181 protein-coding genes and 2 tRNA genes (1 of these 183 cut by a window edge) are annotated in these 230,686 nt (G+C 44.6%); 118 read left to right on the top strand and 65 right to left on the bottom strand.

Translation table 11 applies throughout. The annotated features are described in order from the left end of the window. The 4 genes from AC1DFM_RS13465 to AC1DFM_RS13450 all read left to right on the top strand — a co-directional run. Positions 1-559 carry the 3' portion of a hypothetical protein gene (locus AC1DFM_RS13465; protein ID WP_477077259.1) on the top strand. Its footprint begins 221 nt before the window's first position, so only the last 559 of its 780 coding nucleotides appear in the window; its start codon lies beyond the left edge, outside the window; the stop codon is at positions 557-559. Positions 560-656: 97 nt separating this feature from the next. After that, the gene (locus AC1DFM_RS13460) at positions 657-1,400 is read left to right on the top strand and encodes a hypothetical protein (protein WP_477077258.1); all 744 of its coding nucleotides are present in this window, start codon (positions 657-659) and stop codon (positions 1,398-1,400) included. A 5-nt stretch (positions 1,401-1,405) separates the two neighbouring features. Then, positions 1,406-2,818: an RtcB family protein gene (locus AC1DFM_RS13455; RefSeq protein WP_477077257.1), complete on the top strand. Its 1,413-nt coding sequence runs from the start codon at positions 1,406-1,408 to the stop codon at positions 2,816-2,818. A 231-nt stretch (positions 2,819-3,049) separates the two neighbouring features. Further along, a complete protein-coding gene (locus AC1DFM_RS13450) occupies positions 3,050-4,267 on the top strand; it encodes a sterol desaturase family protein (RefSeq protein ID WP_477077256.1) in 1,218 nt (405 codons plus the stop codon). 61 nt (positions 4,268-4,328) lie between these two features. On the opposite strand, the gene AC1DFM_RS13445 is transcribed toward AC1DFM_RS13450, so the two are convergent. Further along, complete coding sequence (locus tag AC1DFM_RS13445) at positions 4,329-4,829, bottom strand: RNA polymerase sigma factor (RefSeq protein WP_477077255.1); 501 nt, start codon at positions 4,827-4,829, stop codon at positions 4,329-4,331. Between the two features lie 689 nt (positions 4,830-5,518). On the opposite strand from AC1DFM_RS13445, the gene AC1DFM_RS13440 reads away from it, so the two are divergent. The 19 genes from AC1DFM_RS13440 to AC1DFM_RS13350 are packed head-to-tail and all read left to right on the top strand — an operon-like array spanning position 5,519 to position 25,885. Next, positions 5,519-7,825: an SLBB domain-containing protein gene (locus AC1DFM_RS13440; RefSeq protein ID WP_477077254.1), complete on the top strand. Its 2,307-nt coding sequence runs from the start codon at positions 5,519-5,521 to the stop codon at positions 7,823-7,825. A 41-nt stretch (positions 7,826-7,866) separates the two neighbouring features. After that, entirely contained in the window at positions 7,867-8,952 is a 1,086-nt protein-coding gene (locus AC1DFM_RS13435) for a hypothetical protein (protein WP_477077253.1), read from the top strand. A gap of 44 nt (positions 8,953-8,996) precedes the next feature. Further along, complete coding sequence (locus AC1DFM_RS13430) at positions 8,997-9,995, top strand: NAD-dependent 4,6-dehydratase LegB (protein WP_477077252.1); 999 nt, start codon at positions 8,997-8,999, stop codon at positions 9,993-9,995. 9 nt (positions 9,996-10,004) lie between these two features. Further along, complete coding sequence (locus tag AC1DFM_RS13425; RefSeq protein ID WP_477077251.1) at positions 10,005-11,153, top strand: LegC family aminotransferase; 1,149 nt, start codon at positions 10,005-10,007, stop codon at positions 11,151-11,153. A 19-nt stretch (positions 11,154-11,172) separates the two neighbouring features. Beyond that, positions 11,173-11,400: an acyl carrier protein gene (locus AC1DFM_RS13420; RefSeq protein WP_477077250.1), complete on the top strand. Its 228-nt coding sequence runs from the start codon at positions 11,173-11,175 to the stop codon at positions 11,398-11,400. A gap of 54 nt (positions 11,401-11,454) precedes the next feature. Continuing rightward, entirely contained in the window at positions 11,455-12,210 is a 756-nt protein-coding gene (locus tag AC1DFM_RS13415) for an SDR family NAD(P)-dependent oxidoreductase (RefSeq protein ID WP_477077249.1), read from the top strand. A gap of 7 nt (positions 12,211-12,217) precedes the next feature. Next, entirely contained in the window at positions 12,218-13,216 is a 999-nt protein-coding gene (locus AC1DFM_RS13410) for a 3-oxoacyl-ACP synthase III family protein (RefSeq protein ID WP_477077248.1), read from the top strand. Positions 13,217-13,255: 39 nt separating this feature from the next. Continuing rightward, on the top strand, positions 13,256-13,891 hold the full coding sequence (locus AC1DFM_RS13405) for an acetyltransferase (RefSeq protein ID WP_477077247.1): 636 nt from the start codon (positions 13,256-13,258) through the stop codon (positions 13,889-13,891). Positions 13,892-13,893: 2 nt separating this feature from the next. Beyond that, positions 13,894-14,901, top strand: a complete 1,008-nt coding sequence (neuB, locus tag AC1DFM_RS13400) for an N-acetylneuraminate synthase (protein ID WP_477077246.1) — start codon at positions 13,894-13,896, stop codon at positions 14,899-14,901. A gap of 11 nt (positions 14,902-14,912) precedes the next feature. Continuing rightward, entirely contained in the window at positions 14,913-15,851 is a 939-nt protein-coding gene (locus tag AC1DFM_RS13395; RefSeq protein WP_477077245.1) for a GNAT family N-acetyltransferase, read from the top strand. An 8-nt stretch (positions 15,852-15,859) separates the two neighbouring features. Further along, the gene (gene neuC, locus AC1DFM_RS13390; RefSeq protein WP_477077244.1) at positions 15,860-17,038 is read left to right on the top strand and encodes a UDP-N-acetylglucosamine 2-epimerase; all 1,179 of its coding nucleotides are present in this window, start codon (positions 15,860-15,862) and stop codon (positions 17,036-17,038) included. Between the two features lie 50 nt (positions 17,039-17,088). After that, a complete protein-coding gene (locus AC1DFM_RS13385; RefSeq protein ID WP_477077243.1) occupies positions 17,089-17,763 on the top strand; it encodes a PIG-L deacetylase family protein in 675 nt (224 codons plus the stop codon). Continuing rightward, positions 17,763-18,806 carry a nucleotidyltransferase family protein gene (locus tag AC1DFM_RS13380; RefSeq protein WP_477077242.1) on the top strand — a complete coding sequence of 348 codons (1,044 nt, stop codon included), beginning with the start codon at positions 17,763-17,765 and terminating at the stop codon, positions 18,804-18,806. Before AC1DFM_RS13385 ends, AC1DFM_RS13380 begins: the two co-directional genes overlap by 1 nt. A gap of 1 nt (position 18,807) precedes the next feature. Further along, positions 18,808-19,521, top strand: coding sequence for an acylneuraminate cytidylyltransferase family protein (locus tag AC1DFM_RS13375; RefSeq protein ID WP_477077241.1), 714 nt, complete (start codon positions 18,808-18,810; stop codon positions 19,519-19,521). After that, positions 19,518-20,450, top strand: a complete 933-nt coding sequence (locus AC1DFM_RS13370; protein WP_477077240.1) for a Gfo/Idh/MocA family protein — start codon at positions 19,518-19,520, stop codon at positions 20,448-20,450. Before AC1DFM_RS13375 ends, AC1DFM_RS13370 begins: the two co-directional genes overlap by 4 nt. Beyond that, complete coding sequence (locus AC1DFM_RS13365; protein WP_477077239.1) at positions 20,431-21,174, top strand: SDR family oxidoreductase; 744 nt, start codon at positions 20,431-20,433, stop codon at positions 21,172-21,174. The genes AC1DFM_RS13370 and AC1DFM_RS13365 overlap by 20 nt, the downstream gene beginning before the upstream one ends. Positions 21,175-21,215: 41 nt before the next feature. Beyond that, a complete protein-coding gene (locus AC1DFM_RS13360; protein ID WP_477077238.1) occupies positions 21,216-22,748 on the top strand; it encodes a lipopolysaccharide biosynthesis protein in 1,533 nt (510 codons plus the stop codon). Positions 22,749-22,754: 6 nt separating this feature from the next. Next, positions 22,755-24,584: a hypothetical protein gene (locus tag AC1DFM_RS13355; RefSeq protein ID WP_477077237.1), complete on the top strand. Its 1,830-nt coding sequence runs from the start codon at positions 22,755-22,757 to the stop codon at positions 24,582-24,584. A 50-nt stretch (positions 24,585-24,634) separates the two neighbouring features. Continuing rightward, on the top strand, positions 24,635-25,885 hold the full coding sequence (locus tag AC1DFM_RS13350; protein ID WP_477077236.1) for a glycosyltransferase: 1,251 nt from the start codon (positions 24,635-24,637) through the stop codon (positions 25,883-25,885). Between the two features lie 11 nt (positions 25,886-25,896). Here AC1DFM_RS13350 and AC1DFM_RS13345 read toward each other — a convergent pair whose 3' ends face one another. Both AC1DFM_RS13345 and AC1DFM_RS13340 read right to left on the bottom strand, forming a co-directional pair. Continuing rightward, on the bottom strand, positions 25,897-26,595 hold the full coding sequence (locus AC1DFM_RS13345; protein ID WP_477077235.1) for a methyltransferase domain-containing protein: 699 nt from the start codon (positions 26,593-26,595) through the stop codon (positions 25,897-25,899). Positions 26,596-26,606: 11 nt separating this feature from the next. Next, positions 26,607-27,335 carry a TylF/MycF/NovP-related O-methyltransferase gene (locus tag AC1DFM_RS13340; protein WP_477077234.1) on the bottom strand — a complete coding sequence of 243 codons (729 nt, stop codon included), beginning with the start codon at positions 27,333-27,335 and terminating at the stop codon, positions 26,607-26,609. Positions 27,336-27,799: 464 nt separating this feature from the next. Between AC1DFM_RS13340 and AC1DFM_RS13335 the strand changes: the two genes are divergently transcribed. The 14 genes from AC1DFM_RS13335 (at position 27,800) to AC1DFM_RS13270 (ending at position 45,118) form a co-directional block, all read left to right on the top strand. Continuing rightward, positions 27,800-28,384 (top strand): acyltransferase, encoded by a 585-nt coding sequence (locus tag AC1DFM_RS13335; RefSeq protein ID WP_477077233.1) that lies wholly within the window; start codon positions 27,800-27,802, stop codon positions 28,382-28,384. Then, positions 28,381-29,250, top strand: coding sequence for a glycosyltransferase family 2 protein (locus AC1DFM_RS13330; RefSeq protein ID WP_477077232.1), 870 nt, complete (start codon positions 28,381-28,383; stop codon positions 29,248-29,250). The genes AC1DFM_RS13335 and AC1DFM_RS13330 overlap by 4 nt, the downstream gene beginning before the upstream one ends. 14 nt (positions 29,251-29,264) lie before the next feature. Further along, positions 29,265-30,044, top strand: a complete 780-nt coding sequence (locus AC1DFM_RS13325; RefSeq protein WP_477077231.1) for a glycosyltransferase family 2 protein — start codon at positions 29,265-29,267, stop codon at positions 30,042-30,044. Beyond that, positions 30,041-31,297 (top strand): hypothetical protein, encoded by a 1,257-nt coding sequence (locus AC1DFM_RS13320; RefSeq protein WP_477077230.1) that lies wholly within the window; start codon positions 30,041-30,043, stop codon positions 31,295-31,297. The genes AC1DFM_RS13325 and AC1DFM_RS13320 overlap by 4 nt, the downstream gene beginning before the upstream one ends. A gap of 9 nt (positions 31,298-31,306) precedes the next feature. Next, on the top strand, positions 31,307-32,428 hold the full coding sequence (locus AC1DFM_RS13315; protein ID WP_477077229.1) for a DUF1972 domain-containing protein: 1,122 nt from the start codon (positions 31,307-31,309) through the stop codon (positions 32,426-32,428). 25 nt (positions 32,429-32,453) lie between these two features. Beyond that, on the top strand, positions 32,454-33,488 hold the full coding sequence (locus AC1DFM_RS13310; RefSeq protein WP_477077228.1) for a glycosyl hydrolase family 18 protein: 1,035 nt from the start codon (positions 32,454-32,456) through the stop codon (positions 33,486-33,488). A 53-nt stretch (positions 33,489-33,541) separates the two neighbouring features. Continuing rightward, complete coding sequence (gene gmd / locus AC1DFM_RS13305) at positions 33,542-34,654, top strand: GDP-mannose 4,6-dehydratase (protein WP_477077227.1); 1,113 nt, start codon at positions 33,542-33,544, stop codon at positions 34,652-34,654. 4 nt (positions 34,655-34,658) lie between these two features. Continuing rightward, entirely contained in the window at positions 34,659-35,594 is a 936-nt protein-coding gene (locus AC1DFM_RS13300) for a GDP-L-fucose synthase family protein (protein WP_477077226.1), read from the top strand. A gap of 273 nt (positions 35,595-35,867) precedes the next feature. Then, on the top strand, positions 35,868-37,760 hold the full coding sequence (locus AC1DFM_RS13295) for a cytochrome-c peroxidase (protein WP_477077225.1): 1,893 nt from the start codon (positions 35,868-35,870) through the stop codon (positions 37,758-37,760). Between the two features lie 40 nt (positions 37,761-37,800). Then, positions 37,801-39,159, top strand: a complete 1,359-nt coding sequence (locus AC1DFM_RS13290) for a N,N-dimethylformamidase beta subunit family domain-containing protein (RefSeq protein ID WP_477077224.1) — start codon at positions 37,801-37,803, stop codon at positions 39,157-39,159. A gap of 217 nt (positions 39,160-39,376) precedes the next feature. Further along, positions 39,377-40,921 (top strand): hypothetical protein, encoded by a 1,545-nt coding sequence (locus AC1DFM_RS13285; RefSeq protein WP_477077223.1) that lies wholly within the window; start codon positions 39,377-39,379, stop codon positions 40,919-40,921. Positions 40,922-41,163: 242 nt separating this feature from the next. Continuing rightward, positions 41,164-43,068 (top strand): ABC-F family ATP-binding cassette domain-containing protein, encoded by a 1,905-nt coding sequence (locus tag AC1DFM_RS13280; protein WP_477077222.1) that lies wholly within the window; start codon positions 41,164-41,166, stop codon positions 43,066-43,068. A 114-nt stretch (positions 43,069-43,182) separates the two neighbouring features. Further along, positions 43,183-43,947, top strand: coding sequence for a carboxypeptidase-like regulatory domain-containing protein (locus tag AC1DFM_RS13275; protein WP_477077221.1), 765 nt, complete (start codon positions 43,183-43,185; stop codon positions 43,945-43,947). Positions 43,948-43,978: 31 nt separating this feature from the next. Beyond that, on the top strand, positions 43,979-45,118 hold the full coding sequence (locus tag AC1DFM_RS13270; protein ID WP_477077220.1) for a TlpA family protein disulfide reductase: 1,140 nt from the start codon (positions 43,979-43,981) through the stop codon (positions 45,116-45,118). A 164-nt stretch (positions 45,119-45,282) separates the two neighbouring features. Here the strand turns inward: AC1DFM_RS13270 and AC1DFM_RS13265 are convergent. Further along, a tRNA-Arg gene (locus tag AC1DFM_RS13265) sits at positions 45,283-45,354 on the bottom strand. Positions 45,355-45,401: 47 nt separating this feature from the next. Further along, positions 45,402-45,968, bottom strand: a complete 567-nt coding sequence (locus AC1DFM_RS13260; protein ID WP_477077219.1) for a MarC family protein — start codon at positions 45,966-45,968, stop codon at positions 45,402-45,404. 87 nt (positions 45,969-46,055) lie between these two features. Between AC1DFM_RS13260 and AC1DFM_RS13255 the strand changes: the two genes are divergently transcribed. The 4 genes from AC1DFM_RS13255 (at position 46,056) to AC1DFM_RS13240 (ending at position 53,069) form a co-directional block, all read left to right on the top strand. After that, a complete protein-coding gene (locus tag AC1DFM_RS13255) occupies positions 46,056-46,640 on the top strand; it encodes a helix-turn-helix domain-containing protein (protein WP_477077218.1) in 585 nt (194 codons plus the stop codon). Between the two features lie 105 nt (positions 46,641-46,745). Next, on the top strand, positions 46,746-49,958 hold the full coding sequence (locus tag AC1DFM_RS13250; RefSeq protein WP_477077217.1) for a SusC/RagA family TonB-linked outer membrane protein: 3,213 nt from the start codon (positions 46,746-46,748) through the stop codon (positions 49,956-49,958). Positions 49,959-49,986: 28 nt separating this feature from the next. After that, on the top strand, positions 49,987-51,573 hold the full coding sequence (locus tag AC1DFM_RS13245) for a SusD/RagB family nutrient-binding outer membrane lipoprotein (RefSeq protein WP_477077216.1): 1,587 nt from the start codon (positions 49,987-49,989) through the stop codon (positions 51,571-51,573). Between the two features lie 179 nt (positions 51,574-51,752). Then, a complete protein-coding gene (locus tag AC1DFM_RS13240) occupies positions 51,753-53,069 on the top strand; it encodes a DUF5690 family protein (RefSeq protein ID WP_477077215.1) in 1,317 nt (438 codons plus the stop codon). A gap of 82 nt (positions 53,070-53,151) precedes the next feature. On the opposite strand, the gene tatA is transcribed toward AC1DFM_RS13240, so the two are convergent. From tatA to AC1DFM_RS13180, 12 genes are all read right to left on the bottom strand, one after another. Next, positions 53,152-53,367, bottom strand: a complete 216-nt coding sequence (gene tatA / locus AC1DFM_RS13235; RefSeq protein WP_477077214.1) for a twin-arginine translocase TatA/TatE family subunit — start codon at positions 53,365-53,367, stop codon at positions 53,152-53,154. Positions 53,368-53,496: 129 nt separating this feature from the next. Beyond that, the gene (gene cobC, locus AC1DFM_RS13230; RefSeq protein WP_477077213.1) at positions 53,497-54,054 is read right to left on the bottom strand and encodes an alpha-ribazole phosphatase; all 558 of its coding nucleotides are present in this window, start codon (positions 54,052-54,054) and stop codon (positions 53,497-53,499) included. Continuing rightward, positions 54,039-54,815: an adenosylcobinamide-GDP ribazoletransferase gene (locus AC1DFM_RS13225; RefSeq protein WP_477077212.1), complete on the bottom strand. Its 777-nt coding sequence runs from the start codon at positions 54,813-54,815 to the stop codon at positions 54,039-54,041. The genes cobC and AC1DFM_RS13225 overlap by 16 nt, the downstream gene beginning before the upstream one ends. After that, positions 54,812-55,855 (bottom strand): nicotinate-nucleotide--dimethylbenzimidazole phosphoribosyltransferase, encoded by a 1,044-nt coding sequence (gene cobT, locus AC1DFM_RS13220; RefSeq protein ID WP_477077211.1) that lies wholly within the window; start codon positions 55,853-55,855, stop codon positions 54,812-54,814. Before cobT ends, AC1DFM_RS13225 begins: the two co-directional genes overlap by 4 nt. Before the next feature lie 13 nt (positions 55,856-55,868). Then, complete coding sequence (gene cobU, locus AC1DFM_RS13215; protein WP_477077210.1) at positions 55,869-56,384, bottom strand: bifunctional adenosylcobinamide kinase/adenosylcobinamide-phosphate guanylyltransferase; 516 nt, start codon at positions 56,382-56,384, stop codon at positions 55,869-55,871. Positions 56,385-56,482: 98 nt separating this feature from the next. Next, positions 56,483-57,817 carry a DUF5074 domain-containing protein gene (locus tag AC1DFM_RS13210; protein ID WP_477077209.1) on the bottom strand — a complete coding sequence of 445 codons (1,335 nt, stop codon included), beginning with the start codon at positions 57,815-57,817 and terminating at the stop codon, positions 56,483-56,485. Positions 57,818-57,991: 174 nt separating this feature from the next. Next, positions 57,992-58,585: a DUF6580 family putative transport protein gene (locus tag AC1DFM_RS13205; protein WP_477077208.1), complete on the bottom strand. Its 594-nt coding sequence runs from the start codon at positions 58,583-58,585 to the stop codon at positions 57,992-57,994. A gap of 17 nt (positions 58,586-58,602) precedes the next feature. Then, positions 58,603-60,567 carry a TonB-dependent receptor gene (locus AC1DFM_RS13200; protein ID WP_477077207.1) on the bottom strand — a complete coding sequence of 655 codons (1,965 nt, stop codon included), beginning with the start codon at positions 60,565-60,567 and terminating at the stop codon, positions 58,603-58,605. A 97-nt stretch (positions 60,568-60,664) separates the two neighbouring features. Then, a complete protein-coding gene (locus tag AC1DFM_RS13195; RefSeq protein ID WP_477077206.1) occupies positions 60,665-61,315 on the bottom strand; it encodes a tetratricopeptide repeat protein in 651 nt (216 codons plus the stop codon). Positions 61,316-61,381: 66 nt separating this feature from the next. Further along, positions 61,382-62,254 (bottom strand): EamA family transporter, encoded by an 873-nt coding sequence (locus AC1DFM_RS13190; RefSeq protein WP_477077205.1) that lies wholly within the window; start codon positions 62,252-62,254, stop codon positions 61,382-61,384. 143 nt (positions 62,255-62,397) lie between these two features. Next, positions 62,398-63,621 (bottom strand): MFS transporter, encoded by a 1,224-nt coding sequence (locus AC1DFM_RS13185; RefSeq protein ID WP_477077204.1) that lies wholly within the window; start codon positions 63,619-63,621, stop codon positions 62,398-62,400. Positions 63,622-63,773: 152 nt separating this feature from the next. Then, the gene (locus tag AC1DFM_RS13180; protein ID WP_477077203.1) at positions 63,774-64,448 is read right to left on the bottom strand and encodes a FadR/GntR family transcriptional regulator; all 675 of its coding nucleotides are present in this window, start codon (positions 64,446-64,448) and stop codon (positions 63,774-63,776) included. Between the two features lie 75 nt (positions 64,449-64,523). Here AC1DFM_RS13180 and AC1DFM_RS13175 point away from each other — a divergent pair, with 75 nt between their 5' ends. The 9 genes from AC1DFM_RS13175 (at position 64,524) to AC1DFM_RS13135 (ending at position 74,790) form a co-directional block, all read left to right on the top strand. Beyond that, entirely contained in the window at positions 64,524-65,246 is a 723-nt protein-coding gene (locus AC1DFM_RS13175; protein ID WP_477077202.1) for a sterol desaturase family protein, read from the top strand. Between the two features lie 81 nt (positions 65,247-65,327). Beyond that, positions 65,328-67,721, top strand: a complete 2,394-nt coding sequence (locus AC1DFM_RS13170) for a S9 family peptidase (protein ID WP_477077201.1) — start codon at positions 65,328-65,330, stop codon at positions 67,719-67,721. A gap of 202 nt (positions 67,722-67,923) precedes the next feature. Then, positions 67,924-68,802 (top strand): helix-turn-helix domain-containing protein, encoded by an 879-nt coding sequence (locus AC1DFM_RS13165; protein WP_477077200.1) that lies wholly within the window; start codon positions 67,924-67,926, stop codon positions 68,800-68,802. Positions 68,803-68,816: 14 nt separating this feature from the next. Beyond that, positions 68,817-69,278: a DUF983 domain-containing protein gene (locus AC1DFM_RS13160; RefSeq protein ID WP_477077199.1), complete on the top strand. Its 462-nt coding sequence runs from the start codon at positions 68,817-68,819 to the stop codon at positions 69,276-69,278. An 85-nt stretch (positions 69,279-69,363) separates the two neighbouring features. Further along, the gene (locus AC1DFM_RS13155) at positions 69,364-70,149 is read left to right on the top strand and encodes a DUF2490 domain-containing protein (RefSeq protein WP_477077198.1); all 786 of its coding nucleotides are present in this window, start codon (positions 69,364-69,366) and stop codon (positions 70,147-70,149) included. Between the two features lie 70 nt (positions 70,150-70,219). Beyond that, complete coding sequence (locus tag AC1DFM_RS13150; protein ID WP_477077197.1) at positions 70,220-71,563, top strand: TolC family protein; 1,344 nt, start codon at positions 70,220-70,222, stop codon at positions 71,561-71,563. 13 nt (positions 71,564-71,576) lie between these two features. Continuing rightward, positions 71,577-72,806 (top strand): efflux RND transporter periplasmic adaptor subunit, encoded by a 1,230-nt coding sequence (locus AC1DFM_RS13145; RefSeq protein WP_477077196.1) that lies wholly within the window; start codon positions 71,577-71,579, stop codon positions 72,804-72,806. After that, positions 72,803-73,555 carry an ABC transporter ATP-binding protein gene (locus tag AC1DFM_RS13140; protein WP_477077195.1) on the top strand — a complete coding sequence of 251 codons (753 nt, stop codon included), beginning with the start codon at positions 72,803-72,805 and terminating at the stop codon, positions 73,553-73,555. The genes AC1DFM_RS13145 and AC1DFM_RS13140 overlap by 4 nt, the downstream gene beginning before the upstream one ends. 14 nt (positions 73,556-73,569) lie before the next feature. Continuing rightward, positions 73,570-74,790, top strand: coding sequence for an ABC transporter permease (locus AC1DFM_RS13135; RefSeq protein ID WP_477077194.1), 1,221 nt, complete (start codon positions 73,570-73,572; stop codon positions 74,788-74,790). A gap of 3 nt (positions 74,791-74,793) precedes the next feature. Here the strand turns inward: AC1DFM_RS13135 and AC1DFM_RS13130 are convergent, their stop codons facing one another. Beyond that, positions 74,794-75,120: a hypothetical protein gene (locus tag AC1DFM_RS13130; RefSeq protein ID WP_477077193.1), complete on the bottom strand. Its 327-nt coding sequence runs from the start codon at positions 75,118-75,120 to the stop codon at positions 74,794-74,796. An 86-nt stretch (positions 75,121-75,206) separates the two neighbouring features. Here AC1DFM_RS13130 and AC1DFM_RS13125 point away from each other — a divergent pair, with 86 nt between their 5' ends. Beyond that, complete coding sequence (locus AC1DFM_RS13125; RefSeq protein WP_477077192.1) at positions 75,207-75,746, top strand: GNAT family N-acetyltransferase; 540 nt, start codon at positions 75,207-75,209, stop codon at positions 75,744-75,746. 62 nt (positions 75,747-75,808) lie between these two features. Here the strand turns inward: AC1DFM_RS13125 and AC1DFM_RS13120 are convergent, their stop codons facing one another. Then, positions 75,809-76,114, bottom strand: a complete 306-nt coding sequence (locus AC1DFM_RS13120; protein WP_477077191.1) for a hypothetical protein — start codon at positions 76,112-76,114, stop codon at positions 75,809-75,811. Positions 76,115-76,305: 191 nt separating this feature from the next. On the opposite strand from AC1DFM_RS13120, the gene AC1DFM_RS13115 reads away from it, so the two are divergent. Continuing rightward, a complete protein-coding gene (locus AC1DFM_RS13115) occupies positions 76,306-76,887 on the top strand; it encodes a hypothetical protein (RefSeq protein WP_477077190.1) in 582 nt (193 codons plus the stop codon). A gap of 74 nt (positions 76,888-76,961) precedes the next feature. Here the strand turns inward: AC1DFM_RS13115 and AC1DFM_RS13110 are convergent, their stop codons facing one another. After that, positions 76,962-77,357 carry a nuclear transport factor 2 family protein gene (locus AC1DFM_RS13110; RefSeq protein WP_477077189.1) on the bottom strand — a complete coding sequence of 132 codons (396 nt, stop codon included), beginning with the start codon at positions 77,355-77,357 and terminating at the stop codon, positions 76,962-76,964. A 144-nt stretch (positions 77,358-77,501) separates the two neighbouring features. Between AC1DFM_RS13110 and AC1DFM_RS13105 the strand changes: the two genes are divergently transcribed. Beyond that, the gene (locus tag AC1DFM_RS13105; protein ID WP_477077188.1) at positions 77,502-78,497 is read left to right on the top strand and encodes an AraC family transcriptional regulator; all 996 of its coding nucleotides are present in this window, start codon (positions 77,502-77,504) and stop codon (positions 78,495-78,497) included. Here AC1DFM_RS13105 and AC1DFM_RS13100 read toward each other — a convergent pair. Then, positions 78,485-79,072, bottom strand: coding sequence for an SMI1/KNR4 family protein (locus tag AC1DFM_RS13100; RefSeq protein ID WP_477077187.1), 588 nt, complete (start codon positions 79,070-79,072; stop codon positions 78,485-78,487). The genes AC1DFM_RS13105 and AC1DFM_RS13100 overlap by 13 nt on opposite strands. 144 nt (positions 79,073-79,216) lie before the next feature. Between AC1DFM_RS13100 and AC1DFM_RS13095 the strand changes: the two genes are divergently transcribed. Continuing rightward, positions 79,217-79,498, top strand: coding sequence for a hypothetical protein (locus AC1DFM_RS13095; RefSeq protein ID WP_477077186.1), 282 nt, complete (start codon positions 79,217-79,219; stop codon positions 79,496-79,498). Positions 79,499-79,561: 63 nt separating this feature from the next. On the opposite strand, the gene AC1DFM_RS13090 is transcribed toward AC1DFM_RS13095, so the two are convergent. Next, a complete protein-coding gene (locus AC1DFM_RS13090; protein WP_477077185.1) occupies positions 79,562-80,404 on the bottom strand; it encodes a helix-turn-helix domain-containing protein in 843 nt (280 codons plus the stop codon). Positions 80,405-80,490: 86 nt separating this feature from the next. Here AC1DFM_RS13090 and AC1DFM_RS13085 point away from each other — a divergent pair, with 86 nt between their 5' ends. Genes AC1DFM_RS13085 through AC1DFM_RS13075 form a run of 3 tightly spaced genes read left to right on the top strand, consistent with a single transcriptional unit; the run spans position 80,491 to position 82,634 of the window. Then, positions 80,491-80,889, top strand: coding sequence for a DoxX family protein (locus tag AC1DFM_RS13085; RefSeq protein WP_477077184.1), 399 nt, complete (start codon positions 80,491-80,493; stop codon positions 80,887-80,889). Continuing rightward, entirely contained in the window at positions 80,889-81,836 is a 948-nt protein-coding gene (locus tag AC1DFM_RS13080) for a polysaccharide deacetylase family protein (protein WP_477077183.1), read from the top strand. The genes AC1DFM_RS13085 and AC1DFM_RS13080 overlap by 1 nt, the downstream gene beginning before the upstream one ends. Before the next feature lie 60 nt (positions 81,837-81,896). Further along, the gene (locus tag AC1DFM_RS13075) at positions 81,897-82,634 is read left to right on the top strand and encodes a hypothetical protein (RefSeq protein ID WP_477077182.1); all 738 of its coding nucleotides are present in this window, start codon (positions 81,897-81,899) and stop codon (positions 82,632-82,634) included. Positions 82,635-82,755: 121 nt separating this feature from the next. On the opposite strand, the gene AC1DFM_RS13070 is transcribed toward AC1DFM_RS13075, so the two are convergent. Then, positions 82,756-83,511: a hypothetical protein gene (locus AC1DFM_RS13070; protein WP_477077181.1), complete on the bottom strand. Its 756-nt coding sequence runs from the start codon at positions 83,509-83,511 to the stop codon at positions 82,756-82,758. Between the two features lie 160 nt (positions 83,512-83,671). Between AC1DFM_RS13070 and AC1DFM_RS13065 the strand changes: the two genes are divergently transcribed. After that, positions 83,672-84,031, top strand: coding sequence for a DUF4180 domain-containing protein (locus AC1DFM_RS13065; RefSeq protein ID WP_477077180.1), 360 nt, complete (start codon positions 83,672-83,674; stop codon positions 84,029-84,031). A 58-nt stretch (positions 84,032-84,089) separates the two neighbouring features. Here the strand turns inward: AC1DFM_RS13065 and AC1DFM_RS13060 are convergent, their stop codons facing one another. Next, positions 84,090-85,166, bottom strand: a complete 1,077-nt coding sequence (locus AC1DFM_RS13060) for a DegT/DnrJ/EryC1/StrS family aminotransferase (protein WP_477077179.1) — start codon at positions 85,164-85,166, stop codon at positions 84,090-84,092. Between the two features lie 199 nt (positions 85,167-85,365). Between AC1DFM_RS13060 and AC1DFM_RS13055 the strand changes: the two genes are divergently transcribed. After that, positions 85,366-86,007, top strand: coding sequence for an acetyltransferase (locus tag AC1DFM_RS13055; RefSeq protein ID WP_477077178.1), 642 nt, complete (start codon positions 85,366-85,368; stop codon positions 86,005-86,007). A 14-nt stretch (positions 86,008-86,021) separates the two neighbouring features. Here AC1DFM_RS13055 and AC1DFM_RS13050 read toward each other — a convergent pair whose 3' ends face one another. Further along, the gene (locus AC1DFM_RS13050; RefSeq protein ID WP_477077177.1) at positions 86,022-86,459 is read right to left on the bottom strand and encodes a GNAT family N-acetyltransferase; all 438 of its coding nucleotides are present in this window, start codon (positions 86,457-86,459) and stop codon (positions 86,022-86,024) included. Between the two features lie 165 nt (positions 86,460-86,624). Here AC1DFM_RS13050 and AC1DFM_RS13045 point away from each other — a divergent pair, with 165 nt between their 5' ends. Then, complete coding sequence (locus AC1DFM_RS13045; protein WP_477077176.1) at positions 86,625-87,878, top strand: MFS transporter; 1,254 nt, start codon at positions 86,625-86,627, stop codon at positions 87,876-87,878. Positions 87,879-87,918: 40 nt separating this feature from the next. Here AC1DFM_RS13045 and AC1DFM_RS13040 read toward each other — a convergent pair. From AC1DFM_RS13040 to AC1DFM_RS12990, 11 genes are all read right to left on the bottom strand, one after another. Continuing rightward, positions 87,919-87,990 (bottom strand) — tRNA-Arg (locus AC1DFM_RS13040). Between the two features lie 53 nt (positions 87,991-88,043). Further along, positions 88,044-89,861 carry an AMP-dependent synthetase/ligase gene (locus AC1DFM_RS13035; protein WP_477077175.1) on the bottom strand — a complete coding sequence of 606 codons (1,818 nt, stop codon included), beginning with the start codon at positions 89,859-89,861 and terminating at the stop codon, positions 88,044-88,046. A 28-nt stretch (positions 89,862-89,889) separates the two neighbouring features. Beyond that, positions 89,890-90,177 (bottom strand): 2TM domain-containing protein, encoded by a 288-nt coding sequence (locus tag AC1DFM_RS13030; protein WP_477077174.1) that lies wholly within the window; start codon positions 90,175-90,177, stop codon positions 89,890-89,892. An 84-nt stretch (positions 90,178-90,261) separates the two neighbouring features. Then, positions 90,262-90,927 carry a YceI family protein gene (locus tag AC1DFM_RS13025; protein ID WP_477077173.1) on the bottom strand — a complete coding sequence of 222 codons (666 nt, stop codon included), beginning with the start codon at positions 90,925-90,927 and terminating at the stop codon, positions 90,262-90,264. A gap of 63 nt (positions 90,928-90,990) precedes the next feature. Beyond that, positions 90,991-92,646: a phenylacetic acid degradation protein PaaN gene (gene paaN, locus AC1DFM_RS13020; RefSeq protein WP_477077172.1), complete on the bottom strand. Its 1,656-nt coding sequence runs from the start codon at positions 92,644-92,646 to the stop codon at positions 90,991-90,993. A 94-nt stretch (positions 92,647-92,740) separates the two neighbouring features. Then, positions 92,741-93,814: a tetratricopeptide repeat protein gene (locus AC1DFM_RS13015; protein WP_477077171.1), complete on the bottom strand. Its 1,074-nt coding sequence runs from the start codon at positions 93,812-93,814 to the stop codon at positions 92,741-92,743. Positions 93,815-93,917: 103 nt separating this feature from the next. Then, positions 93,918-94,754, bottom strand: coding sequence for a lysostaphin resistance A-like protein (locus AC1DFM_RS13010; RefSeq protein WP_477077170.1), 837 nt, complete (start codon positions 94,752-94,754; stop codon positions 93,918-93,920). Between the two features lie 62 nt (positions 94,755-94,816). Further along, a complete protein-coding gene (locus tag AC1DFM_RS13005) occupies positions 94,817-96,061 on the bottom strand; it encodes a DUF1015 domain-containing protein (RefSeq protein WP_477077169.1) in 1,245 nt (414 codons plus the stop codon). A gap of 127 nt (positions 96,062-96,188) precedes the next feature. Beyond that, positions 96,189-97,298: a 3-phosphoserine/phosphohydroxythreonine transaminase gene (serC, locus tag AC1DFM_RS13000; protein ID WP_477077168.1), complete on the bottom strand. Its 1,110-nt coding sequence runs from the start codon at positions 97,296-97,298 to the stop codon at positions 96,189-96,191. Between the two features lie 157 nt (positions 97,299-97,455). Beyond that, on the bottom strand, positions 97,456-98,436 hold the full coding sequence (locus tag AC1DFM_RS12995) for a zinc dependent phospholipase C family protein (RefSeq protein ID WP_477077167.1): 981 nt from the start codon (positions 98,434-98,436) through the stop codon (positions 97,456-97,458). Between the two features lie 91 nt (positions 98,437-98,527). Further along, positions 98,528-99,136: a DUF502 domain-containing protein gene (locus tag AC1DFM_RS12990; RefSeq protein WP_477077166.1), complete on the bottom strand. Its 609-nt coding sequence runs from the start codon at positions 99,134-99,136 to the stop codon at positions 98,528-98,530. A gap of 167 nt (positions 99,137-99,303) precedes the next feature. On the opposite strand from AC1DFM_RS12990, the gene AC1DFM_RS12985 reads away from it, so the two are divergent. From AC1DFM_RS12985 to AC1DFM_RS12960, 6 genes are all read left to right on the top strand, one after another. Further along, a complete protein-coding gene (locus AC1DFM_RS12985; RefSeq protein ID WP_477077165.1) occupies positions 99,304-99,915 on the top strand; it encodes a TetR/AcrR family transcriptional regulator in 612 nt (203 codons plus the stop codon). 4 nt (positions 99,916-99,919) lie between these two features. Continuing rightward, positions 99,920-101,287 (top strand): TolC family protein, encoded by a 1,368-nt coding sequence (locus AC1DFM_RS12980; protein WP_477077164.1) that lies wholly within the window; start codon positions 99,920-99,922, stop codon positions 101,285-101,287. 37 nt (positions 101,288-101,324) lie between these two features. Continuing rightward, on the top strand, positions 101,325-102,449 hold the full coding sequence (locus AC1DFM_RS12975) for an efflux RND transporter periplasmic adaptor subunit (RefSeq protein ID WP_477077163.1): 1,125 nt from the start codon (positions 101,325-101,327) through the stop codon (positions 102,447-102,449). 29 nt (positions 102,450-102,478) lie between these two features. After that, the gene (locus tag AC1DFM_RS12970; protein ID WP_477077162.1) at positions 102,479-106,033 is read left to right on the top strand and encodes an efflux RND transporter permease subunit; all 3,555 of its coding nucleotides are present in this window, start codon (positions 102,479-102,481) and stop codon (positions 106,031-106,033) included. Between the two features lie 407 nt (positions 106,034-106,440). Then, positions 106,441-107,709 carry a kynureninase gene (gene kynU / locus AC1DFM_RS12965; protein ID WP_477077161.1) on the top strand — a complete coding sequence of 423 codons (1,269 nt, stop codon included), beginning with the start codon at positions 106,441-106,443 and terminating at the stop codon, positions 107,707-107,709. A gap of 9 nt (positions 107,710-107,718) precedes the next feature. After that, entirely contained in the window at positions 107,719-109,170 is a 1,452-nt protein-coding gene (locus AC1DFM_RS12960) for a 2'-5' RNA ligase family protein (RefSeq protein ID WP_477077160.1), read from the top strand. A gap of 106 nt (positions 109,171-109,276) precedes the next feature. Here AC1DFM_RS12960 and AC1DFM_RS12955 read toward each other — a convergent pair whose 3' ends face one another. Next, on the bottom strand, positions 109,277-110,023 hold the full coding sequence (locus AC1DFM_RS12955) for a head GIN domain-containing protein (RefSeq protein ID WP_477077159.1): 747 nt from the start codon (positions 110,021-110,023) through the stop codon (positions 109,277-109,279). Between the two features lie 523 nt (positions 110,024-110,546). Next, complete coding sequence (locus AC1DFM_RS12950) at positions 110,547-111,287, bottom strand: Bax inhibitor-1/YccA family protein (RefSeq protein ID WP_477077158.1); 741 nt, start codon at positions 111,285-111,287, stop codon at positions 110,547-110,549. Between the two features lie 280 nt (positions 111,288-111,567). Here AC1DFM_RS12950 and AC1DFM_RS12945 point away from each other — a divergent pair, with 280 nt between their 5' ends. Next, a complete protein-coding gene (locus AC1DFM_RS12945; RefSeq protein WP_477077157.1) occupies positions 111,568-113,418 on the top strand; it encodes a 2-oxoacid:acceptor oxidoreductase subunit alpha in 1,851 nt (616 codons plus the stop codon). A 128-nt stretch (positions 113,419-113,546) separates the two neighbouring features. Continuing rightward, positions 113,547-114,134, top strand: a complete 588-nt coding sequence (locus tag AC1DFM_RS12940) for a DUF6134 family protein (protein ID WP_477077156.1) — start codon at positions 113,547-113,549, stop codon at positions 114,132-114,134. 10 nt (positions 114,135-114,144) lie between these two features. On the opposite strand, the gene AC1DFM_RS12935 is transcribed toward AC1DFM_RS12940, so the two are convergent. The 6 genes from AC1DFM_RS12935 to gldA form a co-directional block, all read right to left on the bottom strand. Further along, entirely contained in the window at positions 114,145-114,873 is a 729-nt protein-coding gene (locus tag AC1DFM_RS12935; protein ID WP_477077155.1) for a YqjF family protein, read from the bottom strand. A 2-nt stretch (positions 114,874-114,875) separates the two neighbouring features. Continuing rightward, positions 114,876-115,523: an endonuclease III gene (gene nth / locus AC1DFM_RS12930; RefSeq protein ID WP_477077154.1), complete on the bottom strand. Its 648-nt coding sequence runs from the start codon at positions 115,521-115,523 to the stop codon at positions 114,876-114,878. A 40-nt stretch (positions 115,524-115,563) separates the two neighbouring features. Then, positions 115,564-115,782: a hypothetical protein gene (locus AC1DFM_RS12925; protein ID WP_477077153.1), complete on the bottom strand. Its 219-nt coding sequence runs from the start codon at positions 115,780-115,782 to the stop codon at positions 115,564-115,566. Positions 115,783-115,890: 108 nt separating this feature from the next. Continuing rightward, positions 115,891-116,205: an FtsB family cell division protein gene (locus tag AC1DFM_RS12920; RefSeq protein ID WP_477077152.1), complete on the bottom strand. Its 315-nt coding sequence runs from the start codon at positions 116,203-116,205 to the stop codon at positions 115,891-115,893. 99 nt (positions 116,206-116,304) lie between these two features. After that, entirely contained in the window at positions 116,305-117,594 is a 1,290-nt protein-coding gene (gene eno, locus AC1DFM_RS12915; RefSeq protein ID WP_477077151.1) for a phosphopyruvate hydratase, read from the bottom strand. A gap of 115 nt (positions 117,595-117,709) precedes the next feature. Next, positions 117,710-118,624 (bottom strand): gliding motility-associated ABC transporter ATP-binding subunit GldA, encoded by a 915-nt coding sequence (gldA, locus tag AC1DFM_RS12910; RefSeq protein ID WP_477077150.1) that lies wholly within the window; start codon positions 118,622-118,624, stop codon positions 117,710-117,712. Positions 118,625-118,995: 371 nt separating this feature from the next. On the opposite strand from gldA, the gene AC1DFM_RS12905 reads away from it, so the two are divergent. From AC1DFM_RS12905 to bcp, 7 genes are all read left to right on the top strand, one after another. Then, a complete protein-coding gene (locus tag AC1DFM_RS12905) occupies positions 118,996-119,676 on the top strand; it encodes a hypothetical protein (RefSeq protein ID WP_477077149.1) in 681 nt (226 codons plus the stop codon). A gap of 4 nt (positions 119,677-119,680) precedes the next feature. Beyond that, positions 119,681-120,670, top strand: coding sequence for a PspA/IM30 family protein (locus AC1DFM_RS12900; protein ID WP_477077148.1), 990 nt, complete (start codon positions 119,681-119,683; stop codon positions 120,668-120,670). A 40-nt stretch (positions 120,671-120,710) separates the two neighbouring features. After that, a complete protein-coding gene (locus tag AC1DFM_RS12895; protein ID WP_477077147.1) occupies positions 120,711-122,477 on the top strand; it encodes an OmpA family protein in 1,767 nt (588 codons plus the stop codon). A 70-nt stretch (positions 122,478-122,547) separates the two neighbouring features. Beyond that, a complete protein-coding gene (locus tag AC1DFM_RS12890) occupies positions 122,548-123,324 on the top strand; it encodes an ABC transporter permease (protein WP_477077146.1) in 777 nt (258 codons plus the stop codon). Then, entirely contained in the window at positions 123,324-124,133 is an 810-nt protein-coding gene (locus tag AC1DFM_RS12885; RefSeq protein ID WP_477077145.1) for an ABC transporter ATP-binding protein, read from the top strand. The genes AC1DFM_RS12890 and AC1DFM_RS12885 overlap by 1 nt, the downstream gene beginning before the upstream one ends. Before the next feature lie 148 nt (positions 124,134-124,281). Next, positions 124,282-125,970 carry a M23 family metallopeptidase gene (locus AC1DFM_RS12880; protein WP_477077144.1) on the top strand — a complete coding sequence of 563 codons (1,689 nt, stop codon included), beginning with the start codon at positions 124,282-124,284 and terminating at the stop codon, positions 125,968-125,970. Between the two features lie 28 nt (positions 125,971-125,998). Next, a complete protein-coding gene (gene bcp / locus AC1DFM_RS12875; RefSeq protein WP_477077143.1) occupies positions 125,999-126,469 on the top strand; it encodes a thioredoxin-dependent thiol peroxidase in 471 nt (156 codons plus the stop codon). Between the two features lie 75 nt (positions 126,470-126,544). Here the strand turns inward: bcp and AC1DFM_RS12870 are convergent, their stop codons facing one another. Next, entirely contained in the window at positions 126,545-128,095 is a 1,551-nt protein-coding gene (locus tag AC1DFM_RS12870) for an SUMF1/EgtB/PvdO family nonheme iron enzyme (RefSeq protein WP_477077142.1), read from the bottom strand. Between the two features lie 153 nt (positions 128,096-128,248). Between AC1DFM_RS12870 and porU the strand changes: the two genes are divergently transcribed. The 9 genes from porU to AC1DFM_RS12825 all read left to right on the top strand — a co-directional run bounded on the left by porU (position 128,249) and on the right by AC1DFM_RS12825 (position 139,772). Continuing rightward, on the top strand, positions 128,249-131,656 hold the full coding sequence (porU, locus tag AC1DFM_RS12865) for a type IX secretion system sortase PorU (RefSeq protein ID WP_477077141.1): 3,408 nt from the start codon (positions 128,249-128,251) through the stop codon (positions 131,654-131,656). 104 nt (positions 131,657-131,760) lie between these two features. After that, positions 131,761-132,936, top strand: a complete 1,176-nt coding sequence (porV, locus tag AC1DFM_RS12860; RefSeq protein WP_477077140.1) for a type IX secretion system outer membrane channel protein PorV — start codon at positions 131,761-131,763, stop codon at positions 132,934-132,936. Next, positions 132,911-133,135 (top strand): hypothetical protein, encoded by a 225-nt coding sequence (locus tag AC1DFM_RS12855; RefSeq protein ID WP_477077139.1) that lies wholly within the window; start codon positions 132,911-132,913, stop codon positions 133,133-133,135. The genes porV and AC1DFM_RS12855 overlap by 26 nt, the downstream gene beginning before the upstream one ends. Beyond that, a complete protein-coding gene (gene ispF / locus AC1DFM_RS12850) occupies positions 133,132-133,620 on the top strand; it encodes a 2-C-methyl-D-erythritol 2,4-cyclodiphosphate synthase (RefSeq protein WP_477077138.1) in 489 nt (162 codons plus the stop codon). The genes AC1DFM_RS12855 and ispF overlap by 4 nt, the downstream gene beginning before the upstream one ends. 37 nt (positions 133,621-133,657) lie before the next feature. Beyond that, positions 133,658-134,101, top strand: a complete 444-nt coding sequence (gene dut / locus AC1DFM_RS12845) for a dUTP diphosphatase (protein WP_477077137.1) — start codon at positions 133,658-133,660, stop codon at positions 134,099-134,101. Between the two features lie 3 nt (positions 134,102-134,104). Continuing rightward, positions 134,105-135,841 (top strand): tetratricopeptide repeat protein, encoded by a 1,737-nt coding sequence (locus AC1DFM_RS12840; protein ID WP_477077136.1) that lies wholly within the window; start codon positions 134,105-134,107, stop codon positions 135,839-135,841. 26 nt (positions 135,842-135,867) lie between these two features. Further along, positions 135,868-136,704 carry a lipoprotein insertase outer membrane protein LolB1 gene (lolB1, locus tag AC1DFM_RS12835; RefSeq protein WP_477077135.1) on the top strand — a complete coding sequence of 279 codons (837 nt, stop codon included), beginning with the start codon at positions 135,868-135,870 and terminating at the stop codon, positions 136,702-136,704. Positions 136,705-136,794: 90 nt separating this feature from the next. Then, positions 136,795-138,246: a murein hydrolase activator EnvC family protein gene (locus AC1DFM_RS12830; protein ID WP_477077134.1), complete on the top strand. Its 1,452-nt coding sequence runs from the start codon at positions 136,795-136,797 to the stop codon at positions 138,244-138,246. A gap of 149 nt (positions 138,247-138,395) precedes the next feature. Continuing rightward, positions 138,396-139,772 (top strand): murein hydrolase activator EnvC family protein, encoded by a 1,377-nt coding sequence (locus AC1DFM_RS12825; RefSeq protein WP_477077133.1) that lies wholly within the window; start codon positions 138,396-138,398, stop codon positions 139,770-139,772. Here AC1DFM_RS12825 and bshA read toward each other — a convergent pair. Continuing rightward, positions 139,769-140,908 (bottom strand): N-acetyl-alpha-D-glucosaminyl L-malate synthase BshA, encoded by a 1,140-nt coding sequence (gene bshA / locus AC1DFM_RS12820; RefSeq protein ID WP_477077132.1) that lies wholly within the window; start codon positions 140,906-140,908, stop codon positions 139,769-139,771. The genes AC1DFM_RS12825 and bshA overlap by 4 nt on opposite strands. 165 nt (positions 140,909-141,073) lie before the next feature. On the opposite strand from bshA, the gene AC1DFM_RS12815 reads away from it, so the two are divergent. Together AC1DFM_RS12815 and AC1DFM_RS12810 are read left to right on the top strand one after the other, a co-directional pair. After that, positions 141,074-142,447 carry a M20/M25/M40 family metallo-hydrolase gene (locus AC1DFM_RS12815; protein ID WP_477077131.1) on the top strand — a complete coding sequence of 458 codons (1,374 nt, stop codon included), beginning with the start codon at positions 141,074-141,076 and terminating at the stop codon, positions 142,445-142,447. Between the two features lie 23 nt (positions 142,448-142,470). Next, positions 142,471-142,860: a hypothetical protein gene (locus AC1DFM_RS12810; RefSeq protein WP_477077130.1), complete on the top strand. Its 390-nt coding sequence runs from the start codon at positions 142,471-142,473 to the stop codon at positions 142,858-142,860. A gap of 45 nt (positions 142,861-142,905) precedes the next feature. On the opposite strand, the gene AC1DFM_RS12805 is transcribed toward AC1DFM_RS12810, so the two are convergent. The 5 genes from AC1DFM_RS12805 to AC1DFM_RS12785 all read right to left on the bottom strand — a co-directional run bounded on the left by AC1DFM_RS12805 (position 142,906) and on the right by AC1DFM_RS12785 (position 148,450). After that, positions 142,906-143,619, bottom strand: a complete 714-nt coding sequence (locus tag AC1DFM_RS12805) for an SAM-dependent methyltransferase (RefSeq protein WP_477077129.1) — start codon at positions 143,617-143,619, stop codon at positions 142,906-142,908. Continuing rightward, positions 143,619-144,386 carry an EI24 domain-containing protein gene (locus AC1DFM_RS12800; RefSeq protein WP_477077128.1) on the bottom strand — a complete coding sequence of 256 codons (768 nt, stop codon included), beginning with the start codon at positions 144,384-144,386 and terminating at the stop codon, positions 143,619-143,621. The genes AC1DFM_RS12805 and AC1DFM_RS12800 overlap by 1 nt, the downstream gene beginning before the upstream one ends. Before the next feature lie 238 nt (positions 144,387-144,624). Beyond that, positions 144,625-145,638, bottom strand: coding sequence for a PorP/SprF family type IX secretion system membrane protein (locus tag AC1DFM_RS12795; protein WP_477077127.1), 1,014 nt, complete (start codon positions 145,636-145,638; stop codon positions 144,625-144,627). Between the two features lie 171 nt (positions 145,639-145,809). Next, entirely contained in the window at positions 145,810-146,463 is a 654-nt protein-coding gene (upp, locus tag AC1DFM_RS12790; protein ID WP_477077126.1) for a uracil phosphoribosyltransferase, read from the bottom strand. 43 nt (positions 146,464-146,506) lie between these two features. Continuing rightward, positions 146,507-148,450, bottom strand: a complete 1,944-nt coding sequence (locus AC1DFM_RS12785; protein ID WP_477077125.1) for a YfbK domain-containing protein — start codon at positions 148,448-148,450, stop codon at positions 146,507-146,509. A gap of 80 nt (positions 148,451-148,530) precedes the next feature. Between AC1DFM_RS12785 and AC1DFM_RS12780 the strand changes: the two genes are divergently transcribed. Next, positions 148,531-149,640 (top strand): anhydro-N-acetylmuramic acid kinase, encoded by a 1,110-nt coding sequence (locus AC1DFM_RS12780; RefSeq protein ID WP_477077124.1) that lies wholly within the window; start codon positions 148,531-148,533, stop codon positions 149,638-149,640. A gap of 76 nt (positions 149,641-149,716) precedes the next feature. Here the strand turns inward: AC1DFM_RS12780 and ade are convergent, their stop codons facing one another. After that, positions 149,717-151,360, bottom strand: coding sequence for an adenine deaminase (gene ade, locus AC1DFM_RS12775; RefSeq protein WP_477077123.1), 1,644 nt, complete (start codon positions 151,358-151,360; stop codon positions 149,717-149,719). 120 nt (positions 151,361-151,480) lie between these two features. Here ade and AC1DFM_RS12770 point away from each other — a divergent pair, with 120 nt between their 5' ends. After that, positions 151,481-152,197: a hypothetical protein gene (locus AC1DFM_RS12770; protein WP_477077122.1), complete on the top strand. Its 717-nt coding sequence runs from the start codon at positions 151,481-151,483 to the stop codon at positions 152,195-152,197. Between the two features lie 53 nt (positions 152,198-152,250). Here the strand turns inward: AC1DFM_RS12770 and AC1DFM_RS12765 are convergent, their stop codons facing one another. Then, entirely contained in the window at positions 152,251-153,255 is a 1,005-nt protein-coding gene (locus tag AC1DFM_RS12765) for a helix-turn-helix transcriptional regulator (RefSeq protein WP_477077121.1), read from the bottom strand. Positions 153,256-153,394: 139 nt separating this feature from the next. Between AC1DFM_RS12765 and AC1DFM_RS12760 the strand changes: the two genes are divergently transcribed. Beyond that, complete coding sequence (locus AC1DFM_RS12760; protein ID WP_477077120.1) at positions 153,395-154,015, top strand: hypothetical protein; 621 nt, start codon at positions 153,395-153,397, stop codon at positions 154,013-154,015. 237 nt (positions 154,016-154,252) lie between these two features. Continuing rightward, positions 154,253-154,888, top strand: a complete 636-nt coding sequence (locus AC1DFM_RS12755; RefSeq protein WP_477077119.1) for a peroxiredoxin — start codon at positions 154,253-154,255, stop codon at positions 154,886-154,888. A 286-nt stretch (positions 154,889-155,174) separates the two neighbouring features. On the opposite strand, the gene AC1DFM_RS12750 is transcribed toward AC1DFM_RS12755, so the two are convergent. The 5 genes from AC1DFM_RS12750 to AC1DFM_RS12730 form a co-directional block, all read right to left on the bottom strand. Beyond that, on the bottom strand, positions 155,175-155,918 hold the full coding sequence (locus AC1DFM_RS12750; RefSeq protein ID WP_477077118.1) for an RluA family pseudouridine synthase: 744 nt from the start codon (positions 155,916-155,918) through the stop codon (positions 155,175-155,177). Between the two features lie 15 nt (positions 155,919-155,933). Then, entirely contained in the window at positions 155,934-157,622 is a 1,689-nt protein-coding gene (locus AC1DFM_RS12745; protein WP_477077117.1) for a pseudouridine synthase, read from the bottom strand. A gap of 60 nt (positions 157,623-157,682) precedes the next feature. Beyond that, entirely contained in the window at positions 157,683-158,726 is a 1,044-nt protein-coding gene (rlmN, locus tag AC1DFM_RS12740; protein WP_477077116.1) for a dual-specificity RNA methyltransferase RlmN, read from the bottom strand. A 151-nt stretch (positions 158,727-158,877) separates the two neighbouring features. Then, positions 158,878-160,824: a hypothetical protein gene (locus tag AC1DFM_RS12735; RefSeq protein ID WP_477077115.1), complete on the bottom strand. Its 1,947-nt coding sequence runs from the start codon at positions 160,822-160,824 to the stop codon at positions 158,878-158,880. A 151-nt stretch (positions 160,825-160,975) separates the two neighbouring features. Then, the gene (locus tag AC1DFM_RS12730) at positions 160,976-161,758 is read right to left on the bottom strand and encodes a S24 family peptidase (protein ID WP_477077114.1); all 783 of its coding nucleotides are present in this window, start codon (positions 161,756-161,758) and stop codon (positions 160,976-160,978) included. Positions 161,759-162,509: 751 nt separating this feature from the next. On the opposite strand from AC1DFM_RS12730, the gene AC1DFM_RS12725 reads away from it, so the two are divergent. Continuing rightward, positions 162,510-163,709, top strand: coding sequence for a thiolase family protein (locus AC1DFM_RS12725; protein ID WP_477077113.1), 1,200 nt, complete (start codon positions 162,510-162,512; stop codon positions 163,707-163,709). 74 nt (positions 163,710-163,783) lie between these two features. On the opposite strand, the gene AC1DFM_RS12720 is transcribed toward AC1DFM_RS12725, so the two are convergent. Further along, positions 163,784-164,365 carry an RNA polymerase sigma factor gene (locus AC1DFM_RS12720; protein ID WP_477077112.1) on the bottom strand — a complete coding sequence of 194 codons (582 nt, stop codon included), beginning with the start codon at positions 164,363-164,365 and terminating at the stop codon, positions 163,784-163,786. A gap of 285 nt (positions 164,366-164,650) precedes the next feature. On the opposite strand from AC1DFM_RS12720, the gene uvrA reads away from it, so the two are divergent. The 5 genes from uvrA (at position 164,651) to AC1DFM_RS12695 (ending at position 174,149) form a co-directional block, all read left to right on the top strand. Continuing rightward, on the top strand, positions 164,651-167,467 hold the full coding sequence (gene uvrA / locus AC1DFM_RS12715) for an excinuclease ABC subunit UvrA (protein WP_477077111.1): 2,817 nt from the start codon (positions 164,651-164,653) through the stop codon (positions 167,465-167,467). A 239-nt stretch (positions 167,468-167,706) separates the two neighbouring features. Beyond that, entirely contained in the window at positions 167,707-168,624 is a 918-nt protein-coding gene (locus AC1DFM_RS12710; RefSeq protein ID WP_477077110.1) for a FecR family protein, read from the top strand. A gap of 35 nt (positions 168,625-168,659) precedes the next feature. After that, entirely contained in the window at positions 168,660-171,848 is a 3,189-nt protein-coding gene (locus AC1DFM_RS12705; protein WP_477077109.1) for a TonB-dependent receptor, read from the top strand. A gap of 96 nt (positions 171,849-171,944) precedes the next feature. Further along, positions 171,945-173,351 carry a hypothetical protein gene (locus AC1DFM_RS12700; protein WP_477077108.1) on the top strand — a complete coding sequence of 469 codons (1,407 nt, stop codon included), beginning with the start codon at positions 171,945-171,947 and terminating at the stop codon, positions 173,349-173,351. Positions 173,352-173,420: 69 nt separating this feature from the next. Beyond that, complete coding sequence (locus tag AC1DFM_RS12695) at positions 173,421-174,149, top strand: hypothetical protein (RefSeq protein WP_477077107.1); 729 nt, start codon at positions 173,421-173,423, stop codon at positions 174,147-174,149. Between the two features lie 160 nt (positions 174,150-174,309). Here AC1DFM_RS12695 and AC1DFM_RS12690 read toward each other — a convergent pair whose 3' ends face one another. The 3 genes from AC1DFM_RS12690 to AC1DFM_RS12680 form a co-directional block, all read right to left on the bottom strand. Then, the gene (locus tag AC1DFM_RS12690; RefSeq protein WP_477077106.1) at positions 174,310-175,680 is read right to left on the bottom strand and encodes a S41 family peptidase; all 1,371 of its coding nucleotides are present in this window, start codon (positions 175,678-175,680) and stop codon (positions 174,310-174,312) included. Continuing rightward, complete coding sequence (locus AC1DFM_RS12685; RefSeq protein WP_477077105.1) at positions 175,661-176,200, bottom strand: RNA polymerase sigma-70 factor; 540 nt, start codon at positions 176,198-176,200, stop codon at positions 175,661-175,663. The genes AC1DFM_RS12690 and AC1DFM_RS12685 overlap by 20 nt, the downstream gene beginning before the upstream one ends. A gap of 283 nt (positions 176,201-176,483) precedes the next feature. Beyond that, entirely contained in the window at positions 176,484-176,927 is a 444-nt protein-coding gene (locus tag AC1DFM_RS12680) for a DUF4293 domain-containing protein (RefSeq protein ID WP_477077104.1), read from the bottom strand. Positions 176,928-177,073: 146 nt separating this feature from the next. Here AC1DFM_RS12680 and AC1DFM_RS12675 point away from each other — a divergent pair, with 146 nt between their 5' ends. From AC1DFM_RS12675 to AC1DFM_RS12620, 12 genes are all read left to right on the top strand, one after another. Further along, positions 177,074-179,386: an NADP-dependent malic enzyme gene (locus tag AC1DFM_RS12675; protein WP_477077103.1), complete on the top strand. Its 2,313-nt coding sequence runs from the start codon at positions 177,074-177,076 to the stop codon at positions 179,384-179,386. A gap of 118 nt (positions 179,387-179,504) precedes the next feature. Then, a complete protein-coding gene (locus AC1DFM_RS12670) occupies positions 179,505-180,536 on the top strand; it encodes a hypothetical protein (protein WP_477077102.1) in 1,032 nt (343 codons plus the stop codon). A gap of 62 nt (positions 180,537-180,598) precedes the next feature. Further along, the gene (locus AC1DFM_RS12665; RefSeq protein ID WP_477077101.1) at positions 180,599-181,342 is read left to right on the top strand and encodes an MlaE family ABC transporter permease; all 744 of its coding nucleotides are present in this window, start codon (positions 180,599-180,601) and stop codon (positions 181,340-181,342) included. A gap of 2 nt (positions 181,343-181,344) precedes the next feature. Beyond that, positions 181,345-182,166: an ABC transporter ATP-binding protein gene (locus AC1DFM_RS12660; protein WP_477077100.1), complete on the top strand. Its 822-nt coding sequence runs from the start codon at positions 181,345-181,347 to the stop codon at positions 182,164-182,166. 183 nt (positions 182,167-182,349) lie between these two features. Beyond that, entirely contained in the window at positions 182,350-183,237 is an 888-nt protein-coding gene (gene sucD, locus AC1DFM_RS12655; RefSeq protein WP_477077099.1) for a succinate--CoA ligase subunit alpha, read from the top strand. Positions 183,238-183,386: 149 nt separating this feature from the next. Beyond that, positions 183,387-189,452 carry an alpha-2-macroglobulin family protein gene (locus tag AC1DFM_RS12650; RefSeq protein WP_477077098.1) on the top strand — a complete coding sequence of 2,022 codons (6,066 nt, stop codon included), beginning with the start codon at positions 183,387-183,389 and terminating at the stop codon, positions 189,450-189,452. A gap of 72 nt (positions 189,453-189,524) precedes the next feature. Continuing rightward, complete coding sequence (locus AC1DFM_RS12645; protein ID WP_477077097.1) at positions 189,525-190,559, top strand: NAD(P)/FAD-dependent oxidoreductase; 1,035 nt, start codon at positions 189,525-189,527, stop codon at positions 190,557-190,559. Between the two features lie 144 nt (positions 190,560-190,703). Then, complete coding sequence (gene aspS, locus AC1DFM_RS12640; RefSeq protein WP_477077096.1) at positions 190,704-192,452, top strand: aspartate--tRNA ligase; 1,749 nt, start codon at positions 190,704-190,706, stop codon at positions 192,450-192,452. Between the two features lie 328 nt (positions 192,453-192,780). After that, positions 192,781-193,356, top strand: coding sequence for a glucosaminidase domain-containing protein (locus AC1DFM_RS12635; protein WP_477077095.1), 576 nt, complete (start codon positions 192,781-192,783; stop codon positions 193,354-193,356). Positions 193,357-193,377: 21 nt separating this feature from the next. Then, positions 193,378-194,781 (top strand): SGNH/GDSL hydrolase family protein, encoded by a 1,404-nt coding sequence (locus tag AC1DFM_RS12630; RefSeq protein ID WP_477077094.1) that lies wholly within the window; start codon positions 193,378-193,380, stop codon positions 194,779-194,781. After that, the gene (locus tag AC1DFM_RS12625) at positions 194,756-196,033 is read left to right on the top strand and encodes a GDSL-type esterase/lipase family protein (protein WP_477077093.1); all 1,278 of its coding nucleotides are present in this window, start codon (positions 194,756-194,758) and stop codon (positions 196,031-196,033) included. Before AC1DFM_RS12630 ends, AC1DFM_RS12625 begins: the two co-directional genes overlap by 26 nt. Continuing rightward, positions 196,020-197,504 (top strand): MBOAT family O-acyltransferase, encoded by a 1,485-nt coding sequence (locus AC1DFM_RS12620; protein WP_477077092.1) that lies wholly within the window; start codon positions 196,020-196,022, stop codon positions 197,502-197,504. Before AC1DFM_RS12625 ends, AC1DFM_RS12620 begins: the two co-directional genes overlap by 14 nt. Here the strand turns inward: AC1DFM_RS12620 and AC1DFM_RS12615 are convergent. After that, on the bottom strand, positions 197,501-198,424 hold the full coding sequence (locus AC1DFM_RS12615; protein ID WP_477077091.1) for a helix-turn-helix transcriptional regulator: 924 nt from the start codon (positions 198,422-198,424) through the stop codon (positions 197,501-197,503). The genes AC1DFM_RS12620 and AC1DFM_RS12615 overlap by 4 nt on opposite strands. Positions 198,425-198,596: 172 nt before the next feature. On the opposite strand from AC1DFM_RS12615, the gene AC1DFM_RS12610 reads away from it, so the two are divergent. Then, the gene (locus AC1DFM_RS12610; RefSeq protein ID WP_477077090.1) at positions 198,597-199,925 is read left to right on the top strand and encodes a porin; all 1,329 of its coding nucleotides are present in this window, start codon (positions 198,597-198,599) and stop codon (positions 199,923-199,925) included. 119 nt (positions 199,926-200,044) lie between these two features. On the opposite strand, the gene AC1DFM_RS12605 is transcribed toward AC1DFM_RS12610, so the two are convergent. Continuing rightward, positions 200,045-201,097: a sensor histidine kinase gene (locus AC1DFM_RS12605; RefSeq protein WP_477077089.1), complete on the bottom strand. Its 1,053-nt coding sequence runs from the start codon at positions 201,095-201,097 to the stop codon at positions 200,045-200,047. 207 nt (positions 201,098-201,304) lie between these two features. Then, a complete protein-coding gene (locus AC1DFM_RS12600) occupies positions 201,305-201,988 on the bottom strand; it encodes a response regulator transcription factor (RefSeq protein ID WP_079471020.1) in 684 nt (227 codons plus the stop codon). A gap of 380 nt (positions 201,989-202,368) precedes the next feature. Between AC1DFM_RS12600 and AC1DFM_RS12595 the strand changes: the two genes are divergently transcribed. The 9 genes from AC1DFM_RS12595 to AC1DFM_RS12555 form a co-directional block, all read left to right on the top strand. Continuing rightward, positions 202,369-204,570 (top strand): hypothetical protein, encoded by a 2,202-nt coding sequence (locus AC1DFM_RS12595; protein WP_477077088.1) that lies wholly within the window; start codon positions 202,369-202,371, stop codon positions 204,568-204,570. A gap of 176 nt (positions 204,571-204,746) precedes the next feature. Further along, a complete protein-coding gene (locus AC1DFM_RS12590; protein ID WP_477077087.1) occupies positions 204,747-206,507 on the top strand; it encodes an ABC transporter ATP-binding protein in 1,761 nt (586 codons plus the stop codon). 74 nt (positions 206,508-206,581) lie between these two features. Then, positions 206,582-210,343 carry a DUF3857 domain-containing protein gene (locus AC1DFM_RS12585; protein WP_477077086.1) on the top strand — a complete coding sequence of 1,254 codons (3,762 nt, stop codon included), beginning with the start codon at positions 206,582-206,584 and terminating at the stop codon, positions 210,341-210,343. Positions 210,344-210,774: 431 nt separating this feature from the next. Beyond that, the gene (gene atpB / locus AC1DFM_RS12580) at positions 210,775-211,929 is read left to right on the top strand and encodes a F0F1 ATP synthase subunit A (protein ID WP_477077085.1); all 1,155 of its coding nucleotides are present in this window, start codon (positions 210,775-210,777) and stop codon (positions 211,927-211,929) included. A gap of 70 nt (positions 211,930-211,999) precedes the next feature. After that, on the top strand, positions 212,000-212,257 hold the full coding sequence (gene atpE, locus AC1DFM_RS12575; RefSeq protein WP_089758700.1) for an ATP synthase F0 subunit C: 258 nt from the start codon (positions 212,000-212,002) through the stop codon (positions 212,255-212,257). A gap of 112 nt (positions 212,258-212,369) precedes the next feature. Continuing rightward, complete coding sequence (gene atpF, locus AC1DFM_RS12570; protein WP_477077084.1) at positions 212,370-212,864, top strand: F0F1 ATP synthase subunit B; 495 nt, start codon at positions 212,370-212,372, stop codon at positions 212,862-212,864. 62 nt (positions 212,865-212,926) lie between these two features. Further along, positions 212,927-213,487 (top strand): ATP synthase F1 subunit delta, encoded by a 561-nt coding sequence (gene atpH / locus AC1DFM_RS12565; RefSeq protein ID WP_477077083.1) that lies wholly within the window; start codon positions 212,927-212,929, stop codon positions 213,485-213,487. 83 nt (positions 213,488-213,570) lie between these two features. Next, positions 213,571-215,148, top strand: a complete 1,578-nt coding sequence (gene atpA, locus AC1DFM_RS12560; RefSeq protein ID WP_477077082.1) for a F0F1 ATP synthase subunit alpha — start codon at positions 213,571-213,573, stop codon at positions 215,146-215,148. Positions 215,149-215,505: 357 nt separating this feature from the next. Beyond that, the coding region (locus tag AC1DFM_RS12555; RefSeq protein WP_477077081.1) for an Ig-like domain-containing protein at positions 215,506-230,686 on the top strand (15,181 nt) is incomplete at its 3' end.

Raw genomic sequence — 230,686 nt, 5'->3', positions numbered from 1 at the left:
TGTGGCCAGAAGTAGAGACGCTGCGTTTTTTCAGGGAATCCTGGATAAAATTAACACTACTAAATGGTGCGCAGAGAAAGGCTTCCGGGTAAGTAAGCGCTACAAGAAGAGATACCGGTATGTTGACCTCCTGCAGCAATTGCACAAGCCAACAGAAGCGGAGTTCAGGAAAATGAATTTTGGTCCGCGTGCGCTCCAATATTTTGAGGAGCGGATAAAAATTAATAAGCGTAGTGGAAAGCCGGAAAAGAAATATGTTTTCACAGAACCCTGGCGGTTTGTATTACGAGTAAGACCCAATTGGATTACACTGCAGAGAGCAGAGGCTCCGGAGTTGGAGGTCAGGATGCAGGAAATAGATGATTTTCTGGAATGGAATAAGCTTAGACCTCGCCTTGCCAGGCTGGAGTACGGAAAGTATACGGGCTATAGCAGAGAATGGAAAGGAGATTGCCAGGGCCGCTTTTTTGTAGATAGATATGTACTGCCTTACCGGTTTGTAAAACAGGATCTGGAAGAAGGCATCGGCGGAAAAATATTTGTTAACCTTAAAAAATAATCATCATGAAAAAAAATCAAACGTCCATATACAACAGCTTGAGTAATCGCTTCCACCACTTGGTGGAAGTTATTAAGTGGGAAATGAATCATTGGTTATGGACAATCCGGTACAAACGGAAATTGAAAATTATATTGCGGCATCACGAATAAGAACTACCCGAAGAAGAATACGTGATGCGCGTACGCAGTTTGAAAAGCAACTGCGGAGTTTGCATAGAGAAGAAAAAAGAATGTCGGAAATTTGGTATAAAAGAGGGTATGTTCCTCTGGAACCGCCGGTAATGATAGGTTACAAGCGTTTCTTTGTATTAAGGGATGATGTGGCCAGAAGTAGACATGCGGATTTTTATGAAGGATTGCTGACAAAAATAAATACCTGTGATTACAGTCACCGAAAGGATTTTAAAGTAAAGAAGCGATCTCATGGGAGGAAGCATTGGGTATTGAGAGAGCAACAACTGCTGCAGCCGGATCTGCAAGCATTTGCTAAATTGAAGCTAACAGAGAAAGAGGCAGCTTGTTTTGAGGAACGTTTTTTCTTTTTCAAGAACAGCCCTGAGCCGCAAAAGAGAATGGTGTTTAAAGAGTCATGGCGTTTTATATTACGTGTAAGACCTAACATGGTTACTGTAGCCAGAATGGAGCTGCCGGAATTGAAGTCGCAAATGCAGCAGTTGGATGATTATGTGAAAAGATTTTGCCTGGAGCATAAAATTTTAAAAGTAATCTATAGTCGCGTATATAGCTGCCATACGTGGGACACAGTAGAAAAGAAACACTATATTAAAAAAAGAACCCTGCAGCAAATGTTGCAGGAAGAATGGTACGATAAAATTTAATCCATATGTCGAATTTCAAAGTGGGGGGTAAAACCTTACTGGAAATAGGTTACCCAAAGAGTCCTGTATTTCGTTTAGCCATCAAGGTAATGGACGAGCATTTTAATCACCTGACCCGTGATGAAGCGATTGATCTCCTGAAAAAAGTGTTGGCAGATCCTACCGCATATGTAGATGATGCGTTGTTGGGACCGGTAGCGGAACAGCTGTTGACGCCGGTGGCGCCAAAGGAAATTGAGTTGCGTGAAACGCCGGTGCCTTATGCAGTTTTTGGTGCGGATAATATTGCAGAGGGCGCCATGAAGCAGCTGAATACTGCTGTTCGTTTGCCCGTTGCCGTAGCCGGGTCATTGATGCCGGATGCGCATCAGGGATATGGGTTACCTATCGGTGGGGTATTAGCGGCAGATAATGCCGTGATCCCTTATGGAGTAGGTGTGGATATTGGATGTCGTATGTGTTTGAGTATACTGGATTTGCCGGAGCAGTCGTTGTTGACAAACGACGCGTCTTACAAGAAGCAGCTGGTGAACTGGACGAAGTTCGGTGCCGGTGTGGAATGGAAGCAAAGAGAGGCTGATCCGGTATTGGAAAGAAGTGAATTTAAGGAAATCCGTTTTGTAAAGAATCTGTTAGACAAGGCTGCTGGTCAGCTGGGTACTTCTGGTTCGGGTAACCACTTTGTAGAGTGGGGGATTGCTACTATTTCGGATGTAAATAATGAATGGGGGTTAGTGCCTGGTAATTATGTGGCTTTGCTATCGCATTCGGGGTCAAGAGGACTTGGGGCGCAGATAGCGGGCCATTATACCCAGGTGGCGAAAGACGTATGTCCATTACCTCAGCATGCAGGACACCTGGCGTATCTGGATCTGAATACAGAAGCAGGACAGGAATACTGGTTGGCAATGAACCTGGCGGGCGACTATGCCTCTGCCTGTCATCATTTAATTCATAAGCGGCTGATTGCTGCGATGGGCGCTACTTTGCTGGCAAGAGTGGAGAACCACCATAATTTTGCGTGGAAGGAAATGTATGAAGGTAAGGAAGTCATCGTGCATCGTAAAGGTGCTACTCCAGCTGGAAAAGGCGTGCTGGGAGTGATTCCGGGGTCTATGACAGCGCCTGGATTTATTGTGCGTGGAAAGGGCGAGGTAACCAGTTTGCAATCTGCTTCCCATGGGGCAGGGCGGATGATGTCGCGTACGCAGGCACAGAAAACCATTACCGATCAGCAATTGAATGATGTACTGAAAGAGCACGGTGTAACCTTGATAGGAGGCGGATTGGATGAGGCGCCGGGTGCTTATAAAGATATTAATACCGTAATGGCAGCTCAAACAGCGCTGGTGGATGTGATAGGTACCTTTGTACCAAAGGTGGTGAGAATGGCGGATGGAGGGCCTCCGGAAGACTAGTAAAGAATAGATGCAATGACGCGGGGGCGGGAGATGGCGAAAGTTGTTTCCCGCTTTTCGTTTGTTCTTTCATTTTAGTCTACTAAAATAGTAGGATAATTGGTTTTTATTACTTATCATTGTATCCGTTTACCACCACCAGAACTGATTTATGAAACCTATACGCGGGCTGGCACCGTGTATACGCCTATGTTTAACAATCGAGGATTTCCGAATTTAAAATTTTATCAAGTGCATTTAAACTACCTGGCATTGGCAGTCCCGTTTTTCCTGACGTTTATTGGGTTAGAATACCTGATATCCCGCAGGAAGGGGAAGAACTATTTCAAGTTTAATGATTCGATTACTAACCTGAGTGTAGGTATTGCTGAACGGTTACTGGATACGTTTACGGTTGGGCTGTTTTATTTTTTATATGATTACTTGTATCGTCACTATGCCATGTTTGACATTAAATCCAGCGTGCTGTTATGGGTGGCGTTATTGATTTGCACGGATTTTATCTGGTATTGGTATCATCGGTTGGCGCATGAGGTGACGGTGTTTTGGTGTGCGCATGTGGTACATCATCAGAGTGAGGAGTTTAATTATACGGTATCTGCACGTATCACGGTATTTCAGGCGTTTATACGTACTGGTTTCTGGGCTATATTGCCAGTGATCGGATTTCCGCCCGCGATGATTACCAGTATGTTGCTGGTACATGGGCTGTATCCGTTTTTTATTCATACCCGTACTATTGGGAAGTTAGGTATCCTGGAATATATCCTGGTAACGCCTTCCCATCATCGGGTACATCATGCCAGTAATCCGCAATACCTGGATAAAAATTATGGAGATGTATTTATTATCTGGGATAAATTATTCGGCACATTTGTCAAGGAAGAAGAGGAACCGGTGTATGGTTTAACCAAGCCATTGGAGAGCAATAGTTTTCTATGGCAACATTTCCATTTTATATTGGAAATGCTGTATTCTGCCCGTCGTGCCAAAGGATGGCGCAACAAATGGCGGATTATTTTCGGTAAGCCGGATAATGTAGATCCGGGTGCGCGGCAGGTGTTGGAAGATAGATATCTGGCGCGTAGCCGTCAGGTAACGGAAACGCCTAAGTTGTTTAATTATGTGGTGTGGCAAGTTGTTGTCACGCTGATATTGTTATTTTCTTTCCTGTTACTGGAGCATTATGTACCGGTATTCATCCAGGTATGTGTAGCCTTGTTGATATTGCTTACRCYGATCAACTGTGGTGCTATTATGGAGCAAAGGAAATGGGTTTTCTATCTGGAATATGCCAGGTACCTGGTATTGAGCCTGGCTGGTTACTATGTATGGCCGCATCCGGCATTCCTTTGCGTTGCCGCTATCATTATGGTTACTGCTTTTTATTTCCAGTCTCACCTGAAAGAGCATTATTTACGGCTGGTATATGGTTATTACCGCTCATAACGATGATGGTCCGGCCTGAAAGCTTGCTTTCGGGCTGGATGGTATTTTCATGTTAGTGCTGTTACTGTCGTGGTACTTGCGATTTAAGTATTTTTCTGGCGAAATGTATCCTGCTTTTGATGGTTCCCAGGGGTTCCTGTAGAATGTTTGCAATCTCGAAATATTTATAGCCTTCGCAATAAAGCATAAACGGCTTTTTGAAGATATTGGGCAGATGATACACGGCCACGTGGATATCTTTCATTTGCAGATTAGAAGCCGCTTTGTTGGTAACCGTGTTTTGCTGGTAATTAATAAAGAAGTCGCTCGCGCTGGGTTCCGCTACCATGCGATGTTTCAGTTTTTTACGGTAGTGATTGATGAATATATTCCGCATAATGGTGAATAGCCAGGCGCGGATGTTGGTGCCTTCCAGGTATTTTTCCTGGTTAGACAGGGCTCTGAAAAGGGTTTCCTGATAAAGGTCTTTTGCCTGTTCAGCGTCTTTGGTGAGGGTAAAAGCAAAGGGTTTCAGGAAATCAGCATTTCCAATAAGCAAGGTGTTAAATTCAACAGACGACATAATGTTTAATTTTTGCCTTAACTAATTTAAACAAAAAAAGGGGTGAAAAGTGTATTCAAATAGGTGCCAAGGGGCGGTTAAAACATGACTTTTTTTAGTTATTTAATTGATTCTCAAGCGATTGATCCAAGGCCGGTATTTAGATCGATGAAAACGGTGGTAGTTTAAGTAACGATAGTAATTTTTCAAAACAGGTAATTCACAGACGACTCTCTAATAAATAAACGTATAAGAACGGGAAAAGGATTTTAATAATGAGGATTTGTTGTATTACGGAAAAACACATATTATAATTATCTTAAAATTAGGACCGGTTCAATATTTGGATGCATATTTGCAGAGCGGGAACCATATCTCCCGAAAACATGTTTAAACGATCTGCCGACAGTTCATAGTGATTTCTTCCCAAAAGTGTTAGAATTCTGATGAATCTAACATTTATATGTTATTTTTTATAGATTTGCACCTTATTTGGCGGCAGCCAGATAAGATTGTTTCCAAAAAAGATATTCGAGAAAGTTTAGATCCTATTATACATGTTAAGAAAATTACTGTTGGTCCAACTGTTCCTGTTTTTTGGGTTGTGTGTAATGGCACAGGTTCCGTCTCCAGCGCAGGTTAATATAGACAACTTATCAGATGCTCAGATACGAACAATTGTTGCTGAAATGAAGGCAAACAATCTGTCCATGTCTGATATAGATGGTTATGCTGCGCAGAAAGGAGTACCACCTGCCGAGGCCGAAAAGCTGAAAGCCAGGATTACTATGCTGGGCCTGGATAAAGGATTGGATAAAAAGAAGAGTTCCGAGACCTTTCAACAGGATAATCAGTACTCCGGGAGATCGTTTAATGACTCAGATACCAGTAACGTTGACCTTTTCAGACAAAGAACCGACCCCACTGATGTTAAAAGGAAAAAGATTTTCGGAGCAGACCTCTTCAGTAATAAGAACCTTACTTTTGAGCCTAATTTAAGAATACCCACTCCTGCTAATTATAAGCTGGCAGCGAATGACCAGCTGATGATTGATATCTATGGTTATTCTGAAGTACAGTTTACCCAAACAGTAACTGCAGAAGGATATATCCGCATTCCTAACCTTGGACCAGTGTACGTAAATGGTTTAACCATGGAGGAGGCGAGAGTGAGAATTACCAAACAATTGTCTACTATTTACTCTACGATATCCAGCGGTAAAACCTTTGTGCAAATTTCACTGGGAAATATCCGGAGCATCCGCGTGCTGATGATTGGTGAAATTGTTCGGCCAGGAACCTACACCCTGCCTTCACTGGCGTCTGTTGCAAATGCATTGTATGTTTCCGGTGGACCAAATGATAATGGTTCCTTCCGTAGTATACAGGTAATCCGCAATGGTCAGTCAATTACCACGTTCGACCTTTATGACTTTCTCACCAGGGGAGACCTTTCCAATAACATTATTCTTCAGGATCAGGATATCGTAAAGGTAAACCCATATAAAACAAGAGTAGAACTCATTGGAGAAGTGAAACATCCGGCAATATTTGAGGCAAGAGATAATGAGACCCTGCAAAATATGCTGGACTATGCCGGCGGCTACACCGACGGTTCTTTCAAAGAAAATATTACTGGCTATCRCATCAATAATAAGGAAAGAGAAGTGATCAACGTGAAAGCAGATCAGATTGCTTCCTTTAAATTGAAATCCGGAGATCAGTTTTTTGTCGATTCTATCCTGAATCGCTTTAGTAATCGTGTTACTATTGCTGGCGCTGTATTCCACCCCGGAAATTATGGACTGGAACCTAAAATGACCATCGGCGATCTGATTAAAAAGGCAGATGGCGTAAGAGAAGAAGCGTCTCTGAGTCGCGGTATTATTCGCCGGCTACAGAATGATTTTACACCGGCTATCATCAGCTTTAACGTGCAGGATGTAATCAGCGGTAAAACAGTCATCCCTGCCGAAAAAGAAGATAGTGTGGTGATCTTCTCAAAATTTGATCTCAAACAAACATTGTCAGTTTTTATTGGTGGAGAGGTAAACAAACCAGGAACATTCCCTTATGCTGATAGTATGCGACTGGAAGACCTGATTTTATTAGCAGGAGGATTGAGTGACGCTGCTTCATTAAAGCACGTGGAAGTATCAAGAAGAATAAGAAGAGGCGACTACAATAGCAAAGACAGTTCAAAATCGATCATCAAACAATTTGATATCACTGCTGACCTGTCTCGTGTTGCCGGAGAGCAGGTGATGCTGGAACCCTTTGATGAGATTATTATCCGTAAGTCCCCTGTCTATAATGAGCAGGCGAATATCACCCTAGAAGGACAGGTGATATATCCCGGACAGTATGCTATTATTAATAAAAAAGAACGTATATCTGATGTTGTAGCAAGGTCCGGCGGACTGAGAGAGGAAGCCTTCCCTGAAGGTGCCGTATTGTTGCGTAAAACCTATGTTAGCCATTCAGACAGTGCACTTTTAAATAATAAGCTGGCATTGTTTTACAGTAAACTGGAAGATAGCAGTAGTATTGCCACTGTTAAAAATATGATGGAGCGCAAATATCAGTTGCTGGGTATTAACCTGGATGATATTTTGAAGAAGCCAGGTTCCAAATATGATATTTTACTGGAAGAAGGCGATGTGTTGAAGATTCCTAAGAAACTGCAAACTGTACAGGTTTTCGGTGAAGTATACTTTACCAAGAAAATCAGATTTGATAAGGCGTATACCTTTAGAGATTACATAAGAGGGGCCGGTGGTTTTACCTCTTCTGCGCTGAAAAGAAGAAGTTATGTGGTATATCCTAATGGAGAAATCAAGAGCACAAGGAAAGTCTTTTTCTTTAACAGATACCCCAAATTAAAACCTGGAGCAGAAGTGTACGTGCCTTCAAAAAGAGAGAAGAAAGGGTTGTCTGGACAGGAAGTAATTGGACTTAGCAGTGGTATTGCTTCCATTGCATTAATACTTGTCACTATCCTTACGAGAGTTAAATAATTAAGTGACAAATAATAGCATTCGCAGTTAAACACAACCAAATGGGAATTTCAAGTATAAATACTACTAACAACGATAATAAAGATGATGAGATTTCCATCAGAGAGCTTATTGTAAAACTAGGTATTTGGTGGAAGTATCTGCTGCGGAACTGGTTAATAATACTACTGTTTGGTCTTCTGGGAGGAGGTGTTGGTCTGGCTGCAGCTTTTATTTTGAAAACCAAGTATGTAGCTGAGCTCACCTTTGTAGTAGAAGATAGTAATAGCAGTTCACTGGGTGCTTACGCTGGTATTGCCAGTCAGTTTGGAATTGACCTTGGTGGTTCTGGCAGCAATGGCGCTTTCCAGGGGGATAATATTATGACCTTTCTTAAGTCACGACTGATGGTTGAAAAGGCTTTGTTGTCCAGTGAAACATTTAATGGCAAGAAACAAACGCTGGCAGAAAGATTTATTGACTTTAATGAATTAAGACAGACCTGGGAGAATAGGCCTGACTTAAAAGATATCCATTATCCGAACGACTGTGATAGGAAGAATTTCTCACTAATGCAGGATAGTATTCTGCAAACGCTGCAGGAATCAGTTTTGAAAAACCTCTTAAATGTAGAGAAGGTAGATAAGAAGCTGAATTTTATCCTGGTAAAGTGTACATCTAAAGACGAGCGTTTTGCTAAAGCTTTGGTGGAAAACCTGATGGATGAAGCATCCGGTTTTTATATCGATACCAAAACACAACGATCAAAAACAAACGTAGCACGTTTGCAGGCGGAAGCAGATTCGTTAGAGAGAATGCTGAATCACAAAACTTATACTACTGCATTGGCACAGGATATTAATATGAATCCTGCTAAACAGGTAGCAAGTGTTGATATCCAGGTAGCTTCCAGAGATAAAATGGTACTGGAAACGATGTATGCGGAAGTGGTGAAAAATCTTGAGTTAGGGAAAATAACGATGGCCCAGGAAACGCCTATCATACAAGTCATAGACTCTCCGATACTGCCATTGAAAATAGATAAACTTCGGAAAGCTAAAGGAATCATCATCGGTGGACTTGCTGGTGGATTCCTTATTGTGATTTTCCTTATTATCAAAAAGGCCCTGAAAGATATTTTAGCCTGATCACCAACTGTAAATTCAAAGTAGAAATTAATTAGTGTATAATTATGGAATTGAAGAATAAAAGAGTTTTAATAACAGGTGCAGATGGTTTTATTGGAAGTCATCTGACAGAACGCTTATTACAGGAAGGCTGTAAAGTAAAAGCTTTTGTATATTATAATTCTTTTAATAGCTGGGGCTGGCTGGATACGTTGCCACAGGAAATCATATCACAACTGGAAATATTTTCAGGAGACATCCGGGACCCAAATGGTGTCCGGACGGCAATGCAGGATATTGATGTGGTATTTCACCTGGCTGCATTGATCGCTATTCCATTTAGCTATCACTCCCCTGATTCATATATCGATACAAACATCAAAGGCACCCTGAATATTATTCAGGCCGCTAAAGATCTTAATATTGAGCGCGTGCTGGTAACATCAACATCGGAAGTATATGGCACCGCCCAGTATATTCCGATTGATGAAAAACACCCAAGACAACCTCAATCACCGTACTCTGCTTCAAAGATTGGGGCCGACTGTATTGCGGAATCTTTCTACCGCAGTTTCAATTTGCCGGTAACCATTGTAAGACCTTTCAATACATTCGGACCAAGACAATCTGCCAGAGCGGTTATACCAACTATTATTTCGCAGTTGCTGAATGGTAAAACTGAAATTAGCCTCGGCGATCTTACTCCCACCAGAGATCTTTTGTATGTAAAAGATACGGTTAATGGTTTCGTGGAAATTGCTAAGGCCGATTCACTGATTGGACAGGATTGTAACATTGCCACACAATCAGAAGTGAGTGTGGGTGATCTTGCAGCTAATCTGATCAAATTACTCAATCCCGCCGCCAAAATTGTGCAGGATGATAACAGGCTGAGACCAGAGAAAAGCGAAGTATTCCGCTTGTATGGCTCAAAAGAAAAGATTAGCAAACATACTGCCTGGAAGCAACAATACTCATTAGAGGAAGGTTTACGTGAAACAATCGAATGGTTTTCTCAACCAGAAAACCTTCGTAGTTACAAGGCGAATATATACAACATTTAAAGAGGTGCTATGGATGTTAGGTCTACTATAAATTTCATCAGAACAGTCTTCGGCCAACAAGAGGATTTTATACCGCTACATGCTCCACGTTTTTCCGGCAATGAGAGAAAATATGTACTGGATACCATCGACTCTACATTTGTTTCTTCTGTAGGTGCCTATGTTACGCAGTTTGAGCGTATGATGGCAGAAATAACAGGCGCCAAATATGCCATTGCAACGGTTAACGGTACTACTGCACTGCATCTTGCTTTGGTGCTGGCAGGCGTTAAATATGGTGATGAAGTAATTACTCAACCACTCACCTTTGTAGCCACAGCTAATGCAATAGTACATGCTGGTGGAATTCCGGTGTTTGTGGATGTAGATAAGGATACATTAGGAATGTCTCCAGCCAGCCTCGAACAATTTCTACATGAAAATTCCACTATAAACGACAAAGGTGAATGCATTAATAAAACTTCCGGCAAAAGGATCGCCGCCTGTTTACCCATGCACACGTTTGGATTTCCACTTCGTATAGCGGAAATCGCTGCCATCTGTGAAAAATACCATGTTACATTGGTGGAAGATGCCGCAGAATCGTTGGGTAGTTACTATCATGGTAAACATACCGGAACAATCGGATTGCTGGGGACTTTTAGTTTCAACGGAAATAAAACCGTTACCTGCGGAGCAGKAGGAGCTATTGTTACCAATGATGAAGCCATTGCGCGACATGCAAAACATCTTTCTACTACCGCTAAAATTCCTCATGCGTGGGAGTTTATGCATGATGAAGTAGGCTATAATTACAGGATGCCCAATCTGAATGCTGCTATGGCTTGCGCACAATTAGAGCAATTAGATGAAATGCTGGCAAACAAAAGAGAGTTGGCAGATTTATACGCTGGCTTTTTTGCATCTTCTGATATCCGGTTTGTCAGAGAAATAGAAAATACAAAAGCAAACTACTGGCTCAATACCATTGTATTGCCAGATGCCGCTACACAACAGCAGTTTCTGAAAGAAACAAACGAACAAAAGGTAATGACCAGGCCTATCTGGACATTGATGAATAAATTGCAGATGTATGCATCCTGTCAGTCAACGGATCTTACAAATGCTTCCTGGCTTGAGCAGCGTGTTATCAATCTGCCAAGTAGCGTTAGGTCGTAAAGTATAAAATATTAATAAGATGGAATTACAATCATTCATTACAAAATTTGAGGCACAACTGGAAGACGTAGAACCAGGCACTATTACCGGACAGACCAGCTTCCGGGAACTGGAAGAGTGGGATTCAATGACCAGCCTCGTCATTATTGCTATGGTTGACAGAGAATACAACAAACAGATTAGCGGTAATGATATTATAAATGCAAAAACTGTTGAACAGCTGTATAATACTGTTGTAAATAAATAATCGCCTATATACGCAATCATATATAAGCTTTTGAAGTATAATAATTATTGAGTGATGCTGGAGTCCCCATTTAGTCTTAAAGAAAAAGTTATACTTGTTGTCGGAGCTTCTTCCGGGATCGGTAAACAGATAGCGATCTCCGCTGCATCCATGGGAGCGAGACTGATTTTAGTGGCCAGAAATGCTGCGAAACTGGCCGATACCTGTAAGCTGCTGAAGGGAGAAAACCACCTTGTTATACCCGCAGACATCACGGACGAAGCTGCACTCGGAAAAATAGTAGAAGAGATTCCTGCCGTACATGGCGTTATACATTCGGCAGGGATTCTGAAACTGGCGCCTCTAAAGATATTGGATGCCGAACAATTAAAACAAATCACCGAAATCAACTACCTGGCTCCCGTTAATTTAACGCGACTCTTATTAAATAAGAAAAAAGTTGAACCCCGTGCCTCTATCGTTTTCATCACTTCTGTAAATGGTGTAGCTACTGTAGTAAAAGGATTTGCTGCCTATGCCGGTGCTAAAAGCGCTCTTAACAGTATTAGTAAAGTGATGGCTTTGGAGTATGCCAACAAGAAAATCAGGTTTAACACCATTGCCCCCGGCATGATAAAAACAGAAATGTATCATGAAATGATGCAGCAGGTATCTGAAGAAAGCGTCCGCGAAGATAAATTGAAATACCCTTTGGGCGACTATGGAGAGCCCGAAGATGTAGCTAATGCCGCTATTTTTCTGTTATCAGATGCAAGTAAATGGATAACTGGAACAACTGTTGTAGTGGATGGGGGGCTAACTATTATATAAGCAATACATGATCACACTTGATGCCATATCGTATTATTTACCGGAGCAAACGCTGACAAATGAAGCGCTTAATAGTATATTCCCTGATTGGTCGGTGAATAAAATTGCCGCTAAAACAGGGGTAATAGAACGGCGAATTGCAGCGAAAGACGAATTTGCTTCTGACATGGCCATTAAAGCCGCGAATAAGTTGTTTGAAGAACATGGTATATCACCATCTTCTATACAGTTTGTGTTACTATGCACACAAAGCCCCGATTATTTTTTACCTACCACCGCCTGTATCGTACAACACAAACTAGGCATCCCGGTTACTGCCGGCGCCATGGATTTTAACCTGGGTTGTTCAGGATATGTTTATGGGTTAAGCCTGGCAAAAGGGCTGATCGCCACCGGAGATGTAGATAATGTACTGCTCATTACATCAGAAACCTATAGTAAGCATATTCACGATAACGATAAAAGTGTAAGAACAATTTTTGGTGATGCTGCCAGCGCTAGTTTTATCAGAAAAGATGGAACAGGTGGCGCTTTGAAAAGCTTTACTTTTGGCACAGATGGTAGTGGAGCTGAAAATCTGATAGTGAAGGGCCGCGGCATGCGCTACCCGGATTTATCTGATGATGATGTAGCCGCCAGTTCAAACGGGTTATCTCCCAACACATTATTTATGAACGGTGCCGAAATATTTACATTTACCCTTAAATCAGTACCTGCTATGATAGAACAGGTACTAAGGAAAAATAATCTGGCACAGGATGAAATAGATTTGTTTGTATTTCATCAGGCAAATAAATATATGCTCGATCACCTGCGAATGAAGCTGGGAATTCCGGAAGAGAAATTTTTTGTAAGCTTATCAGATTGTGGCAATACCGTGTCATCTACTATTCCCATTGCCCTCAATCAGGCAGGTCTTCAACAAAAAATAAAGGCAGGTATGAAAGTACTAATTGCCGGTTTTGGTGTGGGATATTCATGGAGTGCAGGCATAATCCAATATTAGTAAGCAATACTGCGCTTTTTCTGTGGTAAAAACAGCAACATGAGCAAACCATTAATTTTAATAGGCGGTGGAGGACATGCAAAATCCTGTATCGATGTAATTGAAGAGGAAGGCGCTTATACAGTGGCAGGCATTATTGATGTTGCAGAGAAACTACATTCAAAAATATTGAACTACGAAGTAACAGGAACAGATGATGATATCCCCGCACTTGTAAAAAAGGGATACCATTTCCTGGTGACTATCGGACAAATTAAGTCAGTAAAGCTACGGCTAAATACCTGGCAATTGCTGCAATCATTGCATGCAAATATGGCAACGGTGATTTCGCCTTTTGCACATGTTTCAAAATATGCTACTGTAAAAGAAGGAAGCATTATCATGCATCATGCGATCATTAATGCAGGGGCTATGGTAGGGAATAACTGCATCATTAATACAAAAGCAGTAATAKAACATGATGCCGTTGTGGGCAACAATTGTCATATTTCAACAGGTGTATTGATAAATGGAGACGCTAAGATTGGAAGTGAAGTTTTCATCGGGAGTGGCGCTATTATCAGTCATGGAGTATCTATTGCAGATGATGTCAGGATTGGCGCTGGTACGCTGATCCATAAAAGTATTAAAGAACCAGGCACTTATGTAGGTGTGCCCTTTACAAAAATTGCTTGAGTATGAATAAAACGATTATAATAGCAGAAGCCGGTGTTAATCACAATGGCAGCATTGAACTGGCGAAAGCACTGATAGATGCCGCAGCCGATGCTGGTGTTGACTACGTGAAGTTTCAGACTTTTAAGGCCGAAAATATTGCCAGCAAACATGCCCGTAAAGCTGATTATCAGCTGAAAAATACAGATACAGAAAACATGGATCAGTTAAGCATGTTGAAAAAGCTGGAACTGGACCATGATGCACATAAGATACTCATTGCTTACGCCAAAGAAAAAAAGATTACATTTTTATCTACCCCTTTTGACCTGGATAGCATTGATTTATTGAGTGAAATGAATATCCGCCTGGGAAAAATCCCTTCGGGAGAAATCACCAATCTGCTGTATCTCAGGAAAATGGCGCACCATTTCGATAAGCTGATTCTATCCACGGGAATGGCTACTATTGAAGAAGTACAGGCTGCTTTAAATATTTTGTATACAGAAGGGAAAACCAAACAGGACATTACCGTATTACATTGCACCAGCGAGTACCCGGCTCCGATTGAAGATGTGAACCTGAAAGCAATGTTGCAGATGAAGGATGCGTTTGAGATTCCTGTTGGCTATTCCGATCATACGCTTGGTATAGAAGTTCCCGTTGCTGCCGTAGCTTTGGGCGCCACATTGATAGAAAAACATTTTACACTCGACAAAACAATGGAAGGACCTGATCATGCAGCCTCCCTTGATCCTGTTGAACTGAAACAAATGGTGGCCGCCATTAGAAACGTGGAGAAAGCATTGGGTACAGGTGTTAAAGTACCTACCGCTATTGAAGAGAAGAATAAATTGGTGGCCAGAAAAAGTATAGTGGCTGCGGCAAATATTAAAAAAGGAGATGTTTTCTCCCTGCAAAATCTGACTGTAAAACGACCCGGTACCGGTATTAATCCCATGAAGTGGGATGATGTGATAGGCAAAGTGGCCATAAAGGATTTTGAAGAAGACGAATTAATCTCACTATAAACAAACCAGATATGGAAATTCGTAATTATAAGCCCGGAGATGAGATTGAAATAGTGAAGTTATTTGAAACCGTTTTTGGAAAGCCTATGTCCATGGACTACTGGAACTGGCGGTTTAGAGATAATCCCTGCAACCAGTATGCTATTAAGCTGATGTGGAATGAACAGCAACTGGTTGGGCATTATGCGGTTTCTCCTGTAAGCCTGGATGTAAATGGTGCAAACCGGACCTCCGGACTTTCTATGACTACTATGACTCATCCGGATTTTACAGGTTTAGGCGTATTTCAACAGCTGGCCGAGTCATTATATAAAGAATTGAACGAAGTCCATCAAATGGAAGCTGTATGGGGTTTTCCTAATAATAATTCTCACAGAGGATTTATTAAAAACCTCGGCTGGAAAGATATTACAGTAATACCAATGATGACGGCTGCGGTGGGAGATATTTCCCCCAAAGCATCTCCTTCACTGACGCCCGTGGAACGCTTTACCGCAACGCATGAAAAAGCGCATGCCACCCTGTTCAGCAACTATCGCGTAAAAGTTAGGAAGCATGAACAGTATCTCAACTGGAGATATGTGGATAATCCTTCTAACAAATATTCCATTTTGGAAATAAACGGAGGAGCAGATGGATTTGTGGTATTGAAAGAGTTTACGCTTTCCGGAAGTAAAAAGCAACTGGACATCATAGAATGGTGTGTGGAAGATAGTGAGCGGATGACTAAAACCGTACTGCAACATATTGCAGCCACTTTCCCGGTAGAAGAGTTTGAAAAGTATAATATCTGGATACCATTAAAAGACGGCAGACATCTGTCTTTTGAGAAATTTGGATTTAGTAATAGTCTGCCTGTAACCTATTTCGGCATTCTTCCTTTTGTTTCCGCTGACGTGGAAAATGAAGGGAACTGGTGGTTACAGCTGGGTGATTCAGACGTATATTAATTGATAGCATGCAGATAAAAAAGCGTAAAATATTATTCGTCACCGGGGCAAGATCGGAATACGATATCATGCAGCCAGTGCTGGAGCTCCTGAATAAGAGTGAGGATATTGAGTTGAAGCTAATTGTAACCGGCGCTCATCTTTCTGAAATGTTTGGCAAAACAGTGAAGAATATCGAGAACGACGGCTATGTTATTGCAGACCGGATCTATAACCTGGTAAGTACAGAGGATAAGATTGGAAGAGTTGTGGGTATAGGCACGCAGGTAACTGGCCTTGCACACGCTTTTGCAAGAGAACAACCAGATATCATTGTAGTGGTTGGCGACCGGGAAGAGGCCATCTCTGTATCGATGACCGGCGCCTATTTAAGCATCCCCGTAGCACATCTGGCAGGCGGAGACGTGGCCAATGACGGGAATATCGACAATTCCGTAAGATATGCCACTTCCAAGTTTGCGCATATCCATTTTACCTTCCTGGAACAACATGCACAGGTATTAAGATGGATGGGAGAAGATGAGTTCCGGATTTTTAATACCGGCAATCCCGCATTGGATAAATTTATTCAATGCCCCGTAATTCCGGTAAATGAAATTGTTCCATTGAAAGCCTTTGGTATTAATGACGAACCATATGTTGTAATGATACAACATCCCATTATTACAGAAGCCGCTGCTGCAGGTGAACAAATCATTGAAACACTGGAAGCCGTATTGCTTCTCGGGTTGAAATGTTTCATTAATTACCCTAACTCCGACGCTGGTAATTTTGCTATCATTGAAGCAATTAATAACTATGCGAAGAAGTATCCGGAAACGTTTTATCTGTTTAAGAACCTCGACAGAGTAAATTATATTAACTTATTGAGAAATGCTTCCTGCCTGATTGGTAATTCAAGTTCAGGAATATTGGAAGCACCTTCTATAGGGTTACCGGTAGTGAATATTGGAAGTCGTCAAAGAGAACGCTTTAGTGCAGGAAACGTCATCTACACAGATTACAACAGAACAGAAATTGCCGATGCTATACGCAAGTCTGTTTTTGATGATGCCTACAGATTATCCGTGAAAGAGATCATTAATCCGTATGGTGTTGGTGATAGCGCTCAGAAAATCAGCGATGTATTGAAGAGTATCGTGATAGACGACAAATTGATTTATAAGAATATTACTTACAAGATCTAACATTTTTACCAGCGATATCCTCAGGGGCATCGTTTAATATCTATTATATTATGGCAAATATTGTAGTTGTATCAGCCCATCCGGATGATGAAGTAATAGGTGCAGGTGGTACACTGTTGAAGCATGCAAAAAATGGAGATACCATATACTGGCTGATAGTTACTAAACTGTTTGAGCAACATGGATTTACGCAGGAACGCATTCAAAGCAGGCAGCTTGAAATTGAGAAAGTAGGAAAATTACTGGGTGTTAAACAGATATTTCAACTGGAATATCCTACTATGCACCTGCATTCCGGATCATTAATAGAAATGGTGCCCCAGGTTTCAGATATCTTTAAACAGATAAACCCGGAATATGTATATGTGATGAACCGCTCCGATGCACATAGTGATCACCGTGTAGTTTTTGATGCGGTGGTAGCGTGTACTAAATCATTCCGGTACCCGGGTATAAAAAGGGTATTAATGTACGAATGTATTTCAGAGACAGAGTTTGCTCCGGCGCTGCCTGAAAAAGTATTTATGCCGAACTATTTTGTTGATATTTCTCCTTTCATCTCAGATAAACTGGCGATCATGGAAATTTATGAGTCAGAATTGGCGGCTCCTCCATTTCCAAGAAGCCTTGACAATATTAAAGCACTGGCACATTTTCGGGGCTCCAGTGTGGGAGTAATGTATGCAGAAGCTTTTCAATTGATCAAATTTATTGATAAAGACTAATGGAATTCCGTAAACACCTTATTTCAAAGACAGCCAGCATAAAGGATGCGCTCAATAAATTGAATTTATTGGCCATTGATGCGGTATTATTTGTAGTTGACGATAGTGATAAGTTAATAGGGTCTCTCACCGATGGGGATGTGAGGCGCGGATTCATTAAAGGACTGACGTTTGAAACGCCTATAATGGATTACATCCAGCCAGATCCTATCTTCATTTATAGAAACAATTACTCGATTGACCAGCTGGAAATATTTGCGAAGAAGAATATTAAGGTAATTCCAATCATTGACGCTGATCACAGGATTGTTGATATACTTAATTTGAGGTTAAAATCCTCATTGCTACCGCTGGACACCGTACTGATGGCCGGTGGAAGAGGAGAGCGCCTGATGCCATTAACCGAGGCTTGTCCCAAGCCTTTGTTGAAGGTCGGAGATAAGCCTATCATTGAACATAATATTGATCGCCTGGCCGGTTACGGAATTGGCCGTATTATCATCAGCATCCGTTATTTAGGAGATCAGATCAAAACTTACTTTAGCGATGGTGCTTCCAAAGATGTGAAGATTGAGTATGTGGAAGAAGGAGAGCCATTAGGTACATTTGGTGCATTGAGCCTGATAGAATCATTTAATACAGAGAATATTCTGTTAATGAACTCAGATCTCCTCACCAATATAGATTTTGCCGATTTTTATAAGTCCTTTATTGACAGCGGCGCCGATTTGATGGTAGCAAGTATTCCATACCAGGTGAAAGTGCCTTATGCAGTATTGGAAATAGATAATGGACAGGTAATTTCTTTCGATGAAAAGCCTACCTATAGCTATTACTCAAATGGTGGTATTTATCTGTTTAAAAAGAGCTTGCTGGAATTCCTGCCAGGTAAAGTATTCTTTAATGCAACAGATTTCATGGAGCTGCTGATTGCCAACAAAAAGAAGGTAATACATTATCCTATTCTCGGCTATTGGCTGGATATTGGACGACACGAAGACTTCGAGAAAGCCCAGAATGATATTAAACATATTAAGTTCTAAAATGAGTATATTAATTACAATATGCGCCAGGGGCGGATCTAAAGGAATACCCGGTAAAAATATACGCTCACTTGCCGGTAAACCCCTGATTGCGTATACCATAGAGATGGCGCAGAAATTTGCCGCAGGAAAAGACTGTATCGTGTCACTTTCTACTGACGCAGAAGATATTGTGACTACCGCTGCCAACTTTGGACTAACCACCGAATATCGCAGAAGCGCGGAACTGGCAACAGATACCATCGGAAAAATGCCCGTGATTATTGACCTGATGAAGTATGAAGAAGAAAGAAGAAATAGCAGGTTTGATTATCTGATAGATCTCGATATTACTTCTCCTTTCAGAACAGCAGACGACCTCAATACAGCCCTGGCAATGTTGGAAGCTGATCAGAATGCCGTTAATATCTTTTCTGTTAGCCCTGCTAAGAGAAATCCATATTTTAATATGGTGGAACAAAATAAAGATGGCTATTTTGAATTAGCTAAAAAAGGCGCTTTTGTTACCAGGCAGTCCGCTCCTAAAGTATACGATATGAATGCCTCTTTTTATATTTATAAAAGAGGATTCTTTGAAGGGGATAACCTTACGGCAGTTACCTCACGGTCACTGGTATACGAAATACCTCATCACTGCTTTGACCTGGATGATGAAATAGATTTTGATTTTATGGAGTATCTGCTTGTTAATAATAAATTGGACTTTTTATTATGAATGTGCTGATAATTGGCTTGGGATCTATTGCAGAAAAACACGTGAAAGCGTTGTTGAGTCTGAACGAAGCGACGAGCATCTACGCTTTGCGTAGTGGCGAATCTCCCAACCAGGTAGCGAATGTGACCAATGTATCTTCTATTGAAGCAGCAGGCGTTACTTTTGATTTTGTTATTGTTTCAAATCCTACCTTCTCTCATTATCCTACCCTGGAAAAACTACTGGCTTATAATATTCCACTTTTTATTGAGAAACCATTGTTCCACACATTAGATGGAGGACAATCACTGGTTGATCAGTTTATGAGTAAAGGAATAAAAACATACATCGCCTGTAATTTAAGATTCCATCCTTGTATCATATATCTGAAGGAATTATTAAGTAACAATGCCAGCCGGATCAACGAAGTAAATGTTTATGCCGGATCGTATTTACCCGATTGGCGACCATCGGTTGATTATAAACAGGTATACAGTGCCAATCATAAAATGGGCGGCGGTGTACACCTGGATCTGATCCATGAACTCGATTATATTACCTGGTTGTTTGGCAAACCGCTGCATACACAGGCATTATTAAGAAGCAATTCTTCTTTAAAGATAGATGCCATTGACTATGCTAATTATCAGTTGTGTTATCCGGATTTTACCGCCAGCGTTTTGTTAAATTATTATAGAAGAGATGCCAGAAGAACCTGTGAGATTGTATTGGAAGATAGTACGATACTGGTAGACCTGCAGCAGCAAAAAGTATGGAGGGATAAAACACTGGTCTTTTCGTCAGAAATGGACCCGCTACATACTTATAAAGAACAAATGAAGTATTTCTTATCTGCTATAAAAGATGATAGCGGATATATTATGAATGATATCCAAACGGCTTTTGACGTATTAAAAATTTGCTTGAGCGATGATCAGTATAAAAGATAAGATAATTGCAGTTACAGGTGGAACCGGGCAATTAGGTAGCGATTTTGTGGCCTGGTTGCGTAACCAGGGAGCAGTGGTTATTGCTGTTGATAAAACGCTTACCACCGATTTGGATCAGCACAATCTGTATATGGATATAACAGATGTGGCGTCGATAAAGGAAGGGTTACAGGCAATTATTGACAAGTTTGGCGTAATAGATGGYTGGGTGAACAATGCCTATCCCCGTACTGCAGACTGGGGAAAGCAGCCTTTCAGCGAAGAGTCTATGGAGTCTTTTGAGCAAAATGTTAACTGGCATTTGGTAGGATATATTAAATGCTGCCAGATTGTGCTTAACCAGATGATGAAGCAAAAAAGCGGAAGTTTAATTAATGTGGCATCTATTTATGGTATAACAGGTCCTGATTTTACCATTTATGAAGATACCCCTATTATTAATCCTTCAGCTTATGCAGCCATAAAAGGAGGACTTATCAACTTTACAAGATACCTGGCGGCTTATTATGGTCCACACAATGTGCGTGTGAACTGTATTTCTCCCGGAGGTATTTTTAATCATCAGCCTGCGCCTTTTATCAAACAATATGAGCATAAGGTACCATTGAAGAGATTGGGTACACCGGCAGATATTTCGCCTTCTGTCGGATTTCTTTTAAGTGATGAAGCMCAATATATTACAGGACATAACCTGGTAATAGACGGTGGCTGGACGGCGATATAACCACGAGCAATTGGAAATGTAATTCTATAAAGAGTTGTATAATGTTGGGTAAGTATATTAAAATTTATTTATGGCAGTTTATTTCTATTCTGCTGAACTTCGGGACGCTATTTGTAGTAACCCCGTTTTTGTCGTCAAATAAATCGCTGTTTGGAATCTACACCATTATTGTTTCATTKAATATTTTTCTTTCCTACGCTGATTTTGGATTTATTAGTGCAGGATTGAAATATGCCAGTGAGTCATATGCAAGAAATGAAAGGAAAGAAGAGATCAAGATTGTAGGCTTCGTTGCTTTTATTTTTGCGGTGTTTGTGGGCCTTTTTATGTTGATCATGCTAGGGTTTTCTTTCCACCCCGACTTAATTGTAAGTGGCCTGAAGCCGGATGAAGCGAAGATTGCCCGTACTTTACTGATCATGCTGGCGTTGTTTTCGCCTACTTTTATCCTGCAACGTATGTTGCAGGTAATATTTGCCGTAAGATTAGAAGACTATCATTTTCAACGATTATTAATTGTCGCTAACTTATGTAAAATCCTTTCCACATTTTACTTCTTTAATAAGGGAACTTATTCTCTCACCAACTATTTTCTCTTCACGCAGCTATGTAATGCTGTCGCAATGATTGCTGGTTTATGGCAGGTAAAGAAACGGCTGAATTACGATTTGAATCTATTAGTATCGTCTTTTAAATATTCCAGGGAATTATTTGATAAAACAAAGAAGTTAGCGTTTAGCTCAGTTTTCCTTACCATATGCTGGATACTATATTATCAGCTGGACCCATTTGTAATAGGAAAAATGATTGGCGCCGATGCGGTGGCTATTTATGCGATAGGCTTGACTATGCTGACTTACATCAGATCGTTATACGGTATTTTGTTTTCTCCTTTTTCTGCCAGGTTTAACCATTACCTGGGCGCAAATGATATCGAAGGACTTAAACGTGTTTTTGTAAATGTGTTGGTAATCACATTGCCATTGACGGTTTTTCCGGTACTATGTCTTTCCCTGACTTCCAATGCGTTGGTGATTAATTGGGTGGGACCAGGATATACCTCTTCCGTGTTTATCACACAATTGCTGCTGCTTTGTTATGGATTTAGTTTTATTTCATCTCCCGCAGGTATTCTTATTATCGCTTATGAGAGAGTTAAAATGATATACATTACCAGTGCGATGTTACCATTGGTGTTTTGGGTGGGAATTGCTACCACTTATTCCCATTGGGGACTGGGTTCTTTTGCCATCTTTAAATTGCTTTCCTTCTTCCTCTCTGCACTTGCTTATTTCTTTATGAGTTGTAAGCTGCTGAATTTTAATGCGTTGAAGTCTGCAAAAGATATTCTCTTACCTGCTGTTATACCTTGCCTGGCAATAATAGTTGTCTGTGTATTAGTTAAGCCTTATATTCCTGTTGGACATAATAGAATTAACCTGTTCTGGTACCTGATTATTGTTGGATGTATTTGTGCGATGGGACTTTTTTTATACTATGTCTGTTCACGTATCTTTAGAGAATATGTAGGAGGGATGCTGGGCCAGTTAAAACCAAAACTGTTTTTAAAATAAGGAGAAATGGAACGCGCATTAATTAGTATTCCTGAAAAGGAGTATAGGAAGATATTTATTGTAGAAGACAGGAAACATTGGGATGTCTGCTTGCCTTTGTTTGATGCCACCACAGATCTTGTACTCGTAATGGACCTGGGATTGATGAAAACCCTGGAGAAAGAAAAGGTAGCTGTTTTTTATCTGGATAACATATTGGACCGGCATTTTCTGGAAGAAAGAAATTATGAGCTGCATCACTTTATGAATAAGTGGTACCAGGATACAAATGGGAACGACATTTTTGTTTACAAAGGAGTTTCCACAGGTGGCGCCTTCTTATTGAATATCCTCAATGATATATCTTACAATTTCCATTTTTTCATTTATCTGTATGCATTAAAGTTCGTTTCTCATAAAGAAATGATCTGCGCTGTTACTGATAAGGTAGTCAGGAAATGGGTAGGCATTTTACATGTTGGTGCAAACATCATTGAAGAGGTAGCTGATAATAAAACAGAAACCTATTACTTTCCTATATCCGCATGGATGGAGGAGAAATTGGAAACTGATTCGCTGGTAAGACGCTTAAAACGCTGGGGCGTTGGAATGTTTGAATATGTGGGTAGAGTGAGAGATAAGATCACAGGTAATAAATCACCTGCTGTGTATTTCCAGAACTATTACCCTACGTTTCCAATTATTGAGCAATTAAAGAGCGAACCGAATGCGCAGGTTATTTTGGCCAACTACTCAAGGCCGGGTAATGCCTGGAAAGAGCGAAGGATATTTTATCGCAACAGGAAAGTGCCGGAAAGCGTAGTGGAAGCTGTACTTGCTAAGTTTAATGGGTCCAGTCACTATGAGTGGAAAGTGGATGGATTCGATATTGGCGCCTACCTCTACGAGTCGATATTGCCAAAATTGCCCAAACTACTGGCCACCGCTTTTTCCCGTATTGAAGATATTGACCGTTACTTTAGTAACCATGATGTAAGATTAATGGTACCGGTTACGGAGTTATGGATGGAAAATAACCTCATCATTAGCTATTGTAAGCTAAAGGGAATTCCTGTTTACATGATCATTAACGGATTATTGGTGAACAATTTTTCATATGATGCGCGCAAAGTAGATTGGGTGAATAGCTATGGCGAGGCCATCAAAGCTGATTATTTTGGTGGTATGGACAATGCCATTTGCCTGGGAGATCCTAGAATGGACCACTATAGCGCACTACAGCAGAAAACGGTGAATAGAGAGAACCCGGTTATTATCATTGGTGCCGGTGGATATAACCTGATTGATATGAATTCGTACCTGGCTTACGAATTCGACTTTTTGTACGATTTGCTGGAGGTACTTTCCAATTTAGAGAAAGAAGGGTATAAACATAGTGTGGTACTGAAGATAAGAGAAAATGGGTATTTATCACAGTACACCCAATTTTTAAGTGAGTACTTCCCTCACATGAATATTAGAGTAGAACAACAAATACCGTTTAAGAAAGTAATTGAGGAGGCCGATTTATATATCTCTTTCTATTCGCAAACATTATTTGAAGCATCTATATTAGGGATACCGGCGTTGTATTATAAAAGCGATCAGCACTTTATTAACCGGCCATTTAACGGAGATTCTGAGTTAGTAACCGCCACAGATAAACAATCACTGAAAGAGAAAGTGATCGCGTTTTACAATGGAGATCCTATTTATGATGAATTCCTTAAAAGGCCTGTACTGGAGAAGTATATCGGGAAATTAGATGGAAATAACCTGAATAGGAATCTGGAATTTATTCTTAAATTTTTGCAGAAGAAAAAGTATCAGCATTCCGTAAACAATACGAATCAATAACATTTTTACCAAAGTAGTATTCTTAAATATAATAGTAAGACCAGTATCCGATGAAAAAAATTTTGATTTACAGTGATTGTTTTGTCTATAGTGGCAGCGAAAATGTACTGGAAAATATTTTGCGTTCGGAGGATATTCCAAAAGAGTATTCACTGGACTTCTATTATGCTTACAATAAAGAGTATGAAAAGGGAATAAAAAGGAAATTCAGTGATCTCACTAATGTAAAGCCATTCCGGAAATTGATTAACCCATATCCGCAATGGGGGCACCCATTAAGTGCTGGCACGATTAAAGGAACATTTCCCCGTCTTTACATTAAAACATTATATACAATCGGATTAATTCTTAACAAGGTAGGAATCCTGCGTGTGTATAATGGATTTTCGTTAATGAAATTGTTTAAAAGAGAGCGCCCGGATATATTATTGATTAATAACGGGGGGTATCCGGCAGCGGAGTCTTGTAGAACAGCGGTTATCAGCGCACGGTTGGCAGGTATTCGTCAGATTGTTTTTGTGGTAAACAACATGGCGTATCCGCCTAAGAACTTTTTTGACCGAACATTGGATAAGTATATCCGGAAATATGTTAGTTATTTCGTTACTGCCTCCAGGGCCGCCAGTGAAAGGTTAGCAGAGGTACGTGGATTTGATCAACAACAATGTATCAATATTCCCAATACCTTGTTGAAAGAAGTGGAAAAGGGGAATACAAGTGAGTCAGACATTTTACGAAGTGAATTCGCTATAGACAAGGATACGATTGCTTTAGGTGCTGTGGGATTATTAACGCTGAGAAAGGGATATCATGTACTAATAGCGGCCATGGCTATTCTAAAGGAGCAGTTTCCGGCGGTTAAATACAAGTTGGTAATTTTAGGAGAAGGAGAAGAAAGAACCGCATTGGAGGCACTTATTGCACAACATGGTTTGCAGGACATGGTAGTACTGCCTGGCTTCCGACCCAATGTAATGGAGTATGTAAAGGGTATGGATATATTTGTAGCCCCGTCTATTGCCAACGAAGACTTCCCCTATGTTATTATTGAAGCCATGATGATGGGAAAGCCTGTGATCGGATCAAGAGTAGCCGGTATTCCTGAACAGATAGATGATCAGCACACGGGTTACGTAGTGCAACCCGGTGTGCCTGAAGATCTGGCCAATGCCATACACAAGATGTCTGATAAAGACAGTATCGCATCAATGGGGCTTCGCAGCCGCCAGCGATACTTTGATAATTTCTGTAATGATTTGGTGATGAAACGTTATCTGGAGTTATTTCGTTCGCTTAAATAAGGCCTTTCATTTTACTGAACCTTCTCGCACAAAATAATATTGTTCAGATAGAGCGTTTGCCGTTTCGGTAAGATTTTGCTGAGAAGTAAAGCGTAGAGATTCATCCAAACGGTCACTATTCGCCAGTAAATTCCATTAATCAGCCGGATTTTGGATTTGAATGAAACCAGGTTGATAATCTGTAACTGTGTAATTGCCTGAACACTATTACCGGTTTTTTCAACGATCAATATATTGAAACCGTGCCTTGTCAGTAATTCTTTTAAAGCAAATACAGTGTAACGCGCGTAATCATATGGTTCTTCATGTTCCGGAAACGCAAAAGGACAGGTGATCAGCATTTTCCCGCCTTTTTTCATCACACGATTAATTTCCTTCAGGATATCATCTATGTTGAATACGTGCTCAAACACTTCGCTACTGAATACAGCATCGAAATGAGCATCCGGGAAAGGAATGGTTTTTCCATCGTAGAATATGTCTACTGGTTCATCGTCATGCAGATGGGCAGGGTTATATAAGTCGACTCCCACATACTCATCGACATTGAATAAACTTTTATAAGGTTTGGAACCGCATCCAAAATCCATTAAAGTTCCTGTAAGTTGCGAACAATGCTTCTTCACGGCCTTTAGGATTCCATTCCGGACAAGATATATAGGATAGCGTATATCCGGATTGAATATATAAGGTATCTTTTCTGTAGACATGATTAATTGGATTATTGCTGCTTAATGGCTATTCTTCCTGTATCGTCAATACGACTTAATAAAATGGGAATTTGTTCGAAGTATTCATCTACCGCTTTCCTGGCGCCTTTCCAGAATCCGTAGTCATCTATAATGAGAATACCTCCTGTTTGCAGTAGAGGGAATAAATGAATCAATTCGTGTTTGGTAGATTCATACCAGTCGGTATCTAACCGGAGCAATGCAATTTTTTGAGGCGTCTGGGCGGGGATGGTATCTTCCACCTTTCCTTTTACATAATGGATGTTTTCAGCAGGATACTTGCTAAGGTTCATGGTTTGTTTTACGGTATCCAGGGTAGAGTAGGCCCATATGAGTCCGCTTTTCTGCTGGTCTTTTTGCAGCAATGTGGCAGCATTGTCGCCATCAAAAGTTTCGTCTACGCCAGAGGGTTCTGACATGCCTTCGAAGGTGTCATAAAGGAACAATTTCCTTTGTGTGTCTCCCAGCCGGTGCAGTGTTTCTGCAATGGCGAGCATACTGCCACCCTTCCAAACACCACACTCAACAATATCGCCTTCGATATGGTATTTGTGAATGTACTTTACTGCTTCAATCAGGCTGAAAACTCTTTCCTGACTGGTCATTGTAAAGGGGGCGACTTTGCTGACAATGTGTTTGTGCTCTGGTTCAAAATCAGCGGGGAATTTGGGGGACGTGTCAAGGCGATTGAAAATTTTCCGATAGATTTTTTTAATCATAGTAGTAAGTAAATATTTATTAGCTTAAAAGGTTCTCGCGTACTAAAAATTTAACAACTATGTGCCGTCTACCTCGTTAGGATATGTTAAAGGGAGGTAGTGATTCGCTTGATTATAACATTCAGATGATTCCTGGGGACAATATTTCCGTCGGTCTTAAAGGTATTAAAAAAAATKATCTCTTCTTGTTTATCCCTTATTTTTGCTGTAAACTTGTGCTGGTATGGTATTTAGTTTTCCGGAAGATCCTTAAATCAGAACAAAACAAATTCTAGGCTTGCTTGTTTTTCTCGTTTCCGGAGGCCGGCATCAGAATATCAAAAATACATATTCGCGTATATGTTGCGATAGAAAAACCTACAGCCTTATCTGCATATCTAATATATTGAATGTATTAGAGATACAGATAAGGAAAAGTATTATCTGATAGGTTTAGCGTAACAAATCGTGTTTAGACATAGACTATGTTTATCAGAGAGCTGAGAAAAAAACTAAAGTTCTGGAGAAGCGCCGACAGGCTCGGCCCGGATATACCTTCTACCCATTGGCGGCTGCATTTTCAGTCTACTATGCTTAAACTCTGCAAAGAGAAGTTTTATCATTTTGATGAAACCGCTCAATTTCGGGCAGGAGCGTATGCCGTGGGTTGTTCCAGGATCTCTATTGGTAAACGGGTGGTAATACGTCCCTGTTCACACTTACATGGAGCCTCGGATAGCAGTAAGGACGTGATGATCACTATTGAAGACGATGTGTTGATTGGAAGCGGTGTACATATTTATGTAACAAATCATAATTTTGATAATCCTGATATCCCCATTTATTACCAGGGCCATTATCCATCAGAACCTGTTACACTAAAAAAAGGATGTTGGTTAGGTGCCAATGTAATTATTCTCCCTGGCGTAACAGTCGGAGAGAACAGCGTTGTGGCTGCAGGCTCTGTAGTAACAAAATCAGTCCCCGATAGGGTGCTGGTAGGTGGCATTCCTGCCAGAATTATAAAATCATTGGAAAATAAGGATAAGGTTAATCCAGGCAATGTATGAAACGTCAACAAGTGAGTGTATCAGTAGTATCTGCTAATTACAATAATGGGAAATACCTGCAACAGTTTATGGATTCGCTTATCAATTCATCCATGCTGCCAAAAGAAATAATTGTAGTAGATGATGGGTCAACAGATGATTCCGTTGCCATACTAAAAAACTATGCGGCAACAACAGCTATACTCAAGCCCATCTTCCTGGAAAAAAACGTAGGATTTGCCAACGCACTTAATGTAGGCTTGAAAGAAGCCACCAGTGAATATATACTCAGATTGGACCCGGATGATTATGTACATGAAGATCGTATCCGGTTACAATATGAAATGCTGCAAAACAATCCCCAATTGGATGTGGTAGGAAGTAATGCGGCCTATTTCGATAGCGATACCGGTAAGGTGATTTTTAAGAGTAACTTTCCTGCTGACTCCGGCGAAATAAAAAAGCGTTATCAAACTGCTATGCATGGTGTACTCCATGGCACCGTAATGGGGAAAACAGCACTTTTTGTAAAACATGGTTATCAGCAGAAATACGTGCCCGCTGAGGATTATGCTATCTTTGCCGGGATGATAGCAGATGGCGCCGTTATGCAAAGCCTCACTGCGCCATTGACGTATGTGCGTGTGCATGCCGGCAGTGTTTCAAATGACCTGAACTATAAGGCCATCCGTGAGCCATATATCATTTGCAATGAGTTGTTTCATACCAACTATGGCCCGCTTAAAACTAAACTTACATTTTATCATCTTAAGTTTTACCGCAGATTCCTTTTTCAGAAAAACTTTGTGAAACGGATGTGGTACCTGTTACTGGCCGTTAGCCTTAATCCGGCAAAATTATTGTCAAGAATGAAACGGTCAAATTAGGGAAAGTACAAGATATGCAAGAGTTAATTTCAATCATAGTACCAGTTTACAATGCTGCTGCCTTTATTGGTGCCACCATTGAATCGGTATTGCAACAAACCTATACTAACTGGGAATTATTGTTGGTAGATGATTGTTCAACAGATAACAGCGCCGAAATTATTGCGGCATACGTGGCCAGGGATACCAGGATAAAATATTTTAAAGCGGCCCGGAATTTTGGGGGACCGGCAGGACCCCGCAATATCGGAATCAGGGAGGCCGCAGGTGCCTACCTGGCTTTTTTAGACTCCGATGATATCTGGGTGGGAGATAAGCTGGAATGCCAATATGCACTCATAACTACTGAAAAGCTTGATCTGGTGGCCACTAATATTTCCTTTTTTGGAGATAATATAAAAACCTGGTCACCCAAACTTCCAGCGTCACCAACATTGGAAGCGATGTTGTTACATAACAAAATATGTACTTCTTCCGTATTGGTACGTAATACACCAGATGTTCTCTTTGATGAAGACAAACGGCTTATCAGCGTAGAAGATTATTGTCTTTGGCTAACGCTCTTTTTTAAAGGATATAAAGTGAAAATTATCTCGGCTCCGCTGGTAAGATACCGGGTAACAGCCGGCTCATTAATTCATAAGAATGAGTTTACCTCTATATTAAAAGCCAACTACGTAGTAGCCAGATTGGTGATTGATTTTAAGTATGATAATAAGATATTGACCCGCGTGTTCTTTCAGATGGCCAAAAACCTGGCGAAATTGAGAATCAAAAAAGCAATTGGTAAATGAGTACACTTCAAGTTGCAACCCGCGGTGTTGTTTGGTCCAGGCAAAAGATACAGGAAAGGATACTGCTGTCATTGCTTACATTCCAGTTACTATTGCCGGTAATTTGTCTGTTGGTATTTATTTATCTCGGAAAGTTTCTGAACCCGTTTGGTGCTTATTTTCTGATTTCAGTGGCGGTGCTTTTCTTTACACTTGTTTGTCTTTCCAGAAAAGCCAGTCCTGCTGTATACATCCATTTTATTGGCTTTCTGGTATTACAGGTTTTTACGGTATTAGGGCATATAGGAGCGTTGGGATTGGGGGCCGGAGCTATTGAAGGACTGAGAACCATCTCTAACTTTTACTTCTACTGGTACCTGGGATACGCGTGCTATTTTACATTCTACAGGGCCGGAAGAATGGAGGTATTGTTGAGATGGATCATTGCTGCAGGTGTTTTTATTTCTTTCGTTAATATTATACACTTCTTCTTTAATACCATATTGGGCAATTATGGTGCTGTAAAATCTTACCTGGAAATACTTAACCAAAACCTGGCCGATTACCTGGACCTGGAAGGTACTAACGGCTTTTTAAGGCATGCCGGCTATTTTCTGGATACGCATAGCCAGTTTTATATACCATTGGCGACCCTGATTATTCTGCAAATTGAGACGTTTCAGGTGAAGTTCAAGAAGCTGAAAGTAGTGTTGATTATATTAGCTATTCTCTTGTCTGGCGTAAAAACTGCCTACCTGATTATGCTGGTCATGTGGCTGATCATCCTGCTCAGAACAAATCTCAAAGCAGCCATTAACTTCTTCCTGGTGTTGATTATGATGGGTTTTGCGGCTGTTCTGCTCTTTAATGAGATAATTGTGAACATGGTGGTCATGATTTTTACACACGATATGGATATCCTGATGGAACATATTTATCATAACCCTATTAAACTCTTTAATGATTATCCACTTGTGTTTTTTATTGGAGGATATCCGGACCTGGTGGCAAAAATTTATTCCGAAGTTTACCTGATTACCACCATGTATTATATAGGGCTGGCGGGTTTGCTGTGGTACCTTTCTCCTATGTTGATATTCATCATAAACAAGAATAAGAAGTACTACCTGGGATTAATAATTTTTATTTATTTCATTTTTACTTTATCCCATTATCCGGTGTTTAAAGTAGGGATTAACAATATAGTAAGTGCATTGCCTGTGGTATATCTTCTTGCCGCAATCAATGACTTTAAGTTAAGAAATGATAAATAGTTACGCAAGATGAAAATAGCGATATTGGGTACGAGGGGCATTCCCAACAATTACGGAGGATTTGAACAATTTGCAGAATATATCTCTGTAGGCCTTGTAGCATTAGGACACGAAGTAACCGTGTATAATCCACATTTTCATGACTACCAGGAAGCCACCTTCAAGGGCGTGAAAATTCAACGGATCAATAGTCCGGAGCAACGCGTGGGGGCCGTCGGTAACTTCGTTTATGACTATAGGTCGCTTAAGCATGCGCTGACGCAGGATTTTGATATTATCTATGAAGCAGGCTACGGCACCGCTTCTCCTTCTTATTTTCTGCTGAAGAATAGCAAGGTACCTGTACTGACTAATATGGACGGATTGGAATGGAAAAGGTCCAAGTGGAATATGATTACCCGCCGGCTTATGCGCTATTTTGAGAAGCTGGCCATTAAGAAATCGCACTACCTGATTGCTGATAATATCGGTATTCAGCAATACTATAAGGACTCGCATAATGCAGACACTATTTATTTGCCCTATGGTGCAGATGCCGTAGATACTTACGATGAACAGATCCTGAAAGAGTATAACGTAACAACAAATAATTACTTCATCCTGATAGCACGACTGGAGCCGGAAAACAATATCACCATGATATTGGATGGCTACCTGGAGTCTGGCAATTCATATCCTTTTCTTGTAATTGGAAACCATCTTAGCAAGTATGGTAATTTCCTGAAGGAAAGATATCAGGGGAAAAATATCCGATTTGTGGGAGGCGTGTATGATAAACAAAAACTGGACTCGCTACGTTGTTATAGCAGAGCATACATGCACGGTCACTCTGTTGGCGGAACTAATCCATCTTTGCTGGAAGCCATGGCGTCTAACGCCTTTATTTTCGCACATGGTAATAATTTTAATAAGAGAGTACTGGATGACAACGCTATTTATTTTACCAGTAGCAGCGAATTAGGCGCGGCTATTGCTAATATTGAGGAGCTTGCTAAAACCAATAAGTCGACGTTTCTCGCCGGAAATAATAATAAAATCAAAAATTATTATAACTGGGAACGGGTCATTAAACTTCACGAGGAAGTTTTTGTCGATGTTATAGCGGGAAACAATAAAAAGCTTTTTCTCTAATATTTATATTAATAAATAAAGCTATATGAAAGTCAGATTTTTGTCATTCCTCCTTCTTTTTCTATGCGCTGCCGTTGTAGCGCTTCCAGTTAACGCCCAAACTAAAAAGAAGAAGAAAAAGAAAACCACCACCACTACCACCACTGCATCTAATCCCCCTTTCAGAATTATTGGCTACTTTTCAAACTGGGGGCCGGTTGGCAAAATTAAGTTCGAGAACATTACCTGCGTGAATTTTGCATTTCTGAAGCCCATGCCGGATGGTACCATCTCAAATGACAAAAGCTACGATAAATTATATGACATCGTAGCACAGGCAAAGCCGTATAAGGTAAAAGTAATAGCCGCCCTCGGTGGTCAGTATACCGATAAAACCTTCTCTAAAATTGCTGCCAGCGATGCTACCATGAATACTTTCGTGGATAATGTAATGGCGGCAGTAGATAAGTATCAGCTGGATGGTATTGACCTGGACTGGGAATATCCACAGTTCAATACAGACGAACCTCAGAAATTGGTGCAGCTGGCACAGAAGTTCTCCACCCGGCTACATCAGAAAGGAAAAATCCTCACCATGGCGGTGTCTGGAAAACCTAAATGGGGCGCCCTGGCACTGGATGCGCTCTACCCACTCGTTGATTACTTCAATATTATGGCCTACGATGACATGGAGCAGCCATCTCACTCCAGCTACGATTTTGCGGTAAACTGCCTGAACTACTGGATACTGACACGTAACCTGCCCCGTGAAAAAGCCAACCTGGGCTTGCCCACCTACGGCCGGAATCCTAAAGTAGTACCTCCTTATTACAAAGACCTGATCGCAAAAGGAGCAGATCCTAATGCTGATTCCTTTAATGGGGTGTATTACAATGGAATAGGTACTATCAAGAAAAAAGTAGACCTGGCAATGAGAAACATCGGCGGAATCATGATCTGGGAGATAAATGGAGACTCTGATGATGATAAAACATCCCTCATCAAGGCAATGAAAGACGAAACGACCGTTGATACCCGTCCTGCTATGAAGAAAATGCAGACGATGACCACAATTCAATAATTCCCTAACATTAATCTAATCTTATAAGTATTTTTGCGGGGAATTATCAGCAAATGAAAAAAGCAATTATAACAGGCGTTACGGGCCAGGATGGTGCATACCTGGCGCAGTTACTCCTCAGCAAAGGGTACGAGGTTCACGGGATCAAACGTAGAAGTTCCCTGTTTAATACAGATAGAATAGATCATATATATCAGGACCCACATGAAAAGTCTGTAAGGTTTAAATTGCATTATGGCGACCTTACAGACTCTACTAACCTGATTCGCATTATCCAGGAAGTACAACCGGATGAAATTTATAACCTTGGTGCGATGAGCCACGTACAGGTGAGCTTTGAAGCACCGGAATATACCGCCGACACAGACGGTGTGGGTACTTTAAGGATACTGGAAGCCGTTCGCTTATTAGGACTCTCCCAGAAAACCAAAATTTACCAGGCTTCCACCTCAGAACTGTATGGCCTGGTGCAGGAAGTACCTCAATCTGAAACAACCCCTTTTTACCCAAGATCTCCTTACGCTGTAGCCAAAATGTACGCATACTGGATTACAGTAAACTACCGCGAAGCATATAATATGTTTGCCTGCAATGGTATTTTGTTTAACCACGAAAGCCCATTGAGAGGAGAAACATTTGTAACCAGAAAAATTACCAGAGGCGTTGCTAAAATGTCACTGGGCATGCAGGATAAACTCTACATGGGAAATCTGGATGCAAAAAGAGACTGGGGACATGCCAAAGACTATGTAGAAGCCATGTACCTCATGCTTCAACAGGATAAACCGGAAGACTTTGTAATTGCCACTGGTATCACTAATACCGTACGTGACTTTATCCGGATGGCTTTCTCCGAAGTAGGCGTGGAGCTGGAATTCACCGGCACCGGTGTAGATGAGAAAGGAATCGTGAAAAGCATAACAGCAGCCGACTGCCCACTTAAACCCGGACAGGAAGTTGTTGCCATTGATGCCCGTTACTTCAGACCTACAGAAGTAGAACTGCTGATCGGAAATCCGGCAAAAGCCCGGAAAAAACTGAACTGGCAGCCACGATACGACCTGGCTGCTTTAGTGAAGGAAATGGTAGCAGCAGACCTGGAGTTATTCCGGAAAGAAAAATTACTGAAGGATTCAGGATATAAGGTATTAAATCAGTTTGAATAGCCAGATGGAAAAAGATAGTAAAATATATATCGCTGGCCATCGGGGCATGGTAGGTTCTGCGATTCAGAGACGATTAACGGCCGCCGGATTTCACCGCTTTATCACACGCACTTCTTCAGAGCTGGATCTTCGCAATCAGGCTGCGGTAGCTGCTTTTTTCGAAGAAGAAAAACCGGAATTTGTTTTTCTGGCCGCTGCTAAAGTAGGGGGGATTGTTGCCAATAATACTTATCGGGGAGAGTTTATTTACGAGAACCTGATGATCCAGAATAACGTGATTCATCATGCCTACAAGGCAGGCGTTAAAAAGCTGATGTTCCTCGGATCTTCCTGTATTTATCCTAAACTGGCTCCTCAGCCACTGAAGGAAGAGTACCTGTTAACCGRCCCACTCGAGCCTACTAATGAGCCATATGCCATCGCGAAAATTGCGGGCATTGAAATGTGTGATGCCTACAGGGCACAATATGGTTGTAACTTTATCTCCGTGATGCCTACTAACCTGTATGGGCCTAATGATAATTATGATCTGAATAATTCACATGTACTGCCTGCCTTGTTACGTAAAATTCATGAAGCGCACCTGAACAACACACCGGAGGTAAATATCTGGGGTACCGGAACACCCAAACGTGAATTCCTGCACGCTGATGATATGGCGGATGCCTGTTTTTACCTGATGCAGCATTATGATGAAAAAGGCCTGGTGAATATCGGAGTAGGTGATGATATCAGTATTGGTGATCTGGCAAAGTTAATTTGCCGGATTGTAGGATATGAAGGTCAACTTACATTTGATCATTCAAAACCAGACGGCACTCCCCGCAAATTAATGGATGTAGGCAAGTTGCATGGCTACGGATGGAAAGCCTCTATAGGGCTTCAGGAAGGCATAGAGCAAGTCTATAAGAACTTGCTGGCAACAACCTGGTCAAAATAATTGGATTATCATGTCGCCCCCTTCCAGGGGCGACATGATAATCATTGTACTCCCTGCTGCCTGTACCTTGCTATAAATTACCTATATCTTGTAACTATTCCCTACCTCTTGCGTTTTATCTTCTAATAGAATCCTAATAGAATATTAATCCCTTTTCTCAGGTCATGATCATGAAGTTGTTTAATATTGTTTTCTGCTTAGCGCGTAAAGCATAAACCCATTTCTGATATGCCTTTAGTTGAAGGGATTCGTTATTTTTTGAATCCTGCCAGTATGAAATTGAAACCCAGGTTTACCTTGCTTTATGTATTTATTTTTCTGGTTGCGTGTAATGAAAACCCGCCAGTGGCAGATAAATATGGGGAAGTGCATCAATACTATCTTGAACAGCTTAAGTATACTGATTTAAAAGTAAAAGAACTGGACGAGGCAGTGTTGCACACTACTGATGAAAAGCAGCTGCAACAACGCTTTAAGGCGGCGCGATTAGCGTATAAGAAAGCTGAATTTTTAGCAGAATATCTCAGCCCGGAAATGGCAAAAGTGATCAACGGCCCTGCCGTGCCTGAAGTAGAGGAAGAGGATAATGTGAACACGATTATACCACCTGAAGGATTGCAGGTGATTGAAGGGTTTCTCTTTCCTCAGTATAAGACCACCGATAGCGCTGCTTTGAAGAAGGAAACAGCACGATTGGTAGTAAGTATGCGGCAGTTGATAGCTATTTCAGCACAAAAGCAACTATCCGATTCTACCGTATTTAAGGCATTCAGAAAGGAACTATTCAGATCTTCTGTTTTAGGTTTGGCGGGATATGATGCACCTGCCTGCGGAAACGCCATACCAGAAGCATCGGTTGTTTGGGCTTCTTTTGGAAAGGTGATTAGTATTTATGAGAAACCGTTCAGGAATAGCAGTGAGCTTGAGTATAACCAGATGAAGCAGCTGGTTGATAGCGGAACTGCTTATCTGCAACACCATGAAGATTTTAATTCATTTGACCGGCTACATTTTCTGACAACCTATGCAAATCCGTTAGGCAAAGTGTTGTTACCCGTTTTGTCAAAAGCCGGTATTAATATCAGTGGTACTTGGGGACCAGTGAAAACCACTGCTGGTAGCTTGTTTGACGAGGATGCTTTTTTACCTGATTATTATATTAATGACAGTGATGAACGTTTAACAAAAGAAAAAGAAATACTGGGAAGATACCTGTTTTTTGATCCTGCGTTATCCGGTAACGGACAAAGGTCTTGTGCGTCTTGTCATCAGCCTGGCAAAGCTTTCGCGGATAGTTTTCCGAAAAGCCCGGCAATCAATGGCAAGTCGGTGATTCACCGGAATACAGTAACACTGTTAAATGCAGGGCTGCAACCAGCATTGTTTTATGATGCCAGGGTAACCTATCTGGAAGATCAGATAACAGACGTGTTGTCTAATCCGGATGAAATGCATGGGTCTATGAAGCAGACAATGGTGATGTTGCGTAACAGCAACGCATATATGAAGCTCTTCAGGGAAGCCTTCCCCCAATCCGTAGATCCACTTACTGTGTTTCATGTGCAAAATGTGATTGCCAGTTATATAAGGTCATTGGTTAGCCTTAACTCGCCCTTTGATCGTTATGTGAGAGGAGACCATTCCCAATTAAATAAAAGCGAAATAAATGGCTTTAATCTGTATATGGGGAAAGCTAAATGTGGTACCTGCCACCATGCGCCTTTATTCAATGGATCGCTGCCGCCAGACTTCACAAGAACAGAAGTGGAAGTAATTGGTGTGCCGCAGGCTCCCGGATCTAAAGTAGTGGATGCAGATAAAGGACGGTATACCCTACATCCTGTTTTGCCCTATTTACATGCTTTCCGTACGCCCACACTGAGGAATGTGGCGCTCACAGCTCCCTATATGCATAACGGCGTTTACTATACATTAAAAGATGTTATAGATTTTTATAACGATGGTGGAGGGATTGGGCAGGGAGTTGCGTTATTGAATCAAACACTTCCTACAGAAAAATTAAATCTTACAACAGAAGAGAAGCAAGATATCATAGCATTTTTAGTGAAGTTGACAGATACTGCAGTTGCCCAGCGATTGCCCGTCAGTTTACCCGCGCTGGAAAAAGGAGAGGGGTTAACCCGGAAAATTAATCTGTACAGGTAATGTTATTACTACATCTATAACCTTAGTTATTTGTTGATTTATGTATTACCGAAAACTAAACCAGGCAATACTGATTGCCCTGTTGTTTACTATTACGATTGTTGTTGCCTGTAGAAAATCCTCCGGAAATGACACACAACAACCACCAGTTCCAGAAGGAGCAGATCCGGCGATAAAAGATGAATTGGTAGTGAATGGCTATCCCGATAAAATGTCTTACTACCCTGGCGATAGCGCTTCGCTATGGGTTTCAACAGATGTTGCTTATGAGAAAAGATCCATTCAGGTATATGATATGGCCGGTAATCCCGCCTTCATTATCAAAGCAGACAAAGCGTACAACCAAAGTCCTAAAGGAGAATTGCCTTCCGAGGAAGGGTTTCAGTACGAACATCCTCTTGGGTTTAAAATACCGGATAATGCTGTCACCGGTGTATACCTGATTGCGAAAAAGATACCTTTTGTAGTAAAGTCAAAAGAGCAAAATATTGACTTTACAGTTGTGTATCCTTCCAATACAGAAAATGCTTACGCTGAATCGGGCCGGAGAAGTCTTTACACACTGCCCGTAGCCAAGATGGTATCCTTTCGGCGCCCCATCCGCTTTTCCGAGTATGGCGCTCCTGGCTTCCTGAAATGGTTGCTGAAACAAAAGTATCATGTCAATGTGATCTGTGATCAGGACCTGGATACCTACAGCAACATCAAAGGAAAAATCCTGATGATTGTCGGACACAGTGAATACTGGACAAGAGCCGGAAGAAGAAACTTCGACCGCTTCGTTGATGAAGGTCATCATGCCATTGTACTTTCCGGAAATGTAATGTGGTGGCAGGTAAGAATAGATAGCGCCCAACACAAGCTGATTTGCTATAAAGGACTGGGTGAACCGCCTATTGCAGATACGCTGAAAACAATCTACTGGAAAGAATCCAAATTAAAGTACCCGATCATATCCAGCATCGGTTGTGATTTTGATAACGGAGGCTATGGCACCATTATGAAAAATGATGGATGGGAAGGATTCAAAGTAACCTCCCCTAATTCTCCACTCTTTGCAGGGCTGAGCCTCAAAAAAGGTGAAATTATCCGTTGCCCAAGCAGAGAATACGATGGCGCTCCAATCACCGGCTATGAGCCAGATGGTTCGCCTATCCTGAATACCAAAATGATGAAGTTTGAGAAAGTAGAATTACTCGGTTACGACTTTGCATTCAGGAATTTCAAAACAGTACCTACTGCTATTGTATTCAAGAAGAAACCTGGGTCAGGAACAGTCGTGAATTTCCCTACTACCGACTGGTGTACCAATTACGGATTTGGACTACCCAAAATAGCTGAGATAACAGCCAACGCCATTAACGGATTACTGCAGGACAAGAATATGTTCTCGAAATAGCGTAGTTCGGCACGATATTAGACAAGCAACCGGGTCTGGATAGTGAGCCCCGGTTGCTTTTTTTTTGCTATATAATCATATCTGTATAAATCTGGATAATCATATCTGTATAAGTTTGGTTTTTTTAACGATCAGCCTTAATGTTTTGAAAAGCATATATTTGTAACTGGCAAGCAAACAATTACTCATGTTACGAAAAAAATTTGTTATAGCCCTTTTGACCCTAAGTTATCTGGCTATAAGTCTTAACTCCTTTGCACAAAGTGCAGGCAGACAGTATTCGTTAGGTTTTTATCAATCATCTTCTGATAGCGGTTACGGCTACCATTCCTCTCTTAGAGATTACATGGTGCAACCGGAATTCGAGCTGCCCACAGGAGACACCACCAGGAAACGCAGCTGGTTTCACCGCAAGCTCTTTAACGAACACCTTTTGCAATATAAGACCGCTGACTATGATTTTTATGCCAGCTTTCTTCCTGATTTTCTCGCTGGACATAGCTCTGATAACGGTACTACCTGGTTGAATACACGTGGTGTAATTGCAGGCGGTCGCTTGGGCAAAAACCTGACCTTCCGGGCCGAGTTTTATGAGAATCAGGGGAAGTTTCCCAAATACCTGGATGCCTATGGCAGGCAAACAACAGTAGTGCCTGGCCAGGGAGAATGGAAAAGCTATAGCAATGGAAAAGCTTTCGACTTCGCTTATTCTTCCGCATTAATCAATTATAAAGCCGGCAAATACCTCGACTTTCAGTTAGGATATGATAAGAATTTTATTGGAGATGGTTATCGCTCTATGCTGTTATCGGACAACTCTTTTAACTACCCTTTTCTGAAAGTAGTCGCTAACGTAGGAAAGGTACAGTATACCACCATGTGGGCCCAATTTATTGATAAGATGTATCCAAAAGCATCCTATGATAATGGTTACCGCAAAAAATGGGGCGTGTTTAACTACCTCGACTGGAATGTATCCAAAAAGGTGACGATCGGCTTCTTTGAGGCTGTAATATGGCAGGACTCAGATTCAACCGGAAAGAGAGGATTCGATATGAGTTACGCTAATCCGATTGTATTCCTCCGCCCGGTAGAATTTTCTGTAGGCTCTCCTGATAATGCTTTGATGGGCTTGAATCTGAAATATGCGCCATCTGCTAATAGCACTATTTACGGTCAGTTTTTGTTGGATGAATTTAAGTTTAAAGAGATGACCGCCGGTAGAGGCTGGTGGGCCAATAAGTTTGGCGGACAGCTCGGGTTTCGTTCCAATAATATTTTTAAAGTGCCTAAGCTGAACGTTTTAACAGAAATGAACGCAGCACGGCCTTATACTTACTCCCAGCGCTCTACTTTAAATAACTACGGACATTATAATCAACCATTGGCACACCCAATGGGAGCGAACTTCATTGAGTGGGTGAACATCGCGGATTACCAATATAGACGGTGGTTTTTCAGAGGAGAGGTAATGTTGGCAAAGTATGGACTTGATTCCGCTGGCATTAATTATGGGAAAGATATTTTCAAGTCTTACAATACCAGACATGAAGATTACGATAATTACATTGGCCAGGGCGTGAAAACTAACCTGATGTATGTACAGGGATCAGTCGCGTTTTTATTGAATCCAAAGTACAATTTACGCCTGGAAATGTCAGTAACTGCCAGGAGAGAGAAGAACACACTTTCAGATAATAAAGAATTCATTTTTCAATTCGGATTGCGTAGCAGCTTCCGACAGCTTTATTACGATTTTTAGTGAATCGTTTAAACAGACACAAGCCCTTCCGCTTTTCAGCGCAAGGGCTTTTTCTATTAATTTAACGCAAAGAGGGGGAGGATAATAATGGACAAAGGGCCGAAATGCTGCATTGTAATAAAAAGTTATTGGGTACAGGAATTCCCACTTATCCTATAATGAATATACGAAAAAAAAGATAATATCAAACACATAATCCGCCCTTTCCTTACAGTGTTGCCGATAATTTATAACTTCGCAGTATGCATTACGTTACAGTAGAAGGGCTTACCAAATCATTTGGCACCAAACCATTATTCAAAGACATTTCTTTTCATATTGAAGAAGGAGATAAAATAGCGCTGGTAGCGCTCAACGGTACAGGTAAATCTACCTTGCTACGCATTCTGTGTGGAAAGGATGTGCCCGATAGCGGGAAAGTATGGATACACAAGGATGTTACCGTAGTAATGCTGGAACAACAGGCAGATTTTGATATGTCTAAAACAGTGATAGAGAATATCTTCAATCACGATAACCCCATTTTAAACGCTATCAAAGCCTATGAACTGCTGACGGAAGAAGGACATGGCGACCCCGATCTCGATAAATTAACCGAGGCCATTGCCAAAATGGACGAGCTGAATGCCTGGCATTTCGACACCAAAGTAAAGCAGATATTAGGAAAACTTAATATACACAACCTTGACCAACCGGTTGGGTCCCTGTCAGGTGGCCAGCAAAAAAGAGTAGCACTGGCAAAGGTATTGATCGAAATTGGTTTCGAACACAAGCACGTGTTACTGATCATGGATGAACCTACCAACCATCTCGATGTTTCTATGATTGAGTGGTTGGAAAATTATCTTGACCAGGAAAGAGTCACCCTCTTACTGGTCACCCACGACCGCTATTTCCTTGATAGCGTGTGCAATGAAATCATGGAGCTCGATCAGGAACAGCTGTTTATCTATAAAGGGGATTATGAAAACTACCTGGAGCGGAAGGCCACCAGGGAAGAAATGGATAAAGCCAGTGTGGACAAAGCCCGTAACCTTTATCGCAAAGAGCTGGAATGGATGCGGAAGCAGCCCAAAGCCCGTACTACCAAGTCGAAATCCCGCCAGGATGCTTTTTATGACGTAAAAGAAAAAGCAGCCACCAAAGTAGCAGATCAGCAACTGGAACTCAATGTAAAAATGACGCGGCTGGGTGGTAAAATCCTGGAACTCAAAAAAGTATACAAATCTTTCGGCGACCTGAAAATCCTGAAAGGAATGGATTATACCTTCAAGAAAGGAGAACGTGTAGGGATTGTCGGAAAAAACGGGGTGGGTAAATCTACCTTCCTGAACATGCTGCTGGGCACAGAACAACCAGACTCCGGTAAAATCAACATAGGTGAAACCATCGTGTTTGGTAACTATTCCCAAACAGGACTGGTGGTGAAGGAAGATATGCGCGTCATCGAATTTGTAAAGAATATAGCGGAGAATTTTCCTTTGGCAGATGGCACTAAAGTGAGTGCCGCCCAGTTCCTGGAATTATTCCTCTTTCCCGCAGAAAAACAATATACCTATATCTCAAAGTTGAGTGGAGGAGAAAAAAGAAGGCTACACATGCTCTCTATTCTGTTCCGCAACCCTAACTTCCTGGTATTGGATGAACCTACCAACGATCTGGACTTACCTACCCTCAGTATCCTGGAGAGCTTCCTGCAGGAGTTCCAGGGCTGTGTTATCATCGTTAGCCATGACCGTTATTTTATGGACAAGCTGGTAGAACACCTGTTTGTTTTTGAAGGAGATGCCAACATCCGCGATTATCCGGGTAATTACACCCAATACCGCGAGTGGCAGAAGGAAGAAGACAAGAAGAAAACAGCTACCCCTAAAAAGGAAATTGCCCCGGAACCAGTAGTGGCTGCAGCTGCGCCGGCCGACAGCAAATCCCGCAAAATGTCGTTCAAGGAAAAGCGGGAGCTTGAAATGTTGGAGAAAGAAATTGAAGCACTGGAAACAGAAAAGAAAAAAATTGAAGCCTCACTCTCCAGTGGAGAGCTGGCTTTTGATAAAATGGAACCCATGACTCACCGCATTGGGGAAATCATTCAATTACTGGATGATAAAGGCATGCGCTGGCTGGAGTTGAGCGAAATAAACGGATAATAATTAATCAGTGTTATACACAAAGAAGCAGGCTATTTGATGGCCTGCTTCTTTGTGTATAGAGATGTACCGTGTAAGGCTACACGAAATAGGGGATAGGAAGTTTCCCCGGATATGCGTAACTTAAATATCATTGCCATTACACTTATGAGTACATCTTCCGCCTTTTCAGTTACTATTCCCAATCCCTGTTTGCAGCCATGGGCAGGCATGACGCCGGTTAGCGAAGGTAGATTCTGCAGTAGTTGCCAGAAAAACGTGATTGACTTCAGCGGGTTAACAGATGCGGAATTGATTGACATTTTCAGTAACTCATCATCTAAAATTTGCGGCCGCTTTCATCCGGATCAGCTAAACCGTTTGTTACAAGAGCCAGCACCCGGTAGGAAGGCATTCCCGGCTGCTATTTTAACTACGTTGTTGAGTATTACGGGTCTTAGTGCGGCAGCCAGCCGGCCAGCCACCACAGTACCATTTGTCCAAACAACATCTCCCTTTTCGGTTGATCAATCGATAGTACCACCACCTGTTGCAGATACCTTAAAGGTTATTACCGGAAGAATGGTAGATAGTGTGCAACAGACCAGTCTCTCGGGAGCTACTGTTTTAATAAAAGGAACAAGAATAGGAACTGTTACTGATGCAGAAGGAAATTTTCATCTTAATATTCCGCAAGACCTCGAGCAACAGCAGATTATTCTTCGCTTTGCATTTATTGGATATGATTCAAAAGAAATACTGGTAAAGGATAACCTGCCACTGAAAGTAGCATTAAGTGTGCAACAGGGCCAATTATCAGGAGAGATGATAATCGTCCGCAAAAGAACTTTCTTTGGGAAAATAAAGTGGAAATGGAGAAAGCTTTGCGGGCGCAGATAATTAAGTAGCAGAAATTTTATGTGTAAGTACGATGGGTAAAATACAATACATACTGCTGTTGTTAGTTTTCTGTCTCTCTTTTAACAACAAACTAACGGCGCAGAAAACGGCATCTTATTTCCAGTTATCGGGTAATGTGAACACAGATACCGGAACCGCGCTGCTGCTGCGGATGGAAGACGGTTATTATCCTGGTGAAGAAGTACCATTAACAACCACTATTCACGAAGGTAAATTTTCTTTTCAGGCGCCCTGCTTGTATCCGATCCCGTTTCGGTTAATGATCAAAGTAACCCCGGATCTTATATATGTGTCAGATTATTTCATGGTGGAAACCGGTAATCAGCATATTACCTGCGATGTGCATCATATGCGGGAAGTTCCTTTGTTATCGAATAAAAGCACGGCCGAGTGGGAAACACAATTGCGGAGAAAATTTGCCCCTGTCAATGTAGCGCTGGAAGAGCTGAGCCAGCAATATGATAGCGTAAGAAAAATGATCGGGAAGCCATCGGAAGAAATCATTGCGGCAAACTTCCAGCGCCAGGAAGATAGCCTTATTGCCCTGAAAAGAAGCATCTTACAGCACTATATCAAACTTCATCCCGATTCATACGTAGCCATGTGGGAATTGATTTTGCAGCTTAGAAGAGGTTATGCTACTCCATTTACAGACATGTACGGTCAATTTTCAAAACAGGTGCAGCGCTCTCATACCGGAGTAGTGTTAAAGGAGAAACTGGAACAGGCAAAACGAATTGCTATTGGTGCTAAATTTCCTTTATTGGCATTGTCCGATACTAATCTTATACCGGTAAAGGGGCCCACAATCGCTGGCAAGTATACACTGGTTGATTTCTGGTATAGCCACTGCAGCCCTTGTATTGGCCAATTTGGGGAGCTGAAGAAATTATATGAAAGATATAATAACAGCGGGTTCTCCATTATAGGTATTTCTGTTGACCATAAATCAATGATAAAAGATTGGAAAGAAGTGATGGTAAAATATCAGTTACCCTGGAAGCAGTACCTGGACCAGGATGCCCTAAATGCCGACATGCTGTCGATACCTGGATACCCAACTAATTTCCTGTTGGATGCAGAAGGGCGAATCATGAGGCGGGATATAGATTTGGGAGAGCTGGATAAATTGCTGCGCTCAAAATTGTAGTGTCGCGAATTTCGTGTACCAAATTGATTTGGGGTAAGGTTTTGGGGACATTTTCGCTTAATTCCCCTTTATCTCTCTTTCTCGTTATTTTCCCGAAACACACGTCCAATAAAAGAAAACGCCCAATTCCAGTAAAGCTGAAATTGGGCGAATTAAGTTTGTAGTAGCCTCGTCAAGAATCGAACTTGAATCTGGAGCTTCGGAAACTCTTATACTATCCATTGTACTACGAKGCCGGAAAGAACGCAAAACTACATTTTCTAAAGTATAATCCCAAATCAGGTTAAAGATTAATATTACTCTTAAATATTTTAACAGCTATTGCCAGCAGAATTACCCCGAAAAATTTACGCAAAACCATCAGTCCGGCCTTACCCAGCATGCGTTCTATGTAATTTAGGGAGCGTAATACTACATATACAATGACCAGGTTCAGGCAGATGCCCGCCAGTATATTATATTGATCGAAGTTGGCTTTTAGCGACATAATGGTGGTCAGGGTGCCTGAACCAGCCACCAGCGGAAAGGCAATGGGAACCACGCTACCGGCTTTGGCATCCTGGTCTGTTTTAAAGAATTCCAGTCCCAGGATCATTTCCTGCCCAATCACAAAGATCACAATAGAACCAGCTACGGCAAAGGAATGTACATCTACGCTCAGCAATTTGAGGAAGGGCTCCCCTACAAACAGGAACAGGATCATCAGGAAACCCGAAGCCAGCGTGGCTTTGCCGGCGTCTATATGCCCCAGCTTTTCTTTCAGGGAAACGAGTATGGGGATGGAGCCTACAATATCAATGACCGCAAATAACGTAAAGGTAATAGCTAGAATTTGGTCGATACTGAACATGAATGCTATTTTGTGTAAATATAGGTAGAATGCAGAACGTTTATGCTAGCGGCTTTCTGCTTATATTTGTTTCAATACTACTTATATATGACGGAGGATATTATCATTCAGATCAGTAATAAGATCAAGGAAAAGAGAAAGGGGAAAGGGATTACTATCCAGGAGTTGGCAGACCGCGCACAGGTGAGTAAAGGGCTGATATCTCAGATAGAAAACAATAGAACGGTTCCCTCTTTGCTGGTATTGATCAATATTATCAAGGCCCTGCAGCTCGATATGAATGAGTTCTTCAATGAAATTGACCAGCAAACCCAGAGCGCTAAAGTTATCATTAAACAAAAAGCCTCCTACCAGGAGTTTGAGAAAGAGCCGGCCAAAGGATTTCTGTATAAGAGAGTACTCACTAAAAACGTAAAAAATTTCCCGGTAGATATTGTGCTGCTGGAACTTAAAAAAGGCGCCAGCCGCGCCCAAACTGTGAAAACCGATGCCTATGAGTATAAATATATTATCAAAGGCACCGTTGAATACCTGATAGACAACGAAAAATATGTGCTGGAAGAAGGGGACTCCTTGTTCTTCGACGGCCGCTTAGGGCATAAACCCAGCAATATTGGCGCAGATAATGCCCTCATCCTCGTGGTGTATTTCTTCCTGGATAGCGAAAAATAGCTATTTACAAATACTTAACATTAAATTTAGTATAGGTTAACATTCCGATCACATTGGACCCTAAACTTTGCGTGTAAATAAAACAATACCCAAACCTACATTTACATGCAATCAAATCTACATCGGGCGCTCAAAAGGCAGCTATGCGCTTTTCTATTGCTGCTATTTGCCACCACTTCTCTTTTTGCACAACAGGCCATTACGGGAAAAGTCATCTCAGGTGACGACAACCAGCCTATTATCGGAGCCACCATCAAGGTGAAAGGCGCTTCCCGCGGTGCCATAACAGATGCCGCCGGAAATTTCGCCATCTCCGCTGCCAACACAGACATACTCCAAATCAGTTTCATCGGCTTTTTACCACAGTTATATCCCCTGAAAGGCGCTACTGACGTTACCATCACTTTACAACCAGATAAAAAAGCGCTGGACGAAGTAGTAGTAACGGCCCTGGGTATACGTAAAGAAGTAAAACGAGTAGGTTATTCTGTACAGGAAGTAAAAGGAGCCGACCTGGTGAAAGCCCGTGAACCTAACCCTATCAACGGTCTGGTAGGTAAAGTAGCAGGTCTTACTGTAGGCGCCTCTGCTGAACTGTTGTCTGCCCCTCTGGTATTATTGCGTGGTAATAATATTGGTCTCTATGTAGTAGATGGCGTACCCATCAACTCTGATACCTGGAACATTGCCCCCGATGATATTGAAAGCTATACCGTATTGAAAGGTGTAACCGCTTCTGCGCTGTATGGCTCCCGTGGCCTGAATGGTGCCATCATGATCACCACTAAAAAAGGAACAAAAGATAAACGCGGTCTGTCAATTGACTTTAACTCCAGCACCATGTTCGAAAAAGGATTCAACGCCATCCCTAAAGTACAGGATGAGTACGGCCCTGGCGACCATGGTAAATATGCATTCGTAGATGGTAAAGGTGGTGGAACAAACGATKGCGATTACGACATCTGGGGCCCTAAATTCGAAGGCCAGCTCATCCCTCAATACGATAGCCCTGTTGATCCGGTAACGGGTAAACGTAGCGGCACTCCCTGGATTGCACGCGGTAAAAACAACCTGCAACGCTTTCTGCAAACCGGTATGCTGAGCACTAATAACATTGCCGTTGCATCGCATACAGATAAAGCGGATCTGCGTTTCTCCCTGTCGCATTCTTATCAGAAAGGTCTTGTACCAAATACTTCTCTGAATATTACCAACTTCAATATCTCCGCAGGATACAACTTTTCTTCCCGCCTGCGCCTGGATGCTTATATGAACTACAACCGCCAGTATTCCAATAACTTCCCGGATGTAACATATGGTCCAAACAGTCTTATTTATAACACCCTGATCTGGGCCGGCGCCGACTGGAGCATGGACGATATGCGCAATTACTGGCAGCCTGGTAAAGAAGGTATTCAGTCTATCTACGCAGAATATCAACGTTATCATAACCCATGGTTCATGACCTATGAATGGTTACGTGGCCACTACAAAACTGATATCAACGGCTACGCCAAACTGAACTATAAAATCAACGACAAACTGGACCTGCTCGTACGTACGCAAATTTCCAGCTACGACATGATGCGGAATGAAAAAGTACCTTATTCTGCGCACCCTTATGGCCGCGAAGAAGGTAAGGGTGACTACCGGGAAGACAAACGTACTTTGTTTGAAAACAACACCGATGTACTGTTAACCTATACCAACGTATTCCCGCACAAAATAGGAGTACACGCATCTGTTGGTGGAAATACACGCTCTTATAAGTATAACTCCAGCTATGTGTCTACCAACTACCTGAATGCGCCAGGATGGTACGGATTTGGCAACACACGCGATCCTTTGTTTGCCACCAATTACCAGGCCCCTATGTTGGTTTTAAGTGCGTATGGTTATGTAGATGTTGATCTGGGAAAATATGCCACTGTATCCTTCACCAACCGTGTAGACAAAGCATCTAACCTGCCTCCTCAGAACAACGTATATTCTTATCCATCCGTGGCAATCAGTTCCGTAGTATCTGACTATATTGATTTGCCAACACCTATCTCTTTCCTGAAGCTGAGAGGTTCTTATGCTAACGTGAAAGGTGGTTTTACTGCTAAAACTATTGGTGCCACACCGCTGGCAGTATACCCGCTGGGATATGGCGCAGAGTACCAGTCCGCTTACGATGGCCCTATTTATAACACACCGTTTTATAACGTAACACCAGTATATCAGAATCAGGCAGGTGCTTATCTTTCACAAACGATTGCCAACCCTGACCTGAAACCTTTTGCTACAAAGGTATTTGAAGTAGGTGCAGATGTGCGATTCCTTAAAAATCGTATAGGCATTGACGGTACTTACTTTACCAGCCAGAATGGTCCGCAGATTTATGACGTAATCATTTCCAGCGCTTCTGGTTATGCTAAGAATCGTATCAATGGGGTGAATACAAAGAAAACTGGTTATGAGTTTACCCTGACCGGTAGCCCATTTAGAAACCCTAATGGTTTTAACTGGAACATCAGTGCTAACTGGTCTACTTTCACTGAGAAATATGTAAAAATCTCTGATACCGAAACCAAATTGAATGCGTTTGTAGGAGTAGGTGACCGGGTAGATAAATTCTATGGTACTACTTTCTCCAGAACAAGCGATGGTAAAATCATCAATGGTCCGGATGGTCGTCCTATTAATTCGCCTACACAACAATTCCTCGGATATGCTAGTCCTGATTGGGTTTGGGGCGTGAACAACAGCTTTAGCTACAAAGGTGTGAGCTTAAGCTTCCAGTTCGATGGCCGCGTAGGTGGTAGCATGATCGATTATATTCAACAACAAACTTTCCGCGGTGGCCGCAATATCCTGACTACACAGGGTGCAATGGGAGAAGCCCGCTACCAGGACTATAAAGGAGTGAAATCTTATCTGGGAGAAGGGGTGCAAGTGAGCAACAATATGGCTATTCAGTATGATAACAATGGTAACATCACCAACTACGATAAGCTGCAGTTCTCACCAAATAATACTAAGGCGTACCTGCAGGATTATATCAGCGTTTACTATAAAACCAATGAAGCGAATGTGATCAGCAAAACATTTGCGAAACTCAGAGAGGTAACTATTGGTTATGCATTGCCGGCCAACTTGCTGAAAGGTACGTTCATCAGAGGCGCCAATGTTTCTTTTGTAGGCAGAAACCTGCTTTATTTCGCGAAGAATAAAGATGTGGATGTGGATCAGTATCCAGGTGCAGACCAGGGATCGTCTACCCTGCAAACACCTACTACCAAAAGATATGGCTTTAACCTGAACATTTCCTTCTGATCCGTTTCACTCATTAAACATGCTTTGTATGAAATCATTTAAAATATTTACCATCATCGCTTTAGCAGGTGCTGTACTCAGCAGTTGTAACAAGAAGTATGATGAATATGCTGTCAATACCAACAAGCCTGAAAAGGTACCACCTAGCCTCGTTTTGGGCGGTGTACTGGCTGATATGAACGCAGATAAACCCTGGAGTAATATCATGCGTTGGAACCAGTTCGACTGCTGCAACTATAACTATTATGGCGACCAGCGCTACGACTGGGGCGGTGCTGATTTGAACAGCTATTATTCCCTGATGAACGTAGTGCAAATGGAAGGTGAAGCCACTCGTCTCGGTGGACAAGCAGTGAATCCGTATAATGCACTCGGTAAGTTTTTCCGCGCGTGGTTCTTCTATCGTATGACTAACCTCGTGGGTGATCTGCCAATGAAAGAGGCGTTACAAGGGAAGTTAGGGTTGACTCCTAAATATGATGATCAGAAAACAGTGTTTATACAGATCCTGCAATGGCTGGAAGATGCAAACACTCAACTGGCACAGCAGATCGCTAATCCGGACAAGAGCGCTACCGCTGATGGTCAGGTATTGAAAGGCGATTTTTATTATGGCAATGACCTGTTGAAATGGCAACGTGCGGTAAACGCCTTCCATTTACGTGTACTCATTACATTGAGTCAGAAAACTGCTGATAAGGATTTGAACGTAGCCCAGCAATTTAAAGCTATTGTGAGTGATCCGGTAAAATATCCGCTGATTGAATCTATGGATGGTAATCTGCAATTCATCTACAATAACATCAACAAATATCCATCCAACCCGGATAACCTGGGCTTTGATGCTACCCGTTATAATATGTCGGCCACTTACCTGAATGCGCTGGTAAACCTGAACGATCCGCGGGCTTTTGTTACAGCAGAACCAGCTACACAGCAGCTGAATGCGTTTCATAAAACACCAGCGCAGATTTCTGCTTATGTTGGTGCGGAACCAGGCATCAGCCAAACCGATATGTCTTCTAACATGTCAAATGTTGATACGGCAGTATACTCTGTTCGTAGCCGTAGCCGTTACTATAGCAACTACGCGGCGGAACCTGGTGTAATCCTCGGTTATCCTGAGTTGTGCTTTAACATGGCAGAAGCAATTAACCGTAACTGGATTGCCGGAGATGCAGAAGTCTGGTACAAAAAAGGCATCATGGCTTCTCTGGGTTTCTATGGTGTGCCGGTAGACAAAGCGGGAACATTTGTAAAAACGTATGGTGGTAAACGTTATGATATACCTTTTGATTTCGAAGGGGTGTATTATAAACAAGTCAACGTGAAATACAAGGGAAACAACGCAGATGGTTTGGCGCAGATCCTTACCCAGAAGTACCTGGCCTTCTTTGAAAACTCCGGCTGGGAAGCTTATATCAACTGGAGAAGAACTGGTGTGCCTACTTTCAGCGTAGGTACCGGTACTGGTAACAGTGGTATTATTCCTAAACGCTTCAAGTATCCTGATTCGGAACGTTCTTCCAATACTATTAACTGGACAGCCTCCCTGAAAAGCCAGTTTAATGGTACTACAGACGATATCAATGGCGCCATGTGGTTGTTGAAATAACCTTCAGCCATTAGCTTATAGAAAATGCAGCGGAGATCGTTCTCCGCTGCATTTTTGCTTATAGCCAACTGCTAAAAGCTTATAACTATTGTTCAGTAATACTTAACAATTAGTTCAGCTATTGTTAACAATGCGTTCACATTGGACCCGCACCTTTGTCCCAAACCATTTGTTACGATATGCTAAACATTCCCTGGTTACAGCAACGGTTGCAGCGAGCACATCATCTTACTTTTTCTTTATATGCCGCCCTGGTGGCCTTTGGTACTTATTCCTGCATGTATGCTTTCCGTAAACCCTTTACGGCAGGCATTTTCGAAGGCGTAACCTTTCTGGGGATCGATTATAAAATATGGTTGGTGATTACCCAAACAATCGGGTATGCCTGCAGTAAGTTTTATGGTATCCGTTTTATTGCTGAAATGAAGGGGAATAAACGGGCGCAAAGCATCATCCTGCTCATTGCTATTGCCTGGGTATCGTTGTTGTGTTTTGCCATCATACCAGCGCCTTATAATATCCCATTTCTTTTCCTGAATGGATTTCCGCTGGGCATGATATGGGGGCTGGTGTTTAGTTACCTGGAAGGCAGGCGCAGCACGGAGTTTATGGGAGCAGTGTTATCCGTGAGTTTTATCTTTTCTTCCGGATTTGTGAAGTCGGTAGGAAAAATGACCGTGGTAGACTGGCACGTAACAGAATATTGGATGCCTTTTGTAACGGGGTTGGTATTTGCTATACCCATGCTGATTTGTGTGTTATTGCTGGAACAAATACCACCGCCTTCGGCAGAAGACGAACGGCTGCGCACCAGAAGAGCTCCGATGAACAAACAAACGCGGAAGGACTTTCTACAGGCTTTTTTGCCAGGGTTGGTATTGTTGATTGCCAGCTACGTACTACTTACTGTATTAAGAGATATGCGGGATAACTTTGCGGCAGATATCTGGAAAGACCTGGGTTTTGGCACACAAGCGGGCATTTTTATGCAAACGGAAATACCGGTGTCGCTGGCCATCATTTTGATTATGGGATTGCTGGTGTTTGTAAAGAATAACTTCCATGCCTTTATGCTCAACCACGTAATTGTTATAGCGGGTTTCGGCATTGCTTTCATCAGCACTATATTATTTAAGCAGCATCACCTGGACCCTGTGTGGTGGATGACTTTAACAGGATTGGGGTTGTATATGGGATACATTCCTTTCAACTGTATTTTTTTCGAACGACTCATCGCCGTATTCAAATATGTGAGCAACGTGGGCTTCATCATTTATGTTGCAGATTCCTTTGGTTACCTGGGAAGTGTACTGGTAATGTTAGTGAAGAATTTTGGCGGGATGTCATTATCATGGAGCCAGTTTTTTATGGACGCTGTTTTGGGGGCGTCTCTCACCGGTATTGTGATGATGGTAATGTCTGCGTGGTATTTTAAAAAAAGAGTTACTTCAGTGAACAATAAAAGCATGCCAACAGACATGCAGCTGGCGGCCTGATGGCAGGTTAACAGGCATTAAAAAAGGCAAATCATCCAATTGGAATGATTTGCCTTTTTAAGTTTTATAAAGCGGAATTCAATTAGCTTTTTGCGTCAGCATCAGCGTTGTTTCCTTTCTTTGATGGCTCATCTTTGGCATCTTTAAATTCACGTATGCCGCTACCCAAACCACGCATCAGTTCAGGTATCTTCTTACCACCAAACAATAACAGTACTACTAATGCTATCAGCAGTAATTCTTTGATACCTATTTCCTGCAAAAATAACAGCGGGATATTCAGAAAAGATGTTGTCATTATATCAGATTTAATTGTGTTCCTTTATATACGGTATATGCAAACATAAAGTTAGCACGATTTACCAGTTTTTTCGTTTTTTAGCCAGATATTTAAAAATTTTAACATAATTGTTTTAAGTGCAATCAGTTACAAATTAGAAAATATCACTTTAATCTCCTCATTTTCCACCTGTAAATGCGAAATCCGGCCATAATCCACCTGAATATCGAAGGCATCTACCAGGGCGGTATCGGTCACATGCGCTAAAATGCACCTGATGACGCCGCCATGTGTTACCAGCACTGCATCATTTCCTTTGGCCATTACTTCTTCCAATAAGGTAATGCTGCGGGTATATAGCTCCTCATAGCTTTCCCCGCCTGGAATGTGCTCAAAAACAACATTATCGGCCCATTTGCGGAGCGCATTATGGCTGATACTATCCCATGGCAACATTTCCCAGGAACCGAAATTCATTTCTTTCAGCCGGTCGTCCGTAGTATATTGGCTACCAAACAAGGCGGCAGCCAGTTTTTCACAACGTTGCAACGGGCTGGTATATACGTCCATTGTTTTGGCAGGAAGCAGGGGCTTTATCCGCGCTACTTCTGTATCAAAGCTCCCGGCAACATCCACATCGGATGCACCGTAGCAAACACCACTTTCTATTGCCGGTGTGGTATGCCGGATCAGATATATTTCCATGTGAGAATACAAAAGCATAAATAAATAACTGTTTCAGACAGCTGCTGCACGGCCCCGAGACAGTCGCCGGTATAGCCACCAATCCATTTCTGCATGAGTCGTACCAGGTACCAACGGGCCAGCACCAGCGCCGGGATGGTCAGTAGCAGGGTATAGTTATGCAGGTAAAGAATGACTGCTATAAACGGGATGCATCCAAATATTGCCGCTATTCCAAGATCAGATAAACTAATGCCCTGCGCAATTGGTTTGGCTTTGGCGTCATCATTTTCACGTACATAGCGGTGGGTATAGATCACCGTCACCGCTACAAAGCGGCTCAGTGGTTGCGCGGCCACAATTGTCAGCATCACCATGAACAACGGGAGTTCCCGGAGTGCCAGAAATTTCATGGCCATGATCAGTAACAGTCCCAGCATACCATAAGTGCCAATACGGCTGTCTTTCATGATATCCAGGATTTTTTCTTTGGACCAGCCACCGCCGAAGCCATCGCACATGTCGGCGAATCCATCTTCATGAAAAGCACCGGTTACCCAGATGCCCATAATAATAGCCAGCAGGATACTGATCATAGGAGGCGCTATAGTGCCCAGTATATACAGGATGGCAATCATAAAACCACCCGTTATCCATCCAATCAGGGGAAGATAGCGGGTGGCTTTTCCCAGCATTTCCGGTGTGTAGGGAATGCTAACGGGAACGTGTATACGAGTATAGAACAGTATTGCGGTTAGCAGTAACTGCCATTGTTTCTTCATATAGTACGATTTGATACCTGGGCACTGTTAAAGCTGGCCATTTCCTGCAGAAATGCGACTGCACTCTGTATCAGCGGAATGGCTAAAGCTGCGCCCGTGCCTTCTCCCAGGCGCATATCCATTTGGAGTAAAGGCGCCACGTTGAGGTATTGCAGCATGGCTTTATGTCCTTGTTCTTCGGAGCAATGTGCAAAAATACAGTAGTCTTTTACTGCGGGTTGCATGGCTGCGGCAGCCAGCAGTGCGGCGGTAACAATAAATCCATCTATCACTACCAGCATTTGAAGGGCAGCAGCCTGTTGTATGGCGCCACAAATCATGGCAATTTCAAAACCACCAAAAGTAGCCAATGCCTGTTCTGCAGATGCAGGCGATGCATGTTTGGCCATTACCTGCTGCAGGATAGCCCGTTTTTGTGCCAGCTGTTGCACGTTGCTGCCAGTGCCGGTGCCTGTGCAGGAGGCCACTGGTATTTGGGTAAAATGGCTCATCAATAAAGCCGCTGCGGAGGTATTGCCAATACCCATTTCTCCGAAGCCAATGGTATTACACCCCTGAGCATGTAACAGCTTCACTTCTTCTGCTCCCGCCTGCATGGCCAGTTTACACTGATCAAGCGACATAGCCGGCATATGCAGGAAGTTCTGCGTACCCATCCCCATTTTCCGGTTTTTCAACAACGGGTGAGCCGGGAATTCATGATTCACGCCCGCATCTACCACGGTAAGCGATAGTTGATGCTGCCGGCAAAATACGTTGATGGCCGCGCCTCCTTGCAGAAAGTTATACACCATCTGCGCGGTAACTGCCTGAGGAAATGGATTTACCTGTCCATCTGCGGCAATGCCGTGGTCGCCTGCAAATACAATAATGGCAGGATGACTGATAACAGGTGTCAGGGTATTTTGTATCAGGCCTGCCTGTAAAGCAATGGCCTCCAGTTTCCCCAGTGAGCCAGGGGGCTTGGTTTTCTGGTCTATTTTATCCTGTAATGCTGCTTTTAACGCAGTGGATACAGGTGTTATGCGGAGGTTGTTCATGATGAGGGTGAATTTATTGCGCTTCCTTTTTAATGATAACCGGTATGCCGGATACCATCAGTACTACGGTGTCGGCTACACGTGCAATGTATTGATTTACCCAGCCCTGTAAATCCGTAAAACGACGGCCAATGGCTGTTTCAGCATGCACGCCCATTCCTATTTCATTCGTCACTACAATAAAAGTACCTGCCTTTTTTTGTAATGCATTGATTTCCGTTTTAATCGCTTCCAACGTAAGATCCATATCATATGCCTGTTGCTCGAAGAAGTTGGTTAACCACAGCGTTACACAGTCAATAACTACGATATGGCCTTCCAGTGGCAAACGGCTTACATAGAATTCTTCTTCATAGTTAGTCCACATCGCGCCTCGTTCTGCTTTGTGTCGTTGTATCCGCTGTGCAAAATCATCATCCCACACTTTGGCAGTGGCCACATATACGGGATGCGTACTTTGTGATAGCGCCATTTCCTGCGCATACCTGCTTTTACCCGACCTGGCGCCTCCCGTAATCAAATGAAGCATATGGATAGATTTAGCTGTTAACAATTAGCCGTTAGCTATTAGCAAAAGCCGCTCTCCGGTTCTTTGCTAATAGCTAACGGCTAATGGCTAAAAGCTGCTTAGTTAAATACTGGTATGGATGGGAAGAAGAAGCCGGTGTAGGAAACTCCTTTCTTCAATCCACCGCTGCTGGCATCATAGATGTAAAGCGCATTGTCTTTTGAATTCTGGCCAAAGCCGGATTTCATATCTGTAATCACCAGGGTATTATTAGCCGGATTATATCTTACACCAGCACCATAGAAACCACGGCCGGTAGGGATCGTGATAAATGGTGTTTGCAGGGAAGCAGCATTACCCACCGTGTATTTGTACACTTCTCTGCCGTTGTTGCCCCATTCATTATCCGCTTTACCAATGAATACTGCATTCTCTACGGAGGAAGCAGTGATCATACCTGGATTCCAGGCGCCCCAGGAACCATAAATATCAAAAGGACTGGTAATGGTTTCAACAGTCAGGGTTTGCGGATGAATAGCATAAAGGTTTTTTGCCTTTCCTGCCCAGATGGTACCATCGGGAGTCATTGCAAAACCAGCATCTGCGGCTACCAGTTTCTTCGCCACGCTGAAATCACTGCTGTTTAAGGCAACTACGCCATCGGTTTGTGACATCACAAATACATAAGCATCTGCTTTTATCATGCCTCCAATCTCGCCACTCACATTGGCAATTTTAGGGCCTACTGCCAATGTCTGCAGGTTTACCGGGTAAACGCCATTAGCAGTACCTATTAAGCCGGTATTGGAATTTACACCTACAAAGGAATTACCACTTGCAGGCAGATGATCAATACGGCCGGTTTCTTTCATGGTACCAGCATCTGCTACTACAAGACCAGCATCCTGCTTTGATACGAAATAAAACCGGTTGTTGAAGATGGCACCGAAGTCAGTGGTAATGCCTAATGTTTTGCCTGGGTTGTTGCGTTGAAATACGTATTGGTATACGGAATCTTCCCCATTGCGGTAGAAATTTACATCGCCGGGTCCGTGAGTAAACCAGCCTTCGTTTACCAGGAAAAATCCATTTTCAAATTTGCCCAGTACTTTCACCTGGTAGTAGTAGTTAGCCAGGGAGTTACCAGAAATAATTTTATAAGAGATGGTATAATCACCTCTTTCTGTTGGCTTAAAGGTGAAGCTGGAGTCTGTACTGGCCAACACACCATTTACCAGCCATTGAAAGGTAGGGTTCTTGGTATTTGCCAGCTGTGGACTTAATACTCTGCTGTCGCCTATATAAATCGTGTCTTTACCGTCTTTTAAACCGGGAGCTACAATCTGCGGAGTAACTATTTCTGCCTGATTATCCTTGGAGCAGGAGGCTAACCCTGCTATAGAAATGGCTGCTACAAGAAAAGAAAGTTGGAATTTGCGTGAAATACTGCGCATGTTTAGTTATTTATTTACGTATGTCTTGTTTTCGTATGGTTTTTACCGTTAGTGAGCCTGTACAGAATGCTAATGCGGAAGAGGGAAACCTCCTATAATAATTTAGAGATTTGAGGTCAGACAAATGTACTCATCTGCCCAATACCCAAATCTCTAAAAAACAAATTCAAGTTATTATTGTGCAAAACGCAGTCTGCGTTTTACTAATTCAAAGCTGCCGAAGAAGATAGTGCAATAAATCAGGTTACCTATCAGGGTATACCTCATGTAAGGAATAGCCTGTACATAACAGCTGGTAATGCCAGCCAGATCTTTGGTGAAAGGCTTGCCGGTCAGGAAATTGGTAGAACCACTGATCCATACACCAAAGTCAGATACCAGGAAGTGAATCAACGCAGCACCTATGGCTCCCATGACGATGTTACCAACAGTAGCTTTTTTGATCAACAGCTGTCCCAGTAACACGATCAGCGCAAAGCTGGCGTAGTTCCAGATCCAGCCTTTGTACAACAAGCCTGACGCATATTCTTTGTGGAAGAACTGCATTAAGATAATGTCACTGAGAAACAAGGCCAGTAAAGGGAAAGCGTATGATTTCCATTTTTCTGAGAAGGAAGCCCCGCCAAATAAGGCCATAGCGCCAACTGGCGTAAACATGGCTATAGGCGACATGTTTGTATCAGCTCCCAATACAACGCGTATTATACCTGCTGCAATGATGAAAAGCAGCAATACACCAAACCGCGGATTAAGATTTTTTAAAGACATTATGTTGATTTTAATGTTTACAAATTAACAAAAATACCGGTGGTAAAGTTGAACCGCCGTGAATTATAGCCGGTTATATCAAAATATTTATAATCTGTAATATTCCTGAACCCGGCGAAAATTTTAAGCAAGTTACCAAATTTATACTCACCATATAAATCCAGCGTATAATAATCCCCCATAGGTACAACCTTTCCCGAGGTCCAGTCAAATTCGGATCGTTGGCCGGTATACCTGCCGCTGGCCGACACATACAAGGCTGGAGTAGCCTGGTAGCCTAAAGTGGCATTGACAGTATGTTTAGGGATTCTGTAAAGATTAAAATAAGAGGTGTCTTTTTTATCCTTTGGGATGGTAATGCGGCCATCTACATAAGTATAATTGGCAGTCAGTACCAGGCCTTTTGTAATTTGCCAGCTGCCTTCTACTTCCGCTCCGTAAGCTTTTTGCTTATTGGCATTACGGAACTCACCCGCGTAGGTAACCGGATCAGAATAGAAGATGATCAGATCGCGGGTATCTCTCCAAAAACCTGTTACCCGGAAATCTACCCGGTTATGAGCCACATTCGCCTGGTAACCGGCTTCGTAACTGGTAGTAGTTTCAGGCTTCAGCGTTTTGTTGCCATACTTACCGTCATATAACTGGTAAAGCGAAGGCACGCTGTAGGCAGAAGATATATTAATAAATACCTTATGACGTTCGTTAATCAGGTAGGACGGATTAAGGGAAATTGTCTGGTTATTCCCGTATAAGCTATGATAGTTAAATCTTCCGCCCAGTTCCAGGTTGAAGCCATTCAGGTTATGGAGCAGGAGAGAAGCATAGAGGCTGGTTTGATTGGTATGGGCACTGTCCGGAGAAAGACCCAGGGTATCAAGCTTGGAACCGCCCAATGCCAGACTATATTCACGTTGTTGCATATTGGAGCTACTATAAGCCGCGCCACCAATCAATCTGATTTGGTTAGTAACATCCCAGTTAACATAAGTTTCTATCTGATGGGTATTGGCAATAAATCCGGTACTGTCAAACTTGTTGGCATACGGGTTAACCGACAGGAAGGCTGAATCATTAACGGTGGCCCTGTTGGTACGCTGATAGCTATACAATACATGCCAGGAGCCATTTTTAAAGCGGTATTCGCTACCAAAGCCATTCAGCAGGTATTTCGATTTTCCGGTGTAGTCTTTATCGTCGGTGTAGGCAGCTTCATCGAGGTCGTGGTGATAGTTGTTCCAATTCAACAGGTACTGGAAATTCCAGTTTTTGCCAGCGCTGAGGCCCAGCTTGGCAAAAACAGCATCCTGCCGGAAGCCATCTTTATCAAAATTCGCCTTGCCGGTAGAATCATAGGCATCGGAAAAGCCTTTAGCCTTTTCGTGTTGATAGCTTACCAGATAAGAAAAGCGTTGCACATTGCCATGTATATTCACGCCACCCTGGAAGTCGTTGTAGCTGCCATAGCTGCCATTGAGGCCCACACCAAACTTTTTGTTGCCATTTTTACGGGTAATGATATTGATAACGCCGGCTACTGCATTGGAGCCATATAAGGTAGACTGGCTACCACGAAGTATTTCAATTCTTTCTACCTGGTCGGGTGTAATGAAATTAAGGTCAAAGCTATTATTGGATTGGGAGGCATCTGTTACCGGCAGGCCATCTACCAGGATAAGGGTGTTACCGCTTGGCGCGCCGCGCATAATAACAGATGGCATTGTACCGCGATTGTTTTCAGCACCAGTTAATACCAGACCGGTTTGTTGATTCAGGATGCTGGCAATGCTCTTGCCGCTATTCTGCTGAAGGTATTCGCGGGAGAGTATGGTGACTACTTTACCGGTTTCGCTGGCCTTTTGGGGGCCTTTATTGGCGGTGACAGTAATTTCATTCAGCTGACTTATCCGGCTGGAATCCTGTGCCACAGCGGTGACGCAAGACAAAGCCAATAGTGCCGTGGTGTAAAATTTTAATTGCATCTCGAAATTTTGGTATCTGTAAAAACTAAAAATGCAGCGAAGATAAAAGTTTGCTACTTCATCTACGCTGCATGTCTAAAAAGCTAAGGGCCGAAACTTATCCCGGCATCCTTGAAATATATTTGTCCATTTCTTTGATCTGATTCACAATCTGCGCAGTGGTAGGCTTTTGTGCCTTGGCTCTGCGGAAGTATTCTTTGGCAGATTTAAAGTCGCGGCGGCTCATGGCAATAGATGCCAGGGTTAACAAGGCCGCAGCCGTGTTTTCCTTGTCAGGCAACCCTTTACGCATGGCGATTTTCAGGTTCTGATCAGCCGTTTTTAAGTCGTTTTTCTGATAGGCAATAGTTCCCAGCTGAAAGTACTGCATGCCTTCATATTCCTTCATCGGGCTACCGGAGTTGATACTCTGACGGATAGTAGCTTCCGCTTTATCCAGGTCATTGGAATACATCGCCATATTGCTTTGCATAAAATAATATACAGAGCGGATAGGTTTGTATAACAGTTTAGGGAATTTTACCTGGTTCATCAGGGCGCTGGCTCTTTCAATATCGCCTGCTTCCACGGCTTCCTGTACCATTCTCATGGGACCAAACATCACGTGTGTTACCAAACATACCAGTGCCAATACCAGCACAATAGTCGCTTCCCACCAACCTACGGTTAAGCCGAGTGCAATACCGCCTGCTAATAATACGATACCTATTGGGAGGCGATATAGAATAAAAAAATTAAATGCTTTCATGAAAAAACAGTTCGTAAATCACTAATGAGGGAGCAAAGATAGATAAAAAAAACACCTTATGGGTTTTCATTTACGACCTTTCAGATTGGCCATGGCGATAGCGCTTAATATAATTGCCACACCCACTATCTGTAAGGGAGATACCGTTTCATGCAGGAAAATGGTGGCAGCCAGCATGGCTACTGGCAATTCTGCTGTACTGAGGATCGCGCCCAGTGATACCCCCGTTTGCGGCATCCCTTTGGCAAAAAGGAACGGCGTTAATATGGTACCAAAAAGGGAGAGGGGAATACCCCAGATCCATAGATTGGTGCTGGTAAAACGGCCATTTATCAGGTACAATGGCGGGAAAATCAGGGAAACAATTACAAAAGCGCCCGTAACAATCCAGGCACTTTTCAGTACCGGCCCCAATGATGCACCTATCCGGCCACTTACCACCATGAATACCGTATAGCACAAGGCTGCCAGCAAACCAAAACCTATTCCTTTCCAGTTAAGGGAATTGGTGTTGGCATTAAATAAACCACTTGCCAGCAAAGTGCCCACTAATATGAAAAATACAGCGATCCACTGTATGCGGGAAGGACGTTTTTTATAAATAATCCATTCCGCCAGCATACTCATCCAGGTAAATTGCATCAGCAATACAATGGCAATACTGGCTGGAATATAGTGTACACTCTGATAATAAGTAACACTCACCAGCCCTGTGGAACTACCCAGTATAAAACAGGTACGTGCGTCCTTGTTCAGCAGCCCCAGGGTTTTACGACCCGATAGAAAATGAATGGTCCATAATGTCAGCATCCCAAACCCCGCCTGTACACTTGCTAACTCTGCTAATGTATAACCCTCCCGGTATCCTGATTTAACAATTGTTGATAATACTCCAAAACAACAGGCGCCAATAAGTACCAGCAATATGCCTTTCCACATAATATGTTTATTTAAAATACAAAAGTACAGGTATTTTGTTGGGAGCTGAAGGCACAAAGCAGAAAGCACAAAGCTATTGTAGCGAATGAAAAGAGCGATAACTCGCGTTTATCATTCGCTACAATAGCTTTGTGCTTTTCGCTTTATGCTTTCCGCTTCTCCAGATTAGGCAGTAATGCCGTGAGGACTCCTATTAACGGAAGATACGCACATACGTCGTAAACGTGAGCAATGCTGGTTGCATCGGCCAGACGGCCCAGGATGGCGGAACCTACGCCCGCCATACCGAAAGCCAAACCAAAGAATAAACCGGCAATCATGCCCACTTTACCAGGCACCAGTTCCTGTGCATACACCAGGATGGCAGAAAAGGCGGAGGAGAGAATTACACCAATGAATACACTTAATATGGCTGTCCACATCAACGATGCATGTGGCAGCAACAGTGAAAATGGCGCTACACCCAGAATGGAAATCCAGATAACGTATTTACGGCCAATCCGGTCGCCAATAGGGCCACCAATGAAAGTACCGGCGGCTACGGCAAACAGGAAGATGAACAGGTATACCTGCGCACTCTGTACAGACACGTGGAAGCGGTCCATCAGGTAAAAAGTATAGTAGCTGGTCATGCTGGCCATGTAGAAATATTTGGAGAAGATCAACACCAACAGGATACCCAGTGAAAACACAATTCGTGTATTCGACAACGTAGGCTGATCCAGCTGCTGCACCACTTTCTTAGGTTTAATACGGTGGGTATTGCTCAGGTACCATTTGCTGATGTTCAGCATTACTACTATCGCTATTAATGCGGCAATGGAAAACCAGATCACATGGAACTGTCCAAAAGGAACAATTACCATAGCGGCCAGCAGAGGCCCCAGGGAACTACCGGCGTTACCACCTACCTGGAATAAAGACTGCGCCATACCGTGCTTACCGCCGGAGGCCATATACGCCAGCCGGGAAGCTTCCGGATGAAAAACTGCGGAGCCGATGCCTACCAACCCTACAGATACCAGTACCATCGGGAAGTTATGCGACATAGATAAGCTGACCAGCCCTATCAGGGTAAAGCCCATGCCAATGGCCAGGGAGTAGGGTTGCGGCTTTTTATCAGTGTACAGGCCCACCAGTGGCTGCAGCAGAGAGGCTGACATCTGAAAGGTGAGCGTAATCAGCCCTACCTGTGTGAAATTTAATTTGAGAGAATCTTTTAGTACCGGGTACATCGCCGGGATGAGCGACTGCATCGTGTCGTTCAGGAAGTGGGTAAAGCTGAGAGCCAAAAGGATAGACAGTACCGTTTGCTGTGCCACCTGTTGCGCGGCGGCTTTGGGCTGATCAGTAAGCGTTGTTTCCATTTCTTGTTCTTTTGAGATCAGATCATCTGATGTTTAAGGGTAAAAAATTAGTTCGTTATAATAAATAGTTCAGGTGTGATACAGCGGGATATTGAAAAAGCAAAAACCAACTGTTATTTAAAAAAATGTCTTTCCTATATATGCGCGGTCGTTTATCTCGGCGCATTACTGATTTTCGTTGCCCATATCAGCGCTTTCTTTGGATCTTTATCGACGATACTTTGCAACAGCGCATCATGGTAATGTTGCGATTCTATAAAACTATTGGTATTGCTGTAACGCAGCAGAAACGAATTCTTCAGATGCTCCGCCACTGTTTTGTACAGGTCGCGCAAAATTTCGTTCTTACCCGCTTCTGCAATCGCATTATGAAAATTAATATCAGCTTGTATACACGGTTCCAACTGTTGATTGGTGGCATATTCGAAGCGCTTCTTCAAAAAGCCTTTCATCTTCTCTATGTCCTTGTTGTTGCGATGCATCGCTGCTTTCTCGGCGATTTTTACTTCAATTAAAAAACGCACTTCATTCAGATCCTCAAAATCTGCCCGCTGCAACCGCTGTGATAGTGCTTCTCCCGGGCCTGACTGCGACAATACGAAAGTGCCAAGTCCCTGTTGTACACGTATCAGCCCCCTGTGCGCCAGTATTTTTATTGCTTCCCGGATGCTGGAACGCCCAACAGAAAATTGAGCCATTAATTCGGGTTCTGTAGGTAGCTGCTGCCCCACTACATATTTACCGGAAGTAATTAATTCCTGTAGCCGGTTGGCTACTTCCTCAGCTAAACTGAGCCGCTTTAAGGGAGAAATGTTTAAACTCGTCATATCATCTGATGATTGCAAAGGTAATCGCTTTTTTAAATTTTTTAAGAATTTTTTGGGAGATTGTTACCGAAACAGATGGATACACTGCTCAATATATTACAGGACCAGCCTTCCTGGCTGCTTTGGCTCTTATTCGGGGCCGAAAATGCCGGTATTCTGCTGGTGGTGCTGGCATGGGGACATCGTCTGCAAAGGAAATATGGTCCGCCGCAGACAATGGMCCGCCGTCATCCGTTTGCCTACAACGCCCGGCAGTGGCGCATCGCCTTGCTTACTACCGTGCTTAATACGGCTATTACCTACGCCGGCTACTGGCTATGGACACATGGAGCTATCCGGATTACTACTACCGTTGACATCCGGATAATAGGGGATGCCCTCTTTCTCTTTTTTGCCATGGACTTGCTGATGTTTCTTTTCCACTTCCTCATTCATAAAACCCCGCTATACCGGTGGCTGCATGCCCTGCATCATGAAGCTGTAGATCCGGAACCAATAGATCTTTTTATTTTACATCCCGTTGAAACGCTTTGTTTTGGCGCTTTATGGCTTTTTTTATTGTTGTGGTTTCCGCTGAATATTTATGGAATGATCCTTTACCTGGTGATCAATGTGATATTTGGTATGATGGGCCACCTGGGTATGGAGCCGCTGCCTGAAAAAGTGCGACAGTGGCCTGTGTTGAAATATCTGGGTACTTCTTCTTTTCATCACACGCATCACCGGGATGAGCAATCTAATTTTGGATTTTATACCAGCATCTGGGATCGTGTCTTCCGCACATATCATCAAAAGTAGCCTTACACTCATCACTTTCTGCTTTGTAAGCTGTGGCAATAAAGTTATTTTGCCAGCTTGCTTATAAATACCAAACGCTATATGAGAAAACTGATTTTATCATTATCCTTATTCGTCACCTTTCGTGTCTATGCCCAGGATGCACTGAAGTATCAAACGCCTCCTGCCAGTATTCTGGAACTGGCTATGGCAGCGCCTCCTGCGGCCACTGATTTTAGCAGCAACGGCAACCTGATGTTGATCATGGAGCGCGCCAGCTTCCCTTCCATCGAAGAATTATCACAACCGGAGTATCGTTTGGCGGGCTTGCGCATTAATCCGGCTAACTTTGGTACCAGCCGCGCCACTTATGTAAAAGCGATTCGCATTAAAGATATTAAAAGCAATAAGGAATACCCGGTTACCGGGTTGCCTGCAGATGCCCGCATCAGCCATGTAAGCTGGTCGCCTTCAGAAAAAAGTATTGCCTTTACCATTAGCGATAATAACAGCATTCGCTTATGGAAAGCAGATGTGGCTACAGGAGTGGCTTCCCAGGTAAGTACCCGTCGCCTGAATGATATTGCCGGACCAGTGTTTACCTGGTTGGATGATAACCGCATCCTGGCGCTGGCCGTACCTGCTACCATTGGGAAAGCACCAGAAAAGCCGCTGGCACCCGAAGGACCTACCGTTCAGCAAACCACTGGGAAAGCCGCACCCGCCGCTACTTTCCAGGACATGCTGAAAAATCCGTTCGATGAGCAGCTGTTCGATTATTATTTTCAATCTGAACCCGTTATCATCAGCAATAACGGAGAACAGGTGATTGGTCAGCCGGCCATATATGTGACTGCTGCCCCATCGCCCGATCAACAATACCTGCTGATAGAAACATTGCATCGTCCGTATTCCTATCTGGTAGGCGCCAGCCGCTTCCCTACAGATGTAGCCATATGGACCATGAAAGGAGAACTGGTGAAGAAATTAGCCAGCAACCCTTTAGATGAAGTAAGACCCAAAGGATTTGATGCTACCAGCAACTATCCACGCCAGTACGCCTGGCGCAGTGATGCACCGGCTGCTATCTGGTGGGTGCAAGCCCTTGATGGTGGCGACCCTAAGCAGAAGGTACCTTTCCGCGATGAAGTGAGTTTGCTGGCCGCTCCATTCACCGCCACTCCTGCATCATTGGTGAAAACCGTGAATCGTTTTGCTGGTATCAAATGGGCCAACAATCAATTGGCGCTGGTATATGATGCCAACAGTGCACAACAGAAAGTGACCGTAAGCCGTATAGATCCATCTCACCCGGAACAGGCGCCTGTTACCCTGATAGATCGTTCGGAAAATGACCGGTATAATGATCCGGGAGATCCCGTACTGGTGAAGAATCAGTATCATCAGTCGGTGTTGTACGTTTCTCCCAAACATGAATTATTGATGACGGCGCCCGGTGCATCACCCGAAGGAGATCGTCCGTTTCTCTCCGCTTTCAGCCTGGATAACAGCAAACAACGCATCCTGTGGCGCTCTGAGGCGCCTTATTATGAGCAGGTGGCAGATGTGATAGATCCGGCCAAACTCGTAGTTGTGGTAAGACGTGAGTCAGTGTCATCTCCCGGAAACTATTACCTGCAGGACCTGAGGAAAAAAACAAGTATAGCGCTTACGGCATTCCCTCATCCGCAGCCGCTCATGGAGGGCGTGCAAAAGCAATTACTGAAATACAAGCGCAAAGATGGTGTAGACCTGACCGCGATGTTATATCTGCCCAAAGGCTATGATCCCGCTAAAGACGGCCGCTTGCCTGTACTGATGTGGGCATACCCCCGTGAGTACAAATCCGCCAGCGATGCTGCACAGGTACGTGGCTCCGCCTATAAATTTACCCGTGTAAGTTACGGTTCCCCTATCTTCTGGGTAACCCGTGGTTTTGCCGTAATGGATGCCACTGAAATGCCCATAGTAGGAGAGGGCGACAAGGAACCGAATGATACCTTCATCGACCAGTTAGTGATGAATGCAGAAGCCGCGGTTAATAAAATCACGGAAATGGGTATCGGAGATAAAGACCGCATCGCAGTTGGTGGCCACTCGTACGGCGCGTTCATGACAGCTAACCTGCTGGCACATACGAATTTGTTTAAAGCCGGTATTTCCCGTAGCGGCGCTTACAACCGCACTTTAACACCTTTCGGATTCCAGAACGAAGAACGTACCTACTGGCAGGCGCCAGACGTGTATTATAAAATGTCTCCCTTCTCCTATGCAGATAAGCTCAAAGCGCCCATTCTGCTGATTCATGGAGAAGCCGATAATAATTCCGGTACTTTCCCCATTCAGAGCGAAAGACTGTACAACGCCCTGAAAGGCAATGGTGGTACCGCACGCCTCGTATTCCTGCCACAGGAAAGCCACGGCTATGCAGCAAAAGAAAGCATCTTGCATATGCTGTGGGAAATGGATGAATGGCTGATGAAGTATGTAAAATAGCAGAAGGCATAAAGCCGAAAGCAAAAAGCTATTGTTGCGAATGACCAGCGAGTATAATTACCCGATATGATCATTCGCAACAATAGCTTTTTGCTTTCGGCTTTATGCTTTCTGCTCAAAAAAGATCAATAAGTAAAAAGTACCATTAAAGCCCCCAATACCACAACCCCCTTCGAAACTTCCTTTGTACCTTTGTTGCATCATGCAAAAGGGACTCATTCCTACATACGATATCTGTTCTCTGGCTATGGGAAAGCCGGCATCTGAAGATATCCTGGTAGCCCGCTTTTCAGAATACCTGGCGGCGCACAAGGATATACATTTTCCGCACCGGCATTCATTCTACCATTTGGCGTTTTTTACTGCCGGTGGAGGAAGTCATACCATCGACTTTGAACGCTTCCCGGTGAAACCAGGACAGCTGTACTTTATGGTACCCGGACAAGTGCATAGCTGGTTTTTTGAAGGAAAGATAGAAGGGTATGTGATGAATGTATCTGCAGGTTTCTTTAACGCCTTTTTGCAGGATTCAGCCTATGTAGAACGATTCCCTTTTTTTAGTGGCGTAAGCGCTGAAGGAGTGGTACAACTGCCTAAGGCAGCGGTACCGGCTGTTACAGGGCTGTTTGAAGCCATGCTAAAAGAAATGGATGGTACACAGGCCTACAGTCAGGATATGTTACGCTTACAGGTACTGGAAATGTTTATTGCCGTAAGCCGCGCCAGCAGACAAGAGCTCTCTAAACAGGAGCCGCCACACAACTATGTGCTGTTGCGTAACTTCCGTAAGTTGGTAGAACAACATTATATGCAGCTGCGGTTGCCCAAAGAATACGCCGCCCTGCTGTATGTAACACCTAATTACCTCAATGCTTTTTGCCGGCATATGCTAGGGAAATCGGCCGGAGAAATTATCCGGGACCGGGTATTGCTGGAAGCAAAAAGATTATTGATCAACGCAGATATGAGTATTGCTACCATTGCCTATCAACTCAATTTTGCCGATAACTCTTACTTCACCAAGTTTTTTAAAAAATACGCAGGAGTAACACCGGAAGAATTCCGGAAAAATATTTCCTGATAAATCTTCAATATATGTGTGCAGATAAAAACCATGAAAAGCCCAACCTGCTGAAAAGCCTGTTGGGGAACAAGTGCGCCCGTTGCAGACGTGGATCTATTTATACCACCCAAAATGCCTACGACCTCAAAAACTGCATGAAAATGCCTGAAAAATGTCCTGTATGCGGACAACAGGTAGAAGTGGAAGTAGGGTTTTACTACGGTACCGGCTATGTGAGTTATGCTTTGTCAATAGCTGTTTGCGTAGCCAGCCTGATTGCGTGGTGGCTGTTCATCGGGTTCTCTATCTACGACAACCGTATTTACTGGTGGTTGGGTGTTAATGCCACACTGCTATTAATATTACAGCCCTTGCTGATGCGCTGGTCCCGTACCATCTGGATGGCCTTCTTCGTATACTATGATGAAGATTGGCACCAGGGACCACCAGAAGGTACCGGCAGGTCTAATACCACCTTTAAGAATGCGATATAATTAATGTGGGGATACTTTTAACAAATTGCGGATTTACCGGTTATATAGGGTGAATCCGCAATTTTTTTTAAGTAATCCTCCGGGTATGCATCAGCGAATTGTTGCCCTTCTGTTAGGGTGCCTGTTTTCCTCCTTACTGTTAACGGCACAAACATCTCCCCCAAAAAAAGAGGTGAAGGATCAATGGCAGTCGTGGATTTCTATGAATAGCACGTTTCGCCTCAGCGACCATTGGGGCGCTATTGGTGATATTCATATCAGGCGCACCGATTTTGTATCTGAACCTAATTTCTATTTCCTGAGAGGCGGTGGCGGATATTGGCTGAACGATAACGGGTCGTTTATTGTAGGATATGCACACATGTGGCTGGCCCCTTCTCAACCTGGTGGCAGCACCTGGTCTAACGAAAACCGGCTATACGAACAAATTGCCTATGCCAGCAAAATGGGGAAAGTAAGTATCCTCAACCGTTTCCGGGATGAGCACCGCTGGCGCGAACAGGTGACCAATGATAAATCTACCGGAAAATATAGTTTCAGTAACCGCCTCCGCTACCTCATCAGCCTGGGTATCCCTGTATCTGCTAATAAATGGGTACCACAAATTAACATCGCTAATGAGGTTGCCCTGCAATTCGGAAAATCAGTAGTCAATAATACGTTCGATCAAATCCGCCTCTTTGCCGGCATCCGGCAGCACCTGGGCCACGGCTTTTCGTTCGACTGCGGTTATATGCTGCTGTACCAGCAGAAAGCATCAGGATATCAATATGAGCGGAACCATACAGCCCGGCTCTTTTTCTACTATAACTTCGACAGACGCACGAAAATGAAGAATGTAGATCCGCCTTTGATGTATGAAGACGAATAAATCGTTATATTGTATTACTATTTAGCCCCTTATTTCTTCAGTAGCTTTTACTAACATCAATGCTTAAACGATGATGTTAATCAGACAGCCAGTTATCTTCCTCTTTTTCCTTTTAACCGGCCCATTGCTCAGGGCACAGGATAGCAGTTTCGTGAACCTGCCCGCCAAATGGACCCTGCAACAATGCTTTGACTATGCGGGAAAGAACAACATCCAGTTAAATAGTTTACGCCTGAGCCGCCTGAGCACAGAACAGGATTTGCTGTTATCAAAAGCCGCTAAACTGCCTAACCTTAACGGAACCGCTTCACAAAATCTCAATGGTGGCAAAAGCATTAATACCGCTACTGGTGGCAGCTCCTACGACGTGTATACTTCCGGCACCTATGGCGTGAATTCCAATGTCACCCTTTTCCAGGGTGGATATCTCAACTATGATATCCGGCAAAAGAACCTCTTAACGCAGGTAGCACAATTAAATATCGCGCAGCAAATCAATGATATCACCGTACTGATTACACAGGCCTACCTGAATATTTTACTGGCAAGAGAAAACATTGTGTATGTAAAAGATGTAGTGGCCACGTCTGAGGCGCAGGTAAAGCAAGGGCAACAACAGTACGATGTGGGCAGTATTGCACTCATTGGCCTGGTGCAACTGCAGGCACAGTTATCGAACGATCGTTACCTGCTCATTACTGCCGAAAATCAGCACCGGCAAAATAAGCTGGTACTGAAGCAATTGCTGCAATTGCCCAGCGGTTACGACTTCGATATAACGGAACCGGATACACTGATTTCAAATACACACTTATACGCGCTGCAGGAAGCACAGGATTCCGCCCTTGCCAACAGACCGGAGATTAAAAGCAGCCAATTAGGAATTGATGTGGCAAGCCTTGACCTGGCAAAGGCTAAAACAGGCTATTTACCTACCTTGTCGGCTGGTGGAGGTTTGGGGACTTCCTATAATGGAGGGAATAACAGTTACTCCTATTTTAAGCAGCTGGATAATAATTTTTATCAGCAGATAGGGCTCACTTTGTCGGTGCCTATCTTCACACGACGCGTCGTGAAAACTAATGTAGAGAAAGCAAAGATAGAGGTAGATCAATCGAAGCTGACCCTGCAGGACACCAAAACAAATCTTTCTCAAACAATAGAGCAGGCATATATCAATGTACAAAATGCGCAATCACAGTATGATGCCGCCGTGGAACAGCTGAAGTATTCGCAGGAAGGCTATCGGATAGCCAGCGAACAACTGAAGGTGGGGGCGGCCAACATCGTGGTGTTTTTACAACAAAAGAATTTATATATACAGGCATTACAATCTTATATACAGGCTAAATACAATGCTGCCTTGACTATCAGGATCTATGATTTTTACAGGGGCATACCGGTAACACTATAAATGCTAATGAGGTATGAGAAAATATAAAGGTGTAATCATCACTATTGTGATCATACTGCTGGTGCTGGCCATCTGGTATTTCTTTATCAGGAAGAAGCCAGTGCCCATTTCTTTTGAAACCGCCCAGCCTGCCTATGGACACATTGCCACCACTGTTACCGCTACAGGCACCATCCAGCCCGTAGATACCGTAGCGGTGGGTACACAGGTTTCCGGTACGCTCAAATACTTGTATGTAGATTTTAATAGTCAGGTGAAGAAAGGGCAACTCCTTGGAGAGCTGGATAAAGATTTATTTCAGGCGCAGGTGGACCAGCTCAAAGCGAATCTGCAGGTGGCACAGGCGAATCTGACCTATCAGCAAAATAATTTCCAGCGACAGGAACTGCTGTATAAAACCGGCGCTATCAGCAAAGCCGATTATGATATTGCGAAGAACCAGATTGATCAGGCCAAAGCCAATGTAGCCAGTGTAAATGCGCAACTGGCGTCTTCGTTGAAAAACTTTTCCTTTACGGAAATACATTCACCGATTGACGGCGTAGTTTTAAACAGGAATGTGAGCGTAGGGCAAACCGTTGCTGCCAGCTTCAATACACCTACCTTATTTGTGATTGCAAAAGATATTACCAAAATGCAGGTGGAAGCCAGTGTAGATGAAGCTGATATCGGTAATGTAACCGACTCACAGCGTGTAACCTTTACCGTTGATGCTTATCTGGAAGATGTATTTGCTGGGCGTGTACAGGAAATCAGGCTGCAGCCCTCGGTTTCGTCTAATGTGGTGACCTACAACACCATCATCAACGCACCCAACGACAATAGAAAATTGAAGCCGGGGATGACTGCCAACGTGACTATTTATACGGCTGAAAAGGATTCCACCTTGCTGCTGCCGGTAAAGGCATTGAAGTTCAGACCAGACTCCGTACAACTAAAAAAATATGTGATACAAAGCGCCGTACGCAAAACACCGGCAGAACGGAAGGATACCACTGGTAAAACATTTAAAAGTACTGCACGTATTGGATCATCCAACTATGTATGGTTGCTGCGTGGAGATACATTGCAACAGAAACACATCAGAACAGGGCTGAATGATAATACGCATATAGAAGTACTGGGAGGACTCAGCGTAAATGATATCGTGATAATAGGAGTGAATGCAAGTGGTGTGGTGCAGGCGGCTGGTGGTACCAGCAGTCCGTTTTTACCAAAAATGGGAGGAGGGCGTAAACGATGAGCAACGGGAAAATATTGGAGCTACAGCAAATCAAGCGTGAATTTGTGATGGGTACAGAAATAGTACGTGCCCTGAAAGGCGTGAGCTTCGACGTATCTGCCGGCGAGTTTGTCACTATTATGGGAAGCAGTGGTTCCGGTAAAACCACGCTGCTGAACATTCTGGGGTGCCTGGATAAACCTACTGCCGGTGACTACCTGCTGGACGGAATCAACGTAAGCAGCTTGTCGCGTAATGACCTTGCGCGTTTACGCAATCATAAAATCGGGTTTGTATTTCAGGCCTATAACCTGCTTCCACGTACCTCTGCGCTGGAGAATGTGGAGCTGCCTTTGTTCTACAATCCGGAGCTATCCACCAGGGAGCGCCGCGATCGTGCCCTGGGAGCGCTGGAGGCTGTGAAGCTGGCCGATCGGGAAGGGCACACGCCCAGTCAGCTGTCTGGCGGTCAGCAACAAAGAGTAGCGATTGCCAGGGCATTGGTAAATCAGCCAGTGATGATACTGGCGGATGAAGCCACCGGTAACCTCGATACCCGTACTTCCTACGAAATCATGGCCCTTATGCAAGAGCTGAATCAACAGGAAGGGAAAACGATTGTATTTGTAACACATGAGCCGGATATCGCCGCCTTTAGCGGCAGAACGGTGATGTTGCGGGATGGCAAAGTGGTAAAGGATAGTAAAAATGAAAATGTGCGCTCGGCAAAAGAAGCGCTGGCTGCGTTGCCGCCGGCAGAAGATTATTAATCTAACCCGTAAGGATGAGTGCTATTAATCTCATATTGATTGCTTTAAGGGCCCTGGAACGGAATAAGCTCCGGGCATTCCTAACGATGCTCGGTATCATTATCGGCGTGGCGGCAGTGATTGCGATGGTGGCCATCGGAGAGGGGTCCAAGCAAAGTATTCAGTCGCAGCTGGGCAATATGGGCTCCAATATGATTACCATTTTGCCCGCCAGTAACGTGACAGGTGGCGTAAGAGTAGGCGGCAGCAGCTTCCAGTCTTTAACAATTGCAGATGTACTGGCGATACAGAAAAATGCTACGTATGTTAATGGCGTTTCTCCCGTAGCTTCCACCAAAGGCCAGGCCATCTATGGGGCGTTGAACTGGAACACGACTTTACAGGGCGTAGCACCCTCTTATTTCGATATCCGCAAACTCACCGTAAATGATGGCATCAGCTTTTCGGATGCTGATGTGGCTTCAGCTGCCAAAGTGTGCTTATTAGGGCAAACGGTGATCAATAATCTTTTTCCCAGCGGGGAAAGCCCTGTGGGTAAAGTGATCCGGCTGAACTCCATTCCTTTGCAGGTGATCGGTACATTAGCACCAAAAGGTCAGAGTTCCTTTGGACAAGATCAGGATGATATTATTCTCACACCTTATACTACGGTACAAAAACGCATCCTGGCCACTATCTATTTTCAGAGTATTTATGCGTCAGCGGTAAGTGAAGGGGTATCGGATAAGGCGACGGATGAAATAACAGATATCCTGAGAACCACGCACCGCCTGCGTCCCAGCGATGACAATAATTTCCAGGTGAGAACAATGGAGGAGCTGATCAAAACGCTTAGTTCCACCAGTAGCCTGCTGACTATTCTGTTAACAGCCATTGCCGGTATTTCATTGGTGATAGGTGGTATTGGTATCATGAATATCATGTACGTATCTGTAACGGAGCGTACACGTGAAATAGGTTTGCGTATGTCTATTGGTGCAAGAGGTATTGATATCCTGCTGCAGTTCCTGGTAGAGGCAGTGATCATCAGTATTACAGGCGGATTAATAGGGGTAGTATTGGGTATTACTTCTGCAAAAGTAATTACGCTGACACTGGGCTGGCCTACCATGGTATCTGAATCTTCTATTATACTCTCCTTTGTGGTGTGTGCTTTTACCGGTGTATTCTTTGGATACTATCCTGCGCAGGCGGCTTCCCGGCTGGACCCTATTGAGGCGTTGCGGTATGAATAAATATTATTGGGGGCAACCACATGGTGTAGCAATGCCCGCCGCGATCCATTGCAGAAACGCACTTTCCTTTTCAAATGGCAACAGGTTCAGGGCCTGACCAGTAATGTCGTCTATCACAGATCCATCTGCATGTGCTTCAACTGCTTGCCGCGTGGCGGTTTCCTGCTCAACAGTGGTAGCGCCGAATATTTTCCTGAACTCAAATACTACGCTGTCGGAGGTGTCGTTGGCGTGAATGAGCAATACAATAAAGTCATACGGGCCAAAGCGTTGCAATGATGGAATGTTGCGTGCGTTTATTTTGTAGCAGGTGCCGGGTGTAAGTTGCATAAACGGGGCATTTGATGACGATATGAATATACGCAACAATTACTATCTTGTTATAATACCCCCGCAGTATAAATTTGATAACGCACATGGAACTAACCACTTCCCGGATGGCTTTACATCCGGTCACCACTGCAGATATTCCTGTAATACACCGGCTGCACAGCATGCCGGAAACGGATGAATACAATACGCTGGGTATTCCGGCTTCTGTTTTTGTAACTGCAGATGTGGTAGACGGATGGTTAAAAGACGCCGGCCATAAAGTATGGAGTATAACGTTGAAGGATACACGTGAATTTATAGGGCTGATAGGAATGGTGTTTAAAACATCCCGTTTCAGTAGTGCGGAAGTATGGTACAAGCTGGATGTAGCCTACTGGGGGCAAGGGTTGGCAACGGAGGTGGTAAACAGATTATTGCAATATGCTTTTGAAGAATTGCAGTTGCATAGGGTAGAGGCTGGATGTGCGGTTGATAATGCAGGATCTGCCAGGGTATTGGAAAAATGTGGTATGCAGCGGGAGGGGCGTAAACGAAAAGTATTGCCGATACGGGGTAGCTGGTCCGATAACTTTATGTATGCGATCCTGGAAGAGGATTATCAGCAGAAAAAAAGAGGTAGATAATTTGGAGAAAAATAAAAAGGCCGCCACGCGTTTGGCGGCCTTTTCTATGTTCAGATGGAAAATCAGCTTTTTTTCTTGTTATGTATCTGTGATTTCTTCAGATATACTTTCTTTCCTTTATCATCAACAATGTATTTCTTGTCTTTTCTGTTGATGTATACCGTTTCGCCGTTGGGTCCTTCTTTGTCTTTATATACTTTGTCAGTCACTGCGGAGGCGCCTTTTACCGCGATGGAAGCTGTTTTATTACCAATTTTTTTTGCCGTGCTGTCAATACCTTGTGCAAAGGACGTCGAACCGGCGAGTGACATTACTGCACCAAGGGCAGTGGCAAATAAAAATTTTGAGATATGCTTTGGCGTTTTCATGCTATTTCTTTTAATATTTAATGAAATGATGATTTATGTTGAAATAATTTCAACAATAATGCCATATCAGTTGTTGTATGAAAGCCAGCTTTTTACAGATATGTTTTTGCCGTATAGAGTGGGCATACCGGGGATTTTCCCCATAATGAGATCGTTTTATTTCGTATATTCATATCCGATAACCCGCACCTATGAAGTCAACGAATAAAGGTCTGTATCTATCTGTTCCTACACCTTGCAACGAGGATTGGAATCAAATGACCCGCACTGCGGCAGGGAAGCACTGTAGTAGCTGTAACAAAACGGTAGTTGATTTCTCCTTATTATCTGATGCTGAAATTTTTACTGTTATCACTAACGGTAAAGGACGTATTTGTGGTCGCTTCGTGGATACGCAGTTAAACCGGCCGTTGGTGGCGCCAGAGCCACCACGGCATCAGCTCATGCCTGCCATGGTGATCACGGCAGGATTAGCCATTGGTATGGTGACCGCTACACATGCGGAAACAAGGGTGCTGGAGCAAATTGAAATGGGGGTGCCAATGACGCATTCTGCAGATAGCAGTGTTACTCCAAAACCAATGTGCCTGCCGGAAATAGTGGTAACAGGGTATAACATCAAATCTCCCCGTAACTATTCTACTGGTGCTGTAATGGTTGTCCCTGCTCAGGAAATCATAGTAGGGAGTAAAACATCGGTGAGTCAACCAACGCTGTATAAAACAATGTCCACCGAAGCGCCTAAAAAGAAGAAGAAGTTCCTGTTTTTCTAAATAAATACTGTTAAAAATAAAAACGCCTTCCAGACTGCCCGTTGTCTGGAAGGCGTTGCCCGTTTTAGGTTACATTAGTTTCCCCAGAAAATATCTTCCTGTTGGATGTCTGCTGCATATATTTTAGCAGCTACTATTAAACCATCTTTCACCGTATACACGTCTACGTTATCAGTGTGTAATTCAGCGCCTGGTCTGCTGGCTTTCCAGGTGAGTACTACAGAAGCCTGATCGCCGTTTACGGCAATGGTTTTAATGTCAGCCAGTGACATGGTATTTTGTGATACTTCAAACATACCACCTACCATCTGGAATACTTCTCCACTGGAGTTTTTAGTACCGGAGAAACGATTGGTGCCTGGCTGTTCCCAGCTGATCTCCGGGTGTAACAACGCGCCAATTCTTTCGAGATTTACCTGCTGTACTGCATTTACGAATTCGGTTACTACTTTTAAGGTTTGCTTTTCCATATGTTGTTGTTTTAGGTTTGTTGATGAATTGATAATGCAAAGCTACTTTTCCGGGCAGGCTAATCATTTACCTTTGCGCGACAATTACTTACCATTTGACGCCAGACTGTTTTTTGTGAACAGGGAGTTGAATACCTTTATAGTATGAATAAGTTAGTATTAAGTATGATCGCCTATGCTGTGCAACGCGATGTGAATGCGGCACAGTTATGCAAGCTGGCAGGTATTGATCTGGCAATGCTAAAAAAGGAAAATGCACCACCGGTAACAGCGCAGCAAATGCAGGATTTATGGTTAAACGCCAGCAGGTTAACGAATGATCCGCTTTTCGGACTCCACTTTGGGGAATCACTGCAGCCGGCTGCATTAGGAACCGTGGGGCATATTATACAAAGCAGTGCAACAGTAGGCGAAGCATTGACACATGCTGCGGCCCTTACGCACCACGTTACAGATCAGTGCAGAATAGAAATACATCGCAGCACGAAAACTTTTCATGTGGCCTTGATCCCTGCTGCTGATCAGGGGCCTACACCACCTTATGCATTCCGGCAGTTAATAGATGTGCTGATGGTAGTGATTATTCATGAACTGGATGGTTTGCTGCTGGAAAAAATAGCCCCACAGGCGGTATACCTGGCTTACAGGGTACCAGATCCTGCCGCCTATGAGCGTGTTTTTCGTTGTAAGCCCACAAAACGCCCTGGTGTATATGAGCTGGTGTTCGATATCAAATATTGGGATGAGCCGCTTTTAACTGCTAATTATGACCTGCAGAGCCTATTGCTGCAAAAGGTCAGCAGTATGCCCCAGCCGGAGGTGCAACCACATGGATTAAAGAACAGGATTTACAACTACCTGTTGGCAAATTCCTACCTGGGTGTTTCTTCTCTGAATGATATGGCAGCCAACTTCAATATCAGTCCGCGTAGTTTACAACGGAAATTGAAAGAGGAAGGCGTGAAGTATCAGGATATTGCAGATGAGGTAAGACGTTCACTGGCGGTGTATTACATTTCTTCAGGTAGTTATCCTTTGAAAGATATTTCATGGATGTTAGGCTATAATGAATTGAGTGCTTTCACGAGAGCCTTTAAACGGTGGACAGGCAGTACGCCGGTCAGTTATCAGTCGTTGTAGTTCAGGAAAGTATCTTTATGTACAATGCCCCATTTCTTTACAAAAATATATTCTCCTTTTTCGAGGTCGCTGATATAGTGCTGCAGCCAGGCTTCGAAGGAGGGTGCCTCAATGGCGCGGTGACCATCATCGTGCCATAGGCTGATCACCTGTCCGCGTTTGCCATGTGGTGCAGGATCGAGGTCAATACAAAGGTGGTTGCCAAAGCCATCGCTGGTAAAAGGTATCCAGAGCGGATTCCACCAGTCGTTTTTAATACCGGTATCCGGCGTGGCCAGGATAGGCGTATCCTGCCAGCTAAAACTGCCGGCGTCCAGCTGGTCTTTCCAATGCTGCCACTGCGAAATGATATCTTCCACACTCAGTAACTGATCGGCATCTACCAGGCCAGCCCTGGCCTTTTGTTGCCCGTTATGGATAGCATAAAATGCTTTGAAAGAGGCCGGTAACGCGGTTCCTATTAGTTTTTCCAGTGACTCCACCGCCTCAAAAGTAACGCCGGGATGAAGGATGTTAAGCAGTCTTGGGGCCTGCTGCTGCATCCAGTATTCCCATCTGATCCAATATTCTTGCATATGGTATGGGTTTTAACGACTATAAAGATGTGAAATTTTCTCTATAAATTTATTCATTCTTCGTGTATGTTTTTTGTAAGATATTTATCTATAGCTTTGTAACTCTTAAACGCGAACAACATCATAAAAAGTAAATAACTCCTTATGGCACAGTTACCTAAATTTCTGATTGCAGATGATCCTGTAACAGATCCGGAAAATGAATATATTTTTCACACGGAAAAACCTCGCTTCTTTGCCAAACGTGTAGAAGAAGACGAAGAAACTGCCTACATCGATATCGTTCATGAAATTGATAATGTAGAAGAATTCTACAAAAATGCACCAGAAAAGAAACAGGAACTCCTGGAGCAACTGGAAGACTGGTACTTCTCTTACATGGAGTGGTTGGAAGATGATGGAGAAGACGAAGAAGATGAAGCCTAGTCTTTAATACCTCTTTTAAAAAAGCGCCCCGCTGTGAAGTGGGGCGCTTTTTTTATGTGTGCTTTAATTAGTGGTGGCCTGTAATTCTTTTCTATAGGCAGATGGATTCACACCTTTATACTTTTTAAACATCCTGTTCAGGTGACTTTCGTCTGTAAAGCCCAGCTCATCTGCAATTTCTCCTACCCGCATACTGCTGTACTGCAGCCGCGCTTCCACCAGTTTTAATTTATATTGGGTAATATATTGCTGTAAGCTATCGCCGTTATTTCGCTTAAAATACTCACTTAGATAAGTAGGCGAAATATTAAAGTTCGCTGCAATCTGCTCTGCGCGTAGTTTCTCCGGAGAATAGATATTTTCATGTATATAATGCAGTATATTCAGGGAAGCATCCTGTTTTGCAGGATGTTTGGGTTGCTCCGGCAGCTGTAGTATAATGTTCCTGGCAATAATCATGATCATCGTGTTCACGATTTGTTGCGCCATCTCCCGGTGATAGGGCTGCTGGTTCACCAGCTCCCGGATCAGCGCCTCCACCAACGCTTTTACCAGGGGTTTATCGTTTTTGTTTTTTAAAATACAGCCCGGCATATGATTAGTATGCTGGAAAATGAATTCCAATTGCTGTATCCATTCTTTATGATGCTGAAGGTAAATGTTATTGAAACGGATGAAGAAGAACTTAGTACTCTCCTTTACCTCAAATGAATGGCAGTCCTGCGGCATTACCAGAAACAGTTTACCCGGACTGTAAGGCAATTGGTTTTTGTTAACACACTGTATGCCGCTGCCTTCTACAATGTATACCAGTTCAAAGAAATTGTGCTTATGAGGATCTATCGGACATTCACTGCATTCGCGGTATTCGATCTCAAAAGGTTGATATAAGTTTTCTTGTAGCATACCTGCAAAAATACAGAATGATCCTAAAAATGTACAGTTTTATTTGTACGATTCACCATGATCTTTGCTTTGTAAAAACATACAAAATGGAAAATAATGCGATTGTATTCTTATTGCTCCGGCTATCAGTAGCTGCCAGCATGTTTGGCCACGGTTTAGTAAGGCTCCCTAAATTAAATGGCTTCAGCGCCTGGATGGTGAAGAGTTTTGAAAAATCCATGCTACCCGCACCCCTGGTGGTTCCTTTCAGTTACGCGTTGCCCATCGCAGAATTTATTATCGGCGCATTATTGCTGCTGGGGCTATTTACCCGCGTTTCGCTGATAGGTGGAGGCATCGTTATGCTGCTATTGATTTTCGGTACAACACTGATAGAAAATTGGGAAGCACTCCCTTCACAGCTCATTCATGCAGTTTTCTTTGCCGGGTTACTGGCTTTTATTCAATACAACACCCTCGCAGTTGATCATCTCATAAAAAAGTAATGGCTACAAGAAAAGAATTCCTGAAAACAGCCGGCCTGGTTGGATTGGCCGGTATGGTAAGCCCGGCTAAGGTAATGGCCCAATCAGCGCCACAGTCGTCCCCGGCAGCAGGCCCGCACTGGGCTGATGGCTCCCGCCTCGTAGTATCAGTATCTATGCAGTTTGAGGCTGGCGGGCAACCAGACGATATTCCCGAAAGCCCCTTCCCGCGAAACATGCCCAAGGGATATAAAGACCTGCCCGCCACCACCTGGTACGAGTACGGCTACAAAGAAGGTATCCCCCGCATGCTCGACAACTGGGACAAACACGGTATTAAAGTCACCTCCCATATGGTAGGTAGTGCAGTGGAAAAGCATCCGGCGCTGGCAAAGGAAATTGTACAACGCGGCCATGAAGCCGCCGCCCATGGCCGCGACTGGACCCCACAATACATGCTCCCCTATGATGAGGAAAAACGATTTATAACGGATGGCATGGAAGCCATCAGAAAGGCTACCGGCGTAACGCCCGTAGGCTACAATGCCAACTGGATGCGTCGCGGAGATAACACACTGACCATATTACAAGAGCTGGGATTCCTCTACCACATCGATGATTTGAGTCGTGATGAACCCTTTATCACCAAAGTGAATAACCTGGATTTTGTGGTAGTACCTTATACACTGCGCTGCAATGATATCCAGCTCGTAGCGGGACAATGGTTTTCATCTGATCAGTTCCTGCAACAAGTAAAGATGGAGTTTGATCAGCTGTATGAAGAAGCCGCTCACCGGCGCCGTATGATGTCGATCAGCTTCCACGACCGCATAGGCGGTACTCCGCAGCTGGTAAAGGCTACCAGCGAACTGCTGGCCTATATGAAGCAACATTCGGGCGTGGTATTTAAACGAAAAGATGATATCGCAAAAATGGCGCTGACGGACAAAAGCACTATCCGCGAGTAAGGAAAAGTCTTGCCTTTTTCGCTTCCTTTGCAATGAATATTATGTTATTTTGTTGCGACTATGGAGGTATTTAAAACACAACAGGAAGGCTTCGCCATTATCAAAAAACAAACGCTCACCCGGTTTGTGCCGGCGATGTTGTTTGGCCTGGTCGTTGTACTGGGGGCTAATTACGGAGAGGGATTTGATCTTAGAACCGCTTTGTTCGTGATGCCGGTGATGCTGGCCGCAGTGGGTATCAGCATTTACCGTGGATTGAGAAACCGGAAAAGATTATACGATAGTTTCACCATTGAAATAGATGAAGATACCGTTATCAGAACGCAGGAGGATACGCCGGATCTGTCATTGAATCGCCTTGAAATATCCGCCATCACTAAGGATGCTACAGGGGTTATTACTATTCGCGGTATGTCGTCCGATGACATCATTCAAATACCCGCCGGCATGGAACGAATGAACGAACTGGAGGCAAAACTTTCACAACTGATGCCTTTCACTGAAGACGCCGAACGCCCGCTACTGGAGCGTTTTAGATGGGTCACAGGAATTGCGGCCATTGTATTGATGGTGATCATCCGGTTTGTAGAAAATAAAATAGCTGTAGTAGGAAGTGGCGTGTTGTTAGTCGGCCTGCTGGTTTGGGGAGTATTAAAAACCTATCAGAATAAAAATCTTCCCGAAAAATATAAGCGTACCGTATGGATCATGCCGCTACTGATAGCGGCGGTAATAGTAGCTATCCTCGCAAAATTAGGGGTGTTTAATTTTAAGTGGGGGATGGATATTGATCTTTAATGGTGTTTCCTGATTTTGCTTTGTGGTCAATGAAATGTTACTGCTTAAAATTGGAAAGCATAAGTATTAAAACAGTAATAAGTAAGTGCAACCAGTTGCACTTGCTTATTACTGTTTTGTGTTAGTGGGTATCAGCGGTGGTGAAAGATTTCAAGGTGAATTTAGCAAGGGAAACGCTGCCGAGGGTAGCATCTGGCGAAAAAATGAGATTTCCCAACAGCTGGATGGCGGCGTCTTTCTTGCCTTGATTATTTAAAAGTGCTGCTTTATTAATCAATAGAATACCTTTCGTTTCAGCATCAGGGTTTTTAGAAAGTCCCTGTTCAATCGCTCTTTCTTTAGCGGTATTATCTTCCTCTAAAGTTGCCAGCTCTTTCCATGCGGGAGCAAAATCGGGTACTTTTTCAGTAATAGCTTTTGCTATTTCCTGTTTTTGCGCAGCGTTATTAGTCCATTCAATTTGTAAATAAGCCAGATATATTCCTTTGGGGAATTTTCCACTTTCTTCTCCTTCCAGGGCATATAGTGCCGTTTTTGCGGTGAAAAAGCCCTCCGGTTTTAAAGCATTGGTTTGACGGTAGTATTTTAATGCGTTTGCATAATCTTCTTTGAGTAAATACGTAAAGGCCAGGTCGTATACGGGGTAGGCCCAGTTCGGTTCCAGGGCGATTGCTTCTTTGAGCTTTGCAATAGCGAGATCATACTTGCCTTGTTGTCCCAGTGCCCGGGCTTCCTGGTGTAACCCGGATGCGGCGGCAGAAACAGCGATCTTATCTTGTATTTCGTAATTTACCTGACCATTGATGTTGGCGATATCGGCTTCCTTTAGAACGTGTCCGGAACTATCTTTGAAAATAATTTTGCCTTGAGAATTCATGCTTGATGGTGTTTGACAGGCGGTTAATAGAAGTATGCTACAATAGAAAATATTCACAGGAAACTTCATGGGATATTTTATTAGTGAAGATATATGGAGGAAGCGATATTTGCAAATAGCACTATGACGATAAAATAATACATTGCAAAAAAATGTCCCCATGGAAATAGTATTAGCCCATATTAATGGAAAAGGAATTGCCACGATAGCATCGGATCAACTTGTAGTGAATAATGTAGATGATGCCCTGGATATATTAGGCAATTGCAGCTATCAGGGAGCCGCTGGTATTATCTTACAGGAACAGCAGATTACGCCTGAATTCTTTGATTTAAAAACAGGTATTGCCGGGGAAATCTTACAGAAGTTTTCTACTTATCAAATGAGACTGGCCATAGTAGGAGCGTTTGATAAGTATAGCAGTAAGGCATTGAAAGACTTTATATACGAAAGCAATAAAGCKGGCCGCATTAATTTTGTGGCAGATGTAGCAGAAGCGCAAACAAGATTAAGCAAATAAACAGTGCTTCCGGAAAGCCAAAAAAAAGATCAAAGTGATGACCACTTTGATCTTTTTTTTATAAATTTTTCATGATCACTTTCAGAATCATATCCTGGTCTTCTCTCCGAAGATTATGATAGAGCGGCAGGCATAACACCCGTTGTGCAATGGATTCAGAATGAGGACAGCTGCGATTATCCACGTAATTGATGGTATTCAGCGAAGGGAAGAAATATCTTCTTGGCTGCACATATTGCAAATTCAGTGCTGCGAGTACTTTTTGCAATACCGCTTCGCTCTCAAATACAACCGGGAAGTAGGCACAATTGAAGTCGCATCCTTTGGTGACGGTGAGCAATTGCACTTTGTTAGATTCCTGTAATGCCGCCTGATAATGTTTCCATTGCGTTTTACGGTTTTTGAATATCTCGTCCAGGTGTTTCAGGCAGCATAATCCCATGGCGGCATGGAATTCGGAGTTTTTGGCATTAATGCCGATACCGTCAAATGTAACAGGAGAGGTATGTCCGAAATTGCGGAGCAGCAACATTTTTTCCAGTAGCTGAGGCTGTGTGGTAAATACGGCGCCACCTTCTACGGTGTGGAAAATTTTAGTAGCATGAAAACTGCAGGTGCTGATATCTCCGTATTCAAAAACGGATTTACCATTATACAGTGTACCGAAGCCATGGGCGGCGTCATAAATCACTTTCAGTCCGTGCTTTTTGGCAATGGCAGCAATGGCGTCTATGTCGCATGCATTACCAAAAACATGGGTCGCCATGATAGCGGTTGTTTTCTCCGTAATAGCAGCTTCTATTTTAGCAGGATCAATATTAAAAGTAAGCGGATCTATGTCCACAAAAACAGGCTTACAGTTTTCCCATACAATGGTACTGGTAGTAGCTACGTAGGAGAATGGCGTGGTGATTATTTCGCCGGTCAATTCAAGCGCTTTGATGGCAATCTGAATAGCGATGGTACCATTGGAAAGAAACAACACGTTGGATACATCCAGGTGTTCCTTCAATTTGCTTTCCAGCTCATTCACTAACGGACCATGGTTGGTGAGCCACTGACGCTCCCATATGTCGTTCAGATATTTGTTATATTCTTCCCGCGGCGGAAGAAAGGGCTTGGTTACTGGTATCATCTTATTTATATTATAAATCCCCACAATCTGTAATTGTAAGGATTTAATGAAGGTACAAAGATTGGCTATAAAATAAGGGAGTTCATATATGTTTATATTTTTTATTGTGTATTTGGCTGAATTCCTGCTTTCGAACCTTTATTTATTTTTATACTTTTGAGAAAGCTTATCATTGCGAATACCCAAATCAACGAGATATATGACAGCAGGTAAAAAGAAAATATGTATCATAGGTGCAGGAGGACATGGCCGGGAAACGCTGTGTGCTATAATCGACGGAATGGATAAAACGCAGAATATACGAGATATCGCCTGCTTTATGGTAGACGATGAATACTATGATGAAGCCACCATAATGGGGATAGCCGTAATTCCTTCTTCAAAATTTGATACCGCGTTATATGATGTGGTAGTGGCTATTGGCGATCCGGTAATCAGGAAGAAGATAGTGGAAAAACTGCCTGCTGATACTACTTATGCTACCATTATTCATCCTTCTGCCATTATATCTGAATGGGTGGAAATAGGAGAGGGAAGCATTATTTCAACTGGTGTCATTATTACTTGTAACATAAAAATTGGTAAGCATGTTCATTTAAACACACGTACTACCGTTTCGCATGACTGTATCCTCGGTGATTTCTTTACCGCTGCACTGGGCGTGAGTATTAGTGGTAACTGTCACTTTGGAACAGGCGTATATTTGGGTACACATGCTGCTGTCAAACAAAAAATTACCATAGCAGATAATGTAACGATTGGTATGGGAGGCATTGTCACCAAAGATATTAAGGAAGCTGGTGTATATGTGGGCGTACCTGTACAGAAGTTAATGAAATAGCAATTTATATTTAACTAAAGCACACGTTCCATCCAATATAGATCCAATCCCGGTCCCCAGTAATCTGTTTCCGTTTTAATCAGCTGATAGCCAAATTTCTCAAAAAATCGATACGCTTTTTGAGAGGTAGTAACTACCAGTTTTTCCACAGCGGGATATGATTTGAAAATTGCTATACAATGTTCCACAGCCCTTCTTCCCAATCCCAGTCCTGCATAATCCGGGTGAAATAATATCCAGGTAATCTGCCCTGTTTGAGTAGCTTCATTGACATGATAACCTACGCCGCCGGCTATACGATTATTATGTTCAATCGTAAAATAACTATTAGCATGTTCATTTAAATAACCGCTGTAATCAGCCAGCTCGTTGGGATCGAAATACTCCGGGGTGTTGAGTTGGAAGATATGGAGTAGTTCGTCTTTGTCAGTAGCGATGTATGGGCGTATCATATGTTATCAGGTTGAATTGGAAACGAAGATCTACGATAGATAGGTCTCTGTAATTTCCTGTTTTTTATCTGTTTTATTATGATTTATTTTGTTGAAGTTTTTTCTATAATGGGCCTCGAATGGTTATTCCGTTGAGCCTGCAACATCAAAATAATACACAAACAAGTGGAGCATATAAGATTAGGATTAAAAGAAAACTGGCAACAATTTACCCTTTTGATTCTCGTGAATATGATGGTGGGCGGGATGGTTGGCCTGGAAAGAACAGTAGTGCCACTAGTAGGCACAACGGAATTTAAAATTAAGTCAGATATAGTTGTCTTTTCTTTCATCATTGCATTTGGTGTGGTAAAGGCTTTTACCAACCTTATTTCAGGTGTGCTGGCAGATAAATATACCCGTAAGAAAATCCTGATATACGGTTGGCTGGTAGGCCTTCCAGTACCGTTTTTACTCGCTTATGGACCATCGTGGAACTGGATTTTATTCGCCAATATTTTATTAGGGATCAGTCAGGGGCTAACATGGTCAATGACCGTTAACATGAAGATTGACCTGGTAGGGCGTAAAAGTCGCGGGCTTGCCATGGGGTTAAATGAAGCTGCCGGATATGGAGCAGTGGGGCTTACTGCTTTACTCACCGGTTATCTGGCCTCGCATTACGGACTACGTCCACAGCCGTTCTACATCGGAATTGCCTACACGATTGTCGGATTATTGCTTTCCATTTTTGTAATAAGAGATACGAGAACGTATGCTGCCCTGGAAGCGAAACAAATACAAACCATTACCGCCGGTGAACAAATACATGCACCCAATTTATGGTGGGTATTTAAAGAAACGTCTTTCAAGAACAGGAACCTCTTTTCCGTTTCGCAAGCAGGGCTCATTAACAATCTGAATGATGGCATGTCCTGGGGCGTGTTTCCGCTACTCTTTATGTCGATGGGTGTTGGTATAGAAGGCATAGGATGGATCAAAGCTATCTATCCGGTGGTATGGGGTGTAGGACAAACCATTACAGGTCCTCTGGCAGATAAATGGGGCAGGAAGCCCCTGATTGTTTGGGGAATGTTTGTACAAGTATTGGGACACATCGTTATCGGCTTAGAACTATTTGCGCCACTAACATCGGGTTTGGTGGGGTCTGTTTTGTTAGGATTAGGTACCGCGATGGTGTATCCTGCGTTATTAGCCGCAGTGAGTGATGCCGCACATCCCTCGTGGCGGGCTGCTTCTCTGGGCGTTTACCGCTTTTGGCGGGATATGGGATATGCTGTTGGCGCTTTAATGGCAGGTATTGTGGGGAATTACTTTGGATTGGTTTGGGCGGTGCATATTGCAGGAATGGTGACACTGTTATCAGGGATTGTTGTTTGGGTAAATATGAGGGAAACGATGAGTAGTCCGGTAAAATAAAAACAGGAAAAGCGATGGTGTAAATCACTTTTCCTGTTAGTAGCCCCAACAGGGATCGAACCTGTATCTAAAGTTTAGGAAACTTCTATTCTATCCATTGAACTATGAGGCCATACCCCAATTTTCCGGGATCGGGTGGCAAAAGTAAGGGTTTTAAATTAATATTTAAAGACTTTCTATATCCACTTTCCCGCCTGCAGGGGTGTAAATACCTTCAATTTCCTTCTTGTATTTCTCCAGGATCACTTTCCGCTTTGCTTTCAATGTAGGTGTCAGTTCACCGGCATTTACGGTCCATTCGTGGGGGAGGAGAACGAATTTTTTCACTTGTTCAATATGACTGAAAAACTGGTTGTACTTGTCTGTTGCCTGTTTGAAGAGGTCTATCACAGCAGGATTTTTCACCAGTTCTTCGTTGGAAGTGGCGGAAACATTGTTTTTGGCAGCCCAGCCACGCAGGTTACCAAAGGACGGTACAATCAATGCTGCCGTGAATTTGCGGTCTTCGCCCACTACCATAATTTGCTCTATATAGGGCGATTCTTTGAACTTATTTTCAATGGGCTGTGGTGCTACAAACTTGCCACCAGAGGTTTTGAAGAGTTCTTTTTTGCGATCCGTTATTTTCAGGAATTTGTTATCAATCAGTACGCCGATATCGCCGGTATGAAACCAGCCATCTTTAATGGCATCGGCAGTAAGATCGGGGCGTTTGTAGTAGCCAATGGTCACGCCGGGGCCTTTACAAAGGATTTCGTCATCTTCAGCCAACTTTACTTCCACACTACTGATAACGGGGCCTACTGTGCCAAACATCCGGTCTTCTTCTTCATAGCGGTTTACACTGATCACAGGGGATGTTTCGGTAAGTCCATATCCTTCCAGGATGGGAATACCACCAGCGGTAAATATTTTGAGTAGTCGTACCTGACAGGCAGCGGCGCCATTGACGATACACTGTATTCTGCCACCGAGGGCAGCGCGCCATTTACTGAAAATCAGTTTGTTGGCTAATTTGAGCTGCAGATTATACCAGGCGCCCTGGTCTTTGTTGATTTCGTAGCGCTTGCCGATATCCACTGCCCAAAAAAACAACGCTCTTTTAATGCCTTTTAGTTCCAGGCCTGTACTCATAATCCTTTCGTATACTTTCTCCAGGAGTCGTGGTACGGTGGTAAAAATGGTAGGTTTTATTTCTTTCAGATTGTCGCCAATGGTATCCATCGTTTCGGCGTAATAAATGGGTACGCCGGATAGGAGATAGAGGTACGTGACCATTCTCTCAAATACGTGGTTTAACGGAAGAAAGCTGAGTGCTCTGGCTTCGGTGCTAACCGGTAAATAGGGTTGGCAGGCCAGCACATTGCTCATTACGTTGTGGTGACTGAGCATTACACCTTTCGGGGTCCCGGTGGTACCGGAAGTATAAATAATAGTAACCAGTTCTTCGGGAGATATATTTTTCCTGGCGGTATCTATTGCTTCAAAATCTGCTTCGTCGCCCAGTTCTACTACTTCTTTCCAATGTCTGGCGCCTTCTACTTTGTTAAAAGTGAATATTTCCCGGATAGAGGGAAGCTGGTCACGCATGCCATTGATTTTGTTGAGCAGTTCTTTGTCGCTCACAAAAAGAATGCTGGCAGCGGCATCATTTAAAACAAACGCCAGTTCGTGTTCGCTAATAGTAGGATAAATGGGCGTAAGTACGGCGCCCAGTTGCTGACAGGCCAGGTCGGTGAGTATCCATTCTGGTCTGTTGGGGGAAATGATGGCTATTTTATCTTTTTCCTCATTGTTTTTAATGCCTGGCCGGATACCTAGTTTGAGCAGGCCGGCGCTGAATTTGAGGGTGATGTCCGCTACTTCTTTTGTACTGTACTTTTTCCATACTCCATTTTCTTTGCCAGCTAACATATCAGTTTTAGGATAGTTGGCTAATTGGTAAGAAATCACGTCAAATAGTCGCTGCGGTTGCTCCTTCATGCTGCTGTAATTTTGTTTGCCTCAAATGTCAAATACGCGTTTGCTGTTGTTCTTTTAGCTTTTCATATTCCTTCACGGCATCTCCGAATGGGTCTTTGTGATAGGCGTTAAAATATTGGAAAGACAATGCTATGCCCCAGCCGAGCGCCGGCCATACAGGCCATGGCGTTCCGTGTGTTTTATCACTGTCTGTCAGAAACCAAACAGCCCACATGCCCATATTAATTACGAGATATATGATAAGATGCGATTTAAATCCGGCTCTTGCTTTTGCTATGCGCCAAAGTCGGTCGTCTCTTTCTTGTGGAGTTTCCATTGAAGTCAGTTTTAGGTAATAGTGGTTGTACTAAATTTAAAATATTTTATTGGCTTCGCAGAGAAAAAAACGGAAAAAGCGGACTTAACGGGTGGCGCGGATGTTAAAGCTGATATTCACCTGTGAATTGATCAGTTTATCCTGCAATGATTTATCAGCACGATAGGTGATGCCCCATTGGGTACGGTCTATATTGAAGCTGGCAGTGGCATTAAGGGTATTATGACTGAAGCTAATGCTGGCAGGAAACGACACATTCTTGGTAACAGATTTCAGGGTGAGATTACCCTTAATAATGTGTGTGGCATTTTTTAAAGTGAGCTCATCACCAACAGCAGGTTGAAATGGCGCTACGTTAGTAATTTCAAAAGTGGCGGTAGGATATTTGTTTACGTCGAAAAACATTTCACCTTTCAACTCTATCTCCAGCTTATGTTGCATGGCAGTATCTCCTACGAGGTCCTTATCTTCCAGGGACTTCATGTTAATTATCAGCTGTCCCCCGGTAACGCTACTGTCGTTTACGTAGAGGGCGCCGCCTGCGAGCTTCAGGGTGCCATGATGTTTGCCGGTAGGTTTGGTACCAATCCATCCCACTACGCTGCTGGCTGTATCCGGTAAATACGCGTGTCCGGTGCCTGCATGCACGGTTTGAGCGTCCGTAATGGTGGCTTTATCGGCTTTAGGCGCCTGCTCGCATGCTACAATGCTGCAGGTGAAAAGAAGAATAATACATAGCAGTTTTTTCATAAATAGATATATGCTTTAAAAAACAAGCGCCCCATTAACCGGGACGCTTGTTAATAGGTTTCGCTATTCAGCCAGTTCCCGGTTACCAACCCACACAAATCGCTTCACAATGAATTCCTGGTTGGTAAAGCTGGCATTGCCTGCCGGATTACCGCCGGTAACATGAAAGTCGGAAAATGCAGCATGTTGATTTACCCATATAAAACCGGTAAGATTAAAAGATACCGGGGTAAATACACTATTCATTTCTGTAGTGATTTTTTCTTTGGTGTCATGATCTGTGGTGTAAGCACCGCAGGTAATGGCTCCATATTTTATGGCCATTTGTTTCGCCAGTTGAATACTGTGATCTGTGTCCCGGGTTTTAATAAGTAATACCACGGGGCCGAACAGTTCTTTTTCGTAGATCGCCGTATCCGCGCTGGTTACTTCCAGTATGGTAGGTGCACATACCCTGGCATTGGTAAATTCTTCATTTACTACCGGAGTACCTTCCAGTATCACTTTGCCGCCAAGATGACGTACTTCTTTTGCACGGGTAAGGGTGCTGTCGTTTTGGATGGCGCCAAGGGTACCAGCGCCCATTTTGGGATGGTTTACGAGGCCCACTACGGCATCTTTAAACCGCTGTACTACTTCATTGAAGGGTACCAGTCCATTTTCGGTACGCACGCCATTTTCGGGGATGAAAAAGTTCTGTGGCGCGGTACACATCTGACCGGAATACAGGCTAACAGAAAATGCCAGGTTCTGGATAACCGCATCCAGGTCTTTTACGCTGTCGAGTATTACTGAGTTCACCCCTGCTTTTTCTGTGAATACGGTTTTGCCGGGAAGTGATTCTATGTATTCACCAAAGCTGTTGCCGCCGGTATAGTCGATCAGCTTCACTTCCGGATGTTCACATAATGTTTTGGTGATCAGCTGCTCGGAGCTGTCGGCGGCCAGCTGGCAGAGGTTCGGATCATATCCGTTGTCTTTCAGCGACTGTTGAATGGCACTAACGGCAATGGCTATTGGTAATATGGCCTTTGGATGTGGCTTTACAATAACCGCATTACCGGTAATAAGGTCGGCATACACACCAGGCAGGGTATTCCATACCGGGAAGGTGGAGCAGCCAATTACTACGCCGATGCCTTTAGGGATCGGTTTAAATGTTTTATATAGTTTGATACTGGTTTTGCCCATGGGCTTTTCCCAGGTAAGACTGGGAGGATAGCGTTGCAGTTCATGATACCCGGTGGCTACCGCTTCCAGGGCGCGGTCGTTGGCGTGTGGGCCGGAAGCCTGAAAGCTCATCATAAAGCTTTGGCCGGTGGTATGCATGGTGGCATTGGCAATATCGAAGAAATAGTCTTTAATACGCTCCAGGGTTTCTGTGAGGATGCCCGCTCTCTCTGCTACCGGTACGCTGCCCCAGCTTTTACCGGCGCTGGCTGCTTTGGTCAGCAGGTCGTTTACCGTAAAAGTAGGATAGGTAACGCCCAGCACCTCACGTGTGTAAGGAGATACTTCTTCGCCGGTCCACCCGGTTTCACCGGTTTGAAGCAATTGTTTGAAAGGTTTGCCCAGCAGTTGCTGATAGCTCTGAACGCCCTTTGCATGAGCATCTTCACCGTAAGCCTTAGGATGCTCCGGATATTGCGAATAGAAAGTTCTTTCGTGGTTCGCCTTTACGGCGTTGTCAATAATGTTTTGGTGTTTGTTAACGAGCATATTCAGAATTTGAGATTTACAATTTACGGATTTAGTCATTCAGTTGCTACAGCAACTAAATGACTAAGCCCATAAATCAAAAAATATCTAAATACTAATATCCCGAATTGATCAGCGTAAACCTTCCATCGTTGTAATACTCGTCGGGTCTTGGCTTTAATGGATGGCTACGTTGGTATTTCAGGAAATCATCATAGTCCTGTTTATGTAATGCAATCCATGCTTTGTAACCGGCCTGGTTGGCGGCAGGGCCAAACAGCCATTGGTTATATGATTCAAACATGCCCGCGCGCAGCAGGTCACGTTGAAAATCGAAGAGGGCAAAAGGATACTTCATGCCGTAGAAGTTATACCAGTCCAGCAGAAAACGGGTACGTACCATTACCAGTACCTCCGGATCTATACCGCCGGTCACCACGTTGATTTGTTTGCCCATGCAGGTTTTATAGGCCTCCACAAAATCTGAGCTGCCTTTTTTGCCTTTTTTGTCATCAGGCAGCATGGCGTCAAAAAGCGACGGGTCGTTGAATAACTTCTTATAAGATTCCAGTACAATATTCCTTATTTCAGCCGTGCGGGTGGTAAAACTTTCCATATTCATGAAGGTTTCACCGTATAAGATGCACCATAACGGAACGTTGCTGTAATCGTATGTTTTGGCGGCATTATAATAGTTACCCGGAAAAGTAGGGTCCTGTTCTATGCCTTTGAGCCAGCTACGCAGGGCGCCGTCATACATTTTAAAGTTCATCAGCAGGGTACCGTTATCGTTGTATAACTCGCCACTGTTGGGGAACTTCTTCAGTGCCCGCTCATACATGCGTTGGGCAACTTTCCACTCTTCCCGGCCGATATAGATATTACCGGCAATCTGAAAGGCCTGTACATCCACTTCTTTATTGCTCAGCAAGGGTTCTATCACACTTTTGGCTTTTACCAGGTCTCCTTTCAGGTAGAAGGTGAAGGCCAGTTGCTTCTTATATTCATAATTATCCGGCTCCAATTGTAAAGCCTGGTTCAGCACCAGTATGGCGTTGGAATAATCTCCGGTGCGAATAAAGCCGGAAGCTGTATTGTACAACTCTTTGGCATCCTGGGCTACTACCGCCTGTGAAAATAAAACTCCCGCAACTATAAAAGCTTTCAATAAAGAAGACCGTTTGTTCATCCCTTGTCTGTTCGTTTGCTGTAAAAGTAAGGAAAATGGGGTAATGTGCCACGGATCAATCGATGACCTGGCTGGAGGAGGAAAATCTGGTTTATATATTTATTTATTTTTTATTTGTTGAGATGAAAACACGATGTAGTAAAAAGAGAGCTACGATTAATACCACGCCACTGCCAATTACCCAAATGGGATCAGTAAGGAAGCGTTCGAGGCGATAGTCAAAATTGTCATGGATGAAAAAGAGAGGCAACAAGCCCGAAAAATTAAAAAGAAAACGGGTGTAAATATTAATACTGAGATTCCCCGTTTTATAGTACATCCAGCTATGCAAAACATTCGCGGCTACGATATATACCAGCAATATAGGAGACAAGTAGAAAGTAAATGCAATAACACTAATATTTAAGATTGCTGTGATGGGAGAATATTTTTTCAGAAAACTGTCTAATAGTATACCCCTGAAAAAGGCCTCCATCATAATGGGCTCAAGCAACAGTGAAATAACAACAAACGCTAACGGGTTTTCCCTTGCCAACCTAATGCCAGGAGCTAAATGGCTGAGTATATCCAGGTGAAGCCATTCATATATACCAATAAAAAAAATACTATAACAAAAGGTAATGAAAGGTAATAGTATAATTACCAACCCGGAAGGCATTGCAAGTGAGAACCGGAAGGTGGGTTCCGCTTTCCGCTTTAGGATTAAAGAGATAGCTAGAAACAAACAAAATAGCAATAGAGATACAGTAGATAAAAAAATATAATAATCAACCTCACCAGTCTTTTTTGAGAAAAACATCACAAACATGGCGTTAAAGACCATCGCTATTACAAAATAGCAAATTGGGAACACCCAGGCCTGGGCAATGTTGGGGAAGAATTTCTTTTTCTCAGTAATCAGCAAAGGATCATTATCGAAAATGCTTTCAGAGGTAGTCATAGGTTGAATAAGGAATAATAAAGCTCCCCGGCGACTATATCCCCGGGGAGAGAATAAATATTTTAAATGATATGTGTGATAAGTCCGTCTCTCAGCTTCGGTTCAAACCAGGTACTCTTAGGAGGCATTACATTACCGCTGTCGGCAATATCAAACAACTGTTGAATGGTAACGGGATACAAGGCAAACGCTACTTTCATTTCACCGCTGTCAACCCGTTTTACCAGTTCTCCTAATCCACGAATGCCGCCTACAAAGTCGATCCGCTTATCGGTGCGCTGGTCTTTGATACCCAGTAATTTATCCAATACATTATTAGAAAGAATGGTCACATCCAGGATACCGATGGGATCTGTGGTATAGGTGCCGTCTTTGGCTACCAGCCGATACCATTTGCCACCGAGGTACATACTGAATTCATGCAGCATGGAAGGCTGTTGTGGCAGATGGCCAATTTCCTCTACCGTGAAATCGTAGTCGAGCTGCGATAACAACGCCGCTTCACTCAGGCCGTTCAGGTCTTTCACTACGCGGTTATAATCCAGTATCGCCAGCTGACTGGCGGGGAAGATAGTCGTCAGGAAATAGTTAACCGGATTTTCTATGGAGGTAATTTTGCCGGCGGCTTCCATTTCCTTTTGTACAAGGCTGGCAGAAGCGGCGCGGTGATGCCCGTCTGCAATATAGGTGCAGGGCACTTTATCGGCAAACAGGGAAGTGATATCCGCAATGGCAGCAGGTGCATTAATCACCCAAATAGTGTGCTGTATGTCATCATCTGCGGTGAAGTCGTATACCGGTGGATGATGTTCCTGCCATTGATCTATCAGTGCGTTGATTTCCTGTACATCGTTATAGGCCAGGAAAACATTACCGGTTTGTGCCTTCGTGGTTTTAATATGATTGATACGGTCCAGTTCTTTGTCTGGCCGTGTGAATTCATGTTTCTTAATAATACCGTTGTTGTAGTCGGCAATGGATGATGCGCATACGAGGCCGGTTTGAGCGCGCCCGTTCATCACCAGTTTATAAATGTAATAAGCAGGCTGGGCTTCGGGAAAAAGTGTGCCTTCCGCGATCATACGGCGCAGATTTTCAGCTGCTTTATCATATACCTGCTGGCTATGGGTGTCTATCCCTTCCGGCAGATCTATTTCAGATTTAGAAACATGATAATAAGAATTCGGGTTACCGGCGGCGGCAATTTTTGCTTCTTCCGAACTAAGTACGTCATAGGGCCTTGCGGCTACTTTTGGGGCCAATTCTTCCGTTGGCCTCACTCCGTTAAAAGGTCTGATAATAGCCATGATGAATATATATGTGAGTAGTAAATGTAAGGATAAAAACAACGAGTAACCAATAACGCACTACGGAGTTGCGGACAGATCGCAGTGATCTGTCCACAACTCCGTAGCTATAAAGGAGAAAAAGTTGTTATGCCTTTTTCAGTGAGAAATATTTCATGGCTTCCACCATTACTTCTACGCTCTCATAAGGCAGGGCGTTATACATAGATACCCGGAATCCGCCTGACAGACGATGTCCTTTGATCCCTACAATGTCTTCTTTCTTACAGAATTTCAGGAACTCTTCTTCCATTTCCGGCTTATCCATAATAAAGCAGGCATTCATTTTACTACGGTCTTCTTTTACCACGGTGCCGCGGAACAGCGGGTTATGGTCAATTTCATCGTAGAGCAATGCTGCTTTTTTATCATTTATTTTTTCAATAGCAGGAATACCACCTTGTTCTTTCAGCCAACGGAGGGTAAGCATGGAAATGTATACGGCGAAAACAGGAGGCGTATTCAGCATAGAACCATTTTCGATGTGGTTCCGGTAGTCCAGTATAGCGGGTATTTTACGCGATACTTTGCCCAGCATGCTTTTGCGTATTGCTACCATCGTAGCACCAGCAGCGCCCATGTTTTTCTGTACACCTGCATAGATCAACGAGTACTTGTTGAAGTCCATACTACGACTCATAATGTCACTGCTCATGTCTGCTACCAGGGGTACATCGGTAACAGGCGTCATTTGCCACTGTGTACCATAAATGGTATTGTTAGTGGTAATATGCAGATAACTGGCCTGTGGCGGGATGGTAAACTGCTTTGGGATATGATTGTAGTTGCTTTCTTTGGAGCTGGCCACTACGTCGGTAAAGCCAAACAATTTTGCTTCTTTGATAGCCTTATTGGACCATACACCGGTATCTACATAAGCAGCCGTTTCACTGCTTTCCAGCAGATTCATGGGTACCTGCATAAACTGTGTGGTGGCGCCGCCATGTAAAAAGAGCACTTCAAAGTCATCATCAAGCTGCATCAGTTCCCTCACCAGGTTGCGCGCCTCGTCCATCACCGCCATAAACGGTTGTGTTCTGTGTCCAATCTCCAGTATAGACATTCCCGACCCTTCAAAGTCGATCAGCGCTTTACTGGCCTTGTACAATACCTCGTTAGGTAATACAGAAGGACCTGCGTTAAAATTATGCACCTTCATGTTACGATTCAGATTAAATTCATTTTTTGATCTTTCCACTTTGTTTTGGTTTTTCTAAGGAAACGGAAAAAAAACGGCACGGGTGTTTTAAAATAAAACCTAAGGTGCGTGGTGTAGGATAGGCTAAAAGATGGTATGGGCAAAGATAAAATTTCTTTTCTAATTATTAAGTATTACCATAAATATTTTAGCCCTTTTACTCCTCCCTCACCGGTAATTGCCCCTGTAACCACTGCTGTTGCAGCTTTTGTACCTCCTGTAATTCTTCCGTGGTAAGGGTTGTATGCGTTAGCTCCCGTAAGGAAGGCTGCCCTGCATTTACCCAGGCCGTATACCAGGCCGCTGCTACCGCTGCGATGGCATTTTTCATGCGACGGGATACCATATCTCCCATCGATAAATTATACGCTTTCGTATAGTCATCTGCGTAAGTACGTACTAATACGCCGTTTCGGTTTTCATAAGCATATTTACGACCCGGAGGGAACTGCGCACTTAAACGTTTTTCATACTGCAGTACTGTATCAGCGGCTTGCCCGCTTATCCGGATAATATCCCAGATAAACGTGCGTGGCTCCCGGATATAAACGGCTTTCCCGGCCCAGTAATCAAACTCCTGGTCGGCCAACAGCTCAGGAATGCGCGACTCCCATAAGCCATGTATGCCCGTTTGCCCGGTAAACTGCCCGTTATGATTGGAACAGGCATGCAGGGGAACATGTGCATCTGCTACATAGTGACCCAGTTCGGCCGATAGCTGCAATATGCGTTGCTGATCGCGGTCACGGAAAGCTTTGGTGAGCATCGCCATCATCTTTTCAAGATGCCAGGGTAATAGGCCATTCTTATTCAGAGAGTCTGCAGTATACCGCGCTACGGCATCCGCCCATTTACGGGGAATGTGGTCGTATGGCGGCGTGTCAAATAAATCAATATCTATGAAATGTCTGGCGCCTTCCGCCGCTACAGCATAACGGCGTTTATCCGGGTCCGTGGCATGTACGGTAAGATATTCCAGTGCCGGCTTATACAATATCATCATCTCCGGGGGCAGGCAAAATACCGCCAGCCGGTTAATTCGTTGATGCGCAAAAAATCCCCAGGCATGGGCATCTGCACATGATAACATCAATACAGTAAACATTACGGAAATCCGCAGGTAGGCGTGGGTTAACATATAGCTATATTTTTTTGGGAAGACGAATATAGCCATTTTTTTTCCGCAAAAACGGAAAGTAACACCTTCGTGTTTTTGCGGGAAAATTGAATTAAATATTAGTGACGCCGCCGCTCACAGCAAACTTCATCGCTTCTCCGGCTGATATATTGGTCAACTCTTTTACCCGGTCTTTTGGTACCATAAACACTTTACCCGTAATGGCATAAGCATGGGGCACATATACCGCCATATAGCCCTCCAGCCCAAAATTGCTCACATCCGTTTGTGTAATGAACCCCATCTCCCAAACATCTACCCCATAAATCTGCACCAGCACCGGATGGTCAAATTTTTTCTTCTCACCTACAAAGGCATCAAACACATCCTTAATAGAGGTATAGATGTACTTGATGAATGGCGTGCGCTCCAGCAGGTGATCAAACAAATCAAATATTCTCCCTATAATAAAAGAAGAGCTAAGATACCCTACCACAATGATCAACAGGAATACCAATGCAAATCCTACCCCCTTGTATTTCAGAAAACTGAAAGAGGCGCCATCCGGAATCATCTCTTTGGGAATAATGTTGTCGATAGTAACAAAAGCCCAATACAGGGTGAGCGCCGTAATCCCTATGGGAGCCAGAATAAGCAATCCCTGAAAGAAGTAACGCAACAGCCTGGATGCAAATACTTTAAGTCTGAGTTTTGGCGACATGGTTCGTGATTAGAAACGCAAAATTAGTCAATAAAGCGAAAGGCCGAAACCTTTCTATTTATCATTCAATGTTGCTACATGTAAAAAATAAATACTGGAAACTTTGGAAGTTTGGAAAGTTTCCATAGTTTTGTGATGCATAACAAGAGGGTTATTGCTGTAAAACTATGGAAGTACAGGAACGTATTATGGACACGGCTTTCAGCCTGTTTCGTCAGTTTGGTACCCGCTCGATCACCATGGACGACATCGCTGTAAAAATGGGCATCTCCAAGAAAACATTGTATGCTCACTTCACCGATAAGGATGATATGGTTACCCAAACCATCAGCCGGTTCATAGAAGTGGTAAATGAAGAATGTCTGACAGACCGCAAAAAATCCAGAGATGCTATTGAGGAGCTTTTTCTGGTAATGGATATGATCGATCGCCGCCTGAGAAACATGAACCCGGTGATTATGCTGGATCTCAACAAATTTCACGCAAAAGCATACCAGGTTTTTGAAGAATATCAGAACAACACCCTCGCTACCATGATCCGCGAAAACATGGAAAGAGGCATCAGTGAAGGGGTTTACCGCCCGGATATCGACATCAGGATATTAACACAATACCGTATTCACTCCTGTATGATTTGCTTTAAACCCGAAATCTTCCCCGGTAGCTATGATATGAATAAAGTGCAGAGAGTATTGCTGGAGAATTTCTTATATGGAATGGCCTCCGTGAAGGGATACCAACTTATTGAAGAATATAAACAACTATCGCAAAATAAATAACACTATGCTATCAATCAAAAGGCTCATCAGTACGGCTTTTATGGTGTTGTTGCTGTCAATATCCATCTGTGTGATGGCCCAACAGCAATTAACCACAGAACCAATCAGCCTGTCTGCGCAGCAAGCGGTAGACTACGCGCTGGCTAATCAGAGCTCCGTAAAAACAGCCAGGCTGGATGAATTGATCCAACTGGCCAAGAATAAGGAAATCAGTGGTATGGCATTACCCAACGTTGCTGGTACTGGGTCCTATCAGTACAATCCCATTCAGCAGAAGCAATTCTTTAACGTAGGGAAATTAGGCCCTCCGGGCGCATCAAAAGATACTTTTGCAGCTATATCCTTCCAATTACCGCAAAACGTATTGGGTGAAATAAGACTCACACAGACCCTCTTTGATCCCAGCGTACTGGTGGCATTACAGGCACGCAAAACATTGGAAACACTGGTAGCTCAAAACGTTGTCAAAACCCAGATAGATGTAAAGGTAAACGTATACAAAGCTTACTACAACGTACTTTCCGCCAATAAAGCACTCTCCATTCTATCAGAAAATCTGACTTCTCTGGAAAAAATTCTCGGAGAAACCAAAGAAATCTATAAGAACGGATTAGCGGAAAAACTGGATGTAGACCGCCTGGTGGTACAACATACCAATCTGCAAACAGAACAAACCAAACTCCGGAACCTCATAGAACTGGGCACTGCCGCGCTGAAATACCAGATGGGAATGCCGCTTAAACAAGCGATCACGTTAACGGATACACTGTCTACTGAGAAAATTGTAGCAGATGTACTGGATATGGATAAATTCGACTACTCCCAACGGATAGAATATAAATTGCTGGAAACGCAGAAGAAAGCCAATGAATATGATCTGAAAAGATATAAGTTAAAAGGCCTGCCATCCCTGCAATTATTCGGCGCCACCGGTGCGCTCAGAGGTAGTGAAAAATTTGACTACTTCCAGGGACAGATGTGGTACGGCTATGTAAATACAGGCCTCAACCTGTCAGTACCCATCTTCACCGGCCTGCAACGCAAACGTCAGGTAGACCAGGCATGGCTCAATGTAAAGAAAAGTGAAGTGGCCATTGAAAATGCAAAGCTCGGCATCGATCTCGAAAGAGAACAATCTGCTTCCACATTCCGGAATAATGTACTCACACTGGAAGCACAGGAAAAAAACATGGGACTGGCACAGGATGTATACCATACTACCCAAGTCAAATACAGAGAGGGCGTAGGTTCCAGCCTGGAAATGACCACTGCTGAAAATGATCTGCTTACTGCACAAAATAATTATTTCACGGCATTATTTAATGCAATCGTTGCTAAGGTAGATCTGCTGAAATCATATGGCAAACTATAAGCTTAACTATTACAATCACCATTTCACTACTATAAATATGACCAAAAGATATTCTTTCCTGATTCCCATTATCACGCTTGTACTGGCTGCCTGTGGCGGTGGTGGAGGAAATAAAGCGGAACAGCTGCAGCAGTTGAAACAGCAGAAAGCAAAGTTCAATGAAGATATCGATAAGAAAATTGCAGTGCTGGAAAAGGAAGTAGGTACAAAAGATACAGTACTGAAAATGAAAGACGTGGCCATAGCAGAAGTAACCGATACTTTATTTGAACACTATATCGATGTACAAGGTAGTGTAGATGCCCGCGAAAACGTAAACGTGTCTGCCCGTGTACCAGGTGTAATCACTGGCATCTTCGTAAAAGAAGGACAAACAGTAAGCCAGGGACAAACACTGGCGCAGGTAGACGATCAGGTATTAAAAGCAAACATGGCAGAACTGCGTACACAGATGGATCTGGCCAATACTTTGTTCGAAAAACAAAAGAACCTGTGGGCACAAAAAATAGGTTCTGAAGTACAATACCTGAACGCGAAAAATCAGAAAGAAGGTCTCGAAAGAAAAATTGCCACCCTGCAGGATCAAATGGCGCAAACACGCATCATTGCTCCTATCAGCGGTAGCGTAGATGCAGTGATTGCTAAAGTAGGCGATAACGCAGCCCCCGGCGCTCCAGCATTCCGTGTAGTAAATGCCAATAACCTGAAAATAACTGCTAACGTGGCGGAAGCATATGCCGGCCTGTTGAAAACAGGTGATCCGGTAGTCATTGCATTCCCGGATATTAACCGCGAGATCCGCAGCAACATTAGCTTCGCGTCTAAAACAATTGATCCGCTGAGCCGCACTATCAAAGTGGAAGTGCCGCTGAAAGCCGATAATAGCCTGCGTCCTAATATGATTGCACATATCCGGATCGTAGATTACGCCGCAAAAAATGCAGTGGTAATTCCGGTGAGCGTTATTCAGTATACTTCCGGTAAACCTTATGTAGTGGTAGCGCAAAATACCAACGGTAAAATGGTAGCACAGCGGAAAACAATAGAGCTGGGCCGCACTTATAATGATAAAGCAGAAATTAAAACGGGTTTGGATAAAGGTGATAAAATCATCACCACAGGTTTTCAGGGACTGAACGATAACGACCTGATTAAATTATAAAGGGGCTGCCATCAGCTAAAACCAAGTGTATGCAAGACAATCTCCATAAAGAATTTAAGCCTACCAGTTGGGCCATTGATAATAAGGTGAGCGTTTACGTTGCTACCATTATCATTGCGCTCGCCGGTATCCTTTCCTATATAAATCTGCCGAAGGAACAGTTTCCGGAAGTGGTATTTCCGCAGTTCTATATCAATACCATCAATGCAGGTACTTCTCCGGAAGATATGGAAACTACGGTGACCAAACCCATCGAGAAACAGCTGAACGGTATTTCCGGTGTGAAAAAGATTAAGAGTACTTCCATGCAGGATTTCTCTGCGATCACCATCGAGTTCAATGCGAATGAAGACATTGAAGCTGCCCGTCAGCAGGTGCGTGAAAAAGTGGATGATGCTAAAAAAGATCTGCCACAGAACCTCACACAGGAACCACAAATCGTGAAAATTGATGTGTCGCAGATTCCTATCATGAACGTAAACCTCTCGGGCGACTTCGACCTGCAAACCCTTAAAAAGTATGCAGATGATATGAAAGATCGCATTGAGGCGTTAAATGAAATTACCCGTGTAGACCTGGTGGGTGAACTGGAACGTGAAATCCAGATCAATGTGGACAAATACAAAATGGACGCGGCTAAAATCAGTTTTGAAGATATCATCGGCGCTATACAGGGAGAAAACATCACTATCTCCGGTGGTCTGGTAGCCATGGACGGTCAGAAACGTACCCTCAGCGTAAAAGGAGAATACAAAGATCCTGCAAAGATTGCTAATATCATTGTACGCGGACAATCAGGAGCCACTGTATACCTGCGGGATGTAGCCAATGTGGTAGACGGCTTCCTGGAACAGGAAAGCTATGCCCGCCTGGCTGGAAAAAATGTGATCACGCTGAACGTCATCAAACAGAGTGGTAAAAACCTGATTGATGCCTCAGATAAAATACAGGCGATCACAAAAGATATGCAGGAAAACTATTTTCCTAAAAATCTAAATGTAACGATTACCGCAGATCAGTCTAAATCTACCCGTGTTACATTGCACGACCTGATTAATACCATTATTATCGGCTTCCTGCTGGTAACCATCATCCTCATGTTCTTCATGGGTGCGGTGAACGCCATATTCGTGGCATTGTCTGTACCTATCTCCATGTTCATTGCCTTCCTGCTGATGCCGATGTATGGCTTTACGCTGAACATGATGGTATTGTTCTCGTTCCTGCTGGCATTAGGTATTGTGGTAKATGATGCCATTGTGGTCATAKAAAACGTGCACCGTATTTTTAATGAACGAAAGGAGCTGGGGATTGTGAAGGCCGCGAAGATCGCGGCCGGAGAGGTGTTCCTGCCGGTGTTTTCCGGAACGCTTACCGTATTGGCGCCATTCGTTCCATTACTTTTCTGGCCTGGTGTAATCGGTAAATTTATGTTCTACTTACCAGTAACGCTGATCACTACATTAGGCGCTTCACTGATAGTAGCTTATATCATCAACCCCGTTTTTGCAGTAGATTTCATGGATCGTCATGAAGGCGAGAACCATCCGAAACCAAGGTTTGATAAGAAATTCGCCACCCTCTCCGGTGTGTTTGCCCTGATTGCGTTGATTGGATATGCCAATGGCAGTGTGGGAGTGGGTAATTTTGTGATCTTCCTGTATCTGATGATTGTACTGGAGCGCTTCTGGTTAGGTGGCGTAGCCCGTCACTTCCAGCATGTGTTCTGGCCTAAAGTACAGGAGCGCTATAAACGAATTCTGAAATGGTGTTTGGTGGGCTGGCGTCCCGTATGGATTGTAATAGCCACTTTCGGCCTGCTGATTTTCAGTATCATGCTTACGGCTATACGAAATCCTAAAGTGGTGTTTTTCCCACAGGCAGATCCGAACTTTGTTTATACCTATATAGAATTGCCTAACGGTACAGATCAGAAGTACACCGATTCTATTACAAAAATTGTAGAGAACCGTATTAACAAAGTGCTGGGCCCGCATAATCCAATTGTGGAATCAGTGATTTCCAACGTCGCTAAAGGCGCGGGAGATCCTTCCCAGATGGACTTGAGCGTACAACCACAGAAAGGTAAAGTAACCGTTGCCTTTGTGGAATTTGGTGCCAGAAATGGTCAATCCACGGTACAATACCTCGACAAAATCCGTGATGCCGTGAAAGGTATCCCTGGTACTAATATCACGGTGGAACAGGAGCAGGGTGGTCCGCCAACAGGTAAACCGATCAACATTGAAATCAGTGGAGATAACTTCGATGAGCTGACAGGAACTTCGTTCAGACTTAAACGTTACCTCGATTCCCTGCAGATTGGTGGCGTGGAAGAACTGAAAAGCGATTTCGAAGCAAATAAGCCTGAAATCGTGGTAAACATCGACCGGGAAAGAGCAAATGCGGAAGGCATTTCTACCCGGCAGATCGGAAGTACGTTGCGTGCCGCATTATTTGGTGCAGAAGCTTCCAAAATCCGTGATGCCAAAGATGAGTATAAGATCATGGTGAGATTGAATGAGGATCAACGGAATAATATCAACAACCTGATGAACCTGAACCTGGTATACCGGGATATGAATATGGGAGGCGCTATTCGCCAGGTACCATTATCTGCTGTGGCAGATATTCACTACTCCAATACGTATGCGGGTATCAAACGTATAGATCAGAAACGCGTTATCACGCTGTATTCTAACATCTTAACCGGCTTCAATGCCAATGAGGTAGTGCAGCACATTGAAACCTCGCTGCATGATTTCAGCCATCCGTCTTCTGTAGTTATTAAGATGACAGGGGAGCAGGAGGATCAGCAGGAAACCATGAACTTCCTGATGATGGCGATGTTGGGTGCATTCGGTCTCATTTTGATGATCATGGTGACACAGTTTAACTCTATTGGTCGTCCGATGATCATTTTTATGGAAATTTTGTTCAGTATCATAGGGGTATTCCTGGGCTTCTCCATCTTTAAGATGAGTATTTCCATTGTAATGACTGGCGTGGGTATTATGGCGCTGGCAGGTATTGTGGTAAGGAATGGTATCGTACTGGTAGAGTTCACGGATTTACTGATACAGCAAAAAACGCCGGTATATGAAGCCGTAGTGGAAGCAGGTAAAACCCGTATGACGCCGGTAATCTTAACCGCTATTGCGGCTATATTGGGACTTATTCCTTTGGCAGTAGGCTTCAATATTGACTTTGCGTCATTGTTTAGTGAGTTTAAACCGCATATTTTCTTTGGAGGCGATAACGTAGCGTTCTGGGGGCCGCTGGCCTGGACCATGGTGTTCGGATTGGTGTTTGCTACCTTCCTGACCCTGATTATGGTACCGGTAATGTACGCCATGAACAAGCGTTCTATCGATGTGCTGGATTGGTATAACCTGCCGCGGGGACTTAAGTATGTCCCATTTGTGGTATTAATCATCAAAATATTCATGAAACGGTCAGATGTGAGGGCGTTACACGATCCTAAGTACATGTCTGACAAGCCATATAACTTTTTTCCAGAGCCAGAGGAGCCAATAGAAGAGCCGGTGGTAGGAAAGAAGGTAGGCGGGATCTCCGTTAATTAAAGATTTTTCAATACAGTGTAACAGTTGTAGGTTAACAGTCTCCGTCCCGATTCTTCGGGACGGATTTTTTTTGTATATTACAGTCGAAATGGCTTTTTTGCTTTCATTAACAAATTTTAACATTTGGAATGAGCGGCATTTGATTAGCCTTTATTACTTTTGACCCAGCAGATAGCATTACACGTTACTAGCCATATACAGCCTTAGCCTTATATGCCATGATTAATAAGAAGTGAGATATTAAAAGACAGTCTGTTTTGAACAGTTAGGCCATTTAGCCTGTAATAGTATATATAATTAAGAAAGATAGAGATAGATAAAAGTTCAGCTTTTCTTGACAACTAGCAGAAATCGCCATTAAACATTAAAAGAACGACACTAAGGCGCAATAAGAAGATTGGAAGACCATGGAGTACGTAGCATCGTTAGCTTTTGCTAAAGAGAGGGACCAGCAGGATCCATTACATAAATTCAGAGATCAGTTTTATTTTCCACAGAGAAACGGAAAGGATGCTATTTATTTATGTGGCAACTCACTCGGTTTACAATCAAAGAATGTTAAAGCAGCTATAGAACAGGAAGTGGCGGATTGGCAACAATATGCAGTGGAAGGTTATTGGGCCGCAAAACATCCGTGGTTATATTATCAGCAATATTGCAGTAAGCCATTAACAGCCATGATGGGCGCAAGCCAGCAGGAGTTGACGGTGATGAATACGCTGACGGTAAATCTGCATTTGATGATGCTTAGTTTTTACCGACCAAACAAACAACGGTTTAAAGTGTTAATGGAGGCGGGAGCTTTTCCGAGCGACCAATACGCAGTTGAAACACAGGTTAAGTTTCATGGTTACAATCCTGAAAGTGCGATTATAGAAGTTTCTCCGCGACCCGGAGAACATTTGATAAGATTAGAAGATATTTTAGAGATTATTAACACAGAAAGTGATAGCTTAGCACTAGTTTTATTTGGAGGTATAAATTACTATACCGGACAGTTTTTTGATATACCCGCTATAACAGCAGCCGCTCACAAGGCAGGCGCTTACGCAGGTTTCGACCTGGCACATGTAGCTGGAAATATACCGGTAGCATTGCACGATTGGGAAGTAGATTTTGCCGTTTGGTGCTCTTATAAGTACCTGAATGGCGGTCCCGGCGCAGTAGGAGGCGCTTTTGTGCATGAGAAACATGCCAGTAACCGCGATTTTCTTCGCTTAGGTGGCTGGTGGGGCAATGAAGAGAGTGCACGTTTTAAAATGGAAAAAGGGTTTGTGCCTAAAAAAGAAGCTGAAGGATGGCAACAAAGCACCGCTCAGGTGTTTAATATGGTTAGCCTGAAAGCATCCCTGGAATTATTTGAAGCGGCCGGTATCGGCGCTTTACGTACCAAGAGTATAGAGATGACGAATTATCTTGAATTCCTGTTACAACAATTGAAAGGCATAAACTTCCAGATTATAACACCGGAAAATTGTAATGAACGTGGCGCTCAGTTATCTTTGTTGTTCCAGGATAAAGGTAAAGAAATACATCAACGGATGACCGATGCCGGTATAATCGTTGACTGGAGAGAGCCCGGGGTTATCAGGGTATCACCGGCACCCTTGTATAACTCCTATCAGGACGTATTTCATTTTTATGAAATCATAGCTAATATTGCTTCAAACGCTTAATTAAGTAAGATGACTTTTGAGAGAAACGAACGCCCCCGCAGGCCTTATTCTTCTGATACCAACAAAGAGAATGATCCCAATAAGGAGAAAGGCGATGACAAACCCAATTTAAATAACGAGCGGGAAGGCGGCAAGCCCGACTACAACAGTGGAAGCTCTGAGGGGCGCACTGGTTACAATCGAGAAGGCGGATATCGTCCGCGTACTGATTACAATCGTGATGGCGGCGGTGGCGGCTACAACCGTGAAGGCGGTGGTGGTGGTTACAATCGTGATGGTGGCGGCGGCTACAACCGTGAAGGCGGTGGTGGCGGTGGTTACAATCGTGATGGCGGCGGCGGTTACAACCGTGAAGGCGGTGGTGGTGGCTACAACCGTGATGGTGGTGGCGGCGGTTACAATCGCGGTGGCGGTGGCTACGGCGGTGGTGGCGGCTACAACCGTGATGGTGGTGGTTACAACCGTGAAGGCGGTGGTGGCGGTGGCTACAACCGTGAAGGCGGTGGTGGCGGTGGCTACAATCGTGAAGGCGGTGGTGGCGGCGGTTACAACCGTGAAGGCGGTGGTGGCGGTGGTTACAATCGCGGCGGCGGTGGTGGTGGTTACGATCGCGGCGGTGGCGGCGGTGGTTACAATCGCGGCGGTGGCGGCGGTGGTTACGATCGCGGCGGTGGCGGCGGTGGTTACGATCGTGGCGGCGGCGGTGGTGGTTACAATCGCGGCGGTGGCGGCGGTGGTTACGATCGCGGCGGTGGCGGCGGTGGTTACAATCGTGGCGGCGGCGGCGGTGGTTACAGCGGCGGTGGTGGCGGTGGCTACAACCGTGGCGGTGGCGGCGGCGGTGGATACCGTGGTGGCGGAAACCCAAGACAGGGTGGAAGACCTCAACGCTTTGAACCAAAACCTGATAATAAAATTTACTTTATCGCCCTCCTGCCAACTGCAGAAGTAGGTAAAGAAATCATAAAAATCAAACAGGAATTTGCAGAACAATATGGTCCTATGTACGCACTGAAAGTGTTGCCACATATCACCCTGCAAGTACCTTTCACGGCTGATCCGGCATTGGAAAAAGCTTTCTGTGATGAACTGACCGAGTTTGCAAAAACACAGGCTCCGTTCGAAGTATCCCTGAAAGGCTTCGGTACTTTCCCGAACAAACAAAACCGTGTACTCTTCATCAACGTGGAAAAAAGTGAAACCATGTCTGCTATGCACCGTCAGCTGATCAACTTCCTGCGTAAGGAATTTGGCTTCAGTACAATGCTGGCACGTACAGGATTTACTCCTCACGTAACCGTGGCCTTTAAAGACCTGGAAGATGATCAGTTTAATAAAGCATGGCCTGAATATGAAAACAAGGAATATGAGGCTACCTTCAAGGTAAATAACCTCTACTTCCTCCGTCACAACGGTAAATCATGGGAAGTGCTGCAGAAATGCAAATTAGGTGGTGCCTGATAAAAGCCCTACCTGTAAAATATCAAAAGGCCTCCGCAAATGCGGGGGCCTTTTTCGTTTTAAAACACAGACAGTATAACGGTGTAGGTTATACGAACTTAAGGGCTTATAGCCTGATGACTTTACCTGATCCCATAATATTGCTGACAACACTCGCTGCACCGGTAAAACGAACATTTCCGCTGCCATAAATCTGCACGTCCAGGCGCTGCTGTACAAAAGCAGCATGCTCACCCGAACCACTGATGGTAATATTTGCCTTCTGCACTTCCATCGTGGCGGCGTCTACATTACCGCTGCCGTTAATTTCGCTGTTATGTGTGTCGGCCTTACCTTTCAATACAATATTGCCGGAGCCGTTAATAGTGGTATTAAGGGCGCCAGTAGCTAAAGTAAGCCATCCTGCACCACTTCCGTTCACTTCATATTTTAAAAGCGACGTTCGTATGGTATCCTGATTATCTACCGTAGCGGAGCCATCAAACTGCAACCGCTGAAAAATAGGGCTTTGCACGTAAATCTTTATTGGCAAATGGCGGCGAAGGCGTTTACGATCACGGATACGTATATACAAAGTATTACCGCGCACACCCGTCTCCACAATACCTATAATATTATCCTCCGCAGTGATGCCCAAACTCGTGGCTACACCCTGTTTCAGATGTACCTCAAAGTCGCCGGATACTTCCACATCCGTCAGTGGGCTGATATTACGGGTTTCAGATACCACATGGCCGGAACCATCAATGTTATCTTTGGTACAGCTGGAAAGTATAATACTGAAAATGGCTACCATCAGGAGCAACCACCCAATACTTAAACTGGTATATGTAATGATAAACTGTCTTTTCATATCGTCATTTTTTAAGGGGCTTCAAGAAAATGACGTTCGGAAAAACACATACCCCTATGCGGGGATTTAATTTCCGTAAAAAGAGACAAACGGGAGGCGCCAAACAAGGAGGGCGACAAAAAAATAAGCCGGCCGTACAGACGTACGGAACCGGCTTTTTGATTAACCCCTATGAAAACAAACTATTGCTCTTATGTAATTTTTTTAATCTCTTCCTCTATTAACATCTGTAACAGTTGCAGGTTTAAATAACGCTTTCGCGCTTGCTTATTAATAACGGTATATACACTCACTTTCGCATGTTCAAACCAAATGCCTCATTAGTAACTGCAGCTGTTAATGTATTAAAGAACTCGTTGTTGAATACCGATTTTGCAATTACGGTGCCATAGTATTTTGAACAACTGCCATTTAACATATCTTTTGGAAGATATTAACAAAAACGATTTATCAGGAATGCAAACAAAAAAGCCGTCACAGTGAATGTGACGGCTTTTCTCGCGCAGTTATCAGCTGCTTAAAATTATCTTCTGTTCAACTTACTCAGGAGACGGAGGATTTCCAGGTATAACCATACCAGTGTTACCATCAAACCAAAAGAAGCATACCACTCGAAATATTTCGGGGCGCCTTGTGCAGCACCTTGCTCAATCATATCAAAATCGAGTATCAGGTTCAACGCCGCAATAGCTACTACTATCAGCGAAAATACAATACCAAAAGTACCACTGCTGTGAATCAGCGGCATCTCAATATTAAACATCCGCAATACCAGTGCAATCAGGTAAAAAATACCAATACCCAGTGTAGCAGTGAATACAATTGACTTAAAACGCTCTGTAGCACGAATCACACCAGTACGGTATAAAACCAGCATGGCAATGAAAGTACCGAAAGTTAATCCTACTGCCTGCAGTACAATGCCTTGCCACTTTGCTTCAAACATCGCGGAAATAGCACCCAGGAACAAACCTTCTGCTATAGCATAAGCAGGAGCCAGGTAACCAGACCATTCTTTCTTAAAAATGATCACCATTGCTAATATAAAACCGCCAATAGCACCGCCGAATGCCATAGGCACTACGCTGCTGCTACCACGTGAAAATTCACCCCAGGAGAAAATTGCTGCCGCCATCAACATCAGCAATAGGAAAGACATTTTGTTCACAGTACCACGGATGGTCATGGCCTCACCTGCAATATGCGGTGCTTTGTCAAATACACTTTGCTTCAGTACAGGGTTGTTCGATTGAAATAGTGCCATAAAGTATAGTTTAAATTTATGGGTTAAAAATACGATTTGATTCGATACCGGGGTATTAGAATCCGGTAAATCCCGCCAAAATTAGCATTTTTATAACCAATAACTACTGGTTATCACTCATAACTAAAAGTAATGGGAATAGCTGATTTCTGCGGTAATAGTCTACTGAAGTTGTGTACTTTTGTGATCGGATCGGGAATAATATTGCCAGTTAGCGCGTTACTACCGCCCGATTACCTAAATTTACATCTTTAAAAAGAATACCTTAAAAGATAAATAGATGCCTAATACTTCGATTCAACAGCTGGAGGATGTAGTGATAAAATTTGCAGGCGACAGTGGAGACGGGATGCAGTTAACAGGTACCCAGTTTTCAAACAACACCGCATTATTCGGTAATGACCTGAGCACATTCCCGGATTTCCCGGCCGAAATACGTGCCCCAATAGGTACATTGCCCGGCGTGAGCGGCTTCCAGCTACACTTCTCTTCTAACAGAATATTTACCCCCGGTGATGCCTGTGATGTATTGGTAGTCATGAATGCTGCTGCATTGAAAGCAAACCTGAAGGGACTCAAAAAAGGCGGGATCATCCTCGCCAATACCGACGGCTTCGACTCCAAGAATCTTCGCCTCGCCAATTATCCGGAAGGTGTTAATCCCCTGGAAGACGGCTCCCTGGCTCCTTATCAGCTGCACACCATGGATGTCACCAAAATGACACGGGAAGCCCTGAAAGACACTACCCTGGGTATGAAAGAGAAAGACCGTGCAAAAAACATGTTTGTACTGGGCTTCCTCTACTGGTTATACGACCGTAACATGGAGAATACAGAAGTATTCCTCAAAGAGAAATTTGGTAAAAAACCAGAAATTCTGGAAAGTAACCTGAAAGTATTACGTGCCGGTTACAACTTCGCTGATACCGTAGAAGCCTTTACTACCCGCTACCGGGTGGAGAAAGCCCGTATGGAACCAGGTACCTATCGCAGCATTACAGGGAATACTGCCCTGTCATACGGCCTGGTAGCCGCTTCTCAGCAAGCTAACCTGCCAATATTCCTCGGTACTTACCCGATTACACCGGCTTCTGATATCCTCCATGAACTGAGCCGCTTCAAGAATTTTGGTATCCGCACCTTCCAGGCGGAAGACGAAATTGCAGGAATCTCCTCTGCCATCGGCGCTTCCTACGGTGGACACATGGGCATTACCACTACTTCTGGTCCCGGTATGGCATTGAAAGGCGAAGCCATGGGCCTGGCCGTAATGCTGGAAATTCCGCTGATCATCGTGGATATTCAACGTGGCGGACCTTCTACCGGCTTGCCTACCAAAACAGAACAATCCGACCTGTTACAGGCCTACTACGGCCGTAATGGCGAATGCCCGATGCCGATCATTTCTGCCTCCACACCGGCAGATTGCTTTGATGCTGTATTTGAAGCATTCCGCATCGCAGCACAACATATGACACCAGTGATCTTCCTCAGCGACGGATACATTGCCAATGGTGCTGAACCATGGCGCTTCCCCAAAGCTGCCGATCTACCTAAGATTGAAGTGAAATTCAAAAAAGGATTGGAAGAAGGAGAGGAGCAGTTCCTGCCTTACCACCGCGACGAAAACCTGGTACGTCCATGGGCCGTTCCCGGTACGCCAGGACTGGAACACCGCATTGGTGGCCTCGAAAAGCAGAACATTACCGGTAACGTGAGCTACGATCCTGAAAACCACCAGCTGATGGTGAAAATCCGCCAGGAGAAAGTAGATAAGATCGCAGATCATATTCCGTTGCAAAAAATTGAACTGGGCCCGGAAAAAGGAAAAATACTGGTGCTCGGCTGGGGATCTACCTATGGTGCAATAAAAAGCGCTGTGTTAGAACTGTTGGCAGAAGGACACGAAGTGGCGCATGCACACATCCGTCATATCCGTCCGTTCCCTAAAAACCTCGGTGAAATACTTCATAGCTACGATAAAGTTTTGATTCCGGAAATTAACAACGGTCAGTTGATCAAAATTATTCGTGATCAATTCCTGATTGATGCACAAGGATATAATAAGATTATGGGTGTTCCTATTACGAAAGGCGAACTGGTGACAAAGATCAAAGAAATGCTCGCATAGGTACTTTCCGCAACATATTGTTTTACTGCACAATAAAAAATCCTGTCCATCGTGACAGGATTTTTTGTATTTTCCTGTATTGACAGACAATTTGCAGCTACATTTTTTGTTAGTTTAAGTTAATTATTATGAATAACCTTTTTCGTGTATTGCTAACCGTTATTACTGTAGCTGTAGTGTATGTGCGGGCAAATGCCCAAACGAATACTTTTGAAGTGAGAGTTGGAAACCATGCGGTAGGTACCATTGAAGCTAACCGTAAAACCAGCGGAGCCGCCAAGAGTATTATTATCAGAACACGTATACAGGTGATGTTGTCGAAAGTAAACAGCGATATCATTAATGAATACAGTAATAACGTACTCACAAATGCCAAATCTTCCCGCATAAAAAACGGAGATGATAAGAAAAGTACCACGACTGTTCGTAACGGTAAAGAATATACGATTACAGTAGATGGGGAAAAGTCAGTATTAAACAATGCGGAAATTGAAGAGTGTGTGGCAGATCTCTATTTTACCGAACCGAGGCAACTAACACGTGTTTTCTCTGAAACGCTGGGCCGCTTCCTGCCATTAAAATCGCTGGGAGGAGGGATGTATGAACTCTTACTGCCGGAGGGGAAAAAGAACGTATTTAAATACGAAAATGGTACACTGGTACTTGTAGAAGTGAACCACTCTTTTGGCAAGGCCATCTTTGTAAAAGTCAGCTGAATTTTTTCACTTAAAAAGGAGCCGTGCGGATCTTTCTGCCCGGCATCACGGAAATCTCTGAGCCGGTTGCCAGCAGTGCACTGCGGGGCGGTTGCTGTAACATATTTTCGAAAGCGGCGCCATAGAGAAGCCGCGTGCTGCAATGATAATCAAAATGGCTAACCGGATGGGTATGCCACTGTGGATGAGTCACCTGGTATTCACCGGTAGTAGTAGCATCCACGCGTGTATAGCCCCAGTAATGCTCGGTAATAAACTCCTCTTCACTGCCCATAATAATCGGTTGTGTTGCCTGCAACGCGGTKGCAGTTAAATGATTCCACTCATTATTTACTTTCCACTTATAGGCTACTTTCAGTGTAGCGGCATCCGGATACTCCCAATGGTGCTCCATAGGATGCGTTGCATATTTTTCTTTGTAAATCGTATTTGCTACAAAGGTGATCAATGGTTTAGGAACCAGTTCCTTTACAAATACCACCCCTCTTTTCCAGTTCCCGCCCTCTTTGAAACGCACGTAGAAGCGGAGATTTACTTCTTCAAATGTGCGATGGCCAGGTAAACTAAGGCCCTTTACCCGTGTGTCCTGGAACAGGAAACCTACCAGGCTGGCATAGTGGATATTATTCCAGGTATCCAATTCCGTATGAGCAGGTAAATACGTTTTGAGCACCGCAGGGTCGGCCTCGAAATTGATCATCAGGAGGTTTCTCCAGGCAGCAGTCAGAAACGGGCGCATTGTTAATTGGCTTTTATCAGCTTTGCATAATACTTACAGGCTGGTCTGAGCCCGCATTCCCCGCATTTAGGGCTTCTGGCCACGCAGGTGTAGCGGCCATGTAAAATGAGCCAGTGATGGGCAATATGTACTTTCTCTTTTGGAATATGCTTTAGCAGTTGCAGTTCTGTTTGCAATGGCGTTTTGGCGTTGGTAGTCAATCCAATGCGTGCCGATACCCGGAATACATGGGTATCTACTGCCATATTGGGTTGATGATGTACCACAGAGGTGATTACATTGGCTGTTTTACGGCCTACGCCGGGCAGTTTTACGAGTTCCGGTACGGTAGCAGGTATTTCCCCGTTGAAGTCTTCCACCACCATTTCCGCCATTCCTATGAGGTGTTTGGTTTTGTTGTTCGGGTAGCTGATACTCCGTATCAGTGGGAAGAGGTCATCAAAGGTAGCCTTGCTGAGGGCATATACATCCGGATAGGCGTCAAAGATGGCAGGCGTGGTCATATTTACCCGCTTATCAGTGCATTGGGCAGACAGGATAACAGCTACCAGCAATTGGTAAGGATTGTCGTAAATCAGTTCCGTTTCGGCATTCGGTGCATGATCCTCAAAGTACTTGAGAACAAATGCATAACGCTCTTTTTGAGTCATGCCCTAAAGATAGGAAAAATGGAAAAAGTAAGGACTGCTCTTACTTTTCTGTTGTAGTTTGTTTGTTGGCCGCATAGTCAAAAATAACCTGCAGGGTAGCCGGCCGTGGCGAATAACGCACAGTATTGAGCGCAGCCTGGGTATTTTCAAAGCAAGCCTGCTCTTCCTGGGTTAAAGAAAGTTCCTCCTGGTGATGTTTAATGTCGCTTTTTGTAACAAGACACAGGGTTGACAGTACAGAAAGTGTAAAATTACTCATGCATTATTATTTTAATACTAAGAATAGGTTCTTTTTTATAACGGTGTAAGCACGGTATCTATTGTTAATTTAAGATAAATTTTTAAGATACGCAAGAGAGGAGGTGGGTTAGGGCTTTGGGGCAGGCGTGATAATGAACAGGTCTTCATTATCCTTCTTCATATAATATTTTTCGCGGGCAAACTTCTCCAGTTTTTCAGGGCTGGAAAGCAGCTCCTGCTGTTCTTCTTTGGTTTGTTTGATTTCCTGGATAAAGAAAGCCTTCTGATTTTCCAGTTTATTCACCTCAGACTGGAACTGGTACTGAGACATGAGGTTTGTTTTGTCCAGGAAGGAGATCCATATCACAAACGCAGCAAAGGCTATGAAGAACTTATTCTTCAAAAACTTTGGCATGTTACGGATGGACTTGGACCAGGACATATGGCAATTTACTAAAGAAATTGGAATTGTACATAACGAATTACGGATTTACAGGCAGATGAATGCTGCCCGTAAATCCGTAATTACTATCATTATTGATTATTTTTTAACGCTGATGGAGTTGGTAGGATAAATGGCTACTTCACCCAGTGCTTCTTCGATACGCAGTAACTGGTTGTATTTCGCCATACGGTCAGTACGGGAAGCAGAACCGGTTTTGATCTGACCGCAGTTCAGTGCTACGGCGAGGTCAGCGATGGTAGTATCTTCAGTTTCGCCGGAACGGTGGCTCATGATGGAAGTATAACCAGCTTTGTGCGCCATGTTTACTGCATCGATGGTTTCAGTAACGGTACCGATCTGGTTTACTTTCACCAGGATGCTGTTAGCGATACCTTTATCGATACCTTCTTTCAGACGCAGTACGTTGGTTACGAATAAATCGTCACCTACCAGCTGTACACGTTTACCGATAGACTCAGTCAGTTTTTTCCAGCCATCCCAGTCATCTTCAGCCATACCGTCTTCGATAGAAACGATTGGATATTTGTTAGCCCATTCTGTCCAGTAAGCCACCATTTCATCGCTGCTGATTACTTTTTGGGAGCTCTTGTAGAATTTGTAGCTCTTAGTAGCTTCATCGTACATTTCGCTGCTGGCAGCATCCAGTGCAATGGCTACCTGGGTACCTGGTTCGTAACCAGCTGCTTTGATAGCTTCCAGTACAGTTTCGATAGCTTCTTCGTTGCTCTGGATTTCAGGAGCAAAGCCGCCTTCGTCACCTACGTTGGTGCTATAACCTTTCTTCTTCAGTACGGATTTCAGGTGGTGGAATATTTCCACGCCCCAGCGCAGACCTTCAGAGAAAGAAGGTGCACCTACCGGTACAATCATGAATTCCTGGAAGTCGATTTTATTATCTGCGTGCGCACCACCATTGATGATGTTCATTAAAGGAATAGGCAGGGTGAAAGCGTTAACACCGCCGAGGTAGCGATACAGTGGCTGGTTGCTTTCTTCAGCAGCAGCTTTGGCTACCGCCATGCTCACTGCCAGGGTAGCGTTAGCACCCAGTTTGGCTTTATTTGGAGTACCATCCAATTGGATCAGCATTTTATCGATGCCGGCCTGGTCTGTAACTTCCCAGCCAATCAGTTCTTCAGCAATGATGTCATTTACATTGGCAACAGCCTGCAGAACGCCTTTACCCATGTAAACACTTTTATCATTATCACGCAGTTCTACCGCTTCGTGCTTACCTGTAGAAGCACCGGATGGAACTGCTGCACGACCAAAATGGCCGTCTTCGGTGGTTACATCCACCTCAATTGTAGGGTTACCACGGCTGTCGAGAATTTGTCTGGCATGGATTTCTGAAATAGTACTCATAATTCGAAAAGTTATTATTGTTAGCGATATTTAGCTGTTAGCTACCAGCAGTTAGCTTTTAGCTAAACGGATATGTTATTTGTTAATATTCACCCCATTAGATGACACCCCATGGTTAAGCATTCTTCGTCATTTCCCGGAAAATAGTTTCCAGGCTTTGTGAATTGCTCTGCAAAGAAAGTATGTTCCGGTTATTAATCAAAGCAAATTGTAACAGGTTTTTTCTTACCTCATCTACCTGGCTCGTAAATAATTGCCAGCTATGCTCCTCCACGGCCACCACACGGGCGATTCCGCCGATTGATAGCAATTCAGTTTCCGTTACAGACTCCGCAAAGGTAACCTGTAAATAACCATTCCCGGTATTGTTTTGCTGTAATACCGACAATTTATCGTCGGCTACTATTTTTCCTTTGTTAATGATGATGGCACGGTCGCAAAGTGCGGCTACTTCCTGCATAATATGCGTGGAAAGGATCACGGTTTTATTGGCGCCCAGTTCTTTGATCAGTTGCCGGATATCCGCCAGCTGATTGGGGTCAAGGCCGGTAGTAGGTTCGTCCAGGATCAGCACTTCGGGGTCGTGCAATAAGGCCTGCGCCAGTCCTACACGCTGTTTATAACCATTGGACAGCGCACCAATCTTTTTATGCCGCTCCGGTTGTAATCCTGTCAGCCGGATAACGGAGTCAATCCGTTGTGGACCGTCCTTTCCAAGCTGGTGGACGCCCGCTATAAACTCCAGAAATTCCCGGATATACATATCGTAGTACAAAGGATTGGATTCTGGCAGATAGCCTACTCTTTTGCGTACTTCCAGCGACTGGGTAACAATATCGAAATCACACACACTGGCTTTTCCACTGGTAGGTGGCAGAAAGCCGGTAATCATTTTCATGGTAGTAGATTTTCCCGCGCCGTTTGGCCCAAGGAAACCCGTGATTTCACCCTTTTTTAGCTCGAAGGAGATTGCATCCACTGCCCGTTGTTCCCCGTATACTTTAGTAAGTTCTGATACCTTGATAGACATGTATGGTTGCACGTTTTGCGGGTTCTAATGTACTATAAAAAGAGGATAAACTGTAACGGGTAATATGGCAGAGGCCGGAATAACCTTTTTGTACCAAAAAATCCGGGCTAATAGGGGCTGCCAGACAGGAATAAAGGGGTTTTAAAGCGTGCTGCTCCTCAATTCCGCCATTTTGGTACTACTTCAGCGAAATATATATATATTTATAGCGAAATTAACTAACACCTATATGTGAACAAAAACACCTGCACTGACATTGGCATATAACTTGCATTTAATGTATCACCTATACGTTATATAACCTATACAGGCAAAGCACTTACATAAAGCACTACATATAAAACCACTTTCATGCTTCAACCCAAATTTTGATGTCAAACTTTCTAAAAAAAGCAATGGGCCTTTTTGTGGAATTTGAACCCGAAGAAAACAGCGAAGTCAGGAGGCCTGAACCGTCCTCTCTGTCGCAAAAATTCCCGCTTAGTAATCCGTCAGTATCCGAGCCACAACGGCCACCAGGGCCAGTGGCGCTATCTGCCGCAGATATGGACAAGTTTGAACAGCACTTCAGTGCGCTGTTTGAAAAAAGCAACTTTCCAGGACCTGATTATTACGAATTCTGGAAGATGATGGACACTCTGGAAGCGCATGTAAAGGATGAAAATGCCCGGATGTCTGCGGTGTATGCTACCCTTAGCATTCAAGGCCTCACCAAAAACAGGCTCATTGAAAGCGCTGCCCAGTACAAACAAATCATTGAGCAGGATAAGGCTGAATTTGAGAAAGCAGTTGCCGATAAAGCCAGTACCGAAGTAGATGGCAGACATCAGCAATTACAGGATCTAGAAAAGAAGATGGCAGATAATGCAGCCCTGATCCAACAGCTTACCAAAGAAATCACAGAGGCACAGGCAACAACAGAACAACTGAAGAAGCAAATGGCTGAACAGGAGGAGAAAATAGTCGCTAACCGCCAGGGTTACCAGGTGGCTTGCGAAGCAATGGTCAGAAAAATAAACACAGACATTCAAAAAATAGAAACATCGCTTTAACGCTATGGAGACGCAATACTTTCCTGCCACCGACCAGGGGCAGAAACTGAAATCTTATTGGAACAGACCAGGAGGTAAATTCGGCATCCTGATCGGATTAGGACTGCTGGTCGCTATCGGCTATTATGTAATTCCTATCCTGACTGCGGTGGTATGGAACACCCTCAACTTTGGTATCGCACTGGTATGTTTGGGCGTATTCCTCTACTGTGTTACACACCGTAAACTTCGCCTTAGCCTGTTTTACCTGTACGAGTGGCTGATGAAAAAACTCGTAGGCCTCGTCATTGAACTGGACCCCTTCCTCATCGCTGAAGACTATATCGGCGATATGGAAGAACAACGCGAAAAACTGTACAATCAATCTGTTGAAGTAGACGCACAGAAAGAAAAAATTGATCTCAAGATCAGCGATAAGGAAAAGGAAATGACCCAGCTGCTGAGCCGCGCTAAAGCCGCTCAGAACAACAACATGCTGCCGGAGTTAGGTAATGCTACCAGGCAAATTGCCCGTGTGAAAGAATACATCGCACAGCTCACGCCTATCCGCGATAACCTCGCCCGCATTGGTGATTATCTCACCAAAGTGCATAAAAACAGCGGTTATATGATTGAAGATGCCCGCAATGAACTGGAACTGAAAAAAGACCTCTACAAGTCTGTGACCTCCGGTAACAAAGCACTGTCATCTGCACTCAAAATTTTCAACGGAGATCCGGAGAAAAAACTGATGGTGGAACAATCCATGGAATTCCTGAAAGAGGATATCGCCACTAAACTGGCCAGCATGAAGAAAGCCATCAACTATTCAACAGACTTTATGCGCTCTATAGACCTGGATAATGCCACCTACGAGCTGCAAGGCCTGAAGATGCTGGAATCTTACGACCCCGATAAAACATATAAACTGGACATACAGAAATGGGAACCTTCCCGCGTACCACAACAACCTGGTACGGTTCGTACTGACAACTACAACGATCTGTTAAGCTAACTAAAACAACAACAACCTCTAATCAACAAATATTACAACTATGGCCGTGAAAGTAAAACCCGGTGGAAAGGTTTTTGGCATCGTACTGCTGTTAGGTGCCATCTATGCAGGAAAAGTGTTATGGTGGGATAAACGCCCCAAAGAAGCAAAAGAAGCCACCCAAATTGGAAAAGTAACCCTCCCGGATGCTGCAGAAGCATCACTGGCCGGGAACGCCATGAAATTGCCTTTACCAGAAAGTACAGAAGCTTTGAACGGCGGTACCAAAATATCCTGGCGCGTAATGGCGTGGAACTCCCAGTTCGCGCTGATGTACGCCAACGGTGGCGCCAATACTACCAAAGGTTCATTGATTGATAAAGCTAAATTGCAAGTACAACTGGTACGCCAGGACGACTGTAATAAATCCCTTGCAGACATGGTAAAGTTTGCACAGGACTATAAGAAGAATCCTAACACCACCGGTATCTTCGCTTCCTTCATGGGAGATGGTATGCCTGCTTTCTTTGCCGCATTGGCCAAGGAACTGGAACCACTGGGACCTGACTATCAGCCAATCGCTTTCTATACCATGGGTAAAAGCTATGGTGAAGATAAACTGATGGGACCTGTTGAATGGAAAAGAGATCCTAAAACAGCTATCGGTAAAACCGTTGCTGGTGTACTCCGCGATGGTGACTTGAACATCATGCTGAAATGGGCTGGTGATAACAACATCCCCGTGAATCCGGATGAAACGTCTTACGACCGCAACGCTATCAACATCATTGCTGCGAACGACTTCCTGGATGCCGGTGCAAAATACATTGCAGGCTACAAGGAGAACCGCAAACTGGTCATTGATGGTAAGAAAACCAGCAAAGACACTACAGTGGGCGTAGACGGCGTGGCCACCTGGACTCCCGGCGACGTAAACGTAGCGCAGAAAAAAGGTGGTCTGGTAAACATCGCATCTACCCGTGAATACACTTCACAGATGCCGAATATCACCATCACCATCAAGAAGTTTGCTTACGATCACCGTACAGATATCGAAAACCTGATCATCGCCCTGGCACAAGCCGGCGACCAGGTACGTTCCTTCAACGATGCGAAAGCCTTTGCCGGTGACGTATCTGCGAAAGTATACAATGAACAAAATGGTGCATACTGGCTGAAATACTATAACGGTGTAGAAGAAAAAGATGTACAGGGACTGAATATCCCATTGGGTGGATCTATGGCCTTCAACCTGACCGATGCTGCCAATACCTTTGGTATGGGCAAGGATGCGATTGACCGTTACAAAATCGTATACAGCACTTTTGGTGAAATCCTCACTAAAATGTATCCTGAAGTAATGCCTACCTATCCGATATACACGCAGGTGGTAGACAAGTCGTTCCTGGCTTCTGTGGTAGCTAATCACCCGGAACTGCTGGAAGGCGCCGCGATCAAGGAAAAATATGCAGATAACATCACGTCAGAAGTATCTTCCAAATCTTACCAGATTCAGTTTGAAACCGGTAGTGCGGTAATCAAAGCTGGTTCACACGCAGTATTGGATGAGATCCTGAAAAGTGCGGTAGTAGCAGAAGGTCTGAAAGTAGGTGTTTACGGACATACCGATAACGTAGGTAATGAAACCGCTAACGAAAAATTATCTAACGAACGCGCAGAAGCAGTGAGAAATTACCTCGTAGGTAAAGGCCTGCAGGAAGCCCGTATCGAGTCAAAAGGTTATGGTTCATCTAAACCAATTGCAGACAACAATAGTAACGATGGTCGCGCTAAAAACCGTCGTGTACAGATCGTATTAGGTCAGTAATATGATGATTGTGTTGTTCAGGTATCCCTGAACAACACAATCCCTTTTCGTTTCACCAATAACTTTAGATGTGATTAAATCTTTTTTTGAACCGCTGCGGGTACTCAACCGCCGTGCGATGGTATCGCTGGTGATTGCGGAAGTAGTGATAGCATTGGTAGTATGGCAGCTCAGCGGAGGCGGATTGATTCCAACACCGCTCAAAGTATTGCAAACACTGGGTAAAGTAGTTCAGACTCCATCTTTTATTGATGATTTATTCGCCAGTTTGGTACTCACCATCAAAGGGATGTTTATCTCGATTGTGATTGCCCTGGTGATCAGTTACCTTTCTATCGTTCCGCTTTTTAATCCAATTGCACGTTTTGTCATTAAGTGCCGGTACCTTACCCTCACCGGTTTAACTTTCCTCTTTACCCTGTGGACACAGAACGGACATGAACTGAAGCTCAGCCTGCTGATTTTTGGTATTGTTCCCTTCTTTGTTACTTCGTTGTTGTCTGTAATCGATGGCATCAACAAGCAGGAATTTGAACTGTGCACCACGTTGCGTATGAACAGCTGGAAAACCTTGTGGGAAGTAATTATTGTAGGACGGCTGGATCAGGTATTTGAAGTAATGCGTCAGAACTTCGCCATTGCCTGGCTCATGATCACCTCTGTAGAGGGATTGAGTATGAGCGAAGGCGGCCTTGGTGTAATGCTGATCCGTGCTAACAAATATGTACAGCTGGATGTGGTATTCAGTACCTTGGTGATCATCTTTTTGCTGGGTATCTTTTTTGACTATATCCTCGGTAAATTCCGGGAATGGTTATTTCCTTACACTAAACTTTCTACCCGCTAATGAACGCCAACGTATATACGAAACACCAGCCGTTACTGACTGCGGAACATCTTACACTGCAGTATGGCGATAAAACCATTCTCCGCGATATCAACTTCTGTATTCACGACATACATCGCCCGGATATGCAACAGGGACAGGTGGTGTCATTGATCGGCCGAAGCGGTATTGGTAAAACACAGCTGTTTAAGACCTTGTCAGGGTTGATTCAACCCACGGAAGGGGTGGTAAAAATAGATAGCGATCAGCATCCGGTGAAAGCAGGAGAGGTAGGGATTGTACCGCAAAACTATATTCTCTTTAACCACCGTACTATTTATCACAATCTGAAAATAGGACTGGATAATGCAGCCGTTAAGCTCACGGAAGAGGAGAAAAAGCGCATTATTGAAGACTATGCAGGTACGTTTCAGTTAACAGAACACCTGCAAAAGTACCCGGCACAGTTGAGTGGTGGCCAGCGTCAGCGTGTGAGCATTATTCAGCAGGTACTTACCGGCAACAAGTTTATTTTATTGGATGAGCCCTTTTCCGGTTTGGATGTGCTCATGATCGATAAGGTAATTCAGCTGCTGATCAAAGTATCCACCTTGCATGAAGAAAATACGCTGATTATTGTAAGCCACGATATTGAGAACGCCGCCGCTATTTCTGATACCGTTTGGGTATTGGGTAAAGAAGAAGGCAAAGAAGGAGCTACCATTATCCAGGAATATGACCTGTGTAAAATGGGATACGCCTGGCAGCCTGAAATTCGTCAGGATGCCGGATTCCAGCAGCTTGTAGCCACTATTAAGAAGCAACTGTAAGCAATAATATTATAACAATTAGTTTAGGGAGATGGAAACGCCGTGGCGGTATTCATCTCCCTAAATTTTTCCCTTACCCTCCGCTTAAAAAAATGCGGGCACCTCAGCAGATAGCATAAATTGCTCTTTTCCCTACATTTGCAGTATTATGAAGAGAGTCATCGGTTTATTTTGCTTACTACCGCAATTACTACACGCGCAATCCATTCCGGTAAAGGACTACCCGCAAGGCTATTTCAGAAATCCGTTGAATGTTTCAATCGAGCTGGCCGGAAACTTCGGTGAGCTTCGCCCTAACCACTTCCACTCGGGAATGGATATTAAAACCCAGCAAAAGGAAAATTTGCCGGTACACGCTGCCGCAGATGGATATGTGAGTCGTATCGGCGTATCCCATACCGGTTTTGGGAATGTGTTGTACATCACTCACCCCAATGGCTATACGACTGTATATGCCCACCTGAATGCCTTTTTTCCTGCCCTGCAGCAATATGTGAAAAAGCAACAATACCAGGCAGAAAGCTGGGCCAGTGATCTGGCAATTCCTGCCGGTATGTTTCCAGTAAGGAAAGGTGATTTTGTTGCCTGGAGCGGTAATACCGGCGGTTCTGCCGGACCACACCTGCACTTCGAAATTCGCAATACCCAAACAGAAAAGCCATTGAATCCATTACTTTTTGGATTTGATATTGCCGATACCCACGCACCAGACGTATATCGCATTGCGGTATATGACCGGGATAAAAGTATTTACGAGCAACAACCCATTACGCTGCCCGTGAAAAAGGTAGACGGTGAATATGTAACTACACAACCGGTTATTAAAATCAATGCGGCCAAAGCCAGCTTGGGAGTAAGCGCCGTGGACCGGATGAATACCGGTAACATCTACGGCATATATGAAGTAACCCTGCTGCAAAATGGTGAACCTGATATCGATTTCCAGCTGGATAATATCGGCTACGACGAAACCCGTTATCTCAACGCACACATCGATTATAAAGTGAAGAAGGGCGGTGGTCCTTACTATCAGCTCCTTTTCTCTCTGCCCGGCAACAAACTGGACATTTACCATGATCTGAAAGGCGATGGTACCATTCACCTGGAAGATGGGGCGGTACACGAAGTAAAGCTGTTGGTAAAAGATGCCTATGGCAATACTTCTACCGTGAAGCTGCACCTGCAACAGGGCGGGCCGGAAGCTGCAGATAAAACCTGCGCCAATGAAATGTACCCGGATTCCCGTAACATTTTCGAAAATAACCAGGTAGAATTTTACCTGGATGAAGAAGCATTATATGACAAAATTTGCTTCAACTACGCAGAAACGCCATCAGTAAGCACTAAGGCTTATTCCAACGTGTATCATCTGCATACGCCATTGGTGCCGGTACACGACTATTTCAATGTATTGCTAAAGCCTTCCCGCAATGTGCCGGAAAATCTGCAATCTAAAATAGTGATGATACGTGAAGGCATGGGTAGCAACGCTTCATCCACTACGCTGGAGAACGGCTGGTACAGAGGCTCTTTCCGCGACTTCGGCAATTTCCACCTGGAAGTGGATACCATAGCACCGAAGGTAACACCAGTGGGAGTGAAGCCTGGCGCCAATTTGGCGAAGGCAGGCAAAATAGCCTTTGCCATGAGTGATGCCAGCGGTATTAAAAGCTATCGCGCAGAGCTGGATGGCAAATGGCTGCTATTTTCCCGTAGAGGCAATGTGTTGACCTATACATTTGATGAACACTGCCAGCCAGGAACACATGTGCTGGTGATGAAAGTAACTGATATTGCAGGTAATGAAGGCACTTATCGCCTTTCATTCAAACGCTAGTATTCTTATAACAGCTAAAAAACGCTATATGACAAACTTAACGGAAGGTAGTAAAGCCCCGGTTTTTAAAGGACCTGATCAGCACGGCGAAAAGGTGTCCCTGACTGACTTTAAAGGAAAACGTGTGGTGCTGTATTTTTATCCAAAAGACAATACCCCAGGCTGCACGGCACAAGCCTGCAATCTGCGTGATAACTACGATGCACTATTGAAAAAAGGGTATGTGGTAATAGGCGTAAGCACTGATAGCGAGCAAAGTCACCAGAAGTTTATCGAAAAATTTGATCTGCCGTTTACTTTACTGGCAGATGAAGACCATAAGATCGTAAACCAGTACGGTGTTTGGGGAGAAAAGCAAATGATGGGAAAAACCTATGACGGAATACATCGTACTACGTTCCTCATCGATGAAAAAGGCGTGATTGCCCATATCATCAAAAAGCCGGATACTAAAAATCATACGGAAGAAATCCTGGAACTCTGGGAGCCGAAAGCATAAAGTAAGAAGCTATAAAAGCAAATGGCCTAAGCATCGCTTAGGCCATTTGCTTTTATAGCTTCTTACTTATTTTAATTATCTCTTCTGGCGTTGTTTCTTAAACAGGTTACCTGTTTTGAACTTGTTACCTTCAGGGCTACCTACACGGTCCATCGCGCAACGGAAACCAACAGTGTTAGTGGCCATATCTTCCTGCATATAACGACGGTTACCAGGTGAAAGCCAGTAAGCACGGTCGTTCCAGCTACCACCTTTGATTACGTGAGATTTGTCGTTGATCAGTGAAGTGACGCCATAACCATATTCCACCTGTGAGAGGGAGTCACCATCCAGATAGTTGATTACATCACCTTTCTGGTAGTTCAAACGGTTAGCACTTTCTTCGTCAGTAACATCACGCATTTTCAGGTGACCAAGACTATCTTTTTCCAGTTCTTTATTTTCGTTTTGATAAACAGTCTGGAATTTGTTACCACGGAAGTAGTTGAAGTCTTCCCCATCAATTGGGTTCAGTGGTCTGTAAACGTCCAGTACCCATTCTGCTACGTTACCGGACATGTTGTAGATACCGAACGTATTAGGGTAGAAGGAGCGGATCGGACCAGGGATAGAAGCACGGTCGTTCAAACCACCGGCCACACCCATGTTATCACCGGAACCACGCTTGAAGTTGGCCAGGAACTGACCTTGCATGGTACCGCGGCGGATATCACGTAAGCCACTGGTATTGGTACCCCAGGAATAAACCTGTTTGTTCATGATCAGCTCTTCCCCGTGTTTGCCTTCTTTTTTGGAAGGGCCAGGGTTCTGACCAATATAGCCCAGTGCGGCGTATTCCCATTCTGCTTCTGTTGGGAGGCGGTAGTTAGGTAACATTACGCCATCTTCAAAAGCAGCATTACGGGGTGTTCCGTCTGCGTTTTTAAATTGTTCTTTGGCGCCTTTGGACAACTTACCGGGAGTTCCTTCATATAAACCAGCCATATAAGACTTGGTATCAAAGGTGTTGTCATCTGATTGGTTGCCTACATCTGCTTTAGACAGCAGGCCTTTGTCCATCAGCAATTTTTCGTTTACACGGTTAGAACGCCATTTGCAATAGTCAGTAGCCTGTTTCCAGGTAACACCTACTACCGGATAGTCGTTGTAAGCCGGGTGGCGGAAGTAGTATTCTACCAATGRCTCGTTGTAGGCCAGTTCACTACGCCATACCAGGGTATCGGGCAGTGCATTACGGTAAACATCCGGGAATGACTCGCCATAAACGCGATTCAACCAGTATAAATATTCACGATAATGTACGTTGGCTACTTCAGATTCATCAATGTAGAAAGAGGAAACAGTGATACGACGTGGAATATTGTTCCAGTCGCCCATTACATCCTGTTCCGTTGCTCCCATCGCAAACGTACCACCTTGTACGAAAACAAGTCCGGGCCCTGTTTGCTGGGCAACGTTTTTAGCTACGCTGAAACCGCCCATTTTCTGGTCGTTGTAGTTCCAGCCAGTAGCGGAAGAAGCTTGCTTCTTCTTACCGAAAAGTCCCCCGCCGTCTTTATGACAGGCACTCATGGATAGCATTACGCTGGTACCTACGAGCAATGATAAAGAGGTTAATCTACGCATGCGATACAGCTTTAGTCTAGTATATTTACAGTAAACGCAAATGTACTCTTTTTTATTTTATGGCGAAAAAAATTAATTTGTAATTTGCTGCCATTCGTCCCTGCTGATAAAGGATTATCTATGTCAACCGATCGAAAAACTGCGATTAAGATAATGAAACTCAATTATATTTTTATAGCGGTATTCCTGCTTTTGCTGTCGGGAAAGCAGGAAATATATGCCCAAAGCAGTATTCGTCTATATAAAAAAAATTCCGTGCTGGCCACCGGCAGCTGGTACAAGCTGGCGATCACCGATCCCGGAATCTATAAAATAGATGTCGCCTTGTTGAAAAGTATGGGCATTACCGCGCAGCAATTGGCCACCAGTAGTATCCGGCTATTTGGCAACGGCGGGCAAATGTTGGGGGAACCCAATGCCACACCTCGCTACGACGACCTGCCGGAAGTAGCCCTGTATGCAGCCGATGGCGGCGATGGCATCCTGGATGGAAATGATTACCTGCTCTTTTACGCTCCCGGTCCTCATCGCTGGCAATATAATCCGCGTACAGGCGCCTTTGTGCATCAAAAGAACCTGTATGCAGATGCCGCCTGGTATTATATAACTGTTGGGGGAGATGGATTACGCATAAAAGCCAGTGATCATCAGCCGGTTACCGGAACGCCCGAATATGCCGTAGACTATCGGGCGTTTTTTGAGCGCGACAGCTTTAACTTCCTGAACAGTGGTAAACAATGGTGGGGCCCTGAATTCAGTAAAGTATTGGGGCTGACCCGTAATTACCGCTTCACATTGCCGGCAGCGGCCACCAGTCCGGTCACGGTTCGTATGCGCGTGGCTGCCCGCAGTAGCGGGGGATGTAATTTTAATGCCACCGTAAACCAGGTCAGCGCTATCTCTAATTTATACCTGCTCCCCGTAACAGACAATGTTTTTGAAGGCGTGGCCACTGCGGCTACCGGCGCCGGCGCTGCTAACACCGCCCAGTCGCAGCTGGACGTGGGCGTTGTATTTGCGCCTGATAATATAAATGACCGCGGATGGCTGGATTATGTGGAAGTACAGACCCGCTGTCCACTGGTAATGCCGGCCTCCGGCCAGCTCGATTTTCGCAGTACGCAGTACGTTGGTAGTGGACAGAACAGTCGTTTTGCCTTGCATAACGCAGATGTACAAACGAAAATCTGGGATGTCACCGATCCGGTAAAGCCGGTGTTGGTCACCAGCCAGTTACAGGGCGATTCGCTGCAGTTTGCCGGCAGGAATGATAGCTTGCATGAATACATCGCCTTTTCTGATAGGTCGGCCTTGCAGCCCACGCTCGCGGGTCCGGTCATGAACCAGGACCTCCATGGCAATGGCCCGGCAGATATGATTATTATTACTACCCAGGCGCTGAAAGGACCCGCAGAAAGACTGGCAGCCCTGCATCGTGCACAGGATCAGCTGCAGGTGCAGGTGGCCACCATAGACCAGGTATATAATGAATTTGCTTCGGGCAGCCCGGACCCAACCGCCATCCGCGATTATGTAAAAATGTTTTATGACCGCCGACCGGCGCCTCGCTACCTGTTACTGTTTGGTGCGGCTTCTTATGACTACCGGCAGCGCATTAAAAACAATACCAACGACGTTCCTTCCTGGCAAAGTGAAGCCTCTCTGGATGCTATCCGCTCTTATGTATCCGACGATTATTTCGGGATATTAAAGGATAAGGGAGATATTACCCAAACCGGTGTCCCTGATTTACTGGATATCGGCATCGGCCGCATTCCGGCGCGCAATGTGAGCGAGGCAACGCTGGCGGTAGATAAAATTATCCGCTACCAGCAACCAGCCGCTTTCGGCCCATGGCGCAACCAGGTAACCCTGCTGGCCGATGATGAAGACAACAATCTCCATTTCGATGATGCGGAAAAAATGGCCGCCATTATTGATGGGAATGCGCCTTTGTTAAATACCGCAAAAATATACCTGGATGCTTATCCGCAGGAACAAGGTCCGGGAGGCGCCACTTATCCGCAGGTAAATGCCGCCATCGCCAACCGGATGAACAAAGGGACCCTGGTACTGAATTATTCCGGCCATGGCAGCAATTCCCGGTTAGCTGCTGAAAATATCATGGATGCCACCAGCATTAATGCCTGGCATAATGATCGTAAATTACCCCTGTTTATTACCGCTACCTGTGATTTTGCTCCTTATGATGATCCGGGTATCACCTCATTGGGACATAAAGTATTATTGCAGCAATCGGGCGGTGCTATTGCATTAATGACCACTACCCGCGCTGTTTTTGCAGCCTCCAATCAGTTAATGAACGCCAACTACCTGAAAGTAGCTTTTACGCCCGACGCCAACGGCCGGATGCCTGCGTTGGGAGCAGCGGCCATGCTGGCCAAAAATGCCACCTACAGCGGTTCTGCGGATGCCGTTAATAACCGGAAGTTTCAATTGCTGGGAGATCCGGCGCTGACCCTGGCATTCCCCGCCTATAAAGTAGTTACCGACAGCATTAACGGGAAAGCCCTAACGGGCACTGATACCTTAAAAGGACTGGGCAGCTATACTATTAAAGGGCATATTACTGATGCACAGGGCAATCCGGTGCCCGATTATAATGGAACGCTGTATACCACTATATATGACCAGCCCTCTATGGAAAAAACACGCGGAAATGACGCTGGTAGCCAGGTAGCTGCGTATAAAGTACAACAGCATGTTTTATTTCAGGGCACACAAACGGTTATTGCAGGCAAGTTTTCCCTTACATTTGTGGCGCCCCGCGATATTCGTGAGGGCACCGAAAAAGGAAAGATCAGCTATTATACCAGCAACGATCAACAGGATGGCAACGGGTATCTCAATAACTTTACGACTGGTGGAGTCATTGCGTCGCCCGGCATCGATATTACCGGTCCTGCTATCAATGCCTGGCTTAATAACCGGCAGTTTAGAAATGGTGATATTACCGGCCCGGACCCCATGTTAATGATAGACCTGGCGGACAGTAGCGGCATTAATATAACTGGAAATAATAGTGAGCATAGTATTGTGGCTATTTTGGATAGTACTGAATATATTGTATTAAATGATTATTTTGAGTCATCTTTGAATACTTATAAAAGAGGAAATGTACTGTTTCCTCTGAGTGGTTTGTCGGCTGGCGAGCATAGGATAACAATTAAAGCCTGGGATACCTACAACAATGCTGCAACAACCACGCTTTATTTTAAGGTAACTGAAGAGGGAATGCTGGCTGTAGAAAATGTGAGAAATTATCCAAACCCTTTTCGTGATGTAACACGTTTTACTTTCCTGCATAATCAACAGGGACAAGAGTTACAACTAACATTGCAAGTATTTACAGTAGGAGGGATGCTGGTTAAAACAATGCATAGTACAATAATTTCGACAGCTGGTCGTTTTGATGGCATGCCCTGGGACGGACGTAGTGATTCGGGAGCGAAATTACCCCCGGGCGTATATTTGTACAGAGTAACAATCAGAACCACAAAAATAACGACGAGTAAGGGCGGTAAGCTGGTGTTGTTATAACCTATGCAAGGAAAATAATTTTTGCCATTATCCCAATTAAACCCCTTCTGTGTTATATTAATAAATAAGATTATTTTTACATCCTTATCAAATACAAAATCTGCATGATCCGAAAGGTAACAATGGGCCTCGTGTTCATTTACGGCACTTTCATAAGTTTCAAAACCTCAGCACAAGTTTCTTCGGGGCAGTTAGATGGTCGTTCTGTACCTATTAACACCGCCGTACCATTTTTGCGAATTACACCGGATGCACGCAGCGGAGCCATGGGAGATGTGGGGTTAGGGCTTTCCGGAGATGCTTATTCTATATATAATAACCTTTCCAAGCTGCCATTCGCAGAGAAGAATGCAGGGCTAGCAGTAACATATACGCCGTGGCTGAAAGAGCTGGTAAACGACGTGTTCCTGGCCAGCCTGAACGGCTATACCAAACTGGATGATCAACAAGCCATTGCCGGTTCGTTGCGTTATTTTTCGCTGGGTACCATCGCTTTTACTGATAGAGATGGCAATCCCACGCAGGATTTCCACGCACGGGAATTTGCCCTGGATGCAGGTTATGCCCGCAAATTATCGGAGCATTTTGGTATCGGATTAACCGGGCATTTCATTTATTCCAATCTGGCCAACGGACAATCGGTAGATGGAATGCAGGTAAAGGCCGCCAAAGCGTTTGCAGTAGATTTATCCGGTTTCTATACCAAGGATTTTGAAAGGGCAGACGGTCTGGTAAATAAACTGAACATTGGCGCCGCGATTTCCAATATGGGTACGAAAATTTCTTACCTGAGCTCTGCACAGGAAAAAGATTTTATCCCTACCAATCTCGGTATCGGTTCTGCCTACACAGTAGCGCTGGATGAAAACAATGAGCTGACATTCGCGCTGGATATCAATAAATTATTAGTGCCAACACCGGATTCGGCGGGCAGATATAAAAGCAAAAGCTCCCTGGAAGGTATGTTCAGCTCTTTTGGAGATGCCCCCGGTGGATTTAAGGAAGAAATGCAGGAGCTGATGTATTCCTTAGGAATGGAATATTGGTACAACAAGCAGTTTGCAGTAAGAGCTGGTTATTTTAATGAGAACAAAAATAAAGGTAACCGTAAGTATTTTACAGCCGGTATTGGCGTGAAATATGACATATTTGGGCTGAACTTTTCCTATCTGGTGCCGTCAGGATCTGGTACACAACGTAATCCGCTGTCTAATACCCTGCGGTTTACCCTGACCTTCGACCTGGGGCCAAGAGATGAAGATAGCCGTACAGGCTGGTAAATTTCCTGAAGAGCATAAAGCAGAAGGCATAAAGCAAAAAGCTATTGTAGCGGAGAATAACGGGAATAATATTATTATCCGCTACTATCTCCACTACAATAGCTTTTTGCTTTATGCCTTCTGCTTTATGCTCTTTGCACCTTTGGGCGAAAGGCTTACCTTGCGGATTGGCAAAATGATTAAATTATTACAACTATGAGTAGGATACGTATTGGACTGGGAGTAGATTTTCATCAGCTGGTAGAAGGACGTGAATTCTGGCTGGGAGGGGTGTTAGTCCCTCATCATAAAGGGGCACTGGGCCATAGCGATGCGGATGTGCTGTTGCATGCCATATGTGATGCCATGCTGGGTGCATTGTCGCTGGGTGATATTGGTGTTCATTTTCCGGACACAGATAATGCCTACAAAAACATCGATAGCAAAATATTATTAGCCCGTTGTTTGCAATTGATTGGAGAAAAGGGCTACCAGGTAGTGAATGTCGACAGCACACTTTGCCTGGAAGCACCGAAAATAAAGCCTTATGTGCCTGCTATGCAAAAAGTAATTGCAGAAACACTGCATATCAGCACAGAAGACGTTTCTGTAAAGGCAACCACCACCGAGAAAATGGGGTTTGTAGGGCGTGAAGAAGGTGTTACAGCCCATGCAGTTGTATTACTGGAGCATATCACCCAGTAATTCGCAATTCGTAATTTTTTTAAAATATCTTTGTTCAATGGCGGATATTATAGTGAAAATCATCAATAAGTCAGGTAACGAATTACCAGCTTATGCAACGGCAGATGCGGCAGGAATGKACCTCCGTGCACACTTGGAGACAGCGGTTACTTTGCAGTCGCTGGAAAGAATGCTGATACCTACCGGACTGTTTATGGAACTGCCGGCAGGATACGAAGCACAGATTCGCCCACGCAGCGGTCTGGCTATCAAGCAGGGATTAACATTGCTCAATACACCTGGTACCATAGATGCAGATTATCGTGGAGAAATTAAGATTATCATGATCAACCTGTCCAACGAACCGCAAACCATACAACCTGGTGATCGTATTGCCCAAATGGTCATAGCTTCTTTTGTACAAGCCGTGATAGAGCCGGTTACTGTACTCTCTGAAACCGTAAGAGGAGTAGGAGGTTTTGGACATACCGGTAAATCCTGATAAATGCGGATATACTTCACCGTTATAGGACTGGCTGGTATTTTATTAATGGGAGCTTGTAGTGGTGCTAAACAATCTGCATCACGTGGCAATACTTCCATTAGAAATGCTGCTGTGCTGGCACAGCGGGCAGATAGCCTCTTTTTTGCCGCGCAGCGTTCTAAAATGCTGGGCGACTATCGCACGGCTATTACCCAGTATGCCGACTATTTACGGTTGAATAAAAATAATGCAACGGTGAATTATGAGCTGGCCCGCCTGTTCATAGAAGTACAAAACGCCGGTAATGCGCTCCTTTTTGCACGCAGAGCGGTAGCCATCGATCCGGAAAACCATTGGTTCCAGGTAACCCTGGCCGATGCGTATGCCGTAAATGAAAAATTCGATAGCGCCGCCTTCGTTTTTGACGGGCTCACCAAGAGATATCCCACCAACGAAGATTATCTCTACAACAAGGGAATATTGCTGGCGAAAGCCAATAAACCCGCTTCCGCCCTGGCAGCCTTCAATCAGCTCGAAGATAAAGTAGGGGTGGTGGAGGAACTCATCTACCAAAAACAAAAACTCCTGCTCAAAATGAGTATGGTAGATGAAGCAGCAGCAGAGATTAAAAAACTCATTCAACGGGACCCGCAGGAAACCCGGTACTACTATCTGCTGGCGGAAATATATGATGCCAACGATCGCATCGAAAACGCTGCCGAAGTATACCATACCATCCTCGCCAGAGATCCTGATAATCCCAGAGCGCTGATTGCACTGGCTTCTTACGCCAAAAAGAATAATGATACCACCACCTATTGGGCCAATCTTACCAAAGCCTTTGCCAATCCGGGTTACAGTATCGACGAAAAAGTAGCCTTTGTGTATCCATACCTTCAGATGATGAGTACGGATACTGGTAAACTTGATGAAGGCCTGCAGCTTACTTCTCTGATTATTAAAGCACATCCTAAAGACGCGAAAGCTTACGCCCTGCGTGGTGATATGTTTTCGCAGGCCGATATGCTCGATAGCGCGGAAACCAGCTATAAAAAAGCCCTGAGCCTGGATGATACCCGCTTTTCAGTATGGTATCAGCTCATGTGGATCTATTCCCGCAAGGAAGATCCTACGGCGCTGCTGACCCTTAGCAACAATGTAACCAACAAGTTCCCGAAGGAATTTATGGGCTACTATTTTAAAGGTGTAGCCAGCTTCCTTTTACAACAATACCCAAATGCTATTAATTCGCTGAATGCCGCACTGGAAATAGGAAATGGAGAAAAGCGATTCCTGGGAGATATTTATTCACTCCTCGGAGATTCCTATCATGCTACCGGTCAGCACCGGCAATCAGACAGCAGCTACGAAAAGGCCCTGATACTGCGGCCTAAAGATGCGCTGATCATGAACAACTACAGCTATTACCTGTCGCTGCGCGGAGAAAATCTCGACAGAGCCGCAGAGCTATCTAAACAATCACTGGAAATAGAGCCGGAAAGTCCAACCTACATGGATACTTATGCCTGGATTCTTTTCCGGCAGGAAAAGTTTGGAGAAGCAAAACAGTGGATTGAAAAAGCATTACAATACCCGGATGCGCAGAAAAACCCTAATGTATTGGAACATTACGGGGATATCCTGTTTAATCTGAAAGAAGTAACAAAAGCAGTGGAATACTGGCAAATGGCGAAAGACAAAGGTGCTTCGTCTGTTGACCTTGCCAGGAAGATCGCTGAAAAAAGATATATTCAATAAGCTTTTAGCTATAAGTTTATCGCTCAATGAAGAGAAAAACCATCGTCACACTTTTAATTGTAACCATTGGCCTGGGCATGGTGGCTTGCCGTCATCCCAAGAAACTGGCCCGTAATACATTCCTGGCAGCTGATACCAATAAGGTAGCAGTAGTGAAAGACAGTTCGGCTAATGAAGAGTTGACCCGGTTTGCCAGTGACATGTTGAAGGGAATACACGACAATCACATTGATTTCAATACATTTTCCGGCAAAATGAAGCTGGCATTTGAAACAGATAAGAAGAGCCATAATAACCTGAATGCTACCTTCCGTATTAAAAAGGATAGCATTATCTGGATATCTATTTCGGCGCCTATAGTAGATGAAGTGGTAAGAGCTGTGATTACGCCGGATAGCCTGAAAATGTATAACCGTCTGGAAAAACAATTATTCCTGCGGAAGATGGCAGACGCAGAGGAGTTGCTGGGTATACCATTCGATTTCCAGACCCTGCAGGATATGTTAATCGGTAATCCGATATATCTGACAGACTCTGTATATCAGGTGGTGAAAACACCTTCCATTATTTCTTTTAGCTGCAATCATGCAAAGTTCGTAAGCCTGTTCAATGTATTTGCAGATGATTACGGATTACAGCAGAGTAAAGTGATGGATAAAGACAGCACCAATCCGGTAAAACGCTCCTGTGAGCTTACCTACGGAGATTATACGAAAGTGGCAGGCCGTAAATTTCCTGTTACCCGCCGTATATATGTGGAAGAGAAAAATGTCACCAAAGTAGCGCTCGATTTCACCCGCTATGATTTTGACATTCCGCTCAGTTTTCCGTTTAACATGCCATCGAGCTATAAACGTATGTAAGCGGAACATTCTACAAAAGTCATCTTCATTAAACTAATAAACGTTGTATATTTATTTAATTTGCAGTTACTAAAATAAGTCATGTTGTATTTGAAGAAGATTATCCCGTTCATGTTGATGCTATGGTTAATGCCAGCCATGTTGGTTGCTCAGAATAATGGGCAGCAGCAACAATCGCGGGAGGAACTGGAGCGAAGAAAAAGAGAACTGCAAAAGGAAATAGATGATGCCAACGAACAACTGAAGGAAACCAAGAAGTCTACCAAAGAAAGCCTTGGACAACTTCGGGCATTACGGGATAAAATTTCTGCCCGTTCCCGCCTCATCAATAATATCAACGAAGAAATCAATTTCATTAACGGAGATATCAACTCAGCCTACCGGGATGTAAAAACCCTGCAGAAAGATCTGGATACCCTGAAAGCACAATATGCACTCTTAGTCGTTTATGCTTACAAAAACCGCTCTTCCTATGATATGCTGAACTTTGTGTTTTCTGCACAGAGTTTCAATGATGCCGTTAAAAGATTCCAATATCTGAAGCAATACCGCGAGTATCGCCGCAGACAGGCCGATAATATCGTAAGTACACAGGAACAGCTGAATAAAAAAATACAAAGCCTGGAATCACAGCGCGTAAGACGTTCTGATGCACTTAAAACAGAACAGGAACAAAGAAGCACCCTGGAAGTAGATAAGAAAGAGAAAGATGAGGTATTGAATAAACTAAAAGGGCGTGAGAAGGAGCTGGTGACGGATATCAATCAGCGTAATAAAGATGCACAGAAAGTACAGTTAGCCATCAGGGCGGTAATCCGTAAAGAAATTGAAGATGCCCGTCGTAAGGCGATAGAGGAAGAAACTGCCCGTCGCAAAGCAGCAGAAGAAAAACGCCGTAAGGAAGAGGAAGCCCGTAAAGCCGCTGCACTCGCTGCTGCGGAAAAAGCAAAAGCTGCCGCCGCTGCTGCTGCCGCCAACAATAGTAATAATACTGCTAACAATACACCAGCACCGGTACCAGAAAAACCAGCTCCGGTGAAAACACCTGAGCCTACACCGGAACCGGAAAAACCGGCGACCCGTACAGAAAACGTACTGGAAGCAACACCAGAAGCACTGGCTTTATCTGAAAGCTTTGAGGCTAACCGTGGCAAACTGCCATGGCCGGTAGATGCAGGTAATATCATCGAGCATTTTGGTATCCACCAACACGCCGTGATGGAACATATCCAGGTACCTTCCGATGGCGTCGTGATCGCTACCAATAAAGGTGGCGCGGTGAAAACCATCTTCGATGGGGAAGTGAAATCGGTAGTAGTAATGCCAGGCTCAGGGTATGTAATTATTATCCGTCATGGACAATACTTCACCACTTACGTACGTTTGCAAACTACCCGGGTGAAGAAAGGAGATTTTGTTAAAACCGGGCAGGTAATAGGTACTGCCAGCACTAATGATATTGAAAATACCGGTGAGGTGGAACTGCAAATATGGAAAGGCGTTACCAAGCAAAATCCTGAGCAGTGGATACGGAGACGATAATATGATATTGAATGAAGCATAAAGCATAAAGCGAAAAGCAAAAAGCTATTATAGCGTATAATGACTGGTAAAACATAATCATTCGCTAAAATAGCTTTTTGCTTTCTGCCTTCAGCTTTCCGCTAGCTTACTAACCAAATGCATTTTTTTTGAGAAAGTTGATCCCTCTTTTGATGGCGTTATGGCTATTGCCTGCCCTGTTGTATGCACAACGGAGCAACAGGCAGTCGCGCGCAGCACTGGAAAACCGCAAGCAAGAACTGTTGAAAGAGATAGAAGAAGCGAATAAATCACTGCAGCAAACGAAAAAGTCGACCCGCCAAAATGTTCATCTGCAACAGGAGTTGCAGACGAAAATTGCTACCCGTAATGCACAGATTCAAAGCATTAATAAGGAAATCAGTGCTATCGAAGGAGATATCAGCAGCACTAACAGTAACGTGCAAACGCTGGAGAAGGAAGTAGACTCACTCCGCGCCCGCTATGCGCAATTGATCGTATACGCCTACAAAACACGCGACTCCTACGATGTACTCAGTTTCTTCTTTTCCGCTACCAGCTTTAACGACGCGTTGCGCCGGTATCAATACCTGCAGCAATACCGCGAAAGCAGGCGTAAACAGGCCGAAAATCTCCTGTCTACCAAAGCGTTGCTGGGAGAGAAGCTGGTGGTATTACAGGAACAACGGGCACAGAAAGCCGGCGCACTGCACACTGAACAGCAACAACGGGTAACACTCATCGCCGATAAAAAAGAAACAGATCAAACTATTGCCCAGCTGAAAGACCAGGAACAGGAACTGCAACAACATATTAATAAAAGCAAAGCAGAAGCGAGACAGGTAGATCAGGCCATCCAGGACGCCATCCGCCGGGAAATAGCTGCTGCACAGAAAAGAGCTGCTGCACAAGCGCTGGCCCGTAAAAAGGCTGCAGACGCCAAACGCCGGGAGCTGGCGGCTGCCCGCAGAAAAGCCGCACTGGCCGCCGCTAAAAAAGCGCATAAGAAACCACCTGCTAAACCAGTAGAAGAAGAGAAAGATGACGATGACGACGCGCCAGTAGCAAAGACCTCCAGCGAAGATGTATTGGTGGCTACACCGGAAGCATTATCATTATCGCGCGACTTTGAAGCCAACCGTGGCCGCTTACCATGGCCGGTAGAAGCAGGACGTATTACTGGTCATTTCGGCACAGGACACGTAGGGAAAATTGAAGTAGATCATAATGGCGTTATCATTGCCACGGCAAAAGGAGCCGCGGTGAAAGCCATCTTCGAAGGAGAGGTAATTATGGTATTTATGGTACCAGGCGCAGGGTATATGGTTACCCTACGCCATGGAAAATATTTTACCAACTATGTGAGATTACTGGATGTACGGGTGAGCAAAGGAGCAGTGGTGAAACGTGGTCAAACACTGGGTCTTGCTGCCTCCGGACCAGGTAGTAGCACCGGTGAAATTGAATTACAGATATACCGGAACATGGTGAAACAGAATCCTGAAAAATGGATTCGCTCCCGTTAAAGGAGTTGCGCCTGTTTCAGCAATACTTCTTCATATAAAGCCTCATACTGAGGAATGATATTATCGATATGGAAGCGAAGCGCCTGGTCCAAAGCGCCGCGGCGTACTTTAGCCAGTAGTGTTTCGTCCTTCAGCAAGCGCAGGGCGTGTGCTGCCATTCCTTCTACATCGCCTACATTACTCATATAGCCGGTTTGTCCGGGAATGTTGATTTCCGGTAAACCACCTGCATTGGAAGAAATAACCGGCACTTGTGCTGCCATGGCTTCCAGTGCGGCTAAACCAAAACTTTCATATTCTGAAGGCAGGATAAACAAATCGCTGATAGACATCACATCTTCCAGTTGCTCTTGTTTACCTACAAATCTTACATCTTCACAGATCCCTAATTCACGGCATAGGCATTCAATAGAAGGTCTGTCCGGGCCATCGCCTACCAGCAATAATTTAGCGGGTATTTCCTTACGTACCAGCGCAAATATTTTCACTACATCGGGTACCCGCTTTACTTTACGGAAGTTGGATACGTGCAGCAATATTTTCTCGCCGTTAGGTGCAATGGCTTGCCTGAAATGAGGCAACTCACGGCGACTAAACCGCTGGGTATCCACAAAGTTGTAGATCACCGCAATATCTTTTTCTATCGGGAAAGATTTATACGTTTCATCCCGTAAGTTTTCAGAAACTGCTGTAATAGCATCTKATTCATTGATAGAGAAGGTGACTACGGGTTCATAGGTTTTGTCTTTACCTACCAGTGTGATATCTGTACCATGCAACGTGGTGATAAAAGGAACCGTTCTGCCGTGCTTTTTCACAATCTGCTTGGCCATATAGGCAGTAGAAGCGTGCGGAATGGCGTAGTGTACATGCAGCAGATCCAGCTTCTGGTTAATGATAACATCCACCATGGTACTGCTCAATGCCGATTCATAGGGAGGGAAATCAAAAAGCGGATACGTGGGAACCTGAACTTCGTGATAATATATATTAGCGTGGAACGCGTTAAGCCTTACCGGCTGTTGATATGTAATAAAGTGAACCATGTGGCCTTTGTCTGCCAGTGCTTTACCAAGCTCTGTGGCCAGTACCCCACTACCACCGTAGGTAGGGTAACATACTATTCCTATGCGCATGAGTTAAATTTTTGCATTCTGCAAAGGTACTAAAAAGCAGAAAGGATACAGCAAAAGGCAAAAAGCCGAAAAAGGGGCCCGGGAAAGCTCCTTTGGATACAAGGCAGCTTTATGCTTTTTGCCTGTTACTTTTTTAGTAGTTTTAACCATAAATTAACCTGCTACATGAGAAATTTTATTGTGCCAATTTTATTTGCCTGCTCATTGCCATCCCTCGCAGTGGCGCAGGAAAAAGATTCCATAACGCTTAGGAAATTAGCGGATGAAGTATTGACTCACAGCACAGCTTATGAAAACCTGCGTCACCTGACCAAAGATATTGGCGGGCGTCTGGCGGGATCTCCACAGATGCCCAAGGCAGAACAGTGGGGCGTAGCCGCACTGAAAGCTGCCGGCGCTGATACCGTGTATCTGCAGGAATGTATGGTGCCACATTGGGTAAGAGGAGCCAGGGAAGAGGCCCGTATCATCTCCAAGCGCCGGGATTTCATTCCACCATTGAATGTGCTGGCTTTAGGTAATTCCGTGGGAAGTGGCCCGGATGGGGTTACTGCCGAAGTCCTGGAAGTGGCTTCTTTCGATGAGTTAGAAGCGAAGAAAGACGAGGTGAAAGGAAAGATTGTTTTTTATAATGTGCATTTTAAGCCGGAATACATCAAAACATTCCATTCCTACGGCGATGCGGTGAAATACCGCGGCCAGGGCGCCAGCAGAGCCGCTAAATACGGTGCACTGGCAGTGATTGTACGTTCTATGTCGCATGGTGCCAATAATTTCCCACATACAGGAGCTATGCGCTATGATAGTGCCTATCCAAAGATTCCTGCTGTAGCTATTGGTTTGGAAGATGCGGACCGCCTTAGCCTGCGCCTTAAAGACGATACCGATGCCAAAGTGTTCCTGCGTACCAACTGCGAAATGCTGCAAGATGTAGTAGGGCATAATGTTATCGGCGAATTGAAAGGCCGTAAATACCCGGATCAATATATCACCGTTGGTGGTCACCTCGATTCCTGGGATGTAGCGGAAGGCGCACATGACGATGGCGCTGGCTGCGTACAATCTATAGAAGTATTACGGGCTTTAAAAGCGTTAGGTATTCAGCCGGAACATACGTTGCGTGTAGTATTGTTTGCCAACGAAGAAAATGGTACCMGCGGAGGAAAGAAGTATGCTGCAGTGGCCAAAGCTAAAAAGGAACAGCACATCTTTGCCCTGGAAAGCGATGCTGGTGGCTTTACACCACGTGGTTTTATCACGGCATTGCCCGCCGATAAGAAAGCCAAAATGGATAGCTGGAAACCCCTGTTTGCACCTTACGGTATTTATGATTTCGACGAGCAGGGAGGGGGAGTAGATGTAGGGGAACTGAATGCAGCGATAGGTACGCCCATGGCGGAACTTTCTCCTGATTCACAACGCTATTTCGACATTCACCATGCCGCTAACGACGTATTTGAAGCGGTAAATAAACGGGAACTGGAATTGGGTGCTTTTGGTATGGCCGGTTTGATTTATCTTGTAGACCAGAACTTCTGATTATCTATCTCTAAATTATCCTTATGGGCCGTTTTGTCTTTATCGTTGTAAGTGTTATTGTACTAATACTGGGAGGTATATTCTTCTACAAATACTATTTCGTTTTCGGTCAGGGAGTAAAGGCAGGAGAGCTGAATTATTTTGTGCAGAAAGGGTATGTCTTTAAAACCTATGAGGGTAAGGTGATACAATCCGGCTACAAAGGCAAAGTAGCAGGTACCATTCAGTCCAACGAATTCCAGTTTTCCGTAAGCAGTGAAAGTGTTGCACAACAGCTGATGACGGCCAGTGGCAAGATAGTAGAACTGCATTATAAAGAATACCTGGGTGCTATTCCCTGGAGAGGCTATAGTCCGTTTATAGTAGATAGTATTATTTCTATAAAAGATCCGGCCAGACAGGATCTGCCGTAAACTGAAAGAGGGATTTTCCACCGTGGAAAATCCMTCTTTTAATATCTATTCGTTGGTGGCCAGCAGGAGAAAGATGGCGGGTCTTTTATGCAGATCCGGCAACTGTTGCTTCCATTCCTTTACCGTTTTTGTTTTAATATATTCTGTAGGCGCGGTAATATCCGCTGCCACGCAAATCCGCGTATAGTCCTTACAGTTATCCAGCAGATCTTTCAGGAGCTGGTTATTGCGGTAAGGCGTTTCTATAAACAGTTGTGTTTGATTTTTTTTCGCAGATTCCTGTTCCAGTTCCCGGATCATCTTTGTTCTCTCGGGTGGTTTGATGGGGAGGTAGCCGGTAAACTGAAAGCTCTGACCATTAAGGCCGGAGCCCATTAAGGCCAGTAACATAGAGTTGGGACCTATCATAGGAATTACCCTGGCATTTACGCTGTGGGCTACCTGTACAATGAGATGCCCCGGATCGGCAATAGCAGGGCAACCGGCTTCACTCAGGATACCGATATCTTTCCCTTCCAGCAATAACTTCTTTGCCAGCACCAGGTCAGGTGGCTGATTTTCATTCATGATCAGCAACTGCAGGGCGTCTATATTAATATTTCTATCCAGCGCTTTCAGGTAGCGACGGGCAGTACGTTCATTTTCTACATAAAAAACAGATAACTGCTGTACAACAGTAGTTACATATGCAGGAATACTAAATAAGGCATCGGCGCTCAACACAGTAGGAACCAGATACACTTTGCCAGGGGTATTCATTATTTTAGTCTTTTTGTTTGTAAATCAATAGTAGCAGCAATCACCGCATAAGAAGGCGCCAACATCCAGCCCACTACAGGTATCAACATGAACAGGTAAAACACCATACCATTACCTATCGCCATACCACGATGCTGACGGATAAAATCAATGCTTTGAGACATATTCAATTTATGCCGTTCGCAACTGTAATCCATCATAGCAAATCCATAGAAGTATGATTCAACAAAGAATCCTACCATTGGAATCAGCCAGCCAACCACCGGAATAAACGACACCAGCAATAGTATAAGAATAGCGGCGGTTTGGTAAACGATATTGCGGCACGACATTTTAATGCCCCGCAAAATGTCCTTGCCCAGCTGCGCCCAGCTAAAAGGAAATTCTTTATGATCAAGAATGGCTTCTGTCTTCTCAGATAAATAAGAAAACACAGGAGACGCTACTATGAGAAACAAATATTTGAAATAAGAGAAATACCAAAATACAAACACGATCCTGACAGAGAAAGCTACCAGTATAAATAGAAAACTGATCMAGCTGTTTTCCAGATCCTGTACCCATTCAGTAATGTGCAACAGCCTGGTCAGGTATTCCACAAAGTCACCAGAATAGCCCCAAACGAAATAAAAACCGGCAAAAAAGAGCAGGCAATAGATGATACCAGGTATCAGTATCCATTTCCATAACTTATGCTGTAAAATGAATTGATGGGCCTTCCCGTAAGATTGAATAGCTGAGAGCAGTTCTCTGAATGAAAAAAACAACGCCTGAATAATTTTTAGTGTAACTGAATCTGTGTTTGTTCCTGTTTTATGAAAGAGCAACGAAACTAAGGTAAAAATAGCTATGATTGCTATAGTTATACTGATAATCCTGTGTTAAAAGCGCAGAAATTAAAAGGCTAAAAGCAAAAAGCTATTTTCGTGAAACACTCCCCGAAAATAGCTTTTTACTTTTAGCCTTATAGGTTTATTTCCCTCAAAGTTGCTAATAATCAGTTTATTAGAAACGGGGACAGAGGGTTTTGTATTTATTATTTTCGTTTCGGGTGTGAATATAGATCAGTGAAATTTCCATGCCACCACGGTAATGAGAAGCAGGGTTGAGGGTAGACACGTTGGTGTCGTATGTCAGCCCTACCTGGAATCCTTTGATTTCCATACCAATGTAGGGAATGAGGGCGTCTTTCAGGCGATACCAGCTGCCCACATAGAAGGTGGTAGGATTATCATCCATATCGTTCAATGCAAATCCATAGGCGCCACCAAAGGTTAATTCAGAGGCGGTACTTTGTTTCATGTACAAAATGCTGGTATGAAACCTATCTTTCCCATTTACAGGAACAGAGCCACCACCATGTACCGTCCAGCGGTAACTGAGCCGGTTTTGGGTGAGGTTCATAAAAGATTCTGTAGGTTGGGTAATATGATAATAGGAGGCTCCCAGGTAAATATTGGAGGATTCCCCGATCAGGCCATTGTATAAAATACCAATGTTAGGATCGAAATAGGATATTTTAGGATTTACCAGCGTTTCATTACTGGGAATCATAGGATTATATCCGTTATTGTCGATCTGGTTTTCGAATTGCAGTTTGCTGTTATCCAGTCTTTTTTGCACCAGGGTACCTTGCAATCCAATAGCCAGGGTATGGTTACCCTCCGGATCAAGCCCTTTGTGGTAGGCTGTACTAAAGGAAACGTAACTGGAAGTGAGGGCACCGCCACCGCTTCTGTCGTACATCGCCATAAAGCCTACGCCCCATATATCCGTGTAAGAAATCACATTCTTCAGAATACCGAAATCAATAGCGGCAGTACCCGTCACAAATGGAGAGGCAATGCTGCGCCACTGTGAACGATAGTTACCTGATAAGCGATAGTCTCCGGAAAATAAGCCTGTGTAAGCTGGGTTAAGAGTAAGTGGTGAGGCGAAAAACTGCGAAAAGTGCGGGTCCTGTGCCCGCAGCGGATTCAAATAAAGCAATATGGCCAGGAATAGTAAAGCTCTTTTCATATTAGTAAAGCTTAAAGCATAGGGTGTTATGCAATGCGGGTGAAGGTACGTTAATTAAATCATATCTCAAATTAAATCCATGTATAAAAATCATGATGATAAAAAAACGAATAGCAGTTCCGTACTTCTTTAAAGATACAAAACTGCTATTCGTAAAACGATATATTCCCGTTATTGTTGTAATTTATTCCCAAAAGCGAGGTCTCCCGCGTCTCCCAATCCAGGCACAATGTAGCCTTTGGCGGTCAGTTCATCATCAATATCTCCCGCCCAGATAGTCAGGTTAGACTTGGTATTGCGCAGTACATATTCAATACCCACGGTGCAGGCGATAGCTACCACCAGGTGAATATGGCTGGGTTTACCGATTTCCTCCAGGTGTTCGATGGTTTTCACCAAGGAAGCGCCGGTAGCCAGCATCGGATCTGAAAGTATCAGTACCTCTCCATCGATAGAAGGAGTGCTTACATATTCCAGGCTGATATCGAAAGAACCATCATGGTTATGCTTACGATAAGCGGAAACGAAGGCATGGTCTGCTTTATCAAAATAATGCAACAAACCTTGGTGCAGCGCCAATCCGGCTCTTAGAATAGTGGCCAGTACCGGTTGAGATTTCAATACCCGGCAAGTGGCAATACCCATTGGGGTAGTCACTTCTTTGTCTTCATAGTCCAGCGTTTTGCTGATCTCGTACGCAGCTACTTCACCCAGTCTTTCCATATTACGCCGAAAGCGCATACGATCCTGCTGAACTTCCACATTTCTGATCTCGCTTAACCATTCTCCTACCAACGAATTGGTTTCACTTAAATTGATAATCATGAGCTATCCCTTTGAGGCCGCAAATTACCGAAAATTAGCGTAACTACTCTTTGTCCTGCTCTTTGTCTAATAGGCTGGCTTTCTTCACCAGTTGGATGAACTCTGCGCGATACCCTTCGGTGTCTTCACCCCGTGCGGTGCCGGCCCAGGACAGGATTTGGTCGTAGGTAGCAGTTCCTTTGAAAGCGGAATTACGTAACAGTTGCCCAAAGGCCGCTACAGCGGTGGCCATACGGAAGTCTTCCGGCGCTGCACCTATTTCCTGGTTATTATAAGGCAATACCTTTTCCATTAGCTGGCTCTTATCCGCTGTGGGCTGTTTGTAGCGCATTTTCACGGTTAATACTTCCTGCTGATTGCCCAGTATTTTACCCTGCTGGTATTTCAGCGGATCTACCCAGTTAACGTTTTCGCCGCCTTTACCGGTGGGAATGATTTCATAAAGCGCCGTAACAGTGTGGCCTACGCCCATATCGCCGGCATCTTTTTTATCATTGTTAAAGTCTTCGTTCTGCAGCAATCTGTTTTCATAGCCTACTAACCTATACGACTGCACGAAATTAGGATTGAACTCCACCTGTAGTTTCACGTCTTTGGCTACAGTAAATAAGGTACCGCCAAATTCGGTTACAAAGGTTCTGCGGGCTTCTTCAAAATTATCGATATAAGCGTAGTTGCCATTGCCTTTGTCAGCCAGCAGTTCCAGCTTATTATCTTTATAGTTACCCATTCCAAAGCCAAGCACTGAAAGGGAAATGCCTTTTGCTCTTTCTTTTTCAATCAACTTGGTCAGTGCACCGTCGCTGGAAGCACCTACGTTGAAGTCGCCGTCTGTAGCGAGAATCACACGGGTATTGCTGTTTTTGGAATGCTGTTCTTCCGCAATACGATAGGCCAGTTGTATACCTTCTCCACCGGCAGTGGAGCCACCTGCCTGTAATTCTTCCAATGCGGCCAGTATCTTTTTCTTATTGTTACCACTGGTAGAAGGAAGCACCACACCAGCTGCGCCGGCATATACCACAATGGCTACCTTGTCCTGCGGACGGAGTTGTTCTGTTAATACCTTAAAGGCGCTTTTTACCAGTGGAAGTTTGTTGGGTTMGTCCATAGAGCCGGATACGTCCAGTAAAAACACCAGGTTGGTAGGTGGAAGATCTTTGGTATCTACCTGTTTGCTTTTTAAGGCAATACGCACCAGCTGATGTCCGGTATTCCAGGGACAGATGGCCATATCGGTATAAATAGCTACCGGGTCTTTACCAGTAGGCGCTTTGTAGTGATAGTCGAAATAGTTAATCATTTCTTCTACTCTAACCGCGTCTGCCGGCGGCATTTCGCCGTTATTCAGAAAGCGGCGCATATTACTGTAGGCAGCCCGGTCCACGTCAATGCTAAAAGTGCTCAAAGGCTGGTCAGTAGCGGAATGGAAAATGTTTTCGTTGATAGGGCTATAATCTTCGGTGTTGGCGGGAGCGGATGGCGTATAGCTATAGTTATAATTACCTTTCACTTGCCTATTAGCCATATAGCCAGTTACCACTACTTCACTCAGCGCTTTATCAGCGGCAGGCGCCATTGGCTCTGCACAAAGTACTCTTGAAGGAGGTGGCGCGATGGCATTTACCGTTGGTGGGGTAGGCTGCATGATTAATCGCCTTCTGTCGTTGGTTTTTACCAGTGGTTGTAGCTTGTTTAATGCTACCTGTAGGGTAGTTTGTTGGGCGGTAATCTTGATTTCCAGCGGTTTGTAACTACTGGCGTTAACTTCCATCGTGAGTGCGCCGGCGGGTACTTTCAAACTGAAAGTCCCTTTGGCACTGGTGGCCGTCAGGAAGTCCGTTCCTTTTACCCGTATTACGGCGTTGGCAATGGGCGCCTTGCTGGCGGCGTCGGTAACAGTACCACTCAGGGTGCGTTGTTGCTGTGCGGAGGCGATAAACGCCAACAGGCAACCAAACAATAGTAAAGCGAGATATTTTTTCATGATGATATCTTTTCTGCCAATAGGATGACAGGAAATACCTTCATTCCATAAATCGAAAAAAAAATATTTTAAAACTACCTTTGCTGAAATTTTTGTCGATGGTATATAACGTGATTGGCACCATGTCTGGTAGCTCATTAGACGGATTGGATATAGTTTTTGCTGAACTAACGGAAATACGCGGACAGTGGACTTATGCGATCAAAGCCTCAGAAAGTCTGCCGTACGAGCCGGAATGGGTGGAAAAGCTGGCACAGGCTACGTCCCTGCCGGCAAGGGATTACCTGTTGCTACACACTGCATACGGACATTATACCGGCCACCGCATCCTTTCTTTTATAGAAAAACACCAGCTGGATCATAAAATACATTTTATCGCTTCTCATGGCCATACTACTTTCCATATGCCCGCCGATAAAATGACGGCGCAGCTGGGAGATGGCGCAGCTATTACCGCGGTTACCGGTCTCCCGGTGATCACTGACCTCCGGGCGGTGGACGTGGCACTTGGCGGACAAGGAGCGCCTATTGTTCCCATTGGCGAAAAATACCTGTTCCCCGGCTATCAGTACTGGTTGAACATCGGGGGGATTGCTAATATTTCAGCGCAGCTGCAGGAGCAGTTTGTGGCCTTTGATATCTGCCCTGCCAACCGGGTGCTGAATGCCCTGGCAGCGGCCCTTAATAAACCTTACGATGAGGGTGGCGCCCTGGCTGCCGGCGGTGTTACCGATAATGGTTTGCTGGAACAACTCAATCAACTTTCCTATTATACAGCCCCCTGGCCTAAATCCCTCGCCAACGATTTTGGCATCAACACCGTATTACCTATGATAGCGCCTATGCGCATCTCTGTACAGGGTAAGCTGCGTACCTACGTGGATCATATTGCCGCGCAGGTAGCCAATGCGGTAAAAGCGCTGAAAGCACAAATGCCGGAGGAACCCGCTAAAATGCTGATCACCGGTGGTGGCGCTTTCAACACCTTTCTTGTACAAACTATTCAACAACAGGTGGAACCACTGGGCGTTACCGTAGAAGTGCCTGATGAGCAAGCAGTGAGCTTTAAAGAAGCGTTGATAATGGCGCTGATAGGAACTTTACGCTGGAGACAGGAAGATAATGTGCTGAGTGGCGTAACCGGCGCAGAAAGAGATTCCATTAATGGTGCGCTCTGGACAAGCAGATAAGGATTAACTTTTAATATAAAACAGCGGAGATATTATTTAGCAAGATGCTGATATCTCCGCTGTTTTTTTGAGTAGATTAAAAGGCCGTGGCCAATAGCTGAAAGCTGTCCCCATCAAACAATCCCAGGTCACTGAGTTTTAAATGAGGGATGACCAGCAACGCCATAAACGACAAGGTCATAAACGGTGAAGCCAGCGGAGACCCCAATGCTTTCGCGGCTTGGTCGAGTGCACTGTATTGTGTGGCTATCGTATAGCCATCCAGGTTACTCATCAGGCCGGCTACCGGTAATGGTAATACCTGCACTTTTTCCCCATCTACCACACTGATACCGCCTTGCTGGGCAATCACCGCATTGATAGCTGCAGCGAGGCTTTCATCGTCAGCACCTACGGCAATGATGTTGTGGCTATCATGTGCTACCGAAGAGGCAATAGCGCCATGTTGCAGTCCAAATCCTTTAATGAATGCAACTGCAGGTGTAGCCTGCCTGTAGCGGTTTACAACGGCTATTTTTAAAACATCCTTTTCGGTGCTGCTCTGAAGAAAACCATTGACCACCGGTAGCGTAGCCGTGAGTGCATTGGTGATCAGTTGTCCGTCGAGGGCTTCTATTACTTTAGCAGTTACGTTGTTATGGTTAGTACMGCTAACGGGTATACGAAAATCTACAGCCTGTACGGGTTGCCCTACAAAATTATTTACAGGAACAGAAGGAATGGAGTGAATGAGCGTTTTACCGTTTTCGGCTACTTTCGTTCCTGCGATATATGTTGCCAGTATGTTAAAATTTTGCAGGTCATCTACCAAAATAAAATCTGCCGGATCATTTTCCCGCAGTAGTCCATTCTCCAGTTTATAGTGTAATACCGGGTTGATGCAGGCAGCCAGTAATACTTTGAAGAGGTCTATACCGTGGTTCAAAGCACGTTTTACCAATAAATTGATATGTCCTTCCACGAGGTTATCGGGGTGTTTATCATCGCTGCAGAACATGATCTTGGCCGCATGTTCATGTAGTAAAGGATAAAGTGCGTTGAAGTTCTTAGCCGCGCTGCCTTCCCGGATAAGGATGTGCATGCCATGCTGTAGTTTATCCAATGCTTCTTCGATGGTAAAGCATTCATGATCGGTGCTGATGCCTGCTGCAATATATTCACGGGCTGCTTCACCGCGAAGGCCGGGAGCATGGCCATCTACAGGTTTGTTTACTTTTTGGGCGGCGGCTATTTTAGCCAGTACTTCCGGATCTTTATGAAGTACTCCCGGAAAGTTCATCATTTCCGTGAGATATTTGATATCATCCCGTTGCAACAAGGCTTCCACATCTTCCACACTCACTACAGCACCGGCGGTTTCAAAAACAGTGGCTGGTACGCAGGAAGGGGCGCCGAAGTTGAACCGGAAAGGTACTTTTTTACCATTTTCCAACATGTATTCTACGCCTTTTACTCCCATTACATTGGCTATTTCATGCGGATCGCTGACAGTGGCAATAGTACCATGCACTACCGCCAGCCGGGCAAATTCGGAGGGAATGAGCATAGAACTTTCAATATGTACATGTGCGTCCGTAAAGCCTGGAAGCAGGTAATGTGCATAGGTTTCGTTGTTGCGTTCAATCCGCTGTATTTTACCGGCTTCCACATAAACCGTGGCCGGATAAATCTCCTGCTGTAATATATTCACCAGGTTGCCTGAAATCTGGAATGTATTCATGCTGTAAAGCTAAGGAATAGGCCGCATTTAAGGCCCGGCGTATTTTTTGCAAAGAAGCGGGGGAGATGTTTTTTGGTTATCTTTATTTGCCTTAAAAAATCGGGCATCAAAAATTCTTTTATGACAAGGATTAAATTTTTTACGCTGTTAGCAGCGCTTTTGATCGCAGGAGTGGCTACCTATGCACAGACTGTTGATGAGATTATTGCAAAAAATATTGTTGCCATGGGTGGACAGGCGAAGTTAAAAGAGATTAAATCGCAATACATAGAGGGAAGCATGGAAGTACAGGGCATGACCGTACCTATTAAAAGGTGGGTGAAGCAGGATGAGGCTATGCGGCTGGAATTTGCTGTGCAGGGAATGGATAATATCCAGGTGGTAACGCGCAGCGGTGGCTGGAGTCTGATGCCGGTGATGATGCAAACCACGCCGCAGGATCTTGATCCACAAATGCAGAAACTGCTGCAAACCCAGCTGGATGTAAGAGGGGAGTTGTACGACTATAAAGCAAAAGGAAAGAAAATTGAGTTACTGGGCAAAGAATCAGTGAACGGTGCGCCGGCATACAAGCTGAAAGTAACTTCTGCAGATGGCATAGAAGGAACTGCATTTCTGGATGCCAATACTTATCTGCTGATAAAAACGATCAACAAAGTAAATATACAGGGACAGGATGCGGAAATATCTGTTACGATGTCTGATTATAAGAAAACACCGGAAGGACTGGCTTATCCCGGTACAACAGAACAGAGTCCGGGTGGGGTGAAAATTAACATTACGAAGATCGAAACCAATTGTACCGTAGCGGATACGCTGTTTGCCAAACCGCAGTAATGTTTTCGTTCTGTTCAGCACTGCCATGGTGGTGCTGAACAGAACAATGATGATTATTTATACAGCGCCATCATAGCCTGGGCTTCTTCTGCCATTTTCTTCGCCAGGTGTGCCGGTTGCAATACTTTCACTTGTCCGCCATAACTCAGCAGGGTCATGGTTAACTCCGGATTAATAACAACGTTCAGGGATATACGGCATTCTTTACTATTATCTTCCACTATTTGCTGGGAAGCGTGAATAGGTTGTGATTTTATGTATTTTCCCTGTCGAGGCTCAAAACTGAGCAGTACATTTTCGGGTTCTCCGTCATGTACGGTGATGCCCACAGCATGTTGGAAATAGCTGGCGTCATCAAAATTCTTCTCATCAAAATGTTTCATGGTGGGCCAGATTTTTACTATTCTGTCCAGCGCAAACGTAATTACAGCGCCACCGCGTGTTTTCTGACTTTTTCCAATGAGGTAAAAGCGATGTTGGTATTCACGTAAATGATAAGGTTCTACCCAGTGTTCTTTGGGTTCATCGCGTTCAAAGCTTTGGTAGGCGATGCGTATCACTTCCAGGTTTTTGATGGCGTCTACAATTTCCGGAATATGTTCTGCTCCTTTGTATTGTGCGGCCCGGGCAAATTTGATCAGGCCTTTATGTTGCAGGGCTTCCCGGTTCATCTTTAGGCTGGCGGCTATTTTCAGGATAGCATCTTCAAACTGTTGTACTACTGGTAAACTGCGGAATTGTTCCAGTATACCAATGGCAATTTCCAGCCCTTGCAGGTCTGCTTCTTCAATGGGCGAGTTACTGATGGAAAAGCCATTATCGGAATATCGGTAGGTACCGCTGCTACGATCGTACACAATAGGCGCCATATAGTTCAGTTCCGGGTCCTGGCGCATGTCCTGAATGTCTTTCTGAATGGTGCGAACAGATATCCCTGTTCCCATTTTATCCGATACGTATTCAATCAGGTTTTCCAGAGTAGGTTTGGGCTTCTGCTTATTGCGCAGGCGCTCGTCAATCCAACGGTAGCGCGACACCGCGTCTTTGTTCTTTGGCAAAAGATAAAATTTAGATAATAAAAATACACAATTCCCGCTTTTGCAAACGGGATTAAAAAAATTATAGCGAAAAGATCACTACGCAAATTCTTTGCGCGCAGCCCGGCTAGATTTGTATTGTTATTAAAACCTGAAGGTTATGAATAAGGTAAATACAACAACAGCAGTTACGCAGGTACAGGCTATTTCAATTGGACAAATCATTATGGATGATTCCAATTACCTGACGCTCTGGGGCCACGTGCTCCAGGACAATGTGTGGTCTTCCTGTGATTTTGTAACTACTTATGAAGTCATGAATACGATGCTTCGCTTCAGTCAGGATAAGCACGATGCCGTGCAAATGACCATTGTAAAGAAACTGGAAGATATGTGCCGCGTGCCCGATATGATTGATCTGGAAGCAGAACTGGGTGCTGCGGTGGTGTTTGATCATCTCACCTTTCAAATGAGACGGCCCTGCCTGCAGCAGGACGATAACTGGGAAGCCTATGCGGATGAGGAATGTTATTATATAGAGAAGGTAATACAGCTGCCCACACCGTCCACTTTGCCTCCCGCAGCCCGTTATCAGGTGGAAGATGTGAACACCCGGATGGAATACTGCATACAATTACTACATGATGCCTATAACCTATATCTCGGATTTGTGGAAATTGAATTAGGGGATGAAGCTGCCAGAATAAAGGCCGGATTGGAAGACGACAATAAATTCAGTATGGCTTATTATGCCTGGCAGCTACATACCTCAAATATCTAAATCCCTGTTAACCATATTTTTATCTATTGTCTAACCTTTTTTATCCATTGCGTTAACCCCCGTCTATCCATTTGAATTAACCCTTGTTGATCCATTTTACGTAACCCCGTTATACATTGTTTGTTAACCCCAATTCCCTCCTTCACAAAAAATATCGGTTAAATTGTGAAAAAAATCCCTTAAAGTCTATAAATCTTGTAGGAAAAACCTATTTTTGGTCAATTAAATCGTAAAACTATGAGTTTAAGACTGGGAGACGCAGCTCCTAATTTCAAAGCCAACACCACAGCAGGGGAAATAGATTTTTACGATTTCCTCGGTGAAGGTTGGGGTATCTTGTTTTCTCACCCGGCAGACTTCACGCCGGTGTGTACTACCGAATTAGGCAGAACAGCACAATTAGGAGAGGAATTCGCTAAACGTAATACTAAAGTACTGGCTGTCAGTGTAGATCCACTGGATAAACACCTGAGCTGGATAAATGATATCAACGAAACACAACAGTGTGACGTAACTTTTCCTATTATTGCAGATGAAAATAAAACAGTGGCTAACTTGTATGACATGATTCATCCAAATGCCTCTGAAACTTTTACAGTAAGATCCTTGTTTATCATAGGACCAGACAAAAAAGTAAAACTCATCATCACTTATCCGGCCTCTACCGGTAGAAACTTCGTAGAAGTACTGCGCGTATTGGACTCTCTGCAACTGACCGCTAAATATAGCGTGGCTACCCCAGCAGACTGGAAAGATGGAGAAGATGTAATCGTTACAGCAGCTGTACCTACAGCAGATATTCCTGCACGTTTTCCGAAAGGCCACAAAATTATCAAGCCTTATTTGAGAACAACACCGCAGCCAAACAAATAATACTACTAAGACGCCGAAAGGCGGTTTTGATAAATTTTTTTTAATGGTTGGTTTTTGATTTTTACGAAACGGGGATTTCTCCCCGTTTTTTTTATGCGCAAAATTTTGTCTGAGGTCAGAATTAAACTGATTTGCCTGATTTCGGATATTATTATAAAAGATGTAGGTTTTTAAAAGAAAAAGGGAAGATATACGCGAAAATTATCCGCTTATATCTTCCCTTTTTTCGAAATCGTATAACAATATTCGGCAATCAACTTAATCCTGACTCCAAACAACATCCACGTTATTCCTCACTCACTGCTTGCTTACCACGGTGTTTGCGTAACTGTGTCAGCAACGCACTCATATCTTTAGGTAAAGGCGCCTCAATGGTATACTCTTTCCCGTGCTGATCTTTAAATATCAGCATGGAGGCATGTAATGCCAGTCTGCTCAATAAAGGACGCTCTTCCTCTGTATGCTTACCCAGTTTGAATTTCTTCTTGATAGTGGATAATAATACTGGTTGAGGGCTACCATAAAATTCATCTACCGCAATAGGGTGTCCCAGGAACTTCATGTGAACGCGGATCTGGTGTGTGCGACCTGTATGAATCTGCATTCTTACCAGGCTGTAAAGACCGAATTCTTCCAGTACTTCGTAGTCCGTAGAGGAAGGCTTTCCTTTCCGGTTGGTCACCATTTTGCCCTTCTGTACCGGGTGTTCCATGATGCCCTCGCTTACATTGCCTTGCTTAGGCATAGGCTGGCCACTGACCAGTCCCAGATAAAACTTTTTCACGTCTCTGCTTTCAAAAAGCTGAGAGAAGTATTTATGTGCAGCTTCGTTGCGTGCAAACAGAATAATCCCGCTGGTTTCACGATCCAGTCTATGTACCGTGAATACTTCGCCATACGCCCTTTTCATGATAGCAATCAGTGATTCCAGCTCATTGTCATGGCGATCAGGCAGGGTAAGCATGCCAGCAGGCTTGTTTACAACAACAAAATCAGGTGTTTCGAGTATAATATGTTCAGCTAATCGCATCCCGTTATTCGACAGTTATTTTTTAAAATGTTTCAGCAGGATCACCTCTTTTTCAGTGAGGAAGCGCCATTGGCCGCGGTTCAATGTTTTCTTGGTAAGACCAGCATACATTACACGATCCAGCTTTTCTACACTATACTCCAGGTGTTCAAAAATGCGGCGCACAATACGGTTTTTACCGCTGTGAATTTCAATGCCCACTTGTTTTTTATCCTTTGGATCTACGTAGCCCAGTGCATCTACCAGTGCCACACCATCTTCCAGCGTTACACCTTCAATGATTTTCTCGAAATCAGCTTTGGTCAGCGGCTTATCCAGTTCTACCTGGTAGATTTTTTTGATGTTGTGTTTAGGATGTGCCAGTGTTTGTGCCAGTTCACCATCGTTGGTGAGCAGCAACAGACCAGAAGTATTGCGGTCCAGGCGGCCTACCGGGTACACTCTTTCATTTTCAGTAGCTTCTTCGATGAGCTCCATGACGGTTTTGCGGCCTTCCGGATCATCTGTAGTAGTAATGTATCCTTTGGGCTTATTCAGCAGGATGTACACCAGATTTTTGGTAGGTGTGATTTTTTTATCCTGCATGGTTACTACATCGCTGGAAGTAACTTTAGTAGCGGGCTCGGTGACCACTTTACCATTTACGGTTACCTTTCCTTCTTTGATGAGGTCTACTGCTTTTCTGCGGGAGCACAAACCACAATGCGCCACAAATTTGTTCAGCGGCATTTCGCCGGGGCCAAAAATGCTTTCTTTGGGTTCTTTGTTATTTTTCGTTGAGTCGTATTCGTTATCTCTTACTTTTCCCCCTTTTTTTTTATCCTGTTTATCCGCAAAACGTTCATTGGTTTTGTCAAAGAACTTTTTACGGTTAAATCCGCTGGGAGTTTCTTTTCCACCTTTTTTCTTTTCACCGTGGAAGTGGAAAGCACTATCGTCACTTTTTTTGGTAGCGCCGTAGGTGCGTTTACGTGGTGGTCTTTCACTGCCTTTGTCTTCTTTATCAAAGCTGCGTGTACGTTCAGGGCGTTCGCCATCTTTTCTGAAGGCACTGAAAGAACGTTCGCCTGCTGGTTTGTCGCTTTTGTCTTTATCAAAGCCACCACGTTTTGAAGTTGGCTTTTCATCACTGTCAAAGCGTTTGCGGGCGCCGGGTTTATCATCACGTTTGTGACCGCCGAAAGAACGTCTTTCTTCTTTATCACCGAAGCTGCGCTTAGGTCTGTCTTCACTGCTACCGAAGCTACGCTTAGGTCTGTCTTCGCTGCTACCGAAGCTGCGCTTAGGTCTGTCTTCACTGTTACCGAAGCTGCGCTTAGGTCTGTCTTCACTGTTACCGAAGCTACGCTTAGGTCTGTCTTCGCTGTTACCGAAGCTACGCTTAGGTTTATCTTCGCTGTCGCCGAAGCTACGTTTGCGCTGTGGTTTATCATTTCCAAAGCTATCGGTGGCCGGTCCGTGTTTACGGGCTGGTCTGCCGTTGCTGTCGAAGCTGCGTTTGCGGAAAGATGGTTGGTCATCGCCCGTTTTTCCACGGGAAAATGGCTTATCGTCTCCGCTGCGGTTATCTTTTGCAGCTGCTCTTCCTGGCCTTTCGCCGTCAGCGGAGGAGCGAGTGCGGGGGCCTGCTGGTTTGTCGCTTTTACCAAACTTATTATCCCTTGATGGGCCAAACCCTTTTTTAGCAGGTTGTTTTTTCTTCATAAATTATTATTGATTGATGACCATGCGTACATGATCAATAGATATATGATTGTGTAATGATCAGCCTTTATTAGCGAGTTGTCCACATGCCGCATCGATATCTTTACCGCGACTACGGCGCAGTCTTGCATTCACGCGATTTTTTGAAAGATATTCCATGAACTCTTCTGCGGTTTGCGAATCCGGTTTCTGGAAACGGGCCGCATCGATAGGATTGTATTCGATAATGTTCACCAGGTCGGCAGGTACTTGCCGGTAAATTTTAATGAGTTCGTCCGCATCTTCTTTGGAGTCATTAAAATCTTTGAAGAGAATATATTCGAAAGAAATTTCATTTTCGGTGGCCTTGTAGAAGTAGTTCAGTGCGGCAATCAATTCCTTCAGGTTATTGGAGTCGTTGATCGGCATGATTTCACTGCGCTTTTTATCAGTGGCGGCGTGTAGGGACAGCGCGAGGTTAAAGCGTACTTTATCATCGCCCAGCTGCCGGATCATTTTGGCTACGCCGGCGGTAGAAACGGTAATACGTTTAGGCGACATACCCAGACCATCCGGAGAGGTGATCTTTTCAATAGCCTGCAATACGTTTTTGTAGTTCAGCAGGGGTTCTCCCATGCCCATGAATACTATATTGCTCAGTTTTTTACCATATGCTTTCTGGGCTTGCTGGTTGATCAGCGCCACTTCATCATAAATTTCGTCGTAATCAAGGTTACGGGCGCGATCCATATAGCCGGTAGCGCAAAACTTGCAACTCAGGCTGCAACCAACCTGTGAAGATACACAGGCTGTTTGACGGGAGTCTGTAGGAATCAGTACCCCTTCCACCAGGTGGTTGTCATGCAGGCGGAAACGGCTCTTAATGGTACCATCATTGCTCTGCTGTACGGTATCTACCTTTACGGCAGGCAGGGTAAAGTGTTCTGTTAGTTTTGTTCTTAATTCTTTGGAGAGGTTGGTCATCGCTTCAAAGCTGTCCGCATGACGCAGCCACAGCCACTCATACACTTGTTTTGCGCGGAAAGGCTTTTCACCTATAGACCCGAAATATTCCTGTAAGGCCGGTAAACTTAAGTGCCGGATGTTTTTATTGTCAGACTTCATTATTGACCATTAATTGAGCAAATGGCTGCCTTCCGGCAGTCGAAAAGTAACTGCAAAGATAGGTAATATTGACGTACCGACAGAATGTACCTTGAAAATCAATGCCACAGCCGTTTTCAGCTGTGGCATCGGGGTTAGTTATGTATTCGGTTTATTTTGTCCATATGGCGGCAAAACGGGAGGAGTTGTCGTATCCCTGGATACGGAACAATTGATAGCCCTGGGCTGTCAGGTCAGCAAATTTGGCCTGATAATCAGCCGGACTCATATCCATATAAGAATAATATGCTTTGTTTCGGGGCCACCACAGTCCACCTACACTGTTTTGATTACCGTTTTCTTCAATATTTACATTGATGGTCATCAGGCCGGCCTTGTTCATTTCATCGAATTTCTTGCTGAAATCAGTGGTATTCATGCCATAATACATGTAAAAGCCACCGGGGTTGCTGCTGCCGAATACCCCTGCATGATAGCGTTTACCACCTACATAATAGGCCACATGCTCGGTTACCCGCATCTTGCCCTGATCTACATAGGTTTTCCATTTGGTGGCGTATACGTCGTCTGTAGCGTTGTGTACCGCCGCAAAGGTTTCTCCGCCACGTTGTTTCCAGATCACGGTAAACAACGGATTGCCACTATTATCGTTGGTAACGGAAATTTGCCGGGGAATATATCCTTTACCGTAGTACTCATCAAAGTATTGCTGGTACTGGGTGCTGTTCATATTGATACGGCAATACCATTGCGATGGCAGCCCATATTGGAAGGAGCCGGAAGCCAGGTATTGATTGCCTGATTTATGTACACTCAGGGTTTGCAAAGCCATGCCCATACCAGTATAGTAGCCCCAGTAGCGGGTAATATGCTCTACCGGCACGTTATGAAACGAAGGGTAGAAGGGCGCAAAGAAGCGGTTAAAAGCACTATTGGCGCCTACTTCATAGCAACTCGCGTTACTATCTTCAGATTTGGCATATACACCGTAAGGATCTACTTCCATCCAATCCACGCCAGTAGCTGGATTCGGAGATTTTATCCATAACATGAAGTGAAGGTGATTGTTGCCGGTATTGGCATTCATTGGCGTGCCATCGGGATTCAATCCCCAACCGGCGCCGCCAAAGCCGGTATTACCTGCCCAGGCAATCTGCTGGCCTGCGTACACGGGGTCGCCTACTTTTACTTTCAGCTTTTGATCGTTGGTTCCCCATAGCTGTTTGGACGGATTGGGGAGATTCGCGAATTTTTTATACTTGGTATCGCGGGCGTCTTTATTGGACGGATCTGCAACAGGGGTGTTTTTAGCATTTTGTACATCATGATCAAAACCGCCACGGAGATGGAAATAGCCGGTGCGGTACACGGTGCCATCAGCCGCAGTATGTTCTATAATCACTACGTTTCCGAAGAAAGGGTCCCACATGGCGGTCACTACTTTGCCTGGTGCGGAAGCGTATACGCCAAAGGTAGGGTCAATGCCAGGGCCATACGCATCGGAGGTTTTCAGGAAATCCACAGAGCCGTGGCCGGCGCCGCTATCGTAAATCCAGGCACCCGCAGGGTATACTTTGGAATTCCTGAAAGGCAGGAAGAATGGGAGTTTGGGAGTAAGGCTTTCTGCATAAGTCCGGGCATCGTTTTCATTATTGAATACAGATGCAGGAGAGGCATATAGCTGATTTTTATTGGCCGATTCGTCTTTGATATTATAGCTGCAACAGCCAATCGTTACTGTTGGCGGCGTACAAAAAGCGGGCGAGCTTCCTTTCATGACGGTTATTTTACCGGCAGGTAACAGCTGTGTATTATCAATGCTGATCAGTGGTGTAGGGTTGTCGGCCACCCGGTTCCATTTGGGGGCCACTTTCAGCGTGCGTACATTGATATTGCTGCGCAAAGCAGGATTGGCTACCGGTTTTTGCTGGATGGCCGGCTCTATACCTTCCATTAGTTTAGCGGTAGGTTTAATTGGTCTGTAGAGTAATTCAGACAAATTTGCGTCATTTTCTCCCGGAGGAACTTGTGCTTTGGTGGTCATTGAGAGTGCGCACAATAAGGCGATAAGCCACAGCAGGCTACGTACTTGTTTCATTTCTTTTGGGGTTATTTTAATAATGTAATAAAGATGGATGCAAAGCTAGTGAACCAAGGAAATGGATCAAGTGCTATTTACTAAAAGGCGGGAATAGGGGTATATCTGGCGGGATTTGTATTGCTAGCGCAAAAGATAATTTTAGTTGCTGTTACGGGTTGTTACTATCCGGCTGGTTGGTCAGCCTGTTTAATGTCGCTTTTAATTCTGTCAGCAAAGTGGCTGTGCTATTGCTTTCTGAGCGTATATCACCTACCCGTTTTACCACTTGCCAAATCTCTTTTACATCTTGCGCAGGGACCAGTATATCAGGATATTCTCCATTCATTTCCTGATTGTCAGATTTCAGAATAAGTTGCTGCTCTTCTTTTATCCTGTTGAATATGCGCTTTATAAGAATTCCTTCAGTGCTTACCACCACACATAGTTGATTATCCTTTACGTTTGATCTGCTGAGATATTGACAAATAACGGTGTCTTTATCGTTGAATGTAGGCCACATGGAATCGCCGCTCACTTCAAACATCCGGTAATCTTTTTCCCTGGGAAGTTGTGGCAGATATGCCATTGGAAGTCCGCCTATATACTCCGGATCTGCATAACCACTGAGATAGCCTGCTCTTGCTTTTGTGTTTACATAGGCAATGTTTTTTCTTCCCTGTTGATCAACTGTAACAATAGCGGGTTCATTAGGCAGTTCTCTTAACATAGATTCTATGCCGTAAAACAGCCAGTTGGCATTTAAAGTACCGAAGCGGTCAATTGTTTTAACCAGGATATTGGAAGATATAGCTTTGGTTCTCTTCTTTATAACTTCTGTAAGAGTAGAGGGCCTTACTCCAATTTTCTTCGCAAAATCGTCCTGGCTTGACACTTGTTGGGTTGCTATCAGGTGTTCAAAGTAAGCTAAGAATCTGCTGGTATGGTCGGACATTTAAAAATACTACAGAAACCTGTATTTTAAATTTGTATTCACTACAGAAATTTGTATTTTCGTAATAGATACAAAAGGATTAGTATTTTGTCAATCTTTTTGATTATAAAATTATCAAATCGATTTGATATTATCAATACGATAATACTAATAATTTTTTGATTAGAGAGATTGGTTGTGGGAATAATTATGTTCAGTTTGAGGCGGGCGAAAAATATTTGATAATGTAATTATCATTTTGCACTTTTGTATAACAAAAAACACCAGGTAGACACCTGGTGTTACAAGTACCACATCTATTATTCCTTCTTCGACAAAGCTAATAATAGTATGGTGTTTCCTACCATCAATGCGATGGCGAAAAATGGCCTTTTCCTGGAAGGCCTTTTTTTATGCACAAGCATAACGTTGGTGTCATAAAGGAATGTGAACTTTACAACTTCTTTACCTCACCACAACTGGCAAGGGTTATGCCTTCACTAAATACATTGATATCTTTCAAAAATACTCATTAGGCAAATAACTGCCAAATTATAACTGCACAAAAATGTGTAAAATAACGAGTTAGTATCAATTATTTATTATTTTCCTTGTAAACAGGCCAGGAGTAATGCATAAATAAAAATGTAGTATTCTCTCTATTCGTCATCATGCCGGGTTTAAAGTATGCAAGTGCCATTGAGATAGGCGGCGGCTTTTGTTACCCAGGTTACCGGGATATCTTATATTGCAGATAAACCAAAACATTCTCATGCAAGTTGCTTACATAGTAGATGCGGTACGCACGCCCATAGGCCGCTATGGTGGTGCTTTAAGCACGGTCCGCCCGGACGATTTGCTGGCGCATCTGATTAAAGCGTTAATGAAAAGAAATGCGACTTTAGATCCCAACGTGATTGAAGACCTGATTGCCGGTGCTGCTAACCAGGCCGGGGAAGATAACCGGAATGTGGCACGTATGGCGGCATTGCTGGCAGGATTGCCGGTAACGGTAGCTGGTAATACTGTAAATCGTTTATGCGCATCCGGTATGCAGGCCATTATGGATGCTTCCCGTGCGGTGATGTGTGGTGAGGGAGATGTATACCTCGCAGGAGGTGTAGAAAGTATGACCCGTGCGCCATTTGTAATGCCTAAATCAGAGGGCCCTTTTAGCCGTAAAGCCGAAATATATGACACCACCCTGGGGTGGCGATTCATCAATCAGCGGTTATCAGAGATGTATCATCCCTATTCAATGGGTGAAACTGCAGAGAATGTGGCCAACCAATGGCATATCGGAAGGGAGCAGCAGGACCTGTTCGCCTTACGTAGCCAAACACTCTACAAACAAGCCCTGGATGCCGGAAAGTGGCAGGAGGAAATCATCCCGGTAGAAGTACCGGGAAATAAAGACGAAAAAATAATATTTGCGAAGGACGAGCATCCCCGGGAAACAACGCTGGAAAAGCTGGCCGGTCTGCGTCCGGCGTTTGCAAAAAACGGTTCGGTAACAGCGGGTAATTCGTCCGGTATTAACGATGGGGCTGCGGCAGTGTTGATTGTATCCGAAAAAGCATTGAAACAGTTTAACCTGCAGCCATTAGCGCAAATAAGAAGTATGGCGGTAGCGGGAGTAGATCCGGCTATTATGGGTATAGGTCCGGTACCTGCTTCTACGAAGGCATTGCAACGGGCAGGCATCAATGCTGATCAGTTGCACCTGGCAGAGTTGAATGAAGCGTTTGCTTCGCAATCCCTGGCCTGTATGCAGGATCTGGGGTTGAATCCGGATATTGTCAATGTAAATGGTGGAGCAATTGCTATTGGGCATCCGTTGGGTTGTAGCGGGGTACGTATCACCACTACGTTGTTGCATGAAATGAAACGCAGACCTGGCGCTAAGTATGGCCTTGCTACCATGTGTGTAGGCGTAGGACAAGGCGCTGCCATCATATTAGAAAAAGTATAGACTTGCCCTAAAATAGCGAGCGGTCGGACATTACATCCGGCCGCTCGTTGCTGGCAAGCAAAAAAAAGGGTTCATCATAGACAGATTTGCTTCTCCGTCATCATTTTCCGGAGATTGATCAGACCGTAACGCATCCGACCTAATGCTGTATTGATGCTCACTTGCGTGAGATCTGCAATTTCTTTAAAGCTCAGTTCTGCATAATGGCGCAGAATAATTACTTCCCGTTGCTCTTCCGGTAACATGTCCAGCATTCTGCGAACGCGGTCATGACTCTGGCGGGTAATTATTTTTTCTTCAGCACAACTATCGCTGAATCCCAGTACATCAAAAATATCTTTATCATCACCGGTTCTGATCATCGGTGTGCGCTTGATCTTCCTGAAATGATCCACACACAGGTTATGCGCAATGCGCATCGCCCAGGGTAAAAATTTCCCTTTCTCGGTATAACGCTCAGCCCTGATGGTGTCAATAATTTTAATGAAGGTGTCCTGGAAAATGTCCTCTGCGAGGAAAGAATCTTTCACCAGTAATAGGATAGAAGTGAACACCTTGTCTTTGTGACGGTGTACCAACTCTTCTAATGCGGAAGAATGTCCCTTTTTAAAGAGAGTAATCAACTGCTCATCGCACAATTTGTACATTACTTGCATAAACTTCTACAACTAGGCGGGTTAGTAAATAAATTACAGAAATACAGCCAGTTTGGTTGTGTTTGTTAAGTAAAGTTTATGCTATATTGAACAGTTTAAGTTTGAGAAAAATGTTGGTAAATCCAGCGAGATAGATCTGGTCTTATGCAAATATAAAAGAATAGTTCAATAAAACAAATAATAAAAATAGCTTTTAGCCCATAGATATTAGCTTATAGCGTATAACAAACGCGTAAAAAAAGGGAACTTCTGAACTAACATCTTTTCCCTTAAATTTGTTCTGTCATGGCAACAAAAGTAAAGAAACAAACCACTATAATTGATCCTCAGGAAGTTAGCCCGCAGGACCATATTTTTATAAAAGGCGCCAGGGTCCACAATCTCAAGAATGTAAGCGTATCGATCCCCCGTAGCAAACTGGTAGTAGTTACCGGTGTGTCCGGTTCCGGAAAATCATCGCTTACCATGGATACCCTCTACGCAGAAGGACAACGCAGATACGCAGAAAGTTTAAGTTCATACGCCCGTCAGTTCCTGATGCGCATGAACAAACCCGATGTGGATTATATCAAAGGCATTTGTCCGGCTATCGCTATAGAACAGAAAGTCATTACCCGTACCCCCCGTTCAACCGTGGGGTCTATGACGGAAATTTATGACTATCTCCGGTTACTCTTTGGAAGAGTGGGTAAAACCTATTCTCCCATCTCCGGAAAACTGGTAAAAAAACATGAGGTAAGCGACGTGGTAGATTATATCACGAAGTTGAAACATGGGGCCAAAGTATTACTGTTGGCTCCTTTCCGCCGGCATGCAAAAAGAGATGTAAAAGAGGAACTGAATATCCTCGTGCAAAAAGGCTTTTCCCGTTTATACGTTCCCGGTGGCGAAGGCACTGGTTTACTGCGTATTGAAGAATTGCTGGAGCAGAAAAAAATAACGGTACCAGATAATGCCTGGGTACTGATAGATCGCCTGGTAGTAAAGGATTTTGAGGAAGATGATAAACACCGCATCGCGGACAGCGTACAAACCGCATTTTACGAAAGTGAAGGGGATTGTTATGTGGAAGTAGATGGAAAAGAAAATGTTCATTTCGCTAATCGCTTTGAGCTGGATGGTATCACTTTCGAAGAACCTGTTCCGAATCTCTTTTCTTTCAATAACCCTTACGGTGCTTGCCCTACCTGCGAAGGATTTGGGCAAACCTTAGGCATTGACGCGGACCTGGTGATCCCAGACAAACGTCTCAGTGTTTTTGAGGGCGCTATTGCTCCCTGGCGCGGCGAGAAAATGGGCGAATACAAAGAAGCGCTCATCAAAACCGCCCGTAAGTTTGGTTTCCCGGTACATAAACCTATTGCAGAACTCACTGATGAACAGATACAACTGCTCTGGACCGGAAATGAACATTTCTACGGTTTGAATGAGTTCTTCAAAATGGTGGAACAAAATCTGTACAAAGTACAATATCGTGTACTACAGGCCCGCTACCGCGGTCGTACTACCTGCCCCGAATGTGGCGGCGGACGTTTGCGTAAAGAAGCGCTCTACATCAAAGTGGGAGAACGCAACATTGCGCAGCTGGTAGACTTGCCCGTATCAGATCTGAAGCAATGGTTCGATGAGCTGCAACTCACAGAATACGAACAACAAATTGGGAAGCGTATTCTTATTGAAATAAATCACCGGCTGAAAACACTGCTGGACGTAGGTTTGGGATATCTTACCCTGAACAGGGTGGCTAATACCCTGAGTGGTGGAGAAAGTCAGCGTATTCAGCTGACCCGTACCCTGGGTAGCAATCTGACCAATTCCATGTACATCCTCGATGAGCCAAGCATTGGTTTGCATGCGCGTGATACCAGTCGACTCATTGCGGTGCTAAAGGAACTGCGCGATCTCGGTAACACCGTGGTGGTAGTGGAGCACGACGAGCAGATGATGGAGGAAGCAGATTACATCATTGACATGGGGCCACTGGCCAGTCACCTGGGGGGAGAAGTGATTTTTGCGGGTACTTATCCGCAGATTTTGAAAGATGCCAACAGCCTGACAGGTAAATACCTCAGCGGGCAGTTTGCCATTGACCCGCCAGCGAAGGTGCGCAAGTGGAAAAAAGCAATTACTATAGAAGGTGCGCGTCAGCATAACCTGAAAGATATTACAGTTGATTTCCCACTGGGCATATTAACGGTGATCAGCGGCGTGAGTGGTTCCGGTAAAACCACACTGGTAAAGCAAATTCTTTATCCTGCGCTGATGAAGCTGAAGGGAGAATTCGCAGAAAGAGTGGGCAATCACAAAGCGCTGAAAGGTGCACTGGATGATGTGACGCAAGTGGAAATGATTGACCAGAATCCCATTGGTAAATCATCGCGTTCCAACCCGGTTACTTACATCAAAGCATACGATGAAATCAGGGACCTGTATTCCAAACAGCCGTTGAGTAAAATGCGTGGTTTCCAACCTAAACATTTTTCATTTAACGTAGATGGTGGTCGCTGTGACGCATGTAAAGGAGAAGGGGAAGTAATTGTAGAAATGCAGTTCCTGGCCGATGTACATCTCACCTGTGAAAGCTGCGGTGGTAAAAGGTTTAAAGATGAGGTGCTGGAAGTTACGTACAAGAACAAGAACATCTACGAAGTGTTGGAAATGGGGGTAGATGAAGCGCTGGATTTCTTCAAAGACGAAAAAGATGTGTGCAATAAAATACGTCCGTTAACCAGTGTGGGATTAGGTTACGTAAAACTCGGACAAAGCAGTGATACCCTGAGTGGAGGAGAAGCACAGCGTGTGAAGCTGGCGTCTTTCCTGGGTAAAGGAAAAGCACAGGGACATATTCTATTCATCTTTGATGAACCTACAACAGGTTTGCATTTCCATGATATCAAAAAATTACTGGATTCCTTTAATGCACTTATTGAACAAGGACATACGGTGTTGGTAATAGAACACAATATAGACGTCATTAAAAGTGCAGACTGGGTAATAGATCTGGGGCCGGAAGGTGGTGTTGGTGGCGGTAATTTGTTATACGCTGGTGTGCCGGATGGATTGAAAAAAGTAAAAGAAAGTTATACAGGGAAATACCTGTAAGGATAATAAAAGAAACGGGCTGGAGTTTAACTCCGGCCCGTTAATAATTTATGATGTATATAGATATATACCGGTTCCATTCCTCAAACCATTTGTCGGTCACGTTGGAAGGCGCTGGCAAACCCCTTGGCTTCAGGAAATCCTTCCATTTATAGATCTCAGCTATTTTCCTGTTACCAAATTGTTAACTCCATACTTTGCACTAGGACTTCCTTTCTCTTCAGACGTACTCTTATCGTATGCACATCAACAGATCATTATTACAAAAGTATTTCAAAGGGAATTGCACCGCAGAGGAACAGTTCCTGGTCGAGGTCTATCTGGCAGAGGAGCAAACACCCGAGTTGGATGAATTGATGCAGCAAACCTGGAAAGAGGTGGATGCGCCCCGCCTCAAAGTGCGTCGTCTGTGGTATTTCGCCGCGGCGGCGGTGGCAGCAGCTGCGGGCATCTTCGGCTTCTTCTGGCAATCGCAGCAGGGTAGTCGCCCGCCGCAACAACTGGCAGCCAACTGGAATACTTTATTGAACAACGGCAGCAAGGTACGCCTCTATATAATGCCGGATGGCTCTGAAGTATGGCTCAACGCCCATACCACTGTCAGCTATACAGATGCGTATAATAAAACCAGTCGTGAACTCTGGTTGCAGGGCGAAGGATATTTTAAAGTAGTAGCGAATGACAAAAAACCTTTTTGTGTACATACGGGCCGCCTCACCACTACTGTGTTAGGTACCGAATTCAACATCGCTACAGCTAACAAGGCCGATGGCAGCATTCAGGTGAGCCTCGTAACTGGCAAAGTATCGGTAACCATGCAGCATGCTTTTACGAAAGTACTGTTACCGGGCCAAATGCTTTCCTGTAATGGCGATAGTCTGCTCCTGACGCATTTTGAAMGTGAGGAGGTACTCGACTGGAAAAGCGGACGTATCGTATTCAACAAAACCAACCTCGCGGATGTACTCACGAGGCTACAACAACATTCGGGATACAAGTTCATACTCTCTGACTCATTGCTGGCAGGAAAGAAGGTCTCAGCAGAATTTAAAACAGATATGCCATTGGAAAAGATCCTGTCTGCACTGGAGTATGTACATAACCTTACCTGTGCGCGTGCGAACGATAGCACGTACCTGGTCACAAAGAATAAATAGCGTCATCTAACTAGTCAATTTAACTGAAACGAAGTATGCAAAAATCTTTACGCGGATTTTGTACGGGGAAACGTATGCCTTGGAGAGGACTGTCCCTGCTACTCTTGATGCTGCCTGCTGCCAGGCTGAAGGCACAATCTTATCGATCTCTGACTGACAAAGTAAACTTGCAGATGGGTAAAACTAATGCAGCAAGTGTGATCAGATTACTGCAACAGCAAACGCCTTATGTATTTGTGTATGATCCGGAGTACCTGCATCAATGCCTGCTCCCGGAAGTGAAGTTCGCAGACGCACCACTCAACAGCGTATTACAATATTTAGATAACAATGCACCGCTCGATATTGAGCTCACCAATACCACTACTATCGCCGTGCGTAAAGGGCATGCAGAGAAGCCCGCCGTACGCGTCAACGGCCGCATTACAGGCAAAGTAGTAGATAACAAGAATGAACCACTTCCTGGTGTTACCATTCAGGTACAGGGAGGCAATGGAGCTGTTACTAATGTAGATGGTACCTACGAGTTGCTACTGGAACCAGGAAAATATACGATCAATTTTTCTTACATCTCGTACGCCAGCCGCCAGGTAACAGATGTAGAGGTCACTGAAAAAGGGGTCACACCTTTGAATATAGCGCTTAAAAGCAGCGGTTCCCACCTCAAAGGCGTTACCGTAACAGGGAGCTATAAAAAAGCGTCTGTAGAAGGGCTGTACGCAATCCAAAAGAATAATGCCGCCATTACGGATGGTATCAGCGCAGAACAGATCGCACGCACACCGGATAAGAACCTCGGCGAGGTATTAAAAAGGGTGAGTGGCCTTGCCACTGTGGAGAGCAAATATGTAGTAGTAAGGGGACTGAGCGAACGCTATAACCAGGCAATCCTCAACGGGCAGGTAATGCCCAGCACAGAGCTGAACCGCAAGAACTTCAACTTCGAGATTATCCCTTCCAGCCTGATTGATAATGTAACCGTGATTAAAACGCTCACGCCTGACCGCAGTGCTGAATTTGGCGGTGGTCTCGTGGAAGTGAATACCATCGATATCCCTACGAACGACTTTCTCAACATCAGTGTGGGCGGAAGCTACAACGACAAAACTACAGGGAAGAGTTTTTTGTCGCTACCACTGGAAGGCCGTGAATACCGTGGCCAGATTGCTACTCACCGCTACTGGATGGGCGACGATAACTGGAAAAGTGCTACCGATCTCCATACAGCATATAATAATAGCTACAAGGATAAAGCCCCCTTCGCCAACAATTGGATACTTACGGATATGAGAGCACCTGTGTCGCCAAACTTCCAGGTGTCCGGCGGTAAGCTGCTGGATCGTAAATTCGGCGTAGTGGCGGCTGCGAGCTATCGCAACACTTTTGCCACACAGGATATCGTGAATGGCCGCGATGGGTTTTCACCACTGGCAGGTACACCTGAAAATCTCTCGCGCCTCTTCAAAGGACAGCGCTACGGTTTTACCACCAACCTGAGTGGTTTGCTGGGTGTAGGCTTTCGCGATGAAAAGAACAGGGTCAGTTTTCAAACGCTGTATCTCCGTACACTCGATCAGCAGCTGCTGGTAGGTACGGGTCCTAGTGACTTTGCCCCGCACACACTGGAAGTACAGGATATCACCACACAAAGTACCTTGCTACAGAACCAGCTGCGCGGTGAGCACAGCCTGGGCAAACATGGTGTGAAACTAAAATGGATGGGCAGCTATATCCGCATGGACAAGCTGAAACCCGATAACCACATGCTGCTCGGTGATGCCGTCAAAGATACCACTGCCGCCATTAATGAATACAATATCATCGGGTCACAACTCACTTCACTTGCCGGAACCCTGCGCTGGTGGAGCCGTGCCGTGGAAAATAATTATAACTGGGATATCTCCTTATCCGCTCCGTTCAAAATAAATAAACTGGATAATACGGTGAAAGTTGGTTATGCAGGATGGAATAAAGAGAGGACCTTTTTTGTGGTGAACACAGGTAGCAATCCAGGTACGCCGCCACCCAACTACTTGCCCCTGCAGGAATATTTTTCAGAGAAGAACGGTGTAAAAACACAGATGACAGATGATGGTGATGGATTTAAAAGTAACACCACCCTCAACGCCATGTACCTGATGCTGGACCATAAGATCGGCAGATTCAGGCTGGTATGGGGCGGCAGGGCAGAGTACTATAATCTCAACGAGATCAACAGCAACCTGGAAAATACCTTTAAAAATTTCACTTCCAATCCCAATGCAGGCTACGATTTCAATGAGTTGAAGAATCGCGAACCTAACTGGCGTTTCTTTCCCTCGGCCAATTTCACTTACAGCCTTACACCGTCAATGAATCTGCGCCTGGCTTACGCCGAAAGTATTGTCCGTCCGGATGTGCGCGAGCTTTCCTACTTCAGGGAATATGATTATGAGCTGGGTGGTGATTATATGAGCGGGTTGGTAAGATCTACTACTATCAAGCATTACGACTTCCGATATGAGTGGTATCCTGCACCGGGGGAGATCATTTCTGCATCGCTGTTCTACAAAAATATGGCATACCCGATGGAGATCTATAAGATCCAGGATAACCGGATCTATAAGTTACAAAATAATAAAGATGCCAAAAACTACGGTGTTGAGCTGGAAGTAAGGAAATCACTGGCTTTCACGCAGGTGCCGGTGCTACGCAATCTTACCCTCTATGGTAACTTCTCTTATCTCGATGGAAAGGTAAGACCGATGAGAGTAGAGGTGAAACAGGATTCGCTGAACCCGAAGAAGATACGGGTAACAGAAGAAATAGGTGATGCGCAGAAGCGCCCTCAGAGCGGTGCCAGCAACTATATGCTGAACGCGGGCGCCTACTATGATGTAAAACGTTTTTCTGTGAGCCTGGTATATAATTATGTGGCTAACAGGATGTTCCGCCCGGAAGATGCATATTTTTACTCCCTGTTTGAGCAGCCTTTGCGCTCTCTTGATGGGCAGATAGCCGTGCGTTTCCTGAAAAACAAAGCGGAACTGAGAATGAATGTGTCCAACATCTTAAATGCTTATGCCATCATCTACAGTAACACCTTTAATGATGACCCTGACGTGCTGGCGCATAAGAAAGACCCGACAAAAAAAGACCTGTTGTATCAGTCGGACAAAGACCGGCTCGACTTCAGATCAGCACCCGGCCGCACCTATAGCGCCACTTTCAGCTATCGCTTTTAAGAGTATATACGCGTAATAAATAACCCTGATCAGGTATTGGTTTTTTAAAGAAGAAACAAAAAAACAAAAAACAAAAAACAAAAAAAACAAAAATCCATGAACAAGAAACCCTTAGTTGTAACCCTTTTGTCTGCGCTTACCATGGCAGGCATTTTCTTCGGTACGTCCTGCAAAAAGGATTTTCAAAATGGTGGTAACCGTCCCGTTGTAGCTGGTGGTGCTCCTGGTACTTGCCCTGATAGCACTATCCATGGTGTAATCACTTCTGACCTGTTTCTGAAAAGCTGTACGATCTACAAGCTGGATAGCCTGGTATACGTAGCAAACGGTGCTACTCTTACTATCGAAGCTGGTACCCGTATTCAGGGTAAAGTTGGATCTAACACCGTGGGTGGTTTTCCTGGTGGTGGTTTGATCGTTACCCGTGGTGCTAAAATTGTTGCCGTTGGTACTGCTTCCAATCCAATCGTATTCACTTCAGATGCTGCTGTGCCTAAATCAGGCGACTGGGCAGGTGTAGTGCTGATTGGTAAAGCTAAAACCAACTGGGCTACCTCCAAAATTATCGAAGGTATCCCTGGTACCCCGATTGCTGACGCATCCTATGCTAATCCCGGCGATACCCTGAGCAATGATAACTCTGGTATCCTGAAGTATGTTCGTATCGAATACGGTGGTTATGCCTTCTCTCTTAACAACGAAATCAACGGTTTAACACTGGCTGGTGTTGGTAAAGGTACCACACTCGATTATATCGAAGTGTTCAAAGCTAACGACGACGCTTTTGAATGGTTTGGCGGTAACGTAGACGCATCTCACCTGCTGGCTGTTGATGCCGTAGATGATATGTTCGATACTGACAACGGTTATTCTGGTAAGATCTCCTATGCACTGGGTCTGTCTGATACTACCCGTGCCGATCAGAGCCAGTCTAATGGTTTTGAAAGCGACAACGATGCTACTGGTTCCAGCAACCTGCCTATCACTCATCCTACGTATGAATACGTTACGATTGTAGGTTTGGCTAACGCTGCCAGATCACGCGTTGTAAACGATGGTCCTAATGCTAACGGTAAATATGGCCGCGCTGCTCACCTGAGAAGAAATGCTGAATTTAACATCAGCAAATCCATCTTCCTGGGCTTTGATAAAGGTATCTCTTTCGATACCCAGTTCGGTTCTACTTATACTAAATTCACCGGCGGTACTTCTACCATCAGCAACAGCTTTGTTCATGGCTACACTTATGCCTTTGACACTGAAGTTAACTTCGCAAGCTGGGTTAACCTGACTACTCCTGCTACCGCTAACCAGGGCTATGTAGCTACTGATGCTAACGCATCTATTAAGCTGGGTACCATCGTTGGTAAAGGTCCGTTCAACCGTGATACTATTGCCAATTTTATTCCTAAAACCAGCTTACCTGCTTCACCTGCAGTTGCTGCTGGTGCATTCCCTACTGGCCAGACTGCATGGGCGAATGGCTGGACAAGACTGAGATAATTATTCAATATAAATCGTGAATGGCACCTGCCATTCACGATTTATTTCTACCATCTATCTGTATTTATTATGAAAAGACTTGCTGTTTTGGTGCTGTCTGTTTTGTTTTTTATGGCTTGCCGCAAAGGAGATTTGCCGGAAGCCCGTTATTATGGAAAAGTAGCTTACGGTATCGTAGACCTGCCTGATAAACCCAAAGTGGTCGTTCGTTTTAACGGGATTACTATTGATACCCTCAACGGAGAAGGCTACAAAGCATCATCCGTGCTGGCTGGCCGTACCGGTAAACTCAGCTTTTACAAAGCTGGCACCGATTCATTGATCGCAGATACTACTATTACTGTGGCGAAGGACGGAGAAAATTATTTCCGTATCATCTCCAGCAATGACCTGAATTTAAATGGTTTTGTACCGCCTTTTAAGCCGTCTGCGGATTCTTTCGCTGTACAGTTTTTTATGAATCTCGGCGACTATTATCGTCAATACCCTGCTTTTGATCTCACCATCATTTATGCCGACAATGCAACCGGTGAAATAAAGGAAGGCGAGACCTACAAAAATGTGAAGAATGGCGTGCTGGACCCACATGTCCACTATTTAAGGTTCCAGGATGCAGTAGGACCTATTGGTTATGCCGTGGAGCTGAAAGACCCTGCTACCGGCGAGATTATTACCCAACCTAATGGAAGTACATATGTAGGTTTTCCTTCTTTCAGTGAAGTGCCGCAAAAATTAATCTTCCTGAATATCAAAGATGACAATGGTAATGTATCGGATGCATTGCCCATCTTTATTTAAAACCGGTAATCATAATACGCTGCTGAAGGCCACGCACCCATCGTACATCAAGGGTGCGTGTATGTGGGCAATAAAGTGTTGCTATGTATGAAACCGGATACTATCCGCTCTCTTTCACATTCAGGATGGTGTAAAACTGCCATTAAATTTTCCCGTAGTGTTACCTCGGAAAGATCATTTCCTTTGCCTGCGGTGTTGCTTCATAATACATACGCACGGTATGTTCGGTGTTGCTGGTGCGACCATTGCCGCTGATCAGCGCTAACGCTTTGGCTACCAGCGGGTCATTTACATCTCCTAGCGCCGTCAGTGGTTGACGGCCCATTTCATCTACTACATATTGTGGGGCGATTCCTTGTGTATAATTTCCTTCTCCTTTGGCGTTGGCAAGGCGGTAGGTAATCGGCTGCAATATCCATGGGATGCGCTTCGGCGAACGTTGATCAATCACAACAACAGCGCCTTTATCTTTCCCATGCGTGGTTGCCCCGATCTGTATCACCTGCGTATATGGTTTGAGGTTGTTGATCGTCAGTTCCGCAGCGGAAATGGTCTGGTGCCCGGAGAGGATATATACTTTCGGCAACAGCAACCTGGCATTTTGCAGGTTTCCAAAATTGATCACGCCGGCATTCTCCGGATGCGACAGTGCATCCGAAAAGCTAAGCTGGTGCTGCCCCTGGTGGCTATTGCCGGTATATTGCACAAATATACTGTTGGCGGTGATATCAGGTGCAATCATTACGGTAAGCAATGCCGCGGCCGCAATACTGCCGCCGTTATTATACCGCAGATCGAGGATAAGATCTGTGACCCCTTTATTTTTAAAATCCTGGAACACTGCCTGCAGCGTGCTGTTATAAGTATCTGTAAAAGAATTATAGAAGAGATAGCCGGCTTTTTTATTACCAGCCATAAGTACAGTAGCAGCATACACCGGGTTCTCTCTTTCATACCGGAGATCCCAGTTAATAGGACTTTTTTCCGTGATGGTGGCGCCATCCACTGTAGCAGGAGTGAAGCTGCCAGTACCATCTTTCAATACCGCAGCGGTGAGTGAGGCAGCATTATCAGCCGTTAGTACGATGCCATTGATTCGTGTGAAATAGCTTCCTCTGGTGAAACCCGCTGCTGCTGCGCCGGACCCGGGCATCACCAGTTTTACCGCACCTATCACACCGCCGGCGGCAGATGGCCAGCTGATTACATTGTAGTCCATCCCAAAGTTATACAGCATACTGCGGGGGATGGTACTGCGGTTACCCGGATCATATAACAACGAGTAGGGATCATCGGGATTACGCAAACTGTAAAAGAAATCAGGGGCATCCAGCGAAGTATCTGCTTTTGCAGGCAGGGAACCGTTCCATAGGTAGAAGTACCGCATGCTGTCGAGCATCCAGTTATTGATCTCCTGGCGGGTAACGGGGCCGGTAGGCGGTGATGGTGCTACCGGGTCCTTTTTGTTACAGGCGGCCAGCAGCAAGGCGGCGCCAGCAACAGCACATAATTTATTTTGAAGTGTCGGCATCAAAATGAGTCATCAGTTCCTGCCGGATATATTGCAGGGCTACAGTGAGATGATTCCGTACAGTAGCCGCGGAAATAGAAAGCTTGCTGGCGATCTCTTTATGACTATAGCCGTGCTGACGGCTCATCACGTACACATTGCGGCGTTGTTCGGGCATCTGTTTCACTACCTTGTGCAGCTGCGCCTGAATCTCTTTGTGGATAAACAAACGTTCACCATGGGTATCTCCCGAAGACTGACTTTTCTGTTCATCGGCAGCCTTGGCAAGGGCTTTTCTTTCACGGTAGAGCTTACGGCTTTCATCAATCACCAGGTGTTTTACGTATACAAACAGCAACGGAAAAATATCCTGCCCTTCCTGCACCTGGTGTATATTTTCCCATAAACGGATAAAGCACCGCTGCGTAATTTCCTGCGCCCGCGCTTCATCGCCGGTTAGCTTCAGGGCAAACCGGAAGATCTTCGCATTATTTTCTTCAAAGATGTTATCAAAAAGAGTCTTGACAGGTCTTACAGACATAGTTCGCAGTTGATGCACTTCCGGATATAAATATATGCATCGAATGTTATAGGAATGTTAACACCAATGGGTTTCTTGCAACCGATTTTTTAATCAGCATACTATTGCAACAACAGCCCGTTCAGCAGCGCCGCTGCCGGTTCCGCGAGGTTAGTATTATAACGCGCGTKGATCAGGCGGCAGTAATAGCGCCTGCCAGGCTTAGCTGCACCTGTTTCACCGCTATCATAGTAGATACACCTTGTTTGAAACGCTTGAGCGCCCCCGTCATATATGTTGTTGATTATCTAAGTCTGTCCAGTGATTTGATCAGCTTCTCATCTTTATAAATTCCTCTTACAGCCAGGAATAAAAGAATGATAACGACGATAGGGAGGAAAGAAGCAGGCAGGTAGGATGCCGAAACAATGGCGACTCCACCGGTGCTCAGTTTATTTGCGGTTTGTTGTACCACATAGTATTGGTAAGCCAGTGCGGCAAAACCAAAAAGAATGTTAAAAATAGTCAGGCGAAATTGGAGTTTACGCTTCTTAAAAAGGAAGATAGTGGCCAGCGATACCAGTATAATGATGATATAAAGTACAAACAACAGGTAGTTGCTGGAAGCGTTTACATAAACAGGGTTCGTGCTATTGGTCAGCGTGGCTTTCCACAGATCGAAGGATAGGGCAGCAGCGCCTGCGGCGGCAGCCAACAGCAGATAGAGACTCTGGATGCGTTGTATCATGATATTTGTGAATGTTTAACGCTGTAAAAGTAAGTAATTTTAATGGTTAGAATGCTTAATTATGGGTGGGAATCACACTATTTGGGTGGACGGCTTTAATACAATACTTCGTATATTGCACGCCCAATAACAATCTTAATATTTATATGGCAAAGAAACTGAATAAGCAGGATGCGTTAGACTATCATGCAAAGGGCAGGCCGGGTAAAATTGAAGTCATACCTACAAAGAACACTAAATCTCAATGGGATCTTTCATTGGCGTACTCTCCCGGAGTAGCAGAGCCATGCAAGGAAATTTTTAATGATGTAGAAAACGTTTATAAATATACCGCAAAGGGTAACCTGGTGGGCGTTATCAGCAATGGTACCGCTGTATTGGGTTTAGGAGATATAGGTCCGGAAGCCGGGAAACCGGTGATGGAAGGGAAAGCGGTGTTGTTCAAGATATTCGCCGACATAGATGTTTTTGATATAGAACTGGATGCAAAAGATCCGGATACCTTCGTAGCAGCCGTAAAGGCCCTGGAGCCTACGTTTGGTGGTATTAATCTGGAAGATATAAAAAGCCCTGAGTGCTTTGAAATAGAAGAAAGGCTGCGGAAAGAGCTGAAAATCCCGATCATGCACGATGATCAGCACGGTACCGCCATCATTTCTTCAGCAGCATTGCTGAACGCATTAGAGCTGGTAAAGAAAAAAATAGAGAAAGTAAAGATCGTGGTAAATGGCGCTGGTGCCGCTGCCATGGCCTGTGTGAAGTTGTATGTAGCTTTGGGTGCCAAACCCGAAAACTTTATCATGTTTGATAAAGACGGCGTTTTAAACAAAGATCGTAAAGACCTTTCCGACAGACATAAACAGTTTGTAACCAATACCAAAATCACTACACTGGCGGAAGCTATGAAAGGCGCGGATGTATTCCTGGGCCTCTCTGTAGGTAATGTGGTATCGGCAGAAATGGTGAAGAGCATGGCTAAAAATCCGATTGTTTTCGCCATGGCGAATCCTGATCCGGAGATTGCCTATGACACCGCGATTGCCGCCCGTCCGGATATCATTATGGCTACTGGTCGTTCTGACTATCCTAATCAGGTGAACAACGTACTGGGTTTCCCTTATATTTTCCGTGGCGCCCTCGATGTGAGAGCTACCCAAATCAACGAGGAAATGAAACTGGCAGCCGTAAGAGCATTGGCTGAAATGGCCAAATCGCCGGTGCCTGATATCGTGAACCTGGCTTACAACGAAAGAAATATTTTCTTCGGACCTAAATATATCATTCCAAAACCCCTGGACCCACGCTTATTAAGCACTGTGGCGCCAGCAGTAGCTAAGGCAGCTATGGACAGCGGTGTAGCGCATCGTCCGATTACCGACTGGGAAGCCTACCGCAATGAGCTGAACCACCGTCTGGGACTGGATAATCAGCTGTTCCGCGTAATAGGCACCAAAGCCCGCCGCGATCCAAGGAAAGTGGTGTTTGCAGAAGCTGATAACCTGAAGGTGTTGAAAGCTGCGCAGGTAGTGAATGACGAAGGAATCGCCTATCCGATCCTGTTGGGTAATGAAGCACGTATCCGCCAGCTGATGGTCGACAATGCGATTGAAATTGATGATGTAGTGATCATTGATCCGAAGAGTGAAGAGATGCAGGAGATGCGTCATCGCTTTGGTGACCTGTTCTTCGAGAAACGCAAGCGTAAAGGCCTGAACCTGTACGAAGCCCGTAAAATTATGCGGGAACGTAACTACTTCGGTTGTATGATGGTGGAAACCGGTGAGGCAGATGCTCTGATTTCCGGTTTGACCCGTAAATACCCTGACACCATTCGCCCTGCCCTGCAGGTAATTGGTATGGAAGAAGGTGCCAAACGTGTAGCTGGCATGTATATTATTGAAACCAAACGTGGACCTTTGTTCCTGGCCGATACAACCGTTAACTTCAATCCTACTGCAGAAGAGCTGGCAGATATTACCATGATGGTAGCGAAAGAAGTGAAACACTTTAACATCACGCCACGCATTGCGATGTTGTCGTATTCCAACTTTGGCAGCAGCCAAACGCCGGAAGCGCAAACCATGAGCAAAGCACGTGAAATTGTGAAACAACGTGATCCTTCCCTCATTGTAGATGGCGAGATACAGGCAGCCATGGCCTTTAATAAGGAGATCCTGAAAGATAATTATCCGTTTACGGAACTGTTGGACGAAGAAGTAAATACACTCATCTTCCCTAACCTGGCAGCTGGTAACATTGCGTATAACCTGTTACAGGAAGTAGCTGGTTTTGATGCCATCGGACCTATTTTGCTGGGTATGAAAAAGCCGGTACACATCCTGCAATTGGGTAGTACCGTAAGACAGATCGTTAACATGGTGAATATCGCCGTGGTGGATGCTCAKGAGAAATGCTGCAGAGACGCAGAAGAGAAGGGAAAGAAGAAGAAGAAAAAGTAAGCAGTAAGCATAAAAGATAAGCACAAAGCCATTTTGGAAAATGCCTGTTGCGGTGATATACGCAGGAGCATTCCCTAAAATGGCTTTGTGCTGTCCGCTTTTTCCATATATTTATTGTATGCAAACAATTTCCCGTAAGAAGATATTTTTTCCGATTAACGCCGCTTTCCGTAATTATCTCAAAATGTATGAGCGGGAGATGAAGTTGCCTGTATCTTACGAGGAACTGCGGTATTATGATCAGTCGATTGCCGTGTATGATAAAGAGGGGAAAGATACATTGTGGGAAACGGTGTTTTATCCGCAAAGCATGGTGGGGCCTATTCATGCGGGCTTAAAACGAGTATACTCCATTTTGAAAGCGGGAGGGGATCAGGCGGCGGAAGAACATTTACATATTGAGCGGATCGACTATTGCACCTTTGGAAATTCTCATCCTTTCCGCATTAAAATTGTCAATAATTACAACGAAGTATACGACTATTTTTATATTAAGATAGCAGATGCATCCCGTATCTATGGCTTAGAACTGGAGCATATTCTATCTCCCTACTGGATGAACTTTCTGATAGATGGTAATACGCTGGTGGAGGAGCATATTGCCGGTGTACCGGGTGATCAGTTTATTTTGCATTACCTGAACCGGCCGGAATTCAATCCTAAACGTATTGCCAAGGAGTTTGTAAAATTCAACGAGCGTTGTTTTGTGCGCCTGTTGGGCGATATGCGCTCCTACAATTTCATTTTTGATATTACGCCAGATTTTGATGATGTGCAGTTCCGTATTCGTGCGATCGATTTTGACCAGCAATTTTATGAGGGCCGGCGCACGTTGTATATGCCACAGTATTTTAAAGAAAACCGGATATTTGTAGACCTGGCCATTAAACATCTCAATGCAGAGGTGGTAAAACAATACCAACAGGAAGAGCGGGCAGTAATTGCCCGGCGTATAAAAGTGCAGCGGCATCGTATCAAAGACTTGCGGGACGTGATTATGACCGACCATGTATCTTTTCCTGAAAAGATACAGCAGCTGGGTAATGAACTGGCTGAATATTATCATGATGCGGTTTTCGGCCGTTGTAAAACGATGGGAGAAATTATAGAACGCAGTTTAAAACGTTTGTTGGTAAGTAGTTTACGTTAACGCCTGTATTAAATCTTAATTTAAGATCTGATTGAAAAAATCCTTCCTATCTTTGATCAGTTATGGAGTTCAAATTCTTCTATCATTTCGGAAACTTCCTGCTCATGCTCAAAGGCATGTTTTCCCGTCCGGAGAACATGAAGATGTATTGGAAGCAGTTTATGCAGCAATGTGTGGATATCGGCGTAGGGTCGTTTGGGATAGTGTTTATTATTTCCCTGTTTATGGGAGGGGTAACAACTTTACAAACAGCTTATCAGCTGGTTAGTCCTATCATTCCTAAAAGTACCATCGCCCAGGTGGTACGTGACACCATTATCCTGGAGTTTGCGCCCACGCTGACCTGTATTGTACTGGCCGGTGTTGTGGGGTCTAAAATAGCCTCTGAATTGGGTAACATGCGGATATCTGAACAAATTGATGCCCTTGAAATTATGGGTATCAATACCAAAGGATATCTTATTGCCCCTAAAATTATGGCGGCTATATTAATGATACCTGTACTGGTAGCCATCGCCGGTTTCCTCGGTATTTACGGGGGTAAAGCAGCTGGTGAGCTGTCCGGCGTTATTTCCGGCGAACAGTTTATGCAGGGATTACGACAGCAATTCAGGGCCTACAACGTATTTTTTGCGATGGCCAAATCCTATACATTCGGATTTATTATTGCCAGCGTATCGGCCTATTATGGCTATAATGTTTCCGGTGGAGCACTGGAAATCGGTAAAGCCAGCACCACTTCAGTGGTGGTGAGCTGTGTGCTGATATTATTCATGGACTATGCGTTAACGGCGATATTACTGTAATCATGATTGAACTGCAAGACATAAGAAAGAGCTTTGGCGAAAAGGAGATACTCAAAGGTGTATCCACTATCATGGAACCCGGAAAAGTAAACCTGATCATCGGTTCCAGCGGTAGCGGTAAAACGGTGATGATGAAGTGTATCGTAGGACTGATGGGCGTTGATAAAGGAAAAGTACTGTACGACAACCAGGACTTTACCGCCATGGACGATAAAGAAAAGAAAACCATCCGCCAGGAAATAGGTATGCTGTTCCAGGGTTCTGCCCTGTTTGACAGTATGACCGTAGAGCAGAACGTGATGTTTCCCCTGGAAATGTTTGGTACTGGTACCCTGAAAGAGAAGAAAGCCCGTGTGGCAGAATGTCTGGAAAGAGTACAGTTGAAGGAAGCCGCAAAGAAATTTCCGGCTGAAATCAGCGGTGGTATGAAGAAAAGGGTAGGTATTGCCCGTGCTATTGTACTTAATCCGAAGTACCTGTTCTGTGACGAACCTAACTCTGGCCTCGATCCACAAACTTCCCTGCTGATCGATAAACTTATTACAGAGCTGACCAAAGAATATAACATTACTACCGTTATCAATACCCACGATATGAACACCGTGATGGAAAGCGGCGACCATATTGTATATATGTACCAGGGCCAAAAGCAATGGGAGGGTAGCAATAAAGACATCGTATTCTCAAAGGATCAAAAGTTAAACGATTTCATTTTTGCTTCCGAATTCTTACGGGAAGCCAAAGAAATGCGTCAGCTGGAGATGTTTAAAGATGGTAAATGGCGGGATCAGTTGAAAAAGGAACAGGACGGCGGGAAAAAGTAGCTCTTTTTGTAATGTATTTCTATGAAATATATTGAAAATGAGTTGTTTACATTCGTAAATGCCTTGAATGCAGTTTTGGTAGCTTTATCTTAAAGGTGCTAAATTGCAGAATTATAGAAATCGGCTTATTTTTGCCGTCCAGAAGAATCAGACATATAATATTAAACCAATAAAACAAGCGCGATGAGTGTTTTAGTTAATAAGGATAGTAAAGTGATCGTTCAGGGATTTACCGGTACTGAAGGTACATTCCACGCTACGCAGATGATTGAATACGGTACCCAGGTAGTGGGTGGTGTAACACCGGGAAAAGGTGGCAGCACGCACCTGGAGCGTCCGGTATTCAACACTGTGGCTGACGCAGTGAAAGCAACCGGTGCAAATGTTTCTATCATTTTTGTGCCTCCGGCTTTTGCAGCTGACGCCATCATGGAAGCTACCGAAGCTGGTATTGCGCTGGTGGTATGTATCACAGAAGGTATTCCGGTGCAGGATATGATCAAAGCAAAGAACTTCCTGCAGGGCACCACTACCCGCCTCATCGGGCCTAACTGTCCAGGTGTTATCACTGCAGATGAAGCTAAAGTTGGTATCATGCCAGGCTTTATCTTCAAAAAAGGTAAAATCGGTATCGTTTCTAAATCAGGTACTTTAACCTACGAAGCTGCTGACCAGGTAGTTAAGGCTGGTTTAGGCGTTTCTACCGCTATCGGTATTGGTGGAGACCCAATCATCGGTACCCCTACCAAAGAAGCTGTAGAGCTGCTGATGAATGATCCTGAAACCGAAGGTATCATCATGATCGGTGAAATTGGTGGTAGCATGGAAGCAGATGCTGCTAAATGGATCAAAGAATTTGGTACCAAACCAGTTGTAGGTTTCATCGCTGGCCAAACAGCTCCTCCGGGACGTCGTATGGGTCACGCAGGTGCTATCATTGGTGGTGCTGAAGATACTGCTGCTGCAAAAATGAAAATCATGGCTGAATGCGGCGTTACCGTGGTAGAAAGCCCTGCTAACATTGGTAAAACAATGGCAGAAGTACTGAGCAAAAAAGCTGCACTGGTATAATTATCCAGTCAGTAAAAGATATAAAGGTGAAAAGTGACGCGGAGTATTCCATCACTTTTCACCTTTTTTTGTACCCTGATTTATGGAAACCATGCGAAGGTCTGCATCCTCTCTAAAAGCAGTAACTTAATGTAAATAAATGATCCTATATGCGTTTATTCATCGGAATATTCATTGTTTTAATCTTTAGTAGTAATAAGATGATGGCCCAGTTTAATTATGATAACTCCTGGAAGAAAATAGCGGCGCTCGAAGAAAAAGGGCTGCCTAAGTCGGCCCTGGAGATCGCGAACGACATCTACGCCCATGCCGTGAAAGACAAGGCCACGGTGCAACAAATCAAAGCCCTGATCTTTCAGCTGAAGTACAATGCAGCCATCAACGACAGCAGTACCCTGCAGAATCTCCAGAAAATGGAACAGCAGATTGCCGCTGCCACCGGGGCTCAGAAAGCCATCCTGCAAAGTATCAGAGCCGAAATGCTGTTCCGGTATTTTAATAACAACCGATACCGGTTTTATAACCGCACTGCTATCGCTAACGATCAGAGTACGGATATCACTACCTGGACGGCAGACCGGCTACACCAGGAACTGATCCTCGCCTACCAGGCTTCCCTGTCCGATAAGGCACTGCTGGAAAAAACGAACCTGGCCGATTTTGATCCTATCATCGTGAAAGGAAATACCCGCGCGTTACGCGGTACCCTATACGATTTGTTGGCGCATCGTGCCCTGGAATATTTCAAATCCGGCGAAGCAGGGATGACTAAGCCAGCCAACCAGTTTGAGCTGACAGATCCTGTCGCTTTTGCACCTGCAGCTACTTTTGCAGGACATACCTTTACCACTACCGACAACACTTCCCTGCAATATCAGGCCCTGCTCGTTTTGCAGGAACTGATCCGTTTGCATGCCGGAGATAAAACCGCTTTGCTGGATATAGATGTAGAAAGAGTATCCTACATGAACCAGGTAGCGGTGATGGAAAATAAAGAAGCCCTTTATCTGAAAGCGCTCGAACAGATGGAACTGGCTTACAACGGCCTTCCTACTGTAACGGAGGTGTTGCAGTTACAGGCCGACTATTATTTCCAGCAGGGCAGATCTGAGAATGAAGGAAAAGGCGATGCGATGAAAAAGGCATTAGCCATCTGTGAAAAAGCGATACAGCTGGCGCCCAAATCTCCTGGCGGTGCAGCTTGCGCCTATATCCTGGACCAGATCAAAGAAATGTCGCTGGAACTGGTAACAGAAAGCGTAAATGTGCCCGGTCTTCCTTTCCGCACACTGGTGAAATACCAAAACATCAATAAAATATACCTGCGTCTGGTGAAGGTGGACGAACCTTTTCTACAGTCTTTACAGAAGGCGCAAAACGACTATACTGCCAAAGAAAATGCGTATTGGAAAATGGTGGTAGCCCGCCCTGCATTAAAAACATGGGAACAGGCTTTACCAGATCCTAAAGATTATCTCAATCACAAAGCAGAAATTAAGGTAGACGCCTTGCCAGCAGGACATTATATGCTGTTGTCCAGTGTTGATCCAAAGTTTGCGCTGAAAGAAAACCTGATTGCCATGCACCTGACCTGGGTATCCGGCATCAGTTATATAGAAAATGACAGCATTTACTATGCCCTCGATCGTAGTAGTGGTAAGCCATTAAGCGGTGTGAAGGTAGACGTGATGAAGGAAAGAAATGGCAATGAATATGGTAACTGGGTACTGCATCAATCACTGGTAACCGCGAAAGACGGCAGCGTAAGCGTAACGCCTACTAAAAATGGTGGTAGCCTGCGTATGCACTGGAAAAAAGAGGGGGATGAACTGTATATCGATGAGTACAAATATTTCTATCGTTACAATAGCGAAAAACCGACAGAACCCGCGCCAGAAACATTTCTTTTTGCWGACAGAAGTATTTACCGCCCTGGTCAAACGATCTACTTTAAAGGCATTGTACTGAGGAAACGTATGATGGGAACACAAAGTAATCCGTTACCCAACTTCCAAACCACGTTGTGTTTGTATGATGTAAACGGTACTAAAGTAGATTCCATCAAGTTAACCACTAATGAGTACGGATCTTATTCCGGGAAATTTACTTTGCCGGAAGGCCGTATGAATGGTGGGTTTACGCTGAGAGATGATAACGCGAACGCACATCTTTACTTCAAAGTAGAGGAATATAAACGTCCTAAATTTTATGTAGCCTTTGATACCGTAAAAAGCAGTTATCGTTTAGGCGATACCGTTACTGCTACTGCCAAAGCACTGGCCTATGCAGGTAACAATATAGACGGGGCTAAAGTTAAGTATAGAGTAGAACGCAGGGTACGTTATCCTTACCCGTGGTTATTTTATAAGATATCCATCCCATACGGTTCTTCCCGTGAAATCATACATGGAGAAACCACTACAGATGCTAACGGCGCCTTTACCGTGAAGTTCCCGGCATTGGCGGATAAATCCGTAAGCCCGGCTAACAAACCGATTTTTACTTACGTAGTACATGCGGATGTAACGGACTTGAATGGCGAAACCCGCAGCAGCGATCAATCTGTAAGCGTCGGTTATCAGTCTATGGAAATTGCAGTGACTGCACCGGATCGCATGGAGCAAAAGGACCTGGCAGATATTAGAATCTTCTCTAAAAACCTCAATGGCGCCTATGAATCAGCTACGCTACAGGTACAACTGAAGCCGCTGCAGCCTAACAAACGGTTGTTACGCCACCGTTTCTGGGATATACCAGACCAGTTTGTAATGGATGAAGCCAGTTACATACAGGCGTTTCCGGTAGATGTGTATAAAGATGAAGATGATATCAAAAGCTGGCCTCGTTTAGCAGCGGTAGTTAGCGAAAGCCTTGCCAGCAAGGAAGATGGTAAGGTTGCTTTCAATACCAGTAAATTAACGCCCGGATTTTATGAACTGGAGGTAAGTACAAAAGATAAAAACAATGAACCCGTTATTCAAAAAACGGTGTTTGAATTGATTGACGTAAAGGCTAAAAACCTGTCGGCTCCCAGCTACCTCTGGTCATATCAGCCATCAGAGCAAATAGAACCGGGGAAAACAGCAGAAATCTTATTAGGTACATCTGCCAAAGACCTCCATATCATTCAATCCAGTATCACTGCAGTTACCAAAGAAGAACGTTCTGAACTGTCTTTATCCGACATCAAAAAACTGGAATTCCCCATTACGGAAAATACCCGGGGAGGTATGCAGCTGGCCTACGTGTTTGTAAAAGACAACCGCGTGTATAATGCGCAAATGAACATCGCCGTTCCATGGAGTAACAAAGACCTGAAAGTGACACTGGGTACGCATCGTGATAAGTTATTACCAGGGGAAAAGGAAAAATGGACCGCGCAGATCTCCGGATATAAAAACGAAAAAGTAGCGGCAGAAATGCTGGCATCTATGTACGATGCGTCTTTAGATGCCTTCGTACCGCACCGCTGGAACATTCCTGGAATTTATCCTGGTGTATATGGTATCAAGGAGTTTCAGGGGAATGAGAACTTTAAAATGCAAGTGTCCTCTTATATCTACGACCATGCAACACCTGATCATATCAGCGAAGCGAAAACGTATGATATGCTGAATTTGTTTGACTGGGCAATGGAAGATGGAGGATGGATGGGCCATCCTGCTTCAAGTGGCCGCGTACCGGGAATAGCATTGAGGAAAAATGCGTCAAATGTGCGTATAAGAGGCGGCATGGTAGCTGCAAGTGTGGAGAACGTGGCATACGCGGAAGATGCGAAAGGTGCTGGTGTACCGCCAGCAGCGGCCCCAGTCCCGGCGCAGGACAAAGAAATAATGAAGAAGAAAATTGGAACTGGTAACGCCAGTGAAAATGAAACGCCTTCTTCTTCCATCCGCACCAACTTCCAGGAAACCGCCTTCTTCTTCCCGGATCTCCGCACTGATAAAGACGGCAACATCACTTTCGAATTCACCATGCCGGAAGCCCTCACCAAATGGAACTTCCAGGCATTGGCCCATACAAAAGACCTGGCCTTTGGCATGACCAGCACCAACATCGTTACGCAGAAAGTGCTGATGGTGCAGCCAAACACGCCCCGCTTTGTACGTGAAGGCGATAAAATGGAATTCACTGCTAAAGTGAGTAATCTCTCCGATACCTTACTGATTGGCCAGGCGCATCTGGAATTACTGGATGCCAACACCTTGCAGCCGGTAGACGGATGGTTCCAGAATATTTTCCCGCTGCAACACTTCACTGCCAAAGCAGGACAAAGCACACTGGTGAGCTTCCCGATCCAGATTCCTCATGGTTTCCAGAGCGCGCTCATTTATCGTGTTACTGCACAAGCAAGCAACTTCAGCGATGGAGAAGAAAACGCATTGCCAGTACTGACCAACCGCATGCTGGTAACAGAAGCACTGCCACTGCCTGTAAGAGGCGATGGTAAGCACGATTTTACTTTCGGAAAACTGTTGCACAGCGATAGTTCTCAAACATTGGTGCAACATGCGGTAACAGTAGAATACACCAGCAATCCCGCCTGGTATGCAGTGCAGTCGTTGCCTTACCTGATGGAGTATCCATACGAATGCGCAGAACAGGTATTTAACCGTTACTACGCCAATGCCCTGGCTACGCATATCACGAATGCTACTCCCGGTCTGAAAGACATCTTCCAAAAATGGAAAATTTCAGATACCGCAGCACTGCAAAGCAATCTGCAAAAGAATGAAGAGCTGAAAGCAGTATTACTGCAGCAAACACCGTGGGTGCTGGAAGCGAAGAGTGAAGCGCAACAGAAAAAGAATATTGCCTTACTGTTTGATCTGCAACACATGCAGACAGAAAGAAAGAAGGCACTGGAGCAGCTGGCAGCAAAACAGCTACCTAACGGCGCATTCTCTTGGTTCACCGGCATGTGGGAAGACCGCTACATTACCCAATATATATTGGCGGGTATCGGCCACCTGCAACAACTGGCAAAAATTGACGATGATGCAGCAATGACAATGGCGAACAAAGCCATTGACTACCTGGATAAAAAGCTGGATAAAGATTACTACGACCTGGTACATGCAAAAAGCAATATGAAAGGGGAAGTAATTAGCGCCCAGCAAATCCAGTACCTGTATGCACGTAGTTTCTTTAATAAACCGGTACCTGATGCCATGAAAAAATCATTTGATTTCTTCTACGGACAGGCCCGCCAGTACTGGACTAAGCAGAACAAATATTCACAAGGAATGATTGCGTTGTTCCTGTTCAAAAAGAACGATGCCATAACGCCAAAGGCTATATTAAAATCGCTGAAAGAAACGTCAATGAACAGCCCGGAAATGGGTATGTACTGGAAGGATAATAGTGGTGGCTACCGCTGGGAGCAGGCGCCTATTGAAACACAGGCCTTGCTCATTGAGGCATTCCAGACAGTAGGTAAAGACGAAGCAGCCGTAGCAGATCTGAAAACCTGGTTGCTGAAAAACAAGCAAACCAATAACTGGCATACCACCAAAGCCACTGCAGACGCTTGCTACGCCATGTTACTGCAAGGCAGCAACTGGTTGGCCGCCAATCCGCAGGTAACTGTACAATTAGGCAATACCACTATTAAGCCCGCTGCTACTGAAGCTGGTACCGGATATTTCAAGGAGAAAATAGATGGTAAATCAGTGAAACCAGATATGGGCAATATCAGTGTTACCGTGCAGGATAGCAAAGGGCAACCTTCCTGGGGCGCTGTGTACTGGCAGTATTTTGAAGAACTGGATAAGATCACGGCTGCACAAACACCGCTGGTGCTGGAAAAGGAATTGTATAAAGAAGTCAACAGCGACAAAGGCCCGGTACTCACTAAAATTGAAGACGGTAATGAACTGAAAGTAGGAGACAAGGTGAAAGTAAGAATCGTGCTGCGTGCTGACCGTACCATGGAATACATTCATCTGAAAGACATGCGGGCAGCTTGTTTTGAGCCTACCAATGTTATCAGCAGCAGTAAGTGGCAGGATGGTCTGAGCTATTATGAAAGCACAAAAGATGCGTCTACTGATTTCTTCTTCAGCTATTTACCGAAGGGTACTTACGTATTTGAATATACGCTGTTTGTAACCCATCAGGGTAAGTTCTCCAATGGCATCAGCACAGCACAGTGTATGTATGCACCGGAATTTACTGCACACAGTGGTGGATTGAACGTGAAAGTGACAGAATAAATATTGCTAATAACAAACCTTGGGGGGATTTTCGATTTTCGGAAATCCCCCTTTTTATATCTTCGCGTGATCATGAGGAAAGCAGATTACCTTATTATAGGGCAGGGAATTGCGGGGACCATGCTGAGTTGGTTCCTGCTTCAGGCGGGCAAAAGCGTGATCGTGATGGATGACGCCAAACCCAACAGTGCATCAAGGGTGGCTGCCGGGATTATTAACCCCGTGTCTGGCCGCCGTTTTGAGCCGGCCTGGATGTATGATACTATTTATCCGTTTGCAAAAGATACCTATCTGCAGCTTTCGGCTTTGCTGCAGGTGCCGGTTTTCACAGAACGTCAGCTATGGACCGTGTTCCCATCTGCCCAAATGAGAGATGCCTTTCTGCATAAAACTACCGGTAATGACTATACGGAATTACCGGCGGCATTAAAGTATGAAACATTCCTGGATCAGCCTTTCGGAGCTGCTGTGGTGCATGGGGCTACGGTGAACCTGCCTTCCCTGTTACCTGCCTACCGGCAATATTTAAAAGACCGGGAGGCATTGGCTGAAACACATTTTGAGGTCAACGCATTGGAAATAACGCCCACCGGGGTTATTTATGGAGATATACAGGCGGACAAGCTTATTTTTTGTGACGGGGTGGCCACTACGGCGCTTTCATTTTTTCAGCGTGTCAAATTTTTGCCGAATAAAGGGGAAGTGTTGCTGATAAAAGTACCTGGGTTGGAGACCACAGATATTATTAAGAAGGGAATTACCCTGGTACCCCAGGAAAATGGGGTATTCTGGGCAGGATCTTCTTTTGTATGGGATTATGAAGATGACCATCCAACGGTGCTGCAGCGCGAAGTATTGGAACAGCGGCTTTCGCAGCTGTTAAAGGCGCCTTATGAGGTGGTAGGGCATTTATCGGCGGTGCGGCCTTCGGGCAACGACCGGCGTCCTATTGCAGGTTTTCACCCGGATTATCCGGCTATCGGTATATTCAATGGGCTTGGCACCAAAGGATGTTCGCTGGCGCCTTTTATGGCGGCTCACTTCAAGGATGTGCTTGTTTCAAATACGCCACTGATGCCGGAAATAGCCCTGAAACGATATTTTTAACATACTACGGGGATAAAATGCCCGATCCAAACCGTATCTTTGCCCCCCTTATGGGTAGAAGTGAACAACTGGATAGTGGTCGCCATTTGATGACAGCTTTTCCCGTATTTCAACCATAAAACTAACTAAATCAATTATTTACGCATGTACAGGACGCACACTTGCGGGGAGCTAAGAATGGAACAGGTGGGCCAGGAAGTAACATTGGCCGGATGGATTCAGACAGTAAGAAAGTTTGGCAGCATCAATTTCTTTGATCTGCGAGACCGGTACGGTATTACGCAATTGTTGTTCGGCGAAAGCCTGAATGCCAAGCTGGATGCACAGCCCCTGGGCCGTGAATTTGTGATCCAGGTAAAAGGTACTGTTACAGAGCGTTCCAGCAAGAATAAAAATATTCCTACCGGAGATATCGAAATCACGGTTAGCGACTTTACCATCCTCAATGCGGCTAAAACACCGCCTTTCACCATCCAGGATGATACCGATGGGGGCGATGAGCTGCGGATGAAGTACCGCTTCCTCGATCTGCGTCGTAATGCAGTTAGACAAAATCTGGAGCTGCGTTATAATATAGGACGTGTAGCACGTAACTATTTACATAGCGCTGGTTTCATGGATATAGAAACGCCTTTCCTGATTAACTCTACACCGGAAGGCGCCCGCGATTTCGTGGTACCCAGCCGTATGAACCCTAACCAGTTCTATGGTTTGCCACAGTCGCCGCAAACGTTCAAGCAATTGCTGATGGTAAGTGGTTACGACCGCTACTACCAGATTGTAAAATGTTTCCGTGATGAGGATTTGCGTGCAGATCGTCAGCCGGAGTTTACACAGATCGACTGTGAGATGAGCTTTGTGGAGCAGGAAGATATCCTGACCACCTTTGAGCATATGCTGAAGCACATCTTCAAAGAAATAAAAGGACTCGAGTTCCCGGATGCGTTCCCAAGAATGACATTCGATGACGCGATGGAATATTATGGTAACGATAAACCGGATATCCGCTTTGAAATGAAGCTGGTAAACATGAACGATACCGTAAAAAATAAAGGCTTTAAGGTATTTGATGATGCAGAACTGGTAGTGGCTATTGCTGCAACAGGCTGTGCCGAATACACCCGTAAGCAGCTGGATGAGCTGACAGACTGGGTAAAACGTCCGCAAATTGGTATGAGTGGCCTGGTGTATGTGCGTTACAACACAGATGGCACCCTGAAAAGCTCTGTGGATAAGTTTTATGATGAGGCACAATTAAAGTTATGGGCGCAAAAATGTCAGGCGCAACCTGGAGATTTGATCCTGGTGCTGGCTGGCAAGGAAGAGCGCACTAGAAAAGCTGCCAGCGAACTCCGCCTGGAGATGGGCGAACGCCTCGGTTTACGCAACAAAAACGAGTTTAAACCGTTGTGGGTGATAGACTTTCCGTTATTTGAGTACGCTGAAGAAGAAAATCGCTGGGTAGCTCGTCACCATCCATTCACGTCACCAAAGCCTGAGCAGATAGCCCTGATGGACGATCGTTCCCAATACGGCAAAATTAAGGCGAATGCGTACGATATCGTATTAAATGGTACAGAGATCGGTGGTGGCTCCATTCGTATTTTCCAGCGCGATTTGCAGCAGAAAATGTTCGCCGCCCTGGGTATGTCGAAAGAAGAGGCAGAACACAAATTTGGCTTCCTGTTAGGCGCATTTGAATATGGTGCACCACCACATGGAGGTATTGCCCTCGGATTTGACCGCTTGTGTTCGCTATTGGGTGGCAGTGATGGTATCCGTGACTTTATCGCGTTCCCAAAAAACAATTCAGGTCGTGACGTAATGATGGATGCGCCTGCTGAGATCAGTCAGGATCAGCTTAACGAGTTGAGAATCAGTCTGGTGAAGTAGCCCTTGCTACCAGCCATAAATTATAAAAGAAAGCTAAAAGCTATCGGACCGGAGCATACCAGGGATGTTGGTATAGTCTTTGCAAGAAGCAAGGCTTTTGTAGTCAAAAATCCCCTTTGGTATGGCAAATTGCCGCATCAAAGGGGATTGACACTAATATAAGGTACAATATTTTTAACAAACGATTAACGGGATAGATAAGAAGACGAAGAGACGTATTATTTAAATTTTTAAAGTAATATTGCGGTGTGATCATCGTTGATATGTGAGGAGAAAAGTGATGCTGAAAACACAGAGAAAACTATCACCTGATACAAAAAATACTACCATGAGAATTTCAACATTCTTTAAGAGGACAGTATGGTTATGTGCGGTGTTATTATTGCTAATGCTCAGCAATGTTGGGTTTGCACAACAATCCATAAACAATTATCTGAAGAAATTTAAACCAGTATCTGTAGAACTAATGCAGGAAACTGGTATTCCAGCCAGTGTTATTCTTGGAATAGCCATGTTGGAATCTGGTACCGGAACCAGTAGAAATGCTAAATTGCTGCATAATCACTTCGGTATTGTGGGCAAGAATAACATGTCGCAAATCAAACCGGGACACAGGTCCGTGTACAAACAATATGTAACCGACGTAGCTTCCTACGAGCATTTCGTGGAAATGTTGGCTCGCAAAAAATGGTTTGGAGAAATGAAAGGTAATCCGGAATTTTCCGTTTGGCTCAAGAAAATGAACCATAGCGGCTATTCCTCTGCCGGTCATGAATGGATCAGAAGAGTGACGAACATTATTAACCGCTATAAACTGTATAAGCTGGACGCAAGCATGGATAGCGTGGCAACGGACTCCAAAGAATGGTTAACCGTAGGCATGCCGGCAGCAGGCGACCGGTGATATGCTAACCGATTTTAAACTATGTCCGGCAAAAATAAGTCTGCCTATCCGTTCTATATCATTTTAGGAACATTAGTATGCCTGGTTGGGCTGTCACAGCTTAATTACAGCTTTTCTTATAAAGACTTTCAATTCCGGAAAGTGGATATGTTATCAGACCTGAGAACAAATCCCGCTTCCCCGGACAATCAAAAGCTTACTGCTGCCGGAAAGGACAGCAGTAAGCTTTCTGGTTTAGACAGCACTGGCATTGCTGCTAACCCACATGTACCTAATCCGGACCATACACACGACTTTATGTCGTACAATGGCATCATGGAATATGCCTCACCGGTACCCGGCGATACCATTGTTGGGATGAAACAATTCCTGGCAGCCCTCAGAGAACTGAAAGCCGGCAAGCGCCGCAAAGTACGCATCGCTTATTTTGGTGACTCCATGATTGAAGGTGATCTCATCACCGGCGATCTCCGCGACAGCTTACAACGATTCTTTGGTGGCGCAGGTGTTGGTTTTGTGCCAGTAACCTCTGTGGTAGCATCTTTCAGAACAACTATCACCCACACTTTTTCTACCGACTGGAAAGATTACCACTATAAAAATTCACCCCCTTCCAATGTTACTCTCGGTTTATCCGGACATACCTTTTACCCTGGTGGCAACAGCTGGGTGAAGTATTCTCCGGTGAAAAAGCCGCTGCTGGATAAGTTCCAGGAAGTATCCCTGCTGTATGGCCCTACTGCTGCAGGCACCGTTACTATTAACGATAAAGCCTATACGCTTTCCGGCAATGCCGAGGTAAACAGACTGGATCTGCAACAAGACACAGCACAACCATCTGTGATGCTGCGTTATTCCGGCAGCGCCATGCCTTTCTATGGTGTTTGCTTTGAAAGCGGCAATGGAATTTATGTAGATAACTACTCCTTCAGAGGTATCAGTGGAGTGGAATTGGGCCACCTGTCTGCCGATATGGTACGCCGCATGCAACAGGAAAGACCTTACGACCTCGTAGTGATGCACTATGGCGCCAACGTATTGTTCCGCCCGGAACTGACTGACTATAGCTGGTACGAACGTCCCATGAAGAAAGTAATGGATTCCCTGAAGCAGGATTTGCCGGGAACCTCTTTCCTGATGGTCGGTACCGCCGATAAATCTTACAGAAAAGCAGATAAATATATAACCGCACCAGGTGTAGAAGCATTGCTGAAAGTACAGCACGACCTGGCTGTCGGTCATGGTACCGCGTATTGGAACCTTTATGCCGCTATGGGCGGCGAAGGCTCCATGGTAAAGTGGGTAGAGGGAGATACAGTGATGGCCAACAAGGACTATACACACTTTAACAGAACCGGAGCAGCCAAAGTAGGGGCGCTGCTTTATAAAGCTATTATGGATGAATACAGACTGGCACAACCTTAGTAAAAAATGGGTGGCAGTGTTTTCATTGTTACTCGCCGGTATTACAACTTATGCACAACAGGTAAACGTTAACAGCATTCAGCAGGACACTGCTTTGTACAATGTTTTTCATTCCTTCACTGCAGCAGATAGTAATGTAATATCCATTCTTCACCTGGGAGATTCCCATGTGCAGGCTGGTTATTTCCCATTGGCAACCGCCTCATTGCTGCAACAGCAATTAGGTTATGCAGGCAGGGGCTATGTTTTCCCCTACAACCTGGCAGGTACCAACGGTCCGGAAGATTTCAAATGGAACAGCACCGTAAGATGGTCTTCAGAAAGAGTAGTAGACCGGAATAAGTCGGATGTACTTGGGCCTGGCGCAATTGTGATTACTTCACAAAACGAAGCACCCACCCTTTCTTTCTCCGGAAAGCCGGACGGCGCCATGGATAACAACTTCCGTAAGGTGCAACTGCTATACGACGCCGGCAATACCAACAATACCATAGTGACGCCAGATGCCACCGTAACGGTAACACCTGCGCCTTTTCCAGGCTCGCCTACCTTGAGCATGGCGACCCTCGATTTTCCCCAGACATCGCAATCGTTTCAGGTAAGATGGGAAGGTACCGGTACTGGCCCATTCCGTTTTTACGGCGCCGTTATGCAAAACGGACGTAATGGAGTGCTGTATCATAGCGTTGGAATCAATGGCGCCCAGTATCAGCAGTATAATGAAATCAGTAATATCCTCCTGGCGCAGATGGCCGTGTTGAAACCACAACTTGTGATCATCTCCCTGGGAACAAATGAAGCCTATGGCCGACTGGACCCGCTTGCCTTCCGCGATGAAATAGATAAAGCCGTAACGCTCATCCGGGAACAAAATCCTTCCGTAAATATTCTGCTGACTACCCCTCCGGATTGTATGCGGGCAGTAAGAAAAGGCGTGAGGAAGAAAGTAGGTAAGAAGAAATACAGGATGATATACCACACCGCGTATTATCCTAATCCATATATCTCCATGGTAACACAGCAAATCGTGGGATATGCCAGACAGCATGGCATTGCCTGCTGGAATTTTAATGCCGTTAATAAAGCGCAGAAGGATAGATTTGCAGGAGCATGGGCGCCAGATCATATTCATTTCAATGTGAGAGGATATCAGTTACAGGGTCAATTATTGTACGAAGCCCTGCAACAGTCGTACTCACATTACTTACAGCAAACAAAGAAAAATTCAGTTATCTCCAATGATCAACGTTAATGAACTGCTTTCAGAGCTGTTGTACGACGAGAAAAATCCAGTGCTCTTTAACAGCGGCTTCTTTTTCTATTTCTTTGCCTTGTTCATGTTTTGCTATTTGCTTGCCAGCAGAAGCAAACAGGCCAGGGTATGGATATACACAATATTTTCCCTTTATTTCTTTTATAAGGCTTGTGGCTACTATGTAGGCCTGGTGATCCTTTCGGCTATTGTTGACTTTAACCTGTCGCGATGGATTCATCAAAGTCATGATAAGAAAGTCAAAAAATCATTGCTGATATTCAGCATCCTGCTTAATATCGGGTTGCTGTTTTATTTCAAGTATACCAACTTCTTCATCGGTATTATCAACGACTTTACCGCCGGACATATTTCGGCACTGAAGTTAATTCTGCCCATTGGCATCTCGTTCTATACGTTCGAAAACCTCAGCTATACCATCGATGTGTACCGGGATGAAATTAAGCCGGTGAGCAACTTCATGGATTACCTGTTTTTCCTGTCGTTTTTCCCTAAACTGATGATGGGGCCAATTGTGCGTGCGGCCGATTTTATACCACAGATTTCCCAGCCTTATCGTTTGAATTCAGAAGACATCGGGAAGGGGATGTACCTGATCATGGCCGGGTTATTTAAGAAAATAGTGATATCGGATTTTATCTACCAGAACTTTGTACAATATATTTTCGATGATCCCAGCAAACATACGGGCCTGGAATGCTTAATAGGCGTGTATGGATATGCGTTAGTGATTTATTGTGACTTCTCTGGTTATTCCGATATGGCGCTGGGTATTGCCCGGTGGACCGGCTTCAAAATTCCGCCTAACTTCGATTCTCCTTACCAGAGTTCTTCTATTACGGAGTTCTGGCGCCGCTGGCATATTTCCTTGTCCAGCTGGTTAAGAGATTACATCTATATTCCGTTGGGAGGTAACCGTAAAGGCAAGGTACGCCAGTATATCAACCTGGCGTTAACGATGCTGATTGGTGGCTTCTGGCATGGCGCCAGCTGGAACTTTATCTTCTGGGGGGCGTTACATGGTGGTGCATTGGCCATCGACAAAGTGCGTATCGACTGGCTGAAGAAAAGTAAAAAAGTATTCACCGGTGCCAAAGGAACGATCTTCAAAATCGTAGGTATCCTGGTCACTTTCCACTTTGTATGTTTCTGTTGGGTGTTTTTCAAGGCCGCTACCTTCCACGATGCGTGGTCGCTGATACACCAGGTGTTCTATGATTTCCAGCCGGAAATAGCGATGGAACTGTATAATGGTTACACGGCAGTGTTCTGGGTAATGGTAATGGGCTTTGTGCTGCATTTCCTGCCGGCTAAAGCGGAATTCTCTATGGAAAGCATTTTGGGACGCATACCGGTTGCCGGCAGCATAGCCATTATGGTAGCTTTTATGTGGTTGCTGGTGCAGGTAAAGAGTACTCAGCCGATGATTCCGATCTATTTCCAGTTCTAATATCGCCGTTGCCAGGGAATGAAGATTTCACATTTTTCTGCGCCGGTTAATGAAATAAAGAAGTGGTTGCCACTCATTTTAAAATAGCCGGCCCGGCAACTGTTGTTAATGAATTCATACATGGGCAGGCCGGCCGCCACAAAGCTCATGGGTAGCGGCAACTTTTTATAGTATCCTCCGGGAATGTGTTTGGTAAATAAGCCAAACGCTTCCTGGAAGGCCAACCGGATCTGCAGATGGGCCATATCGTATGCTTTCGTGACAGGCACCATAATTCCCACATACATCATCATTTTAGCGTAGTTGGTTACTGGCACTACATCCAGTGTTCCGGTGATGACCATGGCGCCAGGTAGCATCAAAGAGGTTCTGATAGCATATAACTGTTGTTGGTAGATGCTCATATACTCCACCATACTTCTCACAGGATCATTATTACGGGGAAGAATATTATAGTACAACACATAGTCGGGTAACCGGAGGTCTTCCGTTCTATCCGGCGTAAAAATGAGGCTACTGGGATCGTCATGTGGCGTAGTCGCTATTTTGGTACGTGCCAGGGTATGTTCTTCATTGGGCAGATAGATCCGGTCGCGGAAGCTGATAGGCGCTTCATTAAACACTTCCCGGAATGCTTTGGTGAAGCTGGAGTGTGTATATCCGCACATTTCACTGATTTGTCCGATGGTGAAATCGCTGTGGCGGAGATAGCCGGCACCTGCTTCCAGTCTGCGTCTTTTGGTAAAATGGATATACGATTCACCGTAGAATTCAACAAACTTATGGGAGAAGTTGTMCAGTGATTCACCGAGTATATCTGCTACCGTTTTCAAGTCCCTTTCGCCGAAAGGGTCGTCATGAGATAATGCGATGGCCTGTTGTATCTTTTTCTCCCAATGGTTAATAGTGGCTGCTTTCATGGAGGCATATTTTGGTATTTTGGAGGAGGATTCCAATCTACTCATTTTGATACTCTGAAGATCCATGGCTACCGAAACAGGGTTGGATTAACAAATAGTTAACAATAGTTATTTCCTATTGAGATTAAATAATTGCTAATTCTATACTTTTGCGCAATAATTAAACTTCGTGATGCGCATCGCCAGAATCTTTCCAATCGTTGTTTTCATAGTATTCTCTTCTTTGGCTGTTCATGCGCAATTCCTGATGGACATGATTGACACCACCACCGAGTTGGGTAAGGGCATGATATCGATGTACCATAAGTACGATGCATTGCGCTTCAGTGGCTATATTCAGCCTCAGTTTCAGATGGCGCAGGCCAGGGGAGCGGCCAGCTATGCCGGTGGCGACTTTGGAGCAGCGGTAGATAACCGTTTTACCCTGCGTAGGGGACGTATCCGTATGGATTACGAGCGTTTCAACAAATATGATATGCCCGTTGTGCAGTTTGCCTTTCAGTTTGACGGTACCGAGCGGGGCGTATTTATCCGTGATTTCTACGGACGTTTTTTTGAGAACAAGTTCAATGTATTGTCGCTTGTAGGGGGGATGTTTGCCCGTCCTTTTGGGTATGAGGTCAATCTCTCGTCTGCCGACAGGGAAACGCCGGAAAGGGGTCGTATGTCGCAAATACTGATGAAAACGGAACGTGACCTGGGGGCGATGATTACTTTTGAACCCCGGCGTAAAGACCACCCGTTACGTTTTCTGAGAATAGATGCCGGCGCCTTCAACGGCCAGGGGCTTACCGCCACTACCGACTTCGATAGTCATAAAGACTTTATTGGCAGAATTGCCGTAAAACCCCGGAAAATCTTGAAAAATCGCGCATTATTATCGGGTGGTGTATCCGTGTTATACGGTGGTATGCAGCAGTTTACCAATGTTATTTATACCATGGGAACGGTGAATGGGAAGCCAGGCTACCAGGTGGATTCTTCCGCAACCAACATGGGAAAAATAGCCCCGAGGCACTACTATGGGGCAGATATACAACTGAAAATACCCAATGGCCCCGGCAAAGGCAGTACACAGTTCCGTGCAGAGTATATTCGTGGGCAACAAACCGCCACCGCCCTTACCACAGAAACACCGGGAGTGATACCCGTTAACGCGCAAGGAAAGCCGCAACCGCTATATATCCGCAGTTTCGATGGTGCCTACCTGTATTTCATCCAAAACCTGGGCAGCGATCAGCACCAGGTAGTGGTAAAATATGATTGGTATGATCCTAATAAGAAAGTATCCGGTAAACAAATTGGTGAACCTGGCGCCGGGCTTACGGCAGCGGATATACGCTATAACACACTGGGAGTTGGCTATCTATATTATGCTAACGAACATCTGAAGTTTATGTTCTACTATGATTGGGTAACCAATGAAGATACACAACTGGAAGGGTATAAGCAGGATTTGAAAGATAATGTACTGACCTGCAGAATGCAGTACAGATTTTAAAGAATTACGAATTTCAAATTACGAATTACGGCTTAACAAGAAGAGCAAAGCGAATCACCTTCGCGTTTACTATCTTCTTGTTAAGCCGTAATTCGTAATTTGAAATTCGTAATTCTTTTCTACGCGTCTCTTCCGGACTCCATCGTAAATCCAAACGTGCTGCCTATTTCAGGCTTGCTACGTACGGTGATAGATTGATCGTGGGCTTCCACAATATGTTTTACAATCGCCAGGCCCAGACCGGTACCGCCGATATCGCGGCTGCGGGCTCTGTCTGTGCGATAGAAGCGTTCAAATACACGAGGGAGGTGTTCTTCCGCCATTCCAATACCATCATCTGATATTTCTACCAGTACCCGTTTGCCGTCCATGCTGTAAATGCTGGCAATGGTATGACCATCCGGCTTGCCGTATTTGATGGAATTATCAACCAGGTTAATGAGTACCTGTCTGATTTTTTCTTTATCAGCAAACACGGGTTGAGGTGCTTCGCAGCCTTTTTTGATATGGAATTTAATGCCTTTGGTATTGGCTTTCAGTGACAGGGTATCAAATACATCTTTGATCAGGTCCTGGATTACAAATACTTCGGCGTTGACGGTCATTTCACCGCTTTCCAGTTTGGATATTTCGTCCAGGTCATCGATCAGGCGGCAAAGGCGATCAATGTTTTTGGTCGCATTTTTCAGGAAGAGTTTATTTACGTTGGGATCTTCCAGTGCGCCATCCAGCAGGGTGTGGATATAGCCCTGTACAGCGAAGATGGGTGTTTTCAGTTCATGGGAAAGGTTCAGCAGGAATTCCTTCCGGAATTCTTCATTCCGGCGGAGGTTTTCCAGTTCTTCTTTCTTCTGACTGGCCCATTTTTCCACATCTTCACTTACCTCTTCAATGGTTTTCAGGGGGAGAATATTTTTCTGAAAAAATTCTTCCCTTTTAGAAGCCTTGGTTTGATAAATGAATTTGTAAATCAGCTTTATTTTCCTGTAAATAAAATTCTGCAGCGTATACAGATACAGATAATAGGATACAAGAAAGGTTAGCACGAAAGCGCCCACTACTACTTGCCACTTGCCGTCCACCAGAAGGCTGCCCAATGCGATGATAGCTGATATCACGAGGGCGGTAAATCCCGCTAACTTTTGCGGGGATAGGTTTTTTGCTTTAAACATACTCCAAAGTGAGTAATTAGTATAATAATGGGAAATTACTTTAAATTTCTTACTTACCATAGAAAAGCTGTTGGCTACCAGCTTTTAGCTACTAGCCAACGAGTGTTTTGGTGGAAAATTTTCAGAAAACTGAATTTGAGATGGAGATGTCAGGGCAATCTGTTTAGCCCGCGCAGCTAGCAGCTAAATGCTAACAGCTGCGGGTGCTTACATCTCGAATTTATAACCTACTCCTTTTACAGTAGTAATTAAATCGATGCCTATTTTCTGGCGTATTTTACGGATATGCACATCGATGGTGCGATCGCCTACAATGACTTCTGTACCCCATACCTGGTTCAGAATTTCGTTACGCAGGAATACACGACCAGGTTTGGAAGCGAGTAACTGTAGTAATTCGAATTCTTTCTTGGCCAGAATTATTTCCTGTCCTTTGTAGGTAACGGTAAATTTTTCGCGGTCAATAATCAGATCACCGAGGGTTACCCGTGTTTCTTCCGGCTTGTGTAAACGGCGGAAAAGCGCGTTGATTCTGCTAACCAGCAATTTGGGTTTGATGGGTTTGGCAATGTAATCATCCGCTCCCATGTTCAGGCCATCTACTTCTGATTTCTCGTCGTTCAGGGCGGTTAAAAATAATACCATCGTATCTTTGAACTCAGGGATTTTCCTGATTTCACGGCAGGTATCAATGCCGTTTTTGTTAGGCATCATGATATCCAGCATAATCAGATCCGGTCTGAATATTTTTGCTTTCTGGATAGCCTCGCTTCCGTCTTTCGCAGTTACGGTATCATAACCCGCTGTTTTTAGATTGTAACTGATAATTTCCAGAATATCCAACTCGTCATCTACAACCAGAATTTTTCCTGCAACCGCTTGGTCTATCATAAATTTTGCTTTTAAAAAGACGGGACAAAATTATAAAGCCATTCCCGTGATTAATGGAAAATTAACATTATGAAATTGTTAATTCAATATCAGCTTGGTTTTCCGAGACTACCGGCAAGGTACGCCAAATAACAATATACCAACTACATGACGAATATTCACTATTCATACGGGGCTGATTGTTAAAGACGCGATCCTTTTGCAATTTTTTAATCGGTCCATAGTTCGAAATAATGGCCCAAAAATGGCAAATATCGATCATAGATATAATTATTATATGTGTTTTTGCTTTAAAAACAAAAGATAGTAACACAACACTGGCAAACTCTGTATTTTGGTTGTAAATTTGCTATCTGGGTCTCGGGAAAAGATCATTTAGTATGAGAAGATTTCTATTAATATTATCGCTGACTGTACTGGCAGTCAGCCAGCTACAGGCACAAAGCAGCAGCCATCATCCAATTCCGATCAGCAGACAGGGATTTCATGATAACATCGACAAAGAACAGGCTGCCGCCGCTAAATTCGATGGTAAGGCAGACGACCTCGTAAAGGTATCAGACGATCAAACCATTAACCTGCAAGTCACCAATGCCCTTCTGAAAGAAGTGGATGACATGCAGCAGGAAATTGAAGACAACGATGCATTGGACCACCGCCTGAAAGTTAAGTACCTCTCCGGCATCTACATGATGCTGAAAGACTACAATCAGAAACGCGCCCATCATAACATCGATCCGGAAGAAGCCCCCGCTATGGTGCAGGCATACCGCAATATGATGCACGCCGACATCAAAGGCCAAAGCATCCTGCCTTATATCCAGCACCTGTCGTATGAAGGGTCTGAAAGACTGATAGAAGCCTTCCAGGACAACTCCGGCTACAAAGAAGCCAAAGGACAAGTGTTTACCAAATACGCTTTCAATAACCTGGAAACAGTGATGCCTAAACTGGCAGAATACATGAATTATCCAGGTATCGACTCTATCATTGCGGCAGTAGCACGGAAATATCCTAACCAGATACTGACCTATGCTACTTCCTTTACGCCAATGGCGAACGTGATCAAGCGCAATCAGGACCCTATTGTACAAACCATTGTACGTATCGGACAGTCGCCACAAAGCACCAAAATATTGCCTTTTATCGATGAAATACTGGCCGGCACCACTACTGTGGAAAAGCTGGAAGGCATCGTAGACAACGATTACCAGTATTATAAGCAAATGGTGAAATCCACCATCGCCTTACAAAAGCTGAAAAACGAAGGCAAAAATCCATTCGGACTGAAAGCGATGATGGAAAATATGCAGGCGAAATCACTGCTGTATATCCGCGATGTGAATGATTTGCACGAAGAGCCAGCACCCGTTCGCTTCGCCAGCGTTAAAGTTTTTACACCCGAAGAACTGTACTACCTGATCATCAACGGTCAGGAGGAGTTATATACTTCCAGTTATACCAATCACAACAACGCTGGCTTATACGACCAGATGATGATTCGTATGAAGCCACCCCGTGGCGACAGCTTACTGATGATGGTGAACTTTGACCGCTTCAAGAAGTTCATCGCGATGGCTGCCGGCTTCAATACCCTGGACAACTTCCTGAAGTCTATGGCACCGGACAACTCCAACTATCTCATGCAGAAATATGTGCAGAACCTGGAGAAAACGGAAGATCTGGAAGATGCGGTAGACGTAGCGAATTCCTTCGGTAGCATCCGTGATGAGAAGCTGCTGGAATTCCTGCGGTCAGAAGTAAAGAAGAATCTGGCTTACGTGAGAAAACACGATGATAAGCGTGGTACTGTTATTTACCAGTTATTGAGCAGCCTGTTCGAAACCGAGTCGAAAGATGAAAATGATTCTTCTAAAGCAACAGATATGGCCAGCAAGCTGCAGTTGCCACCGATCAACTTTGTGTCTTCCGCAGCATTGGAAAGTGATAGCGGCAGAATTTACCAGCAGGTATTTTTCTATGGAGATAAAGACGGACAGGAGTCTTACGCCAGCTTCATGACTAATTTCMCTGGCGCCGAGTGGAGAGTCAGCAAAAATAAGTATTGGACTACCATTACTTCCACCAAAGGCCGACCTACTACTATTTTTGCGAATCTGCCTACCGATGAGCCAGCAGATAAAGAAGCTATTCAGAAACTTTCCGAATACCTGGATGAACATGATATACACCCTACCATTTTCATTCACCGTGGTCACAGTTATCATATCAATACTACCCTCGAGAACCTGCAAAGCTCTGCAAAAATTGTACTGTTGGGTTCCTGTGGTGGTTATCATAACCTCGCTACTGTATTGGAAAAATCTCCGGAAGCACATATCATCTCTTCTAAACAGGTGGGTACCCGTTTCGTAAACGAACCAATCATTCATACACTGGAGGACCAGGTACGCGCCGGTAAAAATGTAGACTGGGTGATTATGTGGGCACAGCTGACAAAAAGATTTGCCGGAGACGCCCGTAACAAAGACCTGTTCAGTGATTATGTACCACCGCATAAAAACCTCGGTGCCATCTTCATCAAGGCATACAAGCAAATCATGAAGGACGAGAAAAAATAGTCAGCAGAAAGCAGAAAGCATAAAGCAAAAAGCTATTAAAGCGAATGACCGGAGCGATTCAATAATGATGAATACTCGCTCCGGTCATTCGCTTTAATAGCTTTTTGCTTTATGCTTTCAGCTTTCTGCTATTTATCGTAGGTTTGTTGTATAATACAAATAAACCTCCTGGCACATTGGAAAATCTTGCGGTAAAGAAAGTATTCGATTTTAGTTTATTACGGCGCATATTCTCGTTCGCAGCCCCCTACAAACGCTCCTTCTACATATCCATGGTATTAACGGTTGTTTTAGCCGCTATATCTCCCTTACGCCCTTACCTGATTCAGGTAACGGTAGATAAATACATTGCCAACCAGTTGATGCAAATGTTGCTGCTGGTAACGATTGTACAGGTGGGATTGCTGATACTGGAAACGATTGTGCGCTTCTTCTTTTCTTATCTGACTAACTGGCTGGGACAGTCGGTGGTAAAGGATCTGCGGGTAACGGTATATAAAAAGATAGTGCACCTGAACCTGGCCTTTTTTGACAAAACGCCTATTGGTACACTCACTACCCGTACCATCAATGATATTGAAGCCATTAATGACGTTTTTTCAGAAGGGATTATCTCTATTGTGGCGGATTTATTGATGATAGTGGCTATTCTGGTGGTGATGTTTATAGAAGACTGGCGCCTGACGCTGATTAGTCTTTCGCCCTTTCCGATATTAATTTTTGCGACTTACATTTTTAAAGAAAGTGTAAATAAATCTTTTTACCGGGTGCGCAACGCCGTTGCGGCACTCAACGCCTTTGTACAGGAACACCTCACTGGTATGGTGGTAGTACAGGCCTTTACAGGAGAGAAAAGGGAATTTGCCCGCTTTAAACACATTAACAAAGAGCATCGCAAAGCGAATATAGACGCCATTTTTGCCTATTCCGTATTTTTCCCGGTAGTGGAAATTATCCTGGCTATTTCCCTGGGTTTAATGGTATGGTGGGGCGCTAATAAGGTATTAAACTACGAAGTAACGCAGGGCGTAATGATTGCTTTTATTATGTACCTGAATATGCTGTTCAGACCATTACGTATGCTGGCAGATAAATTTAATACGCTGCAGATGGGAATGGTGGCCAGCGAGCGCGTTTTTAAAGTGCTCGACAACCAGGACTATATCCCCGACAATGGCAAGGAGCGGGCGGAAAATATGAAAGGTGCGATCACTTTCGATAACGTTTGTTTTGCGTATGTAGAGGACCGTTATGTACTGAAGAATGTCAGCTTCCATGCTAAACCCGGCGACACCGTGGCCATAGTAGGACATACCGGCTCCGGTAAAACCACCATCATCAGTATCCTGAACCGGCTATACGAAATTCAGCAGGGAAGCATTAAAATTGATGGAATAGATCTGCCATCGTATTCCCTTGAATCGTTGCGCAGCAAAATAGGGGTGGTGTTACAGGATGTATTCCTGTTTGCCGGATCTATTTACGATAATATTACGCTGCATAACAGCAATATCACGCCAGAGCAGGTAGAGAGTGCATCTAAGCTCATTGGCATCCATGATTTCATTATGCAGTTGCCTGGTGGCTACAATTACCAGGTGATGGAGCGGGGGAGCACCTTATCTCTTGGTCAGCGGCAGTTGATTTCCTTTGTACGTGCCCTCCTGTATAATCCGGCGATCCTGGTGCTGGATGAAGCTACCTCTTCAGTAGATACAGAATCTGAAATGATGATCCAGCAAGCCATCGATAAGCTCATTGCCGATCGTACCGCCATCATTATTGCACACCGGTTGTCCACCATCAGTAAGGCCGACAAGATTATTGTACTGGACAAAGGTGAAATTAAAGAAATGGGTACCCACGAAGAGTTGTTACGACTGGAAGGGTTTTATTACAAACTACATAGTATGCAGTTCAACGTTAGCAAAGTATAACGGTATACACCGTAAGTTGGATATAACTGCGATAAATTTATTTGTACATTTATTGCAGTTAAATCCTATACCTGATGAAAAGAGTTGTTAACGCTATTCTTGTCCTGTTGCTGTGCCCCATTTTATTGTTTGCAGGCGATTATGAAAAAGCCTGGGAAGCGATTCATAAAAACGATCTGAAACTGGCTGTCACGTATTTACAGAAAGTTATTAAATCCAACGGACCACAAAAGAACAGCGCCATTAGTACGCTGATCTTCATACAAACCGGCACTGGTTATGCCGATGAATTTTCTACCACCTACTTTAATCCGCTTACCAATTTTATTAATCCGGCGCCTTATGTATATGCTTTGTGGTTTAATGGGTCGATGCTGGGTGAGTATGGCGCCAAAGACGGTACACAGCTGGAAAATCTGGATCGTATTATAGCCGATACGGTGAACTTTAACGGTTCCCTGAGGGCCGCTGCCCGGTATTTTAAGGCCTATCACTACACGATGAGTAATCAGAGCCCCCTTGCTAAAGCCTTGTATCCGCAAATGGGTGCATTGGAAGAATGGGCATATGTAGGGCCATTTGATAATATTATGGGTAGTGGTTTTGACAAGGACTATGGTCCGGCAAATCAGCCGAATGGGAAAAATTTTATTTCCAGTAACAACGCACCGGTGAATTGGTATGTGCCATTATTTACTACCCGGCAAGGCTGGAATTTTGTAGGCTCTTCTTTCGCTGCCAGTAGCGCTGTAGGCTATCTGCAGACTTTTGTGAAATCGCCCAATGACATGGAAGCATTGGTAGGTTTGGCGGGTAACGGTACCCTGAAGCTATGGATAAATGATAAGCTGATCATCAGCCAGCCGGAAGAACAACTTACCGAGCTGGATTGGTGGAAAGCGAAAGTGCGTTTGAATAAAGGCTACAACCGTGTGCTGGTACAACTGGGATACACGGAAAGTAATACCACTCCCCATTTCATTGTGCGGTTAACAGACAACCAGTATAACCCGGTTGCCGGTATTACATCTAAAGCACAGCCGGAGCCTTATCATCCGGATCTATCTCAAACGGAAGTAATTTCTGTAGGGCATTTTGCAGAAGAATACTTTAAAAAAGAATGTGCACTGCATCCAACAGATCCGGCATTGGCTGTTTTACTCAGCCGGGTGTATGTTCGTAATGAAGCCTGGGATAAAGCAAAGGCAGTGATGTATGAGTGGCAGAAGAAATACCCGAAAGATATGTTGCTGCAGAGCTGCTATATCGATTGTCTCTCCAGCGAAAATGACCGTACAGAAATAGCAGAAAAGCTGGAAACAGTGAAGATGCTAACACCGGATAATTACTGGATTTTAGGTGGCAAAGTGACTAAGCTGCAGGAGGAAAAAAACTATACTGAAGCCATGGATGTGCTGAATCAAATGATTGCCATACACGGGGAACATCGTTTTACTACCTACCGGAAATTACAACTATTATTGGCGCAGGAGAAAGTAGATAGCGCGCTGCAGTTGTTGAAGTTTGCGTATGAAAAATATCCGTTTTCTTCCGATATCGCGCAAGCTATGTATCTGTATGAAGGCAAGGTGAATAATGATCCAGCTAAAGCGTTAGCAGTACTGGAGAAATTTTGTGAGAAGAGATCACTTTATGATATGCAGGGGGCTTTGGCCGATGAGTACCTGAATCAGGGTAAAACAGCCGCCGCACTGGAAGTGATGCATAAAATGAAAAACTTGTCGGAGTTTGACGTAAGATCTTATAACAGACTTATCAAGTTTTACTATGGCCGGCAGGAATACGATTCTACTATGCATTATCTGCGTATCGTGCATCAGATAAGCCCGTATAGTCATGGGCCATTTGGGGATATGGCTAACTGCTTCCTTCAGCAAAAGCAAATTGATTCTGCGATCCACTATTATAAGCAGGCGTTGACGATGTATGCCGGTGGATTTGGTTATCGCGAAAAAGTGCGGACGCTGGAAAATAAACCGGCTATGGATAAGTATTTTCCGGTGCTGGATTATTACAAAGAGATTACTACCGCGTTGAAAGCTCCCCGTGATTCATCTCAGTCCTATGCGTATGTTTTTGATGAAAAGAATGTGATCATTTACCCGGAAGGTGCAGGCGAGCAAACCATCAATACTGCTATCTGCATTAATAACAAAAAAGGTATTTCCCGCTGGAAGGAAGTTTCCATTCCCTACAATACCGTATACCAGGACGTGATAATTGTAAAGGCAGAAGTGATTAAAGCCAATGGATCAAAAATACCTGCGGAAACCAATAATAACGAGATTGTATTTACCAAGCTGGATGAGGGAGATGTGATTTATTTCAATTACAAAATCAACAGTTATGGGCGCGGACGTTTGGGTAGAGAGTATTGGGACAAGGTATATTTTTCTTCTTATGTGCCTAAGCATATCTGTAGTTATAACTTGTTGATATCAGACAGTATTCCACTGTACTATGAGTATGTAAAAGGAGGCGGGATAAAGCCTAAGATCAGCCAGTATGAGCAGTTTAAGATGTACAGCTGGAAAGAAGAAAATATCCCGGCGTTGCGTAATGAATCGTATATGCCCAGTGTGAATGATATTGGTAAAGTATTGCACGTGTCGACCGTAAAAGATTGGGATGTGATAGGCGAGTGGTACAGCGATATTACACGGGTACAGTCGAAGGAGGACTTTGAGATTAACACGGCGTGGAAGGAAATTTTCCCGGCAGGTGTGGATAAGCTGGATGATGTTACCAAAGCCAGAAGGATATACGAATACATAGAAAAGAATATTGCTTATAGTTCAGTATCCTTCCGTCAGGGTGCTTATGTACCGCAGCGTGCGGGTAAAACGTTGGTAACGCGGCTGGGCGATTGCAAGGATTTATCCACCCTGTTCCTGGCGTTTGCGCGGAAGTCGGGGCTGGAAGCTAACCTGATACTGGTGAGTACCCAGGACTACGGCGAGCATAACATGCAGTTGCCTTCCATGGATTTTAACCACTGCATTGTACGATATAAAGCTGACAGCGTGTACCGGTATCTGGAATTAACGGATAATGCCTTGCCGTTTAGCTCTTTGTCTTCCGCCCTGGCGGGTGCGCAGATATTGAATATTCCGTACAATTATAAAGCGGGTGAGAAGATAAGTGTATTGTCTGGTGCTACCTTTGCTCCTAAGTCTGTTCGCCGCCGCCTGCAGGTAGATTTAACGGGTAGTGATCAGCGGATTATTTCTGAATGTGCCTATAGTGGAGAATTGGCTTCGCATATCAGGCATACCTATCAGCATAAAACGGCAGAAGAAACCAGGGATGCCGTGCAGCAGAGCATTAGCGGTACGTTTAAGAATCAGGTGGTATTGGATACTTTTTCTTTCCGCAATTTGGATAACCTGGAAGATACGGTGTGGCTGCGGACTACGTTTACGGTAAAAAATGATGTGATCAATGTGGGCGATTTCAGTATGATTAAACCTGCGTTTATGGACATTGTGGCTACGGCAGACATTTTTACACCGGAGGCGCGTGTGCATCCTTTTCTGTATGGGGATTATGAAAACACGGATGATTACAGTACGGAGATTCGTATTCGTTTGCCGGCAGGTAAACAGTTTGATCAGGTGCCAGGTAATGCCAGTTTGCAGTTGGATGAGATGAGTTATGCGCTGGCTTTCAAAAAAGAGGGAGATGACCAGTTATTGATTAACCGGTATTTTAAAACCAATTGTAATAAGATAGTGCCGCCGGAGGCCTTTAAGCAACTGGAAACATTTTTCAATGGAATTATAAAGGCGGAGCAAAAGTATGTTTCGTTTAAATAGTGGGAAGGGGAGCCTGTTGGTCAATAAAGGTGACTAAGAGGTATCCATCTCCCTAAAAATTATAAAGGGCAATAACTGTGAAATTATTTTACGTAACCAACTTGCCATGGTTACGGGGAATAAATCACCCGATTGCCCTTTTGTTATTTACATATGTTATTTTAATTATAAGATAGCATTAGGAGCGGGAAAAAAAAGATTCAACAAATAGTGAAAATAATAATATGAATTACTTTCGCAGACCGTTCATTTTAACGGTCTTTTTTTATCGAAAAAAATGATATTTTTCAAAACGCAAGGGGCTGGTTATCAATATAATTAGAATATATCGGTCTTTTTTTTCGTAGTCGCTTAATTTTGAAGATAAAAACGAGTATCTTTGCGCAAAATTTCAGAAAACGGTGATTTCTTTCAATTGGTTCAAACATAGAATGGTAGCACTTGTGATGGTTTTAGGCCTTCACGGTATTAGTAATTTTTCCTTTGCACAGGACAGTCATCATGAGAAAGTAGTGGAAGCCGCTACTGGCAGTGAGGGGACAAGTGAGCGCACGGAGGCTGAACCTAAGAAATTGGATATTAAGGAAACTATTTTCGGACACGTAAAGGATGCGCACGACTGGCATCTGTTCGAGCTGGGTGAAACACATGTAACTATTCCGTTACCGGTGATTATCCATAACCCAACACGTGGAACTTCCGTATTTATGTCTTCCGCTTTCCATCATGGGCATGAGTCGCATGACGGATACCGTTTGATTACTGAGCATTACCGTGCTGAAAAAGGGCTGGATGCTGCCAAATATCCAAGTGGTGATATTATTGCAGTAGATGGTAATGATAATCCAACTGGTGAGAAAATCTATGATTTGTCTATCACCAAGAATATCACATCCATGTTCATTGCTGCTATTCTGTTGGTGGTGATTATGCTGAATGTAGCGAAATCTTACAAACAACGTGGTTCCAAGAAAGCGCCTAAAGGTTTCCAAAGCCTGATAGAGCCGGTGATTATATTTATGCGTGACGAGGTAGTAAAGCCTAACATTCCTGGTAAAGGCGCTGCTAAGTATACTCCGTTTATTCTGACTGTATTCTTTTTCATCCTGATCAACAACTTATTGGGTCTGGTACCTGGTTCTGCGAACGTAACCGGTAATCTGGCAGTAACAGCTGCAATGGCTATTATCAGCTTTATAGCTATTATGTTGGGCAGTAATAAACATTTCTGGGGTCACATCTTCAATCCTCCGGTACCTATGGGTGTAAAAATCATCCTGGTTCCAGTGGAGCTGATTGGTATATTCACTAAGCCGGTATCTCTGATGATCCGGTTGTTCGCCAACATTCTGGCGGGTCACATTATCATTCTGAGCATTATCTGCCTGATATTTATATTTGGCGCCATGAGTCCGATTGCTGGTTTTGGTTTTATGCCGATAACGATCCTGTTCAATCTCGTTATGATGATGCTGGAGTTGCTGGTAGCCTTTATCCAGGCTTTCATCTTTGCTAACCTGACAGCAGTATTTATTGGTCAGGCGATGGAAGGTGGACATGATGATGCACATGCCGCACATCACTAAGCTGACAGCAATAGCTGACAGCTTCCAATTTTAGAAATAACTTTTTTAATAATTCAAATACATATTCATTATGGCACTTTTGTCTATTTTATTGCAGGCTGCTGCTGCATCTGGTCTGGCTAAAGCTGGTGGTGCTGTTGGTGCTGGTATCGCTGCTATCGCGGCTGGTATTGGTGTTGGTAACATCGGTAAGAGCGCTCTGGAGTCTATCGCTCGTCAACCAGAAGCTGCTAACGACATCCGTGCAAACATGATCCTGGCTGCTGCGCTGGTTGAGGGTGTTGCCCTCTTCGGTGTAATCGCTGGTCTGTTGGCGGTAGTTATGTAAGCCGAAACTTTTTACTGCATCCGGCGCACAGGGCAATGGATGCAGTAATCTTTTATGCCAATTTTGAAATTAGTTAGTATCAATATAACAACAATAATAAAATTCTAATTATATGGATCTGTTACAACCCGGGTTAGGCTTGTTTCTTTTTTCATTTATCATTTTCGTTATCGTTTTCCTGGTCCTGAAGAAATTTGCCTGGATTCCAATCCTGGCTACTTTGAAGGAGAGAGAAGATTCCATCACTGATTCCATTACTACAGCAGAAAGAGTGAAGGAAGAGATGGCACAGATGAAAGCAGAACATGAGCACGTGCTGGCTGAAGCGAAGGCTGAAAGAAGTAAGATCCTGAAAGAAGCAAAGGATGCGAAAGATATGATCATCAGCGAAGCCAAAACACAGGCGCAGGCAGAAGCTAAAAAGATCATCGCAGAAGCTTACACTGCTATCGAAAACCAGAAAATGGCTGCGTTAACGGATGTTAAGAACCAGGTAGGTAACCTCGTTATTGAAGTAGCAGAGAAAGTGTTGAGAAGAGAACTGGCTGATAAAACAGCACAGGAAGGTTACGTGAAACAACTGGCAGGAGAAATCAAATTAAATTAAGAGATTAACTTTTGACCTTTGGCTTCATTGCTGAAGGCTGAAAGCTAAAAGCTAAAAGCTATATGCAGAATCCCCGTTTAGCATCCCGGTATGCAAAATCATTGATAGATCTGGCACAGGAACTGAACCAGCTTGAAGCGGTGCATACTGACATGTTGTTTTTACAGCAGGTGATGAAAAGCAATCCTGATGTGGTGAGTTTGCTGAAAAGCCCGATCATTAAGGCTGATAAAAAGCAAAAAATATTAACCGCTATTCTGGATGGTCGTGTAAGCGCTACTACTATTTCCTTTATTAACCTGCTGGTGAATAAAGGCCGTGAAAGTGCACTGGCTGAAATGGCCACTGAGTTTGCCCGTCAATACATGGTGCTGAAAAATATCAGCCCGGTTAAAATCACTACTGCGGTTGCATTGGATAACGCCACACTGGATGTTATTAAACAAAAGATCGCCAGCGAAACACCTCAGCAGGTTCAACTGGAAACAGCTGTGAATCCTGATCTGATTGGTGGTTTTGTACTGGAAGCAAATGATCAGCTGTTTGATGCGTCTATTCTGCGTGATCTGAAAGACATCAAACAACAGTTTAACAAGAACATTTACGTATCTGACATACGTTAATCAATACAGCAGCCGCTGCGTACACGCAAAGCTGTTGTCGTTATACTAAATTTCTTTAACGACTTTTTTTTAAAATCATAATTATGGTTGATATTAAACCTGATGAAATTTCGGCGATATTACGCCAGCAGTTGAGCAACTTCAATGCTTCTGCCGACCTGGAAGAGGTAGGTACTGTATTGTCGGTGGGTGATGGTATTGCCCGCATTTACGGTTTGGGTAACGTAGGTTACGGTGAACTGGTTGAATTTAGCAACGGCGTTAAAGCTATTGCACTGAACCTGGAAGAAGATAACGTAGGTGTGGTATTGATGGGTCAGTCAGCAGGTATTAAAGAAGGTGATAAAGTACGTCGTACCAAACAAATCGCATCCATTAAAGTGGGTGAAGGTGTAGTTGGTCGCGTTATCAATACACTGGGTGAGCCAATAGATGGTAAAGGCCCATTGAAAGGTGAACTGTACGAAATGCCACTGGAGCGTAAAGCACCGGGTGTATTGTACCGTGAGCCAGTAAAAGAACCACTGCAAACAGGTGTAAAAGCAATTGATGCGATGATCCCTGTTGGTCGTGGTCAGCGTGAGCTGGTAATTGGTGACCGTCAAACAGGTAAAACAGCTATCTGTATTGATACGATCATCAACCAGAAAGAATTTTATGAAGCAGGTAAACCTGTTTATTGCATATACGTAGCGATTGGTCAGAAAGCATCCACTGTTGCTGGTGTAATGAAAACATTACAGGAAGCAGGTGCAATGGCTTACACTACTATCGTTGCTGCGAACGCTGCTGATCCGGCTCCGCTGCAGTTCTACGCTCCATTTGCGGGTGCTGCTATCGGTGAGTTCTTCCGTGACTCAGGTCGTCCGGCCCTGATCGTTTATGATGATCTGTCTAAACAGGCGGTGGCTTACCGTGAGGTATCCCTGTTGCTGAAACGTCCTCCAGGTCGTGAAGCATATCCTGGTGACGTATTCTACCTGCATAGCCGTTTGCTCGAGCGTGCTGCGAAAATCATCAGCAACGATGAAATCGCAAAACAAATGAACGACTTACCTGAGTCTATCAGACACCTGGTAAAAGGTGGTGGTTCCCTGACAGCATTGCCTATCATCGAAACACAAGCGAGTGACGTATCTGCTTACATCCCTACCAACGTAATCTCCATCACCGATGGTCAGATCTTCCTGGAAGGTAACCTGTTCAACGCTGGTATCCGTCCTGCAATCAACGTAGGTATCTCTGTAAGCCGCGTAGGTGGTAACGCTCAGATCAAATCCATGAAGAAAGTATCTGGTACCCTGAAACTCGATCAGGCACAATACCGTGAAATGGAGGCTTTCTCCAAATTCGGTGGTGACCTGGATGCTGCTACCAAAGCAGTTATCGACAAAGGTGCCCGTAACGTGGAAATCCTGAAACAAGCTCAGTTTAGCCCGTATGCCGTAGAAAAACAAGTAGCCATGATCTACCTGGGTACCAACGGTTTGCTGCGCGACGTTCCTGTTAAACAAGTTCGTGCTTTCGAAGAAGCGTTCCTGAATGAAATGCAGGTGCGTTTACCAGAAGTACTGGGCGAGTTCAAAAAAGGTAACCTGCCAGAAGATGGTATCAAGAAAATGGTTACTTTGGCTAACGAACTGAAACCAAGATTCGCATAAGCAGTTAATATCTGCCTAACATATTAAAGGGCTTTACCAGCAATGGTAAAGCCCTTTTTTTATGCGGGTTAAATAAATTGATATATTTAATAATATATAAGTATTCCTGTATATGGTATAAAATTCCCGTTTTTTTTTATTATTTATTTAACGGGCTGGTATACATTTGTTACGAAAACGTCCCGGTCAACCATCGGAAAACACACAGATTTTTATTTGTTCATAACCTCTCATTTTTAGATTACTACGACTTTTTACAAGTGATCATGATTGTCATGTGCCCCTGTCCTTGTGCTGGAACAGTACGTTAGACCTCCGATTTTTATTCGCCCCTTTTTGTTGCTAAAACCTTACTGCATGGATGTAAGTTTACTTTCCATCTCAACGTTGAGATGCGCATTAAAGACTACTATTCTGTCGTTTTCTTTGGGATGCGTATGCCTGATCGCCAGCGCGCAGTTCACTATTACACAGGACTTTAAAGGGAATTCACAGGGAAATATCACGCTGGGTGGTGCCGCAAAGCTCACCTCTGGTACAATAGATCCCGCAGGCCAGGGCTGGCTGCGACTAACAGAAGATACCACCAACCAGGTAGGTTATGCCTTCGTAAACCAGGGATTCCCTTCTACGTTAGGTGTCCTGATGGACTTTGAATATATTTCCTGGAGGCGAAAAGTGACTGCAGGCGCAGATGGCTTTTCCGTATTCCTGTTTGATGATGTAGTGAATAGCACCACATTCAGTCTTGGTTCAAGAGGTGGTAGCCTCGGATATGCACAATCCACCAGTACTGGTAATACCGGCCTCAGAGGAGGCTATATAGGCGTAGGCATCGATGAATATGGTAACTACTCTAACTGTAGTGAAGGAAAAAGTGGAGGACAATCTGCCAACTGTGGAACCCTATATCCTAATTTTATTTCTGCAAGAGGCCCGGGGCCTAACTATTCTTACCTTTCCGGCGTGAACGTGGGTACCTCCCTTGATTATGATAATACCACGGTACTCACGGCAAGACCCACACCCACCCAATTCTACCGGAGAGTACAGGTGATTCTACAACCTAATGGACTCGGACAATTTGTACTCACCGTAAAATCAACCACCACACCCGGTGGTACCCTCACTACATTGTTTGGTCCCCTAACACTTACTTCCCCGCCACCTGCACGACTCAAACTTGGATTCGCTGCTTCTACCGGAGGCTCTATCAACAAACATGAAGTGAGAAATCTGATCATTACCACACCTGGTAATATCCGTACACAAAAGCTGGTGAATAAAACGGTGGCTAAAGTAGGGGATCAGTTGGTATATACCGTGAACGTTTATAACGAAACTACTTCCGCCGTTAATAATCTCCCACTAACAGATATTTTTTCGCCGAACAATGGATTTAATATTACCAATGTAGCCTTCAGCGGCACTACCGGAAACACCGCAACAGGTTATAACAGTACCAGTTTATCGACTGCCTCACTCAACATGGTGGCCAATAGTGTATCTACCTTTACTGTAACCGGTACCGTTGCCAGTAAGCCCGCCAACGGCATGCTCACCAATACAGCTTATGTAGATCCTACGCCAACTGGCATCAGTGATGGTGATCCAACCAACGACACTTCGTCTGTAAGCACACAAATTATTGCACCTGACCTCAACATCGCGAAAACGCATACCGGTAATCTGAGAAAAGGATTGAGCGGTACCTATACCCTCAATGTCAACAATGTAGGCGTTGATGCCAAACCTGGTGTAAGTACGGTGACTGTCACGGACATCGTCCCTGCGGGGATGACCGCAGGAGCCCCCTCCGGCACCGGTTGGGCTTTTTCCGGCACTGGTAATAACATCACCGCCATCCGGTCGGATGTACTGGCCCCCGGCGCCGCTTATCCGCCAATTAGTATACCCGTTACCGTTGCATCCAATGCACCCGATAGTATTACCAATACGGCTACTGTTACCAACGAGTTTGATGCCAATACGGCTAACAATACCGCCAAAGATCCGGTAGATACGCGCAGGAATATGGATTTGCAGGTGGTGTCCCTGATCATGCCGCCCGGCAAGCTGGGGTGCCTGAATGTGCCTTACCAGGTGCAGGTGAATATCCGCAATAATGGCCCCGATTCCGCCGTAAACGGACGTTTGAACTTTAGTGTACCTACTGCCCTGAATAATATTTCGCTGGTTAGCAGAACCATCACCTCAGGCGGTGGCCGTTTTGGTACCGGTAGTTCCGTAAGCACTACGGGCTACGTAGATTCCGTGACACTAAGCAGCGGCGCCACCGCAAGATATATTTTTGCGGTTACCGTAACATCTCCCGCACCCGCCATGCTGGCTATTGCACAGGCCAGCCTGCTGCGTTCAGGCACTGATCTGGATATAGACGCATCAGATCCTGCACTTGCCATCCCTACTGATCCGCTGCACGAGTGTGATGCAGCTCCATCCGGAGGAGGGTGTAATAATATTTTGAGAGATACCACCTTTGTGAGCGGAGGAGTGTCACAGTCTAATGCCGGACCTGATCAGGTATTGTGCGGTGCAACTACCACTACATTAGCGGCTACTGCGCCGGTATCCGGTACCGGCAACTGGCAACAGGCATCGGGACCTAATACAGCCACCATCAACAACGTGGCCGTGGCTAATACCGGCATCAGTAACCTGATACCTGGTATCTATGCTTTTGTATGGACCGTCAGTAATGGCGGCTGTACGCCATCGTCAGATACGGTACAGATTACCGTGAATGCCCTGCCTACACTGGCTGTTGCCGGACCTGATCAGAGTCCGTGTAATGTTACCAGCGCTACATTGGCTGGGAATACACCTGTAACCGGTACGGGTGGCTGGCGACAAATCAGCGGCCCCAATAATGCGACGTTTGCAGATACTACAAATCCCACTACAGGTATCAGCGGATTAGTATCAGGAAGCTATACGTTTGTTTGGACTATTAGGAATGCTAACTGTACGCCTTCCATGGATACGGTAGTGATTAATGTGAGCCCGTCGCCGACCACTGCGAACGCGGGGCCCGACCAGCAATTGTGTAATGCAACCAGTACACCACTTGCCGGTAACACACCCACCGCAGGAACCGGCCAGTGGTCACAGATCGCAGGACCTAACACGGCTTCCTTTGCGAATGCCACCCAATCCAATACGGTGGTGCAAAACCTGCAGCCCGGCACTTATTCGTTGGTATGGACTATCAGCAGCGGCTCCTGTGCACCTTCGGCCGATACCATGCAGTTAATTATTGCTGCTGCACCTACCTCGGCTAATGCAGGTCCGGACCAGACGAAATATAACAACGGGCAATTTACCATCAGTGGTAATACGCCTGCCAGCGGCAGCGGCTCCTGGACAGTGGTGAGCAGCAATGCGGTGATTGGCAGTCCATCATCACCAACTACCACGGCTACTCTGCAACCCAATACCACCGCAACACTCACCTGGACGATTACCAATGGTAACTGTCCGCCGAGTATTGATACTGTCGTACTCACTTATACTTCCCAGGCAGACCTGAAAGTAACAAAATCTGATGCCGGCAATACCTACAAAACTAACAGTACATTAACCTATACCATTACCATTGAAAACGCCGGGCCATCAGACATCTACGGATTTACCCTGAAGGATACCCTGCCTGCCCTGATGACCGGTGCTTCCTGGACTTCAGTAGTTACAGGTACCAACGTGGCTTTGCGCCCGCTTTCTGGTGCTGGTAATATTATAGCTGCCAATGGCGATATTCCTTTTGCAGCAGGCAATAAAATAGTGATTACCGTAACCGGCACCGTTGCCGCCAATGCCATTGGTGGTAATGTGATCACCAATACCGCTACTGTTAGTAATCCAACAGGATTGCCAGATCCGGTGCCCGGAAATAATAGTTCTACGGTAACAGGCACTGTACCTAACAACCCGCCTATAGCGGTGAATGATAATTACACCACCATCCGGGATGTACCCGTGAGTGGTAACGTATTAACCAACGACAGCGACCCTGAAAATCAACCTATAACGGTATCGCCTACACTGATACAATCACCTGCTTCCGGCAGCGTTGTACAGAACACGGATGGCACCTTTACCTATACGCCAGCACCGGGTTTTGTGGGTACAGATACTTACATATACCAGGTGTGTGATAACCAGGGGGCTTGCTCCCAGGCTACGGTAACCATTACGGTGACGAAAGGAATGGCCCATCTTACTATTGCTAAAATAGCTACACCGGCTACTGCCAGTGCAGGAGGACCACTGACCTATACATTAACGGTTACCAATAATGGTCCGTCTACTATTTTAAGTACAGAAACCTTCTCAGTAGTAGATACGTTACCGGCAGGATTTATTGCCAGTACATTTACGCCTTCAGCAGGAACTTATAATAATGGCAACTGGACCGGTGTAACGCTGAAGCCTGGCGCTTCTGTGACATTGACCATTGCCGGAACTGTGGCTTCTTCCTTTACGGGTACCAGTCTCACCAATACGGCGAGTGCTACGCCGCCTCCAGCCATACCTGATTCTACGCCAGCTACTACAACGCTGGTAACGCCGGTTACCAAATCAGTAGAAGTGGTGGTGACGAAAACGGATAATACTACCACGTATGTTCCGGGAACCACTACTCAATATAAGATCACGGTGGTGAATAATGGACCGGCGGATCTTGTAGGAGCCACCTTCCAGGACCCACTGCCAGCTGGTATTACTACCGCTTCCTGGACTGCCGTAACTCCTCATGGTGGTCAGGCCAACAACTCCGGTAATGGGCCTATTAATGAGATAATCAGTCTTCCTGCTGGAAGCACCGTCGTATATACGTTAACGATAACTATTCCATCTAATTACACCGGTCCGTTAACCAATACGGCCAGCGTAGTGATACCATCCGGATATAACAATATTAATCCTTCAGGTAATAGTGCAACGGATACGGATACACCGACCCCGCAGTTTGGTTTGCAGGTAAATAAAAGCGGCCCTGCCAGTGCTGCTGCAGGTACATCACTGAGTTACGATATAACAATTGTAAACAATGGCCCTTCCGATGTTACGGGGGCTGCAGTAGCAGATCATTTGCCTACAGTGCTTCAGAATCCTATATGGACAGTAACAACAGCGGGTAGTGCCACGGCTTCGCAAGCCAGTGGTAATGGTGATGTTAGCTTCACTGCTGGTCTCCCTGCCGGTGCCGCTAATACCATTACTATCCATATCAGTGGTACCATAGATCCGGCGGCTGTCGGTACGCTGTCGAACACCGCCAGCATTACCCCTCCGGGATCAGCGCTGGTATTTTCCAATACCGTAAATACTGTGCTGGAAAGCAGCACGGGGCTTACTTTGGTAAAACAAGGGCCTTCCACAGGGCATATCGCTGCTGGCCAACCTATCAGTTATCAACTCAAACTCACGAATGCAGGTCCGTCTAATGCGGTTGGAATTGTTTTATCAGATGTAGTGCCAGCGGCTATTACAAATGTTAGCTGGGTAGTTAGCACCGCTGGTGCCGCCGAAGTAGCMGCTGGTAGCGCCAACAGCGGCTCCGGAAATAATATCAGTACCACTGTAAACATACCTGCCGGATTGGCGAATGTGGTGACATTACAAATCAATGGTACTGTAAGCTCAGCGGCCACTGATACCTTGCTAAATACCGCCACTGCAACGTTGCCCGGCAACACTACTGTTACAGCGTCTAACAAAACAGCAGTGGATAATAAACCCGGTTTGCAGATTGTAAAAGCTGGTCCTGCTACCGCAGATGCCGGAACGAATATTACTTACACCATTACGGTAAATAATAGCGGCCCTTCAGATGCTTTGCAGGCCGTGATTTCAGATGTGGTAGGTCCTACTACTATGACCAATGTAAGCTGGACAGCTACCGCTGCCGGCAATGCGGTTATCAATAGTGGCGCTACCGGTAACGGCAACACGTTATCTGTGAATGCTAATATCCCTGCTGGAAGCAATAACAGCGTGACGATTGTTGTGCAGGGTACTATTCTTTCCGGAGCCGCTGGAAGTATCCGTAATACGTCAACCGTAGCGGTAACCGGGCAGCAGCCGGTAGTATCAAACGAAGTGATTACACAGATTACCAATCGCACTGGATTAGTAGTTACTAAAACAGGACCAGTTACAGGTACTGCAGGAGGTTCTATGTTATACCTGTTGAAAATTACCAATACAGGTCCTTCTGACGCTTTAAATGCAGTATTGCTGGATACACTGGGCGCTATGATACAGGGTCCCGGAATTACAGCGATCAAGCACGGTAACGCCACTGTTGCTTCTTATCAGATCACAGGCAACATTGCACAGGTAACAGGGAATATACCAGCAGGAGATAGTAATTCCATTGATGTTATTATTCTTGGAAAAATAGATCCTGCATTTACCGGTCAGATAACAAATCAGGGATTCATTAGTGCGAATAACGGACCAGTCGTAAATTCTAATGTAGTGATCACTACGGTGGTTAACAAACCTGTTGTAACGATCACTAAAGCAGGTAAGGACACCGCTGTTGCAGGACAGCCGTTGAACTATGCCATATCTGTTGGCAATACTGGTTTGTCGGATGCTGTTAATATAAATATACAGGACGCTGTTCCTGCAGGTTTGTCGAATGTGAGCTGGACTACCTCGCTGGTGAATGGTGCTACTGTTTCCAGCGGCGCCACCGGCACTGGTAGCAATATTAACGTTACCGGCACTGTTCCCGCAGGTAAACAGGCCTTTATCACCGTCAATGTATCCGGAACAATCACGCCTTCTTTCACGGGTGATCTCTCCAATTTTGCTACTGCTACCGTCAATGGAGGTACGCCATTGCCATCAGACACCGTGGTAACGCATGTTATCAGCAAGCCATCATTGCAGATCACTAAATCAGGACCGGGAAGTGTTTCTGCCGGTGGTTTTATCCGGTATGCTTTGCAGATCACCAACTCGGGACCTTCTGATGCCGTGAATGTAAATATTACTGATCCGGTGAATGGAATAATAGAGGCTACCAGCTGGCTGACGTCTGTTAGCGGTGGTGCAAGTATCAGCAGCGGCGCCACAGGTAATGGAAATAATGTGGCGATGGTAGCGAATATTCCTGCAGGTACCGGTAGTATCATTGTTTATGTAGATGGAACTGTCAACGCAGGTGCTGCTGGAACAGTGAGTAACACGGCTACTGCTACTGTTGCCGGAATGCCTCCTGTCACGGCTTCCACATCTGCTGTGGTGATTAATGATCCGTTGATTAGTATCAGCAAAACGGGCCCTACGCAGGCTAATGCGGGAGAATCAATCAGTTATACACTGGTGGTGACCAACTACGGAAAATCAAATGCCAGAAATGTAAATATTAGCGACCTGGTACCGCCGCAGTTAACCAATGTAAGCTGGTCCACAACCACTGCCGGCACTATCACCGTGAATAGCGGTGCCACAGGTACTGGTAATAATGTAGCCGTACTGGCTGATGTGAACGCAGGTACACAAAATCATTTATTCGTTACCGTTACCGGAACCATTGCGCCCGACTTTACCGGTACGTTTATCAATAGCTCCCGTGCGGTGGTGAATAACAGGGATACCACCCGCAGTGATACTGTTACCACAACAGTAGCCAGCAAACCGGGAATACAAATCGTGAAAACAGCCCCAGATACAGTAGCTGCCGGAGGTATTATTACCTATACTATTACTACCACTAATATTGGTCCTTCTGATGCGCCACAGGTAGCTATTACAGATGCGCTGCCTGTTTTTGTGAAGAACRTCAGCTGGTCAGCTACAGCAGTGGGTAATGCAACGGTATTAACCGGCGGCGGTACAGGTAATAACGTGGTTGTTCAGGGTAGTATTCCTGCCGGCGCCAATAATATGATTACCCTGACCATTACGGGTACCGTTGATCCGGCCTTTACCGGAGATCTTAACAATTTAGCATTGGCTACACCGGGTACACAGCCATCTATTTCTTCCAATACTACGGTGACGCATGTGGTGAAAAAAATAGCGCTGGCGCTCTCTAAATCCGGTCCTTCCCAGGAAGCTGCCGGTGCGAATATTATTTATCTGCTGAGATTAAGTAATAACGGACCTTCGGATGCACCAGGCGTTCAGTTCTTCGATACTATTCCTGCTGCTATTAAAAATGTGACATGGACGGCTGTTAAAACCGGCGGCGCTGTGGTACTTACAGGCGCAACAGGTACTGGTAACCAGGTAGCCGTAACAGGTGATATTCCGGCAGGTGCCGCTACCAGCAATATCCTTATCCTCGTGAAAGGCGTAATAGATCCGGCATATACCGGTGTACCATTGCGGAACATTGCGTATGCATCTTCCATAGACCAACCAATACCAGTAAAGGACACTGCTACTACCCGCGTGCTGACACAGTCATTGCTGAAATTCAGTAAGAGTGGCCCTACGGTATTGTTTGCCGGTGACCCCGTTACCTATACCATTCACTTACAAAATGGCGGGCCTTCTGATGCAGTAAACGTGCATATTGGCGATGTGATTGATCCTGCTATCTTAAACCCCGCATGGACGGCTGTTGCCACTGGTACAGGTACCAGTATCGATGCCACCAGCGGCACCGGTAATATTAGCCTGAATGGAAATATACCAGCAGGTGCCGGTCATAATATTGATATAACGGTAACGGGTATATTAAATTCGAACTACACCGGTGATAGTATATTCAATAGCGCGGTGGCTACGCTTGCGGGTCAGCAACCTGTGGTATCTACTGTGAATACACTGGTGATGCGCCGGGCTAATCTGAGGATTGTGAAGAGCGGTCCTGGTACTGCTGCTGCCGGTGAAAAAATCAATTATACCATTACGGTCAATAACTATGGCCCATCTGATGTAACGGGCCTCACGATTACAGATATTATTCCTGCGGCCATATTACAACCGGTATGGACAGCTACCGCAGTAGGTACGGGAAGCACAGTCTCTGCTGCGAGCGGCACCGGCAATATTAATCTTACCGGCAATCTGCGGGCCGGAGCTGCTAATAGTATAACCATTACCGTTAATGGTACCATTGATCCGTCTGCAACTGATAGTAGTTTTATTGTTAATACCGCCACTGTAGTGCCACCGGCTAATTTTGAAAACACGAATCCGGTTAATTCAACTACAGTTACACTGGTTCGCAAACAGGCAGACCTGGTGATCGTGAAATCAGGCCCGGCCAATATTGCAGCAGGGCAAAATATTAGTTATCAGTTGCTGGTCACTAACCGGGGTATTTCGGATGTTACCAATGCCGTCATTAGTGACGCGATACCTGCGGGCGTGGCTATCACCAATGTAACGGTGACGACTACCGGCAGTGCCAGCGCTGGTACAGCGGTTGTTAATGGTAACAATATTACGCTGACGGGTAATATCGTTGCCGGTGCAGGTAACAGTATTGTGGTGAATATAGACGGCATAGTAGATCCTGCGGCTACCGGCACTATTACCAACACCGCTACCGTAACGCCTCCGGCAGATGTGCAGGAAACGAATCCGGCGAATAATACCAGCGCCATTAGTACCATTATTTCTACCAGTCTCGGATTACAGATCTCAAAATCCGGACCTGCCAGTGTAAATGTATTGGATAAGATCACGTATACCATTGTATTAACTAACAGCGGTATTTCTGATGCCGGTGAAGTAACCGTAACTGACGTAGTACCAACAGACATTACCGGGGTAACGTGGTCCGCCACAGCAACCGGTAATGCAGGTGTTTTATCGGCTGCTTCCGGAAGTGGTAACAATATTAATTTAACTGCAAGGGTAGGGGGTAGTAACTCCGGCACTATCACCATCATTGTTACTGGCACGGTGCGTGTACTGGCTGCTGCCACTATTACGAATACAGTGACAGCCACTGCCAATGGTAGCAGTTCAAGCACCGTAGTAACTTCTGTGAATAATTCAGTAGATCTGCGCATTAATAAAACAGCGCCTACCGATATCGTAGCAGGAGAAGAAATTACGTATGTGGTTACCGTCACCAATGCTGGTCCGGCAGATGCCATCGGCGCTGCTATTACAGACGCCATGCCTGCCGCATCAGATGTGCAGAACGTTACCTGGACCGCTACGGCTACCGGTGGCGCCAATGTTACGCCTACCAGTGGAACCGGTGCTGCAGGTATCTTCCTGGCAGCTGATATTCCAGCTTACACCGGTGTTGTGACCATCACCATAAAAGGCACCGTAAATCCGGCCACTACAGGTATAATAGAAAATGCGGCAGCTACCGTTCCCGGATTTGGTCAGGTAGATCCAACACCTGCACAGGTGCTGGTGAGTACCAATGTAACCACTACGCCGGGCTTGTCTGTGGTGAAATCAGGACCTGCACAGGTAATTGCCGGCGATACCATGACGTATACGCTGCTAATACATAATAACGGTCCATCAGATGCCACCGGTGTTACTATTAAAGATACCATACCAGGCGCCGTAACAGGTGTTACCTGGTCAGCTGCTATTAATAATGCCACTATTACTGATCCGGGTACCGGCGCAGGTAATATAGTAGCTATTACAGCTGATATCCCTGCTGGTGGATCTGTTACCGTACATATCGCAGGTAAAACAGATCCGGCTTTTGAAGGCTCCATGATCAATCATGCGGTAGCGAGTGGTAACGGACAAACATCTGTCAGCAATGATGTACGCACGCTGGTGCAGAATAAACCGGGTCTTACCATCCGTAAGTCAGGACCGGCCAAAGCCGCTGCTGGCGCACAAATTTCTTATGCTATTGCCATTGCCAACAACGGATTATCTGCTGCCAATGGTATTACCGTAGCCGACGTGTTACCGGTGAATCTGAAAAATCCAGTATGGTCAGCTACCGCTGGAGGCAGCGCTGCTATCATCGGTGGTGATATTAATAATCATCCGGGAGATGTGAGCTTCAAAGCCAATGTACCGGCCGGAAGTGGTAACACGATTGTAGTCAACATCAGCGGTACTATCGATGCCGCCGCCACCGGCAGCTTAACCAATATCGCCAATGCTACGTTGGCCAATGGCACACCAATGGCCGATACCGTTGTTACCCAGCTGACTACACAAACCGGCCTGCGATTACTGAAAGCAGCGCCGGATACTGCTACCGCAGGAACTACTATTACTTACACAGTAGACGTGTATAATGATGGACCTTCCAATGCGGTAAATGTGAATGTGGCAGATGTAATACCTGCACAGCTGAAAGACAGTAAATGGTCTGCTACTGCAGCCGGCGCCGCGGTAGTACATGGTGGTAACCTGCAACAACAGTCCGGTAATGTTGCCTTCACCGCTGATATTCCAGCAGGCACCAGCAACGTAGTACATGTGATGATTACCGGTACTGTACAATCTGATTATACCGGTGCGGTGAATAACCAAGCCACTGCTACTGCAGGAGGGGTGAATTATCTTTCTAATAATGTGGTAACACATGTGGTAAGCAAACCAGGATTACGTCTTGTTAAGTCTGGTCCTTCCACCGGCATTGCAGGTGATGCCATCAGTTATAGCATCATCTTAACGAATGACGGACCATCAGATGCCGCCAATATCAAAATAGCCGACATACTGCCTGCACAGATATTGCAACCGGTATGGTCCGCTGCGGCCACCGGCGCCGCTGTTATTACCGGAGGTAATGTAACTAATCAGTCCGGCGACGTAAACCTGGTAGCGAGTGTACCGGCAGGAGCAGGAAATCGTGTAGTAATTAACGTTAGTGGTACTATACAGCCTTCTTTCTCTGGCAATATCACTAACCTGGCAAGTTATTCACTGAATGGAAACAGTGTGAATACACCACCGGTGATCACGGCCGTAACTAAACAAGTGAAGTTAAAGGTGAGCAAATCAGCGCCAGACACCATCGCTGCTGGTAGTAAAATCAACTATACGTTATTGATTACCAACGAAGGATTGTCTGATGTAAATAATGTGCTGATCAGTGACCTGGTACCCGCTACCATTCAGCAGGTGAGCTGGAACGCGGTGGCAACGGGAGCTACGGTTAATGGTGTCAATAGTGGAACTGGTGGCAACATCAACGTCAACGCCAGCATACCGGCAGGTCCGCAGCGGAATGTGCTGATCAATATCAGTGGGGTAGTAACGCCTTCCGCTACCGGTATTATACAGAATAAGGTAACCATCAGTGATAATGAAAAAGTAGTGGCCGGCGATTCCGTGAATACGCACATCATCAATAAACCTGGTGTACAATTCACCAAATCCGGACCACGCACCGCTGTAGCCGGAAGCGCTATTAATTATACCATCACGCTGGGTAATACCGGTCCATCTGACCTGATAAATGCGAAAGTAGCAGACCTGGTACCTGTGCAGATAGGAAACGTTAGCTGGAATATTACCACAAAGGGAACTGCTGCATTGGCGAACGGCACCCCTGTTTCCGGTACCGGTAATCAAATTACATTCACTGCCAACGTTCCCGCTGGTACGGATAACGAAGTGGTTGTATTGGTGGCAGGTACGGTAGCACCTGGCTTCGTGGGTGATATCACCAATACAGCTCAGGCTACAGATAACGGTAACGCTTATACGTCAAGTGTTAAAACGACTGTGCAAAATTCGGCCTTACTAACCATAGAAAAAATAGGACCTGATACAGTGAGTGCAGGTAATAGCATCAGCTATGTTATTACCGCTATGAACCAGGGTCCATCAGATGCCAGTGGCATTAGTATCACAGACCTGGTACCAGCGGGCATTACTAATGTGAGCTGGACCGTTTCTCCTTTTGGTAGCGCACAAATCACCAGTCCGCTTTCCGGAACCGGTAATAATATCACCGTTAACGGAAACATTCCGGCAGGAACAGCAAATAAAATACAGATTGTAGTGGATGGACTTATACCGCCAGATGCCATCGCGGAATCTGTAACGAATACAGCTACGCTCAGGAAGCCGGATAATACCACCATTAATAGTACGGTGAATACGAAGATCCGTCAGTTGACGGCGCTGACTATACGTAAAGTAGCACCGGCTACCGCGAATGCGGGTGATAGTCTTCGCTATAATATTACGATCGCTAATGATGGACCTTCTGATGCGAAGAATATACAGATCACAGATCTGGTAAGTGATACGCTTAGCGGCGTAAGATGGATGGCTACAGCTACCGGTAATGCACAAATTATTGGTGCCGCACAGGGAACCGGAAAGAATGTATCTCTGCGTGCAAATATCGGTGCTAACCCAGCGGATGCCATCCAGGTAATGGTGGTAGGAAAAATTAATCCTGACTTTGTGGGCAGGATTACCAATACTGCTACCGTAGCCGATGCTGCCGGAAAAGTGAGCAGCGCTGCGGCCAGCACTGCAGTAGGTAGCAAGCCATCGCTGCATATTACCAAAACCAGTGCGGGCAGTGTTAACGCCGGCGATACCATTCATTATCTCATCACTGCTTCCAATGATGGACCTTCCAATGCTGCGGGAGCAACCATTACAGATAATGTACCAGCTGTCATCACCAACGTTAGCTGGACAGCTACCGCCAATGGCGCTTCTCAGGTAATTGGAGCTGCCAGCGGCACCGGTAATAGTATATCAGTGAAAGGCAATATAGCAGCGGGTACAGGCAATACGATTGTGGTGAATATCACCGGTATAGTGCCTGCCAATGCAACCGCTACGTCGTTGTCGAACATTGCAAAACTGAATGACTCCATTCCAAGTGATTCTGTGATCACGCCTGTAACGAAGAAACCGAATGTGCATGTGGTGAAAACAGCTCCTGCTACAGCTATTGCAGGTGATAGCCTCAAGTACACTATTACCGTTACAAATGATGGCCCATCCGATGCAAGCGGTGTGAAGATCAGCGATATTGTTTCTGATACACTCAGTGGCGTAAGCTGGACCGCGAGTGCCAGTGGCGCCGCGCAGATTATTGGCAGCAACAGTGGTACGGGTAATGTAACGTTGACGGGTAATATTTCCGCAGGTACGGGTAACGCGATTAACATACAGATAGCAGGTAAGATCAATCCAGACTTCACTGGTACCATCACCAATACGGCCGGTGCTACAGATGCAAATAACAACACAACTACCGGTACCGCTACTACGCAGGTAACCAGTAAATCCGCATTAAGCATTACCAAAACCAGTTCCGGCAGCGTGAATGCAGGTGATACCATCCGTTACGTGATCACGGCATCGAACGCCGGACCATCAGGTGCTAAGAACGTAAGCATTGCCGATGCGGTGCCATCGGCGATTACGAACGTTACCTGGACAGCCACCGCTAATGGTACATCTCAGGTAATAGGTACCGCCAGCGGCAGTGGTAATACTGTATTGGTGAAAGGCAATATCGATGCAGGTGCTGGCAATACGATAGTCGTTAACGTTATGGGTGTGGTACCAGCCAATGCAACTGCTGCTTCATTGACAAACATTGCGATACTGAATGATTCTATTCCAAGTGATTCTGTAATCACGCCTGTAACGAAGAAACCGAATGTACATGTGGTGAAAACAGCTGCAGCTACAGCTATCGCAGGCGATAGCCTTAAGTATACCATCACGGTTACCAATGATGGCCCATCGGATGCCAGTGGTGTGAAGATCAGCGATATCGTTTCTGATACGCTCAGTGGCGTTGGCTGGACAGCTAGCACCAGTGGCGCAGCGCAGATAATAGGTAGTAACAGTGGTACAGGTAATGTAACGCTGACGGGTAATATTTCCGCGGGTACTGGTAACGCCATTAACATTCAGATTGCAGGTAAGATAAATCCTGACTTCACAGGTACCATCACGAATACGGCTAGTGCGACAGATGTAAATAACAACACTACTACCGGCACCGCTACTACGCAAGTAACCAGTAAGTCGGCCCTGAGCATTACCAAAACGAGCGCAGGCAGCGTGAATGCAGGAGATACGATTCGTTATGTAATCACGGCTTCGAACGCCGGACCATCCGGTGCTAAGAACGTAAGCATTGCCGATGCGGTGCCATCGGCGATTACGAACGTTACCTGGACAGCTACCGCTAATGGTACGTCTCAGGTAATAGGTACCTCCAGCGGCAGTGGCAATAGCTTATTAGTGAAAGGCAATATCGATGCGGGTGCTGGCAATACGATAGTCGTTAACGTCATGGGTGTGGTGCCAGCCAACGCCACCGCTGCTTCATTGACAAACATTGCGATACTGAATGATTCCATTCCAAGTGATTCTGTGATCACCCCTGTAACGAAGAAACCGAATGTACATGTGGTGAAAACAGCTGCAGCTACGGCCATTGCAGGTGATAGCCTCAGGTATACTATCACCGTTACGAATGATGGTCCATCTGATGCAAGTGGTGTGAAGATCAGCGATATCGTTTCTGATACACTCGTTGGTGTAAGCTGGACAGCGAGTACCAGTGGCGCAGCGCAGATAATAGGTAGCAGCAGTGGTACAGGTAATGTAACGC

Source organism: Chitinophaga sp. 05T412 (assembly GCF_056396465.1).
Note: the sequence above shows the minus strand (reverse complement) of the source record. Positions and strands in the feature narration are given on the sequence as shown.

Bases quoted from the DNA above. Each gene is read 5' to 3' on its own strand.
- AC1DFM_RS13355 (WP_477077237.1), top strand. From the start codon at position 22,755: ATGGAACGCGCATTAATTAGTATTCCTGAAAAGGAGTATAGGAAGATA.
- AC1DFM_RS12680 (WP_477077104.1), bottom strand. From the start codon at position 176,927: ATGATACAACGCATCCAGAGTCTCTATCTGCTGTTGGCTGCCGCCGCA.
- AC1DFM_RS13335 (WP_477077233.1), top strand. From the start codon at position 27,800: ATGTTTATCAGAGAGCTGAGAAAAAAACTAAAGTTCTGGAGAAGCGCC.
- AC1DFM_RS13015 (WP_477077171.1), bottom strand. From the start codon at position 93,814: ATGAACAAACGGTCTTCTTTATTGAAAGCTTTTATAGTTGCGGGAGTT.
- AC1DFM_RS12750 (WP_477077118.1), bottom strand. From the start codon at position 155,918: ATGCGATTAGCTGAACATATTATACTCGAAACACCTGATTTTGTTGTT.
- AC1DFM_RS12990 (WP_477077166.1), bottom strand. From the start codon at position 99,136: ATGTCGCCAAAACTCAGACTTAAAGTATTTGCATCCAGGCTGTTGCGT.
- porU (WP_477077141.1), top strand. From the start codon at position 128,249: ATGAAACTCAATTATATTTTTATAGCGGTATTCCTGCTTTTGCTGTCG.
- AC1DFM_RS12995 (WP_477077167.1), bottom strand. From the start codon at position 98,436: ATGTTAACCCACGCCTACCTGCGGATTTCCGTAATGTTTACTGTATTG.
- AC1DFM_RS12625 (WP_477077093.1), top strand. From the start codon at position 194,756: ATGAATACAGACTGGCACAACCTTAGTAAAAAATGGGTGGCAGTGTTT.
- AC1DFM_RS12755 (WP_477077119.1), top strand. From the start codon at position 154,253: ATGAGTTTAAGACTGGGAGACGCAGCTCCTAATTTCAAAGCCAACACC.
- AC1DFM_RS12585 (WP_477077086.1), top strand. From the start codon at position 206,582: ATGAAAAGAGTTGTTAACGCTATTCTTGTCCTGTTGCTGTGCCCCATT.
- atpE (WP_089758700.1), top strand. From the start codon at position 212,000: ATGGCACTTTTGTCTATTTTATTGCAGGCTGCTGCTGCATCTGGTCTG.
- AC1DFM_RS13190 (WP_477077205.1), bottom strand. From the start codon at position 62,254: ATGTGGAAAGGCATATTGCTGGTACTTATTGGCGCCTGTTGTTTTGGA.
- AC1DFM_RS13180 (WP_477077203.1), bottom strand. From the start codon at position 64,448: ATGACGAGTTTAAACATTTCTCCCTTAAAGCGGCTCAGTTTAGCTGAG.
- gmd (WP_477077227.1), top strand. From the start codon at position 33,542: ATGAAAAAAGCAATTATAACAGGCGTTACGGGCCAGGATGGTGCATAC.
- eno (WP_477077151.1), bottom strand. From the start codon at position 117,594: ATGAGTACTATTTCAGAAATCCATGCCAGACAAATTCTCGACAGCCGT.
- AC1DFM_RS12840 (WP_477077136.1), top strand. From the start codon at position 134,105: ATGCGGATATACTTCACCGTTATAGGACTGGCTGGTATTTTATTAATG.
- AC1DFM_RS12900 (WP_477077148.1), top strand. From the start codon at position 119,681: ATGGAGACGCAATACTTTCCTGCCACCGACCAGGGGCAGAAACTGAAA.
- AC1DFM_RS13140 (WP_477077195.1), top strand. From the start codon at position 72,803: ATGAGCAACGGGAAAATATTGGAGCTACAGCAAATCAAGCGTGAATTT.
- AC1DFM_RS13205 (WP_477077208.1), bottom strand. From the start codon at position 58,585: ATGTCTTTAAAAAATCTTAATCCGCGGTTTGGTGTATTGCTGCTTTTC.
- AC1DFM_RS12885 (WP_477077145.1), top strand. From the start codon at position 123,324: ATGAACGCCAACGTATATACGAAACACCAGCCGTTACTGACTGCGGAA.
- AC1DFM_RS12770 (WP_477077122.1), top strand. From the start codon at position 151,481: ATGACAAGGATTAAATTTTTTACGCTGTTAGCAGCGCTTTTGATCGCA.
- AC1DFM_RS13105 (WP_477077188.1), top strand. From the start codon at position 77,502: ATGAATAAGTTAGTATTAAGTATGATCGCCTATGCTGTGCAACGCGAT.
- AC1DFM_RS13345 (WP_477077235.1), bottom strand. From the start codon at position 26,595: ATGTCTACAGAAAAGATACCTTATATATTCAATCCGGATATACGCTAT.
- AC1DFM_RS13010 (WP_477077170.1), bottom strand. From the start codon at position 94,754: ATGACTACCTCTGAAAGCATTTTCGATAATGATCCTTTGCTGATTACT.
- AC1DFM_RS12985 (WP_477077165.1), top strand. From the start codon at position 99,304: ATGGAAGTACAGGAACGTATTATGGACACGGCTTTCAGCCTGTTTCGT.
- AC1DFM_RS13410 (WP_477077248.1), top strand. From the start codon at position 12,218: ATGATCACACTTGATGCCATATCGTATTATTTACCGGAGCAAACGCTG.
- AC1DFM_RS13165 (WP_477077200.1), top strand. From the start codon at position 67,924: ATGCAAAAGGGACTCATTCCTACATACGATATCTGTTCTCTGGCTATG.
- AC1DFM_RS13445 (WP_477077255.1), bottom strand. From the start codon at position 4,829: ATGTCGTCTGTTGAATTTAACACCTTGCTTATTGGAAATGCTGATTTC.
- AC1DFM_RS13260 (WP_477077219.1), bottom strand. From the start codon at position 45,968: ATGTTCAGTATCGACCAAATTCTAGCTATTACCTTTACGTTATTTGCG.
- AC1DFM_RS13170 (WP_477077201.1), top strand. From the start codon at position 65,328: ATGAGAAAACTGATTTTATCATTATCCTTATTCGTCACCTTTCGTGTC.
- AC1DFM_RS13275 (WP_477077221.1), top strand. From the start codon at position 43,183: ATGCGTAACTTAAATATCATTGCCATTACACTTATGAGTACATCTTCC.
- rlmN (WP_477077116.1), bottom strand. From the start codon at position 158,726: ATGAAGTCTGACAATAAAAACATCCGGCACTTAAGTTTACCGGCCTTA.
- AC1DFM_RS13200 (WP_477077207.1), bottom strand. From the start codon at position 60,567: ATGCAATTAAAATTTTACACCACGGCACTATTGGCTTTGTCTTGCGTC.
- uvrA (WP_477077111.1), top strand. From the start codon at position 164,651: ATGGCAACAAAAGTAAAGAAACAAACCACTATAATTGATCCTCAGGAA.
- AC1DFM_RS13185 (WP_477077204.1), bottom strand. From the start codon at position 63,621: ATGGAAACAACGCTTACTGATCAGCCCAAAGCCGCCGCGCAACAGGTG.
- AC1DFM_RS13460 (WP_477077258.1), top strand. From the start codon at position 657: ATGGACAATCCGGTACAAACGGAAATTGAAAATTATATTGCGGCATCA.
- AC1DFM_RS12920 (WP_477077152.1), bottom strand. From the start codon at position 116,205: ATGTCCTGGTCCAAGTCCATCCGTAACATGCCAAAGTTTTTGAAGAAT.
- AC1DFM_RS12975 (WP_477077163.1), top strand. From the start codon at position 101,325: ATGACCAAAAGATATTCTTTCCTGATTCCCATTATCACGCTTGTACTG.
- AC1DFM_RS12905 (WP_477077149.1), top strand. From the start codon at position 118,996: ATGTCAAACTTTCTAAAAAAAGCAATGGGCCTTTTTGTGGAATTTGAA.
- AC1DFM_RS13295 (WP_477077225.1), top strand. From the start codon at position 35,868: ATGAAATTGAAACCCAGGTTTACCTTGCTTTATGTATTTATTTTTCTG.
- AC1DFM_RS12600 (WP_079471020.1), bottom strand. From the start codon at position 201,988: ATGATAGACCAAGCGGTTGCAGGAAAAATTCTGGTTGTAGATGACGAG.
- nth (WP_477077154.1), bottom strand. From the start codon at position 115,523: ATGACTCAAAAAGAGCGTTATGCATTTGTTCTCAAGTACTTTGAGGAT.
- AC1DFM_RS13115 (WP_477077190.1), top strand. From the start codon at position 76,306: ATGAAGTCAACGAATAAAGGTCTGTATCTATCTGTTCCTACACCTTGC.
- AC1DFM_RS13050 (WP_477077177.1), bottom strand. From the start codon at position 86,459: ATGATACGCCCATACATCGCTACTGACAAAGACGAACTACTCCATATC.
- AC1DFM_RS12945 (WP_477077157.1), top strand. From the start codon at position 111,568: ATGCCTAATACTTCGATTCAACAGCTGGAGGATGTAGTGATAAAATTT.
- AC1DFM_RS13145 (WP_477077196.1), top strand. From the start codon at position 71,577: ATGAGAAAATATAAAGGTGTAATCATCACTATTGTGATCATACTGCTG.
- AC1DFM_RS13070 (WP_477077181.1), bottom strand. From the start codon at position 83,511: ATGAATTCTCAAGGCAAAATTATTTTCAAAGATAGTTCCGGACACGTT.
- AC1DFM_RS13435 (WP_477077253.1), top strand. From the start codon at position 7,867: ATGGGAATTTCAAGTATAAATACTACTAACAACGATAATAAAGATGAT.
- lolB1 (WP_477077135.1), top strand. From the start codon at position 135,868: ATGAAGAGAAAAACCATCGTCACACTTTTAATTGTAACCATTGGCCTG.
- AC1DFM_RS12700 (WP_477077108.1), top strand. From the start codon at position 171,945: ATGAACAAGAAACCCTTAGTTGTAACCCTTTTGTCTGCGCTTACCATG.
- AC1DFM_RS13110 (WP_477077189.1), bottom strand. From the start codon at position 77,357: ATGGAAAAGCAAACCTTAAAAGTAGTAACCGAATTCGTAAATGCAGTA.
- AC1DFM_RS12735 (WP_477077115.1), bottom strand. From the start codon at position 160,824: ATGAAACAAGTACGTAGCCTGCTGTGGCTTATCGCCTTATTGTGCGCA.
- AC1DFM_RS13075 (WP_477077182.1), top strand. From the start codon at position 81,897: ATGGAGGTATTTAAAACACAACAGGAAGGCTTCGCCATTATCAAAAAA.
- AC1DFM_RS13455 (WP_477077257.1), top strand. From the start codon at position 1,406: ATGTCGAATTTCAAAGTGGGGGGTAAAACCTTACTGGAAATAGGTTAC.
- AC1DFM_RS12635 (WP_477077095.1), top strand. From the start codon at position 192,781: ATGAGAATTTCAACATTCTTTAAGAGGACAGTATGGTTATGTGCGGTG.
- AC1DFM_RS12855 (WP_477077139.1), top strand. From the start codon at position 132,911: ATGAAGATAGCCGTACAGGCTGGTAAATTTCCTGAAGAGCATAAAGCA.
- AC1DFM_RS13370 (WP_477077240.1), top strand. From the start codon at position 19,518: ATGAATGTGCTGATAATTGGCTTGGGATCTATTGCAGAAAAACACGTG.
- cobC (WP_477077213.1), bottom strand. From the start codon at position 54,054: ATGGAAATATATCTGATCCGGCATACCACACCGGCAATAGAAAGTGGT.
- tatA (WP_477077214.1), bottom strand. From the start codon at position 53,367: ATGACAACATCTTTTCTGAATATCCCGCTGTTATTTTTGCAGGAAATA.
- AC1DFM_RS13085 (WP_477077184.1), top strand. From the start codon at position 80,491: ATGGAAAATAATGCGATTGTATTCTTATTGCTCCGGCTATCAGTAGCT.
- porV (WP_477077140.1), top strand. From the start codon at position 131,761: ATGATCCGAAAGGTAACAATGGGCCTCGTGTTCATTTACGGCACTTTC.
- AC1DFM_RS13030 (WP_477077174.1), bottom strand. From the start codon at position 90,177: ATGGAAACTCCACAAGAAAGAGACGACCGACTTTGGCGCATAGCAAAA.
- AC1DFM_RS13325 (WP_477077231.1), top strand. From the start codon at position 29,265: ATGCAAGAGTTAATTTCAATCATAGTACCAGTTTACAATGCTGCTGCC.
- AC1DFM_RS13210 (WP_477077209.1), bottom strand. From the start codon at position 57,817: ATGCGCAGTATTTCACGCAAATTCCAACTTTCTTTTCTTGTAGCAGCC.
- atpF (WP_477077084.1), top strand. From the start codon at position 212,370: ATGGATCTGTTACAACCCGGGTTAGGCTTGTTTCTTTTTTCATTTATC.
- AC1DFM_RS13035 (WP_477077175.1), bottom strand. From the start codon at position 89,861: ATGAAGGAGCAACCGCAGCGACTATTTGACGTGATTTCTTACCAATTA.
- AC1DFM_RS13120 (WP_477077191.1), bottom strand. From the start codon at position 76,114: ATGAAAACGCCAAAGCATATCTCAAAATTTTTATTTGCCACTGCCCTT.
- sucD (WP_477077099.1), top strand. From the start codon at position 182,350: ATGAGTGTTTTAGTTAATAAGGATAGTAAAGTGATCGTTCAGGGATTT.
- gldA (WP_477077150.1), bottom strand. From the start codon at position 118,624: ATGTCTATCAAGGTATCAGAACTTACTAAAGTATACGGGGAACAACGG.
- AC1DFM_RS12880 (WP_477077144.1), top strand. From the start codon at position 124,282: ATGAAGAGAGTCATCGGTTTATTTTGCTTACTACCGCAATTACTACAC.
- AC1DFM_RS13420 (WP_477077250.1), top strand. From the start codon at position 11,173: ATGGAATTACAATCATTCATTACAAAATTTGAGGCACAACTGGAAGAC.
- AC1DFM_RS13395 (WP_477077245.1), top strand. From the start codon at position 14,913: ATGGAAATTCGTAATTATAAGCCCGGAGATGAGATTGAAATAGTGAAG.
- AC1DFM_RS13100 (WP_477077187.1), bottom strand. From the start codon at position 79,072: ATGCAAGAATATTGGATCAGATGGGAATACTGGATGCAGCAGCAGGCC.
- neuB (WP_477077246.1), top strand. From the start codon at position 13,894: ATGAATAAAACGATTATAATAGCAGAAGCCGGTGTTAATCACAATGGC.
- cobT (WP_477077211.1), bottom strand. From the start codon at position 55,855: ATGAACAACCTCCGCATAACACCTGTATCCACTGCGTTAAAAGCAGCA.
- AC1DFM_RS12760 (WP_477077120.1), top strand. From the start codon at position 153,395: ATGAATAAGGTAAATACAACAACAGCAGTTACGCAGGTACAGGCTATT.
- AC1DFM_RS12805 (WP_477077129.1), bottom strand. From the start codon at position 143,619: ATGAATACCCCTGGCAAAGTGTATCTGGTTCCTACTGTGTTGAGCGCC.
- AC1DFM_RS13330 (WP_477077232.1), top strand. From the start codon at position 28,381: ATGAAACGTCAACAAGTGAGTGTATCAGTAGTATCTGCTAATTACAAT.
- AC1DFM_RS13290 (WP_477077224.1), top strand. From the start codon at position 37,801: ATGTATTACCGAAAACTAAACCAGGCAATACTGATTGCCCTGTTGTTT.
- AC1DFM_RS12895 (WP_477077147.1), top strand. From the start codon at position 120,711: ATGGCCGTGAAAGTAAAACCCGGTGGAAAGGTTTTTGGCATCGTACTG.
- AC1DFM_RS13095 (WP_477077186.1), top strand. From the start codon at position 79,217: ATGGCACAGTTACCTAAATTTCTGATTGCAGATGATCCTGTAACAGAT.
- AC1DFM_RS13150 (WP_477077197.1), top strand. From the start codon at position 70,220: ATGATGTTAATCAGACAGCCAGTTATCTTCCTCTTTTTCCTTTTAACC.
- AC1DFM_RS12620 (WP_477077092.1), top strand. From the start codon at position 196,020: ATGATCAACGTTAATGAACTGCTTTCAGAGCTGTTGTACGACGAGAAA.
- AC1DFM_RS12725 (WP_477077113.1), top strand. From the start codon at position 162,510: ATGCAAGTTGCTTACATAGTAGATGCGGTACGCACGCCCATAGGCCGC.
- AC1DFM_RS13155 (WP_477077198.1), top strand. From the start codon at position 69,364: ATGCATCAGCGAATTGTTGCCCTTCTGTTAGGGTGCCTGTTTTCCTCC.
- cobU (WP_477077210.1), bottom strand. From the start codon at position 56,384: ATGCTTCATTTGATTACGGGAGGCGCCAGGTCGGGTAAAAGCAGGTAT.
- AC1DFM_RS13310 (WP_477077228.1), top strand. From the start codon at position 32,454: ATGAAAGTCAGATTTTTGTCATTCCTCCTTCTTTTTCTATGCGCTGCC.
- AC1DFM_RS13280 (WP_477077222.1), top strand. From the start codon at position 41,164: ATGCATTACGTTACAGTAGAAGGGCTTACCAAATCATTTGGCACCAAA.
- ispF (WP_477077138.1), top strand. From the start codon at position 133,132: ATGAGTAGGATACGTATTGGACTGGGAGTAGATTTTCATCAGCTGGTA.
- kynU (WP_477077161.1), top strand. From the start codon at position 106,441: ATGGAGTACGTAGCATCGTTAGCTTTTGCTAAAGAGAGGGACCAGCAG.
- AC1DFM_RS13060 (WP_477077179.1), bottom strand. From the start codon at position 85,166: ATGATACCAGTAACCAAGCCCTTTCTTCCGCCGCGGGAAGAATATAAC.
- AC1DFM_RS12795 (WP_477077127.1), bottom strand. From the start codon at position 145,638: ATGAAAAGAGCTTTACTATTCCTGGCCATATTGCTTTATTTGAATCCG.
- AC1DFM_RS12925 (WP_477077153.1), bottom strand. From the start codon at position 115,782: ATGAGTAATTTTACACTTTCTGTACTGTCAACCCTGTGTCTTGTTACA.
- atpB (WP_477077085.1), top strand. From the start codon at position 210,775: ATGGTAGCACTTGTGATGGTTTTAGGCCTTCACGGTATTAGTAATTTT.
- AC1DFM_RS13315 (WP_477077229.1), top strand. From the start codon at position 31,307: ATGAAAATAGCGATATTGGGTACGAGGGGCATTCCCAACAATTACGGA.
- bcp (WP_477077143.1), top strand. From the start codon at position 125,999: ATGACAAACTTAACGGAAGGTAGTAAAGCCCCGGTTTTTAAAGGACCT.
- AC1DFM_RS13160 (WP_477077199.1), top strand. From the start codon at position 68,817: ATGTGTGCAGATAAAAACCATGAAAAGCCCAACCTGCTGAAAAGCCTG.
- atpH (WP_477077083.1), top strand. From the start codon at position 212,927: ATGCAGAATCCCCGTTTAGCATCCCGGTATGCAAAATCATTGATAGAT.
- AC1DFM_RS13080 (WP_477077183.1), top strand. From the start codon at position 80,889: ATGGCTACAAGAAAAGAATTCCTGAAAACAGCCGGCCTGGTTGGATTG.
- AC1DFM_RS13195 (WP_477077206.1), bottom strand. From the start codon at position 61,315: ATGAAAGCATTTAATTTTTTTATTCTATATCGCCTCCCAATAGGTATC.
- AC1DFM_RS13240 (WP_477077215.1), top strand. From the start codon at position 51,753: ATGCTAAACATTCCCTGGTTACAGCAACGGTTGCAGCGAGCACATCAT.
- AC1DFM_RS12980 (WP_477077164.1), top strand. From the start codon at position 99,920: ATGCTATCAATCAAAAGGCTCATCAGTACGGCTTTTATGGTGTTGTTG.
- AC1DFM_RS13350 (WP_477077236.1), top strand. From the start codon at position 24,635: ATGAAAAAAATTTTGATTTACAGTGATTGTTTTGTCTATAGTGGCAGC.
- AC1DFM_RS13125 (WP_477077192.1), top strand. From the start codon at position 75,207: ATGGAACTAACCACTTCCCGGATGGCTTTACATCCGGTCACCACTGCA.
- AC1DFM_RS13380 (WP_477077242.1), top strand. From the start codon at position 17,763: ATGGAATTCCGTAAACACCTTATTTCAAAGACAGCCAGCATAAAGGAT.
- AC1DFM_RS13225 (WP_477077212.1), bottom strand. From the start codon at position 54,815: ATGAAGAAACAATGGCAGTTACTGCTAACCGCAATACTGTTCTATACT.
- AC1DFM_RS13255 (WP_477077218.1), top strand. From the start codon at position 46,056: ATGACGGAGGATATTATCATTCAGATCAGTAATAAGATCAAGGAAAAG.
- AC1DFM_RS13025 (WP_477077173.1), bottom strand. From the start codon at position 90,927: ATGAAAAAACTGCTATGTATTATTCTTCTTTTCACCTGCAGCATTGTA.
- AC1DFM_RS13430 (WP_477077252.1), top strand. From the start codon at position 8,997: ATGGAATTGAAGAATAAAAGAGTTTTAATAACAGGTGCAGATGGTTTT.
- neuC (WP_477077244.1), top strand. From the start codon at position 15,860: ATGCAGATAAAAAAGCGTAAAATATTATTCGTCACCGGGGCAAGATCG.
- AC1DFM_RS12610 (WP_477077090.1), top strand. From the start codon at position 198,597: ATGCGCATCGCCAGAATCTTTCCAATCGTTGTTTTCATAGTATTCTCT.
- AC1DFM_RS13270 (WP_477077220.1), top strand. From the start codon at position 43,979: ATGGGTAAAATACAATACATACTGCTGTTGTTAGTTTTCTGTCTCTCT.
- AC1DFM_RS12810 (WP_477077130.1), top strand. From the start codon at position 142,471: ATGGGCCGTTTTGTCTTTATCGTTGTAAGTGTTATTGTACTAATACTG.
- AC1DFM_RS13415 (WP_477077249.1), top strand. From the start codon at position 11,455: ATGCTGGAGTCCCCATTTAGTCTTAAAGAAAAAGTTATACTTGTTGTC.
- AC1DFM_RS12720 (WP_477077112.1), bottom strand. From the start codon at position 164,365: ATGCAAGTAATGTACAAATTGTGCGATGAGCAGTTGATTACTCTCTTT.
- AC1DFM_RS12695 (WP_477077107.1), top strand. From the start codon at position 173,421: ATGAAAAGACTTGCTGTTTTGGTGCTGTCTGTTTTGTTTTTTATGGCT.
- AC1DFM_RS12960 (WP_477077160.1), top strand. From the start codon at position 107,719: ATGACTTTTGAGAGAAACGAACGCCCCCGCAGGCCTTATTCTTCTGAT.
- AC1DFM_RS12630 (WP_477077094.1), top strand. From the start codon at position 193,378: ATGTCCGGCAAAAATAAGTCTGCCTATCCGTTCTATATCATTTTAGGA.
- AC1DFM_RS13340 (WP_477077234.1), bottom strand. From the start codon at position 27,335: ATGATTAAAAAAATCTATCGGAAAATTTTCAATCGCCTTGACACGTCC.
- AC1DFM_RS13245 (WP_477077216.1), top strand. From the start codon at position 49,987: ATGAAATCATTTAAAATATTTACCATCATCGCTTTAGCAGGTGCTGTA.
- atpA (WP_477077082.1), top strand. From the start codon at position 213,571: ATGGTTGATATTAAACCTGATGAAATTTCGGCGATATTACGCCAGCAG.
- AC1DFM_RS13090 (WP_477077185.1), bottom strand. From the start codon at position 80,404: ATGCTACAAGAAAACTTATATCAACCTTTTGAGATCGAATACCGCGAA.
- AC1DFM_RS12685 (WP_477077105.1), bottom strand. From the start codon at position 176,200: ATGTCTGTAAGACCTGTCAAGACTCTTTTTGATAACATCTTTGAAGAA.
- AC1DFM_RS12745 (WP_477077117.1), bottom strand. From the start codon at position 157,622: ATGAAGAAAAAACAACCTGCTAAAAAAGGGTTTGGCCCATCAAGGGAT.
- upp (WP_477077126.1), bottom strand. From the start codon at position 146,463: ATGATTATCAATTTAAGTGAAACCAATTCGTTGGTAGGAGAATGGTTA.
- AC1DFM_RS12660 (WP_477077100.1), top strand. From the start codon at position 181,345: ATGATTGAACTGCAAGACATAAGAAAGAGCTTTGGCGAAAAGGAGATA.
- AC1DFM_RS12605 (WP_477077089.1), bottom strand. From the start codon at position 201,097: ATGTTTAAAGCAAAAAACCTATCCCCGCAAAAGTTAGCGGGATTTACC.
- AC1DFM_RS13320 (WP_477077230.1), top strand. From the start codon at position 30,041: ATGAGTACACTTCAAGTTGCAACCCGCGGTGTTGTTTGGTCCAGGCAA.
- AC1DFM_RS12940 (WP_477077156.1), top strand. From the start codon at position 113,547: ATGAATAACCTTTTTCGTGTATTGCTAACCGTTATTACTGTAGCTGTA.
- AC1DFM_RS12690 (WP_477077106.1), bottom strand. From the start codon at position 175,680: ATGCCGACACTTCAAAATAAATTATGTGCTGTTGCTGGCGCCGCCTTG.
- AC1DFM_RS13130 (WP_477077193.1), bottom strand. From the start codon at position 75,120: ATGCAACTTACACCCGGCACCTGCTACAAAATAAACGCACGCAACATT.
- AC1DFM_RS12705 (WP_477077109.1), top strand. From the start codon at position 168,660: ATGCAAAAATCTTTACGCGGATTTTGTACGGGGAAACGTATGCCTTGG.
- AC1DFM_RS12670 (WP_477077102.1), top strand. From the start codon at position 179,505: ATGCAAACAATTTCCCGTAAGAAGATATTTTTTCCGATTAACGCCGCT.
- aspS (WP_477077096.1), top strand. From the start codon at position 190,704: ATGTACAGGACGCACACTTGCGGGGAGCTAAGAATGGAACAGGTGGGC.
- AC1DFM_RS13385 (WP_477077243.1), top strand. From the start codon at position 17,089: ATGGCAAATATTGTAGTTGTATCAGCCCATCCGGATGATGAAGTAATA.
- AC1DFM_RS12730 (WP_477077114.1), bottom strand. From the start codon at position 161,758: ATGTCCGACCATACCAGCAGATTCTTAGCTTACTTTGAACACCTGATA.
- AC1DFM_RS12955 (WP_477077159.1), bottom strand. From the start codon at position 110,023: ATGAAAAGACAGTTTATCATTACATATACCAGTTTAAGTATTGGGTGG.
- AC1DFM_RS13005 (WP_477077169.1), bottom strand. From the start codon at position 96,061: ATGGCTATTATCAGACCTTTTAACGGAGTGAGGCCAACGGAAGAATTG.
- AC1DFM_RS13375 (WP_477077241.1), top strand. From the start codon at position 18,808: ATGAGTATATTAATTACAATATGCGCCAGGGGCGGATCTAAAGGAATA.
- AC1DFM_RS12645 (WP_477077097.1), top strand. From the start codon at position 189,525: ATGAGGAAAGCAGATTACCTTATTATAGGGCAGGGAATTGCGGGGACC.
- AC1DFM_RS13135 (WP_477077194.1), top strand. From the start codon at position 73,570: ATGAGTGCTATTAATCTCATATTGATTGCTTTAAGGGCCCTGGAACGG.
- AC1DFM_RS13055 (WP_477077178.1), top strand. From the start codon at position 85,366: ATGACAGCAGGTAAAAAGAAAATATGTATCATAGGTGCAGGAGGACAT.
- AC1DFM_RS12665 (WP_477077101.1), top strand. From the start codon at position 180,599: ATGGAGTTCAAATTCTTCTATCATTTCGGAAACTTCCTGCTCATGCTC.
- AC1DFM_RS12950 (WP_477077158.1), bottom strand. From the start codon at position 111,287: ATGGCACTATTTCAATCGAACAACCCTGTACTGAAGCAAAGTGTATTT.
- paaN (WP_477077172.1), bottom strand. From the start codon at position 92,646: ATGCTCGTTAACAAACACCAAAACATTATTGACAACGCCGTAAAGGCG.